Origin of the sequence: Psychrosphaera saromensis (genome assembly GCF_002954545.1) — a bacterium.
Taxonomy (GTDB): Bacteria; Pseudomonadota; Gammaproteobacteria; order Enterobacterales; family Alteromonadaceae; genus Psychrosphaera; species Psychrosphaera saromensis.
Map to the genome: position 1 here is coordinate 1,076,495 of NZ_MSCH01000003.1, position 230,686 is coordinate 1,307,180.

Below are 230,686 nucleotides of genomic sequence, written 5' to 3' on the forward strand. Positions count from 1 at the left end.
CTACAAGAAAAGTACTTTTGGAATGAAGGCTTACCAAAAAGTATAGATTCCAATGCGTACGACTCTTTATCCGATGCGTTATATGAATTACGTGATGAAAAAGACCGTTTTAGCTTTGTATTAACCTATGAAGAATATGAAGATTATGCCAATTCCGTGTTTTTTGGTTATGGCTTTGGCCATGAAATAACACAGGGAAATGATGGGTTAAGGATCAAATACGTTTTCGAAGAAGGCTCTGCAGCACAAAATGGTTTACAGCGAGGCGATATAATCACTAAGGTTGGGGATGATTTAGTTTCAGATTTAGTGGCACAAGTTATTGCGGGAACAACCACGTTTTCCGATATTTTTGGCCCTAATGAAGATGGTTACTCAGTGGAAGTCACCTTTGTAAAACCTGATAGTACTGTCGTTGTGGCTGATTTCAGCAAAGGTAGCATAGTTGCAAATACCGTGATGGCATCTGAAACCAAAGAGTTAACCATAGATGGCGAAAGTAAAAATGTGGCATATATGGTGTTTGATTCTTTCAAAGAAAGCTCTCAAACAGAAATTAATACCGCTTTTACCCAGTTTAAAACCGACAACGTAGATGAGATGATCTTAGACTTACGTTATAACGGTGGTGGTTTAATATCTGTGGCAAATCAATTAAGTAGTCAAATTGGTGGCTATAATGTTGAAGATGAAATTTTTCTTAGTTATCAATTTAATGAAAACCAAAGTAGTAAGAATGAAAGTATATTATTCTCGCTAGGCCAAGGTATAGAACAGCTCAACTTAGATAAATTAGTGGTGCTAACAACTGAAAGTAGTTGCTCTGCCAGTGAATTAGTGATCAATGCGTTAGACCCATTTCTTGATGTGACGATTGTTGGTGATACGACTTGTGGTAAGCCAATAGGCATGAGCCCAGAATTAGTTTGTGACCATGTTATTTATGCGATTAACTTTCAAACCATGAATGCAGTTGGTTTTGGTGACTATTTTGATGGATTGCCAGCAACATGTTCCGTTGCTGATGAAGTAACTGGAAACTGGGGTGATGATAATGACCCTATTCTTGCAGAAGGATTAAACTATTTGGCAACGGGTCAGTGTAGTGCTTCTAGTGCGTCTTCTAAATTGCTGAATCAAAATAAAAATCAAAAAAGCACAATACGCAAAGACTTATCAATTAAAGACATGATGCTGCATAAAGATGCAATTTAGCCTGATGGCTTAGTAATTGCTTAGATTATGTATCTAAGCAATTTAGTTGCTAAAGTAATAAAGTACGGCAATAAAATACGTACTTTATTGCCATCTACTTTGAACGCAGGAACCTAATGAAATTATTTTTAAGCCTATTATTGGTGTTGTCTTTTCACTCTTTAGCCGATGAAACTATTGATGATGAAATATTACAAGCGGTGCAAATATACTCACAAGATGAATTGTTGGATTTAATAAAAGAAAACAAGCATTTAGAACGAGTTAAAGCCGACCGCTGTCAGTTGAATCGTGATATTAAAGACAGAGCAATAAAGCTAAAAGTACCTGCTTATCAATTTTTATATGGCGACATGTTAGCGTGGGGCGTGTGTTTTGAACGTGACCCAGAATTAGGATTGTTTTATATCCGTGAATCTTCTAGTCAAGGTTTAGTCGAGGCTATCGAACAGTTGGGGCGTTATTACTTTATTGGTCGTTTTGTCCAAAAAGACTTAGAGAGGGCGTATCAACTAACTTACCGTGCGGCAGAGTTAGGTAACATAAATGCACAACTAAGATTAGTGCAAATGCATTTAGATGGCTTAGGTAGCCCATATGAATTTGAAAATTCGTATCGTTTATTGCATCACTCGATTATTGCCGATGAAGCCAAACATAAAGAAGCGGCCGACTTATTGGCTCAACTTTCCGTAATGATGAGTCCTAAGTCAGTTAAAAAAGCAAAAAAGTCAGATTACTAAATTCTCTAATTCTTGATGCCCTGAGCTAGAGATATAGAAACACACTGACTTTTAATTAAGCTAGCCCGTCCCAATTTAGGACGGCTTAGCCTAATACCTCAACCGTGATTACTTCAGTACGTTCTTAAGATCTGCAATAGTTTTATGTAACAAGTGCAACTTCTTCACAATACTTTCAATATCACCTTTTGCATCAGACAAGTCTTTGTCTGAGTTTTTAAGCGTGAGTATCTGCTCAGCGGTTTCTTCCAAATAAGGCATAAATTTATCTGATTCGGCCGTGAATAAATTTGAGTCTTTAAATATGGCTGCAAATTTACCGTGACCACTTTTTTTAAGATCCTTTAAACGATTATCTGCATCAATTGCTTTACGATATAACTCTTTTAGGTTCTCTTCTAAACTACTTACTATATTTTCCACTTAAGATCTCTGAATATTGTCCGATAAACTGATGGGGTATTTTACCTTAACTTTACCGAATTAACCTATTCATTGTTTTATTCTGTTTGATTCGGTATTAGTTTAGATAAATACAAAGTCCAATTTTTAAATATAGGAGTCGTGTTATGCAAATATCACCTTCAAGTACAGGACAAGTTACCTCAAGCGCAATGCAAGGCGGGGAGGCATTAGCTGCTAACCTATCAAAAGGCGCACAAGAGATGGAAGGGCAAGCAGCGTTGGCGTTATTATCGTCAACAGCTCAACTTCCGAGCTCTAGCCCTGTTGGAAGTACTGGTGGCGTAATAGGTCAACGCATTAATATTAGTGTTTAACTAATAATGCGTGACTAAGTTATAAAGCAGATAGTGGTTTTATCTCGAACTTAGTTTACCTAGAGTTCAGGGGAGGATTGGAGTTTTACTCTGCTCCCCCCCTATTTCCCGCACTAATTTAGGCATTAAAAACCCGGGCAGTTCAGCCAACATTTCGCTGTATAATTGTTTTGCTTGAGTTTCTGAGATATCAAAATGCATAGCCCCGCTTACTTTGTCCAACAAATGCAAATAATAAGGGAGTATGTCAGCTGCAAATAATGACTCACTTAAGTTCACTTGCGCCGTTAAGGTGTCATTCACCTCTTTTAATAAAACAGCCTGATTGAGTAAAGTCACATTTGCGTGCTTTAATTTCTGACAAGCGACTTTTAACTGGTCGCTGATCTCATTCTCATGGTTAATATGCATCACCATAATCACTTTGAAAGTCGCTGTATTAAATATGGCTAACAAGTCATCCGTAATACGACTAGGAATTACAACAGGAAGACGTGTATGGATGCGTACGCGTGTAACATGCTTTATGCTAGACACTTGTGTTAAAAACCATTCTATCGCGTTGTCGTCTGCCATAAGTGGGTCGCCGCCACTTAAAATAACTTCGTTTATTTGAGGATGTTGTTTTATATAGTCTAAATGCGTTAACAGTTGTTTCTTATTAACTGAGTTGTCGGCATAAGGAAAATGACGACGAAAACAATAACGACAATTTACCGCGCAGCCGCCTTTAAATATAATTAACACTCGGCTTTTATATTTATGCAATAAACCTGGCGTTGCATTATTTTGTTCCGACAAAGGGTCTGCAACATATTCTGGGGTAGAGTGAAATTCAAATTTACTTGGGAATACTTGTTTAAATAAAGGATCGGCTACCTCTTTTTTCTGCATTAAATTAGCAAAGTGCACAGGCACACGCATGTTAAATAACGAGCGAGCTTCTATATCTTGGCCAAAATCAGCAGGGTCAAACCCAAGATGTTCGAGCAATAATTCTGGCTTGGTGAAACTTTGTTTTAATTCTTTTTGCCATTGGGACTCAACACGGACGTTAGCTTGATGTATCATTCGGGTCACTTACATAATATTAATTATTTTTAGAGGGCGAAATGGCAACATTTAGCACCAACCAATTTAAAGCCGGTCTTAAGTTAATGATAGACGGCGAGCCTTGTAACATTCTTGAGAATGAAAATGTAAAACCGGGTAAAGGCCAAGCCTTTAACCGTGTAAAAATTCGTAAACTTGTTAGTGGTAAAGTAATCGAGAAAACGTTTAAGTCTGGCGAATCTGTTGAAGGCGCTGACGTTATGGATATCGAACTAGCTTATTTATATAACGATGGCGAATTCTGGCATTTCATGAACAACGAAACATTTGAACAAGTTGCTGCTGATGAAAAAGCAGTAGTAGATTCTATCAAATGGTTAGTTGAAAACGACGTTTGTACTTTAACACTATGGAATAATAACCCAATAGCGGTTACGCCTCCAAACTTTGTAGAGTTAGAAATTACAGAAACGGATCCTGGCTTAAAAGGCGATACTGCTGGAACGGGTGGTAAACCTGCAACATTATCAACAGGTGCGGTTGTTCGTGTACCTTTATTTGTGCAAACAGGCGAAGTCATTAAAGTTGATACGCGTACTGGCGATTATGTTGGCCGTGTACAAAAATAACATTCTCGTTAAAGAGTACATAGTTATTAAAAAAGCCTGACGATGTCGGGCTTTTTAGTAATTACACTTTACACCTCCCGTTTTAGGGCTCGCTTAAATTTAAAATGCTTAATTGGAAAAGAATGACATGTGGCAACCTTCAGCATCAATCCCAACGTTAAAAGCACGCTCTATTTTTCTTGCGGCCATTAGGCAGTTTTTTGCGAGTAAAGATGTGTGGGAAGTAGAAACACCAATCTTAAGTAACAACACAGTGACCGACTTACACTTGGATGCGTTTAATACCCAATTTAACTTTGATGTCACAGGCGAACAAAAATCATTGTTTTTACAAACTTCGCCAGAGTTTGCCATGAAACGATTATTAGCCGCTGACAGTGGTGCTATTTTCCAAATTACTAAAGCTTTTAGGCATGAAGCCGCAGGGCGCTTTCATAACCCAGAATTCACTATGCTTGAATGGTATCGCCCAGACTTTGACGATAAAAAACTGATGGCAGAATTAGATGAGTTACTGCAATTCACCATAAATACTAAGCCCGCAATTTACCTGAGTTACCAACAGGCATTTATTGATTATCTGTCTTTTGACCCGCTAGCGACTAATTTAACGGAATTAAAAAGTATTATTACCAAGCATTCAACCGATGAATGGCTACAACAAGAGACCAAGACTGATACTTTATTGCAATGGTTGTTTAGCATGAAAATAGAGCCTCTTTTGGGTTTACATAGCGCCTTAAATGCAAGCGAAAACCCAGAAAAAAAACTATCAAGCGATGATTGGACTCCATGTTTTATTTACGACTTCCCTGCAAGCCAAGCGTCATTGGCAAAAGTAAGCCAAAGTGACTCGCGAGTGGCACATAGATTTGAGTTGTATTATCAAGGTGTGGAATTGGCAAATGGCTTTTATGAACTACAAGATAACAAAGAGCAATTACGCAGATTCAACGCAGACAATGCGCTGAGAGTACAAGCTGGATTACCAGCAAAGCCGATAGACAATAATTTGTTAGCGGCACTGGAAAGTGGTTTGCCAGATTGTGCAGGTGTTGCTGTAGGAATCGACCGCTTATTTATGCTGAAACAAAATTTAACCCACATAAATCAAGCCATCGCATTTGATGTGAGCAGGGCATAACTATTTCAAAAATAGGTTTAGTTGGCGCTTTACTGCGAAAAACCATTAATAACATTAAATGCATGTAACGGGTCGTTAGCAAATATGCCATCGACCTCATTTTGATAACACCATTGTATTTCTTGAGTGTGATCAATGGTGAAAATATACACCTGAGTACCAAGCGCTTTCACTTCATTCAAAAAGGCCTTGTTTACACAGTCCATATCTAAATGAATACTAAATACCGCAAAGTGAGTCAGATATTTTTTAATGTCTATTGGGCGATTAGTCAGTAGTAAACCAAGCTTTAAACTTGCATCTAAAATATGTAATTTTTTTAAGTACACATGATTAAAAGAAGAAATGATCAGGTTTTCCATTGGGAAGTTAACTTTGTCACAAACCAGTTTTAGCTTTTTAAAGAACAAACCTATGCTTCTGATCTTCTTCAATTCAATATTAAGGACTAACGACTTATCGGCTAATTCTTCAATGAGCCATTCCAGAGTTGGAATTGGTTTGCCATCTTTGCCCACAATGTTGGCAACATCATCTTCAGTTAAATTGATGGTTTTTTTATCAATATCAAATAAGCGGGTTAACCATCTGTCGTGGATAACAATGAAGTCTTCTCCAGCTTGAAACAAATCTATTTCCACTCCAGCCATAATACTCGAGTCACATTGGCTAATCGCCGTTTGGCTATTTTCGGGAAAGTGAGCTGAAATACCTCGGTGAGCAAATATTTTCATTGAATACTCTATCTTAATGATCGTAAATTAAGGTTGGCAAAGATTAAATTATGGCTCTTTGTATAGTTTCTTGGCTTGTTTATTCGATAAATAAGTTTCATATATCGCCGCCGACAATATGATAACGCCACCTAATAATGTCATTAGCTTTGGCACTTCTGCAAGGATAATAAAACCTAAAGCTATACCGTACAAAGGTTGTAAATAAGCAATTAATCCTGCGGTTCGAGCCGAGAGCTTATGAATGGCTGAGGCAAATAAAACATGAGGAGCCGCAGAGAAAAACGCGGTTAATAAAATAAGTAGCTGCCAATTGTCCACAGAAACATCCATTGGCGTGTTGCCCACAAAAGGTATCAATACAATGGCGGTGACTAAAAACTGATAGAACATGCTTTGAGTACCAGAGTACTCTGTAAAATAGTGCTGGATACCAATATTTCTTAATGCCATCGCAAGGGCTGACACAACGCCTAATACGATACCAAGTAGATAGTCGTCAGTTAATGCAATCTCAGAGCTCCACAACGATGGGAACAGCATACTAATACCAAAAGTAACAACGACACTGATTAAAATGTCCCGTACAGAAGGGAGTTTCTTACGAACAAGAGGCTCTAATAAAACGGTCAAAACAGGGTAGGTAAATAACGTGATCATACCAACCGCTACTGAGGACATTTGAATACTGGTAAAATAAGTAACCCAATGCAGCGCGGCCAACAAGCCTAATATCAGCGCAATTTTATAATCTTTAAAGGAGTTTAAGCGTATTTTGCTTTTGCTTAACACTAATATTGCTAGCAGCAGAACGACCGTTAATAAACTACGGTAAGCAATAATATCTAATGCAGGAAGTTGGATAAGTTTAGCGAATAATCCAGAGACACCTAGAAGCATAACTCCTAAGTGTAATTTGACCATTGGATGCGGGTCAGTAAATAGCTTGTTTAAGCTCAATGAATTAATTCGCTCATATATGTACTAACTAAACGGTGTTATACCACGTCAGCGAAATGTTCGCCTAAACGGGTAACTGAACCAGCTGTTAATTCTTCAACAAATTTAATTTTGTCTTTGCCAAATAAACAAACAACCGTAGAGCCTAGTTTAAAGCGACCCATTTCTTCGCCTTTGTCTAATACAATCGCGTCGTCGCCATCACTCGGGTAAGTCCATTGTTTTAATGTGCCACGTGGAGGAGTAATGTTTCCTTCCCACACTGTTTCAATACTACGAACAATAGTGGCACCAACGAGTACCATGGCCATTGGGCCTATTTCTGTATCAAATACACAAACAACACGTTCGTTACGTGCAAATAAGTTTGGTACATTAGCAGCCGTTAAAGGATTTACTGAGAACGCATCACCAGGAACATAAATCATGTCGGTTAATGTGCCTTTTACTGGCATATGTAATCTATGGTAATCACTAGGTGCTAAGTAGATAGTGGCAAAGTCACCATCTTCAAATTTGTCTGCAATCGCTTGATCGCCACCAACTAATTCTAAAGTAGAATAATAATGATTTTTAGCTTGTACCAAAGTACCGTCTTTAATTGGACCTAATTGGCTTACTGCGCCATCAACTGGGTGAGCCAGTTTGTTTTCATCTTCAATTATTGGACGTACGCCTTGCGCTAATTCGCGGGTAAAAAAGTCATTAAAGGTTTTAAAATGTGCAGGGTCTGAATGTTTAGCTTCATCCATATTAATGTCATAGGCTTTAATAAAGCTTTTAATTAATCCAGTTGTAACAAAACCAAGTTTAGCTCTTGCTAAAAAGCCAACTAATTTAGACACACCGTGTTTTGGTAGCGCGTATTGGAACGCGATTTTAAAGTTATCAAAATTCACTTGTTTACCCTTAAGAATAACGATTTATTCTTGTAGTTATATTTATTCTGTCGCCATTATACCTGAGCTGTTTAATTGAATGAACAATTGTTTGTAACAGCGAATGTCGGCTTTATTAACTTGGTTCTTTTGATTGATGACGTAACGTAATTTCATCAATGGTTTGTAATATGCGTTTATAGCTACTGTATCTTTCCTGTGAAACTTTGCCATCGGCAATGGCTTGCTGTAGTGCGCAGCCGGGATCTTTTTGATGTTTACAGTCTCTAAATTTACACAGAGTTAGATAAGGTCTAAATTCTATAAAGCCATATAAAATTTGCTCTGTCTCTAAATGCCACATGGCAAATTCACGCACACCAGGCGAGTCGATAATAGAACCGCCATTATCAAGTCTATATAACCTTGATGCCGTGGTAGTGTGCACACCAAGTCGACTATTGTCAGACACTTGCTTAGTTAAGATATTCACTTCTGGCAGGATAGAGTTAACCAAAGATGATTTACCCACACCAGATTGACCAACAAATACACTGGTTTTACCAACTAATAAATCTCTGACCGAGGCGATACCTTGTTCTTCAATTGCAGACATAGTTAGAACCTGGTAACCAATGCTTCTATACAGCTCGACCGTTTTCTCAACCGCTTCTTTGTTGGCTTCATCCAACAAGTCAATTTTATTGATAAGAATAATAGGCGTAATATCAAGCTGTTCTACTGCAACTAAATAACGGTCAATAATACTTGGCGCTAAATCTGGCAATAAAGCCGAAACAATAAATATTTGATCTATATTCGCCGCAACGGGTTTAAGGCCGTCGTAAAAATCTGGACGCACAAATACACTTTCTCTTGGTTCAACGGCTTCAATGACGCCGCCAAAATCAGAGTCAGATACTTTGTAAGGACGCCAAATAACTTTGTCGCCACAGACTAACGAGCCAACAGCACGGCGAAGATCACAACGAATAAGTTCACCTTCCGTACTTTCTACATCGGCATGTTGGCCGTAGCGGGTGATCACCTGACCAAAACGTTGCTCACCCAGCATAGAGTCGTCTACTTTATCAGTGGAAGAGCCTTTGTCTTTTGCCTTGGCAATACGTTTACTTTGGTTATCTTTAATTCGTCTTGATTGAGATTTGGTTAATTTCTTTTGTTTTGCCACTTTTGGCCTATGATTTAATTATAAAAACTTGTGAAAGTTAATAAAAAGAATAACAATGGTTTCATATTATACTTAACCATGCGCGATAAAAAGGATTCCGTAAGGCTTATATGTCATTTAGTGAAAATAATCTAATTTGGGTAGATCTGGAAATGACCGGATTGGAACCTCGTACCGATAAAGTACTCGAAATTGCGAGTATCGTAACCGACAGTGATCTTAATATTTTGGCTGAAGGTCCAGAGATCGCGATTTATCAATCAGATGATGTGCTAGATAATATGGATGAGTGGTGCGTTAATCAGCATGGCAAGTCAGGGCTAACCGCTCGCTGTAAAAGCAGCAAAGTGTCAGAGCAAGAAGCGTGTGAGATCACCATTGATTTTTTAAAAGATTATGTGCCAGCAGGAACTTCACCTATGTGTGGTAACAGCATCTGCCAAGACCGCCGTTTTATGCACATACACATGCTGACACTGGAAGACTTTTTCCATTATCGCAATTTAGATGTCAGTACGGTAAAAGAGTTGGCAAAACGCTGGAAACCGGAGCTAGTTTCTAACTACAAGAAAAAAGGCGCACATTTAGCGTTAGACGATATAAGAGAAAGCATTGAAGAACTTAAACGTTACCGTGAACTGTTCTTTAAATTTTAACGGTAAGTCTTAGCGTTAAACGCTAATTAATACATTTGGTATAAATACCGCAGAATAAAACAAACCGCTTACTGAGCGGTTTTTTTGTGTCTGTTATTCGGCTTTACTTATATCTACTTGCTAGAGCCGTTAATTAATTCATCTATGCAATTGATCTTAAATAAGATTAAAATCATATCACTATTTACAAGGTTATTAATTTAGAGCTTTTGCGTTGTGACTTTATGCAGAACTAGCTTTTATAACTAATCCATTTAAGTTTCAGGTGTACCTTTGTTCTCACTTACACGTCGTCATTTAACAATTATTTCAGCTACTGTTATTAGCTTATTGTTGTGTTGGTATATTTATCAAGTAAACGCTTACTCAGCCTATAGCCTTTTAGGTATGTTGGGCGCTTTATTTGCTAATGCGACAGGCGCTGGTGGCGGAGTGATTTTCATTCCTGCTTTTCAGCAGTTAGGTATTACACCCGAGCAATCGGTTGCTACCAGTTTTGCTATTCAATGTTTTGGCATGACAACGGGGACTGTGATGTGGCTCAACCATGCTAAAACATGTCGGGTGGAAGATTGGAGTCTATTACCTAGCCTAAGCTTTTTATGTCTGCCGTTTGCCATTTTAGGTATTTGGACCGTTTATGGACTTGAACTGTCATCACCTGGGTCGGTATCGTATTTGTTTGCCTATTTTTCAATATTTATCGGTGTTGGGCTTTTGTATACTGGTTTTAAAAAGTTGAGATCAGAAAAACAAAAAGCCCCTACGCAAGAAAAAAAGCAGGTGAATTATCAAGATAAAATGGCCTTAGTGGTATTAAGTTATTTGGGTGGCATACTCACAGCTTGGTTGTCGGTAGGCGTTGGTGAAATCATAGCCTTTTACCTTATATTCAGAGGGTATCGAGTGACGTTAGCAATAGCGGTCGCCGTGGTACTTTCTGCCGGCGCAGTCTGGTCTGGGATTGGTTATCATATTTATGAAAATAATATTTATTGGAGTGTTTTGTACTTTGCAGGACCCGGCGCAGTTATTGGTGGGATATTAGCTAAAAAGTTAGCCACTAGCATTCCTGTATTTCAACTTAAAATGTTCTTTGCTTGCTGGGTATTTGTTGCGGGTAGTATTGAATTGCTCGTTAACTAATTCAGCTCTGTCTGCTCTTGGTAAAAGAGCAGAGAAAAAGCAGAGCTGTTAATCTGATTTAAGTATATTTCGTATCTTTGATCTTTTCGTTGCTTTTACACCTTTTAACGACTCCATAGACTCCAGTTCTATTTCAATTGCTCTGGTACTAATGTGTACTTCAAATAGTGACAGAACTAAAGATGCCGTTAGTGACGTTAAACTTAAGCCAAATAGTATGGAGCCAGAAAATGGCATATCAACAAATATAAGAAACATGGCTATAGTGCATAATAAAAAGCTTAACACTCCAGCGCTTTGCATCGCTCTAATTAAAAAAAGTCGGGTGCGTAAATTGGATATCTGACGCTTTACGACTAACTCTAATCCTTCATTATCACGTTTATTCAATCCCCTGATCAGCTGAGCTAACACTAAAAAACGATTGGTGTAAGCAAGTAACAATAAAGAAATTGCAGGAAACAATAAAGCTGGGGTTGTTAGAGTCATGTGATAATAAGCCGTTATCCGTTCGATTTTAAAATCATACAGCTATCGAATATCTAGGTCTATTGTTATAATGCAGATAATTTCAGCCTGATATAACAATTTATCAATAAAGTGAGAAGTCATTTGGCCAATTCATCTAATAAAGCATCACCGAAGAAAAAGACATCTAACAAAAGCTCAGCTCACGAAAAAACCAATAACTTTCAACGTATTCGTGAATTATCAAGAAAGCAGCAAAGCGTTTTATCTTTAGCCTTGTTAGAAAGAATGAAACCAAATTATCAATTATTTGCTCATGTGACAGAATTCCCACAGCCTTATATCTTGGATAATATAGCCAATAGCTTGTGGGAAAAGCTATTAGTTAAAAACGCTAAAGTTAACTTTGCTGTGATGGAAGAGAAAATAGAAGAGTTAACTCCAGACGAGTTAGACTTTGATGTATACGGCGTTTACCCAGCAATTTATTATTGCACAGGATTATTAACCTATCTTAATGGCGAGCAAAGTGAAGAAGAATACGACTCGGTTGCCATCGCTAAAATATCGCAAGGCTGTATTGTGCACCTTATTGAATATCAAGCTGGTGATATTGAATTAGAAAATGAAGTTATCCGTGAGCACGAATTGATGACGGCCGAAATGTCAGTATTGACCGACTTAATTGATTGGTTATCAACCACCAGATTGAAAGATTTGGACTTGAAATCAATTCGCAGTAAAGCATTAGAAATCGTATTTGCTGATGGCGTAACCAATATTGGTATAGAGCTAGAAAGCGAATAAAGAGTAAAGTAAATAAAGCGAATGCTTATAAAAGCTTAGCCAATAAAAAGTTATAAACACAAATAAAAAAAGAGGTGATAATTTCACCTCTTTTTTTTACTGTAATTTTTATGACTAGCTCAGTCGATATCTTTATTCGATATCAAGTGGCTCAGCAGAAAGGATTGTACCTGTGCTGTCAGCATAAATATGATCATCTGGTAAAAACGTAACGCCTGCAAAGTTAATTGCAATATCATCTTCACCAGCGCCTGTATCAGCAGCTGCCACTGGAATTGAGTTTAAGGCTAAGATGCCAATGCTAAACTCTTCAAGGGCGTCAACTTCTCTAACGCTGCCATTACAGATAATACCTTCCCATTTATTCTCAACGGCCATCTCAACGATTTCAGCATTTAATAAACCAGAACGAATTGAACCGCCACCATCAATGACTAACACTTTACCTAAGCCAGATTGGTTTAATACTGTCATGATCAAGCCATTGTCTTCAAAACATTTGATTGTCTGAACTTGACCACCAAATGATGTCACACCACCATAATGTTCAAAAATTGGTGACAGTACGTCAATTTGCTCAGCAAACATATCGCATAATTCTGAGGTGTTGTAATCCATGTGGAGTCCCGTTAATGGCATTGAATAATTCTACAAAGGCAAAGTATATGATCAGAACTCAGCAATACCAGTAATTTCAACAAAGCATGTAAAAATAATTGTAAAGGAAAGCTGGCGGAACGCTTTATTTGGCATGATTAAGCAAGAAGACAAAAAGACGTAACAAAAAAGGAGCCTAAGCTCCTTTTTTAACATTAACTATTTAAACGCTAGTGTCTAGTGACGGAAGTGACGCATTCCAGTAAACACCATAGCAATGCCGTGTTCGTCCGCTGCGGCGATAACTTCTTCATCGCGCATAGAGCCGCCCGGTTGAATGATTGCTTTGATACCAGCAGCTGCGGCTGCATCAATACCATCACGGAACGGGAAGAAGGCATCTGATGCCATAACCGAACCTTCAACCACTAGGTTTTCGTCAGCGGCTTTAATACCTGCGATTTTAGCAGAGTAAACTCGGCTCATTTGGCCGGCACCAACACCCACTGTCATGCTGTCATTGGCATAAACAATCGCGTTTGATTTAACAAACTTAGCGACTTTCCAGCAGAACATTAAGTCTTTCAATTGTGCTGCAGTAGGTTGAATTTTAGAAACCACTTTTAAGTCGGCTTCTGCAACCATACCTTGGTCACGGTCTTGAACTAATAAACCACCGTTAACACGTTTAATGTCTGGCTGAGTTGTTTTAGTTGACCATTGTCCCGTTTCTAACAAACGGACATTTTTCTTAGCTGCCACAATTTGAGCTGCTTCTGCTGAGATAGATGGTGCAATAATAACTTCTACAAATTGACGAGAAACAATGGCTTCTGCCGTGTCTGCGTCTAATTCGCGGTTAAAGGCAATAATGCCGCCAAACGCCGATGTAGGGTCTGTTTTATAAGCGCGGTTATAGGCTTCTAAAATGGTATCGTTTTCTGCAACACCACAAGGGTTTGCATGTTTAACGATAACGCAAGCTGGACGCTCGAATCCTTTAACACATTCCAGTGCTGCATCTGTATCAGCAATGTTGTTATAAGAAAGTGCTTTACCTTGTAATTGTGTTGCTGTTGAAATTGATGCTTCTTCAACTTCACTTTCAACATAAAACGCAGCTTGCTGGTGGCTGTTTTCGCCATAACGCATTTCTAACTTTTTACTAAACTGTAAGTTATAAGTACGTGGGAATTTAGAGTCTTCCACTTCATCAGCATTGTCTGAATAATCTGGAACCATTTTGCCAAAGTAATTGGCGATCATACCGTCGTATTGCGCAGTATGCTCATAAGCTGCGATAGCTAAATCGAAACGAGTTTCAAATTTAGTTGCGCCCTTGTTTTCGTTTAATTCATTAATTATACGGTCGTAATCTTTGGCATTAACCACAATAGTGACATCTTTATGGTTTTTTGCTGCTGCGCGAACCATAGTTGGTCCACCAATATCAATGTTTTCAACGGCATCTTCCATTGTGCAATCTGGATTAGCAACCGTGCTAGCAAACGGATATAAGTTAACCACAACCATGTCGATTGCTTCAATATCATTTGCGGCCATTACAGCGTCATCAATACCACGACGAGCTAGAATGCCGCCATGAATTTTAGGGTGAAGTGTTTTAACACGCCCATCCATCATTTCTGGAAAACCAGTGTGGTCCGAAACTTCAATTGCGTTTACGCCATTTTCAGTAAGTAATTTGAACGTGCCACCGGTTGATAAAATCTCAACACCGTGTGAGGTGAGTGTACGAGCAAACTCTACTATACCAGTTTTGTCTGACACGCTAATAAGTGCGCGGCGAACAGGTCGTAATGTATCCATTGATTGTAGTTACCTTAGATTATTTAAAAAAATGATTAAAATCTGTAAAGCTAAAAACAAAAAAGCACCCAAGGGTGCTTTTCTGCGGTCATCCCGCGAGGGGATTAGTTCATGCCGTAGCGTTTTAACTTTTTACGTAAAGTACCACGGTTAATTCCTAACATATTCGCTGCGCGTGTTTGGTTGCCGCGAGTATATGTCATGATTTCTTCTAAAAGTGGTTTTTCTAATTCAGACAATACTAAGTCATATACGTCTGTAGAATCTTGACCATTTAACGTTTGTAAGTAATTACGAACTGCTTTTTTAACTTCGTTGCGTAACGGCTGAGGTTTGTCAGCTGTTTGGATGTGCGCATTCGTAATGAACGGAGTTGGAACGTTTTGATCAAACATGTTATTTCTTCTCTATCGGATAAAGTTAAGACTAAAATCTGGCGCGAACCTAAGTCGTTGCCAAATGTATTTTTTAAATATTTTCGAAAAATGCGTTTAAGTCATCAAATTGCTGTTGGCAATCTTCAATTGCATTAAACCTTTTTCTAAATGACCTGTCCTTGTCTTGATCTGCTAAGTACCAACCAACATGCTTTCTAGCAATTCGTGGACCTAACACATCACCATACAACTGGTGCAAATTACTAACGTGCTCCAATAATATGCTACGAACCTCTTCCTTCTCTGGTGGCGCCAGAATATGACCGGTTCGCAAATAGTGATCAATCTCTCGGAATATCCAAGGACGACCTTGCGCGGCACGACCGATCATAAGACCGTCGGCATTGGTATACGCTAATACCTGTTCTGCTTGTTCTGGTGACGTAATGTCGCCATTAGCAATAACAGGGATTTGTACATTTTCCTTTATCTCTTTAATGGTGTTGTACTCTGCCTGACCTTTGTACATACAAGCTTTTGTTCGCCCGTGTATAGCCAAACATTGAATGCCATTGCGCTGAGCAATTCTGGCTATTTCAACACCATTACGATTATCGGTATCCCATCCGGTTCTCGTTTTTAAGGTAACAGGCACTTTTACTGCTTTTACTACCGCCTTAATGATGTCTTCCACCAATTGAGGGTGTTGCATAAGCGCAGAGCCTGCTAACTTCTTATTTACTTTTTTTGCTGGGCAGCCCATGTTGATATCAATGATCTGCGCCCCATTTTTTTCATTAAATGCGGCAGCTTCAGCCATTAAGTCTGGATCTGCACCTGCTATCTGAACCGAGCGAATACCAGTTTCACCCAGGTGGTTCATTCTGTTCATGGACTTGTCGGTTTTCCAAACATCTGGATTTGACGACAACATTTCAGAGACTGCTAATCCAGCACCTAGTCGACGACATAATTGTCGAAAAGGCCTGTCCGTTACTCCAGCCATAGGCGCAACAATTAAATTGTTGTCGAGAGTGTAAGGACCAATTTGCATTAACTTTCTACCACCGCTTGTTATTTCAAAATTACATTACTGATTAAACACTGCTCATTAATCTAATTTAGAGCTATCAAGCCTCTAGTTTGAACCGCTGACGATTTCAGTTTTAACTGGAAACGCACAACACCGTCTCTGTCCAAAAAAAGGGCGGCAAGTTTACTGCTTTTTCAACAAAAATCAAAGGTTGTTTTTTAAACAATATTTGTTTTTTTTATGGTCTTTAGTATTGACATTTTAAATTAGATACAAAATCAGTGAATTATTAACAAATATGCGACTAATATGGCTTTGCGAACGATTTAGTCTTGAATTCTAGTTAAAAATGAGTTTAGCGGAACAGAAAAATATATTTATAAAAAAACCTCAATTAGGTGACTAATTGAGGTTCCATAAGTATGAATTTTAATGTATGTAAATTTAAGTTGAGCGTTTTTATGTAAGCGCTTTCGTAAATCGGTTTCTGAGAAAGCCTACCTTCAACTTAATTATGTTTATTTAGAAACTGATTTGCCTGACTTATTTAATGGCACCATCCAATCTAACCCACTCATCTTGTTGAGTGGCTGGATTCATATTAGCTAAGTCTTTATAGGCATTTAACACATCATCGCCTTGTTCGGCTAAAATGCCAGATAAGGCTAATTCAGTTCCAGTATGGCCGTAACCACAAATCACTTCTTTTAATTCTTTTAAAGGACCGGCAAGGATATTCGCCAAGATCACGTCGGTTTCAAAAACAGGCGCATCTTCTGGTAAATACCATTCAATCTTATCTGCTACATTATTACGCTCGGCATTTTCTTGGCTGGCGGTAATCGCTTTTGGATCTATGTCGATACCAATTGCGCGTTTAGCACCAAGTTTCAGTGCCGCAATTGCTAATATGCCACTGCCACAACCAAAGTCTAAAACGGTTTTACCAGTTAAATCCATTTGCTCTAACCAAAGCATACAAAGTGCCGTGGTTGCGTGTGTGCCAGTACCAAACGCCAAACCTGGGTCGAGTACTACGTTACAGGCTTCTGGATCTGGAATAGGTAACCAACTTGGGCAAACCCATAAACGTTCGCCAAATTGAATTGGGTGGAAGTTTTCCATCCATTCACGTTCCCAGTCTTTATCTTCAACTTGTTCAATTTTACAGTTAAATTGGCCTTGAAACATGTCCTGGTCTTTTAATATGTCCACTATATGTTGCATTTCAGTAGCTGCATCAAACAAGCCCACTACTGTAGAGGTTTGCCAATATTTAATATCGCCAGGGAATAACTCAAATATCGCTTCATCTTTATCATTGGCGGTAAAGGTAACGGATTGGCTACCCACTTCGACTAACAAGTCACTAATGTCTTCTACATATTCCGAATTAACCGCGAAACGAATTTGAACCCAAGCCACACAACACTCCCACAAGACCGTTTAAATCTTAATAAAATCAAATAATGGCAAATTCTAACTCATCCAATAGCAATCTTCTAACAATAAGCAGATAAAGCGCTGTTTATAATGGTGAGTATTCGCTAAACTTTCGTTAATTACACTCTTCATCATTTATAAATATACAGGCAGCACTCATGCTCAGTTATCGTCACGGTTTTCATGCCGGCAATCATGCCGACGTTCTTAAACATTTAATCTATCAATATGTATTGTCTTATATGTCTCAAAAAGACAAAGGATTTAGCATTGTCGATACGCACGCCGGAGCCGGTGGGTATAAATTGTCGGATGACTTTGCGGCTAAAAATAAAGAGTACGAAACCGGTATTAACAAGTTATGGAATGCGCCAACGGACAAAATGCCAGAGTCGGTTAAAAACTATGTTGATGCGGTTAAACGTTTTAATACAGAAAGTGAATGTTCAGAATTAGAAGTGTATCCAGGTTCTCCTTGGTTTGCTTTGGATGCGATTCCACTTGAAGGTAAAACCTTTTTCCACGAATTACACCCAGCTGACTTTGAATTATTAAGACAATTTGTCAGAACTAATCGTTATCGTAAAGCTATAAAAGGTGACGGATTTAGTGAAAGTGTTGGTTTGTTACCACCACCAAGTAAACGCGGCGTTGTGATCATCGACCCACCTTATGAGATGAAAGACGATTATTATCGCGTGGTAGAATACATAGAAACTATGTATAAGCGTTTCGCTGGTGGTGTCTACATGATCTGGTATCCAGTTGTTGACCGTTACCGCATTAACCAAATGGAACACGACTTAATAAAAAGTGGTGTTAAAAACATTCAATTGTTTGAACTTAATGTCAGTGAAGATACCGAAGAACACGGCATGACAGGTTCAGGCATGATAGTAATTAATCCGCCTTGGACATTAAAAGCTGAGATGGAAACTGTGTTACCTTATTTAGTGTCTACTTTAACCAATAACCAAGGTGACTTTAGAATAGAGCAGCTAGTCTCTGAATAAAGGCTTATGAATATAAGCTCGTGGGTAAGAGCTGCTAAATAAAATCGCAAAATAACAAAGCGACTATTAACTATTAATGGAGGTTTAACTCCATTGCTCTAACAGCTCCAGTGTTTAAACTGGAGCTAACATGACTCATTATAAAAAGCTCAAATATCAAAAAGGGATCAAACATGAATGTTGTTAGCAAGATTAAAAAAAATATAAAAGTGGCTTCAATTTCTAGTGCCGTTTTATTGGGGACCGTAACTTTATTATCAGCGTGTAGTGCTGGTAATGACGCAGCTTCAGCTATCGATACTGTGTTAGCCGATAAAGCTCGTGGCGAAAGTGCAGTACGTGATCAATATCGTCACCCAAAACAAACACTAGAGTTTTTTGGTTTAACACCAGAAACGTCAGTGGTTGAGATTTGGCCTGGCGGCGGTTGGTACACAAAAGTCATTAACCCTGCGGTAAAAGAAAAGGGTAAATACATTGCAGCTCATTTTCCTACCTTTGAAGGTGGTTCTGCATTTTATGAACGTAGCTTTAACAGCTTTAAAGAAAAAGTAGCGACAGACCCTTTATATCAAGGTGCTGAGATTTCGCAATTTCACCCAACTAAATTATTAGACTTTGCACCTGAAAACAGTGTCGATATGGTACTGACGTTCCGTAACGTTCATAACTGGTATATCGGCGGTGAAGACGCGGCTGTAGAAAGTGCATTTGCTGGCTTTTATAAAGCTCTTAAAAAAGGTGGCGTGTTAGGTGTGGTTGAACACCGTATGCCAGAAAGTTTGGATCAAGTAGAGAACAAACGCTCAGGTTATATGAAGCAATCTTATGTTATTGCTGCAGCTGAAAAAGCCGGTTTTAAATTGGTGGCTACAAGTGAAATCAATGCAAATGCAAAAGACACAGCTCAACATCCAAAAGGTGTTTGGACATTACCACCAAGCCTACGTTTGGGTGATGAAGATAAAGCTAAATATGTAGCTATCGGTGAAAGTGACCGTATGACGTTGAAATTCGTAAAGTAAGAAACGTAAAGTAAAAAGCTTGAAATAAGCTCATGTCATATTTTCTCTTAGGTTAGTTGATAAACCTAAGGTTAATAGATAATTAAAAACGGTAAGCCACAGAGATGTCGCTTACCGTTTTTTATTGCCATAAAATCGTCAATCCTAGGCGCAGCATCACTTTAATAAATAATATAGTGTTTACTTGTTTGAGAATGAGCCACTAAATGTTAATTTGTCGGTCTGCTTTATATATGCATTTTTATACAAGCATTTTTATATTGGATATGAAAAACTGTCGACGTATTTATCCATCAAAGCGTACTAACTTTGTAGCCAGTTTTATCAGTAAGCGGTTATTAGCTGCAAGTTAATATCGTGAGCTACGTAGTAACAATCAATAAAGGCGTGAACCGTATGAGTTTAGAGTTGAATAACAAATTAAGGAAGCAAATTAAGCTTCGTTATAGTCTGGCACTTTCGCTCATCGCTATATTGATCTCCACGTCATTTTTTATCATATCGTCTGTATTAAAAAGTCAAAGCGATGATGCTGCAATTATTAATATTGCGGGTATGCAGAGAATGTTATCGCAAAAAATAAGCTTACACGCCAATCAAATTATTGGGGCCGCTCGCCTAAGCGACTCAAGTGTGTCGTCGACCTCACAAATTAAAAAGTTACAAGCCGCCGTTAACAAGTTTGAAGCTAATCAACAAACATTAGAGGAATTGCTCGCAGGGCAGAACCCAAGTGGCTTAATTCCGGTTAAGGTTGATGACATTTTATATTCAGCACCAATTTTACTTAAATCCAGAATTATCAATTATATATCTGCCGCGCAAAATCTAATTATCCAAGCCGAAAGTAACGCAACTCAGCCGTTATCGTGGAATTATAATGACGATAAGACGGATTTATTATTGGAAGACTTAAATAATGTCGTGCTGGAATTAGAACTAGGAGCGGAGTTACGAGTAGATAATATGTCGAATATTGAGACTATGCTCTTTATCGCGACGTTATTTATTTTACTACTGGAATTGTTCTTTATATTCAAACCGCTTGAACGCCAAATTATGCGTAATGTTGAAGACTTAGAACACGCCAAAGATGCTGCAGAACAGGCTAATATTGCCAAGTCTGAGTTTTTAGCCAACATGAGCCACGAACTAAGAACACCTTTAAATGGCATTATGGGCATGCAGGAGTTGGCAAGAAGTGAAACCGACTCTGTTAAGCGCGATAGCTTTTTGCTGCAAGCCGTTACATCGTCAAAACATTTGTTGAAACTGATCAATGAAGTGTTAGATCTTGCTAAAATTGAAGCTAAAAAAATGTACTTGGAACAAGACGACTTTTCACCAAACCAAGTATTAGAACAATGCTTAGCCCCTTTTATCGTGCTTTGTCAGCGTAAGTCCATCCAGTTAAATATTGTGAATCCAAAAGAGTTTCCTGCTTACCTAAAAGGCGACTCAACTCGCTTAACACAAGTCATCAATAATCTATTGTCCAACGCCCTTAAATTCACCGAGCAAGGTGAGATTGATGTCAATATTCAACTAGAAGAAACGGCGGACGGCAAAGTAAAACTGCTTTTTTCTATTACCGACTCAGGTATTGGCATTGCTCCAAATCAGTTGGATAATATTTTTAATAAATTTACCCAAGCAGACAGTTCCACTACGCGAAAATTTGGAGGAACCGGTTTAGGCCTTAACATCACTCGCGATTTAGTTGAAATGATGCAAGGTGAAATTAACGTAGAAAGCGAAGTTGGCAAAGGCTCACACTTCCATTTTTTTGTCGTACTAGAAAAGTCTGACACAAAATCAGACGTTATAGCAGAACAGGAAGTTAATACACAGGGAGTTAATATTCAGGCTATTGATCCACAGAATAACGACAGCTTAATTGTGGTTGTCGACGATCTAGAAAATAGCCGAATTTATTTACAATCTTTGGTTAATAAAATGGGTCTGCGCTGCCTTACATTTGACTCAGCCGCAGCATTTCAAAAAGAGCAAGCCAATATAGGGCCAGTTGCTGTATTAGTTGTGGATTATCAAATGCCGAATGTCGACGGCATAATGTTAATTGAGCAACATAAAGCCCAAGATACCAACTGCAAATATATGGTTGTTACCGCAGCACCAGAAGCTATTTCATTGTCAGATAGACAAACGCTTGGCCAGGTGCCAATTTTAGAAAAACCAATTACGCCTGAAATATTCAACAAGAAGCTTAATTTATTATTGTGCGAAAACAAACATAGCAAAAACAACCAGTTTACTAATGTTGCAGAATTAAAAATATTATTGGCAGAAGACAATACAATAAATGCACAAATTGCTATTAACATGTTGGAGCGAATTGGTCACAAGGTTGAGTGGGTTGTTAATGGCTCTGAAGCCGTTGAGAAAGTATGCTCTCAGCAAGAGGGCGGTAAACAACAGAGCAGTCAATTCGACTTAGTGTTAATGGACGTTAACATGCCAGAAATGGACGGCTTAGAAGCCACACGGATCATAAGAGAACGTTTTAAAGGTAGTTTGCCTATCGTAGCGTTAACGGCAAATGCGTACGCTTCAGATATTAACGAGTCGTTAAATGCCGGTATGGATGCTCATATTACCAAGCCGATTAAAATGGACGAACTGTTAAAACTGGTGTCACAAATTCAGCATGGCGATAAGTTGGACTCAAGGGCCGCAGATTAAAGTGCGGTTTTTAAATCAAGTGGCTGGCTGTTAAACAAGAAAAGTAAAAGGGACTGACTCAAGCCAGTCCTTTTTTACCATTTATGCTTTTATGAAAAAAGCGCTTTGACTACAGATTTTATTGCCGTTTTTATTTATTTTAACGCTTGTTTTAAAGCGGCTAAACACAACAACACGTTTTCATTTTTTGCGCTGTATCCCATCAAACCAATGCGCCATGCTTTACCAGCAAAGGCACCAAGGCCTGCGCCAATTTCCAAGTTAAACTCATTTAATAAATAGCTTCTAACGTTAACGTCATCAATGCCTTCAGGAATATACACTGCGTTTAATTGTGGCAAACGCTCTGACTCAGGAACAATAAACTTAATGCCCAATTCAGCTAACCCCGTTGCCAGTGCTTTATGTTGGTCGGCGTGACGTTTCCATGCGTTTTCTAATCCTTCGTTATAAAGGTTTAATAAAGACTCATGCAAGGCATATAAAGAATTAACCGGCGCTGTGTGATGATAGCTACGTTTACCACCGGCATTGTCAGCCCAGTAATCCATTACCAAGGTTTGGTCTAAAAACCAGCTTTGCACTTTAGTGGTTCTAGCCTTAATTTTTTCAACCGCAGCAGGACTAAAACTAACAGGTGAAAGTCCAGGCACACAAGATAAGCATTTTTGGCTACCAGAATAAATCGCATCAATTTGCCAATCATCAACGCGTAATTCAACACCGCCTAGAGACGTTACTGCATCAACAATAGTTAAACAATCGTGTTGTTTGGCAATAGCACATAAGGTTTTAGCATCAGACAGAGCGCCCGTTGAGGTCTCTGCATGCACAAAAGCAACAAACTTAGCTTCAGGATGTGCTTTTAAACAAGCGTCAAGTTGAGCAGGGTCAACAGCGCGTCCCCATTCACCATCAACTACAACTGCAGTCGCGCCTAAACGCTCAACATTTTCTTTCATTCGGTTACCAAAAACACCGTTTATACAAACGATTACGGTCTCGCCAGGTTCAACCAAATTAACAAAACAGGTTTCCATACCAGCAGAACCAGGCGCAGAGACCGCCATAGTAATATCGTTCTTAGTTTGAAAAGCATATTGTAATAACGTCTTTAACTCATCCATCATGCCAATAAATAGAGGATCCAAATGGCCTATGGTTGGTTTAGATAAAGCCGCTAATACTTGTGGTGAAATATCTGAAGGTCCAGGGCCCATTAAGGTGCGACGTGGCGGATTGAAAGAAGTAATAGTCATAGAAATCTCTTTTTATTAGAACGTTTTTAATTAAACGTGATGGCTTGCAGCATAACAAGAAAAAACAATACGGAGAATAACAACTTGTTATGTTTACTATCACGTCAGACTATAAAGGTAGGTAAAGTAAAACGGCTGTGCTGGTAATAAATATAAATCACCCCTTTATTTTAATGGATATACAGGTATCCATTAATGTGTTTTTAATGCTAAAATAGATACCATTATGTCTTTATTGGTTTAACTATGAATAGATTGTCTTTATTTTCAGCGGCGGATCTGCAAACGTCTATGAAAGAATGGTTGATAAGCCAAAGAAAAAATCAGAAGTTATCCAGAGACCGACTAGCAGAAATAAGTACAGTTCCGTCATCAACCATCAAAAAGTTTGAAACAACAGGTCAAATCTCGTTTAGGCAATTTTTATTGTTATGGCAAAGTGTTGATGATTTACAACGATTACAATCATTAACAGAAATATCATCTATTAAAACCGATAAACCAATGTCAATTGAAGAGGTACTTAAAGGATGAATTATCTACAGGTAAAAAAATTAGACGTTAAACGTAAATTGTCAGATGGAACCTCCGTTTTTGTTGGTGAGTTAGCGCAGAATAAACAAGGCGTATATTTTCAATATGACGATAATTATTTAGCAAAATTTAATAACCTTTCCCCATTTAATCTTAACGCTGACACATCACTTCAAATAGCTCCTGCTACACCTCATAACGGTTTGCATGGCGCGTTTTCTGATTCCCTACCGGATGGCTGGGGATTGTTGCTAATGGATCGGATATTTAGACAAGCAGATATTTTACCATCACAAATAACCGCAATGGATAGACTCTCGTTTGTCGGCAACGGCGCAATGGGGGCATTATCTTTTTCACCGACTAGCGAATTAAAACAACAAAGTGACATTAGCCAAATTTCAATTGCAGAGTTAGGCATGCAAGCCCAAGCTATTTTTGATGGGCAAACCTCAGATGTGTTACAAGCATTGGTTAATGCTGGAAGCTCTGGTGGCGCAAGACCTAAAGCCCAATTGTACTTAAACGATAACGACAATAATTATTGCAGTACAAGCTCAAGTCAAAACAACCAAGCGTATTTAGTTAAATTTACCTCTTCACAGCTTTCATTGGGGCATGAAGAAGGAATATGTGAAGCTGCGTATTTAAGTTTGGCAAAGACCGCTGGCATTGACGTTCCAGAATGGAAGTTATTGGATGCGCCAGAAAAGTCAGGCGCTGAAAAATGGTTAGCGGTAAAACGCTTCGACACCATTAAAAATAAAAGCTCGGGAAAAAATACCGCGGAAAACAATGTTGCAACCGAAGGGCGACTGCATTTACACAGTGCATGCGGGTTGTTGGATGCAGATTTTAGAATGCCAAGTTTAGATTACGAAGACTTAATAAAAGCCAGCAGTTTATTATGTAAGAGTCCTGCGGCAGGACAAGCGATGTTTCGTCGTATGATATTTAACTTGTTTGGGTTAAATCAAGATGATCACAGTAAGAACTGGGCGTTTTTACAAGATGATATTGGCAAATGGCAGTTAGCTCCATTTTACGACATTACCTACAGCCCAACACCATTTAATGAACATTCAACGGCGTTCTCAGGATTTGGCAAAACACCGAGTTTACAGGTTATGAAAAAACTAGCAGCGCACGCTAATTTTTCTAATTGGAAAGAAGCCCAGCAGGTTATTCAAGAAGTTGTAGATGCTATAAATAACTTTGCTAATGTTGCAAAAACCCTAAATGTAAAAACAGATACTATTAAATTAATAAGCAAACAATTGGATAATGTTTATAACGAAAATAAAATATTATTAACGGTTTAATAACCCCTAGATTCGCATAACAATACCTATAAACTCGACAATGCCTTTTCAGCCATCTGTTTTATATAAGCATTTACTTTCCAACTTTTTGGGTTCCAGCCTAATAAAAACCGATAAAAATCCGCCCATGCTACAGGATATAACTCTTGGTACTCTTTGCTTAATTCTACAAAATCTATACTGGAATGCTCATCATGGGGAGTATGAGTTACAGCATCAGCTAATGCTTGTTTTAATGCGTTTAAATAAAATGGCAGGATAAGCTCTCCAAACTCTTCAAGACCAGACTGGTCAAGCGCACTACCCGCTAAATAGGCTAAATCAACAACTCCAACACCACGGCCTACATATTGAAAATCCACTGCTGCAACTGAGTTGCCATCAGAATGAAAACATAAGTTTTCAAACTTAGCGTCGCCATGTATTAAGGTTTGGTACTTAGCCTCTTTTAAACGTTTATCCAGCCGTGTTGCCTGTTGTTTTAAATTTGATTCTGGCATCGCAAGCAATTCATCTTGGCGTGTATTTAAGTGCCAATAACCACCTTGTGACCACAAATTATCAGCCTTAGTAAACATGAATTTACTATGAAAGTTGGCCAGCCAAGTTATGGCTGTTTTAAGTTTTTGCCAATCGTTCTTATCTGCGCTTATGTTAAAACCACTGGCATGTAAGTCTTCCATCACCAGTAAGTAACCATCTTCTAATTCTATGATTTCATATAAGGTCGGGACTTTGCAGTTTTGTGCAGCATTTTGTTGATTGTGGCTTTGGCTACAACCGTGGTTACAGTTTTGATTAAACGCTTTATTACAGAAGCTGGCATATTCACGATAAAAGTGAGTTTCTACCTGGTAAGATTTGATTTTTCGCTGGTGGCTTTTGTCACCACTCCAACCTCTAGGGTGTTCAGTAAGCGGCGCTGAAGTTTGAATATGTTTAACAATATAACTCTGTTTTTTGTTTTTACTATAACAACGCACAATACTGCCATAACCGCTCCAAAGCTCCTGTAATTGCTCAACAAATTCAAGAGACTGATCTTGTAATGTGTCTTGTAATACTTGTTGTAATTGAGGCAACAAATCAAAAGACGTCGGCATGGTGATGATCTTCTTTATATTCAGGTTTAAGTGGCGGGCTTTAAATGCGGCAAATGGTATTTAGTTAAGAATGGATAAAGTTAAAGGGCGTTTAAAACCCTTCAACTTTACTTTTAACCAAAAAGATTGCTAATCACGAACAATGATTTCGCCGTTTTTACCTGCAATACTGCCACCGCTAACGGCTTTTATTTCTTGCGCGTTAAGCTCACGTACTTTACTGTCTTGAGATTTAGTATTTTTTTTTGCTTTGTTTTTAATATTCATAATGTATTCCTTTTTTATGCTTGAGTTATAAAATAATTTACATTTATGTGTCGGTTGCGAATTAACACTTCAGTTATACTGAAATATATTAAATAAGCCACGGCTAACACAGCTTTTATCTAAACCAATAACCATTCGTAAATAGTTTACTCTTGAACAATAATCGTACCAGTTTTACCAGTAATATCTCTTACATCAAAATGTGGAGCAAGCTCTTCATAAGTTGCATCAGCTACAGATTTATCACCGCTATATTTTACAATATCTAATGTGAAAGTATCGGTGCCCGATTGACTCGCTGTTTTTACAACTGTTTGGCTATTAGGTACCCATTCCCACTCTGAGTCATTCCACTTAAAAAAGACAAATGTGTTCGGTGTACTAATAGCGCTAGCTAAAGTCTCATCCACAATAAAATGAAGTTCAGCCCCTGGTTCTACATCTGTTCCTAGAGTAATAAACACTACTTCTTTTGGCGTGCCCTTTACTGTCATTAATACATCTCTCATCATGCTTCCTTTGTTTTGTTTAATTAAATTAAAGTTAAATCGGACTTTTACTTTAATCAGGATTGATTGTTTAAGCAAATATATTACATAACATACTGAATTATAATATCTTTAGATTGAGTTTTTAGTTAATGCACTAACTAATAGAAAACGGGATAAAGCCCTCGAGTAAATTCGTATTATTGTAACAACCAGTAGTGCTGTGGAGTGTTAAACGTTATACTTTTTCTTTTCTTTTCTTTTCTTTTCTTTTCTTTTCAAAGTCAAAGGACAAGGACAAGGACAAGGACAAGGACAAACACAAAGACAAATAGACAGCAGACTAACGTTTATCTTATGACGGTAATTAATAAATTATCAGTTTGATAGTTTGTTCGTATTTTTAACACATAGCCGCTTTATTTATATAGGAGTTATTATGGCCACAGATGACAGTCATTTAGAAGATACACTTCCTATTGATGAAGGGGGTGGTGTTAGTACTAGCGCTAGTTCAGGTACAGCATTTGCAGAACACAACCTTAATGGCTTTCCCATTAAGGTTAATAGTCGATTTACTTACGTAAAACGTCTTGGTCGAGGTGGTAGTGCTTTGGTTTACCAAGCATTTGATAATGTGCTTGAACGCCATGTAGCTCTAAAGTTTTTATTAAATCCCCAACAGAAAAACCAAGCAAGATTAGTAGCTGAAGCTCGCTCACAAGCTAATGTAGAACACTCTAATATTTGCCCTATTTATGAAGTTATTGAAACAGGCAATAGTGTCTACCTAGTTATGCAATTTATTGAGGGGGAAAGCTTACAAGCTTTGTCGCCAACATTAAGCCTGGAACAAATATTACTGCTATTAAAAAAGACAGCCCTTGGACTGCATACCGCCCACATGCAGGGCATGATCCATCGTGACTTTAAACCCGCCAATGTAATGGTCAATCTTGCATCTGGTGATATGGATGCCAAAATTGTTGATTTTGGCTTGGCAGCTCAAGATATCAGTCAAGATAATAAAACATCTAAACTTGCAGGTACAACCGGGTTTATCTCACCGGAACAATATAAAGATGATTTTACAAAAATAGATCGCAGCAGTGACATTTATTCACTTGGCGCCAGTCTTTTATACTGTTTAACTGGCAAGCTCCTAGTCATTGGTAAAAGTAATACGGTTGAAAACACTGCAGAAAGCTCTACATCAGACAGCTATACCTTAAAAAGCGATACCTTAAAAAGTCAAACCTCAAATAGCAAAGCCCCAGCCAGTAAAGAGCTATCTATTAACCAGCCGCCTATTAACGAGTTATTAGCCAATACCTCGTTGCCTAAAGACGTACAAATTATTATTGCCAAAAGCATGGCGGCGGAACCTCAAAACCGTTATCAATCAGCATTGGAAATGGCGGATGACATTAGTCGTTATTTAGCAGGTGAACCAATTAAAGCCAGATCCAGCAAAAGTTATTGGTTAGGCCGAAAGTTAATAAAGCATAAATGGTTAGCGGGGGCAGCGTTTATCGCTATTGTTGGTACCTCTGGTATGTACATTAACCAGCTTCATCAGCAGAAAAACCAAGAGCAGCAACAAAGAGTGAGGGAGCAAGGCTTGTTGCAAATTAATAATAAGATTAATGATCTGGAATATCAGGCGCAACTTACTTATATGTTACCAAGGCATAACATTGAAGCCCAACAGCAAAAATGGTTAGCAGATGCTAAGCAACTAGAGCAGGAGTTGCCCGATATTAATCCAATACTGTTAGGTGCAACACATTACGGTATAGGACGTATTTACCAAGTTTTAGGGGATACGTTAAAGGCGACTGAACACTTAGAGCAAGCACATCAATTAGAAAAAATTGACGACACCGCTTTTTATTTGGCTCTTGCCTACAGTGAATTGTACCAACAGAAACTTACTGTACTTCGAAATATCGCTAGTAAAAATGTTAGAGAATCTAGAATTGCGCAACTAGATGAAAAATACAAAACACCTGTAATAGCACTATTAAACGAACATATAGAATCAGCCCCTTATCGTTCTTATGCCAATGCTTTGTTGACCTACTATCAAGGTGATTGGGATAGCGCTATGGATATTTTAAATAAAGGTGAAGATTTACCTGTTTGGTATTATGCGGATGACGTTTTAAAAGGCGATATATTATTAGCGCAAGCAAATGCATTAAATAATGCTGGGAGCATTATTTATTTAATAGAGCCTTTAATAAAGCAAGCATCAAGCTACTACCAAAATGCTAACATAATAGCACGTAGTGAACCATCACTTGTACTTAAACAAATATCAGCAATAAACTTAGAGTTTGCCATGTTTAACCAAGCTGGTAAGGCAGCTGAAAGTCATTTGATAGATAAAGCTCAACAATTAAGAAGTGAAGTGTTAGAGATCACTAAAGTAGATGGTGACGTTTATCATACCTTTGGATTACTTTATTTTAACTACGCATTCAATCTACATTATAACAATGGTAAGCCTGAAAAATGGTTGGAGTTGGCTGAATCAGAGTTTACCAATGCCAATAACTACACCACTAAAATGGGTGATATCTGGTTGTCATTTGCGCGTTTATATTCAAATAAAATTAAATTACAAACAGAACTTAATATAGATAATAGCGACACCATAAAAAAAGCAATTAATGCGTTAAATAAAGTGTCAGACACAGCAAAAGATTATTATTATTTTAATCAGTTAGGCACATTAAATCGCTATAGAGCATTAGACGTTAGGGATGAAGGTGGTGATGATAAAACCTTATTTGAAGCTTCAATTTTTAACTACCTTGAAGCAAATGCACGATTTCCTGAGCGTATTGGCAGTTTGATAAATGCGGCATCAGTAATTATCGATATGTCAGAAAGTGACGGCCTTAATGATAGGTATCTTGCGTTAAAAAAAGCAGAGTCAATATTGATTAAGGTTTTAAAAAAAGAAACTGATCATTTTGTTGCTAATTATTATCTTGCAGTTACACAATTTAATTTATTGCATTTATCACTTTATCAAGGATTAGCAGTACAAGGATTGGATATAGGTGACGCTTTTAACAAAGCGTCTGAGCAAATGGCGCGGACTAAATTAATCAATAGTACTTTGCCTTATGTTTTAGACTTGGAACAAAGGCTGAAACAATTAGAATATGAATTAGTGTTCCAAAAAACAAAACAATGGAATAATGACTTTGATAAGCTTATTGCAGCAAGAACGAAGCTAGCAAAAACGTTTGCACAAAATACTATAGTGACCAGTAACTTTGTGGGAGTACTTTGCGGCATAACGGGTATTCGTGTTCAATTAGGTTTACCTGCTGAAGCTTATATTGATAAGCTAGAACAAGCACTTAACGAGTATCCTGAATTTGAAAATGTGGAAGCGTATCGGGCGTTAAGCAAATTATTCCGCAATTGGAATACACCAAGCGTAGGTAAGCTTAATCTAATAAATGACTTTAAGCTAAGAGAAAAACGTACCCCACCACATGATTGGGCGTTAGCTATGGTGTTAATAGCAACAGCGAGTACGAAACAGGATATAGAGGAAGCAACCGAATTATTAAATAGCAATAAAGGTATGCTTCCAGCCTATCGAAAACTGATTTTGGAATGGGCCAACAAAAAAGTATTTTAATAAAGTTAAACAAAAGACTGTATTAATAATATAATCAAGAATAAGATAATACTTGTTTAAATAACGACCAACTAAAAGGGGTACCCAATGGCATATATTAAAAGTTTTGACAAAGGCATTATTCATTTAAAACAAAGCCATTTATTTGGTCGTTTACAAAATGTTGTAGATACCTACTTGCAAGACAGCGCCGTGTCTCGTTTACATTTTTTATTAGAATATACCGCGCCAAACTGGTACTTAGTCGATTACAGCAGTAATGGAACTTGGGTAAACGGCGTGCGTATTACTAAAGGTGTACAAACATTAGTTAAACAAGATGACGTTGTTGTTATTGGTGGCAAGTTTGGTACTGAGTTTCAATTTGTAGATGCTGGTGAACCGGTAGATATACTTTGCAGACGCAACAGCCCTGACAGCCCAATTATTGAAACCTTACAATTGCAATCGACAAACCATTTACCAAATCAACAACACTGTGAGGTGAGTATAACCAGAGATAATGACAACTGGGTGTTAGAACATGAACACCAACAACGCAGCTTACATGACGGCGACTGGCTCACCATAGAAAAGCAAAAGTGGCAGCTGGTACTAACGGATGCACCAAATTCCACAATGAAAGTTCAAGACAACGAACTTCAGTTATCTGAAATACAGTTACAATTACATACCAGCCTAGATGAAGAAACGACCAGTGCTAAAATGGTCAGTCACATGGGTGAAGTTAATTTACAAACACGTAGTCATCATTATTTACTCTTGTTACTTGCAAGACAAAGAATTGCAGATGCCAATAATCATATTGACGCTACAGAGTGTGGTTGGGTTTATATGGATCACTTAACAGAAATGCTAGGTATACCAGAAACCTTAATTAATATTCAGATTTACCGAGCTAGAAAACAATTAGAAACCGCGTTAAATGGTGACATTGACGGCAAAGAACTAATAGAACGACGCTCAGGGAAAATTCGTATTGGGTTAACACACTTTGCCATCTACAAAGGTGCTAATTTGGAAGCTCAGAACGCGGAAGACACAAGCCTAAAAAGCAAAAGCTTAGACACTGAAGCTGCCTAAGCTATTAGATAATTAATATATTAAATAACTAAGCATTAAATTTAAAGGTTCAGTTTTATAAGTTATTTATAAAGCAGAACCTTTAAAGCTTTCAATTTCAAACCGCATATCTCAAGCCTGCATATAAAGCTCTTCATAGTAAAGCCCCAAATGTGAATCAAACACCTTCACAACGTATCTGTTTCTTACCCTATTTTGATTTTACTAACTTACTGGACGTAAATAGGCTAAAATCGCAGGTTATTGTTTTAGCCTTGAGCCCTTTATAAAATGACCTCTACTCCAACTGCAACCAATTTCAAAGAACTTGGCCTAATAACACCTTTGTTAGACCGCTTAACTGAATTGGATTACCAACAGCCAACCCCTATTCAAGCACAAGCGATTCCAACGATATTAGCAGGGCGTGACTTAATTGCAGGGGCAAATACTGGGTCGGGTAAAACAGCAACCTTTGCATTACCCCTTCTGCAGAGCATTCATTTACAAAAGACGAACTCACAAAAACAAGGCTCCAACAAAACAAACATAAAACCCGGCAACTATGTTGCAGGACTTATTCTGGTACCTACGCGTGAGTTAGCCAAACAAGTCGCAGACAGTATTAAATCTTATGCTCAACACTTTAACGGTGAAATTAAAACGGTTGCCGTATTTGGTGGTGTATCGGTTAATACACAAATGTTAGCCCTGCGTGGCGGTACCGACATTTTAGTGGCAACACCAGGTCGACTGTTGGACTTAATCTCAAGCAATGCCATTAAACTAGACTTAGTGAGCACGTTAATTCTGGATGAAGCCGACCGCATGTTAAGCCTCGGCTTTACAGAAGAACTAACAAAACTGTTGAACTTAACACCAAAGAAAAAACAAACGCTATTGTTCTCAGCAACCTTCCCAGAACAAGTACAAAATTTAACTAAAACCCTGTTAAACCAAGCGGTTGAAATACAACTACAAAGTGAAGACGCCAGTACCTTAGTACAACGTGTATTTACCGTTAACAAAGGCGAGAAAACCGCCGTATTAGCGCATTTAATTAAACAGCACCAATGGCAACAAGCTTTAATATTTGTTAACTCAAAGAAAAGCTGTACTCACTTAGCCAACAAATTACTTAAACGTGGCATAACCGCAGAAGTATTCCACGGCGACAAAGGCCAAGGCGCGCGTAGCCGTGTACTTGAGTCATTTAAAGCCGGTGACATTCAGGTGTTGATCGCCACCGATATTGCAGCACGCGGATTAGACATAGAAAAACTACCTGTGGTGATCAACTTTGATTTACCAAGAAGCCCGTCAGACTACATGCACCGCATTGGCAGAAGTGGCCGTGCTGGAGAAGTAGGCTTAGCATTATCCTTAATAGATCACGAAGACTTCCATCACTTCAAAATCATAGAAAAGAAAAACAAAATTCGCCTAGAACGTGAATTAGTAGAAGGTTTCCCAGTTACCGACATTCCGGACCAAGCCGTGTTAGACGCAGAAAAATCACAAGGCGTAGGAATGGCAAAACCAGAAGGCACAGGTAAGAGAAAACATAAAAACAAATCATCAATAAGTGCCGCCGACGTTTGGGCAGGGCATCCCAGCTCGGATGATTAAAGCAGTGATGGTTAAAGCACTGATGTATAATCATCAAACTTTAGTTGGAAAATCATTCACTCGGTAGACTGTTACCGATTGAAAGTGCTTTATGTATTATAATCGGTAGTTTAACTCCCTTTTTATCTTGTTTTTATTAAAATTCGGTAGAAGTCTACCGTTATAGTGTTATTTTAATACCAATAACGGTAATAAACTACTGGAATGCCGTAACCCTTAATTGCCCTGACGAAATCTTACATTTCCCAGCGATTGGTTTTCACAATATAAAAAATAAATTAGTAGAGATGAGGGTTTATAATGCTTAGATCTAAATCAAAAGGACATAACTTGACAGCCGAGCAATTGACTAGAGAGCACAGAAAAGAAGTTTTAGCTAAATTAGAAAGTGACCTCGCTAATAACGTGATCACAATTGGTGAAGTTGTTAAAACAATAAGAACAGAGCTGTACGGCATGACCCAAACTCAATACGCCAAATTCATAAAAATATCGGACAAAACATTACGAGATATTGAAAAAGGCAATACCGACCCACGCTTATCTGTTATCAGCAAAGTACTTGCCCCTGGCGGCTTTCAAATAAGCGCGAAATTTGTACCCAGAGTAGTGGAGTAAATATAAAGTTTGATGTCTCAGCTTGTATAATAACTAAGCTGGGTGACGCATTAAATATTTTAAAGAGAATAGTGCATGAAAAAGTTAATAAGCCGAAAAAGAAAGTATTCTTTTAAAAAGAAAATGCAGAGCTTTAAACAAGCATTGGCACAGGAAAAACAAGAAACGCTGGAGATGCTCAGTATCTATAAAAAGTTTACTAAGCGGGCCGCGAATAAGGCAGAAATGAAAATTGCCCATACGCAGTTTTTCGATCTGCTAAAGGGCTGTGGATTAGGTGTTTTTGCTTTACTACCTTTCGCGCCAATCACCATTCCTATTCTTTTGAAGGTTGGCAGAATGATAGGTGTGGATTTAATGCCCACCTCTTTTAATGAGAAACCCCCAGTTAAAAACCCAGCACAAGATAAATAGCGGCAAAGCTAATCTATAAACGCTACTCTATAAAAGCTAAGCCGCAAAGCCAATCCAGAAAGCTAATCTATAAAAACTAAGTTATAAAAGCCTTAGGCCGCAAAGTTTAAGCAGCAAAGATCAGGCCTAATAAAACCATTTGAGTTAATAACCCAATTAAATAAAAGTAACTACGCGGGCTTGGATTCTCATTGGTCGCAATTTTATAAAACAACGCCATATGAACAATACGCGCCGTCGCAAATACAGTTGTCACAACATAAAGTGTATTAGCATCAACTCCCGCAAACATCGCCAACAAAGCCGTAACCACGAACAGCGGCACATTTTCCAAAGAATTCATAAACGTACGATTGCTACGGAATACAAAAGAGTGGTGATCCAACTCAGCCGCAACCACACCAGGAATATAATGTTCCTGCTTTCTATGGGCTCTAGCCGCAACCAAAGCTTGAATAACAACCGTCGTGATAATAATAGCGATTACAAAAATACTGTCAGCATATTGTGTCATTGTGTTTTTCCTGTGTAATTATAATTTGCGTGCAAAGTAATTTAACAAGGCAATGCCTAACTGTCAATAACTTTGTGTACAAAGTAATTAATGAAAAAAAAAGCGGAAGGTTTTAAGGCTAGAAGGGAGAAAGCTGTAAGCGATAACAGTAAGTAATATGGGGGAGTGATACTGTAGTGGCCAACTCGTGTTGACCACTGATTTGTTTTTAAGCTTGTTACCTTTGCCTGATAAAAGATACTTTGTACTTTCACATTTGCATGCTTGGCTCACAAAATATCACAAGCTAACTAACTCTTTAAATGAGTCCGGCCTCTAATACTCATAGTACTAATACGGGCTAGGATCTTCTGGGTTCTGTTGAGTTTTAAAACGCTTATGAAGCCATAGGTACTGAGCAGGGTATTGACGAATAACCGACTCCAACCAGGTATTATAATTTGCAGCATCTTCTTCTTCAGAACCTGTGCTAGGTAAAGGTTCATAAAATTCTAATATGTATTCCTGGCTATGGCCTTTACGGTGGTAGCTGTACGGAATAACTTTTGCTTTTCCTGCTTCAGATAAAAACGTTAAGCCAGTAATAGTGGCTGCGGTTCGGCCAAAAAATGGTGAAAATGTACTGTGTTTTCTACCGTAGTCTTGATCCGGTGCGTACCAAAGAACTTCACCACGGCGCATACAACTAATAAAGCCTTTAACATTTTTTTTATGATAAGCATTTTTAACAAAACTATAACGGCCACGCATCATCACGGCATTCATTAGTTTATTTTTAAGCGGTCGGTAAGTTACATTTAAATCACAAACTAAACTTGTTAGTCCACCGGCTAAATCAAGAGTACTAAAATGTGCGCCCGCTAATAATATTCCGGTTCCGTTAGCACGTTCTCTTTCAAGAATGTCTTTGCCGCGAACTTCAATACGGTTTTTAAATTTGTTGAGATCACGAAACCATGACGTAGCACTGTCGAAATAACCTTGCATGTTTTCATGTAATATTTCTCTAACCAAAGCTGCTTTTTCTTCAGCCGTTTTTTCACTAAAACAAATATCAACATTAACTTGAACAACATGACGACGGCTTTTAACTAAATGAAAAACCAAAAAAGCTAAGCCTCGGCTAACTTGCCATTGCAATTTAAAAGGTAAAAAACAGCATATAAATAAAAAGCTAACTAGAAACCAAGTTCCCCAATATTTTGGATGCAAATATTCAAATTTAAGCAGTCTTACATCTTCAGTACGTTCTAAAGCAGGTTTCTTTGTCATAACTTCTCTTAAGGGGAACAATTAAATAAAGTACTATTTTTAATAGTAATATTGCCTTGTTTATTACTCGGAATGATTTCGCTTATAGGCTAACAATCGCGGCGAGGAAGTACAATAAAAAAATCACCGCGAATAGCCATTCAAATAAAAGCAATTTAAGCTAAGAATGGAATTTTAATACACTTTGTATAGCTGTAACGCTTATATTTTAGCTTTGAGTTATTCACCACCGCAGCGTTAAATACAGGGTAAAGTATAAAGGCATAACAATGTTGTTTAATTTCTTTATTTCTACTGTCAAACGGTAAGACGTTAACTAGCGTATAACCGTTCCCAAATCACTACGCCACTTCAAGCCTAAATTAATACGAGCCTAAACTAATACAAGTACAAACTAATTCATAATGAAACGGCGGTTCCGGTTCTTAACCGATAACTACCTGCTACACGCAAGTAAAAGAATTCGTTACACTTCTATTGTCGAGATCATTGAAGTTTGAGAATTTAAATATTGTGCTCTCACTACAATGTTGTCTTTCAATTGGTCAATGTAGAGTTGTTCTTCTTCTGTAAAATCATTGCTCTTGATTAAATCTTGAACAAAAGTTCCTGCTGTTAAAGTGGACGTCACTTTTTTTGTTAAATTAGACAGTGATCTTGCCAGTAATTTTTTATCTATTGCACATGTTTCTGCAAAATCAGCTAACTGGTAGGCATTGATATCATTGGGGTCAAATTCATCTCCCATTGCCATCGCTAACACATACTTAAATTGAGAAAACATGGCAATATTGACCAGGTCATAAGCAGGAGTGAAACTACTATTATCCTTTCCCCAAAATAGTGATACGTTTTTTCCATGACTATCATAATTACTAATGATTAAGTTAAATAGCTGCCAATTAATTAGCCATTGTGCGCTTTGGGCTGGAGAAGACATTGATTTACTGAATTCAAATAATTTAGGAAGGCTTGCACCGTCTCTAATATGTTGAACATCTCTATTATCACCTAAGTTTCGTTCATATTTAAAATCCCTAGGCAAGTTTAAAGCTTGGCATCCGTCAATCACGTGTCGCCTAAATACCTGTTTTTTGTCTGAGACAAACTTTCTATCAAAACGGCGAACAAGAAGCGCTGGGTGTTTTCCAAATCTAACAAACTCAACTTCAGCAGTTGGTAAGCCTACGGCTACCGATAACTTCATACAAAAGTATTCGTTGAGGACTAAATTTAAACAATTTTTCTTTTCAAATTTTAAGATATGAGTAGAGCACAGTGCTCCGTCCCCAAAGCCAATCTCGCCATTCTCATTTATAAAGACATTTAACTTGTCCTGAACACCCGCCACACTGAGCCTAGGCTTGTCATCCCAAGTTAAGAGACCTGTATATTCTTTAGTGTCTAATCTACTTTCAAGCTCATCTTTGCTGAGTAACCTAAAAGCAGGTTGAACCGCTTCTTGTTCAATACTGTTAGTTGTAAAAGTAACAGCGCCTGAAAGATCACCGCCTATTTCACGTATTTGTGAGAAAACATTCTTTTCAGAAACACCAGCACGTTCTGCAAGGAGTAACCTAGCATCCCCTTCCGGTAAAATATTATCTAGGAAGTTATATGCCACAGGGTTATGGTGATCATTATCAAGCGTTAGGCTTGGAGATATAGCAAAACCACTTTGTTGCCAATCGTTATTGTACTCTAGCTTGGGCAAGCCAGTTTCTTTGTTCAGTGACAGTTCACCAATAACGTTTTCAGCAAATTTTACATTTAAGCTATAGGCATCTAATTTATTCTTCATTCGTTAAACCCATTCGTTATCGGCTATAGAATTAGAGTCAGGAGTTAATAGCTCTTTTGTCGTTAGTTTTATGCCTAACCCTTTTAAAACCGAAAATACAGCGGACAAAGTACAATTAGCATTACCGTTTTCAATACGTGATAGCGTATTTATACCCACTGAGCATAATGCAGCGCAGTCCGCTAGTTTCATATTCAACGTTGTTCGTTTTGCTTTGACCAACTGACCTAGTATTTCTGCATTTTCTATGTGTGCAGAGCTAGGCATGTCAGAAACTTTAACTCGATTAGCCATATTAATAACACTCTATTATTCACCATTAACAGTGATTATATTATCAAGAGCAACATTAGCAAGGAATATTCACCACCATGAGTGAATAAATAAAATGCTAGTAATAAAAGATATTATATTCACCATTATTGGTGAATATAAAGCATGATGACATTAATTAATCATTATTCATCGTTAGTGGTGAATAATAAGTTTGTTAATTTATGAAAAGCTGAGTTTTGTATTACAGACAACAACTAACTTTTGATTGACATAACTAAACGGATTAGGCACTTTATCTATATGAAATAAAAGGAGTTAAATGAAAGTGAAAGTGAAAGGATATCTTGCACCTTTAAGTTCCCAACTTAAGAGGTTAATAAGTATAGCTTCAGCTATTGTTTTAATATTCCGATTTAAGATCATCCTCAAAAAAATTAGCGAAAAAAAGCTGTACGTTACCTAACTTAGTATAACTAAAATGGCATTCAGAAGAGAGTATTATGACAAAAGAAAAAAAGACTATAGATCCTAATTATTTAGAAGTATCAAATTTGTTTAATGGTTCTTGTGTATATCAAGTACCTAAATATCAGCGTGGATATGCATGGGAAGCAACTGAAGTTGAAGAGTTTTGCAACGATCTTTTTGAATGCTTGGATGCTTATGAAAATGATGAGGAACTCGAACATTTCTTCGGTGGCGTTGTTTGCATTGAGGAAAAGCCAGATAGTCCAAAACAAACTCATAAATGCTTTTCTGTGGTAGATGGTCAACAGAGAATCTCTACTTTTATATTATTTATATCAGTGATTAGGGATTGTTTGTTAACAATCCATAATGACATCGAGGACAAATATAAAAATGGTGTCAATACACTAATTGATACATATGAAAAGAAATATCTTTATTACTCTGAAAGTCGAAATCTAGAGGAAATAAAATATGAAAAGCTACGAATGTCGATTAAAGATGAAGAGTTTTACCATAGTTTAGTATACAAAAGGCAATTATTACCTCAAAAAACAGATTCTCATAAAAGAATACAAAAAGCTCAAAAACTAATAAAATCTAAAATAGAGCATAGAATTGATAAATTAGATTTTATTGAAACAGTTCAAGTTTTTGAAAAAATTGATGCACTTCTTTCATCAAAGTGCCATTTGTTAAAAATCACTACAAATAAAAATGAAGATGCATATAGATTATTTCAGGTATTAAATGACAGGGGGAGAGCGCTGAGTGCATGTGACTTACTTAGAGCTACTTCTCTTAGTAAATTTGAAGCCAATGAATATATAGGGTTACAGGATAAAGCCGCAGTTATATGGGACGAGATAACTGAAGATAGAGAACGGGATGTTGAAAAATACTTTAGCTTTTATTATGTATCACAAGCTGCGGATAAAATAAAAAAATTAGATTTATTTTCAAAATTTAACAAATTGTTCTTTGAAAACAGTAACCCAGAGGGAATATATACAAGGTTACAGAATATTTCAGAGCAGCTGGATACGATAAAGTTATTGGAAGACGGTGAATGGCCATATGAAAAGTCAAATTTATCACAGTGGCATCATCAAAGAGCAAAGTTTTTAGTTGTTAGGTTAAAACATACTGAATGTATACCGTTATTATTAGCTGCCACACAACTCAGTGAAACAAAATTTTATGAACTAGTAAGAGTACTTGAAAAATTTTTCTTTAGATTTAAAACTGTTCTAGGTAAGAGGTTTGATCCTGTCGTAAAGGTTTACCTTGAAGAAATTAAAAAGATAAATAAAAACCCTCAGACATACGGTGTTCAAAGTATAACCAAAGAGTTAAGAAATGTTTTAGAGAGTAGAACTACTAATGAAGAATTTATACACGCTGTATTACAGTTAGAGTTTTCGACGAAAGAAAGCAAGGATGCAACTAATGGTAATCGAGTCATAAAGTATCTATTACTGCAGCTAGAAGAAAATTATGACTGGTTACGTTCTGAAAACCCTTCGATTAAGAGCAGGGAAAATATGGTGGATAAAAGTCACGTTTATGACTTTCCTTTTGTATCAATTGAGCATGTTTATCCGTGTACCCCCAAAAAGATTGATAAAGACATCGATTCCAGGAAACACAAACTAGAAAATTTAACTGTACTTGCAAGAGACACTAATTCTTTAGTAGGTAACAAAGGATTTCAGGATAAAAAAGTACACTTTGCAGCAAGTAAGTATAAGTTAAATAAAGAAATTGCAAATTACAATACTTGGGATAACAACACATTAGCTGAACGGAAAACTCAAATAGAGAATTCATTAGTTGAGTTATTTAGGATTTAATTATATGACACCTAATGAATTACGCGCAGCTATACTAGGCGTTAAACGTTGGAATAGTGTTGATGAACTTAACTTACCTAGAAAAAATATAACAGTTCCAAATGAGTGATGTTTGCTTGGCATAGTGGAGGTGTATTCATTGGATAAAATAAAAATATGGAGTGAATTAGCTATGAATGTAATAGTTAAGTGGCTGAATGAAAAGGCAATTCCTTGGATATTGCACTTGCTTAGAGTAACCAAGGAGTTTGTTATAACCTTACTATTTTCATTATCTCCAATACTGCTTAGTGGACTAGTTATTGCGACATTCAGTGATGATAAGTTTCAAGATGCTGTAATTAGTAACTTTAAGCGTGGTGAAGCTTTTTTATACACTGCAGCGTTTCTGGCTCCATATATTGTGAATAGGTTAGGTGAGGGGGTTAAAGGTATGTTTAAAGAGGTTTGTTTTTATATATTTTGGGCTGTTTTGCTCAGTGGTGCCTATGTATTCCTGGTGATTAGAATAGAAACATTAATAACAGGTTCATTAAAAATAGAGGACTCTACACTAAGTTTTGTGAGCTACGTAATATTGTTCTTTACTATGTTAATTTGGTACTACAGTGTTTGGCCACTTCATTATAAGACTAAGGGAAAGGTATTTCGAAAAAATGAAAAAGAGATGGAAGATTTAAATAATGAGCTTGATAAGAAGCTAGGAGTGTAAAGTGCCAAAAATAAAAACTAATTTCCTCAAGGTAACACAACCAATTGGTGATTTTTATTGTTGTGTCATGAAAGCTAATGAACTTTATAAGATTTCATACTCTGATGTACGTGATCTTCAAAATGAATCTGAAGATGGTGTTGGTACATACTTAGGTATTCAGAGACGATTGAGTAATACTAGAGTAAAAAAAATAAAGGAATATATTAGTTCTGTTGATGCTACATTTCCTAACTCTGTAATTATTTCAATGCCTGAAAAATACATAGAATTGAACAACTCTTTATTGACTATTGATTATAAAAGCGAAAAGGAAGGCAAAATTGCAAAGATCTTGGATGGACAGCATAGGCTTGCGGGCTTTGCTGAAAATAATGGTAAATTCGTTGATAAAGAAGGAAACGAACAAGATTTTGAACTTTTAGTAACTATCTTTGTTGAAGCAGATCTTCATACACAAGCACAAGTGTTTACAATGGTAAACCAAAGTCAGACTAAAGTTAATAAAAGTTTAGTTTATGACTTAGAGTCCTTGGCTATGGCAAGGAGCCCATACCGAACCGGCCATCAGATAGCGGTTTTAATGAATAATAGGAAAGATTCGCCGTTTTACCAGAGAATAAAGCGATTGGGTGTTAAAACAGCAGGTGTTAATGGTGAGCTATTAACGCAGGCTGCATTTGTAGAGAACCTTATAAAGTTAATTTCTAAGAAGCCGAGTTTAGATAGAGATATTTTATTAGGCAGAAAAAAGAACTTTATTGGACTCAAGGAGAAAAAGCTACCTGATGATGAAATTGCAGATTACAAGCGGCTTGTATTCAGAAAGAGCTTTATTGAAAATGACGATTCGACTATAGCTGCTAATGTTTTCAATTTTTTTACTGCTGTATCCGATAGATGGTATGAAGCTTGGGACAAGGGAAACTCAGCTTCAGTATTGAATAAAACCGTAGGGTTAATAGCTTTAATAAGACTATTCAGAGATATCTACAATTACTATGTTGAACGTGGGAGTTATGAATATGGAGAAGTGGTGTCAAAGAGTGATTTTTCAAATTTTTTAGATGAGATAACAGTGGAAGATAACTTTTTTGAAAATATCGATGCAATATCTAAATCGTCGGGTTATATTTATAAACATTTATCAGCTGAACTGTAAATGAAAGAGTGGTTGCACACGCAACCACTCTTTATTAAATGTAGTTTTCGAAAGGGTTAAAAACTACTAGGCTGTTGTATCTTATAGAGCGAAGCTAGTCTTTAGTATTACAGTTTTTATCTTATTGGTTACTATTCCAGTTTCACAAATCACACACCAAAGGCAATAATCCTTTATGATTCCTTATTGCCGACACCCCATCCTCAACATGCGCGGCCCATGCTGTTTGTAATTCTTTATCAGAATACTCAGGGTAGCGTTGTTTAAGTAGCAATTCAGTCACCATTTGGGTTTTACCTAACCAGGTAAACTTATCAAGTTTGAGGCTACCTGAAAGTTTGTAGTCTTTTTCTCTATTGAACATAAATCCTTTTTCGATCGAGCGAAAAAATGCGATGCGGGCTGCTACGTTTGGTGTAACGCCTGTTTTACCTTTTAGGATTTGCAATTGTTCTTCAACGGATTTTTTTAGCCACATAGTTTGTGGGAGCATGTTATTTCGCCTCCTGTGCAAGCTCTGCCCAAAAGTAACCTTCTCGCAGGGTAGAACAATTAGTGTTTTGATTAAACTCAATCTCGAACGCATGAGATACTTTATGCTCAATAGCTTGGTAAAAGTCTTCGTCTACTTCGGTGTCGGTTGAAAGCAGTATTACTTGCTCACTGGCTTCTGGGAAGTAGTGCTTAATAAGTTTATTGCGGTGTTTCGAATCTAAACGACCAAGTGGTGTATCTACCACTACAGGGAGTACTTTACCCGAAAGCTTACCGAGCGCTTCTAAAATGGCAAAAGCAAATATTTGCTTTTCCCCCGCCGACATAGATTTACGATTAATAATAACGCCTTCTGCATCGACTAGGTTTACGTCAAAGCTTGTTGGGTCTATTTTAGCTGAGAGCTTTAAATCTTCTTTACGGGCAAGCTTGCGGTACGCTTTTACAAATAGCTCTTCTAGTTGGATTACACGCAGCTCTGTAAGGGCATATTTAAAGTCTTGCAATACATGTTGGCTAAGCTCCACACGCTCAACGGCTTTATCGGCTGAATGGTTGTTTTTAAGCTTGGCATAGTCTTTTTCTAAGCGTTTAGCCAGCTCTAGCTCTTTAACTTTGAACTCTTTAGCTTTCAGTAGTTCGCTTATATATTCTTTACTTGTTGTATCGCGTTGTTTTTCAAGCTCGCGCAGCGATGAATATAGCTCGTGTAAATCAGCAGCGTCAGGTGCTCGTTCAATATTAATTGAAAGTGAGCTTAGTTTATTTTGTGTTTCGCTCAGCGCCGTTGATAGTTCCTTTATAGATGCTTGTGACTGGGAAGCCTCTGTTACTTGTGCGTTTATAAGTGCAAATTCAGAGTCTGTAATATCAAGCTTTGGCTCTGCAAGTGCAGTTTGATTTACAAGCTGACCAAAGTAACTATTTACCGTTGCCATTATATTACTGCTTTGCTTATCAAACTTTTGATTAAGTTCGTTTTCAAGATTTGGTAACGCTTGTATTAACTCATTACCGAAAGCTTTAGCCTGTTTAATTTTTTGATCGCTAGTTAGTTGCTTAATTAAGTTTTGCATTGCCGTTGGCGCAAGTGCCATTGGTAGGTTGCCGCTTAGCTCTTGGCGTATTTTAGCTGTGAGTTCTTTTTCAAGCTCAATAAGCTCAGAGGCTTGAGCTTGCTCTTGATCTTTTGTTTTAGCCCATGCTCCACCTTGAGCTTGTATTTGGTTCTCTTTAGAGGCTATTTTCTTTTTAAGCTCAGTTAATTGTGCACCAATGCTATCGGCTTTATCTCTTGTAGCATTTACCTGTTGGGTAATTTTGTGTTTTTGCTCTTCTGCGGCTTTAATTTTTTTGAGTGTATCTTTATCAGCTGTTTCTGCGCCTAGTCCTTTTAGGTAAATATCAAGGTCGTTGCTAAGGCGGTTTATAATGTCGATACCTAACAATTTTTGCACGGCTTCTTTTAAGTATGAGCCGGTGTCATCTTCTGCGAGTTCAGCTATTTTTTCACCATCAAAAAAGAATAAATCGCCAATACCTGGCGGTACTATTTCGTGTAAAAACGCTTGTACTTGCTCTGAGTTTAATGAAGTATCTTGCTCACCATTAATAGTAAGTGTTAACTTTTCATCGCCCTCAAGTTGCCATTTACGGGTAACTTTGTAAAGGTTATGCTTGCCTTGGTGAGTATGTGAAAAGCTCAGTGTTATGCTTCCTTCGGCATCTTGCTGTGCTTTAGTGGCTGTTTTATTGGTTTGCTCGTTTAAGTAAGTTAGATAATCTTTTTTAGTGATTACAGCACCAAGCGCACGTTTACCTAATAACGCTAAACGAATAGCCGTAAGAATCGAGGTTTTACCTGCACCGTTTAAACCACCAAATAAAATAATAGGACGCTCAAACATGCCTTCTTTACGAGGGTTTAAGTCTATAGTGGTTTGGCCGTTAAAAACTCGAAAGTTATTTAGGGTCAGTGTTTTAAAAATCATTCTATGCCCTCAGCTTTGAGCAATGCAGTAATTTGTTTTAGGTCGTCTTCTAGCGCTTTTACTTCGTTACTTTGGCGCATTTGGCTCTGACGAATACCTAAATTAGAGGCAATAATGGTTTCGGCGCTTTCCCAGTCTTGCTGGATTAAACGGCCAATACGATTAAAAATACCTGTCCGGCGGGCAAGGCCACTCATTTGAGTTTCAACGTCTATTAGCTTTTTAACCATTTGCGGCGATACGCCATGCTTAGGTGCAATGTCGTTAAGTAATTGGCCTTCGGTTAGACTAAATTGGTTTGAGTCGTCTATTGTCCAGTCGAGTTTTATGCCTAACATCTCAAATACAATACCGGGTAGTGTATCGTCCCAATCTGGCTCGTTAGGATCATTTAACCATTCGTGCCTTACTGCATGTAATTCATCAACTGTAATTAACTCTACATCACGCCCTTGGTCGTTAAACTGCTTTTGTATGTTAAGCAATAAACGCATGGCATGTTGACGGTATTTTAGTAAATATGGGCCTGTTGTGTAGTCGTCTGTTAATACGCGCTCTTTGTCTTCTTTTAGTGTTTTAAATGCTAAACGACCATCGCGGCGAATATGGTTTCGGTATTTCTTTTTAAGCTTAGGGGAGGTACTACGCGATAAAATGTTTCGGTATTTTAAAAGCGGTGTCATCCATTGTTCGCCATTTTGAATCAGGCTTTCCATTGCACGGTCGCGAGTTACTACGGTACATGTCCAACAGCCAAAACGAGAATTACCACATGATGGCGTGGTTTCATCAATAACCATTGGGCATTCGCCCTGACCTGATGAATCTTTGTATAAATTCCATAAGATGAGGTTTTTTCCGCCCCATGGGTTTTCCCATTCAAGGTCGTACTTATCGAACCATTTATTTTTTATACCGTACGGAGTGTCTTCTGTTTTTAAATGACAAAGTCGCAGTATTTTCCACACATCGTCAACACTCCAAGTGTCTATTGGTGTATAAATAAACGCATTACTTAAAGTTGTATGTACTGCTAAATCTGAGCCATCAATTTTATGTTTTTTAATTACTTGCGCACGAGACGCACTTTCCTGTGAACGTGAGCCTAATACGACAATGACTTCATCATATTCACTAACACGCTCTTTAATAAAGGAACTCACAGGGTCGATTTTCATGCGCTCAGTACACCAACGAAAGTTACGTGTTGGTGCGGGGTAACCTTTGCCTAGTAGATTTGCCCAAAATGTATTATTCGACTTTGGCACTACCTTATGAGAGGTAATTGGAAGGCCTTCACGTTTAGCACCTTCTTCAATTAACTTTAATGATCTATCTACATGATCAACCACCATTGGAGTTTCTACCAAAGTGTCAGACGCAACAACAAATACTGGTTTGTGGCGCTCTTCTGGCTTTAAACCAAGTAAGGCAAAGTAAATTAGAGTCATTACAGCTGATGAATCTTTGCCGCCACTATAGCCTAAAACCCATGGACGTTTATCAGCGAGATAAACACGTTGAGTATCAGCTACAAAGTTGTGTAGCTGACTACCTGCAAATGATTCATTTTCGATGAATTCGATGTAATCTTCTAGATCGTACTGTTTTAATAATTTCATGCGTTTAAATATTCATTTTCTTTTTGTACATCGTCTTTTGAAATAGGAAGGCCTAGTTCACGTTTTATCTGTGTACTTGTTAGAAATATATTGCTTATAGCTTTTGATAATCGACCATGCTGCATTGCTCTATGAGTCCATGCTGGGTTGCTTTTTAGCCAATTGATATTAGCTATAAGTTTAAGTTTTTTTTGTTTTTCAGTGTCATTTAATTTAAGCAGTTCCTTACCAACTAAGGCTAATGCTTGAAGGCCAATACCATGTGCTGAAATATACTCTTGGCGAAATTCTGCAGCAGAAAGTTGTTTATTTTGGACTTGTATCCATTCCGGCATATAAATATTTAGTGCCTCCCAAAATGTAGCGGCTACTTGTCTTTCATCATTGTCAAAACCATCCTTAGTCCCTTTTCCAAGTAAAACACGGTTTGCTTGTTTAATGCCGCTAAGTGTAAATAGTTTACTACTTTTAACGGCAATTGTAGAGCGCTCAAATTCAGTAAAACCAGCAAAAGGTTTAGTATTTAAAGCCAAATAACGTGCAAGTTCAGATGCCTGATCACGATGATCGTACATTGTACCTAACGATGGGCTAGGACGTACTGCATATTTATTTAAATCTGCAAACATTTGTTGGCTACGTTGTAGCCCTTCGTCAACGAAAAATAATACAGCGATGTTATCTTGGCTTAACTCAGGTCTTTCTTTTAGTGCTTCTTCAATTGCAGCTCGGCGGTGTTGACCATCATTTATGAGGATTTGTGCATCCATGGGCACTTTTAAGTTGCCAATATTGCTGTTTTTATCTACTTCAACAAAGTCGATTTCTGCGCCGATAGAGGCTGTTATGGCTGAGAATACATAATCATGTGGCGACTCGACTAAGTAACGTGCCATTTCAGGAATACGGCCTTTATTAAGAGTGCGCTGTGCTCTTAGCTCTACAGGTACTTCCTCTTCATCATACATGAATATTTTGGGAATGAGCCTTAATGGACAAGTCGCTATATAAAAGGGTTTGCCCGCTTGTTGGCCTCGTACAGCTGGAAAACTGTAACAATAATTACTTTCAAAGTTGCTCATAATTTAATCCAATCACGTAAGGTACGTAATATTATTACGTACCTTACGTGATAATGGTAGCCTTTATCGCTATTGATTCAAATAAAAACTGCAGGGATTTGTAATTTAAGATAATTTATTTTTCATATTGGTGGAGTTATATGAGCTGTATAGTGTGTTTTAATGAAGGGACTTATAATTAAGCATGACTTTTAGGTAGTAAATAAAAGTATGCATTTCCTACTTTCTTAAATTTTAATTCTCCTTTTACTCGTCGATGCATAAGTTCACCCCCAGTAATTCGAAGTATTTTCTTAATTTCAGTTGAAGATAACCAATTTGATGGTTCTTGTTTATCTAATTTCATATACCTAGTCATATTATTAAAGCCTCTAAAATATAGAGGCTTTGATTGTGTAATTAATATTAGAGTGAATGAAATCATTACTCGATATTCTGGATCTGAATGTAGATTGAAATAAAAGAGATTATTAAAGACAGCAACTTAGTGGTTAAATTGTGACTGGTTAATACTTTTGCCCACCAATTAGCCCACCAGTTGTATTCCCTAAAGGTAAATTAATCAATATTTAAGGGAGGGTTAACGTTTTTGCTTTCTTTTTTGTTTATTTAGTTTTCTAGCTTTGGCTTTATCTTTAATTTTTTTATTCGATACTTGTTCTTTTAATTCATTCACATTGGTTAATTTTTTTGCTTCTTCATTTGTTGAATTTACCCCATAAATTAAGTTTGGTAATAAAGTATTGTCGGTGACAACTTTTTCCATTACAGAAACAATATCGCTTGAAGATTCTCGGGGCTTTCCATTCGGAAGAAATTGAAGTAACAATGACATATCATCCTTATTTTTTTGCTTATGATTTATCAATAAATGATGATACTTTTTAACTGCTGGTGGTGTGATAGTTTCTATCCTTTGCTTCAACTCAGCAGTGCATAATTCATTTTGATAAATTTTCAAAAGTGAAGACAAATACTCAGCTAAGGATTCAACGGTCTCAGCTTTTACAGTGAATTTGTACACTGCTAGTTCAAAATGTACGTCTAAATAATTAGAATCATCGTAGTTTAATGAATCAATATAATTAGTATATTGAATTATACTTTCTTGGTGTTTATCTTCGAAATGTGAATAAACCCTTGCTAAAACTAATGAGGCATGATGAAAACCATAAACTTTACTTCTTATAAGTAATTCAATTGCTAGATCAACCTCATTTTTGTGTAATTTGTTTACACCTAATTGGCATAACGCTAGTGGATAATCTTGTTCTACAGCTTTTGCTAAAAGTTCATCAGATTTATGAATATCTATCTCAACATACTCACCTGATTTATATAAAGCACTTAATTGTGTTAATGCTAAAGGGTTTAATTCTTCTGCCGCCTCTTTTAAAAACTCAATACCATCATCTATGTCATCTTTCCATTGTTCTTCTATAGCGAAACAACCATAGTAAGCTTTTGCATCGGTATGTTCAAAGCACGCAGCTGTATGCAGATATTTCTTAGCTTCGTTGAGATCTTTTTCTACAAAGCTACCTTTTACCAACATCATGCCGTATTCAAACATAGCATCATAATGCCTTTGATTAGCTGCACTTTTAATTAATTCAGTACCTTTTTGTATCTTTCTTTTTTCATCATATAGAAATCCACCTGTAGACTCCAAATCGCTCCATAAAGTAATTACCTGTTCTATCAGTGCAGTTCCAAGCTTAAACTTAGATTCAGGATCATCATTAAAGAAAACGTTATATGACAGTTTTTCTAGTAACGGTGCTACTGAAGCTTCAAACACATATTCTGAAAAATCGTTACGTAGCGCAGCATTTAAACCACTAATTAGCTGACAGAATTGTTGTACTGTGTCTGATGATATTTCCTTGTATTCAGCAATTGTTAAATTGTAGTCATGCTTATGGGCTGCTGCATTACCTGCTTTTCTAATCTTATGGAGAAGTTCAATTACGTCATTATTAAATACAGCTTCTGATTTCAAGTTGTTAATTAATTGGGCGAGATCATTACCACCAGCTAGGCCATACTCATCATTAAGTTGAGTACAAATATCGTAGATTATTGAACGAAGTGATACTAAGGTTTGAATAGGTGCATCCACATAAGACGATTTGGCCTCTTCATACTGTAAGCCAATATCTTCATCATATTCTTTAACGTATTCCACATCATTTAATTTCGTCACTATTCCATTACCCTAATATATCCAAATTCATATTTTTCTATTAAATAATATATTTAATAGCTCCAGTCTTCATAAGCTATTTTATTTAATGGGATCACAGGTTAATTTCTGTAGATCTAGACATAGGTTAAATATTTTTTTTATAACATCACTTGTATGACTCAACTTTTTATTAACTCTATTGCCATTAACTGTTGAGCCTTTCGAACCTGTATTTACAAGTTCAAAATCATGGTTAGTGAGTACTTCCGAGATAGAGTCTGAAAAGCGCGAGGAATTTCTCCCCCTAAACCAGATAAGAAAACTACCAGAATAAAACTCAATAGTGATTGAATAATCATTACCATTAAATAACCAATTATCTATTAACACATTGGCGTATTCTTCTCGCGATTTAACTGCTTGATAGGATAGTCGACAAAATGGCTTTATTTGTTCTTGATCTAAAGCTAATTCTTGTTCAATGACTTTGGTGTAAAGCTCACTGTGATAATGGTTTCTCTGCGATTCACTAAGTAGAATTATTTCTTCTTTTGCTAAAGATATAAAGCCTTGGCTGCAGTAACTGATTAACGCCTTATACTTAATTAGTGCTTTTCGCCAATCTTCAATATCTGAGTTTTCGAGCGCGTCATTACAAATTAACATCAAAGAAGTCGCTACGTTTTTAGGATCGAATAGTGAGTCATCCAGAACAGCTTTTACGTATTTTTGCTTTTCTTCCATAGCAGCGGAGCCAATACGTAACAACCTACGCCAACTATGATCACGATTTATATTGTTTCTTGTTTCTCTAGTGCTAAGCAAGTTGTACCTGCCACCCGTTTTTTCTGTGAAATATATCCCTTTGCTAAGAACCGCCCTTTCCCATGAATAGTCAATCGTTGAAGAGCTATACTTGATTAGATTAAATACCGCACTTGCTGATTTAGCATATTGCCCAAATTTACTAAAATATTGCACATCAAGCTCTTCTGTCCAGTCACAATGCTTATGTTCACGATAAAAAGCTAAGATGCCAGAAAAATTAAGGATGAAGCCAATTTGGCCATTAAAAAATGGATGCTTCTCTGCTCCTACGACTGCATTACTCCACTCAGGTGACTTCAGCAATAAATGTGCTTTAATTTTCTCTTCTAGTACCTGTGCACCAACAAATCCCGTTAGTTCAAGTTCACCTTTAAACGTCACTAATATAGAAGTATCGAATTGGCTTAATTCATTAATGGCAAAAAGCGCTTTATAGAATTCATCAGCGGTATTAATAATGGTATTTTCAACTAAATTGTAGATAACACGCATCCAAGAACTTAACTGGCCTTTGTCTTTATTCTTTGCAACGTAGGTGTAAAAAGCATAAAAACGTAATTTGTCATCATAACTTGCGCTGTTCCAAATAACTTTCTTAAACGTTTTCTCTTCTGAGTAATAGTATTGGTCTTCAAGGTAAGGGCTAATTTGGTTGCCTACCAAACCGTCATTATAAATTAAATCCAACATATCAATCAGACGAATGATTAAATTTTGGTTAAAGCATTTAAGTTCTTCATATTTGGAAAGCGTCGGCGCTTGTAAACGTCCAGACAAGCCAAAAATATCGCTCTTAGCTTTAGCTAATAAAACAGGAGAGTTCTTATTATCCAACAGGTATTGATAAGCGATAATTAACCTGAAGAAGTTCATTAACTCATCATCGAAAGTATTATCGTCAGAGTAAGTATTTCTATATGGCCAGAATAAGTCAGCCCAACTGGTATCAATTTTATGAATAAAGTAATCGAAACCATCAACTTGGCCTTCTCTAAAAACTAGTTGATAATCTGGCCACTGTTGATCGTACGACTGAATGAATTGTTCAAGCTTTGCTTTAAAGTTTTCAAAAACAGTTAACGGCTTTCCGCGTGCATTCATCTTGATATATAACTCATCAGATAAACCAAACGAGTGGAGATTCAAGAATTGAAAGGTAATATAGGGGTGGGCGGTATCTGAAAGTTTATCGAATAAGCCATCGGATTTTCCTACAAACATCTCTTGAATCGCATCTAACATGCATAAACAAGCTTGAACCGTAGGGTCTTGCTTCCAAGACAAATAAAACCACTGACTATCACTTATTTGAACACTAAGCTTACGCTTACTACTAACAAAGTTATTCGCCATTAACGCATTAAAAAATTCTGTTGTACTTGGCCTTGTTTTATAAGTAAAACGCGAACGACTGTCAGACGTAACAAAGCGTTCTTTAAAATCAGACTGTTGATTATTTTCAACTGCCAAGAACCAATGAAGTAAAAACAAGGTTGTTAAACGTTGCTGACCATCGAGCACAGAGAATATTTTATTATCTCCATTTTCAAAGTTGCCATAAACAAAATCAAGGTCAAGAGGGTGCCTTTCTGGATCGTCTTCTACCGTTAAAACATTAAACAATGAACGTAAAAACAAAGTTCTTACTTCACTTTCTTCAGAGCGGCCTTGTGCATAATCTCGCTGTAATATCGGAATTTCGATACTGTCAACTTCATCAAACAAACCATAAAATGTTAAGCTTTTACCACTGCTCATGAGTGCACTCCTTTGCCACAAAAAATGCCATAAATACTATCTACCATAGCTGATTGATGATCTTGACTGTCCTTGGCTTCCCAGAACAACATTTTGTCTACTTGTTTACTGTAATATTTCAAAAAAGCATTTTTAGTACACAAAGGAACAAATGTCGCTTGTTTATCAAGGGCAATAATTCTAGATCGCTTAATAGGGAACACTGCATTTTGGTAGCTACGATTAGTGGAGCTGTCTAAAAGTGTTAAGTTACCAATAGAATTATCTACATCTTCATCGCCACTTGGGTCATATAGCGCTAAAACTCGCTGGTAAATAGATTTAAACTGATCATTATCAAAGGTTGCTCTTTTCAATAATACGTCAGCATCTACTCTTATTTTTTGGGCAGCACTAGCATCTTCAGGCGCTCTTTCTTCAGCTGAAATGGTATTATCTTCAGAGATATAATCTATTACATTAGTCAGCCAGACTTTTTGTTTGTCTCTTACACTTGGCATATCAGAAGCAACAGAACGTATGTGCTCTATATCCCATACATCTAATTTAAATTTTTCAAATTGAAAGCGAGAGTTTGTCTGAGGGTTCGCCAGCAAACTCGCAATATTAAACAATAATAAAATAGCTCGTAACCGCTTTGGACCAGAGTCATAACTTAACTGAGATAGATCAGCTTCAACGGTTTCTTTAGTTAAGTCAGAAAAGGTTTTAGACGGGAATGATTTGTTAAACACACGCTTTATTAACGCTTGTCTAAACTCGTATTTCGTTTGGCTCGCATCACTTAAATCAAATAACTCTTCAATAGCTGTATTTTGTGAAACTAAATAGCCTACTAAATGAAATAGAGCACGATCATTAAACCACTCATCCAATGTCATAAAGCACTGTTTAACCTTGAGCCATTCCTGCACTACATCGGCGTCTTGTTCGTTAAGTAACTGGTTAAACTGAAGGAATATCTTTAATTTATCAGTCTCAATAATACCATCACTGCTTAATTTATTGGCAGCTAACGAAAGAACAAACTCTATTCGGTTAGTTTTAATTGGGCTATTGCTAACAAAGTACCAAAAGGCATCGTCTTGTAAACGTTTTTCAATGGCGTCCCATTCCTGTGAAATATTAAGTTGTTGAAGATGTCTTGCTGCTTTCCCATCTTGATCAAAATTACTCGACTTTAAAAACAGCGCCTTCACTAGTTCAGCATTAACTAAAGGAATTTTACCCATATTGAGTCGGGTAAATACATCGGTAACAACTTCATTATCACCAATTGGATACCAAATAACTTTAACGTTTTTACCTATATCATCTTCATTTAATAGGGTTTGAATGAACTTTATTTGATAAGTCCCATCTTGTTGTTTAAACCATTCATTAACAGCTTTCTTTGCTTCAACGATATGGTAAAAATCAATATTTTCTTCACCGCGTGCTTCATCAATATTCTCAAGAAAATCAGCACTACTTTCTCTGGTTTCGTAACTTAGTTGATATCGTGACTTACCTAGTAGTGTCAGAATATCTTTTAAGTAAGTCAGAATGATAAATATAGTGGTTAAACGTTGTTGCCCATCAACCAGTTCCCAAGCATCGTTATGCTGTTTCACTACAATGGGTTGTAGGCAATAAAAAGCACCTTTATTGCTATTCTCAGCTTGTTGTTGAAACTCTTTTATATCGTCTAGCAATTCAGTCACTTGTCGCTTAGTCCAGCGATATCCACGCTGGTAAGCAGGAATATAAAAGGTTTTATTTAGCAGGTCACTTATCGGTTTTAGAACCAATTTATTATTATCAGGCATCCGAATTCCTTAGTTTTTATCAACGGGCAAATCAATTTTATCTGCGAGTAATTTAGACACCCCGACTTGTTTTATTGAAGACAGCTCACAACTCTATGTTTGAATTATTCACATGCATCAGTATTTCCTTATAACTTACCCAATATAGCTCTAGTTTCAAGAGCTGGGAATCCAGCTATTGTTGATTTTGAATCTATATTCATACTAACTAGCTAAACCTGCTTATTCATAAAATTATTATTTTTACTCAAACCTTTCATCAATACATCAAACATCAGTTCAGCAAAGCCTTTTGCAACAGCTTCGTTTGATAGCACCTTCATAGCCATGTTTTCATGTACCCCCATACTTTCTATCACTGCATCATTTATAGACTCAGAGAATGCTCCTAGCATGGCTTGTTCTTTACTGTTGTTGCGAAGTTGATCCATTACTGTATCGTTTTCAGAAACTTTACCAGCAATAGTATTAGCGTAATTGACCATATCGCCTTCCGTTAAGCCGTCTTCAACAAAGAGATCATTCATACGACTGATTATTTCGATTAACAACTCGGTTTGGGCATCTTTTGGTGTCGCACCACTACTTTCTTTAGTTGGTGCCAAATAAGATTTAGGTTCTTCCCCAATCTTATATCCAAGTTCTAAATTGGCTTCACGTTGCTCGTGTAAACGGAAATGTGTCATTGCTACATCTGACAAATCTATATCATCTTGAAGCACATCGTAACGTAGTAGGGGGTGTAAGTGCTTGGCGAATATGCTCAATTTCTCTAAGTCATAGTCATCAAAATCTACTATTTGAGAACTGAATTCGTAGTAACGGCAAAATGAAATTAAATCTTTCTTGAATACTTCAATAATATCCCGTGCTTCTTTAGCATTTTTAACGCTGTTTTCAGCAAACTTAACTTTCTTGTCGTTGTTCTCAGCTTTAGCTTTTTCTAATTCTGCCCTAGCAATATCGAGTACATGCGTAGCTTCTTTATAACGAACAGAAAAACGTTCTACAGCTGGTTTACAGATATTGGCTAACTTGTCCTGTTTAGTACGTTTATTGTTATAAGCTTCTACAAAGTTTTCAATCTCAGACCATTGATAAATGCCAACAGAATTAAGCTTTTCCATAATCTCATAAACAAGATTTGGATCTGATACCCCCGATAATTCAGCCGTTTGAAAGTAAACTTTAAACTCTTCTAAGATTTCTTCTGGTTCATTTACAAAATCCAGTACAAAGGTTTTATCTTTACCTTTGTACGTGCGGTTTAATCGTGAAAGGGTTTGAATACACTCAACACCTTTAAGTGGCTTATCAACGTACATAGCTACTAACTTTGGCTGATCAAAACCTGTTTGGAATTTATTAGCAACCAGCATTACTTGATAATCAGAAGTATCAAACGCCTTACGCATATCTCTACCACGTAAATTAGGGTTCATACTTCTTTCAGTGAATGCCATATCTGGAAAATCAGGATCATTAATTTCACCTGAAAATGCCACCATAGCATTCACATTCTCATAGCCTTTGTTGGCAACGTATTTTTCAAAAGCGAGTTTATATCTAACAGCCTCTAATCGGCTTGATGTCACCACCATAGCTTTCGCTTCACCACCTAATAAGTGCTTAACCTTACTATTAAAGTGCTCAATAATAGTTTCAACTTTTTGAGCAATATTATGTGGGTGTAACCGTACCCATTTAGCCATTTTAGTAGCCGCTTTTTTACTATCAACTTCGTGGTCACTATCAGGGTTTTGATGCGCTAATTGATACGCTACGCGATAACTAGTGTAGTTTTGCAATACATCTAATATAAAACCTTCTTCAATGGCTTGGCGCATTGAATAAACGTGGAAAGGTTCAGGCTTATTGTCATCAGTTGCTGGTGATTCTGGATCAGGACAACGACCAAATAACTCAAGTGTTTTACCTTTAGGTGTAGCGGTAAAAGCAAAGTAACTAATATTTTTAGAGCCTTTTCTCGCTTCTAAACTTAAACGTAATATATCTTCACTTGCTAACTCGCCATCTTCACCTAACTGCTCTGCCCCTAATTTTTCAGACATAAGCACTTCGCGGAGTTTGCGCGCAGTGGTTCCAGTTTGGCTTGAGTGAGCTTCATCGGCAATAACTGCAAAGCTTCTACCTGCTAAAGTTGAATCTTTTCTAATGGCTTCTAAAACATGTGGAAAGGTTTGAATGGTAACAATAATAATAGAAGTGCCTGACTTTAGTTCGCTTGCAAGCTGTGACGATTTAGATCCTTGAGCTTCTTCTCTATTAACACGGGCTATCATGCCCTCGTTATGGTCAAACTGATAAATAGTATCTTGTAACTGGCTATCAAGTACCGTTCTATCAGTAATAACAATTACAGAATCAAATACCTTATCACCAACCTGCTTTTGTAAAGCGTTATGGTTTGAATAGTAATGCAGTGATGCTAATTGATGTGATAACCAAGCAATTGAGTTTGATTTACCAGAGCCAGCACTGTGCTGAATGAGATACTTTTCACCAGTACCTTCTTGCTCTACGGTATTTAATAATGTCGATACCGCAGACCATTGGTGATAACGCGGAAATATCAGCGTTTCTTTTTTAACAATGGAACCATCAAGTTGTTCTTTTTCTTCTACTTGCAGGTGAATGTAGCGGCCTAAAATGGTTAATAAATTATCTTTTTGAAATATTTCATTCCAAAGATAAGCTGTAGGATAGCCATCTGTAGAGCCTTCAGCAGTTAGAGGAACATCGTTACCAGCAGCCCCTTCACTTGTACCTTGGTCAAACGGTAAAAAGAAGGTACTTTTACCTGCTAAACGCGTTGTCATTGCTACGTTATATTGGCTAACAGCAAAATGGACTAACGCACCACGTTTAAAGGTTAATAATGGCTCAGGCTTTTTAGTTTTAGGATCTTTAGGTTGGCGATCCTTCATGTATTGAATTTTGGCATTATCTAATGCTTGTTTAAATTCAGACTTTAACTCTAAGGTAGCAACAGGAATGCCATTAACAAACAAAGTTAAATCTATTCTACCTTCGTAATTATTAGGTGAATAAACCAGTTCAGGCACAACACGTAATATGTTTTGCTCATAACGCTGAATAGCATCAGGATTTAAACCATGATCTGGCTTAAATGAGCATAAACTAAATTTAGCACCGCGATCTTTAACTAAATTGCGTAATACCCAAAGTGTTCCTTTATTACTGGCAGATAAATCTCGAACCACCGTTTTTAACAGTGCTTCTTCAGGATTTTTGGGGTGTATGCCTAACTGCTTTTCCCATTGTTCTGGCTGAGTCGCTTTAATAAAAGAAATTACATCTTCAGGGTATAAAGCCAATTCTTTATCATAATTTTTAGACTCGCCTAACAACCAAGCATGAGATTGCATTTGGTCTAAAATATCATTTTGGAATACTACTTCTTGGGCTTTACTACTCATAATATGCTTCCTTTCAGCTATTTTTATAATTCTCGAAACACACAAGTTATTTCTTTAGGGTTATTTTTCCATAAATGATCAAAACCACTAGATAGCATAATTTCAATATTGCTTTCTGGTGAATAAACTTTTAGGTAACGGTCATGAAAGCCAGCGTATTCTGTGTTTACTTGTACAGTCCAGTGTTGATAGATCTCTGTAAGGAACTGAGGGGTGATTTTTTGGCTATTTTTTATTGCTTGAATGTCATCGTGAGTTTCAACATATTCGATGATTAAACTTTGCCTTGGTAAAACACTCAGAAATAGTGCCTTTGTATTATCCCAATTACTCGCCAAATAATTATCACAAACAACTACTTTTGTAGCGTTTGAGCAAAGAGACTGTATATAACTTAATAAAAAAGCTCTGTCATCTTCAGGTTTTAGATGTACTGATACGGTTTTATTAATTAACCCTTTTGTATAATTAACGAATGGAAGTTGAGGGTTTTCATCATCAGTTAGAATAACTTTGTAGCTTGATGAAGTCGCTAGTTGTTCAATTTCATGTGCAGCATCATTCCTATGTGCTAATTGAGAGAGTAGACGTCCATAATCAGCAATCTCTAACCCTTGTGCTTTAGCTTCAACCATTTGTTTATGATTTGTTAAATAAGGCAAACTGATCTTTTGCATTAACTTTTTATATTTCTTTTGATGCTTTTCCCTATTTTCATATGCTATTAATAGTGATGTACTTAATACCATTTTTCCATTTGACACAGCAATTACCTCATATCCATTAGTTCTTTGAGGGTTGCATCAAAGAATCCTGATGGAAATCCAACAACGTTCTTTTCTGTATCATTAAACTTACCATTTTCATCAATAAATAAAGTGGTAAATGGCTCTGAAACATCTGGTTTGTAGTGAATAACGACATCATTCGTGTCTATTTTCTCTTCATAAACTTCATAAGCAATTCGGTTAATTAAATGCTCACAATGTGTTTCAACGATAAGTTGAATACCTTTGCTTGCTATAAATGTTAGGAATACACCAAGTAGTGCTTGTGTTTTAGGGTGAAGCTGTACTTCAGGGTTTTCTAATAAAATCATATCCCCTTTTTTAGCTATTAAGCAAATAATTAAAACTTTAGCTACATAACTCATTCCTGCGCCTAAATTTAAAGGTGAAACATTGCTATCAATATCTTCAACTTTAAATGACACCTTTACTTGATCACTTACTTTTTCAGTGACTAACTCGGAAGGAGTACAAGTAATAAAACTTAACCACTGGCTTAACTGATAGGCTATTGTTTTAGAACCATCAAAGTGAATTAATTCATCAGGTAACTTTTTACCTTTAAGCTTTTCAAAAGTTGAAAAAAGAAATTCACCTAAATTACCTACTTTTCTTTCTGATGTAGGTACTAACTCTTGAGCACCTATTCGATTTGCATTTAAATATAAAAGTTCTGGTACATTTGAATTTTGTATATTTTCGTAAATAAATTCAAGATTACTGTTTTTTTCAGCACCATTAACAGAAAACTTTACTTTATGGTTTACACCGCTTGTATCAGTGACACTAATTTCAATTTCTTTCGCATTTACTTTTTTATTTCTAATAACACTAAAGTCACTTAAATATCGAATCAACTCTTCCATACTATATTCATTGTTAGTAACACTGTGTTTTATTAACAACATTAAAGCCTGAATAACAGTTGATTTACCTGACGAGTTAGCACCAGTTAAAATAGTTAATGGGGCTAGTTTTAATGAGGCTTTATCTATACTTTTTAAATTAAGTATATTTATATTTTTAAGCATTATTTAACTCTTGAGAAATTTGTTGGGCTATATCAAAGCGAATTTTCACATGTTCGCTAGTGTCTATTGAACCAGAAAATAGTTCATCTTCATCGACTTTAACTTTATATTCTTCAACAAGCTCCTGAGCTTTCTCAAAAGCTAATTTACTAGGTTCAACATAGCAAAAAGCAAATACAATCATCTCAAAAAGCCCCATATTTACAGGTCTTCTATTCCCGCCATTTTTAGGGGTAAAACGAAAAGCATCATTACCTAAAACTTGATAAACATTTTTCATCCCAAACAAACAAACCGACTTTGCATGCTCAATTAATGCATCATCGGCTCTTGTATTGAGAAACTTCATTACTGAAGCTAAAAAGGAATCCACATCAGACTTATATTGAATATTTGGAAGTTGGTTTGTGGTTAATAAGTAAAAGGCTACAAACCTTAATACTAAATACCTATCACGCATTCTATTCGATTTTACTCCACCACCAGTGGCACTTTTAAAGTCAGGACTTTCAGCTAAATCTTCAATTAGTTTTGTTGATTTACCTTGATATAGTGCATGTCGCATTTCCTGCTTATTTAAATTAACGCCACCACGGTTAACTCGCTCAAAAATATTAAATTTCACAGACTCAGGTGTTGGCGGCTGAATAACATAAGAGTGAAGTTGATAATCTTCGATTTTTGCCTGTAATAATGGAGAGATTTCTTTGAATTTAAGTCCTTTTAAATGAGGTAACATAGACAAACTTGAAAGTGTAAATTCATTATTCAAAAAGCCTTTTAATGATGTAATGCGCTGTTTACCATCAATAATTTGGCGAATACCATCTTCGTTTTCAAAAAGATAAATTAAAGGAATTGGAATACCCATTAATATAGACTCTATTAACTCAGATTTATGCTTTTTATCCCAAACGTTTTCACGTTGAAAGTCGGGAGCAAGTACTAAATCACCTCGTTCTTCTCTTCGAAGAATTTCAAATATACTTGATTGCTCTTTTGCTATTCTAACTTGGGTATCAGTACCCATTTGATGCGGAGGAGAAGTTAACTCAAGCTCATCTTGACCTTCAAATTCAATTTCATCTTCTGTATTTTTCATGGTCAAAACCTTGATTATTTCAATGCGGATACTTTTTTACTAAATGTTATCATTTTATCTACCAGTCAGGAAAATATAATAAAACTAGTTCACTAGGTATTTGTTTCATCATTTAATGTTTCAGCCAATTTCTTACGTCTATTTTGCCAGTGACAGCAGCGGAGATAAGCGCTGTTTTTCGTTCTTTCATTAAATTAATAGCTAATTGAGCATTCTTAGATAAACTATCTAACTTACATATTATTGATTGTAAATATTCAATAATATTTAACTGTTCTGTCAAAGGAGGAAGGACCACCTTAACTTTTTTCAAGTCGTTTACACCTACATTATCCTGAGTATTAGAGTTTACTTGACTACGAATACCTTGAGTGAACGCATGAGATTTAAAGTAATAAAAAAGATATAAACCTAAACATTTTGAAGGGTTAGGCTTAATCGTTACACATGAGTAGGAAACCAAAAACTCCCTATCAACATCAATGTATGATGCTGTTCCAATAGTTGCATAACGAGCCATAATAACGTCCCCTTGAGAGCTTTTTATTTTCTTTGATAGCTTTAAATAATCTTTCCGACATACTTGCTTGCAGTCTTCAAAATTTATAGAACTTGCAAATTCAGTTAAATCGCCAGTCATGACATAAGGAATTCCTGTATCAGCCGACTTAGGCATATAATGATCTACGTCACCAATAGCATTAAGTACATAATCCATATGACTTACAACCCAATGCTCAGGTGCTTCACCTAGCCATTCAATGCCTGAGTCTTTCATTGGAGTATTTGAGCTGAGGCCACGGGTGACGGCATGAGAAATAACGGCTTGGCGTTTTTCTTTTAATAGATCTATTAACTTTTCTTGTTTGGCAATTAAGGTGTCAATTTTTGCCGTTTCATGGTCGAGGAAGTCGGCTATTTTATGCTGTTCATCTGGACTAGGGATACAAATACTCATATCACCAAAGTCTTCCATCCCAATATTTGGCTGACCAGTTTCTCTAACTAAAAAATTAATCTGATCATAAACAACACTTGAAGACATTAAATAAAAAACAAAATCATCTATTATTATGTCATTAGCTGAAGAAAAGTGACCTACGCGGTAGTTTTGTAATAATGGTTCATCAACTTTTGTGACCCGAATAATTTTCCCGATAGTCCCACCAGTAAGGCACATCAAAATATCTTTTTCTTTGATTAGTATGTTTTGAAAATTTTCAACTCTACTTTCTAGAACAAATGAACAGTTATTTAAATCTAAAAAACCACTTGGATGCAACTGAGTAATCTTTACGATTTTTGCTCCATCATCAACAAAATCATGCTCTCTAAATTGATATCCATGTCTTATCTTAACGTAATGTGTAAACTTTGCTTTTATCCATGTTGTGGGGATATTACCTAACCACTCAACACCAGACTCTTTATATTCAGGATATTCACTGTACTTATTTCCGCTCAAGGCTGTTCCTGTCATTATGAATGTACCTCTTGCAGTAACTTCATAATATCGGCTGAAACGGCATCTAAATCGCCATCAATGGCTTCTAATGCTCTTGGTGGTTGGTATACATAAAAATGGCGGTTAAACGGTATTTCATAACCAACAATACCCACTTCACCATCGATTGCATCAACTTTAGTTTCATCAATCCAAGCATCAGGTACGTGTGGTATTACTTCACGTTCAAAATAATCTTGTACTGACTGTTTTAATGGTACATTTTCATTGTCACGAAGATCAGGATTAGGCTCTGGTTGACCTTTTTGTTTACCTGATTCGAAAAGACAAATTTCTGCATTTTCATCATGCTCACCAAAAAACTTACATATATTTTTTTGCTCAGAGGATGACAACTTTTCGGTGAAGTAATTAAAGAACTTAGTTCTGCTAAATACCTTCTTCTTGCCAATCAAGCTTTGTAATGTTGAATAACCAGCGGGTTGAGCTAGCTCTATTGTGATATCTGGATCTTTCTTCTTTGCTTTTTCAATATAGTCATGGCAATAAAGTTCGAAATTTTCTGTTGTTACATCAAAGGCTAGTTTTAATGGGCGTTCTACGGTAATACGTCTATAACCAAAATCTTGATAGTCGAATATTTTGCTAAAGTCGTTTTCTACAAATTGTCCGTAAGTTTTAACTATGGTCTCAATGCTCTCTTCGGTTAATTCTTTACGCTTGCTACCGAGTGATTTTCGCATTGCTTGGTAGAATACGTTTTCAACCTCTTCAGTTGATTCGCCACCACCACTGCGTCCTCGGCCACCAGTTTTAGCTCGGACAGTTGAGGCATTGATTAGTTGAACTTTGCCTTTGCGCTGTGATGGTTTGTTATTAGATAAAATCCATACATAAGTAGCAATACCTGTGTTGTAGAACATATCTGTAGGTAAGGCGATTATTGCTTCAAGTAAATCATTTTCTAGTATGTAACGTCTTATCTCACTTTCACCTGAACCTGCACCACCAGTAAATAGAGGTGAGCCGTTTAAGATAATACCAATACGTGAACCGCTTTCTTTTGAATTAAGCGTAAGTGGGCGCATCTTACTAATAAGGTGCATTAAGAATAATAACGAACCGTCTGATACCCTTGGTAAACCTGCACCAAAACGACCTTCAAAGCCTTTGTCTTTGTGTTCGTCATTAATTTTCTTTTGTACTTTTTTCCAGTCCACACCAAAAGGTGGGTTAGATAACATGTAGTCAAATTTATCAGCAGGTAATTGATCGTCAGATAGGGTATTACCCAATTTAATGTTGTCGACCTTTTGGCCTTTAATCAGCATATCGGCTTTACAAATAGCGTATGACTCAGGGTTTAATTCTTGACCAAAGGCTGATAATGCGGCTTTGTCGTTAAGTTCATGCATGTATTCCATGCCTGATGATAAAAAACCACCCGTACCAGCGGTAGGATCGTAAATACTACGCACTAAACCTGATTGGGTAAGTAGGCCATCATCATTACAAAATACTAATGAGGTGGTTAAACGGACAATATCACGAGGTGTAAAGTGTTCCCCTGCGGTTTCGTTAGAGCTTTCAGCAAAGCGTCTGATCAATTCTTCAAACACTAAACCCATGTTGTAGTTATCAACTGCTGCAGGGTGAAGATCGGTAGTAGCAAAGCGTTTAGCCACTTTGTAAAGTAAATCAGCTTCTTCTAGTTTGTCTATAGTATTAAAGAAATCAAAATGTTCGAATATTTCACGAGCATTAGGGCTAAATGATTGCACGTAGCTTTCAAGGTTTTGCGCTACGCCAGTTTCACCTAGCTTGTTTAAATCCATTTTGCTGGTGTTATAAAAACTTAACTTGGCAGCATGGGTTAGTATTTTATCTTGTGCCTTTTCTTCTTTTTCTTTAACTGACTCGTACATAGCAAGGACGTTGGGTTTGGTGTTTTCGAGCACACACTCTAAACGTCTTAATAGGGTAAAAGGTAAAATAATACGCCCGTATTGGCTTTGTTTAAAATCACCACGGAGAAGATCAGCAACTGACCATAAAAATGCTGCGGTAGAAGAGAAATTGTCTGACATAAATATTTGCCCTGAAAAGTAGTTAAGTTTTCCGTAACTTTTGGCTTGTGGCTAATAGCTATAGCGGCAATAAACTTAATGTAATTGTTAATTAAGGGTAATTTATCACATTACAAATACATATAAAGGAATGATTGAAAATGAGTATTGATAAACTATGTGTATATTGTAATTGTCTAAAAAAGAGTTATAACAACTTTAAGTGATCACTTTTAAGGTTTATTTACTGATCACTTTTAAAACTGACTTACTGATCAGTTAAGTGATCAGGTTTAAGTTATTGTCTTTATTAGTTCATATACTTAAAGTGATCAGTTTTTTGATTGTTTGGTTAGAGCAATTTTTAATTTTTTGATGATTTATATTTCTTAAAGTATTTATTCATCGCTTTTGCCAGAGGTGTTAATTCTATGCTGTTGTATGAATTGCACTTTATTCGAGCTTCTCTGAAATAAATTGCGCCTTTGTACCTATTTTTATGTTTTAAGTAAACTGGAGATGTCCAGTCTAAATAATCGTCTAACTCTTTGATTGCTTGTAATTGTTCCATACATAAAGCTCTGTATTCAAACCTTGTTAACTCTGCATCTAAAGGTACACCATAACGGACTTTAGCTCTTCCACCATGCTTTAAAGCGTTTTGATTTCCTTTTGGTGCTCCAGCTCCTATTCGTTTTCCACCTCTTGCCATTATTTTCTCCTATAAACATAATTAATGTGTAAGCTTTATATCGCTTTTAAACGGCTTGCTTGATAGTCGCTAGTGAATAATGGCCTATTACCTTTAGTTTCTTTCTTGGCAAGGTAACTGAGTCGATATATAGCTCTTTGTACTGATTCAGCATCGGCTCTTTTGATTTTGTAAGCATTATTCTCTGGGTAATAAACGCTCAGAGGCTGGGAAAGATTATTAATCGCTGCAGTTATCGCCTTAGCAATGCCGAATGAACTCTGTGCTTTGTGCCCATTAATCATAACTGCACAGTGATAATGAGGATTGTTTGATGTTAGAGTTTGTTCTCTAACCCATATATAAGCTACTTCACAGTTGTATTGTTTTTTTAACTTTTGTTTAAATTTTTTATTAAATTCATTGATCAGTTTATTGTCTTTCATTGGTTGTGTAGTCCGAAGATCAAATCTAACCACCAGCACTTTTGAATAGATCGTTAATATGTTGTTCATTTGCTCAAATATTTTATTCATTATTATTGTTTTTATACCTCTCTTGAATTTCATTATTTTCCATAAGTGGTTATCATAAAAAAAATCTACAGGTTCAAATCTGAGCGCCATAATATTATTAATAACCTGCGTATTTGTATTAACTGATTGGACTTTAGGCCTTTGGGTGTAAAGGGCTCATTAATTATCGAGTTTGGATTAAGTCCATTTTATCGTTGCATTTTGTGTCACAAGGTATTGAAAAAAAAGGCAATATAAAATTGCCTTTTAAATTAAAACTGACTGAGCCAGCGTTCATAGTCACTTTGTTTCCAACCTTTTGTTTTATTGTTGATAGTAACGGGCTTAATAAATGAGCCTGATTTAACTCTACGATAAAGAGTAGAGCGACTTACCCTTAATAATTGCATCATCTCGTCTATACGAATTATCCGCTCAACAGGGTACATTTTTCCGATTAACTGGCATTGGCTGAGCATGTGCTTTTTAGATGAACTCATTAGACTACCGACCCGCGCTAACTTGGTCACGGGTAGCAATCCACATTAAAATTTCAGATAGCCTCCAACCTACAGACCTGTTTGATAATCGAATGCGTTTTGGGAACTCATTCTTCTTTTCTAATTGAAATGCTTGGGTACGACTGATTGTTGTCAGTTCTTCACGTTCGGGCTCACGGACTATTCGGTCAAGCTCATTTGCTAAGGGTGTTTGGTGTACTGAATTGTTCATATTCACTCCTACTGGTTCGTGTTTGTTTTCAGTGGGAGTGATATTAATTTCGCCAAGAAATAAAAATATGAAGTAATAAATTTTAGCTTTTGACTTTTTTTTATTTAGCACCTGTGGTGGGGGTGGAATTTATTAACCAATACAACCGTTAGTTGTTAGTGACTTTATGTCTTTGGTTTAATGTAAGTTGTTGATAGTGTTGTAGGGCAGTTTATAAAATTAAATGGTAAGTGATTATAAATAACCAAGGCGGTAATGAATATGTCGAAAAATCAAATAATTAATATATTAAGAGATTTGGGATTAATTCTATTTGGCTCATTTTTAGCAGCTTATTTTTCAATTTACTTTTTTGGTAAAGATTTTGAAAAAACTAAAGTTGAGTTGGCAATTGAGCAAACGATTATTGAGAAAAAAATGGATGTAGCGTTAAACTTAATTGAAAAAACGAGTAGGTTATATCAATTGTCAATCATGTATAGAAAGTATGAAATAATCGGCAATGAGTATATTAAAGCTATGATTAAACGTTTAAAAAAAAATGAGAAAAAAAACGTGAGTGAAATAGAAATTAGAGAAGCTCAAATGAATTTTCAAATATCGCTATTTTCAAGTAAGCCTTTTATTTCAAATGAAGTTTTTGAAAAGTTATCTAAATTTGGAATGAAGCTCAGTCAGTTTAACTTCAGTGAAAATAATGATTCTGAGACATTAAAGGAAATTTATGAAGAAGCAGGTAAAAATTATAATGAAGCATTAGAGCTTATCAAAGCAAAATATAATACTACTTTGGTGAAACGTGATTCTTAATATAGATTGAAAATTAGATAGCAGCCATTTAGCACGAATTATCAGAGAGTATGAAACTGTATTTTTAAAACACTTGGGTTATTTATTTTAAAAAGGTAGTAATGAGTTATAGTATCTTTTTTATATAAATATTAGGAGCTTAAGTGTCAAATTATTATTCAATTATCAAATGCGGTGTTCTTGCTGTAATTGTAGTTATTTTTGGCTTTAATACTGTTATTCAAATATTAAATGGAAATTTAATAACAGGGGGAGCTACTTTAATTGCAGGAGTTTCATTTATTTTTTGGTTATATTCATCAAGTCTTAAAGTTCCACTTGCATTATGTGGCATGTTGCTCTCTTTACTTGCTGTATTCGTGGATACCATACCTTTAGCGATTACAGAGTATGAGCATGTAGTTAAAATCCAAAACTTGGTCGTAAGCAATATAGGTGTTCACCATAAAAGTACATCAATTGTAAGCAGTGAAGTTGGTATTCAATGCATAGCAGGAGGTTACAAAACTATTCTTAAATACTTTCCACATTATTTTAAAGCTATTTACTTTAATAACTTATTATCGGCAATGGACACTATATCCTCCGCTGGAGTTCGTCAGCCATTTATTAATAACTCTTGTTTCGATGCGGTATTGGATAATTATGATACGTATAAAGATACTTTTGTTCACTTACCGACAGAAACCAAAGAAGCAATTAAAGCTTACGATAAAGCAAAAATTGAAGCTAACAAGTCCTCTTAGTCAGCAACTTTTGTAATATTATGTCTCGTTTCTTTATGGGTAAAAGGTAGTTGGTTTATAGCTCATTAAAATTATGAGTTTTTTAAATTAGGCTAAAGATAGATAATCTTCAAAACGATAGTTATCTAAATCATTTTCCTTTAGCTCTAAACTAGATGCCGTCACATTTTTTATGCTTAAATATTTAGGTAAAATCTTTGTTTTGAAGTGATTACCTAAATCTCTTTCACCGCTGTTAAGTGCGATATTTAAATCATCAATTTTGTACTTCGGTAAATGTTTTTCGTCAAATTCATCTCCAAGTAAAAGGCTTATTGGCTCGTCATTATTCTTTACGCTTGTGTCGGAGATTAACACTGATTCCTTTGCACTAAAGTATACTCGCCATAAATACAGATCTAGATATGGGATTATTTGATAATCAAATATACCTTTAACAAAGCTTTTATTTTGTTCAAGTTTAGTGGAGCTTATTTGAGTTGATATGTGCTTTTTACAGATTGATTCAACCATAGGTTTTATAGCTGCTAATATTTCAGTAGCAGTATGAAATTGTGGGTAAAACTTTAATAACGAATAACCTAAAGTATCTGAATGACTGTAATCAACTGTAAACTCTTCATTATTGAATGATCTATCTGGAATGATTGGATTCGGGTAAGGTTCAGCTATTTTCTGTTTTAAACTTAATGTTTGGCAAGTATCACATAACAAAGATAGTGGTATGCACTCCTCATATTCAATTTCAGGGTTATCATAGATTAATTCATAAAGTGATTTGAACTCTTCAAATGTGACATTAGGATGCTTATCTGAATACTTTGTAAAGAGGCTTTCTTGTTTTTCATTATGCTTCCAACTGTGCTCCTCATTTACATTGTTTTTTAAAATGTCTAGGCAGTCTGAACAAAGTTCACGGGTATATTTGTCTTTAAAAAAAGAAGTGTTCGCAATGATAAACTTTGGTTCTTCCATAGCCATTTGAAGTGTTTCATAACACATTTCAATATCAACATTGGTTAGTTGTGAAGCTATAGCTGTAGGTGTATTTAAACTTTGAGTTATTGCGCTTTCTGATATGGGAGTGCCTGCAATAATATTTTTCCACTTTTTAGAGATTGGAAAAATATTTATAGATTCATATTCGTCATATAACTGACTTATCATATTTATACGGACAGTTAACTCACTATAAACTTGTTTCAAAGATAAGTTATTTAGCTCTGAATAATTGGTTAAATTAAACCATTTAGGAATAGCTATTTTTTTTGTTAGAGGTGACATATTTAGTACTTTCGTTAAAGGTTAATTATAGGAGCTAAAAGTTCAGCCACTTTGTTGTGAGCTTCTAAGCGTTCATTTAGATAATCATGACGGTCATATATACCTTCAACACCTTTCAATTTATGATTAAGACATCGCTCTGCTACATGGCCTGAAATACCTAGTGATGCTGCCAAACTTCTGAATGTTCTTCTAAGATCATGCGGAGAAAAGGGTTTCATTTCCCCCATCAGATTTGGTGGCTGTATTTTCCGTCCAGCTTCCCTGCCAAACATAGACGCTATTGCTCTGTTTAATGTGTCGTCACCCATGTGAGGTCTTTTAGATACTCTACGTGCTGGGAAAATATATTCTGAATTATAACTACGCATTTTTAGTTCATCCAACCAAGACAGTACTGCTGGTGGAAGTGGTATTGTAATTGGAGCTCCAGTTTTACTTCTTCCCTCTGGTAAATGCCATAGTGATTTGTCGAAATCAAACTCTTCCCACTTAGCACAACATAATTCACTTTTCCTTACACCTAATGTAACTAATAGAGCGCAAGCAAGGTAATTATCTCTGGTGAACTTTGATATATTTTCATTAAAAGTTGTGAATACTATTTTTAGTTCATTAAATGTTAAATACCTGTCTCTACTTTTTTCTATCCCACCAGCATCTGAAACTGAAAATGCACTAGCAGGGTTTTGTGTAGTTAAGTCGAGTTTTATGCCGTGTCTGAAAAGCTGTTTTAAATACATTAATGCATCGTTTGCAATTGTGGGTCTAGAGTCAGAAATTAATTGGATAATTTCCCTTACATCACGTGCATTAACTTGGTCTATTTTCATATCTCCAATAAAAGGTTTGATATCCTTTTCATAAACTCTTTTAGGTATGTTGGGATATTTAAGCCTTTTTGATAAGTCAGCCTCAAACCAATCATTAAATAAATCGTCAACCACCTTGATAGCTTGTTCTTGAATTCTACGCCTTGTTAAAAGAGGGTCTTGTCCGTTATTAATTTCTTTTTTCTGGATTGCGGCATCTGATCTTGCATCAGCTAACGAAAGGTCGGGGTATTGCCCAATGGTAATTTCTTTTCTCTTCCCATTTGATGTGTATCTCAACATCCAATAAGGAGTAGCTGATTTTCTAACAACTAAGTATAAACCTCCACCAATAGGGTGGCGCTTAGGCTCTCCCTTTACAAAGGATATAATTTGTTTTGCTGTAACATTTGCCATTATTAGACTTTGCCCACCAATGATGTTTTTTAGTTATTAGTAAGCCCACCAATTTGCCCACCATAAAAAATAAACTTTACCGAACGAATGAAAACATACTAATACAAAAAAACCTCTAAAAATAGAGGTTTAATGTTATTTAGTTCATGTGAAAACGAATGGGAACATTATTCAATATTTTGGATCTGCTCACGCATCTGTTCAATAAGCACCTTTAACTCAACGGCTGCGTTGGTTACGTCTGCGTTGATTGATTTTGAGGCTAGGGTGTTTGATTCTCTGTTAAATTCTTGCATCATAAAGTCTAAGCGTCTGCCGCAGGCGCCGCCTTTTTTCATGATTTTTTGAGTTTCTGTTACGTGGCTTTGTAGGCGGTCTAGTTCTTCGGCTACGTCGGTTTTTTGTGCCATGTAAATCAGTTCTTGTTCTAGGCGTTGTTCGTCAATTTCTACACCTGCTTCTGCTAGGCGTGAGCTTATGCGTTCTTTTTGCCATTTCATGATCTCTGGAAGGTGGGATGAGACAATTTTTGATTGCTCTAGTACGCCTTCTAAACGTGTGTCGATCATGGTTTTAAGGTTGGCGCCTTCGCTTGCTCTGGCGTCTTTAAAGTCTTTTATTAATGGGTCGAACGCGCTTAGAATTTCTTGTTGTACTGCGTTCATGTCGGTTTCTTCGGCTTGCATTACGCCGGGCCATTGTAAAATATCGACTGGGTTTAATTGGCTAGAGCCAGCTTCGCTGGTTACCCAGGCTGCGCTGTCGATTATTTGTTTTGCTAAGGTTTTATTAATCGTTAACTGAGTAACGGCAGACGGATTTGCTGTGTATTTTAAGAATACTTCTACTTTTCCGCGCTGAATTTGTTTACGTAGGCGTTCGCGTAATATGGCTTCTAATGATCGAAACTGTTCTGGTAGACGGATATAGGTTTCTAAATAACGTTGATTTACTGAACGGATTTCCCAAACAGCAGTTCCCCAATCACCTTTGGTTTCGATACGGGCGTAAGCAGTCATACTTTGAATCACGAGCAAGTCCTTTGTTTTATTTTTTGGTTAATAGAATAATGGTTACTATAATATTTTTGGCAGTATAACTGTGTGCTAGCTGACTGGCTAATTTATGAGACATTACCTAGGTATTATTTACGTAATCTTGCGGTTATTTACGTAATTACTTTAATTAGATGATTTATTAGTCAAAAGCACTCGCTATTTTTATTTAAAAAGTGTAGAATGCGCGCCCTTTTGATTCCCCCATAGACAGGCTAAGCTCGGATAGTTACGTAAGGTAACGCGCATGTGAGTGATAACGGATTTACGCGTGAAGTTGGGGTAGATGTGAGTAAAAATAATGACAGAAAATGTAGTAGAACCCCAACCTGAAGCAGCTGAAGTTGCTCAACTTAAATTCGCAGACTTAGGATTAAGCCCTGCAGTATTAGACGCGGTTACAAGCGTAGGTTATGAAACACCATCACCTATTCAAGCAGAATGTATTCCACATATTTTAAACGGCGATGACGTTTTAGGTATTGCACAAACAGGTACTGGTAAAACAGCCGCGTTTGCATTACCAGCTTTATGTAAATTAGATGCAAAAATTAATTCTCCACAAGTTTTGGTGTTAACACCAACTCGTGAATTAGCGATTCAGGTTGCTGAAGCGTTTACAACTTACGCTGAGAAACTTAAAGGTTTCCACGTATTACCAATTTATGGTGGTCAAGACTTCCGTACACAATTACGTTCTTTAAAACGTGGTGTACATGTTGTTGTTGGTACACCTGGTCGTGTAATGGACCACATGCGTCGTGAAACTTTAGACCTTTCTAACCTAAAAATGGTTATTTTGGATGAAGCTGATGAAATGTTACGTATGGGTTTCATCGACGATGTTGAATGGATCATGGAAAGCGTTGCTAAAAACACACAGATTGCTTTGTTCTCTGCAACTATGCCGGCGCAAATTTTAAAAGTAACTAAAAACTACTTAAAGAATCCTAAAGAAGTTCGTATCAAGCCTAAAACGGCTAGCCACTCAAACATCACTCAACAGTATTGGATTGTTAATAACAACCAAAAACTAGATGTATTAACGCGCATATTGGAGCTTATCCAATTTGAAGGCATGATCATCTTTGTTAAAACTCGTCAAAGTACTGGTGAGCTTGCTGATAAATTATCAGCACGCGGATACGCAGCTGCTGCACTTAATGGTGATATGAACCAATCTCATCGTGAACAGTGTATCGAGTCTCTGAAATCTGGTCGTTTAGATATCATCATTGCAACAGACGTTGCTGCTCGTGGTATCGACGTTGAACGTGTAACTTACGTTATCAACTACGATTTACCATACGACGTTGAGTCTTATGTTCACCGTGTTGGTCGTACTGGCCGTGCTGGACGTAAAGGTAATGCAATCTTGTTTGCATCTCCACGTGAGCGCCGTTTATTAAAAACGATTGAACGTGAAACTAAGCAAACAATTTTACCTTACGAAGCACCTTCAAACGAAGAAGTTACACAATTACGTGTTGCTGGCTTTAAAGAAAAAATGACAGATGCTTTAGGTTCTCAAGACTTAGACTTCTTTAACAAGTTAGCTGCTGATTTTGCTGCTGAACACGAAATGGAAGTTTCTGAAGTTGCTGGTGCGTTAGCGTACTTAGCTCAACAAGAAGCGCCTTTGCAAGTTACTGGTCGTAGTATGCCTGGTAACAATAATGCAGACGACCGTGGTGGTGATCGCGGCGGACGTGACAGAGATCGTGGCGAAAGAGGCGGACGCGAACGAGGCGGTCGTGATAGAGATCGTGGCGAGCGTAGTGAACGTGGTCCTCGTACAGAAAGAGATCCTGGCGTTAAAATGCAAGCGTACCGTATTGAAGTTGGCCGTGAACACGGTGCAACACCAAGAGATATCGTTGGTGCAATTGCAAATGAAGCAAACTTAAGCTCTAAGTTCATTGGTAACATTAAACTTATGCCTAACTTCTCAGTTGTTGAATTACCAGCTGATATGCCTGCTGAAGTACAACAACAGTTAAAACAAACACGTATTCGTAACCAACCGTTAGATCTGAAAGTAGATCCACGTGGTGGCGAAGGTGTTGGTGCTCGTGAAGAACGTGGCGGTCGTCGTGATGGTGGAGCAGGTCGTCCTCGTCGTGATGGCGGTGCAAGTCGTGCTCGTGGTGGTGAAGGCCATCGTGGACAACGTGATGGCGCATCTCGCGGTCCAAAACGTGACTAAGCTAGAAAAAAGTTAAAATGAAAAAGGTGCATTAATTTGCACCTTTTTTGTAAGTTAAACGTAAATTATCAATGCAGCAGAAGATTGAATTTTCTATAATGCATTAGAATTATTTTGTTAAGTCTTAATTAACCGACTTGGCATTTTGTATGATTAAAATATAGAGGTCTATATGCGTCCAAGTGGCAGAACCACATCTCAAATTCGTCCGGTTACTATTACTCGTAATTTTACCGCGCACGCAGAGGGTTCAGTATTAATTGAAATTGGTGAAACTAAAGTTCTTTGTAATGCCACTGTAGAAAGCGGTGTACCTCGCTTTATGAAAGGCAAGGGCAAAGGGTGGGTTAACGCTGAATATGGCATGTTACCGCGCTCAACGCACACTCGTAACAATCGTGAAGCCACTCGTGGTAAGCAAACTGGCCGTACTATGGAAATTCAACGTTTAATCGCTCGTTCTTTACGTGCCGCGGTTGATTTGAAAATACTTGGCGAGAATACAATCACTATCGATTGTGATGTTATTCAAGCTGATGGCGGAACTCGTACTGCGTCAATTACCGGTGCTTGTGTTGCTTTGGTCGACGCGATTAATTACATGTTGAAAAAGAACATGATTAAAGCCAATCCGCTTAAATATTTAGTCGCGGCTATTTCAGTTGGTGTTTATAAAGGCACGCCTATTGCTGATTTAGAATACGTTGAAGACTCAGAAGCTGAAACGGATATGAATGTTGTGATGACCGAAGACGGACGTTTAATTGAAGTCCAAGGTACAGCAGAAGAAGAACCGTTTAGCTTTGACGAAATGCAAGAAATGTTAGGTTTAGCTAAAAGTGCCATTAATGAATTAGTGGACGAACAGAAAAAAGCGTTAGCTTAAAACAGCTACGAGTAACGAGAGCCGAGCTGCGAGTATCGAGCAAAAGCTAACTCTCGCAACTCGTGCCTCGTAACTCGAAACTTGAGGAACTTATGAAAGATTATCAAATTGAATTTATTGAATTCGCGTTAGAGAAACAAGTATTAAAGTTTGGTGAGTTTACCCTGAAATCAGGCCGTACTAGTCCATATTTTTTTAATGCTGGTTTGTTTAATACTGGTCGTGACTTAGCGCGTTTAGGTCGTTTTTATGCGGCGGCTTTGGTTGACTCTAATATTGAATTTGACGTGTTGTTTGGTCCGGCCTACAAAGGCATTCCAATTGCGACCACCACTGCAGTTGCGCTTGCGGATCATCATGATGTGGACACGCCATATTGTTTTAACCGTAAAGAGAAAAAAACGCACGGTGAAGGTGGTAGTTTGGTTGGTGCTGAGCTTAAAGGCAAAATCATGTTGGTTGACGACGTGATCACTGCAGGTACGGCAATTCGTGAATCAATGGAAATCATTGCTGAGCACGGTGCTGACTTATCTGGTGTGTTAATCGCATTGGACCGCCAAGAAAAAGGCAAAGCTGAATTGTCTGCGATTCAAGAAGTTGAACGTGACTTTAATACTAAAGTGATTTCAATTGTGACCTTAACTGACTTGATCACTTACTTAAAACAGAATCAAGATTACGCTGAATATTTACCAAAAGTAGAACTATACCGTGAGACTTACGGCGTTTAACTTTTACAGCTTGTGTTAAAAATATTATTAAATAGCCGCGGTATAAATACAGCGGCTTTTTTGTGCCTAATTTTTGTTTATCATTTGTGGTAATTAGTACTTCACACTTTCCTGTTGCCGCCATACTATAAACACTCTTTCGTCTTTATTAGGATTGTTTGTTTATGCGCCCTTTATTTCCTGAGATTAAAATCAATCAAAGTTATATGGTTGAAGTATCCGACGGTCATGTCATTTATGTTGAAGAAAGTGGCAATCCTAATGGTATTCCTGTGGTGTATTGTCATGGCGGGCCAGGCGGAGGCTCCGATCCGGTTTACCGACGTTTTTATAATCCTGAACATTACCGAATTATATTGTTTGATCAACGCGGTTGCGGGTTGTCAACGCCGCATTGTGCCTCAGACATTAATGCTATTTGGAACAATACCACCTCAGATTTAATTCAAGATATGGAAGCAATTCGCCAACATTTAACTATAAAAAATTGGGTTGTGGCCGGTGGCAGTTGGGGAACAACGGTTGCGTTATTGTATGCGATTGAGTTTTCTAGCCGAGTGCTTGGCTTAATTTTACGTGGTGTGTTCTTAGGCCGACAACAAGACTTAGATTGGTTATACGCCGAGAAAGTAGGCGCAAGTCAGATATTTCCAGAGTATCACGCGGATTTTATCCGTGGTCAAAATCCAGACTCGGTAGCTGAGTTATTGGCGGGCTTTTATGAGCAATTAACCGGAGACAACGACTTAGTGCAAATGTCTGCGGCAAAGCAATTTTCCAATTGGGAAAGCCGTATTTGCAAATTAAAACCGCAAACCAATGCGGTTGCAGAAAGTAATAAGGAATTGGTCGCAAGTTCATTATTAGCCACGCATTATTTTACCAATAACTGCTTTATTTACGAGCATGAGATCCTCAGCGAAATTGCCAACATTAGTGAAATCCCTGGTTATATTATTCATGGTCGATACGACAGTGTGTGCAAACCAGAAGGTGCGTATGAACTCAGCCGAGCATGGATAAATAGTGTGCTAGAAATAGTACCTGCAGCAGGGCACAGCTGCACAGAAGTTGGCATTGTTGACGGGCTGGTAAAAGCCAGTGATGAAATGGCTCGTTATATACAGCAGGAGAAATTAGTTTAAATGATAGCTTTGATCCAAAGAGTAAAGTCGGCACAGGTCGATGTCGATGGTAAAACCATAGGTAAAATAAATCAGGGACTTTTGGTGTTGCTCGGGGTAGCTAAAGATGATGACAAAACCAAAGCAGACAGGTTAGTTCAGCGGATTAGTAATTATCGAATATTCTCTGATGAGGATGGCCGTATGAATTTAAGCTTAAAGCAGATTGAAGGTGAATTGCTGGTTGTATCGCAATTTACTTTGGTTGCAGATACTAAAAAAGGCACACGTCCTGGCTTTTCTCGTGGCGCGCCTCCTGCATTAGGTGAGGAGTTATATGACTACTTTGTTATGCAATGTAAGGACGCAGGCATTCCAACTCAAACGGGTCAGTTTGGCGCAGACATGCAAGTGAGTTTATTAAATGATGGGCCGGTTACCTTTAACCTTGAAGTCTAGTGTTAACAAAGTAACCTAGCGGCAAAATTAAAAGCGACTCAGGACTTCATCTAATAATTTGAGTCACTGATCAACTAACCTTTGGCAAAAGCAAAGGTACAAAAAGGAAATGTTATGGGAATTTTAAAATTAATCACGTATGCCGCAGGTGTTGCTGCGTTATTTCTGTCTGGTTATTTGGCTAAGCTTTTAGATGACTCCAATTTTATGGAGCAAGTGACGGCAATTCCAAGTGAAAACATAACCTACTTTCATATTATTGCGTTGGTTGTTATTGCCTGGTTATTAATAAGCCTGTTAATGACGGTTATCACTCGTGGAATAATTATCGTTTTATTAATTATTGCGATTGGTGCAGAAGGCACGTTTGTTGGTATGAATATTAACGGTATTATTGTTGAACAAACTAGCGTGTTAGAAGATGTACAAGATGGTGCGGTAGACTTATTTGATGAGTTAAAAGACAAAGTAGAAGATGTAATAGATTAATCACCATTGCTGTGACTTAATTTAAACCGCTTCTAGTCTCTAGTCGCTAATCCATAAAAAAAGGAAGTTATTAACTTCCTTTTTTTGTGTCAGTTTATCAAGAGGCAGTTTATTGAGAGGTAAGTAGGCTGCACAGTTAAGCTAATCGGCAATAACCATATTGCGGCCACTGTCTTTAGCGTCATACAATAATTCATCGGCTTTGATCATAATCTCATCAAATGAACTGTCACAACCATGCGTAATACCAATACTTATAGTACAGGTAATGGTGTTTTTGCCAGAACCTATGCCGATATCAACTAACATGTTTTCGATATCTTTTCTAAAATCATCCAGCAACATAATTGCCTGATTTCTACTTGTGGTATCTAAAAAGATACAGAATTCTTCGCCGCCGACTCTAGCCGCTAAATAATTTGGTGAGAAGTGACGCTGCATTAACTTAGCTATCGATTTTAATACAACATCGCCAGCATCATGGCCATAGGTGTCGTTGACCGATTTAAAGTAGTCTATGTCTATCATGGCTAATGTAGAGTTTATGCCATCTATATATCGTCTTTTTATAATTGGTGATACTTGTTCAAAGAAGTAACGACGATTAAATAAGCCAGTTAAATAATCTGTGTTTGCTTGTCTTTGTATGATGGCAATATTTTCAATGTATTCGATATTTTGTAAGACTCTGCAATAAAACTCTTCTAGGCAAAATGGAGTGGTTAAAAAGTCATTAGCGCCATTTTTAATGAACTTAGCCGTTAGCGACTGGTTATTGTCCTCAGACAGGCCAATAATACTAATTTCATCTTTGGAATATTTACTGCGGATTTGATTGCACAGCTCTAACCCATCCATATTAGCCATTTCTTTTTCTGTGATGACTAATTTTATTTGAGGATGTTTTTCTAACTCTTCTATTGCTGCTGCACCACAACGTGCTTGAATAACATGATAGTTATGGCGCTCAAGTAAGTCTTTTAGGTGATTTCTGGTGTCTTGAGACTCACCAACAACCAATATCTTGGTTAAATGATTCACCCGTAACTTTTCAAGTAAATGTTGTAGGTAAGGATAGGCTTGTTTGTTTTCTTTGGTGATGTAGTCAATAACAGGAAGTTGCAAAATATTATTGCGAGTTTCATCATCAATCATGCCGGTCATAACTATTCCAGGTACATTCCGAGCTAAGAGATATGCTATTGCTTCTCCGTTTGGTGCATCAGGTAAGCTGTAATCTATAATGGCGCAGAAGAATTCAGGAAATCTAGGCTCTAATAATTTTACTTGTTCTAATGTTTCAGCCGTAATTGGATTGAACCCAGCTCTGGTCACTAAGTTTTTGTGCAGCGCTAAGATTGGCTTACTGTCTTCTACAATTAGAACGTTAAATTTTTTCATACAATATTTTTATATTTAGTCTGGTTTAGAGTTAAGCACTATATGCTTGAATCAGCAATAAAATTTAATTTAACTGCTGATTTATTATGCATTTGTATAAATTTGTTTCTCACCTAGCCAACGCTGAGTGATTTTAGCAACAAGTTCTGGCTGGTTATTTAGAATGTGGGTGGCGAGTTTCATCGCGACTGGAATCAGCATGCCATCTCGGTTTAAATCAGCGACTTTAAAGTCGGCCATTCCCGTTTGCTTGGTTCCAATAATTTCGCCCGCGCCACGTATTTCTAAATCTTTTTGAGCAATAACAAAACCGTCACTAGAGTCTCTCAGTACGGCCAATCTTTTTTGAGCAGTGTCTGACAGTGGAGCATGATATAACAGCACACAGTGCGATTTAGACGCGCCTCGGCCTACTCGTCCACGTAACTGATGCAACTGAGCTAATCCTAAGCGTTCAGGGTTTTCTATGATCATTAAACTGGCGTTGGGGACATCGACGCCCACTTCAATAACTGTGGTTGCCACTAACAGATTAATGTCGCCAGCTTTAAATTGTTCCATCACCGATTGTTTGTCGGCACTTTTCATACGCCCATGCACTAAACCTATTTTTAGCTCTGGCAGTAAAGCTTGTAATTCTACCGCTGAGTCTTCAGCTGCCTGGCATTGTAGAACTTCAGATTCTTCTACTAGAGTGCAAACCCAATACGCTTGTTGACCAGTTGTAATACAAACATCTTTAACGCGTTCAATAACAGACTCACGACGAGTATCTGGAATAGCAACGGTTGTGACCGGAGTTCTCCCCGGTGGTAGCTCATCAATAATTGAGCAGTCCAAATCGGCATACGCTGTCATGGCTAAGGTTCTTGGAATTGGTGTTGCTGTCATCACTAACTGATGTGGATAAAAACTACCTTGTTCTGAATGTATTGCGCCTTTATTGCGTAGTTCTAACCGTTGGTGTACACCAAATCTGTGCTGTTCATCGATTATAACTAAAGCCAAATTATAAAACTGAACACTTTCTTGGAATAAAGCATGTGTGCCTATGACCATTTTGGCAGAGCCGGACTCTATTTTTTCAAGCACGATGCGACGCTCTGCTGCTTTAGTTTTACCCGCTAACCAAACAACTTCAATGCTAAGAGGTTCAAGCCATTGCTTAAAACTGCTGGCGTGCTGTTCGGCTAATATTTCTGTAGGAGCCATCAAAGCAACTTGATTACCGGTTCCAATAACCGCTAATGCTGCCATTGCTGCAACTAACGTTTTACCCGAACCAACATCCCCTTGTACTAATCTGAGCATAGGTCTTGGTTGCTTAATATCATTGTAGATATCGGCAATAACACGTTGTTGGGCATTGGTTGGGGTAAAAGGCAGTTGCGCTAAAAATTGATTGTTTAACGCTATATTTGGTTCAAACGACAAGGCGCTGACTTCCTGGAATACATGCTTTTTTTCTAACATGCTAACTTGATGGGCAACAAGTTCTTCCAGCGCTAATCTTTGTTGAGCCGGATGGATCCCCATTTCCAATAAATGATAAGGCGTGTCTACCGGCGGGCGGTGGCAAATACTGAGCGCTTGTTTAATTGTGTAATTATTGGGTAATGCGTCGGCGGGTAATATTTCATCGACATTGTATTTTTCTAAACGACTTAACGCTTGTTCTGTAATGCTACGTAATGTGGCTTGTTTGATGCCTTCGGTCGTTGGGTAAACAGGCGTTAAGGTTTCTTCCACTGAGATTGGTTGTTCTGGGTCTACGATTTTGTATTCCGGGTGGATCATCTCTGGGCCATTACGACCACCGCGTATTTCGCCAAAACAGCGTAACCATACGCCACTTTCCAATTGATTTTTTTGCGCTGCACTAAAATTGAAAAACCGTAATGTCATTAACCCTGTGGTGTCTGTGATACGCACTAACATGGAACGACGTTTACCAAATTGAATTTGACTGGACTGTACTTGGCCTACAACGGTGACGTGAGTGCCGACGACCGAGTCGTTTATTGTGTATATACGGCTGCGGTCTTCGTATCTAAGTGGTAAGTGGAATAGGGCATCTTCGACATTGTGGATGTCAATCTTTGCTAACTTTTCAGCAACTTTAGCACCAATACCTTTTAAGGTAGTGATAGGAACGGAAGCAAGCGATGACAGTGCCATGTGATTATCTTAACTATTACTTTCGGCAACTGAATTAGGTTCTAATTCAAATTGTTGATTGATATGAGTGAAGTCCACACGTCTTGATTTTGAGTCGGCGGGTAACTTGTTGTATTTTTCTTTAATCTCTTGATACCAGCTTTTATCTGCCGCGATTTGACCAAATTCATCCAATGGTGGATAAGGACTTTTGGTTCTAACACACAACTCAGCATATATCGGATGACCGCCTTCAAATAACATTTGGTGGCGTATTTCATCACTCACTCTTGGTGTGTCGTATAATCCGGCTACTAAACGTTGGCGCTGTGCTTCATACATAATTAATGCACTTGCTACACTCACATTAAGTGACTCAACCATGCCATACATGGGAACAACAATATGGTGATCGGCAAGCTCTAATGCTTCATCCGAGATACCATCGCGTTCCTGTCCGACAATTAATGCCGTTGGTTTGGTGTAATCAATCTCGCGAAAATCCACCGCTCGGTCAGACAAGTTTGTCGCTAAGACTTGCATGCCTTGTTGTTTAAATTGCTTAATGGCGGTTGCGGTATCCGGCTGCTCAACAACTTTCACCCAGTTTTGGCTACCAGAAGCTCGTCCGTTAGAAAGCCAACGACTTTGAGTAGAATAAATAGCGTGAATGTTATGGATGCCAATAGCATCAGCCGTTCGAATGATTGCCGATAAATTATGAGTTTTATGAACCTGCTCCATGCAAACCGTTAGATCCGGTTGGCGTTTGTCGAGCAGGTTGGTTATGCGTTTAAAACGTTCAGGAGTCATTGGACTATTAAACGTCTGATAATTCTAATATGCCATCAATTTCAATTTGCACGCCTTTTGGCAATGCTGAAACTTGTACGGCAGCTCTAGCAGGATATGGTTCAGCAACGTATTTAGCCATAATCTCGTTAACTGTGGCAAAGTTGCTTAAGTCAGTTAAGAATATATTTAATTTAACGGCGTTGGCTAATGAGCCATTTGCGGCTTCGCAGACCGCAGCTAAGTTTTTAAATACTTGTTCTGCTTGCTCCGCAAAATCTTCCGATATAATTTCCATCGTCTCTGGAATTAAAGGAATTTGACCTGACAAATAAACCGTTGTGCCTGTTTTTATTGCTTGGTTATAAGTACCAATTGCTGCTGGTGCATTTTCTGTTGAAACTACAATTCTAGTCATTTTAATATTCCTTAATTATTTTCTGCTTATACGTTGAACATCAGGTAGCGTTCTCAATTTTTTGATAACGCGCGCTAAATGTATACGGTCTTTTACCGTCACATCTGCGTAGATAACGTATAAATTAGATTCTTTTTCTTCTGTGTTTAAATGCTCAACATTGGAGTTGGTTTTAGCAATTAAATTTGTCACTTTGGCTAATGCGCCTTGGTGATTGATTAACTCAATTTTTAGTGAGGCGATATATTCTTTGTCTGAGGTTTCATCCCACTTCACTTTAAAGTATTTAGCTGTGTCTTTTTCCCAATTTCGGCAGTTAGGGCAGTCTTCCCTATGGATTTTTAATCCTTTACCTTGTGAGATATGGGCAACAATTTCATCGCCTAATATTGGATAACAACATTGACTGTAAGTAACTAACATACCTTCAGCACCTACAATAGGTGTAAGATCTTGATTGTCGTTTTCTAAACCACGGTTTACTAATCTATTACGAACCGCTAAGCCCATTAAATTACCTAGACCAATTTCATGGTACAAATCGTCTAAGGTTTTAGTATTCAGTTCCGTCATTACCTTGTCTAAGGTTTCTAACGGAATGTCGTCAATGCTAGTTTCACCTAAAGCTGAGCTTAGTAGGCGTTTACCTAAAGAAACGGCTTCGTTGGTACGTTGCTGTTTAAGATAATTTCTAATACCCAAACGAGCTTTGGCACTAACAACAAAGTTTAACCAGTTGGCATTTGGTTTTACATTTGGCGAGGTAATGATCTCGACCGTTTGACCTGAGTCTAATGCTTTACTTAATGGATGTGGTTTTCTGTCTACTTTTGCGCCAACACAAGTATTACCAACATCGGTATGTACAGTATAAGCAAAATCGACCGGAGTCGCGCCCATAGGCAGTTCATGTATTTTACCGTCTGGGGTAAATACATAAATTTCTTCAGGGAACATGTCGGTTTTTACGTTTTCAATAAACTCAAAAGAAGAACCTGCACTTTGTTGTAGCTCCAACAAAGACTGCATCCATTGACGAGCACGTTGTCTAGCTGAATTGCCCGCTTTTGTATCTGTGCCTTTATAAGCCCAGTGTGCGGCAATGCCTCGGTCAGCGAGCTGATCCATGTCATTGGTTCTGATTTGAATTTCAATTGGGATCCCATGAGGACCAATTAACGAGGTATGCAACGACTGATAACCATTGGTTTTTGGAATGGCAATATAATCTTTAAAACGCGTTTCAATTGGCTTATATAAACTGTGCATAACGCCAATCATGCGATAGCAGGTATCTATATCGTCAACAATGACTCTAAAGGCATAAATGTCCATCACTTCGTTGAACATCAATTCTTTGTTAAGCATTTTTCGATAAATACTAAATAAATGTTTTTCTCTGCCTTCAACGCTACCAGGAATACCAACTTGTTCTAATCTGGTTTCTATTTCCGATTGAATGTTTTGTATTATTTCTTTGCGGTTACCACGAGCTTGTTTAACCGCGTTGCCTAACGCACGTGAACGCATAGGGTAAAGCGCTTGAAAACCTAAGTTTTCTAATTCGTTTTTAAATTCATGCATACCAAGGCGATTGGCGATTGGCGCATATATTTCTAATGTTTCTCTGGCGATACGACGTTTTTTATCTGGGCGTAATGCGCCTAATGTCCGCATGTTATGAGTGCGGTCGGCAAGTTTGATTAATATCACGCGGATATCTTGAGTCATTGCCATGACCATTTTGCGAAAGTTCTCAGCCTTAAATTCTTTTTTATCTTTAAATTTAAGTTTATCTAATTTGGAAACGCCTTCCACTAAGTCGGCAATTGTTTCGCCAAACTCATCGGCCAAGTCTTGCTTGGTAACGGGCGTGTCTTCAATAACATCATGCATTAACGCAGCGGCTAAGGTTTCATGATCCAGACGCATGTTCGCCAGTAACACAGTTACAGCGACAGGATGGGTTATGTAGGGATCACCACTTGAGCGCATTTGGCCGTCGTGAGCATCACGAGCAACTACATAGGCACGTTGGATTATGGCGACTTGCTCTTCTGGCAAGTAGCTACAAATTTGTTGTTTTAAACCTTCAAATAAATACACAGAGACTCAAACTAGAATGAGAAGAAAATAGGGATTGAATAGACTATACGATTTTTAAAAAAAGAAAGCCAACGCAAGAGATGCGTTGGCTAGAAGATTTTTTACTGAATTATTCGTTTGTTACGATTGCAGCAACGGCTGCCATTTCTTCAGACTGACGAACTGTTTCAGCTTCGTTGTCTTGCAAGTCCATTACTTCATTCGTAATTAAACCAGCTTCAATTTCACGAAGTGCTGTTACTGTTGGCTTATCTAAACCAGCATCAACTAAAGGCTCTTTACCTTGAGTAGCTAACTGACGTGCACGACGAGCAGCAACTAAAATTAAATCGAAACGATTTCCTACTTTACTAACAGCGTCTTCTACAGTTACGCGAGCCATTTACTATCTCCAGTTACATAAACCACGTTAAGTGGTGAAATCTTGCTGTTTGTTTGAAACAACAAGATTGAATAAATTAAAATTTAAGGGGCGTAATATTACACTAAGCGAATCAATTCGCCAACAGTTCGTTTATTAAGTCGGCAAATTTACTTTTTTGATTTTTAGTTTGTAAGCGATGCGAGAGTACAACACGCTCTAAATCGCTCAATGTTTTGTCAAAATCGTCATTGATCATTACAAAGTCATATTCTTCATGATGTGTCATTTCACTTTGCGCTTGAGCCATTCTTGCCGCGATAACTTCTTTTGTATCTTGGCCGCGTTTATGAAGTCGACTTTCTAGTTCTTGCCTGGATGGCGGCAAAATAAATAAGGTAATGATATGTGGCACTAGTTCGCGCATTTGTACTGCGCCTTGCCAATCAATATCTAAAAATACATCTATGCCTTGGTCTAGCTGCTCATTAATGGCAGATTTAGACGTGCCGTAATAATTACCAAAAACCTCAGCCCATTCATAGAACTCGTCTTCTTGGATCAATCTTTTGAACGTATCAACGTCAGTAAAATGATAATGCTCGCCATCAACTTCACCTGGTCTAGGTGCACGAGTGGTATGGGAAACTGATACTTTCATATCGTCATGTTTAGCTAACAATGCGCCGATTAGACTCGACTTTCCTGCACCACTTGGCGAGGAAACAACAAATAAATTACCTTTCATAACTCACTACTATATAAGTTTATGGTTCAAAAAAAAATAGTCGGACAGTTTAACATAAAATATCTGTGATAAGCCTGTGCTATTTATTATTGTTCCTGTAATTCTTCAAGTTGCTCTTGCAACATCTCTTTCATTTCTTCAATTTTAGCTTGAGCGTCTTCAGCCGTTAAGTTTTTATCTTCTAATAATGACTCAAGATCTTGTTGATTTAACATGTCCTGTAATTGCTCTAAACTTACTTTATCCAGAAGCTTAGACATGTCACCGTTAAATAAATCTTGGCTTAAATCTTCCAGGTCAAATTCATTGTCGCTAACCAACTCAGTTAACGGTTCAAAATAAGGCGCGACCATGCCATTTAAGTCAACCTTGAAAACATATTGTAGTAAGGCATAGGCAAGGATTAATGAAAGTAGAATTTTTAACATATTTTGATCTCTGTGGTTTTGCCTCAACTTGAGAAACTTTATTAAGGTTAGGCATTATATAAATGTCTAATCTAGTATATAAAGGCAGTAGAGTCGAAGTACTTTTAATAAAATATTTTGTGGCGAGAGATAATGAAAACTAAATTATTAGCAGTTAGCGTTTTGAGTTTAAGTCTCATATTTATAGTGCAGTCCTTTGCAAAAAATATCGATAATACTGAATTTGAAAAGTGGAAGAAAAAACACAATAAAGAAGTCACGAACTTTGTTGAAAAGTACGATAAAGACTTTGCCTCGTTTTTAAAGACGCGTTGGGTAGAAACTGACGTGATTGCCGGTGAGCAAAGAGATAACCAACCAAAGCCACAACAAACACCAGAAAAACAGCCTGAACCTGTTGTTGATGAAACGCCAGTTGAAATAGTTTTACCAGACATTGAACTACCAGAAATTAAGCCTGAACAAGATATTCCTGAAGTACCAGATGTTTCTTTGCCTAAAGATAAGGTGCCAGATACTAAAGTGAAGCCGCCTTTTTATTACGTCGCGGACGATACAGACTCTTCAGGTAAAAGCATCGTGGGTAAGAGCATTGAGGTATCGTTATTAGGGCAAACCTTGATTATGCCAAAAGTTACTTTGCCTACCTTGACCATAAAAAAATTAAGCAGTGGTGTGATTGCTGAATTATGGTTAGCAATGGCAAGCTCGGATTATAAACCTGCTATAGCTGCTATTGAGCAAGCAAGTCATGATTTGAAGTTAGATGATTGGGGTAATGCCTTATTAACTCATAAATTTTTAATTTCACAAACTGGGTTAACTCAAAACGAACGTCAATTACTTACTTGGTTCTATTTAGTAAAACAAGGTTTTGATGCCAGAGTCGCATTTGATAAAAATGAAATATATTTGTTACTTAATACTGCGCAGACTCTTTTTGCGCAAAAGTTTTTTACCTTTGATGAGCAAAAATATTACTTCGTTGATTTTGCTAAAACACGTCCGATAAATATTGGTAGTGTTTATACCTACGAACAACAATATTCGTCAGCCAAAAAAGCGGTGAAAATTGATATGCGAGTTGCGCCTTTGCAAGGTGAAAGCGATAAAACCAGAGTATTAAAAACTAAGATAGGTAAGCAGTCAGTTTCGGTTACCGCACCTTATAATTCGAATTACATTGATTTTTTAAACTTTTATCCGCAAGTGTCGATGCAATATTACTTCCAGGCTGAGTTACCAGAACAAACCAAAATCAGTTTATTAAGCCAGCTTAAACAAGACATTGCTGGTTTATCGGAACTCGAAGCCGCTAACTTCTTATTACATTTTGTACAAACGAGTTTGCAATACCAGACTGACCAACAGCAATTTAATTATGAAAACTACTTATTTGCAGGGGAAACTTTGCATTACCCTTATGCCGATTGTGAAGACAGGTCTGTGTTTTTTGCATATTTGGTTACTCACTTAATGGGCAATAAAGTAGTGGGTCTTCAATATGATGGACATGTAGCAACCGCGGTGGCGTTAAAATCGAAAACAAGCGGTAGTTCATTTTTGATCAATAACGTTAGATATACGATTGCCGACCCAACATTTATAAACGCTAATGTGGGAGAAGTTATGACGGGTTTCGAAGGTGTTGAACCTGAGCTTGTTATTTATTAATTAGGTAAATACTCCACGACTTGGGCGGTTAATCATTTTTGTTTAACCTCCCTGATTTAACCTTCCTTATTTAAGCATTCTTACTTAACCATAGGTGTTTGCTGTGTTAATATCGCCGCCAAATTTCATCCCATCCTTTATTTAATTAATACGTGAGATCAAACATGAAAGTACTTGTTATTGGTGGTGGCGGTCGTGAACATGCATTGGCATGGAAGGCAGCACAGAGTTCTAATGTTGAAACCGTTTTTGTCGCTCCTGGAAATGCGGGCACAGCCCACGAAGCAAAATTACAAAATGTTGATATTGCGGCAGAAGACATTGATGGTTTAGCAAAGTTTGCTCAAGATAATAATATAGGCTTAACAATTGTTGGCCCAGAAATGCCTTTAGTTGAAGGCGTGGTTGATACGTTTGAATCTCTAGGATTAACGATTTTTGGTCCAAGTAAAGGGGCTGCACAACTTGAAGGTTCAAAGTCATTCACTAAAGACTTTTTAGCTCGTCACAAAATTCCAACAGGTTCTTACCAAACGTTTACTGAAATCGACAAAGCTATCGCTTATGTTGAAAGAATGGGCGCACCTATTGTTGTTAAAGCCGATGGCTTAGCAGCGGGTAAAGGCGTTATTGTTGCTATGACGAATCAAGAAGCAATTGATGCTATTGAAGATATGTTAGCGGGTAATGCTTTTGGTGAAGCGGGTTCTCGTGTGGTTATTGAAGAGTTTTTAACGGGTGAAGAAGCAAGTTTCATTGTAATGGTTGATGGTAAAAATGTATTAGCCATGGCAACAAGCCAAGACCATAAACGTGCTTACAATAATGATGAAGGTCCAAATACTGGTGGTATGGGAGCTTATTCTCCAGCTCCAGTGGTAACACCTGAAATTCATCAACGTATTATGGATGAAGTTATTTACCCAACGGTAAATGGTATGGCTAGCGAAGGGAATTCTTATAAAGGATTCTTGTACGCTGGTTTGATGATAGATACAGATGGTACGCCAAAGGTTATCGAATATAACTGTCGTTTTGGTGACCCTGAAACACAACCTATTATGTTGCGTCTACAGTCTGATATTGTGCAACTTTGCTTAGAAGCTTGTGCTGGCACATTAGATACATCAACTATCAGCTTTGACCCAAGACCTGCTGTTGGTGTTGTATTAGCTGCTGGTGGATATCCGGCAAGTTACAACAAAGGTGATATCATCACTGGTATTCCAGAAGCGACTGAGTCGTCAAAAACGTTCCATGCTGGCACTAAGTTGGTTGATGGTAATGTTGTTACCTCTGGTGGCCGTGTTTTATGCGCTACAGCGATGGGCACAACAGTAACAGAAGCGCAAAAAGCCGCTTATGTCGCTGTTAATCAAATAAAATGGACGGGCGTTGAGTTCCGTACTGATATTGCTTACCGTGCAATTGAGCGTGAGCAAAATAGATAAACAGCCCCTAATAAAGCTTAAGTTTTTTACTTAGTCGCTTATAAATAAAAAAGGATGAAGCTAAACTTCATCCTTTTTTTTTGACTTTTATTTATTGGTATTAACACCGCGTCCTATATTTTTTTATAGGACCATTTGGCATTAATTAATAATGCGCAGACAATGATGCAAGCACCAAATAAAAGACGCAGTAAATCTGCATCTTTATTCCAAATAAGTACATTCACCAGAATACCGGTCGGAACTAACAGATTGTTCATGACTGCTAATGAGCCAACATCCACCAACGTTGCCCCTTTGTTCCAGATAAAGTAACCAATGCCAGAGGCGATAAAGCCAAGATAAATTAAAACTGACCATTGAGTTGTTGTCGTTGGGAGTTTTTCTGGATCACCAAATAAAGCATAAGTTGATGTTGCGACAATGGCCGCACCGATAAAAAACCAACCGAATATTTCATGTTGTTTTACATCGCCAATTTTGTGAATTAAACGTTTGTAAGTTACTTGGCCAATAGCAAAACATAAGTTTGCACCTTGGACTAACACTAAGCCTATAACAAAGTCTGAGGTTATATTTTCAAAGCGAATAGCCAGTGCGCCGGCAACCGCAAGCAATGCTGATATAAAAAACTTACCGTTAAAGCTACGATCGAGTATGTCATTTAATAAGGTGATGTAGACGGGGGTGACAATGGTAAAGAGTAAGACTTCAGGTACGGTTAAATACAGGAATGAATGGTAATAAAATACATACATTAAGCCTAATTGCACGGCACCAATAGCCATTAATTTTACACGTAGCGGATTGCTTATATTGTTAAATCGGATGAAAGGTAAAAATACTAACGTTGCTAATATAATTCGAATAAAAACCGAAAACCAAGGGTCGACTTGTCCCGCTAAATAAACACCAATTAAACTAAATGAAAATGCCCACAGTACAGTGATAGCTAGTAAATAAGGCATAATTAAAAGTCTATCTCAAAGCCAGCTTCGTAGCTGATGTCAGTTGCTTCGACGTTAAGAACAGGCTGACTGTCATGCTCGACAAGTAAACCAAAACTCATAGATAGGTGCTTAGTTAATCTTGAGCTGATCGAGAATTTATTAAATGCACGCCAGTCACCAAACTCTTCAACATTAGGCTGATAATATAAGGTGTTGGTTAAGGTTGCATGTTTATTTAATTTTTGAGCATGCACCCAATATAAATTAATACGAGCTTGATTAAAGGTGAGATGCTCACCTTCAACTAGATAATTTTCATGCTCGTTGAATAGCCCAATACCATAAGCTGAATGACGGGTCATTTCGTAACGGTAGCCCAGTCCAAATAATTCTCGCGATTCTAATGAACGAAAATCATCAACATTAGTTTGCGCATACACTTCTACTGAATTTTTTGGCGAGAAGTAATAGTTATACCTTACATGCAGAAAAGCATTGTCTGCACTTTTTTGTCCATTACTGTCGGAATACTCTCGGGTTGCCATTATGTAACCGAAGTGTTTATCAAACCGTTGAGAGTGATAAATGCCCAAGGCTATATTCTCGGTTTCTGAATTACCTTTTTTCCCGGATAAATCAATGGCTATGTTGGTAAAGTTAGGTTTTTCTTGAGAGCGCTGTCTAATAGATTCAGTTTCATCTATCGCAATAACATTAAAAGAAATGGTGAGTACAACTAAAAGACAAAAAATAGATGTTTTAAACATATGAATGTTATTTTCCTGATTATAAACAATGGACCATCATGGTGATATTCGAGATTATTCCAATGAACCATACGGTACTGCGCAATTTATCCCAGTTAACCCAATAAAAGATTAAATAAGCAATACGGCAGACAACAAATAATATAGACAATATAACGCTAAAGCTATCAATATGCCCGGTAGCTATAACTAATAGTACCGACGTTGAAAATAAGATAAGTGCTTCAAATGAATTTTCATGTGCTGCAAGGCAACGTGCACCAAAGCCGGTTAACTTTTTTTGCTGCTCACGAGGTAATTCATTGTCGTAACCTGACAGTTTACCCCCACCTTGACGTTTCATTGCGCTGGCTAAAGGCATTTTTGCAATATAAGGTAATAGGGCTGCAATTATTAAGCAGTATATTAACCAATTCAGTTCAGTCATTTGTTGATCCTATATTTAAAGCGTAGAGTAGATGGCGAAATAACTCATAATTATATACAAGTTTAAAAATTTAACGCTAAGTAGTTTAGTTAATGAATTAATTAATATTTAGTGTTTATTTTAGTTAAATTAGCGATACTAGTTACAACAACACGCTTTATTAGTCAGGTTAGATTAATGGACAAGGTTTTGCTTATACTTTACCTGTTCATTATTGGCTTTATAACAATATGTCATTAAAAAATAAGAAAATAAGTTATGTCAGTTAAACATCCTATTATTGCAGTTACGGGTTCTTCTGGAGCCGGTACTACCACCACAACGAGTGCTATTACACATATATTCCGTAATTTGAATGTTGATTCTGCAATATTAGAAGGGGATAGTTTCCATAGATATGCACGCGCTGAAATGGATATGGAAATTCGTAAAGCTCAAGAACAGGGCAAGCATATTTCTTATTTTGGTTCTAGAGCAAATGACTTTGGTGCGCTGGAATCGCTGTTTAAAAGCTATTCTGAAAATGGCTCTGGTAATGTGCGTAAATACTTACATTCTTTTGATGAAGCCGTACCATATAATCAAATGCCTGGTACATTTACCCCTTGGCAGGAATTAAGAGCTAATACAGATTGTTTGTTTTATGAAGGGCTGCACGGTGGCGCAGTAACTGATGAACATAACGTAGCTCAATATGTAGACTTACTGATTGGCATGGTACCAATTGTTAACTTGGAATGGATTCAAAAAATCATCCGAGATACCAATCAACGTGGTCATAGCCGTGAAGCCGTTATGAGCAGCATAGTGCGCAGTATGGATGATTATATTACTCATATTACGCCGCAATTCTCTCGTACACACATCAACTTTCAACGAGTCCCAACGGTTGACACGTCTAACCCTTTTAGTGCAAAAGATATTCCGTCACTGGACGAAAGTTTTGTTGTTATTCGTTTTCGTGACATTCCAAACGTCGATTTTCCATATTTATTACAGATGATTGATGGCTCTTTTATGTCCAGAATAAATACATTTGTTGTCCCTGGTGGAAAAATGGCCTTGGCGCTAGAGCTTATTCTTACTCCGTTAATAGAAAATTTGATCGTAAAACGTAGAAAGCTAATTGGTCAATTAGATTGGATAGATAATAAAGAATAACAGAAGGTTATTAACGATTTAGGGGGTTTTACTTTATTGTAAAATCTAGCATTAAATAACCGTGGATCACAATGGTGCGCACCTTGGTTTATTTTGGTGCAACAAAAGAGGTGCTTATTATTAATTTTAAGGTAACTCTTTGTATTAAATGGCTATTTAATGTTGGCACACATTTAGCTCACATATAGTTAATTAAATAATATTTAAAAAAGAAACCATTTTAAAAATGGTAAAAAACTACAAATCAATTTCTGGAGAAAACAATGTCTCAATCGGTTTTAGACCTAATCAAAGAAAACGAAGTTAAATTTATCGACTTACGTTTCACTGATACAAAAGGTAAAGAGCAGCACGTTACTATTCCATCACACCAAGTAGACGAAGATTTCTTCGAAGATGGAAAAATGTTTGATGGTTCATCAATCGCTGGTTGGAAAGGAATTAACGAATCTGACATGGTATTAATGCCTGACTCAGAATCTGCTGTACTAGACCCGTTCTCTGAAGAAACAACGTTAAATGTACGTTGTGACGTTTTAGAACCTGGCACAATGCAAGGTTACGAACGTGACCCTCGTTCTGTTGCTAAACGTGCAGAAGCTTATATGCGCGCTGAAGGTTTTGCTGATGAAGTATTAATTGGTCCAGAACCAGAATTCTTCTTATTTGACGATGTTAAATACAAATCAGACATGAGTGGCTCTATGTACTCAGTTGATTCAGTAGAAGCGGCTTGGAACTCTGATAAAGATTATGAAGGTGGAAACATGGGTCACCGTCCTGGTGTTAAAGGCGGTTACTTCCCAGTTTCTCCAGTTGACTCTTCAAATGATTGGCGTTCAGCTACTTGTTTAGTGATGGAAGAAATGGGCTTAGTTGTTGAAGCTCATCACCATGAAGTTGCTACTGCAGGTCAAAACGAAATCGCTTGTCGTTTCAACACGCTTGTTTTAAAAGCAGATGAAACTCAAATATACAAATATGTTGTTCACAACATGGCTCACTTATATGGCAAAACAGCTACATTTATGCCTAAGCCTATCGTTGGTGATAATGGTTCTGGTATGCACGTTCACCAGTCTCTTGTTAAAAATGGTGAAAACTTATTTGCTGGTGATAAGTACGGCGGCCTTTCTGAAATGGCTATCTACTACATCGGTGGTATTATCAAACATGCTAAAGCAATCAATGCTTTCACAAATGCTTCTACTAACTCGTACAAACGTTTAGTACCAGGATTTGAAGCGCCGGTAATGCTTGCATACTCTGCTCGTAACCGTTCAGCATCTATCCGTATTCCAGTAGTACCATCGCCAAAAGCGCGTCGTATTGAAGTACGTTTCCCTGACCCAACTGGTAACCCATACCTAGCTTACACAGCTATGTTAATGGCTGGCCTAGACGGGATCAAAAACAAGATACACCCTGGTGATGCAATGGATAAAGATTTATACGACCTTCCTGCAGAAGAAGCGGCTCAAATTCCTCAAGTTGCATCTTCTTTAGAAGAAGCATTAGCGGCATTAAGTGACGACCGTGAATTCTTGAAAGCTGGTGGTGTATTTAACGATGATACTATCGATGCATACATTGCTCTTAAATCTCAAGACGTAGAGAAATTGAACATGACAACTCACCCAGTTGAGTTCGAAATGTACTACAGTGTTTAACTTTTAAAGTTAATGAAAAAACCTGCATTTTGCAGGTTTTTTTTTGCCTAAATAACACGGTTTGGGCAAGCAAATTGCAATAATAGCTATTATTAATAATCACCAACTAAATACGTATATTTACCCCAATTTAGTGCGAATGATTGGGTGTTTTAGTCGATTAGGTTTAAACTAAATTTTATTGCACTATTTTAGTGCCTGCATGGTACGGAAAGAAAATGACAAAAACACCGCAGGTTTCAAAAAGCTTCCAAATCCTAGAACAATTGAGTTTAGCTGTGATTGTTATTGGTCAAGACGGATTTATACGCTTTTGTAATCAACAAGCATCTATGATGTTTGGTCAGAGTAAAAAGAAGTTAGCGACGGTTAAATTATGGGATTTATTTATACGCCATACTTTTCCAGAACGTTTACTGGATGAGTTATGGGAATGTAATCGTAGCTTTTTTGATAACGACGTTGAGTTTATGTTTGCTGACGGTCGTAGCATAACCACAGAAGTTACTGCGGACTCTATGCATTTAGATGGTGAGATTGGCTGTCTGCTACAAATAAGACAAAACGACAACTTACGTAAAATAAATCAAGAGAATGCGCAAAAGCACCATATTAGTGCGTCTAGACATTTGATCCGCGGCTTAGCTCATGAAATAAAAAATCCACTTGGTGGAATTCGTGGTGCGGCACAGTTGTTAAGCAGAAGCTTAGACTCAGATGAATTAAAAGAATATACCCAATTGATCATGGAGCAGTCAGATAGGCTTCGTGATTTGGTCGATAGATTATTAGGGCCAAATACTTTACCAAAAAGGTCGGCGACTAATATCCATGTTGTACTAGAGCGAATATTTAGTTTGGTCATGTTAGATAAGCCAGTAAATGTTTCTTTTCAAAGAGACTATGACCCAAGTTTACCAACCACGGTTTTAGACCCTAATCAAATAGAACAAGCTGTGCTAAATATTGTGCGTAATGGCATGCAAGCGCTGGCGGAACACTTTGATAAAACGTCCAGCGATGAAACGCCAAAGTTGATTATGCAAACACGCTTTGCCGGTAACGTTGTTATGCAGGACAAGCGTTTTAAACAAACTATTAAAATATCTATTATCGATAATGGTGGTGGTATTAGTGAAAAATTAATAGGCACAATTTTTTATCCATTGGTTTCTACAAAATCCGATGGCAATGGTTTGGGGCTTTCTATAACTCAAACTTTAATAGATCAGCATCGTGGCAAAATAGAAGTAGAAAGTGTGCCTGGTAAAACAGCATTTAATATTTATTTACCCATTATTCAAGATAATGAAGGAAGTGACTTATGAGTCGAGTGTGGATAGTCGATGACGACAATTCAATTCGTTGGGTTTTAGAAAAAGCCTTATCGCAAGAAGGCTTTGAAGTAGAGTCATTTGCATCAGCCAATATGATGTTACAACGTTTAGATTACGATGAACCAGATACTATTATTTCAGACATAAAAATGCCTGAGATGGATGGTATTGAGTTATTAGACAAATTACAGGTTAGTCATCCAAACCTTCCTGTGATCATAATGACAGCTCATTCAGACTTGGACAGCGCTGTTAATGCTTATCAACAAGGCGCGTTTGAATATTTACCTAAGCCTTTTGATATTGATGAAGCAATCGCATTAGCAAAACGAGCCGTAGAACACTCTAAGAAACGTAGCTCAAAAAAGAAGAACTCTGTGCAAGGTCCAGTCTCAGAGATAATTGGCGAAGCTCCAGCAATGCAGGAAGTTTTTAGGGCTATTGGACGATTATCTCGCTCTAGTGTGAGTGTATTAATCAATGGTCAATCTGGTACGGGTAAAGAATTAGTCGCCCATGCACTGCATAAACACAGCCCGCGTAAAGAAAATACCTTTGTTGCGTTAAATATGGCAGCAATTCCTAAAGAGCTTATTGAGTCTGAATTATTTGGTCATGAAAAAGGCGCTTTTACTGGCGCAGCTTCAGCTCGTAAAGGTCGATTTGAACAAGCAAATAATGGCACATTATTCTTAGATGAAATTGGTGATATGCCACTTGATATACAAACCCGTTTGTTACGTGTACTAGCGGATGGACAATTTTATCGAGTTGGTGGCCATGAGCCTGTGTCGGTTGACGTAAGAATTGTTGCGGCCACACACCAAAATTTAGAGAACCTGGTTGAGCAGGGTAAATTTAGGGAAGATTTATTTCATCGTTTGAATGTCATTCGTATTCATATTCCAGCGCTGAAAGATCGTAAAGAAGATATCCCACAACTGTGTGAGCACTTTTTAATTCAAGCCGCAAAAGAACTTAGTGTTGAATCAAAACAGCTGTCGAAAACAGCGGCTGACTTTTTATCACACTACACTTGGCCTGGTAACGTTAGGCAGTTAGAAAATACCTGTCGTTGGTTAACGGTTATGGCCAGCGGTAAAGATATCCTTATTGACGACTTACCTCCTGAAATTCTAGACAAGCCTATGTATCAGCAGTCGAGTCAAATGCAAGAGGCAACAGGCAATTGGGTAAGTTCGTTTGAGGTTTGGTTGGACGATCAACTTTCCCAGGGAAAGTCCGATGTCATTAAAGAAGCGCAAGCGAGTTTTGAACGAGCGTTAATAGAAATATCGTTACGTCACACCAAAGGACATAAACAAGAAGCGGCTAAACGTATAGGCTGGGGACGCAATACGATTACTCGTAAAATGCAAGAATTGGATATGAATTAGCAATGATCAAACAGCTTGTTCGTCTTGATCAACAGCAAGTTAATCAACTCACGGATGGGTTGTTAACTTGTGTTAAAGATGGTGCATCGTTAGGTTTTTTAAATACAGTAACGGAACAAAAAGTCAGTGATTATTGGCTAGATGTCGCAACAAGTTTAAGCCAAGATTGTATTTTATTGGTGGCAGAGAAAGACGGACAAATAGCAGGCTCGGTGCAAATATCTTTGTGTAATAAAGACAATGGTAAACACCGTGGTGAAGTACAAAAGCTGTTTGTCCTTCCTCGTTTTCGCAGTATTGGATTAGCTACTCAATTAATGCAGAAAGCCGAGCAACTAGCACTTGAACACAAATTAAGTTTGTTGGTTTTAGACACTGAAACTGAGTCAAATGCCGAGCTTTTTTATCAAAAGAATAATTATGTGAAAGTCGGAGATATACCTTCGTTTGCCTTAAATCCACAAGGTGATATGTCTGGCACTAGCATGTATTACAAGCTACTTAAGGTTTAAAGATAAGTTTGTGTTTGAAATAAACAAAAATGCCAACATTGATGTTGGCATTTTTATTTGTGTTATTTCTAAGAGCTATTTTTCAGAGCTACTCTCGGAGCTACTCTCGGAGCTTTTATAATAGATTTTATAAGGGCTTTTCTAAGAGCTATTTATAATGGCCGTTATAGTTGAAAAGCGTAACTCATTTTCATAAATACAGTACGTTGGTCTTTTTCTATTTTACTTAAGTTGTCATCCTGATATCCGCCATCGGCGTAACCTAAATAGAACAAGGTTTGTGGATTTATTTTATAAGCATAAAGCAGTTGGGTATTCATATATTTACTGTGGCTGTCGACTTCTTCGTCTAAATACAAGCTAGCGTCTCTGTCTATATCGGTATATTGAACAATTAAACGCAGATAACTTTTTAAACTAAATTGATAATTTACACGTACATCAAATTGATTGGCGGTAAATAACGTACCATTTGCAACATCTAGAGACTGGTATGTATAGTTAATGTCGCTTGATAAATGTTTGCCTAATTTAATGTTGGCAAAAGACTCTAGTAACCAAATATCACCAAGTTGACTATTGGCATAATCGATAGCGTCGCCCAACTTATAATAAGCACCTACCGTGATGTTGGATAGTGGATTAAACTCAAAATATTGAGAGAAATTTGTCTCTTTATAATACTCTCCATCCCAATATTTATTGCGCTGTAATACACCAAAGTTAGAATAAAATTGTTTTGGTCCTTTTAAGTATCCGTACAATTCTATTTCTTCTTCCAACATTATTCCATCTAGAGAATACGCTTTATCCCAGTCGCCATAAACACCATATTGTGTCCATTGGCTGCCTTTTTCGCCATACCAAACATAGTCACCATAAATAACGGCCTGCTCATAATCAACTCGGCTGGTAAAGCCTAAGTCCGATCTAAAGTCGGTTCCATAATTGGAATAACTAGCTCCAAGGTTAAAATCGCGATGTTTGTGGTTGTACTGCATACTAATGGCGTTATCGGTTTGTGCTCTATCAACATCAAAGTCATCTTGTACTGACAGCGGATTTTTACTATCCGATTGAGCGATTTGATATGAAAAGCTATCCGCTTTATTAAATTGGTAGCGTCCATCAACAGAAGCGACGGTGTTGCGATAACCTTCACCTGAACGGCTAGTTAACAAGACGCCTACATTATTGCGATGGCCAACATCCATGCGATAACGAGCAATGATCACTTCAGATTCCATCTCTAATTCTGCAATGTCAGAGCCTGAATGCTCGGGCATTAAAAAATTGGTGGTTTTGTCGTTACTGGTTAATAGGCCATAAGTATTGCCGCCATTTTTACCTGTGAGTTTTAAACCATATTCAGGAGATGAGATATTACGTGTATGTACTAAGTTCATACGTTGGGTATCAAAGTAGTCTTTACCATCTAAGAAGAATGGGCGTTTTTCGTCAAAATATAACGAGTATGTATTGTTTACATCGAGCTGAGCTGCATCCGCTTCCACTTGTGAAAAGTCAGGGTTAACCGTGGCATTTAAATATAATTCTTGGCTAACCCCCCAACGTAAATCAACTCCAGCATCTGTTTTTTGGTCGCCATTTTGCCAAGGGCCAGAAATATCTTCTTTAAAATCTGAACGGGAAGAGGTTAGTGTCGGTGTTAATTGGAAATTGTTGCCTTGTTTGATGTCTTTAAGGCCACTTATCTTACTGATTTGGCACAAGTGACAGTCCATTGAACGGTCAGACTTATTACTGGCTAATACCATTCTGGTGTCACGTGGATATATTCGTAAGGCGTCAATTCCCCATGTCATTTCGCCTTTGTCACTTGGAAAGCGTAAGGCATTAAATGGGATCTCCATTTCGACGATGTAGCCAGTGTCGGTTATTACGCCAGCACTGTTCCAGATTGCATCCCAGTTACTGTCTTCACTTCCACCTTGAGTATCATCTTTTATAAGGTCGCCTTGTACGCCGTAAGCATTTACAAAAAACTCATAAGCACGACGTTCGTCGTTAAAGGTGTCGATAACAATGCCAACAAAATCATCTTGGAACATGGTATCGCGGTCACGAAAGTATGAACGTATCTTTGATGGGTCTGGATCGTGGGCGATAAAAGCGACAAATAAGCTTTTGCCATTTTCATATAACATGATCTCTGTTTTTACAGGGGCAGGAGTGTTATCACCAGGGTTAATATTATAATCTAAGCTAAATTTTGTAGCTTTATCCCAGACTTCCTCTGACAGTTCGCCATCTATTTTTACTTTTGATTTATCATAGTGAAATACATGTTCAATTTTATCGGCGGCCAAAAGACCAAGTGACATAAGTGAAAAAATCATTGCGGTTAAGGTATTTTTTATCATAGTAAATTCATCTTTTATTTGATTACCAACTATAGTCGCAACAAAGTTTCAAATAGTTTAAATCTGAATATAATTAAATATTTTTACTATAACTCAGAGTAAAAAAAAGCCTTTTTCTTAAAGGCTTTCTTGCAGATAAATCAAGGTGAAAATAAATATGATTTTATATAGGAAAAATGAATTCTAGATAAGTTAACCGCGTATTCTCGTTCTAGCAATTTTTAAGGTTAAGCCAATTTGTTGCCATTTGTTCATGGCGATTAAATTGCCAAAAACAATTAAGCCCATCCCTAAAAAGCTTTGCCAAGTCCATAGATAATCTTCATACAAGGACGATAATATAAGTGCAATAGCAGGGTAGACTAATACGGCATAACCGGCTTTGTCGGCACCAATATTACCCACTAAAGTGAGATACGCCCAAAAGGCGATTACCGAACCAAAGATAGCTAAGTACAATAACGAAGAAATGTATTCAAAGGTAAATTCAAAACTAAATGGTATGTCCGACAATAAAATTATTAAGGCTAAAAAGACCGAAGCGTAAGTCATACTCAAGGCGTTAGCATGAGTCACTGCAATACCTGATTTTTGCGTATAAGCCGATGTGATATTACCCAGTGAGGCTAAAATACTGCCACCAAACACTAAGCCTAATCCCCAATAAACGAATTGGCTCATTTCACTTTTTGACAGCTCAGGTAAAAATAAAAGTATAATACCAAGCACACCAACAACCGCACCGCCTAGCACCTCTTTTACTACTGGTTTTCCAAGTAATAGCCAACCAAACAAAATATTAAGATAAATAATAGACGTACTGACAACCGCAGCTAGTGCACTAGTAATATAATGCTCACCTTGATAAACCGCCCAATGATTTAAGCCAAATAAACTCAAACCTTGAATAACTAATAAAAAGTGATGTTTAGCCGACAGTGGTTTAAATAAACCTTTCCATTTAGCGTAAATCAACAAGATACAGGCTGCGATAGCAAAACGATAAAAGACGGAAACTAAAGGATGTACATGACCTAATTGGAAAGTAATAACTAACCAAGTCGAGCCCCAAATAAGGACGGCGAGCATAAATAGAATAAAGTTTTTCATTAGGACAAATTAACCGATGATGTGAAAACCTATTCTAACGGTAAAGTGGTTGAATCTTAAAGTGAATTTATAAAATAATATGTGGAACAAATCTGCTCATATCTTGGGTGATAGGACCTGAGTCTTCTCGCATTGAAATCCCCGCGGCTTGGTCGTCAACTAACCAACTGCCAATTAAAGTGTGATTTTCACCATACTGAGGCAGCATGTGAGCAGCTTGGTATATGTAACCTTCTTCACCATAAGGTCCGTCAGATACATTTTTATCGGCGATGTTACTTGTCGACAGATCATTTTCTGGCACAAAGATACCATTTTGATTGGTGACAAAAGATATATTGGCCCCTTCACGTGAAAATATTGGTTTCTTAACCAGACGCTCAATACCTTGAGCTTGGTCTAATTCGTCTTCAAAAAAAGCGGGTAATAAGTTGGGATGATCTGGAAATAATTTCCATAACATAGGCAGAAGTGCTTTATTAGATAAAATGCTTTTCCAAGGCGGCTCTATCCAGCGAATGTTGTTGGTTCCCAACAATTCACTAAACTCTTCTTGCATCATAAATTCCCAGGGATACAGCTTAAACATCCATGAGATCACTTGGTTATCTAAATCAGTAAAGTTACCGTCTTTATCACGACCAATATCTTCAATATATACAAATTTAGCGGTAATACCGGCAGCCTTGGCACAATCTTCAAGGTACTGAACTGTACCTCTATCTTCTTCTGTGTCTTTACAGCAGGCAAAATGCAATTGTCGGTCAGGGGTTAGAAACTGTAGGTCTGAAAAGCGATTAACCAGCTTTTCTTGCAGGCTATTAAATTGGTCAGCACGTTTGTTTAATGTTTGATTATCAACGTTGTCTTGTAACCATAACCACTGCCAAAAGCCAGTTTCGTATACACTGGTTGGAGTATCTGCGTTGTTTTCGTAAAGCTTGGCAGGGCCATTTCCAGAGTAAGCAAAGTCTAACCTTGAATACAAACTCGGATCACCATTTTGCCAAGACTGACGAATAAAATCCCATTGAGATTTGGGTAAACAAAAGCGCGTCATTAACTCGTCGTCTTTGACCACTTTGTCTACCACAGACAAACACATTTGGTGTATTTCTTCGGTTGGTGCTTCTAAGTCTTGCTCAATTTGCTTTAGGGTAAATTGATAGTATGCACTTTCGTCCCAGTATTGTTCGCCATACATGGTATGAAACTTAAAGCCGAATTCTTCGGCTTTAGCTTGCCAACCATCACGTTCTTTTATGGGTAAGCGCAACATAAACTATCCGCCCCAGCCTCTTGAGCTACTGCTTTTACCGCCGCCCCAATTAGACTTAGCAGATGCAACTGAACCAAAGCCACCACGAGAAACTGTTCTAGTAACAATAGGTTTTTGTTTAGTTGCTGATTTACTTACGTTATATGAGTTTTTGCCGTATTTACCAATTGAAGTACCATCGGCCAACATCATTGAATTATGATGTGAAGAGTAAGGTCGGTTGTATCGGTAAACTGGGTTGAAATAACCGCCATAGGAATTACGATTTCGATTGAACAATAACTCATTGATCATGAAACCAGCCATTAATGGCATAAAGATACTTTGATTTTGACTTTGTACACACTGATTAGCACCAAACTCAGACACACAAGCATTCATTGTCTTATATTTAGGACTGGTCTTTGCAGATTCAGCTAATGCGCTTTTGTAAGCTATTTCGCATTCTTCTAAACCGAGCGAGGTATTGCTGACACAATCGTCAACTGAACTCACTACCTTTACTTCTTGGTTATTGCCACATGCCGATAATAAAGCTGCGGTAATACCAAGCGCGATAGGGCGCAAAAGAAACTTAGGTTTAACTTTGCGCATCAAGTCTAAATTAATAAATTGAGAACGTTTCACAGAATTCTCCTTAGTAGCTCATGCATGCAGCGTTTAAAACACCTATAGAAACATTAATAACACCTAGCATAACGCCAGCACTTATTTCATTGTCTTCAATACGTTGTACAATTTTAGGCATAAAACCAAAACGTATAATCGCAAACGCTACACACTGTGCAACCAAAGCAATTAATCCCCAAGTTGCAAAATCAACAACAGATACAGAGTTAGTTGCAGCACTCGCTAATGCAAGAGAGAAACCTAAAATAGCACCACCAAAACCAATTGCGGCCGACGTGCTTTTTTCTTCTTTAATTAACTTCCATTCGTCATGTGGCGTGATGAAAGTGTAAGCGAATTTGAATACAACCAAAAATACGATTGATAAACCAAAATATAAACCGAAGTTAGCGACGGCTGTTAATAAGTTATGTTCCATGGAATGTCCTTGTTAAACAAATGTTAAAGTCAGTGATTGGTTAATCTCTTATTTCCAGATTAACCGTGAATTGTTATTTGCGCTGCTGATAATGTAATACCGGTACTTATTACTAAACAGCGACTTAAATACCCAGCTTCTTCTAATTTTTCTTCAGCGGATATAAATAATGATTCGGTATTATTACCCGATATAGGTCTTTCAAACAACATAGTAAACTGATCAGTGTCAGAACTTTCGCCCGTTTCATCAAACGTTTTTTCTGCCATGTGTACCGGATTGTGATACTCACTGGCTGAAGTCCAAACACGTTCAAATGTTTGCGACTCTAGTTCATACGTCGGCGTACCAATTTTTTTGCTGAGAATTTCATCCCATATCGCTTTGTCTGCGATCTCGAGGGTATCATAGAAGTGAAATAATTTTACATCAACAACGTGTTCATCGTTTTGTCCGCCCTCAGCAATAACCTGTAAAAAAGCCTCGTCGTCGGTATAAAAACGATATACCCAAGTGCCGTCTAAATCGACAATACCAGCAGCTTGGATAATTTGCGTTGGTGAGCAGCCACTGACGATAAGTTCACTTTCTGTTAAACGTAACAATAGCGGGTCAACATCGAAGCTACCGCCAATTCTTAATCCCATAATACTAGGTGTATTTTCTAATGGATTAACTTCTTCTTTTTTACCGAAAATTTTACTGAACATAATGACAACTCAAATATTAATAAGCACAAAACGAAAAAAACAGTGCGGTTGGGGGCACTGTTTTTTTATCAATTAAGGTTTAGCCTTTTTTCTTAGCTAGAAGTTGGGCTAGTTTGTCACTGCCTTTAACTTCTCCACCTGGTTGAATGCCAGCTTGCTTTAACTTAGCGTCTAAGCTGCTGCCAGATTCTTCATTGGCAAGCTCTTCAGCCGCTTCAAGTTCAGCACTACGTTGTTGCTGTTTTTGCTTGATGCGTTCTAAGCTATCTAGCGCTGTTTTCACTTTAGTGTTTGCGCCCATATGACGAGATGAAACAGCAACTTGTGCTTTTTGAACTGACTCAGTTGCTTTAACTTGGTCAATTTGTTGTTCCATTCTACGTACGTTGGTTTTTGCTTTAGCTATGTTGGCTTTTAACGTTTTTTCAGACGTTGTAAAACCAGTTAAAATGCTTTGCTCAACTTCTAAATTAGTTTCTAATTCTGAAACGCGTTCAGCGCATTCAATGGCTAATGCTTCATCACCTTTTTCACTCGCTGCGATAGCGTGATTAGTATAAGTCTCAACTTCACTGGTTAACGACTTAGTTTTAGCTTCCGTTAATTTACGTTTAGCCATTATTTTTGTTAGGTTTTCATCACAAGCCTGCAGTTCTTTTTTTGCATCTCGTAATTCTTGATCCAGTATGCGAATCGATTGGCTATCGGCAACAGCTTCAAGACTTTCGTTAGTCGCGCCGCGTAATGCAGTCCATAATTTTTTTAAGCTCATGCTGTTTTCTCCTGAGTTAGAAACTCGTTATATAAATCTAAAAATTCGCTGGTGTTAACAAATAAGGTTTCAATTTCTTCTACAACCACTGAATCTTTACTATCAACAGATAAGGCACCAAATGCGACGTAATAATCTTGGTCGCCAATTTTGTTGATGCAAATTGCGGTTAACGGTAATAAGTGATGTGAATGTAAAATCAAATCATTTAATGCTGCTTTATCGGTAACATCTGATGCTGGAAATAAGGCAGTTTCAACAATAATTTGTTGTGAGCCAACATAAACAAACGCATCGATACCTTCATCGTTTGAAATAGAAAGACAGTCGCCTTCCGCTTCAACTACCCAATCCGGTTGAGATTCGGCTAGCGTTTTTAAAGAAGTGTTACTCCAAGTCATGGGTGGTTCCTTTTTTATATTTGTGTAACATAGGTCACGAATATAGCACTATGTTTTATTATGTCAACATCAAGACACAAAAATTGCGTATTAATTATTTTATATGCTATAAATGCAACATACCAAATGATTAATAACTCAACTTTAGGTTTGAAACTTTTATCAAGTTTGCGAATCGTTATTAACTAGTACTGGTGTAAATTAATAATCAGGCAAAACCGAGAGCTAATGTAATGGATCAAAATCAAAGCGTCAAAAACCGTAAAGCAATGACACCTTACAAACAGACAATAGCACGTTACATTCGTTCCGCTATGATGTTAAAAGGATTAAAATACAATGACCTTGCGGATAAGTTAGCAGAGCATGGTTTGGTTATGACGCCAGAGAACTTACGTAGTAAAGTGAGTAAGGGTATGTTTTCTGCCGATTTGTTTGTGGCCATTATAGAAGTGCTTAACGTAGAACAAGATGCACTGGTTGATATTATTAAATTATTAAAAGAAGAATAACCCGATGCCAAATACTTCAGCGTCAAAGACATCATTATTAAATAACCCAACGATTAATAAGTTTTTACCAAAAGACATATTGTTACTTTTAGCGATTATGTGGATTGTATTTTTAATCGACTTCTTTATTCCCTTTGCCACCTTCAACGGTTTTGGTATTCGTCCTCGTTCGTTATCCGGTTTAATGGGAATTATATTCTCGCCATTTTTACATGGTGGTTTTGGTCATATTATTTCCAACAGTATTTCTTTATTAGGCACTGGGATTTTAGTTAGGCTTGCGGTCGGCAGTAAACAGCTTAGGTATGTATTGTTGTTAGGCATTATTGGTTCTGGGATTGGCACTTGGTTGTTCGGTAGTGGCGGATTGGTTGTTGGTGCGTCTGGTCTTGTGTATGCGTTGATTGGTTTTTTATTCACTCAAGCATTTTTCAATCCGAGTTTACGTAGCTGGTTTAGTGCAATTTTAGCCTTTGTATTATTCGGTGGTGCTTTGTTGTCACTATTTAATATGTTGCCTTATATATCTTGGGCCGCCCACTTCTGGGGCTTTGTTTCAGGTATTGGTATCGCTTATTTGTTTAAAGCTCGCAATAACGACAAGACAAGCTCCGGCGAAACTGAGTAATACCTGATTGCCAAATCAGGTTAAATTTTTCATCCAGCGTTTATTTTTGACTCTAATGCCAAACATGAACGCTTTGATTAAATCTTCTGAATACGATATTAGTAACACGTAAACAAAAGCTAATTGCCAATAAAAGGCCGCCAAAAAAGTGAGTGGCAATGCCACACACCACATAGCGGTTGCATCGGTTATTAGGCAGTATCGGTTATCTCCGCCAGCTCGCAATACGCCCATCGCCAACGTCATATTAATAACCTTCATCCAAGACAATAAGGTGATCACCACAAACGCTTGATTAGCCAAAGCTAAAGATTCAGCTGATGCTCCTTGATAGGGCATTAAAATATATTTTTGGGCTAGTAATAGAAGCAAACCAACAAAAATGGCAACAAAAGGGGAAAGTAAAGCAAAGGTTTTTGCGGTATTCCATGCTTCAGCTTTACGATTTGCGCCAAGGTGCTGGCCTACCATGATTGAGCAGGCTGAAGCGATACCAAAAAATAACGATACTATTAAGGCTTCAACAGGCAACAGCATACTAATAACAGCAAGCTCATTAATGCCCATGCGGCTGTATATTAGTTGGTAACAGAATGTGCCTAAAGACCAAACGCCAGAGCTCAGCATAATTGGCGCAATTAGCTTTAATAATTTAGTCCAGTCAGCCATATTACCCAGTAAAGCAAAGTCAGATCTTTTCACTGAAAGTTCATGTTTGATGTGTTTTAAGATAACTAACAGAATGAGCATTTGAAAGAGTCTAGATAAAGTAGTGGCTAACGCGGCGCCAGATACCCCCATAGCGTCAACACCTAAGCCGCCATTGATTAACCAGTAATTTAAAATAACGTTAAGGATAATAGACACAACACTAAAAATTAGCGGTAATTTAACTTGGTTTATACTGCGTAGGGCGTTTTCAATAACTTGAGTGACAGCGACAAATATAACGCTGGGCATCGTTATCCATAAATAACTTTGGCCCAAAGAAATAACTTCTTCATTGTCTGTGCCTAAAGCCAGAATGGAGTCAGCATAAAAGATGTTTAAAACAATAATAGGTATTAACGCAATAATGCCGTAAATGCTGCCGATGAGAATATTTAAGCGGATTTTTTTTGTTTGCCCTGCGCCATAGTATTGCGCAGCTAAGATCCCAACGCCCCAGCTAAGACCTAATATAATAACCATAACAACAAACATAACGCGGTTACCTAAACCAACGGCACCTATGGCGGCGTCACCTAAATGACTCACCATAACAACGTCAATCATGCTCAATAAGGTGACCAAAATATTCTGTAATGAAATTGGCCAACCAAGTATTAACGTCTGTTTAATTTGTTGTTTGTTAAGCATTTTTTCCCAGTAGAAAATATTAGATTTACACTAAATAGTTACAGAAGAGATATAATGCAAGTTTAATGTAATTAGCTAAAACATACGAACGAAGTTTTATTTTATAGCAAATTACATTTCTTTAAGGCTTGTTGCAGCGTTGCTTGTCTAAGAGGTTTTATTAAATAGACTTTAGCGCCTACTTGTCCAGCCCGCTTAACTGATAATTTACTATGACTGCCCGTTAAAACAACGATTGGCGTGGTTACATTGAGCGAACTGTTATTGGTTAGCTGGGAAACAATTGAAAGTCCGTCTGAGTCTGGCAAGTTTATATCCATAAAGACGATATCGAATTTACTCTCGCCTAGTTTTTTTAATGCCTGACGACCGTTAACGGCATAATCAAAGTCGTATCGTTTACTTCTAAATAATTTAGCACTTAAATTTAATGAAATTTCATCATCTTCGACTAAAAGAACTTTAATAATATTATTACTACTTACGTCCTCGTGGTGTAGGCGATTGTCAAACACGATATCTTCTACATGTTTTTTGCTCGCTGGGCTTTTAACTGAGCTAGAAGCCTGTGATGTGTTCTGTGGTGATGTTTGCTCTCTTGCATTTTCCGAGGGCGGAGTATCCATTTTAGAGACTATGCTACTTGTACTTTTTACAAATCTATTTAATAAAGACAGGGCTTTATTTTGCAGATCTAATAACTCAGGTCTAATTTCATTTGATTTTATTTGAGCTAATAAATCTTTGACTTCATCTAAATTCAGCTCCGCTTTTTTATTATTATTAAGCTTTTCTTGTGCATTAGTAATTGCCGAATCTAACTTAATGATACTTTTTTCAAAGTCTTCTTTCATGACTTTTTTTCTTTCAAGTGTATTTTCTATAAGCGCAGTTAATTCAGTTTTCAATTGCAGTTTTGTTGCTTGGTATTCGACTTTACCGTTAGCTGAAATATTCACGCCTAATACTTTTAACAATTGATTGGCCAGTAATATAGGGCGCGTGACTTCATAGAGAGGTCGGCTTATTAAGTATTCATCTACTATGTCAGTGTTGTATGCGGCAAATGCAATGTCTTCATCTTTTTTATTACAAAAGGTGACAAACTTATGTTCGCAAAGCTCTGACTCATCGACACTGGCAAGTAATGCGTAATATTGCTGAAAACTGGTTTCTAAGTGTTCGTTTGAAAAGAAAATAACTTTAGGGGTTTGTTCTAACATTATAGGTTTTAATTCTTTAACGTTATGGATCACTAATGCGTTGTTGAAATAACCAACAATTTTATTTACTGCCAGCTGATCAAGATCATTATCTTCACGTACGATGACGATATGATGAATTTTATTACCGTTTTTATCCATTTGAGCAGTCCTTTACTTCAGTTGTTCAATTGTCTCTTGTATTTCACTCATGGTGGAATCAAATGTATTTTTGAATGTGGCCCAATTAGAAGAAAAGTTGTCATCTTTAAAAGAGGTAGTTAATTCTAATTGATATGAATTTTGGTTTAGCTCGGTGGCACCTAAATAGCAGCAGTTGGACTTTAAGGAGTGGGCGTTCAATTTAAATGTACTAATGTCATTTTGCTCAACACAGTTAGTTAATACACTTAACTTAAGAATAAAATCAGCTTGTAAGCTTTCGACTGTTTCACAAGTCTCGCTATTATCCATTTCTCCAAATATGTCTTCCAGCTCAGAAATATCGATAAATTTAGTAGATTTCAACCTTCACTCCAACCGTGACTAATAACTATAAGAATACCCATTTGGCAAACTCAGTTAAGTGTAGACCATAAAATTAAAACGTTGGCGTAGTTGAGTGATTTTTAAACATTAAATTAATGGCGATAAACTCATCATTTGTAATAACTTAGTTGTCAACTAGTCTAAATATAACAATATTTTATCTAAACCTATTGCTGAGTCGATAAACACATGTGATGTGTTGATGATGTAATCAAAGTTATAACTGGGGAAATGAGTGATAAGCTTAAATAACATAAGGGATCTGTTATCGTTTACAAAATCACCGGCAATCATATGTAATCTAGCGGGCGATGTTTTACATGTTAGTTTGCAATTTGATGTTTTGTTTGGCGATATGTTTAGCGGTTTATTTAAGTTGGAACTGGGTAACAAAATCAGTAAAGAGTTGTTGAATGGCTGTCATAGTTTTTCAGAATTTAAAAAAGAAACACTTAATAGCCCACTGCCTTATTTTATTCTACAAGCTCATGCACATGAAATAAAAAAAATAGATATATGTGCAAAACAAATGGAATTGGACACCGGTTCTTCAGTTGTATTATTTACCGTGAGTGAGGATGTGGCGGCTCGTAGAAATAGTAATAAAGACTCTATTGGTTTAGATAAAATTGTAAAAGCAACTTCCAGTGCAGGCATAGGGACATGGGAATATATACCAGAAGCAGAATTGGCATTTTTTTCATTAAAGATGAAAGAGCTGTTAGGTGTAAAACCGGAAGTGTTTTTTGACTGGAACCGATTCAGATCACTTATCGTGGATATAGATCAAATCGTATTTGATGAATTCTTTAGTAATCACTTAGAGTTTGGTATTTCTCTTAATTTTGAATTTAGAGCTCGTGTTGCAGGAGAAATAAGGTGGTTCTCATTAAAAGGCGATTTATTCAAAAATGAGAATTCAGGTTCAACTATTGTTGGCTCAATTGAAGATTGCACTCAGCAGAAAGAAGTTTTGATGCAATTAACTAACGCTAATTATGCTAAAGAATTAGCGTTGCAAGCTGGCGATATTGGCACTTGGGAAGGCGCCGAAAATTCAGAAGGGCGTTGGACGTGGAACTGGGATACGATGTCAAATAACATCTTCCAATTCGAAGAAAATGACGACTCTACCAGAATGGTTAAATGGAAAGAACGTGTTCATCCGGACGATTTAGGTTTTATTATAAGTACATTAAATACGGCAATTGAAACGGATAGTTCATTTGAAGTCGACTTTAGAGTTTGCATTCCCAATAAAGACGACAAATACATTCACGCTCAAGCTATCGTGGTTAAAAGTATTAATGACGATATTCGAAAAGTCTATGGTGTGTGTATAGACCAGACGCAAGTTGTAAAATACAGGAATGAACTCAAAAAACTCAATGTAGATTTGGAAAATAGAGTTACTCAACGAACGGGAGAGCTAGAGTTAGCCTCAGAAAGAGCTGAACAGGCAAACAGAGCCAAAAGTAATTTCTTAGCAATGATGAGCCACGAACTTAGAACTCCAATGAACGCCATTATTGGTAATTTAGAATTAGCTTCTCATGACCGACTAAAACAAGAAACACGCTCTTTAATCGAAACATCCAAAGTAGCCGCAGATAGTTTAGTTTCAATTCTCAACGATATTTTAGACTTAAATAAAATTGAATCCGGCAAGTTAGAATTAGAAGAAAGGCCTTTCTCAATATCAGATGTAATCGATAATATTACCAATATATTTTTACCGGTAGCCACCAAAAAGAATCTTATTATTGATGTTAGAGAAGCGACTAACATACCCAAAGTTGTATTAGGGGATGAAGTGAGAGTGCGTCAAATCCTATTTAACTTATTAGGCAATGCGATAAAATTTACCAATAGCAGCGAAGAAAGAGTGGGGAAGATTGTCGTGTCTGTCTCTGTTAAAGATGATCAACCGCCGTTGCAAAACATCGCATTTTCAATCAAAGATAATGGAATTGGCATTGATAAAAGTGTGCAAAAGTCACTGTTTTCTCCATTTGTGCAAGCTGAAAAATCTACAACCAGAAAATATGGTGGTACTGGGCTAGGTTTAGCCATTTGTGGTAATTTAGCCGACATGATGGGCGGTGCTATTATTATGGAAAGTGAGCTTGGTGTCGGCTCTACGTTTTCGCTAGATTTACCCGTTTGGCAAGCAAAGGAACAAGATTTTCCTCAACCAAAACTACCAAACAAAACTATTGTTATTTTAAATATAAATGTCTATCTGGAAAAAGTATCCAAACGGTATGTTTCGTATTTGGAAAACGAAGGCGCATCGGTGCAATTTTACGATCAGCCGATACTCAAAGACATAGAAGAGATTACAAAGGATAAATCTTTTGATTTAGTTTTGGTCATGGTGGGTGAATTAGAATTAGCCATGAAATTTATAGAGCAGACTCGAGGTGCGTCATGGAATAGTAAAGTTGTGGTTGCAATCGACCGAGCCCAAAAGGATGCACTGACATCAAATTATCCTCAAGTTCATAGCTTGCCGATAAAACCACTAACAAGAAATCAATTAATAGAAACGATAAATACACTTTCAAGTCCTTACCAAATAAGCAACGAAACTTCAGCTCGGAAAAAAGAGCGAATTATAGAGTCTGAACATAACAGTGAGGACAGTCATGCCGACATTCTTATTGTTGAAGACAATCAATTTAATCAAGATTTGATCAAAAAGCAGATGTTACGTTTGGGTTATAAAGCCGACCTTGCAAGTGATGGTAAAGAAGCTATTCATAAGTGGGAAGCACATCAATACTCACTTATTTTAAGTGACTGTCATATGCCAGAAATGGATGGCTATGAAATGACTCAATCAATCAGGAGGTTAGAGCGAGATCGCGGTTATTCACGCATACCAATTGTTGCTATAACTGGTGCGGCAATGACCGGGGACAAAGAGCATTGTTTTTCTGTTGGTATGGATGACTTTTTAAGTAAACCAATCAAACTAAATGATTTAAAGCTGATATTAAATAAATGGTTAAAATCAGACGCGGGTAAGGGTTAACTTCTGCTGTTTATCTATTCTTACAACATACATGGCAACCTTTAAAGCCACTAGTTACAAATCGTCTGTATTAAAGACTGAAAGTTGATATTTACTATTTGTTTAAAGAAACATTGATTCTTCCATACTATTTGCACAATTGACTTCTATATTCATGAATATAAATAATAGGAGCATATATGAAGTCTTTTAAATTAATAAACTTAACCGTTCTACTAACGAGTGTTGCATTGGCTGGGTGTGATTCATCAGATGATTCTTCTGAAGATACATCTACCAGCACGTCTACAGATGTTAGCGCATTACATTCTGCATATGCTGAATTTGATACGGATAATGTAAGTGTTGCTTTGAGTGGCACTGATGTAGTTATCGAAACCAATGGCTTACCTAATCACACATCACCTTACTGGTCGACGGACAATGAATTATTTGTTGAGCCGACAGTAACCTCCTATGACGAAATGGCACCTGGTAATATCGATGACTTTGTTGGGACTTATACATTAACGGTAGCTGCATCACCTGAAAAAGCATCAACATCATCTTCTACTGGTTTAGGTGCAATCGGCATTGCAGTGAGTGGCTCAGTTATTTATAACGACGAAGAAGGTCCTGGTATTGCACTTGATAATGCAGTTGGCAGCTTAGATTATAATGGTGCGCACACTGGTCCACAAAGTTTTCATTACCATTTAGAGCCAGTTAGTTTTTCAGATGATGACAGTAACCTAGTGGGAGTTATTAGCGACGGTTTCTTCCTTTACGGTCGTAAATGTAACTCAACAGGCACTTACCCTACAGATTTAGATGAATCTGGTGGACATACTGCACAAACACAACATAGTGATAGCGAAGAGTATCATTACCATATTGAAAATGAAGTTTACCTAGGGTCTTACTACATTTTATTCCCTGGTGATTATCAAGGCACGGCAAGTGCGATTAATTAGTCTAGTCCTACTGCTGCTACCTTTGTTGATCTTATTAAAAATAGGATTAACAACTGATGCGGTGAATACAGATGATATTGTGATGTCGCCTCAAGGACTGCGAACTTATGATGGTATTCCATTTACTGGAGAAGCTATTTCTTATTATGCCAATGGGCAAATATCGAAATTAGCTACTTTTCAAAATGGACAACGTCATGGTTATTTAAAGCAGTGGTTCCCAAGTGGAGTCCTTGGCTTTTATTCCTTGTATCAAGATGGCCGACTGCATGGTGAGACGAAAAGCTGGTGGGGCAATGGTAATTTACGTTCTGTCAGAAATTATCAGCAAGGTAAAACTGAAGGTTATTCGCAGCAATGGTATGCCACAGGTGAGCTGTTCAAAAAATTACATTACGTCCAGGGTAGTGAGTCTGGTTTACAGCAAGCATGGCGCCGTAATGGTAAGTTATTTAGTAATTATGAATACGTGAATGGCCGTATTTTTGGCCTTAAACGATCAAATATGTGTGTGGAGTTAGAAGATGAAAAAGTCGTTACAATTAATTAGCGTTTTGTTGATTACAATATTTACCAATACATATACACATGCGGCCCAAAGCGGCAGTGATAGCAATAAGGCTAATAGTTTACCTTATTATAATGGGCCAGAGTTTACGCCTAATTGGTTAAGTTCAGATAGTCCAAAATTGTCTAACTTTCATAAAATATCCGATTTCAAATTTATGGATCAAACCGGTGAATACTTAACGAATAAAGATATGGAAGGCAAAATTTATGTTGCCAGCTTCTTCTTTACATCATGCCCTGGTATTTGTCCTAAAATGCGCTCACAGTTATCTAATGTCCAAACTGAATTTTTGCAAGATGATGATGTTTTTATCATATCTCACTCAATCCAACCTGAAAATGACACCGTTGAAGTGTTGCAGGAATACGCTGATGAGAATGACATTAAAGCTGGTAAGTGGTACTTAGTTACAGGCAAGAGAGATGATATTTATACGATAGCCCGTGAAGACTATTTTGCTAATGAAGACCTTGGCGAGTACGTTAGCAATAATGACTTTCTGCATACCGAGAATATAGTCCTAGTTGACCAAAATCGTCATATCAGAGGCATATATAATGGTTTAAATAAGACATCAATAACCCACTTAATTGCAGATGTTAAAACACTTCAGCAGGAAAAAAACAAAGCTAATTAAACCACTAATCCGTTTTGTTATGGGGCAATAGGAGTTGTTTTTATTGCCCCATTTTTTTGCCTGAATTCCCCTCAAACGTCAGCATCCCCTCTATTTATTGATTCAATTGATACATTTCAGCCATTAGCTGAAGCACTAAATATGTTTCTATCCGTTAGCGATTTAATCCATCAAGGTTATGCAAATTAAAAAGGTTAGAAGTCAAAATAACCGATCAAAAAAATGTAACTTCCACACTTTATATCAACTAAATTACACCATTTGGTTACGTTAATTAATATAATTAACGCGTAAGTCATTGTTTATTTTATAAAATACCGTATTGTGTAATTCATTTGTAAAACTTTCAGTTTGCACTACAAAAATAAGAGTAATTACGTTAGAATGCGATTTAAAGCCTAGAGATAATTCAGACGCTAAGTCATAAGAAAGAATATTTTAACTTGGGTATTAGTCTTTATAGATAAGTCGAAATTTAATATGAATCGATTTATCTATACAGATTCCTTTTTTTAATTTAACTATGATTCGGTGAACTTAAATGGCTAAAAATATTGATTTATCACAGTACGGCATAACAGACGTTAACGAAGTTATTTATAATCCGTCATATGATGTTTTGTATGAAGAGGAGACTAACCCTGCTCTTGAAGGTTACGAGAAAGGTGTCGTTACTGAATTAGGCGCTGTTAATGTTAGCACTGGGATATTTACCGGCCGTTCACCAAAAGATAAGTTTATAGTAGAAGATGCCATCACAAAAGATACTATGTGGTGGAATTCGAAAGCTGCTCCAAACGATAATAAACCTATTTCAAAAGAAATTTGGCAAGATCTGAAAGGTCTTGTTAGTAAACAACTATCAGGTAAAAAGCTATTTGTTGTTGATACTTTCTGTGGGGCTAATGAAACAGTACGACTTAAGGTACGGTTTATTACCGAAGTCGCGTGGCAAGCTCATTTCGTTAAAAATATGTTTATGCGTCCAACGGATGCTGAATTAGAAAATTATGGTGAACCTGACTTTACCGTAATGAATGGTTCAAAAACCACAAATCCTAACTGGAAAGAGCAAGGCTTAAACTCAGAAGTCTTTACTGTTTTTAACCTTACTGAAAAGATGCAAATTATTGGTGGTACTTGGTACGGCGGAGAAATGAAAAAAGGTTTGTTCGCAATGATGAACTATTACCTACCGTTACAAGGTATGGCATCAATGCATTGTTCAGCTAATGTTGGTAAAGAAGGTGATGTAGCTATATTTTTTGGTTTGTCAGGTACTGGTAAAACAACTTTATCTACCGATCCAAAACGTGCGCTTATAGGCGACGATGAACATGGTTGGGATAAAGACGGTGTGTTTAATTTTGAAGGTGGTTGTTACGCTAAAACTATCGACTTAGATAAAGAAAGTGAACCTGATATTTATAATGCGATTCGTCGTGATGCATTATTGGAAAACGTAACCGTGGATGAAAATGGTAAAATAGATTTCACTGACGGTTCAGTTACACAAAACACTCGTGTTTCTTACCCAATTAATCATATTGATAACATTGTAAAACCTGTTTCTAAAGCAGGTCATGCTAAAAAAGTTATATTTTTAACCGCTGATGCATTTGGTGTATTACCGCCAGTGTCTAAATTAACGGATGCACAGACTAAATATCACTTCCTGTCTGGTTTTACCGCTAAGTTAGCCGGAACAGAACGTGGTATTACTGAGCCTGTACCAACATTCTCATCGTGTTTTGGTAAAGCGTTTTTAACATTACACCCAACTAAATATGCGGAAGTATTAGTTGAGCGCATGAATGCTTCTGGTGCAGAAGCTTACCTAGTAAATACTGGTTGGAATGGCACAGGTAAACGTATTTCAATTAAAGATACGCGAGCAATTATTGATTCAATTCTTGATGGTTCAATTGAACATGCTCCAACTAAGATCATTCCAATATTTAATTTGGAAGTACCAACTGAATTAGCTAACTGTGACGCTAAGATTTTAGATCCTCGTGATACTTATCAAGATGTTGCACAGTGGCAGTCAAAAGCAGAAAATCTAGCAAACTTGTTTGTCGAAAATTTTGTGCAATTTACTGACAATGAAGAAGGTAAAGGATTAGTTGCTGCTGGACCACAGCTGTAAACAACGCCCGGTAATCATAAAAAAGCCTTTGCATTATAAATGCAAAGGCTTTTTTGTATCTGAATTTTAATGTTATAAATTGGACGCTACTAGTGCCAATAAGCTTGCTCTAAGCTATCTTCACGCTCAGGTAAGCCTTTTGATAAACGAGGTGAGCTTTGTGATAACACTTCAAAGCTAACGCGGTTAGCGTATTTACACATCTGTGATAATGAAGAATACGTTATCGCCGGTACTGTATGTTTGCTTGACTCAGGCACGTTGGTGGAGTGATAAGCATTGGATGCAATATCATGCAAAACAGCAGCTAACGCACCATCTCCTGCACCATTAGTATTCTTAATTTTATCTGGCCCACCCATGTAAGGTGCAATGTGAGAATAAATCTTTATTGGGTTACTACAGAGTGATTTTAATAAAGGTCTAGAATATTCGTAGCGATTAAACTCAGGAATGCTACCTGGTAATAATGGATAGCGAGTATCACGCTTGAATGTCTCATCAGTGAAACCTGCCATATATAATCCTAGCGGCCCTGCGGTACATAAAACTAAATCAGCTAAGTCCAAAGCAGCTTCAGCGGCTAATAAAGGATCTGAATGACCAACAAGTGCTTCAGCTTCTTCTTCATTCATCGCTAAAACTTGCACGTGTTGTTTAATAAAATCACGCCACCATTGAGGCTTTTCATCAATCATAAAACGAGTACCTAAGGTTAATACCACAGGTACTTTATGTTTGTTGGCGTATTCGATAGCTTTTAATGCAGCTTTGTCTAAGGTGTCTTCGCCACTACAGCGTGTAAAATAAGCGCTGATAACAAAGGCACAAGAATTTTTAATTAATTCTTCATCAATAAAATCTGGAGTAAGGCGGTTCATTTTTCCAGAGTCGATGGCAAAAGTGCGTTCGCCATCTTCTGTGATCAAAGTGAAAGCTCTGCCAATAGCACCGTCCACAGGTTGTAGATGTTGTAAGTCTACTTTCGATGAGGTGTTGCATAAATATTGGTAAGCGTAATTCCCCACTTTAATGTTTTGACTCATAACACCATAAAGGACAGAGCGGTCATCGGCCAATACGGAATAATTGTGCATTGTATTGCCAATTGTGCCGCCGGCATGTTGGTCGACAATAAGGTTGTTAGCATCAATATATTGATACAAAGCTTCTGCAATTTCACTTGGTACTAATTGTGATAAGCCTTTAGTCAGTTTAAATTCTGCTAATAAGCTTTCTGGGACATGCGCTTCAATATCTACAATAGTTTGATCCATCCCCACTACATATGGATGTTTGAGCTCCACATCCGTGGTTAACTTTTTGGTTAATGGATCTTTTTTATCAACAGGGAAGTAGTGTTTGTGTTTTCGACGGCCTGGAAATCGCATGTATTGAGTGCACTGTAGAAGAATTAATGGCGCGCATTATAAATGGTCTGAGGAGTAATAAACATAACAAATCGAGAAAAAATTAGATTGGAAGGGACTAAGTAACAATGTCGAGGGATAATTAAAAGAGATTTCAAAGACTAACAAGGAATAGTTCACCAGCCCATTAGGTTAATAATGAGCGGGTGAAAGGCATTTTAATATAAATCTAAGTTTGCTTTAGCATAAGCTTCAAACTCGTCACATCCACCGATATGTTCTTGATCTATAAATATTTGTGGAACAGTCTGAACTGGTTTTCCAACCGTTTTTTCAAGATCTGCTTGGCTAATACCTTCTGCGTGAATATCAACATAACGAAAGTTAAAGTCATCACGCTTTTCAGTAAGTTGTTCAGCAATTTCTTTTGCTCTTACGCAATATGGACAAGCTGGGCGACCAAAAATAACAGTAAACATAAAATACTCCTCTAAACTGATTGATGTAATAATACGTAAAAATGTAATTAGAATAAACGGATTAAAACCGATGATCACAATAGCAAAAGTAGATGAACAATGATTGAATCTCCTTGTATTAGAGAATGTTGTTTGGACAGTCAAGATATATGCATTGGTTGTGCTCGCCATATAAATGAAATAACGGGTTGGCAAAAATTATCTGAGCAAGAAAAAAAATCAATCGTAAGTCGTTGTGATAGCAGTAAAAAAGATCAAGTGTCATTAAAAGGATCCGGGATAAGATCTTCATCTGAGCAAGTATAAAATAACCACAGCTAGTGATAAAAGTGAAATGCCACGGATAAGTAACGCTGTTTTTTCATACTCGCATGATAAATAACGTAAATAATTTAAAGATATATGGACATTTAATGAGCTTTATTGAAAATATGTGCTATTATCCGTTTTGTCTTTACAGAGACATATTTAAGATTGTTATTTGCTTCATGTGTTAATAAACCTCTAGACTCAATTTTTTGGTCGATATTGAGACGTTATCCTTCCATAAGTTACATCGCAATTTAATATTTCCCTATGAAGATAATGTCGGCACGTATTGTGTCTTAAAATATTAAATTTAAATCGAGGTTTATATGTCTAAATCGACTGGTACAGTTAAATGGTTCAACGAAGAGAAAGGTTACGGATTTCTTACTCAAGATAATGGCGGCAAGGACGTATTCGTTCATTTCCGTGCAATTTCTGGTGACGGATTCAAAACATTAAAAGAAGGCCAAGCGGTTTCTTTTGAAGTTGAAGACGGTCAGAAAGGTTTGCAAGCTGCAAACGTTGAATTAGCTTAATTAGCTAACTCTCAAAAAAAGTGACTTTTTAGTCACTTTTTTTATGCCTTTTTTTTATTAAAATCAGCAAAAAATAAAATATTTAATCCCTTATTATCAATAACTAATAAAAATAGTTCGATAAAATACAAAAATAAATATATTTCCTTTTAAACCTTTCCTCATTCATATCATACTAACCATTCAATAACTCTAATCGGCAAAGAGAAACTTACTTGTGTCATCAAACGTGATTGCCCCAGAACAATTTAAAGGGCAAACCAATAAAGTAGAACAAGACGACTTGATAGTTGCCCAACTAAAAAGGGGGGAACAATCGGCGTTGAGAAAGCTCTACAATATCCATGGCAAACGTGTTTATGCATTAAGCTTACGTTTATCAGGCGATCGTGAAATTGCTGAAGATATTACCCAGGAAGTTTTTGTACAAATTTGGCAAAAAATTCATAATTTTAGAGGTGATAGTAAGTTTTCCACTTGGTTACATTCTGTGGCAAGCAATGTGGCAATAAGCCATATGCGTAAACAAAAAGCGTGGTGGCGTTCATGGTTTGGTTCGGATGAACAAAATGAAACTGAGTTGGCAAATATAAAAACCAATGACGATCTAACAAATCATGACTTAAGTCGCAGTGGTTTAGATAAGCATATTGCCAAGCTGCCAGAACAAGCAAGAATTGTATTTGTGTTATTTGCAATAGAAGGCTGGCGTCATGAAGAAATCAGTAAAGAATTAAATATCGCAGTAGGCTCTAGTAAATCGCAATATCATAGAGCTAAGCAGTTATTACAAATTACAATTAATTCAGAATTGGATGGGTAACGTTATGAGCATAAACAATATCGAAGAAAAAGATGTGTTAACTCAAGCGCAAGAGCTGCCAAAAGAGTTAACCCCCGAAAGAGATTTATGGGCTGGCATTGAGCAAGCGATTGCTAAAACGCCACAACAAAATGGTTATGAAACTAGCATCAGTTGGCAGCAGTTTGGCAAAATAGCCGCCGCGTTTGCCCCAATTGCATTGGTGTTAGGGATTTGGCTTAGCACAAGTAATGAAGCATCTCGTAATAGTAATTGGACTAATCCCTTGATAGCTAGCTACGAGATACAAAAAAAGCAGCTATTACAAAATGTAAATTTAGAACATCCAATTGTTAATAATTGGCAGAGTTCAATGAAAGAATTAGAGTTGGCTGAAAAAGCGCTGATTAAGGCGTTAAAGAATCAGCCAGAAGATCCAGCATTAATGAAAATGCTAAATCAGGTTTATCAGAGTCAAATTAGTTTGATTCAAAAAGCGTATAAACCTCAATTACAAACGTATCACCAAATTTAGAGTCAGTGGCAGGTAAATAAAATGAAAAATGTAAATTATAAAAATTGGAAAGCAAGTTTGGTTAGCAGTTTATGCATCTTGTCTATGAGTGTTTTTGCTGGAGAAAAAATAAATGAATCTTTGGCTACCAAAGCTGAAGGTCGAATGTTGATTGACGTCATGTCAGGTACGGTAAAAATTAAGACTTGGGATAAAAACCAAATTCAAATTGTTGGTGAATTATCCGACGCCGCAGAAGGTTATCAGTTTGAAGTGGATGATGACGGTGAAGCTTATTTTAAAGTGAAAATGCCAAATAATCGTTGGAGTGGTTGGGGCGGTGGTAACAGCCATGATGAAGGTTCAAGGTTGGAGATTTTTATTCCTACCAATAATAACTTACGTTTTGAAGGGGTTAATGTTGATGTCGAAGCCTCTGGTATTCAAGGTGGAACTCAAATTAATACGGTGAATGGAGATGTTCAAGCAAACAATCTAACCAATCGTATTAAACTTGAAACCGTTAATGGCAGTATTAAATCTAACGACCTGCAAGGTAAAATAAATCTTAATACCGTAAACGGTGAAATTGTAGATAAGAATAGCCAAGGTGAGTTGGAAATTGAAGCCGTTAATGGCGATATTGAAACTGATACTTCCGCCACTCAGGTAGGCATTAGTAATGTGAATGGCGAAATGAAAATCAATGCTAAGCTCATTAAAGAAATGGAAATCGGAACGGTAAACGGCGATATTGACATTAGTTTAAGTTTGGCTAAAGACGGTCGTTTTGTTTATTCAAGTGTTGGTGGAGATGCTGATATTTACTTTGTAGGTGACATATCTGCTAACTTTAATATTGAAACTCATGCTGGCGGTGACATTAAAAATCGTCTAACTAAAGACAGAGTAAAAGAAGCTAAATACGGACCTGGTGAATCAATCCGATTTAAGATGGGAACTGGCTCGGCCGATGTGCAAATCGACACGGTAAGTGGTGATGTCACTATCAGTAAAAAATAAACCAAGACAGGCTTAATTATAAACCCCAGCTTTGTGATATTTGCTGGGTTTTTTCTATTTGTAACTAAATCTAATAATCACTGAGTTGAGTTATTGATAACTTCAGTTATTCCGATAGAATGTTCAGTCTTATATCACTCCTAAGTTGTATGAAACGAATCCATGGCAAAGTCGTCCTTTAAGTCTGCAAAAGAACAAGATGCTCAAATAGCATCACTCAAAGTTCCACCTCATTCCGTTGAAGCCGAGCAATCGGTACTGGGCGGCCTTATGTTAGATAATAACGCATGGGATCGTGTCGCCGAAAAAGTAGTAAAAGATGACTTTTACTTACGCCAACACAAACAAATCTTTACCGCTATGGCACAATTGATGGTTAAAAATCATCCTATTGATTTGATCACAGTGTCAGAAGCATTAGAAAAAGAGAAAGTATTAGAAGATGTTGGTGGCTTTGCTTACTTAGGTGAAATTGCTAAAAATACGCCAAGTGCAGCGAATATCGTTGCCTACGCAGAAATTGTTCGAGAACGAGCCGTTGTCAGAGAATTGATTGGAACGGCTAATGAAGTCGCCGATGCTTGTTATAACCCTGAAGGGAAAAGCAGTGCCGAATTATTAGATTTTGCCGAGTCGCGAGTTTTTAAAATTGCCGAGCAGCGTGAAAATAAAAACGAAGGGCCAAAAGACTTAAATTCAGTATTATCTTCCACGGTTGATAAAATTGAAGAGTTAATGCGCACCGATAATAACGGTGTAACCGGACTCACCAGTGGCTTTAACGATTTAGATAAAATGACAAATGGTTTCCAACCGTCAGATCTTATTATTGTTGCAGCTCGTCCATCTATGGGTAAAACCACGTTCGCCATGAACTTGGTAGAAACCGCAGCATTAACTTCAGATAAACCCGCTTTGGTATTTAGTTTAGAGATGCCGGCGGATTCCTTGATGATGAGGATGTTGGCGTCATTAGGTCGAATTGATCAAACTAAAGTTCGTACAGGTAACTTAGATGATGATGATTGGGCCCGTCTTGCCAGTACCATGGGATTAATGCAGGAAAAAGGCAAACTTTACATTGATGATTCATCTGGCTTAACGCCAACGGAATTACGTTCAAGAGCAAGACGAGTCGCTCGTGAACATGGTGGTTTGTCTATGATCATGGTCGATTACCTGCAATTGATGCGCTCGCCAGAATTTAAAGATAATCGTACGTTAGAAATAGCCGATATCTCAGGTTCATTAAAAGCACTAGCCAAAGAATTAGAAATACCTGTTATTGCTCTAGCTCAGCTAAATCGTGGCTTGGAGCAGCGTGCAGATAAACGTCCTATAAACTCAGATTTAAGGGAGTCAGGCTCAATCGAGCAAGATGCCGATTTGATCATGTTTATTTATCGTGACGAGGTTTACCACGAAGATTCAGCTGATAAAGGCACTGCTGAAATCATAATTGGTAAACATCGTAATGGTCCAATTGGTCGTATTCGTTTAACAACTCAACTACATTACTCTCGTTTTGATAACTATTCGGGTAATGCTTTCTTTGATGAATAGCTGATAGAAACTTATGAAGATTGCCGTTGCTGAAATCAACCTAACCGCTTTATTGCATAATATTGAAGTTATCCGTAAGTTAGCGCCCACTTCTAAAATATTGGCGATGTTAAAGGCGAATGCTTATGGTCATGGTTATTTAGAAATAGCGGAAGCATTGACTAATGTTGATGCATTTGGCGTTGCTAGGCTAGAAGAAGCAACAAAATTGAGAACCGCGGGAATTCAAAAATCTATCCTTTTATTGGAAGGTTTTTTTGATAAAACTGAGTTACTCACAATTGCAGAGCAGCAGCTAGAAACGGTATTGCATACCAAACAACAAGTTCTTGATTTCATAAATGCCGACTTACCTCGTCCGGTAAAAGTATGGCTGAAATTAGACACAGGTATGCATCGTATCGGTTTACCACCATCGGATTTTGAGTTTTGTTATAAAGCATTATTCCAACATAAAAATGTATTGGGTTTAATGACTTTAATGACTCATATGGCGTGTGCTGATGAACAAGACAATCCATTAAATCAAAAACAATTATCCTTATTTAATAAACTCGCAGGTGATTTACCCTGTGAGCATTCGATCGCAAATTCAGCGACTATTATGTCGATACCTGCAGCACATAAAGATTGGATCCGTCCTGGAATTATGATGTATGGGGCTTCTGCTATGTCAGACTCGGATGCTGCGGAACATGACTTAAAACCCGTTATGACATTAAAAAGCAGTGTTATTGCAGTGCGTGATGTCAAACAGGGGGACTCGGTAGGTTACGGTGCAACTTGGACCGCCAGTGAAGATACTCAAGTAGCGATTGTCGCGCTTGGTTATGGCGACGGTTATCCGCGCAATGCAGAAAACGGTACTCCAGTTTTAATTAATGGTACTGAATACCCTTTAGTTGGTCGTGTGTCTATGGATATGATCACTATTAATGTTGGGGTAAATGCACAAGTTAATATTGGCGATGAAGTTATTCTTTGGGGCGATGGACTTGCGATAGAACGTGTAGCTCGTCATGCACATAGTATTTCATACGAATTATTATGCGGCTTAACAGGCCGAGTTAAAAAGCAGTTTAGTTATTAGGGGAATTCTTCCCCTATATTGTTATCAGGCATTTAATAATACTCTTAGCCTTGCGATTTTTAGCTAGCCATAAACCTTTGGATTTTGGGTTTAAGTGTGAGTGTCATTATAACCGCGATTAGCATTCCTAAAGGCAAAGCGGTTAAATAAGCTTGCAGCCAAACGTCAGAAAAAAGCTCTAAATCACTAAACCCAACATTAGTTGCTGCACTACCAATTGCCATAACCGCTTCCATAAATAGCGCCATGATTATACCAATTAGCATATTCTTTTTAATTTCACTAATCTCTGGTAATAATTTCCCAACAGCAAAATTTAAAAACATCATAAAGGTAAAACCTGCAGGTATCATTAAACATACAGCGGTGACAAAAGCCTGCAACCAATCAGACATAAAAGTATCAGTTACCCCAAGAGTAAAGTAAGTCATTACTCCCGTTAGTGAGCCACCAATAACTGTCATGATTAAAACTAGCAAAAGTATTTTTTGGTAAAGGGGGCGCGTTATCGGTGCGCTAATGGTTAATGCTTGAGTACTAAGGGGCATTAATTAGATCTCCAGAATATAGTTCAGTGTTAACATTGTTGACAATGTCAACTATAGTAAACCTTTAGTTGTTATTGTCAACTAAATATATTCATCAATTTAATCTGCAAGATTATTTACGCTCATCTTTGGTCGACTCCATGATGACATGGGTACTGATGGTGGCTACTTGTGGCAAGTCACCAAGTACGTCAGTGTGAAAGGTTTTATATGCGACTAAATCTGCAGTTTCTACCCTTAATAGATATTCATAAGGCCCGGTTACATTATGGCATTCAAGTACTTCGTCTGATTTTTCGATTGCTTGTTCAAATGCCTGTTGTGAGTCTTTGGTATGAACGGATAAGCCAACCGTAACAAACGCGCTAAATCCGATCCCGAGTTTCCGATTGTCGAGTATTGCACGATACCCTTTTATAATGCCTTGACGCTCTAACTCTTGCACTCTCCGTAAACAAGCGGATGGTGATAATCCCACTTTATCGGCTAAGTCTATATTACTAATACGTCCATCTATTTTTAATTCTTGCAATATTTCTTTGCTAAATTTATCAATTTTCATATTTTGTTGCTTATAAGGTTAAAAATACACAATAAAGGCAATTTAATTTCGTGGGAAGTCATTTATAGTATTTACCTACTCAGCAGCGAATAACGGAACTAGATTGAACACAACAGTTAGCATAGAAATAATCATGGCTTTAATGCTTTTTGCATTTGCTTCTTCAATATCACCAGGGCCAAATAATTTGATGTTGATGAGTTCAGGAGCCAATTTTGGCTTTCGTAAAACCTTGCCTCATCTTATAGGCGTTGGCCTGGGTTTTGTGTTGATGCTTGTGCTAGTAGGCATTGGCATTATGCAAGTCTTTGATTTGTACCCGGCCAGTTATTTAATACTTAAATGGTGCAGTGTGATTTATCTGGTATATCTATCTTATAAGGTAGCAACCGCAGCTCAGCCAGAAAATAACAATAGTAATAACGTTAAGCCATTTTCGTTTATTCAAGCTGTACTTTTTCAGTGGGTTAATCCCAAAGGGTGGACAATGGCTTTAACGGCTATTGGTATTTATGCACCACAAAGAGATATAAATTCTGTCATGTTTGTTGGAATAGTATTTGGACTGGTAATGCTTCCATCAATTAGCGTGTGGGTAGTCTTGGGACAAAAGTTACAAAAGATATTATCGAGTGTGAAACGTCTACGTATATTTAATGGGGTTATGGCAACCTTATTACTGGCATCTCTTTACCCTGTTTTAGTTAATTAAGACCATGAGACGCTATTAAAAGAGATTAAGCGTCTCTTGGTAAACCTATTTTAATTGCTTTAATGAGGCGTTTTAATTGCCTAGAATCTACACCGCTATTTTCAGCTTTTAGTTTTTGCTGCTCTAATGCCCAGAGAATATGCTCATCTACCATATCTGAAATAAGTGTTAATTTACTGTTAAGTTGCTCCACTATTTCCAAACTAAATGGTGCGTTACCTAAGGCAATTGCAATGTTACGCATCCAGCATTCAAAGCCGATTCGTCTTATTGGACTGCCTTCGGTGACTTTTAAAAAATGAGGTTCTTGCCATTGCCACAATTCTAATAAACTAACCGGGTGTAACTGAGTCCGAGGTAAAAAATCAGGTTCTGTAGATAGCTCTGCAAAGCGATTCCAAGGACAAATTAATTGGCAGTCATCACAACCGTAAATTCGATTTCCCATGGCTTTGCGGTACTGCTCAGGAATGCTGTCTTTTAACTCTATGGTTAAATAAGAAATACATTTACGGCCATCTACAACATAAGGTTCAACAATCGCTTGGGTTGGACAGGTAGTAATACAAGCAACACAAGAACCACATTCATTATCTACCGCTTGGTCCGGTTCTAAAGCAATAGGTAAAAACAACTCACCTAAAAAGAACCAGCTACCAGCTGTATTATTAATTAGTAGTGAGTGCTTACCAGTCCAACCAAGTCCCGCTTTTTCCGCTATTGGCCTTTCTAATACAGGTGCAGAATCAACAAAAGGGCGAAACGATAGGTTTTCAACGCCGACTTCTTTTTCTATCATCTGTCCGAGCTTTTTTAGCTTATTCCGAATGACTTTGTGATAGTCACGCCCTAAAGCATAACGACTAATAAATGCATGGTTTGGTTGTTCTAAGGTCGCCGCAAATTTAGCGTCTGGTGGTAGGTAGTCCAAACGAACTGAAACGATAGATACTGTGCCGGGCAATAACTCCGCAGGTCGGCTGCGTTTTGTGCCATGAGTTTCCATGTACCCCATTTCACCATGAAAGCCTTTTTCTAACCAATTCAACATTTTGGGTTCTTGTGCAGACAGATCGATATCTGAAATACCAACATGCTGAAAGCCAAGCTCCTGGCCCCAGAGTTTGATTTTTTCATTTAATTTCCCATTCAATTGTCTATCCAATAAATGGTTCTTGGGATCAGAGGTATTCATTCAGTGAAAACTAACATCTCAGGCGATAATAATAGCGATACTTTAACATGTATTCTGAACTAGGCGCAGCAGATAAACTGAACTTGCTGAATAATCCGAGCTAAAAATTAATGCTGACTTTTTATGTAGTCAGTAAATAATTGATAAGGTTTAATATGAAAGCTAAGTATTTTTCATATTAGCTTACAAAATAGAGTATATTTTACTGTTTATACCTATTATTAACGCTAGATTTTACTGCAAAAAATGATGAAAAAGGTATTATGAACATAGCTATTATTGAACAACCATTTCCATTGATACTAAGTAGGGTGATTTGAAAAATTTAAAAGTGAATAAATTGAGTATTTATTGCTTATTAAGAGAGATATCTTGTTAAAGAAAACGACGCTGCGCATTGTAAAAACAATGTGGGTATTCTTCGCATCTCTTATTATTTTATTTGCTGTTGCTGTCAGCCTCCTTAAGTTTGCCTTACCTTATGCCGATGATTATAAAACGGATCTTGAAGAGTACCTGCTAACAAATTTTAATGCTCAAATTTCCATTGGCAGTATTAGTGCGACTTGGCAGTCTTCTGGGCCGGTCATTATTTTACATGAGTTAAAAGTATCACCTACTCCAAGCACTCCACTCGACATTGCAATTAAAAAAACCGAAATAGAAATAAACTTTTGGCAGTCATTACTCGAGCAGAAATTTGCCAGTGGTACCTTTTTGTTAGATGGGCTTGATGCCAAAATTAATAGTGATGTGTTTTATAAAGTCAGACCAAAATCGAATGGCGGTCAATTATTTGAAAATTTGAGCCACTTATTCTTGTCACAACTTCAATCGTTTAAAGTTGTAAATAGTTTAGTTGAAGTGCGACATAAACAAGGGCGAACACAGAATTATCAAATTGATTCATTACGTTGGATTAACGATGGCAACCGTCACCAAGCTAGTGGTGAATTATCGGTTGATGGATTTGCCAATAATTCAGCGACATTAATTGTCGATTTATACGGTCAACGCCGCCAGAATATTTTTGGGCAAGTCTATTTAGAAGCGACAAAGTTAGATATTTCACCTTGGTTAACTCAATTTATAAGTGAGCACGTAAACCTTGAGTCAAGTGAAGCTAATTTAAAAGTTTGGGGTAATGTAAAAGATGGTCTTGTTAATGACATAGTTGCTGATATCTCAGACTCTGGTATTCATTGGCAAAAAGCAGAACAACAGCAGTACTTAGGTATTAAATCTGCCAAATTACAATGGGCAAAATCTAATGCTGGTTGGTCCATGTTTAGCAATGATATTGCATTAAATAATGGCGAAGATGAATATGATGGTTTTCATTTATCTGCTTTCTCTGATGGTATAAACGCTCAGTTAAATGTTACCGAAGGGGATATTCAGCCGATATCTAGGCTCTTTTCTTTGTTCTCAGTTACCAAAGGTCTAGGTATTTTAGCTGAGTCAGAAATGAGTGGTGAACTCGACTTCTTTAAATTACAGCTAGATCAAAATAACCAAATAAAAGCAGCGACTCATATTTCTAATTTAAGTTTGGTGCCTACGGCAACAAAAAATACGGCTTATTTGGGAATTGACGGATTAAATCTCAATGGTTATTGGTCGGACAAAGACGGTTGGTTTGAGTTAACCGGTCAGGACAACAAATTTCATACGCGAGACACCTTCAGCCAAGATTTTAAGTACTCTGAGTTTAGTGTGATGACACATGTTAAACATACGGATAATGGCATTACTGTGAACTTGCCAAAAATCACAGTAAAAAACCAAGATGTAAATATTAATGTAGCAGCTCAGTACACTCACTTTGACACTCCAAATTTCACTCTTTATGGTGAAGTGGAAGGTCCGAAGTTAGGTTCGATTCGTCAATATTTACCTAAGTATCTAATACCAACTGAGACTTATGAGTATTTGCTATCGGCCATTGAAAAAGGGCGAGGTGAGCTTACTCAAATTGCCATTAGTGGTGACCCAACAAAAATGCCTTATAGCGATGTGTCGAACAGTTCAAACTATGGCACCTTTGTTCTTAAAGCTTTGATAAAAGAAGGTCAATTTAAGTTTGATCCTACTTGGCCTGCTATCGAAAATATGGACGCTCAACTGCTAATTAAAGATAGCTTAATGACCATTAAAGTGGACTCAGGCGAATTCGCTAGCTTGAATATAGATCATGATGCCGAAGCTAACATCGCACTAGATGCTCAACAACTGAAATTAGAATTGTCGTTAACACCAGAACGCTTAATGTTAGAGGATTTTCATAGCCTAATAGAGACAACGCCATTAAAAGATATTTTGGGCGATGTGTTTGAGTTTGTAAAATTAAATGGTGAATCGGCAGCGACTGTGAATATATCAATTCCCTTGTCTGATGAGCCCAATAGCGATGGTGAAGTTCCAGAAGTATTAGCGTGGGGACGTGTTAAAACTAATAATGCAGATCTCAGTTTACCTGAGATTAACTTGAACTTTGAAGATGTAAATTCAACCGTAACGTTTGAAAACTCAACGTTTAAAGTCGAAAGTAACGATGCCAAAATATTTAAACTGCCAATTAGCTTAGAGGTTAATGGATATGAAAAAGGTGATAGTTATTTCATTGATGCCAACCTATTAGCAGAATCTGAGCGAGATGCGATAGCGTCTAAGCATCCTCTAAAGGTAATGAATTATTTTGATGGCGAGCAGACATCATTAGTTAATGTAAGTGTAAATATTGAATCAGATGGCTTTCAGTATTTTGTCGATGGCAGTTCGGATTTAACAAATAGCGCTTATGATGTAACTAAGTCAATTGTAAAAGAGATGGGGACTCCAGCATATTTAAGCTATTCAATGTTGGGCGACCAAGATGGTGGTCAATTAAATGTAGCGCTAGAGGATAAACTGTTTTTTGAAGGGAAGGTAATGGCTGAGTCAGGCCGAATGGAACAAGCTCATTTAAGTATTGGTGAAAGTACCATTCAATTGCCTGAATCAGGTTTTGATATTTCAATAGAAGAAAAATCACTAGAGTTTGAACCTACATTAGCCTTTGTTTTAGATCTCATTGGAGATTTACCTGACAGCGACCCTACTCAAGTTGGATTTATAGATCAGCCAAATCATATATTTGGCAGTATTCAGCATTTATCTATTTTAGGACAGGATTTACAAAACGTTAGTTTGGATGCAAAGCCACAAAAAGATTCATGGTTGTTCTCCTTAGGGGCAAAACAAACATTAACAGACGTAATTATACATAATGATATTAAAAAAGATGGAATAGAAATTAGCTCTTCTTTTCTGCGTTTGGGCTCGGAGTTAGTTACTGTTCCTGTAAATCCTGAAACGGTAAAGCCAGTTGAACGTGTAGAAAAAGTTAAGCCGAGTATGGAAAATTCAGATACATTAATTCGCAGTTTACCGCCAATTAAGTTTGACTGTGCAAGCTGTTTTTATAATGGAATGCCACTAGGAAAAATTAGCTTATCTGCCTACTCTGTAGGACCTGAGTTAATAATAGATAAAGCCAAATTAAATTATGAACGAAACTCTATTGATTTAACTGGCCGTTGGATTGGCAACTCAGGGTCAGGCCGAACGTATGTAAAAGGTAATGTTAAATCAAGATATTTTGGTAAATGGTTAGAAAAGTATAATTTATCAACGGGCATAGAAGAAAGTGACGCATCAATTAATATAGATGTTGAATGGAAAAGCGCTCCACAGTGGTTAGACTTTGCAACATTAAATGGTAATGCCAATTTTATATTAGGCGAAGGTTATTTTAGTGAAATAAATGATCAAGGAGCTCGTTGGGTTTCTCTATTCAGTTTTGATTCTTTATATAGAAAGTTAAAATTAGATTTTAAAGATGTATTTTCAAAAGGGCTGTTTTATAACGACCTCAAAGGAAGTGTTACATTAATTGATGGTGTTGGATATTCCAATAATATTCGTATGGATGGTATTGCAGGTGATATGTCCATGGCTGGTTTTACCAACTTAAATACTGAAACGTTAGATTACGATGTAACGTTTCAGCCTAAAGTTACCTCTAATTATCCTCTTTTTGTATGGTTGGCTGCAGTAAATCCAGCTACTTTTTTAGGTGTGATGGCTTTGGATAAAGTGATAGAAAATGCCGAGCTTTTTGAATTTTTATTCAAGGTTAATGGAGATTTAGATAAACCTACAGTTAAAGAAGTGAAAAAATTTAGCAAGCGCGAAAAAATACCAGAGATTAAAGTTAAGCAAGAACAACAACCTCTTACAATTGAGGGTAAATAGATGAAGGTTTATGTTTTACAAATGTGCTCTTCTCCTAATGTGTCTGATAATTTACTTTTTCTTGAACAAGAACTTAAAAAAAACACTGCTGACTTAACCAATTCTATTGTGGTGTTACCTGAATGTTTCGCTGCTTTTGGTGCCGGAGATTCAGGTAATTTAAACATTGCAGAGGCTTTAAATCACGGTGCTATTCAATCTCAGTTGGCGTCTTTAGCCAAACAATACTCAATATATTTAGTCGCTGGCACTATGCCTATCTTAGACAATGAAAATAGACAATTAGGTAAAGTAAAACCAGTCACTTTAGTTTATTCACCAGTTGGAGAGTTAATCGCGCATTATCAAAAAATTCATTTATTTGATGTTGATGTTGAAGACGGTGTTGGCAGCTACCGAGAGTCTGATAGTTGGTTGCCCGGTGAGCAAATTGTGTGCTTTGATACTGAATTTGGCAAGATTGGCTTGGCTATTTGTTACGACTTACGCTTCCCAGGACTGTTTCAAGCATTAAGAGACGAGGGCGTTGATGTCGTTGTTCTACCAAGTGCGTTTACAGAAAAAACAGGTGCAGCACATTGGCAAGTTTTGTTACAAGCTAGAGCAATTGAAAATCAAATTTACATGGTCGGCTGTAATCAAGCTGGCACTCATAAAAATGGCAGACAAACCTTTGGTCACAGTATGATAGTTGATCCCTGGGGCACTGTATTATTTAACGCCGGGAAAAAATTAGGCTTGTTTGGCGCTGAGCTAGATAAAGACCGTTTAGTCAAAGTTCGTCAGTCAATGCCGATAAAGCAGCATAATAAGTTTGTTAGTCGTTATGTAAAAAACAGCTCGCAAGACTAACAATTGAATTAATATATTTATACAAATAGGAATTACTTTGAACTCAGTAGAGCAGAGATTATTAACCGCAAACAACTTGACTCAACAAGACGTGCTAGATGGTTTAGCTATCATGTTAGAGCACAAACTTGATTACGCCGATCTGTACTTTCAAGCCAGTGCTCATGAATCTTGGGTAATGGAAGATGGCATTATCAAAGATGGTTCATACAATATTGAACAAGGCGTTGGCGTTAGAGCGGTAAGTGGTGAAAAGACCGGTTTATCTTACTCTGATCAACTGAACGCTCCGGCAATAATGGAAGCGGCTGGTACAGCAAGAAGCATTGCTGCAGCAGGAGCTAATGCAAAACAAAAGTTAATTAATAAAACCATAGCCAAAGAAATCTACACACCTTGTCAGCCGTTAGAAGCGATGAGCAACGACGATAAAGTTGCCTTGTTAAAAAGTGTTGATAGTTATATTCGTAAACAAGCGCCACAAGCAAGTAACATTGTCGTGAGCTTAACCGGTGTATTTGAACAAATTTTAGTGGCTGCGACAGACGGAACTTGGGCAACGGATACTCGTCCATTAATTCGATTGAACTGCTCAGTCGTATTAGAAAAAGGTGAGAGAAAAGAGCGCGGCGGAGCTGGTATCGGCGGGCGTACTGATTACGGTTACTTTTTAGAAATTGAGAATGGCCGTTTACGTTATGAACAAGCTGCAGATGATGCAATTCATATGGCTAAAATCAATCTGGAAGCAATTGAAGCTCCGGCTGGAACTATGCCAGTTGTGTTAGGTTCTGGCTGGCCTGGAGTGTTATTGCATGAAGCTGTAGGTCATGGACTTGAAGGTGATTTTAATCGTAAAGGTTCAAGCAATTACAGTGGCAAAATGGGTGAGAAGGTAGCTTCAGATCTTTGTACCATTGTTGATGATGGCACTATGTTGAATCGTCGTGGTTCTTTGAATATTGATGATGAAGGTGTACCTGCCCAGTATAACGTTTTAATCGAAAACGGTATTTTGAAATCGTATATGCAAGATAAATTAAATGCTCGTTTAATGGGTGTTGAGCCTACAGGTAATGGACGTCGTGAATCGTATGCGCATTTACCTATGCCGCGTATGACGAATACTTACATGTTGCCGGGTGAAAGTACGCCAGAAGATATTATTGCCAGTGTAGAAAATGGTATTTACGCCACTAACTTTGCTGGCGGTCAAGTGGATATCACTTCGGGTAAATTTGTATTCTCAGCGTCGGAAGCTTACTTAATTGAAAACGGTAAAGTAACTAAACCGGTTAAAGGTGCAACACTGATTGGTAATGGCCCAGACGCTATGTCTATGGTTTCTATGGTCGGTAATGACCTAGCACTTGATAAAGGCGTTGGTGTTTGTGGTAAAGACGGTCAGAGTCTTCCTGTTGGCGTTGGTCAACCAACATTGAAACTAGATGAGATCACCGTTGGTGGAACTCAATAACAACTTGTTATAAACGTAAAAAGCCCAGTTATTTTTCTAAGTACTGGGCTTTTTTGTATTTGCATTTATCTCCTAAAGTATAAGCACTTAGGATGGAGTTGCTCAGACTAACTAGCGGTTTCTGTTTTAAGGTATTGAAACAGTTCTTTGTAGTTTTTGCCTGGTTGTTCTTTCTCAACTTCTTTTTTAGCCTGGCGTACGAGTTGACGCATTTTTTGACGCTCAATCGTTGGGTGTAATGCGACTATTTCGTTTATAGCTTCGTCACCATTTTTTAGTAACTTTTCTCTTAGCTTTTCCAATTTCTTCATTGCTTTATCAGAAACTAAATTAGGCGACATAATACGGTCGTATTCAGCGCGTAACTTATCTAAGTCTTCATCTTTAAGTTGCTTAGTGATGAATTGCATATGACGACGAAGTGCATCTGGTTTTTTAGATATTTTATCCGCTAACAAAAAAGCAGCCTGTAATTCGTCACTGGCTGATAATTGTTTTTTTTGTGATTTGCCTAAATTAACAAGTTGCTCTGCAAAAGCTTGTAACTCTTTTTCTTCTTTTTTTAATTCGGCTTTGCTGACGTAATTTTCGTCATCTGGTAATAAATAATAAGACTTAGTCATAGGTAAATAATCAATCGAATTTAATAACTTGAAATATATGATTTATGGTATGCTGCCAAGCGCAAATTAACCAGTATTTTTGAGTATTTATGACAACTAAAACCGATATTTTTAACGATATAGATCAAGTTAAGACCGCAATCGCCGATTTATTATCACTAAGTAAAAAATATGGCGCTGATTCGGCCGAAGCTGTCATTAGCAAATCAAAAGGTATTACGGTCTCAAGTCGTTGCCAAGAACTGGAAAATATTGAGTTCAACCAAGAGGGCGCTTTAGGTATTTCTATTTATGTTGGCAAACATAAAGGATCAGCTTCAACCGCAGATTTGAGTCATGCCGCATTAGAGCAAACTGTAAAAGCGGCTGTTGATATTGCAAAATATACGTCAGCCGATGAATTCTCTGGTTTGGTTGAACAACAAGAATTAGCGACTAACATACAAGATTTAGACTTATTTCATCCTCATCAAATTACGCCAGAACAAGGGCTTGAATATTGTATTGAATCTGAAAAAGCCGCATTTGAATTCGATAAACGTATTACTAATTCAGACGGCGCTTCATTGTCGAGTTACCAAGGGTTTAAAGTCTACGGTAATAGTCTAGGTTTTATTGAAGGTTACCCAAGCACACGTCATAGTTTAAGTTGCTCAGTTATTTCGCAAGATGGTGACGAGATGCAACGAGATTATGCCTATACCGTTGACCGTGAATTTAATAAATTAGATGGTGCAATATTAGTAGGTCAAAAAGCGGCAGAAGCTGCTGTGTCTATGCTAAACGCAAGAAAATTAGATACTTGTCAGTTACCCGTAATTTTCCATGCTGAAATTGCCTCATCTTTATTTGGCCATTTAGTTTCTGCCATAAGTGGTGGAAGTTTATATCGTAAGTCTTCATTTTTAATGGATAGCTTAGGCAAGTCTATTTTCCCTGAATTGGTTAATGTAAGTGAACGTCCACATACATTAAAAGGCTTAGCAAGTAGCCCTTTTGATTCTGAAGGTGTGGCGACACATGATAGAGAAATCATTGAGGGCGGCGTATTAACCACATATTTACTAACGGGTTATTCTGCTAGAAAAATGGGTATGAAAAGTACAGGTCATGCCGGTGGTATTCATAACTGGTTAGTAAAAGCAACAGACCCAGACTTAACTGCTTTGTTGAAAAAGATGGATAAAGGTTTATTAGTCACCGAATTAATGGGCCAAGGTGTCAACACAGTAACGGGTGATTATAGCCGTGGTGCCGCTGGTTTTTGGGTAGAAAACGGTGAGCTTCAATATCCAGTTTCTGAAATTACTATAGCGGGTAACTTAACCGATATGTTTAAACAAATTGTTGGTATCGGCGGTGACGTAGAAAAACGTGGCGCGGTACAGACTGGCTCTATTTTAATTGAGAACATGCAGATAGCGGGTAATTAATTAGAGATATATTTTCTGAATGTGTTAAATATTCAAACTTTTATTAAATAATAAAAAAGCCGGATAACTTTTAAAGTTCCGGCTTTTTTGTGGATGTAATACAAGCTTCAATTGTTAATACTGTTTAGCTTTTATCTTCTGTTTGGTCTTTTTCTTCGTTTAAACGTATACCAGATTTTGAAATAGAAATAGTACCGTCTTTGTATAAACCGCCAATAGCACGTTTGAATGCGGCTTTACTCATACCAAATAATTGTGAGATTAATGCAGGGTCAGACTTGTCATGAACCGCCGCGAAGCCATTTTCTTTTTCTAAGAACTCAATGATGATCTTAGCAAACTTATCTCTGGTTTTTTGACCGCCATTTAGGGTTAAATCAATTTTACCGTCGTGACGAATACGTTTGATAAAGCCTTTTTTATCTTGGCCAAAACTCAATCTTTGGTGCACTTCGTCGGTAAACAAAACGCCCCAATGAGTATGATTAATAATGGCTTTAAAGCCTAAGTCGGTTGTATTGGCAATAATGAGTTCTACGGGCTGATTTGGTTCAAATTGCCCAGTACCATCTTCTATTACAAATCGGTCAACTTTAGTTGAACCTGTAATACGGTGGTCAATATCGTCAATGTAAACGCGGACAAGGTAAAAGTAACCTTCTTCAAGCGGTTTATGTTGTTCGCCATAAGGGACTAATAAGTCTTTATCTAAACCCCAGTCCATAAATGCACCAAAACGACCCACTTCTTTTACTTTTAAATAAGCAAATTGGCCAACTTTTGCTTTTGGTCTTTGCGTTGTCGCAATCGGGCGATCGTCAGAGTCTAAATATAAAAATACATTTACATCATCACCTGCTTTTAAGTCTGGACGAGCGTGTTTGCGAGGTAATAATATTTCACCTAATTCACCGCCATCCAGATAAAAGCCAAAATCGACGGCTTTGACGACATCTAAGTTGCAAGATTGACCAATTTGAGACATTTATTTATTCCGATAAAAGAAGGTGTAAAAGGACGCGCATTATAACCATTAATTTTTGAATACCAAGTGATTAACGATTCAATACAGATTTATTCATAAAACGACTTTATGCAGGCTAAATATAGCAGATTAAATCAATAACCAAGTGGCTGTGCCTAAAAAAGCAAATATTCCCACAATGTCAGTGACTGTGGTTAAGATCACACTGCCAGCCAAGGCTGGGTCTATTTTCATGCGTTTTAACATTAATGGAATAAGCACACCAGCTACACCAGCAGCAATTAAATTCATCATCATGGCAAAGGCAATAACAGCACCTAACATGACGTCTTGTTTCCATATAGCCACAACACCGGCGATTAACACTGACCAAATTAGGCCGTTAAAAAAGCCAATGGCGAGTTCTTTGCCTAATAACCAACGTGAGTTCGCTTGAGTAACGTGGCCAACGGCCATACCTCGAATGACTAGCGTTAAGGTTTGGCTACCAGCTACGCCGCCCATGCTTGGCACTATGGTGTTTAATATAGCTAATACGGCTAACTGATCTAAGGTTGACTCAAATAAGCTAGAAACAAATGCAGCGAGTAATGCGGTAAATAAATTAACACCTAACCAGACAGAACGTTTTCTGGTACTTTTTATGGCAGGTGCAAAGGTGTCTTCTTCGTCATCCAAACCAGCCATACTCATCATTGAGTGTTCGGCATCTTCACGGATTACGTCAACCACGTCATCGATGGTTATACGGCCTAATAATATGCCATTTTCATCGATTACTGGTGCAGATATCCAGTTATAACGCTCAAATAAAGAGGCAACTTCTGAGTCATGCATAGTGGCAGGAATAACTTCAAAGTCAGTCTCCATCACTTCTGAAATTAGTTTACTGGTTGTTGATGTTAACAAAGCTGCGAGTGACACTTCGCCAATGAAAGTATCATTTTTATCAACTACATAAAGGTAATCGGTTGCTTCAGGTAATGATTCTTTTAATCGTAAATAACGTAATATTACGTCAACACTTACGTTTGGTCTTACCGTGATGGTATCGGTATTCATTAACGCGCCAGCAGTTTCTTCTTCATACGACATAACGCGTTTAGCACGGACTTGGTCTTGCTTGTCCATGCTCTTTAATACTTTTTTAAATACCGCATCTGGCATGCCACGTAATACGTCGGCAAAGTCATCATCGTCCAAATTGGCAGCCGCTTCTGCCACCTTTTCTGGACTCATATTTTTTAAGATTGGGTTTCGAACTTCATCAGATAGTTCTTCAATAACTTCACTTTGAATATTGGAGTCGATAAGTTGCCAAATAACGGTTCTGGCTTTTGGTGGTGAGGAGTGAAGTAATAGGGCTATGTCTGATGCTGCCATAGATTCAAGCATATTTCTAACGTGAACAAACATACCGCTGTTAAGAGCGGTATTTAGTTCATCAATTGGAATGTTATATTCTTGTTCTAGTAGTTCTGGCATGGATCCGTCTGAATATTGCTTGTGTTGGTCTATTTATTCTTCTTCGTCAAATTTGTTGCTAATAAGTTGGCAAATTTCATCGACGGCTTGTTTTGCGTCATTGCCTTTAGCCGAAATTGTAACTTCTTTACCTTGGTTGCTGGCTAGCATTAACAGAGCCATAACACTATCGGCGTTAGCTGTTTTATCAGCTTGAGTTAATGTAACAGAAGCATCAAAGTTTTGGGCTAATTGAGCCAACTTAGTTGCAGCTCTAGCATGCAAACCTAATTTGTTTTCTATTTTTACTGTGCGGCTACTTTCCATTTTTTTCACTTTCGTAACGGGCCATTTCACGATGGCGAACTCGAATGTTTTTATCTCGCGATTTAAATTGTCTTGCCAGGGTCTCCGCAATATAAACCGAACGGTGCTTACCGCCGGTACAACCTATTGCGATTGTTAAATAACTGCGGTTATTACGTTCTAGGTGTGGCAACCAGGTTGAAATGAAATTGTTGATTTGAAAAGTAAATTTATTTACTAATGGCTCGCCACTTAAATATTCTCTCACTGGTAAGTCTAATCCGGTAAGCGGACGTAATTCAGGTTCCCAGTGTGGGTTTGGTAAAAATCGGGCGTCAAATACAAAGTCGATATCGTTTGGCACGCCGTATTTGAAACCGAATGATTCGAAAGTTAAAACTAGCTCTTTAGATGACTTTCCTAGTATTTTTTCTCTAACCATTTCGGTTAGTTGATGCACATTGAGCTGAGACGTATCTATGTATAAGTCGGCTCTATTGGCTAGTTCGTCTAATAGTTTACTTTCTTGTGCTATTGCTTCTGGAAGAGATGATTCGCCTTTAGATAGTGGATGTAAACGACGGGTTTCGCTATAACGTCTAATTAAAACATCGTCACTAGCATCAATATATAAAACGGTAACGTTAACGTTTTTAGGCAGAAAGTCTAGATTATCCAACAACTCCTGCTCTGAAGTCGGTAAGTTTCTTACGTCTATACTAACAGCAACTTGGTCATAATTTTTTTCAAGAGAATGCGATAAAGCAGGTAGTAAATTAACAGGCAGGTTATCAACACAGTAATATCCTAGGTCTTCTAAAACCCTTAAGACAACTGTTTTTCCTGATCCTGATCTGCCACTTACTATAAATATATGCATTTATGCCGCTTCAAGTATGTTGTAAAGGTCGAGATCGCTATCTGCTCGACGTATTTTTTTAATTGTTTCTTTATTATCTAATAACTTAGCAATTGAGGCGAGTGTAGACAAGTGCGTATCACATTGATCTGCTGGAACTAACAAGGCACAAAAGATATCAACTGGACGTTTATCAATGGCATCATAGTTTATAGCATCAGCACTGACTAAAAATATGGCTACGGCTTTTTTTATATTGGTTAACTTACCATGAGGAATTGCAATTCCATTGCCAATGCCTGTACTGCCTAGTCTCTCTCTACTCATTAAACTTTCTAAAATATCGTTAAATGAATGATCTGGCAGTTGTTCACTGGCCAAGAGGGCAATTTTTTCGAGCACTTTCTTTTTACTAGCACAGCCGGTTAACCGTTTTGTGCTTTCTGGTTGAAGAATAAACTTAAGATTCATTTACTTTTATTTACTACATTTTCTTTTGACGTGTGCTCAAAAGGTATGGTTAAGAAACACCATCCTTGGTATTTCTATAGTTATGATTAAATTAATGTTTGGTTAATTTTTCTTTATGTTTAATGACTTGTCTATCTAACTTGTCAATTAATGAGTCAATAGCCGCATACATATCGTTATGCTCTGAAGTTGCAAACAACTCTCCGCCATTAACGTGCAGCGTTGCTTCTGCTTTTTGGGCTAACTTTTCTACGTCTAAGATCACATGGACGTTATTTATATGATCGAAATGTCGTTCCAATTTAGAGAATTTTGAATCAACGTATTCTCTCAAAGAATCTGTAGTTTCGATATGTCTACATGTTAGGTTTATTTGCATAAGTAATTCCTTCTTTAATGATTATAACTTGGTTTTTATACCAAGCGTTTTCTTTGGTTTGAAGGGGGAATGTTTAACGACTCCCGGTATTTTGCAATGGTTCTTCTGGCGACTTGTATGCCTTGGTCAGCCAGAATTTCTGCAATCTTACTATCACTTAACGGTTTAGCTTGGTTTTCTGCAGCCACGAGTTTTCTGATTAATGCTCTAATGGCAGTAGAAGAACATTCTCCACCATTTTCAGTACTCACATGGCTAGAGAAGAAATATTTTAGTTCGAAAATACCTCTAGGGGTATGCATATATTTATGTGTAGTTACCCTAGAAATCGTTGATTCATGCATATCAACCATTTCAGCAACATCATTGAGTACCATAGGCTTCATCGCTTCTGGACCGTATTCAAAGAATGCTTGTTGCTGTTGTACTATGCAATTAGACACTTTTAATAAGGTGTCATTGCGGCTTTCCAAACTCTTAATAAACCATTTTGCTTCTTGTAAGTGAGAGCGAACAAATTGAGTGTCGGTAGAGTTTGTTGATGTTTTACTCAGCGACGCATATTGTTCATTGATCTTAAGTTTAGGCATAGAATTTGGATTTAGCTCAACAATCCAACGACCTTTTTTCTTAACGACACTTACATCAGGAATGACGTAATCAATTTCATCTTTAATAACAATACTGGCAGGGTTTGGATTAAGTTGCTGAATAAGCTCTAGGATGTCTTTTAATTCTGGTTCTTTTAATTTGGCTTTACGAAGTAGGGTTCTGTAGTCGCGGTTAGCAAGTAAGTCGATATAGTTGTCGATGACATCAATGGCTTCATTTTTCCAAGGGGTTTCATCGGAGAAACGTTTTAATTGGATTGATAAACACTCTTGTAAGTTACGAGCTGCGACACCAACAGGGTCAAAGTGCTGAATGCGTTTTAATACGGCTTCAACTTCTTCAATTTCTACTTCTTCGTTATCTATGCTTTCAACTATGTCTTCAGTCGATATAGTTAAGAAGCCTTTTTCATCAACCGCATCAATAATGGCCGTAGCGATAGCTAAGTCTTCTTCGGTAAATGGGGATAAATTGAGTTGCCATAATAAATGGTCTTGGATATTTTCGGTGGTTTCACCTTGATAGACGGTATCTTCACCTTCATAAGCTGGGCCTGAGCTAGCAGGAGCCGCACTCATATAATCATCCCAGGTTGTGTCAGTCGGTAATTCTTCGGAAATGGTATTGCTTTCAAGTGCTTCGTTTGAAGTCATCTCTTCTTGAGACCACTCACTGTCGTCATCAGAAGGATTGTCTAATGTGCCTTCTTGCAACGATTTTAAGTCACCATCGTATTCAGCATCAAGCTCTTGTGATTGCTGTTCATCTTCGCCATCTAACAACGGATTACTATCAAGAGCTTCTTGAATTTCTTGTTGTAATTCCAATGAAGATAACTGCAATAAACGGATCGCTTGTTGCAATTGAGGGGTCATTGTTAATTGCTGACCCATTCTGAGTTGTAATGTAGGTCTCATTTAATTCCGATACTTAAACGCGTTTAACTGATTACTCATACGTGAGAGTTACTATAACTTGAACTGATCGCCTAGGTACACTTGTTTTACAATTTCACTTGCCAAAACTTGTTCTGGAGTTCCTTCAGCAATCAATTCTCCATGGCTTACGATATACGCTTTTTCACAGACATCAAGTGTTTCTCGCACATTATGATCGGTAATTAAAACTCCAATACCTTTTGCGGTAAGTTGTTGAATTATCTTTTTAATGTCTATAACCGAGATAGGGTCGACACCAGCAAATGGTTCGTCGAGTAAAATTATTTTAGGATCGGCGGCTAATGCGCGTGCTATTTCTACTCTGCGGCGTTCTCCACCGGATAAAGCCATGCCGTCACTATCTCTAATATGTTCGATATGAAACTCGGAGATAAGGTCGTCTAATTTGTCCGCTTTTTGGTGCGCATTAAGATCTTTACGCATTTCTAAAACGGCCATAATATTTTGTGACACAGACAATTTACGGAAAATAGAGGTTTCTTGTGGTAAATAGCCAATGCCTTGTCGAGCTCGAACGTGCATAGGCTCATGGCTTAAGTCGACACCATTTAAGGTGATGCTACCTTTGTCATTTGGAACTAATCCTACAATCATGTAAAAAGTAGTTGTTTTCCCCGCGCCATTTGGCCCTAGCAAACCTACAACTTCTCCTGCATTGACGGTTAAACTGACGTCTTTTACAACTTGGCGCTTACTGTATGATTTAGCTAAATTCTTGGCGACTAAACTGGACATAAAATTACTCTAATTGGCGGTTGTTAATATCAATCTTTTTTGGTTTTTAAACGTGTGGTTACACGGCCATTATTACTTTCGTCGCCTTCGGCTTTAACACGTTGTGCTTTTAAATCGAACTCAATTTTAGCACTTTCAACAACAGAACCACCTTGTTGGAATTTGGCATCACCTGAAAGCTGTAAGACTTTAGAGTCAACTAAATAGATGATTTCCGTGGCTTGCGCCGACAATTCATCGTTATTTTCGTTTTGCTGAGAAAATGACGCTGGCTTTCCAGTTGCGATAAGTTTTTCGCTATTGCCGTCTTTAGTTATAACAAATAGCTCTTCTGCTTTAATCGTCACATTGCCTTGCTGAACTATTACATTACCTGAAAAGTGTAATGTATTGTTTTTATAGTCTAGGTCTTGATTTGAGGCGTTAATAATTAAATCATCGGACGCGGAGGCTGATGTAGAAAACAAGATGAAAATAGTCGAAATAACTGCAAATGTTTTATTTAAGTTCATGATCATGAGCCTTTAATTATGGTTTGAACGTGGTCAACTAAAGATAGAGTCTTACGTTCTAAGTCTGCGGTCAAGCCTTTACCAACGATAGTGGTGTTTTTACCCTGGATGGTAATTTCGTTGTCGGTACTGACGATATTGGTGTTTAAATTTATTTCTAAGTACTCAGTGGTAATTGAGTTAACTAATACGTTATCTGATATTTGTAACATAGACACGGAATCATCTAATAACAATAAACCGTCTTGCATGTTGCCTATTTGAGCTGAAATCTTCCAAACGGGTTCACCACCTTGGTAGATAGTGAACTCTGGTTGCTTGAAATGAGTCAAGGATAAATCCGCATAGTGTTCCATCTTATGTGAGAAGACTTGCTGTTCTAAATTACCTTCACTGTCGAATAACTCCTGATACAAAAATTTAGCTGTGAACTCAGGTATTAAGTCACTAGCTGCTTCATTGTCAGCTGATTGCTCAGAGTCTAACGTTGGCAACCACCAAAGAAAACTTATCACCAAAAAGGCTAAAAATATGAACAGTCTAATATTCATTAAGCGCTAGTTCCCTCAAAATGAGTGATTAGATACTCTTCACCTTTTTGCATCATGATTATAAAGTCAGTTAATTCCCTTACTGCGCCACGCCCGCCATTTGTTACTGTGACTAAGTCAGCGATACTTTTTACATAAGGGTGGGCGTCGTTAACTGAAACCGCTAAATTCACAAGTTGCATCACTGGAACATCAGGCACGTCATCACCTATATAAGCCACTTGTTCGTGGGTTAAATTAAGGTTTTTAAGTAATTCGTTATAACCAATGATTTTATTTTCCATGCCTTGATATATATGATTAACGCCTAGGCCTTTCATTCTATTCTCAAGTAAGGTCGATTTACGACCTGTAATAACAGCTACTTCAACGCCTGCATTCATTAACGCTTTGATACCAAAGCCATCTTTGGTGTTAAAAGCTTTCATTTCTTCGCCAGAATTACCAAGAATGACAGAGCCATCTGAGAATACACCGTCGATGTCACAAATTAATAACTTAATGGTTTTCGTTTTTTGTTGCACTGCAGGTTCAACGGATTGATACCACTGACTATATAAATCCATTAAATCACACCTGCTCTTAATAAGTCGTGCATGTTTAATGCTCCGATAGGTTTGTTGGCGTCATCTAATACAAATAAGCTGTTAATTTTCTTTGCTTCCATAATGTTTAATGTTTGCGCCGCTAATATGTTTGCTTGAGTGGTTACTGAATTTCTTGTCATCATGTCAGTAATTTTAATTTCACTAATTGGTTTGTCTTGATCTAGGCAGCGACGTAAATCACCGTCGGTGAATATACCAACAAGTTGTCCGTGAAGGTCAACTATGCCGGTCATGCCTAGGCCTTTTTTCGACATTTCTAAAATAGCTTGTTTTAATGATGCATCCTCAGTGACCAAAGGAATTCGTTCGCCTGTATGCATAATATCTTTGGTGGTTAGTAATAACTTACGACCTAATGAGCCACCAGGGTGACTTAATGCAAAATCTTCTGCAGTAAAGCCTCTGGCTTCTAATAAAGTAACAGCAAGTGCGTCACCTAATACTAATGCAGCGGTTGTCGATGCCGTAGGCGCTAAACCCAAAGGGCATGCTTCTTCAGCGACGGATGCATTTAAGTGAAAGTCACTATTTACAGCAAGCGTCGACTTAGCATTACCTGTCATTGCGATAATAATACAGCCCAATCGTTTAAGTAGAGGGAGCAGAGTCAATATTTCAGCCGTCTCACCACTGTTTGATAGAGCTAATACAATATCGTTTTTGGTGAACATGCCTAAGTCACCATGATTAGCTTCGCCAGGATGAACATAAAATGAAGGCGTGCCTGTACTAGCTAGCGTTGCGGCTATTTTATTCGCAATATGACCAGATTTACCCATACCTGTTACGATAACTCTACCTGAGCCCGATAAAATGGTTTGGCAAATAAGCTCAAATTGTTGATCAATTGAGTGTGTTAGGTTTGTCACAGCTTGCAGTTCAATATTAATGACTTGTAAAGCAGACTTTGAAAATTGAGAAATACTCATACCTAGAGATTAACCTTTATATTTTAAATAAATAGGGCGATTTGATAAACCAAGAAGCCAGTCACTAATATTCCACCTTCAATTCGGTTTATTCTTCTGACTTTGCCAAAGCTCATCGCCATTAATAGTAACGCTAAAGTTGCGCCTAACATAACCATCACATCACGCGTTGCCGCGTGTGGGTCAATAACACTAGGGTTAATTAACGCACCAACACCTAATACCGCTAATATATTAAATATATTTGAGCCTATGATATTGCCTATAGCTAAATCATCCTCACCTTTTAAAACGCCCGCAACGCAAGCCGCTAATTCTGGCAAACTAGTGCCTATTGCTATGATAGTTAAACCAATAACAAGTTCACTGATACCAAAGTAAGTGGCGATAGTGACAGCGGATTCAATTAAAAAATGGGAACTTAAAGGGAGTAATATCAAACCAAAAACAATCCAACCCGCGGCTACTAACGTAGGTAAGTTACTTGGGATCTCATCCTGATCGTCACTTAATAGAGGGTCTGATTCTTTTGGATTTGACTTGGCTAAATAAATTAAAAATAAAATAAAACCAATAAAACATGCGATTAAAAATAAACCTTCATTAAAAGATAAGTAGTTATCTTGCAGTATCCACCAAGTCATTAGAGTGAAACCTAGTAAAATCGGCATTTCTCTGTATACCGTGGTAGAAGAAACGATTAATGGTCGAATAAGTGTTGTCACACCTAACACCAGAAGAATATTGGTAATGTTAGAGCCGATGGCGTTACCAACAGAGGTATCTGTTGCACCAGCTAAGGCTGCATTGGCTGAAACCATAATTTCAGGTGCCGATGAGCCCATGGCAACGATTGTTAGTCCTATGATCATTGGCGATATGCCTAGGTTTCTAGCAAACCCAGATGCCCCGTAAACAAATTTATCTGCACTCCAAACTAATGCCGCGAAAGAAAGGATTAAAATAACAATTGCACTTAACATGTAATAGAGATCGTCTTATCAGTAAATAGTGGCGTTATTGTGGCTATACTCGTTTGATAAATCAAAATATAAATACCGAAACCGGCAGATATTAATAAATCTTTACATATTTTATACCTTATTCTCCTTTCGTTTACATTTTTTAACGTTTTAGACGTAGTAATGATTGGCGTAAATCAATACAATAGTTGAACTATTAGAGAAGTCATCAGCCATAAGGTCTTTGGTAAAATATAAAAACTATTATGAATATAAATAAAACTGACTTTGAATCGCCACATGTTGAATTGAAAAACGTCACATTTTCCCGCGGCGAACGTGTTATTTATGATGATATTTCAATGGTCTTTCCCAAAGGTAAAATTACCGCGATTATGGGGCCCAGTGGTATTGGTAAAACAACCTTACTGCGTTTAATCGGTGGTCAACTCTATCCTGACTCAGGTGACATTATTGTTTCTGGGCAAAATATTCCTAAATTAAGCCGTAAAGAACTATATGCCGTTCGTGAAAAAATGAGTATGTTGTTTCAAAGTGGCGCGCTTTTCACGGAAATGAATGTTTTCGACAATGTTGCATTTCCAATTAGAGAACATACTAAATTACCAGAAGACATAATTCGGACTATGGTTCTGATGAAATTAGAAGCGGTTGGTTTACGTGGTGCGTATCAACTTATGCCAAATGAATTATCTGGTGGTATGGCAAGACGAGCCGCTTTAGCTCGCTCTATTGCTTTAGATCCTGAATTAATCATGTACGACGAACCATTTGTTGGTCAAGACCCTATTTCAATGGGTGTATTAGTTCGACTGATCAGAAATTTAAACACGTCATTGAACTTAACAAGTATTGTTGTATCTCATGATGTGAAAGAAGTCATGGGGATTGCTGACTATATATACATAATTGCAGATAAACGTGTAATTGGTTATGGAACAAAAGAACAGTTACTAGAAAGTGATTCGCCGTTAGTGCAGCAGTTTTTGAAAGGGTTAGCCGATGGTCCTGTACCATTTCATTACCCTGCACCATCAATATCTCAAGATTTAATGCAGGGCTAATATGGATTGGATTCAAAATTTAGGTAAAAACACAATAGAGCGCTTTTCGGCCATTGGTCGTGCCTCTTTTATGTTATTTGGTGCTATTGTTGCAAAACCAAACTTTGTAAAAGGTTTTCCGCTATTTACTAAGCAAGTCTATGTAATTGGAGTGTTATCTCTTGTTATTATTTTAGTATCTGGCTTATTCATAGGTATGGTACTAGCTTTGCAAGGTTATACTGTTCTTGTGGATTATGGTGCTGAGGATAGTTTAGGACAAATGGTCTCTTTATCTTTATTAAGAGAGCTTGGTCCTGTTGTTACTGCGTTATTATTTGCTGGTCGTGCGGGCTCAGCTCTGACTGCTGAAATTGGTCTAATGAAAGCAACTGAACAATTAACCAGTTTAGAAATGATGGCTGTCGACCCATTACGAAGAGTAATAGCTCCTAGGTTTTGGGCTGGTGTATTCAGTATGCCAATATTAGCTATGCTGTTTTCATCTGTTGGTTTATTAGGTGGTCATTTAGTTGGCGTTGAATGGCTAGGCGTAGACCAAGGAAGTTTTTGGTCAATTATGCAAGCAAGCGTAGAATTTGAAGGCGACATACTCAACGGCATTATTAAAAGTATTGTATTTGCAATTGTTGTGACATGGATTGCAATTTTTAGAGGATATGACGCGATACCAACTTCAGAAGGTATTAGTCAGGCAACAACACAAACGGTTGTTCAATCATCTTTAGCTGTTTTAGGTTTAGATTTTGTACTAACTGCCCTTATGTTTGGCAGCTAGGTAGGAGAAGAAAATGATATCGAAAAAAATAGAATTACTGGTTGGTTTATTTGTCGCATTAGGTATTGCTGCATTGATGTTTTTAGCACTTAGTGTTGCAAGTTCAGGCATGTCAGGTTCAGGTGAAACGTATAATTTATACGCCAAGTTTGACAATATTGGAGGGCTTAAAGTTCGCTCTTCAATTAAAGTTGGTGGTGTTGTCGTTGGTCGAGTTGAAGAGATTAAACTTGATACTGAAGATTATGCCCCAGTAGCAAAGTTAGCTATTGATACTAAATATAATAACTTCCCAGATACCAGTTCATTATCTATCCTAACTTCTGGCTTACTTGGTGAGCAGTATTTAGGATTAGAACCTGGTTTCATAGATGAAACCGTTGGTATTTTGGGCGAAGGTGATTTCATCGAAGATACTAAATCTGCGTTAGTATTAGAGGAATTAATTGGTCAATTTTTATTTAGTCAGGGAAGTGAATAGTAAAATGTTGAAATTTGGATTATTAATAGCGACGCTCGTCTTAAGCTCTAATGTAATTAGTGCAGAAGCTGAAAAACAAGACCCATTTAAATTAGTTCAGGTTGTAGCTCAAGAGCTATTTGACCGTATAGCTCGTGAGCAAGATGCGATTGAAAAAGATCCTGAACAACTAAGAGTTGTGGTTGAAGAAGAGTTAGCGCCATCTATAAACCACAAATATGCTGCGGCTATGGTATTAGGTCCTTATTACAAAAAATCGACTAGAGAGCAACGTGAGCTTTTTTATACTGCATTTCGTCAGTACCTAATTGCAACCTACGCTGGCATTCTTACCTTATATAAAGACCAACAGGTTGTATTTGAACCGGCAGTTAACATAGATGGTAAACGTCGTGTTCAAGTTAAAGTCCGAGTGTTAGATGAAGGTAAACCTGATATTAGAATTGAATTTATTTTAAGAAAAAATAAAGCTGGTGAGTGGGCTGCCTACGATATGGTTGCTGAAGGTATTAGCGTATTAAGCAGTAAAACTAAAGAGCTGCAAGGTTTAATCCGTCAACAAGGTATTGAGTCGGTAACTGAATTGTTATTAGAGAAATCAACTAAACCTATCGTAACTAAGTCTATCGGTTAATCAATATATGAAATTGAATTTTGTTAACAATGAAATAAATGTCGTTGGTGATATTGATAGGTTTAATCTTATTGATAAGAAACTTTTTAGTTTTCCCGCTATGACTTCAGATGTGACAATTGAGCTTACTAATGTGACATCAGTGGACACCGCTGGCGTTGCATTCTTGCTTAAACTTGTCGCCTTTTATCAAAATCAAAAATTGAATGTCACACTGACAAATCCCCCGTCTCAATTAATTGCTTTGGCTCAGATCAGCAATGTGCTAGGATTATTACCTTTAAAAGATAATATATAGTAATTATTGGGTAAGTAATGGAATTAAGAGAAATCGAAGAAAAATTAACCAAAGAGTTAGATCTTGACGAGGTCATGGTTAAATCTGATGGTTCTCATTTTCAAATAACTGCTGTTGGGACTTGTTTTGAAGAGCTATCTCGCGTAAAACAACAACAATTAGTCTTAAAACTCCTTTCTGGTTATATAGCCGATGGCAGCATGCATGCCGTTAGTGTTAAAGCTTATACCCCGAAAGCGTGGGCTAGAGACAAAAAATTACAACTACTTTCCTAAGAAAAAATTAAGAGATTATGGAAAAATTGCTTATAGAAGGTGGCCAAGCTTTATCAGGCTCGGTTATTATTTCTGGCGCTAAAAATGCAGCGCTACCTATTTTGATTAGTTCGATTCTAACTGCAGAACAATGCACTTATACTAATGTTCCTAAATTACAAGATATTGGTATTACATGCCAACTTCTAGAACAATTTGGTACTGAGGTTTCCGCTAATGGAAATGAAGTGGTCATTAATGCAGGAACAATTAATTCTACTGTTGCTCCATACGATTTAGTAAATCGTATGCGAGCGTCTATTTTAGTATTAGGCCCTTTGTTAGCTCGTTTTGGTCATGCTGAAGTATCTTTGCCTGGTGGTTGTGCTATTGGTGCACGTCCTGTCGATTTACATATCGAAGGTTTGAAGAAATTAGGCGCAGAAATCACTGTGGAAGCTGGATACGTTAACGCTAAAGTTAATGGTCGCTTAAAAGGTAATCGTATTTATATGAGCACCGTAAGTGTAGGCGCTACAGAAAACTTAATGATGGCAGCTGCATTAGCTGACGGTACAACCGTTATTGAAAATGCGGCGCGCGAACCTGAGATTGTTGATTTAGCTAACTGTTTAAATAAAATGGGTGCCAAAGTTACTGGCGCAGGAAGTAACAACATTGAAATTGAAGGTGTTGAAACTTTACATGGTTGTGAACATTCAATCATGCCTGACCGTATTGAAACTGGAACTTTCTTAGTTGCAGCTGCGGTAACTGGTGGTGAAATCACTTGTTTAAATACCGATTACCATTTAGTTGAACCTGTCGTTGAAAAATTACGTGATGCGAATGCATTAGTGACATGGGATGAAAATTCAATTCACTTAGATATGCGCGGCAGAGAATTAAAAGCTGTAAATATCAAAACGTTACCTCATCCAGGTTTTCCTACCGACATGCAAGCCCAGTTTACTATGTTAAATGTAGTGGCTGATGGTGTTGGCACAATTACAGAAACTATTTTTGAAAATCGTTTTATGCATGTGCCTGAGCTTCGTCGTATGGGAGCTACTATACAACTTGAAGGTAACACTGCTATTTGTCCTGCTAAGAATAAATTGATGGGCGCTCAGGTTGTTTCAACAGACCTTAGAGCATCTGCTAGTTTAGTTATTGCTGGATTGGTTGCAGAAGGGACAACTCAACTTGATGAGGTTTATCATATCGACCGTGGATATGAAGAAATTGAGAAGAAGTTAGTTGGACTTGGCGCTAAGATCACAAGAATAAAGAACTAGAAACTTCTCAAGTTTCTATCTTTATTCTCTAAGAAATCGGCAATCTAATTGCCGATTTCTAATTTACCTACCTGAACATCCTTATTAATAATCTCTCTATCTCTTGATAAACTAATCTGAATGTAAGCACCCGGTTTGGTATTTTCAATTATCGTTAATAATTCTTGAAAGCTAACTAACTGTTTACCGTTAATCGCTAACATAATATCCCCTGAGCGCAATCCGCCTTTCCAAGCAGGTCCAAACGGGTCAACATTAGTAATTTTAATACCGGCAATCGATTCTACTGAACTTCTAACTGCGACACCGGCTTGATTAATTGCAGAACCATCAAGGCCTAAGTAACCACGAGTTACTTCACCATCAGCGAGTAGGCGGTCAGTTATATGTTTTGCTAACTTATACGGGATAGCAAAAAAGATCCCTTGAATATCTCTTTGAGCTTTTGCGGTATTGATACCAACCAACATGCCTCTTGAATTGACAAGTGCACCACCAGAACTACCTAAATTAATAGCCGCATCCATTTGAATGTAATCAGTGTGGCTCGACTGGTTATTAGCTAGACCTTTTTTCTCGGTGGCACTAATGATCCCTTGCGTGATCGTTTGTCCTAAATTCAGCGGATTACCGATTGCTAATACAATGTCACCAACTTGCGCTTCTAAACCAGGTTCTTGTGGAATAGCCGGTAAATTATTGGCGTCAATTTTCAATAAGGCAAGGTCTGTAACCTGATCTAATCCTATAACTTCAGCACTAAATTGTCGGCCATCTTGCAGTAATACCATTATTAGTTCAGCGTTATCGACTACATGATAGTTTGTTAAAATATGTCCGTTGCTAGTCATTAATACACCAGAACCTAAATCGTTCAGTTCCTGATGTTGACCTACTGTATTTCTAGTGTTGACTACAGAATATACATTAACCACAGAAGGAGCCGCTTGTTTTACCGCGAAAGCAAAAGACATGGCTTCTGGGCGGATAACGTTGTCAGTAAACTTAGTTAATCCCATTTTTTCGCGCAATGATGGTGTGAGTATAATCACTAGTAGCGCCAAGGCTAAGCCATAGGCAATGGCATTAAATATATGTTTAATAGTAAAATTCACTTGGCGTCCAAACTAGTAATTGACGTTATATTAACTATTGAGTTGTTAATAAAATAAAGTCATAAAAAAACCTACAATGGTGTCCATTGTAGGTTCTTATTGTTTTAATTTCTATTTATCTTATTAATATATAAAGAGAACTGTTACCTCTGACAACATTAAATGCTAATACATCTTTGGTTTTAGGTAATATATCGCGTAATGCGCCAACACTAGTTAATCGGCTGCGGTTAACTGCAATGATAACATCACCTTTTTTAAAGCCTCTCATTGCTGCAGGAGAACGCTCATCAAGCTCGGTGATCTCTACGCCTTCATCACCACGTGCTGTTTTTCCGTTAGCCAGCTTGGCACCTTTTAACGATGGATGAATACTTTCCGCTGTAATAGCAGGCTTATCAGCTGAGCCTAATGTAACGGTAAGAGTCACTTCATCCCCATCACGTAAAGCAGTTAATTCGACTTCTTTGCCAGCGCCTTTGGTCGCCACTTTGCTTTTTAGCTCATCAAATGATTTGATTTTATTACCATTTACATGAGTAATAATATCACCTATTTTCAAACCACCTTTAGCCGCTGATGAGTCAGGGACTACTTCTGCAACAAATGCACCTTGGGCAACATCAACGCCAAATGATTTGGCCATTCCAGCATCAAAGTTAGAACCGGAAATGCCTAAGACACCACGTTTAACCTCACCATATTCTATAATTTGGCTCATTAAGTTATTCATCATTTCTGATGGAATTGCAAAACCAATACCTACGTTACCGCCACTAGGTGCAATAATTGCGGTATTTATGCCAACCAATTCACCTTTTAAATTAACGAGTGCACCACCTGAGTTGCCGCTGTTGATAGCTGCATCCGTTTGAATGAAATCTTCCAGACCTTGGTTTTGTCCCATTAAGCCAGAACGCCCTTTGGCACTGATAATTCCAGATGTAACCGTTTGACCTAATCCAAATGGATTACCTATTGCTACAACAAAATCACCAACTCTAGCTTTATCTGAATTGGCTATGGTTATTTCTTCAAGATTATCCGGCTCAATTTTTAATACTGCGATATCACTTTCTTCGTCGCCACCAAGTTTTGTTGCTTCAAATTCACGGCCATCTTTTAATTTGATCATGATTTTATTTGCATCATTGATGACATGGTAGTTAGTAACAATATAACCTTTGTCTTTATCTATGATGACGCCAGAGCCCATACCTTTAAATGGTCGTTCTTGGGTTCTGGGAGTGTTGTTACGATTACCAAAGAAGTATTGAAAAGGGTCGACATTGGTTTTGATTTCTTTGTTACCTTCTACTGCAACAGTCACAACTGCTGGGGTTACTCGATCTAACATAGGCGCTAGAGAGGGCACTTCCTGCTTAGTAGATGAAAATGGGAATGCTGCATTGGCATTTGGTGATATTGCCAGAGTTGCAATAACAAATGCAGAGATAGCGGTTAATTTTATGATTTGAGATTTAACAGAAACTGTCATTTATTTCGTACTCCTTAAAGTGTTAATTGAACAGACAGGTTGAATTAAATTTAGTTCAGCAAATTTACATTTTGTTACTTATTTATGTTGCGGCAATGAGTATTGGAAACTCATTGCCATAATAATGAATTAGGTTAGTCGTCACTCTTTTGAGGTGTGTTAGAACCTTTAAATACACCAGATGCAGAACCAGAATAATCTAATGGTTGATTATCGATATTGGATTCTTCTTTCGGCTTTCTATGGGCTTTAGATAAAATGTTAGTCGCTTCTTTTGAAAAGAATGGAAATGCAGGTGGTTGCTTTTCATCTTCAAGAATATGCTCAGCATCTTCAATTTGATTATCTATATGCTTCGACATTTCATGTAAATTTGTTGCAACTGAACGGAACGCAGCTAAGTTGTCTTGCCAATTTTGTTTTAGTTGCGCATTTTCTTGCTGGCAATTACTTAATGCTTCTTTAGCTTGTAATGAACCTGATGCCATTCGTGTTCTTAAGATCATAATGCCAATGCCGACAACAACCCCTAAAGCAAACACCATAATATCAATTACTGTTTCCATAAATATTCCTTAAAAATAGAAGGCTTAAAATCCCCGTGGATATTATTTGCCACTACTAGTTACCTTAAGCATAAATGATCATTGGCCTGTTACCCAATAACAAATTAACTTAATTGATAATAAAATTATTTAAATATCAATTGGTAATTGGGCACTTAGCTTGCCCATGTTATTATTTATTAATTGGGACTTATTTTAAAATTTAAATAGTAAACTTATGCCAAACACTATAAATCCATTAACGCCGTGGCAACAATACCAAAAAGACTTGCTTAAATCAGATTTTCAATACGATGCAGATCAAGAGAATGCGGTAAAGAACTTACAGCGTTTATACGATGATTTCATTCAAGCGTCGAATAATAAGCCGTCTTTTATAAGTAAGTTATTTAACAAAAATATAAATGCAACAGCCAAGGTCCAGGGGATTTACTTTTGGGGCGGCGTTGGTCGCGGTAAAACATATTTAGTTGATACCTTTTTTGACTGTTTGCCTACTGAAAAGAAATTGAGAATTCACTTCCACCGCTTTATGCATAAAGTGCATGATGAAATGAATAAACTTAACGGTGTTGAAGACCCATTAAAACGAGTAGCAAAAATATTTGCCGCTGAAACTTCAATTATCTGTTTTGACGAGTTTTTTGTTTCTGACATTACCGACGCAATGATATTGGGTACTTTACTAGAAGAGTTATTTAAGCTGGGCGTTGTGTTTGTGACTACATCAAACATAGTGCCAGATGACTTATACAAAAATGGTTTACAACGAGCTCGTTTTTTACCGGCTATTGCTTTATTAAAGAAACATTGCGATGTCGTAAACGTAGACTCAGGTGTTGATTACCGATTAAGAACATTGGAAAAAGCAGAGATTTATCATTTTCCATGTGATGAACAAGCAGACCTTAATATCCAGTCTTACTTCCAACAGCTATCGCCAGAAGAAAGTCTACAGAATTCCAATATAGAAATAGAAGGGCGCTCTATCGCCACCAGAGAAGTTGCTGATGGTGTGGTTTGGTTTGATTTTAATGCCATCTGCGAAAGCGCCCGTTCACAATTGGATTATATGGAGATAAGTCGAATTTATCATTCGGTATTATTATCTAACGTGAAGCAAATGAGCCGTGCTAATGATGATGCCGCAAGACGTTTTATTGCTATGGTAGACGAATTTTATGAACGTAAGGTGAAGTTGATTATTACTGCACAAGCGGAACTTGAACAGTTATATACCGATGGTACTTTAGTCTTTGAATTTAAACGTTGCATTAGTCGCTTACAAGAAATGCAAAGTAAGGAATACTTAGCTGAGCCTCATATTCCTTAGTGTTTATGGATAAATTCTACGTGTATGTGCAGTTATTTAATCAGCTTATTTCAAGTCTGAAATAGATGATTTTAAAAGCTGTTTTTGTTTTCTTTTATCTTTATTTTCTATTTGTACAATTTTTAGATGATCTTTCATTTTAAGTCTGTATAATGCCGCGCCTACCCACCGTTACTAACCTTTGCATTAGCCTGCAAATGGTTAAGCACTCGAAGGGGTGCGAATGAATTGGGGTGGTTTGATATCAACTGATACAAACTACTGGCTTAAACTTATTTTATTGTTAGGTTCATATAATGAAAACCTTTACTGCAACACCATCAACAATCACTCGTGATTGGTACGTTGTGGACGCTGAGGGCAAAACCCTTGGTCGTATCGCGACAGAAATTGCACTACGTTTACGTGGTAAGCATAAACCTGAGTACACTCCGCACATGGATACTGGTGACTACATCATCGTTATCAACGCTGAGAAAGTAACCGTTACTGGCAACAAAGGCCAAGGTAAAATTTACTACTCACACTCTGGTTACCCAGGTGGTATTAAAGATATAAACTTTGATGACTTACAAGCTAAAAAGCCTGAAATGATCATCGAAAAAGCAGTTAAAGGCATGTTGCCGCGTGGTCCATTAGGACGTGCAATGTTCCGTAAGCTTAAAGTATACAAAGGCGCAGAGCATTCACATGCTGCTCAGCAACCTCAAGTATTAGATATTTAAGGAACATAAGACATGGCTGATACTCAATATTATGGAACTGGTCGTCGTAAGAGCTCTACTGCTCGTGTATTTTTACGTCCAGGTACAGGCAACATCGTAATTAACAAACGCACAATTGAAGACTTCTTTAGTCGTGAAACTGCTCGTATGGTTGTTCGTCAACCTTTAGAGTTAGTTGAAGTTCTAGAGAAATTTGACCTTTACATCACTGTTACAGGTGGTGGTACTACTGGTCAAGCTGGCGCAATTCGTCACGGAATTACGCGTGCATTAATGCAATTTGACGAATCACTTCGTCCAGCTCTACGTAAAGCGGGTTATGTAACTCGTGATGCTCGTAAAGTTGAACGTAAGAAAGTTGGTCTACATAAAGCACGTAAACGTCCTCAGTTCTCAAAACGTTAATTCTGTTTTACAAACTGTTTCGAAAAAGTCCGCTCTGCGGACTTTTTTTTTGCTTTTTAAAAAGTAATTTAAGTGTAAATAATGACCGACTTAGCGAAGAGATTTGTTAATTGTCACTTTTTTATTTCTTAATGACTATATTGCCTTGTTTTGTATAGGGCTTTTTCGGTAGAATCCTCTACAATAACAAAAATGTAAGAGTTCGTTACCTAGTCTTTAGTAATTCTTACATGCTTATTAATCCTTAATCGCGGAGAATATTGGATGAGCAATGCGCCTGTAGACAATAGTCGTCGTCGTTTCCTTACTGCAGCAACCACAGTGGTTGGTGGTGCAGGAGCGGTAGCGGTGGCAGTACCCTTCATTGCTTCATGGAACCCAAGTGCTAGAGCAAAATCGGCAGGGGCCCCAGTTGAAGTAGATATTACAAAGCTTGAGCTTGGTCAATTGATCAGAGTTGAATGGCGCGGTAAACCTGTTTGGGTTGTATACCGTACTCCAAAGATGCTTGAACAACTTGGCCAAATTGGGGATAGATTGTTAGACCCTGAATCATCTGAAGAAAAACAGCAACCAAGTTACGCTCAAAACATGACTCGCTCTTCACGTGAAGAGATTCTAGTTGCTGTTGGTATTTGTACACATTTAGGTTGTTCTCCAACATATATCTCTGAAGGTTATGAGGAAATAGTTGAAGGCGTGAGTTCTGGCTTCCATTGTCCTTGTCATGGCTCTAAGTTCGACTTAGCAGGACGTGTGTTTAAAGGCGTTCCAGCTGGCTTAAACTTACAGATACCTCCTTATTATTATATTGACGATACCACTATATTAATTGGTAAAGATAAAGAAGGAGCTGCGTAATGTTTAAAACTATTGTTGATTGGATTGATGCTCGCATCCCAATGACGCGTGTGTATAACATGCACATGGCGCAGTACCCTGCACCTAAGAATATGAACTTTTGGTATGTATTTGGCTTTTTAGCCACAATCGTATTAGTAAACCAAATCTTAACTGGTGTTTGGTTAACGATGAGTTACGTACCATCTGCTGAAGGCGCTTTTGCTTCTGTAGAATATATTATGCGTGATGTGGAATATGGCTGGGTTATTCGCTATATGCACTCAACTGGCGCATCAGCCTTCTTTGTTGTCGTTTATCTTCATATGTTCCGCGGTATGATGTACGGCTCTTACCAAAAGCCTCGTGAGTTACTGTGGTTGTTTGGCATGTTTATTTATCTTGCACTAATGGCTGAAGCCTTCATGGGGTATTTATTACCATGGGGACAAATGTCTTATTGGGGCGCTCAGGTTATTATTTCATTATTTGGTGCAATCCCATTTGTTGGTGATGACTTAGCACTTTGGATACGTGGTGATTATGTTGTATCTGGTGCGACACTAAATCGTTTCTTTGCATTACATGTAATTGCATTGCCACTAGTGATTGTTATTTTAGTATTCTTACACATTGTTGCTTTACATGAAGTTGGGTCAAACAACCCAGATGGCGTTGATGTAAAACGTAAAAAAGGAACTGTGGCAGAAGAAGATAAAACTAAATTTGAATTCCACGAATACTATACATCTAAGAAAGATATATTAAATGACGTAGTGCCTTTCTTCCCTCATATGGTATTAAAAGACTTAATGGCATTTGGCGTATTCATTTTCTTATTCTGTTACGTAATGTTCTTTAACCCAGACTTTAATGGGAAATTTATTGAGCACGCTAACTTTGAAACTGCTAACCCATTGAAAACGCCTGAACATGTTTTCCCTGTTTGGTACTTCACGCCTTTCTATGCAATCTTGAAAGCAGTACCTCACAAACTAATGGGTGTTATTGCCATGTTTGGTGCAATCATCTTGTTAGCATTATTACCTTGGATAGATCGCGGTAAAGTTCGCTCTGTTCGCTATCGTTGTGGTTTACACAAAGTAAACTTATGGGTATTTGCAATATCGTTTATTGCTTTAGGATACTTTGGCGGCACGCCAGCCACAGCAGCATCAGATATACTTGCACCTGTATTTACTGTTTTATATTTTGCATTCTTTGTTGCCTTATGGATTTACAGCAAAAATGAAAATACTAAACCATTGCCTGATAGGATCACTAAATAATGAAAAAGCTAATTTGTACATTTGGATTATTTGTTGGTTTAGTGTCATCTGCAGCGTTTGCATCAAGCGGTGGTGGTTTACCATTCCACGCTGATGTAGACCTAACAGACAAAGCATCTTTGCAACGTGGGGCTAAATTATTCATGAATTACTGCTCTGGTTGTCACCAGATGCAGTATCAACGTTATGAACGTACGTTCAACGATTTAGGTATTCCATTAGACGCAGGGTTAGAGAACCTTATCTTTACTAAGAATACTAAAGTTGGCGCTCATATTAAGAACGCTATGCCAGAAAAAAGTGCAGCTAAATGGTTTGGTGCAACACCACCTGATTTAACCTTAGAGTCTCGTTTACGCGGTGCTGATTGGATTTATAGCTACTTAAAGTCTTTCTATGTTGACCCTTCACGTCCATTTGGCGTGAACAATACAGTATTTAAAGATGTTGGTATGCCTCATGTTTTACAAGAACTACAGGGCGTTCCTCACAAAGAAGAGCATTTTGAAGAGCAACTAATCGACGGTGAGCTTCAACGTGTATCGTTAGGTGAGCGAATTGTTGTTGATGGTTCTGGTGAATTGAGTGAAGACGAATACGACCGTGCAGCGTTAGATATTACTAACTTCATGGTTTACGTTGGTGAGCCAATGATCTTAGAGCGTCAAAGCTTAGGCTGGAAAGCTCTATTATACTGTTTCATATTTTTTGTTTTAGCGGTACTCCTTAAGAAAGAGTTCTGGAAAGACGTAAAATAGAATAAAACAATATCTCAGTTAACAGAGGTAATCCTAGCTAGATGTTTCTGTTGACTGTATACTGCACTTATTAAAGAAAGGGGTATTTAGCCCCTTTTTTGATTCAAGATTTCGGAGAGTTAAATGGCGGTTTCGGCAAACAAAAGAGCGGTAATGACTTTATTTTCAGGTGCTAACGATATGTATAGTCACCAAGTACGTATTGTCTTGGCGGAAAAAGGAGTTAACGTTGATATTAATTACGTAACGCCTGACAACATGCCTGAAGATCTATATGAAGTTAATCCTTACGGTAACGTACCTACGTTAATTGACCGTGAGTTAGGTTTGTATAGAGCAAATATAATTAATGAATATTTAGACGAACGTTTCCCTCATCCGCCACTAATGCCAGTATATCCGGTAGCTCGTGGTCGTTGTCGTTTAATGATGGACCGTATCGAAAACGATTGGTATTCATTAACTCGTAAAATTGAAGATGGTGACGAAGATGCACGTCAAGAGTTAAAAGAAAGCATACTTTCTATTTCTCCTGTATTTGCAGAACAACCATATTTTATGAGCGATGAGTTCAGTTTAGTTGATTGTTATTTAGCTCCATTATTATGGCGTTTACCAGCTTGGGGAATCGAGCTTGAAGGTGCTGCAGCTAAAGAAATTAAAACATATATGCTACGTGTATTTGAACGTGAATCATTCCAAGCGTCATTAACAGACCTTGAGAAAGATATCCACGCAACTTACTAAGCCTATATTATGTCAGAGACTATAAACATGAGTTCAAACCGCCCTTATTTATTAAAGGCGTTTTATGATTGGATTTTAGATAACGAATGTACTCCGTACATCGTTGTTGAAGCCGATATGCCTCATGTTGCAGTACCACAGCAAACAGTAAAAGATGGCCAAGTCGTATTAAATATTAGTCCATCTGCAGTGCAATTATTCAATATGGATAAACAGCAAATTACTTTTTCTGCTCGGTTTGGTGGTGTTCCTTTTGAAGTGTATATCCCTATTTATGCAATAAGTGCGATATACGCTCAAGAGAATGGTGCTGGTACTATGTTCCCACCAGAAGAATTTGAATTAGAAGATGTTGATTTTGAGTTGGAAGATGATAATTCATCTCATATCTCAGTAGTAGAGTCCACGTCTGAAAAAACAATTTCTGAAGATGACAAAAAACAGAATAAAGCTAAAAAAGGGTCACATCTTTCCATTGTGAAATGAATGTAGTCTCTGGTTAGTTTAAAAAAATCCGCCTCAGTTTTGATGGCGGATTTTTTTTATCTATAACTTCAATAATTATCTTCTGCTCACAATATTTTCCAGCTTAAATTAATTCCTATTTTCTGTACAAATTTACACAAAAAAGGGAATTAACTACTATGATTAAGCAAGTACATTAAGCTGTAAAATATGATCGCGACCAAAGATAGTCCAATTATGTAAAGAAACCCTTTTTTACCTTGTTCTATGGACCAGTTGTTTTGGTGTAAATATAACCACCAACAGATACACAATAGTGTAGGGATAAGGAAGAAAAACTTAAGCATAAAAACTCAAATGATTTATTAGGTTGTTTTATCATATCGAAGACTTGATGTATTCGCCACGATAAAAGTAAATTCGTTTAGCACAGTCGCCAGTATTTGTAATTAATCACCGGCGCACTCTGCGCTATAACTCTTTACCATCTTATGTTAAAAAGTTGTAATAATTAAAAGTTAACTTATTGGAGTTGTATTTTGGGAGTATCTACTATGATGGGCAAGTCAGTCTCGTCGGAAGAAAATAATGTTTTAATGGCTTGGTTGAAAGCAAAACGTAAAGAGAAAGGACATACAATGAGAACGCTTTCGTTAATTATTGGAACGCCTCACTCATTCATTGGGAAGGTTGAGAATCAAGAACGTCGTCTTGATATAGTAGAATATTTACGCTACTGCAAAGCGTTGGAAGTTGATCCACTTGAAGGTTTAAAGTTGATATTAAATTGATCAACAATAAACCAACGTATAAAATGGCACGCTTAAGCGTGCCATTTTTGTTTCATGAGGTACAAAATAGCAACAACCGTAGGCAAGCCGAGAATCGCTGTCATTGAGAAGAAGTAAGTATAACCTAACGACTCTAACCACACGCCCGAAAACCCACCTAAAAACTTAGGGAATAGCAACATAGCAGAACTTAAAAATGCATATTGTGTTGCCGTAAATTCTTTAGATGCTAACGACGATAAAAAAGCAATGAACGCTGTTGTTGCTAAACCTGCACTTAAGTTATCAACGGATATTACTGTGTATAGCAAAGTTAAATTGTAATCAGACTGAGATAAAAAGATAAATAAGATATTGGTCAATGCCGATAATATTGAACCGATAAGCAGTATTTTTAAAACGCCATATTTGTTCACTAGACTTCCAGCTAACAAAGCCCCTGTGAGCGTCATTATAAGCCCGTAAGTTTTTGAGGCGAGTGCAATGTCAGATTTGGTGTAACCCATGTCTACGTAGAATACATTTGCCATTACGCCCATTACAATATCGGATATTCGATACGTTGCTATTAATATAATAAGCACAACAGCATGCCATTTATAGCGTGATACGATTTCTAATAATGGCGTAACGTAAGCCTCTCTTAACATCAGAATAAAACTGATGGGACTTGTTGCTGTGGATTTTTTATTATCTTCAGATTTAAGGCTAACATCTGGCTCTGGAGATAATAAAGTAGTTAGTAAGCCAACGCCCATTAACAAGGCCATTATCAAATACGCTTTTTGCCATGCAAAGTAATCATAGGTGGTACTTGTTTCAAAAGTTGCAGCTAATAATAAAACACCTGCTGAGGCAACAATCATCGCAAAGCGATAACCTATCTGGTAAGTCGCAGCCATAGCAGCTTGCTGTTTATCATCACCTGACTCAATTCTAAAAGCGTCGATCACTATATCTTGTGTTGCAGAAAAGAATGCCACTGCGATTGCCGCTAAAGGTACGTAGTATAAGTTTATTTGCGGGTTGATCATTGCCATCGAACCTATGCTTATGATTAAGCAAACTTGTGTAAGCAGTAACCAGCTTCGTCTGCGGCCTAGTAAGCGGCTGATAATGGGTAATGGTACTTTGTCCACTGCTGGTGACCATATCCACTTAAAACCATAAGCCAAAGCAGCCCAGCTCATATAACCAATGGTTGCTCTATCTATCCCAGCCTCTCTAAGCCAAAAAGACAAACTAGAAAAAACTAATAAGATAGGTAGGCCAGCTGAAAACCCTAGAAAAAATAAACGAATGACACTTCGTTCTAAATAGACAGAAAAGGTGGATGAAATTGCAGTTTTAATAGAAAGTAATGACAAAAAAAATCAGCCTGTTAGAAAACTAAAGGCTGATTGTTTATAACATTTCATCAGAGGTCAAGTATTAAGGACGAACACCAGAACAAAAATCAGGATATATACCGTCGCCTCTTAAAAAATCGATACAGGAATCAACTTCTGACTTCAGAACAGGGCATGTTCTGATCTCTTTTGGATTCCAGAAAGTTATCTGGTACAACAAATACCAAAATGCACTTTCCATAGGTGATACTTTCAAGGTAGCTGGTTGAAATTGCGACCACTCCTCAATCGTATCCCAACAATACAAATCTACTTCCGTTGATGGAATGATCCCATCAACTAAAGCTGAAGCATAGTTGGTTAATTGAAATGCTTTTTTACTAATGAACCGCTGAGCGTCTACCACACTCCCTCCCTAGTTTTATTATAATTAAAGGGAAAAACACTTCTGTATGTCGTTTGTAACCCTACATACGTTAAGACTCATTATAGTCAGATATTACTATTCGGCCAATATTTGCACTTTAATAATGACTATTTTTTTTGTTGGAAAGCTTGGCCAACCTAGCTCTGGAGAGATATCTGTTTCAATTCCCTCAAGTTTTTCCAATACATCTTCGCCTTGAATAATGCTACCAAAAACCGTATATCCCCAGTTTCTGCCTGGATTTAAACTGTCATTATCTGCTAAATTGAAGAAAAATTGGCTTGTTGCTGAATGTGGTGTGTATTGTCTAGCCATTGATAAGGAGAACTGATCATTTTTAACACCATTACCTGATTCATTCACAATTTGAGGAAACTCTTCAACACTTTCCATTTTGGAGGTGTAGCCACCACCTTGTAGAACAAAATTATGCTCTAATCTATGAAATATAGTGTCCTCATATCGTTTAGCATCTACATAACTTAAAAAGTTATCTACAGTAATAGGTGCTTTCATTCTATCCAGTTCAACGGTTATGTTTCCTATAGAGGTAACAAACAAAACTTTAGGAAACAAATTATTAGGCTGAATGTACTGACCTGTAGGTTGCACAGCCGCTTGGCCATCAAACGTAAATAGACTGAGCATTAGAGTAAGTAACAAACGTTTCATATTATTAACCAAAGTTAGTTAGAACTGGATTGGCTACTCAAAAGCTATTTAAAAATAGCTTGAGTAAATTCAGGATCATTTAAGCTTTTTTCTAGTAACACAGTTGCTAGTTTGTTTAAATGACGCTCTACAATTGTATTGTCAGCTGAAAGAGGGCCTTCTTCTGCCATAGTCGTTTGATATGACTTAGTCCAAGTACCTTTATTCGACTCTAATTTAAGCTCCCATTCCAATACCGATTCCATGCTGAATGACATAGTTTCTTGTTTTATGAAGCTACCAAAAGAAAGTAGGTTAACGGTTAATACTTTAGTACCGTTTTGATTCGTTTCTATTGAATTAGATAACCAATCTTGCATAACGCTAACGAGATCTTTAGTCAAAGGTAAGCTTTCACCGTTAATAACGGCTAGCGCTTTGTTAGTTCTTTGATCATTAAATTCAATGCTTTTAACACCCATAAATTGTTTGTTTATAGTTTGTTCAGGTGCTATTACAACAGGCTTTGCTTTATTTGCACAAGCGTAAACATTAGATATAAGGACAAGTATAAGTAATTTTTTAAACATGACTATTTAGGCTCCAAATGGTTAGTACATTTATAAATGGTAAATTTAGTGTTTTTTCTATGAACCTTAAATCCACCAAAGATATTTTTCAAATGATATGAATAATGCAGGTGATTATTCGCCACTACAAATATTTTCCCACCATTTTTAAGCATCTCTCTGGCTTGAGTGAACATTTGCAGTGCAATATGTTCAGTAATGGTATTGTGCTGATGGAAAGGAGGGTTACACAAGATTAAATCTAATGACTGAGGCTCTTCACCCGTTAAGCAATCTGTTGCAGTAAATTCGCACTGTTCAAGTTGTGTTTCAAATTGCTCTGCTACATTTAATCTTGCTGAATCTACAGCCATAAATGACTCATCAAGAAATTTTACATTGATGTCAATGTTACGTTCTTTTGCTTGATGAAGAGCTGAAAGGCCAATTAAGCCATTACCACAACCTAAGTCGACGATTATCTGGTTTCTTGTTAATTCAGGTAAATTTTCAGCTAGGAAGCGACCACCAATATCTATTTGTTCTTTACTGTATACGTTTGCGTGCGACTTAACATCGAGAGCTTTCTCTGGCCAAGCAACCGTTACTGGGTATTTACTTTCAGGTACTTGCATTGAGTTATCGTGCTCAGCAAATATAAGACGACTTTTCTTTTTAGCCAAACTCGTTGTTACATTTTTTAAGTACTTCTCAAATAAAGCTAAAACACCTTTAGTAACTAACGTTGTTTTACCAGTTGCAATAATTTGGCAAGGTTCGGCTAGTTGGCTTATTTGACCAAGTTGATACTCTAGAAAACCCATGTTTTTAGTTAGTCTAAGGATAACTGTTTTAGACTCAGGTAACTTTTCTAAGCTATCTAATAATTTAGGTGCGGTAAGTTCATTAGCTTCACAGTTTTGTAAAATGGCTTGCTGACTTACATAAGAGTCAGTTACTACCGTTGGTGATAAATGATTAAGAGCGACAGCTAATGCGCCAAAATTGTCATTTAAAATAAGTAAACCGTCTGTGCTTACTTCGTCATTAGCGAGTAAATGTTCTACCACTAACTCATCAGCACTATCCCAAGCCTGTAAAGATTTGTCATGTTGCCCTTTAGGGAAACGAAACAAGTCATATTGCTTGTCGATTATTTGCCATTGTACGTTCATATTTTACTCGCCGTTTAGTGAAGAACTAATTATCATTACCCTATTGTCCCATTCCCAAGCAGCGAAGTAAATTTTGCAATTCGATTTATTTGAATTAGATGACGAAATAACCGATAAAACCTTAGATTTACCTCCAGGTTTTACATATGTACCTAATTTCGTCAAAGAAAAAGCCGCAGATGATGCTTTTGAGTACTTATTTTATAATCTTACTTGGCAGCAACCTCGTCTTGAAGTTTATGGAAAATTACATTTAGTGCCTCGATTGCAATGTTGGATGGGCGATATCGGCATGCATTATCAATATAGTGGTAAATTGTTCAAAGCGGTTGATTGGGATCCATATGTATTAGACGTTAAAACTCAAGTAGAAAAGCTGGTTGGGAAAACGTTCAACTCTGCATTGGTTAATTTATACCGAGACGGTAATGATAAAATGGGCTGGCACGCTGATGATGAAAAAGAACTTGGTCCTTCACCTGCAGTGGTGACGGTTAGTTTTGGTGCTCAAAGAAGTTTTCAAGTTAAGCACAATAATTTGGGCGAAACCATCAACCTGGAGTTAGGACATGGCAGTTTACTGTTAATGAAACCTGGCGTACAGGCCAGTTATAAACATGCAGTTCCGGCAAGAAAAAAAGTAACGCAAGGTCGAATTAGTTTAACCTTTCGTAATATATTACAAAGTGATTAATGTAATCTTTGTTATTCATGGAGTGCTTAATTGGTTACCATAAACAAAGATCAACAAGATAAGATTTAATATGAAAATTCAAACACAAATTACAGACAAACTAAACGCTCAGTTTTCGCCAACTCATTTAACGGTAGAAAATGAAAGTTCGCAACATAACGTGCCAAAAGGCAGTGAATCACATTTTAAAGTAGTTGTAGTATCTAATGAATTTGCTGGGAAGCGATTGATCCAACGACATAGACTTGTCAATGGGTGTTTAGCGGATGAATTAGCAAATCATATTCATGCTTTGGCTATTCATACTTATACGGTCGAAGAGTGGAGCTTACAATTTGCAGCACCTGATTCCCCCAATTGTTTAGGGGGAAGCAAAGGTGATGAAACTATGAAATCTAAACTTAATTAATTTGTAATTAAGTTACACAAAAATGTGGCTTTTTGATAAGTCGTGTTTTTGTGTTGGAGCTGTAAATTAAGAGTTTTTGAATTTACGTGCAAATGACTCTATACGTAAACCGTTACAAGTAAGGAACTTAGCTTCTAATCCACCTAAGTTGATTGCTTTTCTCATGCCTTCTTTTGCTGCAACAGCACAGATTTGGCTTTCTTCAGTGTTATCTACTGTTTTAAATTCATAAGAAACTGTATTTGTTAATTCAGCAGGAGCGCTTGCAACTTCAGTGTATTTCTTTGCAAATTGACGGATAGACATACCATTACATTTTGTAGTAATGAATTCTACTTCACTAAATAAAGCTGAGTTTTTAGCGATTTTTCTAGCTTCATAATATCCATTTGTTGCTGCAGATAAACATATTTCTGTTGCATCAGTTTTATCTAATGCGACAAATTTGTAATCAGCTTCAGCTGCAAACGTTTGTGAACTAACTAGTGTTAAAAGTGCTGCTGTAAATAAGTTTTTCATAATAAATCACCTTGTTTATATATTAAGTTTTTGAATCTGTTACTAGAGTAAATATTCTAATGTAGAGTAATTATACTAATTAATTCCGTATTGTAAATACAATTATGTAATTAAATTACATAATTAATGGTGGTTTTTATGTGTTTTGATTGTTTTTGTAATTAAGTTACATTTTTATGACAAGGTTACTTAATGATTTTATTGGTAATTTGCTTTAATTGACGCTCTTGGGTATAAAAACGCAGTAGATTAAAAATAATTATATTTAAGCTGTTTTAATGGCTTATCTATCTATAAATGAGATGTAGATAGGCAATTATTACCTGTGAATACTCATTTTTACCTTTGAAAGGGGGATTTATGTATTACGTAATTAATGACTACGCATATATGTGGGGGTTAATGTTGCTAACAATCGTTAGAAATAATGGTTTATTGCTTTTCTAGAAAGAGAAGTCTTGTGGTATAGCTGCGTTTACTACGTATTACTTATAAATGAAGATATTTATTTAGGAAGTCTGATCTGTTTTTGAGCGGAAGGGTAGTAGACTCTGCGCAATTATTTATTTAACGTTTTTTTAGACAGGATTTAAACATGGTTATTAAACCAAAGGTTCGTGGATTTATTTGTACTAATGCTCATCCAGCAGGCTGTGCTGAAAGTGTTAACCGTCAGATTGCGTATGTAAAACAAAATGACTTTGCAGAAGATGGTCCAAAAAATGTATTGGTTATTGGTGCCTCAACGGGTTATGGCTTAGCGTCTCGTATTGTTTCTACTTTTGGGCACGGAGCTAATACGTTAGGTATTTTCTTTGAAAAGCCAGGAACCGAAAAGAAGACAGGTTCAGCGGGTTGGTATAATACGGTAGCATTTGAAAATGCAGCTGAAGAAGCTGGTATTTATTCTAAACATATTAACGGTGATGCGTTTTCTACTGAAATTAAACAAAAGACAATTGAAACCATAAAAGCAGATATGGGTAAAATTGATCTGGTTATATATTCTTTGGCATCGCCAAGAAGAACAGACCCAGTTACTGGTGAAGTATATTCTTCAACCTTAAAACCTATTGGTAATCCAGTTACGACTAAGAACTTGAATACGTCTAAACGTGTGATTGATGAAGTATCAGTGGAAGCTGCCAATCAAGATGAAATTGATAATACAATTAAAGTCATGGGCGGTGAAGATTGGGAACTTTGGATTAATGCGCTAAAAGATGCAGATGTATTAGCAAATGATTTCAAAACCACAGCTTATACCTATATAGGTAAAAAACTAACTTGGCCTATTTATGGTCATGCAACTATTGGTAAAGCTAAAGAAGACTTAGACCGTGCGGTAACGTCTATTAAAAAATCGACTGCTAATTTAAACGGCTCAGCTTATGTATCTTCACTAAATGCAGTCGTGACTCAAGCAAGTTCTGCTATTCCAATTATGCCTCTATATATATCGGCTTTATTTAAAGTGATGAAGCAAGATGGTACTTATGAAGGTGTAATTGAACAAATTACCGCTTTGTTTAAAGAAAACTTGTTTAACGACAGCCCAAGATTGGATGCTGGCGGTCACTTATTCCAAAACTATAAAGAACTTGAAGAAGACGTTCAGTCAAGAGTTCAAGCTGTTTGGGATGCAGTCGATACGGATACAATTGACGAACTAACAGATTATAAAGGCTACCATCAAGAGTTTTTACATTTGTTTGGTTTTGATTATGACAATGTAGATTATGATGCGGACGCAAACCCTGACGTAGCTCTAAATAATCTAGTTTAATTGTTAGCAAAAATAATAAAAAACCGAATGATTCCGTAGTTTCATTCGGTTTTTGTTTTTCTGCTACTTATATTTGTCAGTTAGTTGAATAAAATATGCCCAACTATTAGAGTCTTGGCCATATTTTTTAAAATTTAAGTTGGTCAGAAAGGGGGGTTAGGTGCTACACTTTCGGGCTAACGTGGAAGTAACATTTTTTTACGAATTAATTTTTATGAATATTTGCGGAGCTATGATTTCGCGAATTTTTTAAAATCTATATCTTTCAACTTAAACAGTGCATATGCGTATGATCAACATAAAAAAAGGATTGGACCTTCCTATTGAGGGAGCTCCACAACAAGCCATCCATGATGGCCCAACAGTTAAAACTGTTGCTACGCTTGGTGAAGAATACCACGGCATGCGTCCGACGATGTATGTTAAGGTAGGAGACAGCGTTAAAAAAGGTCAGGTTATTTTTGAAGATAAAAAGAACCCTGGCGTTAAATACTCTGCTTCCGCTTCTGGCGTAATCAAAGAAGTTAATCGTGGTGAAAAACGAGTACTTCAATCTGTTGTGATTGAAGTGGCTGGTGATGAGCAAATTATGTTTGCAAAACACGAAGCTAATGCGATTTCATCTCTTTCTCGTGAAGCAGTTGCTGAGCAACTTGTTGAATCAGGACAATGGGTTGCATTGCGCACTCGTCCATTCGATAAAGTACCAGCGGTTGGTTCTACTCCAGTATCGATTTTTGTTAATGCTATGGATACCAATCCATTAGCGGCTGACCCTGCAGTAATTATTGCTGAACAACAAGACGCGTTTAACGCAGGTCTTGCGGTTTTAGCTCAATTAACTGACGGAAAAGTGAATGTAGCAAAAGCGGCTGGTTCTTCTGTTCAAGCTTCTGGCGATAAAGTTGCTGTACATGAATTTGCGGGTAAACACCCAGCAGGTTTAGTTGGTACACATATTCACTTTATTGATCCTGTATCTGCGACTAAAAAAGTTTGGCATATTAACTACCAAGAAGTTATTGCTTACGGGCAATTATTCTTAACTGGTGAAGTTTATAACCAACGTGTTATTTCTTTAGCTGGCCCTGTAGTTAAAAATCCTCGTTTAGTTCGTACTGTTTTAGGTGCATCTACCGCTGATTTAACATCTGGCGAGTTAGAAGATGGTGAAAATCGTATCGTTTCTGGTTCAGTATTATCTGGTTCAGTTGCAATGGGTGTTCACGGTTACTTACATCGTTATAGCTTACAAATTTCAGTATTAGCCGAAGGCCGTGAAAAAGAATTTTTAGGTTGGGCTGTGCCTGGTTCTAAAAAATTCTCAATTACACGTACTTTCTTAGGCCACTTATCTCCTAAAAAGTTATTCAACATGACGACAACGACCAATGGTTCAGATCGTTCAATGGTGCCAATTGGTAACTATGAACGCATTATGCCATTAGATGTTTTGCCAACTTTATTACTAAGAGACCTTATCTCTGGTGATACAGACTCTGCGCAAACATTAGGTTGTTTGGAATTAGGTGAAGAAGATTTAGCACTTTGTTCATTTGTTTGCCCAGGTAAATATGAATACGGTTCAATTCTTCGTGATTGCCTAACGACGATTGAAAAAGAGGGTTAGTCATGGGTCTTAAGAGTTATTTAGAAAAAATAGAACCTAATTTTGAACCAGGTGGAAAATACGAAAAATGGTATGCACTGTATGAAGCAGCAGCAACTATTTTTTATACTCCAGGTTTAGTAAATAAAGGCCAAACACACGTACGTGATAGTGTTGATTTAAAACGTATCATGATCATGGTTTGGTTAGCATTGTTTCCTGCAATGTTTTTTGGGATGTTTAACGTTGGTCATCAAGCAGTAGATGCTTTGATTGCTGGTTACTCAGTACCAGACACATGGCAAGTTAGCTTATTTAGCCTGTTTGGTAGTGAATTAACCGCCGAGGCTGGTTGGGCTACTAAAATGTGGTACGGCGCATGTTTCTTCTTACCTATCTACCTAACAGTATTTCTTGTTGGTGGGTTTTGGGAAGTTATCTTTGCTTCTGTACGTAAACATGAAGTTAATGAAGGTTTCTTCGTTACCTCAATCTTGTTTGCATTAATTCTTCCTTCTACAATTCCATTATGGCAAGCCGCATTAGGTATTACATTTGGTGTTGTTATTGCTAAAGAAATCTTTGGTGGTACTGGTCGTAACTTCTTAAACCCAGCCCTTGCTGGTCGTGCTTTCCTATTCTTTGCTTATCCTGCTGAAATTTCAGGTGATGCGGTATGGGTTGCTGCGGATGCTTTCTCTGGCGCGACTATGTTAAGTCAAGGCGTTGCTGGCTCAATTGATTACAATAATGTGGCGTTATGGACTGAAGCGTTCTACGGTTTCATTGCTGGTTCAGTTGGTGAAGTATCGTCATTAGCATTATTAATTGGTGGTCTGTTCATTATCTATCTTCGTATAGCGTCGTGGAGAATTGTTGCTGGTGTATTCGCCGGTACAATAATCACTTCTACTATATTCAACATGGTTGGTAGTGACACTAATGCAATGTTTGCTATGCCTTGGTTCTGGCATGTAGTACTTGGTGGTTGGGCAATTGGTGCCTTCTTTATGGCAACTGACCCAGTATCAGCATCATTTACTAACAAAGGTAAATTCTATTACGGCTTATTAATCGGCTTAATGGTTGTGTTAGTTCGTGTTGTTAACCCTGCTTTCCCAGAAGGTATGATGTTAGCTATATTATTCGCTAATTTGTTTGCTCCTTTGTTCGACTACTTTGTTGTACAAGGCAATATTAAACGGAGGCTTGCTCGTAATGTCTAATTCTAAAGAAACGTTTGGCAAAACGGTTGGTTTCGTATTTATCGTTTGTGTTGTTTGTGCAATTTTAGTTTCGTTTTCTGCAGTTCAGTTAAAACCACTGCAAGTTGCGAATAAACTATTAGACCAACAAACTAAAATCTTAGAAGCATCTAAATTGTTAGAAGCTTCAGGTAAAGATCCTAAAAGCATCGTTGCTACGTTTAATAAATACGTAGAAGCTAAAATGATTGATTTAGCCTCTGGTGAGTTTATTGAAGGTAATCCGGTTTTATTTGATGAACGTCGTAATGCACGTGACTCAGAAAAATCAGAGAAACTTGAAAATGACCCTGCAGGTATTAATCGTCAATCACATGATGCAGTTGTTTACTTAGTACATGATGATGCTGGTGTCGTTAAGACAATTGTTTTACCTATCGTAGGTTCTGGTTTATGGGACTTAATGTATGGTTACGTTGGCCTTGAAGCTGACTTAAATACAATTCGCAGTGTTGTTTACTCTGATCATAAAGAAACTCCAGGATTGGGCGCAGAAGTTATGAACCCTAAATGGAAAGCGTTATGGCCGGGTAAAAAAGTATACAACGAAGCTGGCGAGCCTGTTGTTAAACTTGTAAAAGGTGGTGCTAAAGCAGACGACATCCATGGTGTTGATGCATTATCAGGTGCTACGCTAACAAGTAACGGCGTAACTCGTACACTTCAGTTCTGGTTTAGTGAACAAGGTTACGGTCCTTTCATCGCTAAGTACCGCGCAGCAAACTCTAATGGAGGGATGAAATAATGTCTTCAGATGCTAAAAAAGTATTAACGAGTCCTATCGTTGACAATAACCCGATTGCATTACAAGTATTAGGTATTTGTTCTGCTCTTGCGGTTACAAGTTCGATGGCTAACGCTATTGTTATGAGTCTTGCGGTTATTTTGGTAACGGCATTCTCAAACTTGTTCATCTCTATGATCCGCAACTTTATACCTTCAAGTGTACGTATTATCGTGCAAATGGCGATTATCGCGTCATTGGTAATCGTTGTTGACCAAGTGTTAAAAGCTTTCTCTTACCAGTTATCTAAAGAATTATCGGTATTTGTTGGTTTGATTATCACTAACTGTATCGTAATGGGGCGTGCCGAAGCTTTTGCTATGAAAGAAAAGCCGGTTGTTAGTTTCCTTGATGGTATTGGTAACGGTTTAGGTTATGGCGCTATCTTGGTTACAGTTGCATTTTTCCGTGAACTATTTGGTTTTGGTACCTTGTTTGGTATTGAGATCCTTCCGTTAATTCAAAACGACGGTTGGTATCAAGCAAACGGTTTATTGGTATTGCCATTTAGCTCTTTCTTCATCATTGGTTTGATCATCTGGGCTATCCGTCAGTGGAAACCAGAGCAAGTAGAGAAGGACTAAATTAGATGGAACATTATTTAAGTTTATTAATTAAAACGATTTTCATTGAGAATATCGCCTTATCGTTTTTCCTAGGTATGTGTACTTTCTTAGCTGTGTCTAAGAAAGTAAGTACAGCCATTGGTCTTGGTGTTGCCGTTATTGCGGTACTTGGTCTAGCAGTTCCTGCTAACCAAATCATCTACCAAAGCATTTTAGCGCCAGGTGCGTTAGATAGCGTAATGGGAATTACAGATCCAGCCAAGTCAATTGACCTAAGCTTCTTATCATTCATTACATTTATCGGTGTTATTGCGGCATTGGTACAAATTCTTGAAATGATTTTAGATAAGTACTTTCCTCCTTTATACAATGCGTTAGGTATCTTCCTTCCATTAATAACAGTTAACTGTGCAATATTTGGTGCTGTTTCTTTTATGGTTGCGAAAAACTTAACTCTTGGTGAAAGTGTGGTTTACGGTATCGGTTCTGGTATCGGCTGGGCGCTTGCTATCGTATTGCTAGCAGGTATTCGTGAGAAGATGAAATATTCAGACGTGCCAGCTGGCTTAAAAGGTTTGGGTATTACGTTTATTACTGCAGGATTGATGGCGTTTGGCTTTCTTTCTTTCGGTGGTATCTCTCTGTAAGGTTAATGTCGGTTTTAAGAGTCATTTATTGAGTCTTAAAACCCTTAGATAGAATTAAAGGAAAAGTCGATGGAAATCATTCTCGGCGTATCGATGTTTACCGCAATAGTATTAGTTTTGGTATTAGTGATCTTATTCGCTAAGTCGAAGTTAGTATCTTCAGGTGATGTCACAATTTCAATCAACGGTGAAGCTGATAAGACAGTTGTTGCTTCAGCCGGTGGTAAATTATTAAACGTGTTGGCTGATAAAGGTATTTTCATTCCTTCAGCTTGTGGCGGCGGTGGTACTTGTGGCCAATGTCGTGTACATGTTCATTCTGGTGGTGGTGATATTTTACCTACCGAAGAAGGACACATCACGAAGAAAGAAGCGAAAGAAGGTTGTCGTTTATCTTGTCAGGTTGCTGTTAAGCAAGACATGGATATCGAATTAGAGCCTGAAATTTTTGGTGTTAAACAGTGGGAATGTGAAGTTATCTCTAACGATAACAAAGCAACCTTCATCAAAGAGCTTAAGCTTCAAATACCAAATGGCGAGTCTGTTCCATTCCGTGCCGGTGGTTATATTCAAATCGAAGCGCCTGCTTATGAACTTAAGTATTCAGATTTTGATATTGATGAGCAATACCGTGGCGACTGGAATCACTTTGGTTTCTTTGATGTTGAAGCGAAAGTTGACGAACCAACTATTCGTGCATACTCAATGGCTAACTATCCAGAAGAAGAAGGCATTATTATGCTGAACGTGCGTATCGCTACGCCGCCTCCTGGAAGATTGCATTTACCTGCGGGTAAAATGTCATCGTATATCTTTAACCTTAAAGCGGGTGACAAGGTAACGATTTCTGGTCCATTTGGTGAGTTCTTTGCTAAAGATACTGATGCTGAAATGGTATTTGTTGGTGGTGGTGCTGGTATGGCTCCAATGCGTTCTCATATCTTTGACCAATTAAAACGTTTGAAAACAAATCGTAAAATGAGCTTCTGGTACGGCGCTCGTTCATTACGTGAAATGTTTTATGAAGATGATTACAACATGTTGGCTGCTGAAAATGACAACTTTGAATGGCATGTAGCACTTTCTGATCCTCAACCTGAGGACAACTGGGAAGGTTACACTGGCTTTATTCATAACGTGTTATTTGAGAACTACTTGCGTGATCATGAAGCACCAGAAGATTGTGAGTTCTACATGTGTGGTCCTCCAATGATGAATGCTGCCGTCGTTAACATGCTTAAAGATTTAGGTGTTGAAGACGAGAATATCTTACTAGATGACTTTGGTGGATAATCAAAGTTATGCCTAAGAAGATATTAGGACAAATCTGGCTAGCCCTTATGGGGCTGGCCTTTTTGGTTTCTTGCACTCAAGAAACTAAAGTCGAACCTATTTTGCTGCAAGGCAAAACAATGGGCACAACCTATAATATTAAAATAGTCACTACTGACTCTTTTGACCCTGCCCAATTACAATCTCAAATAGACGCTCTGTTAGTACAAGTTAACCAAGAAATGTCGACTTATATACCAGATTCTGAACTTTCTCTTTTTAATTCGTCTAAGTCATTAGAAGCTATTGAAATTTCTGATGGACTTAAGCGTGTTGTTAAAGAAGCAATTAGATTAGGTAAATTAAGCAACGGGAAATTAGATGTCACCGTTGGGCCTTTGGTTAATCTATGGGGTTTTGGACCAGAACACCGTCCAGATGTTATTCCAACCGATGAAGTTCTTAATGCGACTAAAAAGCGTATTGGATTAGATAAACTGTCACTTAACGGTAACCTGTTATCTAAATCAATTCCTGATTTGTATGTTGATTTGTCGACTATCGCAAAAGGTTATGGTGTTGATGTCGTTGCTGACTTTATTGAAAGCCAAGGCTTTGTTAATTACTTAGTTGAGATTGGCGGCGAGATGAGGTTAAAAGGTACTAAGGCCGGTGGAGAAGCTTGGCACGTTGCAATTGAAAAACCAGTAGATAATGAAAGAAAAATTCAGCAAATCATTGTGCCAAACGACAATGCGGTTGCCACCTCGGGTGATTATCGAATTTACTTTGAAGACAATGGTGTGCGTTACTCTCATATTATCGACCCTCATACAGGTAAGCCGATTAATCATAAACTGGTGTCTGTTACCGTGATCCATCCTTCATCTATGACTGCGGATGGTTTATCAACAGCGATGATGGTGATGGGACCAGAGCAAGCTTATGAATTTGCTAAGCAGCATAATTTAGCGGTTTATTTAATTTCAAAAACCGATGATGGCTTTAAAGAGCAAGCAACGGTACAATTTGAACAATTTTTAAAGAAAAAATAGTAAACCAAAAGTAGAGGTTATTGATGCAAGTATTTTTATTAACATTAGTCATGTTGTTAGCGGTTTTCGCTGCAATGTCTATTGGTTATTTAGTAAAGAAAAAGTCAATTGCTGGAAGTTGCGGTGGATTAGGAGTGTTAGGGATAGACAAAGCTTGTAATTGTGACTCTCCATGTGACAAACGATTGGAAAGAGAAAGGCAAACTCGTATAGATAAAGAGGAAGCTTGGAAGCAAAATCAGATTATTTAATTTTGCTTGGTTCCCACATCTATCTTTGTAAATAATTCAAAGCACCTGCGTTATGTTTGGTGCTTTTTTTATTCGGTTTTGTTACTTCTAACCTTAGTAGATTTCCTATATAGTTCGCACCATAAATTTCCCTAGTGCAATTGCTCTACTATTAGACCCTGAGAGGTTTTATGTTGGAATACTCCCTTATCTTTATTGCTTTCTTAGCATTGTTATCCATCGTATTTGAAGAAATTACTCATATTAATAAAGCAAAAACCACTTTGTTTCTGGGATGTTTATCTTGGATTATCCTATTTATTGCTGCCGAGCCCGCTCAACACGAATTAATCAATCATAGCCTTGAAGAAAATTTATTAGAAATTGCCGTATTGTGGCTATTTTTAATGTCCACTATGACTTTTGTTGCTTACCTTAATAGCAAAGGCGTTATTCAAATGGCCGTGCAAAGACTTTTTCCGGCAAAGGCTTCAGTGACTATTATTATGTTTTTGGTGGCTATATTTTCACTGCTACTGTCAGCAATTTGTGACAATATTACCGCTACATTAGTCTCTCTTACGTTATTACAGTCGTTTAATGTCGATACGAGAACCAAACTTAGGATGGCTATTTTAGTTGTCTTTGCGGTTAACTCAGGTGGTGTTGCTTTAATTACCGGTGATGTAACTACCTTGATGATATACCTTGAAGGGCATTTACAAATATCTCAGCTATTCATGCTGCTTTTACCTTCGTTGGTTAGTGTGTTGTTTTTAGCAGGTATTTTTTCGATAGGTTTAAAAGGCCAAGTGATAACAACACCAGCGAAAAAAGGCTATGAAACCGTTGATGTGCTGATTGCTATTATCTTCTTTAGTACCATTTTAAGTACGATGCTGTTTAACGTATTTTTTGCTATTCCTCCGGTACTTACCTTTTTGACTGGTTTATCCGTTATGTTCCTAGTTGGTCAAATGTACAAAAATGATAAGCAAGAACGTGAAGTACTGGAATACATACGCCAAATAGAGTTTGATACCCTGCTGTTTTTCTTAGGAATATTGCTATTAGTTGGCATGTTAAAAGAAATAGGGATTTTACAAATGGTTACTCAGCTTTATGCTCAGTTTGACCCTATGTATTCTAACTATGTGGCTGGGATAGGTTCATCTTTGTTAGACAATGTGCCACTAACCGCTGCATTATTAAAAGCAGAACCTATTCTTAATTCAGCTCAATGGTTAGGGTTAACTTATGCTGTTGGAGTGGGTGGTTCGTTATTAGTTATCGGCTCAGCGTCAGGTATTATCGCGATGAGCAAGTTAAAAGAAATTACTTTCTTTTCCTATTGTCGTTATATTCCCGCATTGTTAGTTGCATATACAATAGGCTACGCTCTCACTATTTATCTTGGCCGCTATTTTTATTAAATTTAAACTTATAGAGCAGTTTCATTACCTCAGTGACAGGGCTAATTAAACTGCTTAACTCTTTATACCTGCTAAATTTAGTAATAGTTATTGTTATACAACAAGCAATTGTTTAACGTAAGATTGAATTTGAACTCAAAATTAAGATCTTAGCATGGCGTTAAACATCATTAAAATTATTCAAAAAAGCTTCTTACTTAGCTTAGCAATTAGCTTAACTAGTATCTCAACCTCTGCATTATCCCAAACAACCTTAGTCCATAACGTGAAAGGTTATACCTATTTAAATAATGGTCAGTTAGCCGAATTTTCAGCCATCGTTTTTGAAGATGGCAAAGTAATAACAACGGGGGCTAATTTACAAAAGAATTATCCAGACGCTCTCGTCATTGATGGCAAAGGTAAAACTCTTTTGCCTGGGCTTATAGATGGTCATGGACATTATTTAGGTTTAGGGTTTAATTTATTGCAAGTGGATGTACGCGATATCGCATCAAAACAAAAAACTGCATTTAAAGTGGCTCAATACGCTAAAGCAAACCCAGAATTAAATTGGATTAAAGGACGAGGCTGGAACCAAGTTTTATGGCCAAGTAAAGAATTCCCAACAGCCAAAGATTTAGATGAATATGTGGCCGATAAACCAGTTGTTTTAGGTCGTGTAGATGGTCACGCCGTTTGGTTAAATTCCAAAGCCATGTCATTAGCTGGGATAACTCGTAATACAATTTCACCAGATGGTGGCGAAATTGTTAAAGATAAAACAGGCGAGCCAACGGGGATTTTAATTGATAACGCTGAAAACCTATTGTGGGAAAATGTACCAAAACAGACAGATGCAGAGCGTTTAGCTGCATTTAATAAAGTAAATCAACATTTGTTAGGCTTAGGCATAACCAGCGTTCATGATGCGGGTATCGATCATAACACTTATCATTTCTTACAAGATCAAATCAAAGCTGAGAACTTTAAAGTTCGTGTGTATGCCATGTTAGCCGCAACTGACGATAAGCTTGAAGAAATGTTGAAGCATGGTTATATAAGCGATGATAACGAATTGCTCTCTATCCGCAGTGTAAAGATATACGGCGATGGGGCGTTAGGCAGTAGAGGCGCAGCTATGTTGTCGGCTTATCATGACGATCCTAAAAATACAGGACTGTTACTGACTAAACCTGACCGCTTACGTGAACTATATAAAATTATATTTAACTACGACTTTCAAATTAATATTCACGCTATTGGCGACAGAGCGAATAAAATTGCCCTAGACGAATTTGAATTTGCATTTAAAAACAAAGCTTCATCGAAAAACCTACGTAACCGTATCGAACATGCTCAAGTGATCCAATTAGAAGATATTCCAAGATTCAAAGCGTTAGATATTTTGCCATCTATGCAGCCAACACACGCAACATCAGATAAAAATATGGCACAAGACCGTATAGGTGCACAACGATTAAAAGGCGCTTACGCTTGGCAGACATTCTTAAAACAAGGCAGTAAAGTTATTGCCGGTTCTGACTTTCCTGTTGAGTTAGCCAATCCATTCTTTGGTTTACATGCGGCGGTAACAAGACAAGACAGGAAAAACCTGCCAGAGCAAGGTTGGATTAAAGAAGAGTCGTTAACAATAGAGCAAGCTTTTAAAGCGTTTACATTAGACGCCGCTTACGGTGCACATCAAGATAAAACGCTAGGTGGGTTAGAGCAAGGTAAGTGGGCTGACTTCATTTTAATTGACCAGGATATCTTTACTATTGAAGCAAAAGATATTTGGAAAACTAAAGTATTAGAAACTTGGGTAGCGGGTAAAAAACAACATTCACTTTAATTACAATATTAGTTATCATAGTGGCGGATAGCGCCCTATGACAATAACTAACTGATAAAGCGGATTAGTGAATAAATGTGTGCTGAGCAAGAGACTGGCGTATTGCCTCACCAAGTTTAGGAACTAAGTAGCTAAAACGTTTATGAATAATGTGAAAGCCTTCTATCTGACGTAAGCGGTAAGTATTTAACTCAGGTGATGGTGTACCTTGTGTATTTAAGTCGAATACCATGATCATTACGTCTAACTTTTTTTGCTGAAACATTTTCTCCATGCGTTGGTAATCAACCACTTCGTAAGTATTAATAACTTTCCCACCTAATAATTCTTGGTGGTACTCATCCTGTGCCACTAAGCCTAATATTTTACTGCTATCGTCAAGAAGGTTCTTGTCACAGGTTAACTCTGGTTGGCAAATCAACCTTATTTCAGCAGCTCCTAACATTGGCGGAACAATAATAAAGTCTGGGTATTTAATAAGAAGGTTTTTAGCACGGATCACTAGGCCATCTATCTGACCATCATTTAACATTTTTATAGAACGTCGATCACTTACGGGAATAAAATCTGGGTTTATCCCAATTTTTGCATAAGCTTGTTTGACAACCGTTAGGTAGTTTTGAACCACAGCTGGGTGAGAGGCAAAGCCGATTGCCGTTATAGGGCTCTCTTGTTTAGCCGTAACGTAATTACAAAATAAGCAGAAAATAGGTAACCACAATTTAACTTTCATTACACACCTCAATGGCTATAGAGACTGTAAGTGTAAACCATAGTTATTGATTGAGGAAATAATGATCCAATTTAGAATAAATAATTTGCCAAAGTGACTGTTTATTTATACAGTTGCGGTATGAGAAAGATAATACACATAGATATGGACTGTTATTACGCAGCCGTCGAGATGCGTGAAAACCCTGAACTAAAAAACGTACCCATCGCGGTAGGTGGCGACACTGAACGCGGCGTTTTATGTACCAGTAATTATCTAGCCCGACAGTACGGCGTTCGTTCAGCCATGTCATCCAGAAAAGCCAAGTTATTGTGCCCTGAACTTCAAATTATCCCCATGCAAATGTCGTTGTATAAATCAATTTCAAATCAAATCCGCGACATATTTAGACAATACACAGATTTAATTGAGCCTTTATCTCTGGATGAAGCATATTTAGATGTGTCGGATTGCAGTCTATTTGGCGGTAGTGCAACCTTAATTGCGCAAGATATTTTAAATGAAATTTTTAAACAGACTGGACTAACCGCTTCTGCAGGTGTGTCGGTAAATAAGTTTATTGCCAAAGTAGCATCTGATTTTAATAAGCCTAATGGGATGTGTGTTGTTCCTCCGCATAAAGTAATTGAGTTTGTACAAAAACTTCCAGTTAAAGCCATTCCCGGTGTAGGTAAAGTCATGCAACAAAAGCTCAAAGACTTTGGTATTGAAAATTGCATTGATTTAGAACCTTTTACTATTACAGAGTTAGGGCAAAAGTTTGGCAAGATGGGGGTGAGTTTATTTAATCGTGTACGAGGAATTGATGAGCGTCAGGTGTGTAATCATCGAGAAGCCAAGACGACTTCAGTAGAAACTACATTTGAACAGGATATTAAAATTGAGCAAGTTAATGCTGAATTGTTAGATAAATTATCTATCCGACTTCATGCTAGATTGGAAAAAGAAAATAAACCGATAACTAAATTACAGGTTAAATTAAAGTTCGATGACTTTATTAGTAAGACCAAAGAAACTCAGCATGGCCATTTTAACTTAGATTTGTGTCATGAGATGTTAGTTGAATTAGCAAAGCAACGTCCTGTCCATAAAATCAGATTGATTGGTATAGGGGTTGGCTATGGCAAAGAAGCGATACAACAAATGCAATTATTCGAGCAAGCGAGTAGTGCTTAGGACTTGTAAAAACAGATTGAAATCCCAATACTACAAAGCTTACGTATAATCTGTAATTAAAGACATAAACCGTCTTTTTGCATTTAGAATTGGTACTTCTATTAAAAGTGCCGAGTACAAATATTAAGAGAGAATACATGTCTTACCCAACTCCAATGATAATTTCTAATTTAACCACAGCACTTGCTGATAAATCCTGGGATGCACTAGTTGTCATAGGCGAAAGCTTTATTAATGTCTTACCAGAGCCATTAAATGAAATTATTATTAAACAAGCGGAGTTTGACTCACGCATAAATAAAGAGTTAACCAGTTTTATATCGGAAGATGTAAACCAAACACGAGTCATTCTTGCTCCTATTGGCCAAACCAATCGTTATTTTGATGATGTGCGTAGTTATTATGATGCCGCTAAAAAAGCCGCTTCATTAGTCTTAACAATGGGAGCTAAGAAACCATTACTTGTCATATTAGGTAATGATAAACCTGCGTATAAAAATGCCGAGATGGTGTCGTACTTAGGTTTTTCTCAAGCATTGTGGCAGCCTTTGGAAGCCCGAGAAGCATTTGGTGATTTAATCGAACCTATCTCTATCCTTGGTGTTGTTAGCAGTAACTTAAATGGTTCTAATGCAGCGGCATTGGAAAGTGGACGATATGTTGCTCGTGACTTATGCGGTACTGAACCGGAAAGAATGGCACCGCCACAATTTGCTGAATATTGTGTAGAAGCATTTGATAGAACCGATGTAAAAGTAACAGTTACCGATGATATGGCGGAACTAGAAACTGAATATCCTTTGTTATGGGCGGTTGCTAGAGCATCAATTGAAGTAAAACGTCATCAGCCTCGAGTGATACGTTTGGAATACACTCCACCTGGTGAAATCAATAAAACATTAATGCTCGTTGGTAAAGGTATTGTTTATGACACTGGCGGCGCAGATTTAAAAACTGGCGGGCACATGGCTGGTATGAGCCGAGATAAAGGTGGTGCTGCAGCGGTTGCTGGATTTATGAAAACTGTGGCTGAACTTGCTCCTCTTGGTATAAAAGTGGTTGCCGAAATTGCAGCGGTAAGAAACAGTATTGGTGCAGAGGCATTTGTATCAGACGAGATCATCACAGGTCATTCAGGCATACGCGTAAGAATTGGTAATACAGATGCCGAGGGTAGGTTAGTGATGGCTGACTTATTATCAAAACTACGTGAAGAAGCACTTGATGAAGTTAACCCTGTGTTATTTACCGTAGCAACATTAACGGGCCATGCAGCTCGTTCGGTTGGACCTTATACCGCGTTAGTAGAAAATGGCGTATCTAAAGCTAATGGTTATGGCGAATTGCTTGTTGAACAAGGTGACTTATTAGCTGACCCTTGTGAAACATCGCGTTCACGTCGTGAAGATTATGAATTTGTGCAGCCGCGTACTAAAGCGGATGACTTATTATCATCGAATAATGGACCGTCAGCGGTTACTGCCAGAGGACATCAATTCCCAATGGCATTCTTATCTATTGTCTCTGGATTAGATAAACACGATGTGAATGATGCTGACCCATTACCGTATATCCATATCGACATTGCCGGCAGTGGTGTTGAAGGTGGCGATTGGCAGCACGGTAAACCATCGGCGGCACCAATAAGTGCCTTGTTTGGTGCGTTTATAGATTCGGCAGATTAAATAAAACTGTGCTCTTTAGTTAACGGTTTTAACTATTTTGCTCTGTTCTAACCAATAAGGTCATACATTTAGTATGGCCTTTTTTGTAGCTAGTTAATTAAACTACCAACAAAGGTAACTAGCACTTGAGTTACGCTCCCTATTTTTCTATCTGAGTCATTAATAATTGGTAGTTAGTTCTAAAACATCTATAGTAGTAAAACTATTACTTTCAATAAGATGCGACCTGTTATGAAAACCACTTATTTATATATTTTGTTATTTGTTTTTTTTAGTGCCAGTAGCGTTGCCGATGACAGGTTTAAAGACGTTCAAATTGAAGTAAAACACGTGAATGAAAATGTGTATGTGCTCTATGGTGCTGGTGGCAATATCGGTGTATTAGTGGGTGATGACGGTACATTAATGATTGATGATCAGTTTGAGCCTTTAGCGCCAAAAATTGAAAAAGCGTTATTAACGGTTACTGATAATAAAAAGCAAAAAATCAACTATATTGTGAATACTCACTATCACGGAGATCACTCAGGCTCTAATAACTACTTTGCTAAGTCAGCAAGTATCTTAGCCCACGAAAACGTTAGAAAACGTATGTCCGTTAATAGTAAAGACATAGGCCTGCCAGTTATTACGTATGCACAAGGTGTTAAACTTCATCTAAATCAAGAACGCATTCATGTTAAACATTTAGCCGCAGGGCATACCGACGGCGATTCAGTCGTGTTTTTTGAAAAAGCGAATGTGTGGCACTTAGGCGACTTGTTTTTTGAATCACGCTTTCCTTATATAGATGTTAAAAGCGGTGGCAGTGTAGAAGGTTATATTCAAAACTTAGACTCGTTAGTGACACAAATTAACGATGACGCGCAAATTATTCCAGGTCATGGCAAATTAACCGACAAAAATGGCTTCAAAAGTTTCGTTGAAATGATAAAAGCGACTAAAGCAATTGTGCAAACTAAAAAACAAGCAGGTATGTCAAAACAACAATTAGTTGATGCGGGTTTAGGCGAACAATGGAAAGCTTGGGATTGGAGTTTTATCACTGAGAAGCGTTGGATAGAAACCCTCTATGACAATATTTAAAGCTAATCGTATTAGTGGCCGATAAAATCTGACTCTACCCAGTAATTAAAATAATTATCTATACGTTTAACAATGAGTGAATAAATAGGTAAATAAATAGGAATTTGCATTTAACAATGCGTTTACAGCAAAAAATACTTTTACTAATACTACCTTTAATCTTAATACCTATAATTGTGCTGGGTGTTTTTGCTTATAAGTATTCTTTAAATGCACAAGATAAACTGGAAGAAGTTAAGCTAAAATCGGATATTAAATATAGAGTTAATCAGGTTAATTTATATATCAATGATATTAAATCGGCTGTTGAATTTCTTGCTAGTAATAAACAATTTTCAGATGCCTTATCGAGCAAAACAAGCACTGATGTGATGAATGATGTAAACGCTGAGTTTATCAAGTTTTCACAAGTATATTCAGGCGTAAGCCAACTCACGTTAATTCGTCATGATGGTAAGCTTGTTACTCAAAGTTTAGTAAATGAAGCGGTAAGTCCTTTAATCAACAAGTTACCCCTGTTAAATAAAATGCAGTGGCACCTTATAACCTCATCTGGCAGTGCTAATCCTCTTATTGGTATTCAGCAACCTATTATAAAATTAGACACCCGTAACAACTCAACTACTTTAGGTTTTGTGAATATTGTTTTTAAACCTGCATGGGAAGATAAATTAAAACTGGTTAAAGAAAACGGTGACAAATTTATGATCAGTGATTTGGTCGGAAATTTATTATTTAGTTATCCAGAAGGTGAGATGGGAACCACAATCCCTCGTGATATTTTTAGAAAACTGCGCAACGTCACGCAGTTTAATCAATCTGCTACATTTAAGCTTGGCTCAAACCATATCTTTTTTTCTGGTAAGAAAATGTCAGGCCAATATCTGTTCTTATACGGTCAAGACAAAAAGTATGTGATAGAAAGTAAAACTGAGATTACTCTCATTGCTTCTGTAATTTTTTTACTTACGATAATCACTAGCACCATTTTGGTGTATTACAGCACGCAACATCTAGTGATATCACAGATAAAAAAATTAGCAGATGCTAAGAAAAAAGTAGCACAAGGCAAGTTCGACATAAAACTGACCACGGACAGTGAAGATGAATTTAGTGAATTATTTTCAGCATTTAACGTCATGGTTCGTCAACTTGTGGTTTACCGAGAAAAAGAACGAGATGGTCGTTTACGATTAGAATATAAAGTAAAAGAAAGAACAGAAGAATTACAAGCCACCAATAAAGCCCTTGAAAAGTCCAATATCGCCCTGGAAAAAGCCAAAGTAACATCTGAACAAGCAAGTGAATTAAAGAGCGCATTTGTGGCGAATATGAGCCATGAAATAAGAACGCCACTAACGGCTATTTTAGGTTTTACCGAGCAAGTTATTGCTGACTCACCAAGAGGCTCACATCAATTAGATTTATTAGGACGTGTTTTAATTAGTGGCAAACATTTGTTAGCACTTATTAACAACGTACTGGACGTGTCAAAAATTGAAGCTGATAAATTAGAGGTTGAAGTTACTCAAGTTGATTTATTTGAACTGTTTAATGACGTAGTAAGCTTATTGTCGACTCAAGCGTCGGATAAACATTTAGATTTCAAATTCAATTATATTTATCCAATCCCTCGTTATATAAGAACCGACAGTACCCGTTTAAAACAAATTCTGTTGAATCTAGCCAGTAATGCAATCAAATTTACCAAAGCCGGTGCCATTGGCATAGATGTTAAGTACTTGGCCGCTGAATCAAAATTAGAAGTTACCGTGACAGATACTGGCGTAGGCATGAATGAAGAAATCACTCAGTCATTATTCCAACCATTTATGCAAGCTGATGTGAGTATTTCTCGGCGTTTTGGTGGAACCGGGTTGGGCTTAGTTATTTCTAAAAACTTAGCCAAGCTGTTAGGTGGCGACATTAGTGTTACCAGTGAAGTTGGCAAGGGCAGTGAATTTGTCTTAAAGATTAATCTAGCAGCAGATGATAATGAACTAGACCTAGTGTTAATTAATTCACTAATGGACTTAGCTCAAGACCAAGGACAAGTCTTTGGTTTTATTGCTGATAAAGAGAAAGAAAGCATTATAGGCAAGAACGTCACTGGCCGTGTACTTGTTGCAGAAGATGTTGAAGATAATCAATATTTGTTTAAATTATTATTAGACTCGTTATCGGTCGAGTACGAAATTGTAAGCAACGGGGAAGAAGCGGTAGAAAAGGCCTTATCTGATGAATTCGACTTAATCCTTATGGATATGCAAATGCCAATAATGGGCGGGGTGGAAGCAACTAGTTTATTACGCCAGGCTGGTATAGATGTGCCCATTTATGCACTAACCGCAAATGTTATGAAAGAAGACCTACAGCGACACCTAGAAGCGGGTTGTACTGGAACCATAGCTAAACCTATAGTTAGAAAAGAGTTTATCGCTATTATTCATTCAGCCTTGAGCGGTGTTAAAGAAGTAGATTACACTAATATACTGGAAGAAAAGTTAGAACTGCTTAAACAAGATTATGTGTCACAACTTCCAGAGCAAAGTCAGCTAATCTCGACTCACTTAACGATGAAAGATTTACTTGGTCTTAGAGCCGAACTGCATAAGATAAAAGGTACCGCCGGTAGTTATGGTTTTATGGTGCTTACTAACTTGGCAGAAGAAGTTGAAAATTTTTGTGTAGATAAGAAAGATACTGACTTATTTTGGTCAGATGTTAACGCGCATATTTTCACGCTATTACAAACCATGAGAAATATTATTGATGCCGAATCAAAACAATAAATTGTCAGCAGATTTAACCACACAAGATGTTTGGTTAGACAAAGTGACAAGGTGCGAGACCACACACTATGATGACAGAGAAGGTGAGGCTGGTAATAATATCGACCTATTAGTCATTCACAATATCAGCTTGCCTCCGGCAGAAACTGAAGATGATTTTACGAATAATAATGTTGAGCAGTTTTTTACTGGGCAATTGGACTCTAAGCAACATCCGTATTTTGCATCAATTGCACAGTTAAGAGTGTCGGCTCATTTATATATTAAAAGAACAGGCCAAGTCATTCAGTTTGTTCCATTAAATAAGCGCGCTTGGCATGCTGGCGTTAGTGAGTTTAATGGTAAGCAACGTTGCAATGACTTTTCTATTGGTATTGAGTTACAAGGTACTGATGTATTACCTTATACCGACTTACAATATGAAGCATTGCATAGTGTTTCTCAGCAAATTCAACTACTCTATCCAGGCATTGTGATAGATAATATTGTAGGGCATTGTGACATAGCACCTGGGCGTAAAACTGACCCCGGATCTAGTTTTGACTGGGCTCGATATAAACAGCCCTTAATTTAGCTAAATAATATATATTGTTTTAACAGAGTTAACTTTTTGGAAATATTATGACACTTATTGTTTTGTTGTTAGTTCTAATCACCGAACGAGTCGGTTTACGTGCAGCTCATTGGCAAGTTCAGACCTACCTTAACTATTACATATCTATTGCTTTGACTCGATATTCGAAGATCAAAGCCAGTAAAATCTCGTTATTCTTATTTATTTCCGCGCCCGCAGTGATCCTTTATCTAGCCTTGTACTTATTAAACAGTGGTTTAATTACTTTTATTGTTAGTTTATTAGGCTTGGCAATTTGTTTGGGTAATCCTCAATCGAGAGCGTTATACCGTCAATACCTTAATGCCGCAGGACGCGGTGATCGTGAAGCTCAGTTAGTATTGCACAGCCAATTAGCACAAGAGCCAACTATTATTGAAGAACCAGAGGCTAAGCCTGAACAAGCATCAGACTTAGGCGACGAAGCTCAATCAGGTGACGCAATAGCAAATGAAGCAAGACAAGAAACATTAGGCGAAACATTAATTTGGATTAACTTCAGATATTACGCCGTTCCTATTTTCTATTTTGTTGTATTGGGAATAGCTGGTGTCGTCTTCTATTCAACCTTACTGTATTTAGTTGAGTTTAAAGGTATTAAACAGGGGGAAGAATTAGAAAACTGTGATGCTCATAATAAAAAAGAATTAGAACTTTGGTTGGAATGGTCTTATTGGCTACCTTCTCGCTTAGTGAGTTTAGGCTTTATGGTGGTAGGTAACTTTACTAATGGTTTAGAAACTTGGTTGAAGTACGCGGTTAACTTTTCTAAGTCATCAAAAGAAATGTTGTGTCAGGTCGCTATGGAGTCGGATACAAATACCGATTTTGCAGACGGAAACAATGCAGAACATATGGTTCGTTTAACTAAACGAAATATGGGATTGTTTTTAGTCGTTGTTGCCTTATTAACTTTGTATGGTCAGGTGATTTAGCTATTGAAGCTGGATAATATTTTTACCGAAATATTATAAATACAATATGTAAACAAAGTTAAAGAGTTGTTTTATTAGTGGTCTAGCCAGTCACCTTGATATTTACAAATCACGTTTTGCTTGCTACTCTCGCTCTCGATTAATGGTAAGACCAATTTACCATTGTGTAAGGAATCGTTAAATTACTGTGAAAGTCACTACTCAAAAAGTATCAGATCAAGTTGCCGAGCGACTTGAAAAGTTGATCTTAGACGGCTCTTTACCTGCTGGTGGAAAGCTCGCGTCAGAGCGTGACTTGGCATTAGATTATGGTGTATCACGTCCTTCAGTTCGTGATGCGATAAAAAAACTAGAAGCACAAGGGTTAGTAACTCGTAAACAAGGTGATGGAACTTTTGTAACTAAAAAGTTAAATGACCCGTTTGCAGAACCTTTGTTTGAACTATTAGCAAATAGCCCAGACTCTCACTATGACTTATTAGAGTTTAGGTTTGCATTAGAAGGTGTAACTTCTTATTACGCAGCACTAAGAGGAACACCATCTGAATTTGACGATATTCGTCATGCATTTTTGTCGATAGAGCAGTTAGCTGACTCAGAAGATTTGGATCTAGTTGCCGCCGCGGTTGTTAAGTTTTACTTAGCCATTGCCGACGCATCTCATAATGTAATGTTGTTACATTTATTAAGAGGTCTTAAAGACTTGTTAATTCATAATGTAAAAGAAAATTTAGTCGTTTTTCAAAGTCACAATGAGATTCGTCAACAGTTGAACTTGCATAGAACGGAATTAATGGAAACCATAGTTAATGGTGAACCAGAGCAAGCGAGACAAGCCAATAGACGACACTTAGCTTATATCGAAAAGTCGTTGTTGGCGTTAGATCAAGATAACAATAAATTACAAGGGTCAGTACGCCGTTTATTAAGTAGCCCAAAACGCTAGCTTTATTAATTACTGACTATAATGATGTTCACTGAAATAATTTCAGTTGGGCAATACACTCTTTTAATAACAAACAGTAGGAACCTGAAACATGTCAGAGAACCTAAATCTAAATCAAGACATTGATCCACAAGAAACTCAAGAATGGCTTGAATCTTTGGAAGCAGTCCTTGAAAGCGATGGTGTTGAACGTGCTCATAGTATTCTTGAAGCACTTATTGATAAGGCTCGTCGTAATGGCGCGCACTTACCGTATACCGCCACAACGGCATACTTAAACACTATCCCAGCAGGTCAAGAACCTCAAATGCCTGGCGATCGTACTATTGAAGCTAAAATACGTTCAGCTATTCGCTGGAACGCATTAGCTATGGTAGTACGTGGCTCTAAAAAAGATTTGGAACTTGGTGGACATATTTCATCGTTCGCTTCTTCTGCCATGTTATACGATGTAGGTTTTAACCACTTCTTTAAAGCGGATAAAGACAACAAAGGCGGTGACTTTTTATATATTCAAGGTCACGTATCTCCAGGGATTTATTCTCGTGCATTTGTTGAAGGCCGTTTAACTGAAGAACAGTTAGATAACTTCCGTCAAGAATCTGATTCTGACGGTTTATCGTCTTACCCTCATCCTAAATTGATGCCTGATTTTTGGCAGTTCCCAACAGTATCTATGGGCTTAGGTCCAATTGCTGCAATTTACCAAGCTCGTTTCTTAAAATACTTAACAGACCGTGGTATTAAAGACTGTTCAGATCAACGCGTATATTGCTTTATGGGCGATGGCGAGTGTGATGAGCCAGAATCATTAGGTGCAATTGGTTTAGCAGCACGTGAAGGTTTAGATAACTTAACCTTCATTATCAACTGTAACTTACAACGTCTTGACGGTCCAGTTCGTGGTAATGGCAGCATTATTCAAGAGCTTGAAGGCACATTCCGTGGCGCAGGCTGGGAAGTAATTAAAGTTATTTGGGGCTCTTACTGGGATCCATTAATTTCACGTGACAAAGATGGCAAGTTATTAGAGATCATGGAAAGCACTGTAGACGGTGAATACCAGAACTATAAAGCCAAAGGTGGCAAGTTCACTCGTGATAACTTCTTTGGTAAAACACCTGAAACTGCAGCTATGGTTGCTAACATGTCAGACGATGACATTTGGCGTTTAAACCGTGGTGGTCATGATCCAGTTAAAGTTTATGCTGCATACGAACGTGCTAAAAATACTAAAGGCCGCCCACAAGTTATCTTAGCTAAGACTGTTAAAGGTTACGGCATGGGTGACGCTGGTGAAGGTAAGAACATTGCTCACGGTGTTAAAAAGATGGACTTGGATGCACTAAAAGCATACCGCGACCGTCATAATCTACAAATTTCTGATGAAGATTTACCAAGCGTACCGTATGTAACTTTCCCTGAGGGAAGTGAAGAATACAACTACATGCATGGTCGTCGTGAAGCATTAGGTGGTTATTTACCAGCTCGTCGTCGTAACTCAGACGTAGAAATGGAAATGCCAGACCTGAAAGCATTTGAAGCAATCACTAAAGGTTCTAATGGTCGTGAAATATCTACCACTATGGCGTTTGGTCGTATTTTATCTGCGGTTATCAAAGATAAGAAAATTGGTAAACGTATTGTTCCTATCATCCCTGATGAAGCGCGTACATTTGGTCTTGAAGGTTTATTCCGTCAAGTGGGGATTTATGCTCACGGTGGCCAAAAATATACACCTCAAGATGCTGACCAAGTAGCTTATTATCGTGAAGATACTAAAGGTCAAGTTTTACAAGAAGGTATTAACGAACTAGGTGCGATGTCTGATTGGCTTGCTGCGGCAACGTCATACTCAAACAACAACGAACCTATGATCCCATTCTACATCTACTACTCAATGTTTGGTTTCCAACGTGTAGGTGACATGGTTTGGGCTGCTGGTGACTCACAAGCTCGTGGTTTCCTAGTCGGTGGTACTGCAGGTCGTACAACGCTTAATGGTGAAGGTTTACAACACCAAGATGGTCATTCACATTCTCATTTTGGTACGGTACCAAACTGTGTAACGTATGACCCAACGTATGGTTATGAACTTGCGGTAATCGTACAAGACGGCATGCGTCGTATGTACGGTGACAATGAAAACGTATTCTATTACCTAACCGTAATGAACGAAAACTACGTTCAACCTGCAATACCAGAAGGCGTTGAAGAGGGCATCATCAGAGGTATTTATAAACTTGATGAAGTAAAAGCCAAAAAAGGTAAAGCGAACGTACGTCTTCTAGGTTCAGGTACTATTTTATTACAAGTACGTAAAGCGGCTGAAATATTAGCTGAAAAATATGGTGTATCTGCTGAAGTATTCAGTACTCCATCGTTTAACGAACTTGCTCGTGAAGGCCAAGATGTTGATCGTTTCAACATGTTAAACCCTGAAGCGCCAGTACAAAAAGCCTATGTAACTGAGTTGTTAGAACAAGGTTCAGGCCCTGTTATCGCAGCAACGGATTACATTAAGAGCTATGCCGATCAAATTCGTGCGTATGTTCCAGCGCCTTACCGTGTACTTGGTACAGATGGTTTTGGTCGTTCAGACAGCCGTGAAAATTTACGTCGTCACTTTGAAGTTGACCATAACTACGTAGTTATTGCTGCTCTTAGCGAGTTAGCACGTAGCGGTGATATAAAAGCATCTGTCGTTACTCAAGCAATTGCCGATTTAGGTATTGATGCTGAGAAACTTAACCCACTTTACGCATAATCAGCGGTTTAGGAGAATAACAAGATGGCTGAATTAAAAGACATCCTAGTCCCAGACGTTGGCGGCGACGAAGTAGAAGTAATTGAAGTTTGTGTTGCCGTAGGCGATACAATTTCGGAAGAAGATTCTATTGTCACAGTTGAAAGTGATAAAGCATCTATGGATATTCCAGCACCTTTCTCTGGCACAGTTAAAGAAATTAAAGTTGCCTTGGGCGACAAGATTTCTGAAGGCAGTTTATTAATTGTGATTGAGGCCGCAGGTTTAGCTACTGAAGCTGCTCCTGTTGTTGAAAGCGCTCCAGTAGCAGCTCCTGCACCAGTTGCAGAAGCTAAAGTTGAGGCGGCTCCAGCTGCAGCAACTACGGGTGCCGTATCAACTATCGAAGTGACAGTGCCAGATATTGGTACTGACGACGAAGTTGATATTATCGACATTTTAGTTGCTGTTGGTGATTCTGTTTCTAAAGAAGATGGTTTAATCACCTTAGAAACTGATAAAGCAACGATGGATGTTCCATGTCCAGAAGACGGTGTTGTTAAAGAAATTAAAGTAGCTGTTGGTGGCAAAGTTGGACAAGGTTCACTTGTTTTATTACTTGAAACTGGCGCAGCGCAAGCTGATGCTCCAGTTGCAAGTGCAGCGCCTGCACCAGCGGTTGAAGCTGCTCCTGCAGCGGCTCCAGCTCCAGTAGCGGCAGCTGCAACATCAGAAGTTAAAGATGTTGAAGTTCCAGATATTGGCACTGACGATGAAGTTGATGTTATTGATATTCTCGTTGCGGTTGGCGACACGGTTGAAGCTGAACAAGGTTTGATCACATTAGAAACTGACAAAGCAACCATGGACGTTCCGGCACCATTTGCTGGTGTTATCAAATCGTTAAAGATTGAGAATGGCGGCAAAGTTTCAACAGGTTCTATTATTGCAACAATTGAGACTGTATCTAGTGCTCCTGTAGCCGCAGCTACCGCTCCGGAACCAGTTGCAGCTCCGGTTGTTTCAGCACCTGCGAAAAAAGCACCACCGGTTGTGCAAGCTCATCCATCACAAGCTGGTGGCTCTGCATCAGGTAAGAATATTCACGCGACTCCGTCAGTAAGACGTTTAGCAAGTGAGTTTGGCGTAGATTTAAACAAAGTTACTGGTTCTGGTCGTAAAGGTCGTATTTTAGCGGAAGATGTTAAATCGTTTGTTAAATATGAATTGTCACGCCCTAAAGCAACTGCTAACTCTAGTGTTGCAGCTGGTGAAGGTGGTTTACAAGTTCTTGCTCAACCTAAAGTAGATTTCTCTAAATTTGGTGAAGTTGAAGAAGTACCGTTAACTCGTATTCAAAAGATCTCTGGTCCAAACCTTCATCGTAACTGGGTAACGATTCCACATGTTACACAATTTGATGAAGCTGATATCACGTCTTTAGAAGTGTTCCGTAAAGAGCAAAATGCGACGTTAGCTAAGCAAAAATCAGATCTTAAGATCACGCCATTAGTTTTCATTATGAAAGCTGCGGCATCTGCTCTTGCAGCTTACCCACAATTTAGTTCGTCTTTAAGCTTAGATGGTGAAAGCCTGATAATGAAGAAGTATATCCACATAGGTATCGCAGTCGACACGCCAAATGGCCTTGTTGTTCCTGTTGTACGTGATGTTGATAAAAAAGGCGTTAACGAAATTTCACGTGAGTTGATGGAAATATCTAAAAAAGCTCGTGATGGAAAATTAACAGCAAGAGACATGCAAGGTGGTTGTTTCACTATCTCGAGTCTTGGTGGTATCGGCGGAACCGCGTTTACCCCTATTGTTAATTCACCAGAAGTTGGTATTTTAGGTGTGTCTAAATCAGAAATGAAACCTAAATGGAACGGTTCTGATTTTGAACCTAAACTGATGTTACCACTGTCATTGTCATACGATCACAGAGTAATCGACGGCGCATTAGCGGCTCGCTTTACTGTGCATTTGGCAAGTGTGTTATCAGATATACGTAAACTGGTTTTATAAGGTTGTTTATAAAACTTTTATAAAATCATAAGAAAGTCTTGCAGTTGCAGGACTTTCTATTTTTTGAGTGATAAACTCAACAAAATTTCGAGCAAACGAATATTCGTTTGTTTACCTTATTAGAAATGGAATGAAAGGCCTTCATTCCGTCACCATACAAGTGAATAGAGGTTAATTATGAGCAACGATATCAAAACTCAAGTTGTGGTTCTTGGTGCTGGTCCGGGTGGTTACTCTGCTGCATACCGTGCAGCTGATTTAGGGTTAGACGTAGTATTAGTTGAGAAGCGCGCAACATTAGGCGGCGTTTGTCTAAATGTTGGTTGTATCCCATCTAAAGCATTATTACATGTAGCAAAAGTTATTGATGATGCAAAAGATATGGCATCTCACGGTGTAACATTTGGTGCACCAAAAATTGATCTTGATAAGATCCGCTCTTGGAAAGATAGCGTTGTTGCACAACTAACTAACGGTTTAGACGGAATGTCTAAAATGCGTAAAGTTAAAGTTGTTAACGGTTTCGGTAAATTTACTGGTAGCAACACGCTAGTAGTAAATGGCGCTGATGGCGATACAACAATTACCTTTGATAATGCAATTATTGCAGCGGGTTCTGAACCGGTAAATCTTCCATTTATTCCTGAAGATGACCGTGTAATTGACTCAACTGGTGCATTAGAACTTAAAGATATTCCTGGTGAAATGTTAGTACTAGGTGGTGGTATCATCGGTCTTGAGATGGGAACTGTTTATGCTGCATTAGGATCTAAAGTTTCTGTTGTTGAATTCTTAGACCAACTTGTACCTGCTGCTGACAAAGACCTTGTGCAAGTTTATTCTAAATACAATAAAGACCGTTTCAACATTATGTTATCAACGAAAGTTGTAGCCGTTGAAGCTAAAAAAGACGGTTTATATGTCACGTTTGAAGGTAAAAAAGCACCTGCTGAACCTGTACGTTATGACAAAATATTAGTTGCAGTTGGTCGTAAGCCAAACGGTAACTTAATGGACGCAACTAAAGCGGGCGTTACTGTTGATGAACGTGGTTTCATTAATGTTGATAATCAATTACGTACTAACGTAAATCACATTTTTGCAATCGGTGATGTTGTTGGTCAACCTATGTTGGCTCATAAAGCAGTTCATGAAGCACATGTTGCGGCTGAAGTTATCTCTGGTCAAAAACACTTCTTTGAACCTCAAGCTATTCCTTCTATTGCCTACACTGATCCAGAAATGGCTTGGGTTGGTATTACTGAAAAAGAAGCAAAAGAACAAGGCTTAAAAGTTGAGTCTGCTAAGTTCCCTTGGGCAGCTTCTGGCCGTGCAATTGCTTCTGCTCGTACTGAAGGTTTCACAAAGTTAATCTTTGATAAAGAAACGCACCGTATCTTAGGTGGCGCTATTGTAGGTATCAATGCTGGTGAGATGCTAGGTGAAATCGGTTTAGCTATTGAGATGGGCGCTGATGCGGAAGATATCGCATTAACTATCCATGCTCACCCAACGCTTAACGAGTCAATTGGTCTTGCTGCAGAAATGTATGAAGGTTCAATTACGGATTTACCAAATCCTAAAGCGAAAAAGAAAAAGTAATTTTTCTTATTTGAATTGAATTAAAGGGATTACATCTTTGTACCTTTGATATTAATTCATCCTTGAATTAAAAAATGCCGACGTTATGTCGGCATTTTTGTGTCTGCTTTATTTATAACGTTTTTAAAAAAAATAAAGTAAACTGCATTCATCGCTATTATTCACAATCATTAAAGGAATTACCTGTGAAATCAATAACTAAAACTTTAGTCATATCTTTGTATTTAACATCAACCTTAGCTCAAGCTGAGGTTGAGTCTTGGTATACATTCTGGGGAGCCGGAGTATCAAACATTTCATATTCAGGCGACCGAGGTACTGAAATTGAAATATTAAGCCAAGAAGATGCCAGTGTAGGTGGTACACATTTAAATGCATTTGGTTTTTATTTTCCAATCGATAACAATAGTATATATGGCTTTGTTGCACACGGTGCTACATCAACTTTCACGGCAGATAGTTTGTATATTGAAGACATCACTTATAACGACACCATGTTGGCTTTCAGCTATATGAATTTTTATGGTAGTGAAATTGGTGACGGTCTGTTTTATCGCACGGATATCGGTTATAGCGAGGCAAGTAGAACGGTTTCTTATGCAAAAAACGACTTTGGTACAAGTGAAAGTGAGTATGAATTTGGTAGCGGAATGTCAGTTCTTTTAGGTGCTGGTTATGGTATTCCAGTATCAGAAGAGAGCAGAGTATTAATATTGCTTGAATATAGAAATGCATTTATAGCTGACAATGAGATGCAAAGCATCGGGGTCACTGTTAATGGGTTATGGTAACCTCAAACAACAGTAAAAACACAGATCTATAAAATGCCGACGTTATGTCGGCATTTTTGTTTGTTTAGGTTAAATATTCACCTACACCTGAATTATCTTCATCCGATAATAGGCATGTTAGAAATCTGTTGCTATGATTGAACTAAGTCTAAGGAGAGTAGTCTACAAAGTATTACAGTTGTGCGATTAAAATTAATGCAAAAATTGTAAGATCCTTTGAGTCTAGGTAGAATGTTTACTTCGACTTAGTCGGAAATGGAGCTTTTTATTAAGCTAATTATAAGCAAATGGCATAAAAGGAGCTAATAATGCTTATACTAACTCGTCGTGTTGGTGAAACGTTAATGGTCGGTGATGAAGTTACAGTTACAGTTTTAGGTGTAAAGGGCAACCAAGTAAGAATTGGTGTTAATGCTCCTAAAGAAGTAGCAGTTCATCGTGAAGAGATATACATGCGAATTCAAGCGGAGAAGGGCGGTCAACCCTCTGAAGCTGAATAGCGATAAACCGGCGTTAAGCCGGTTTTTTTATTTTTAAGATCTATGAATTTAAGCCACAATGTTACAAATATTAAACGATAACGTGATAATTGTTCATTTTCAAAGCAATCAACAATTTAATTAACAATTTCATTTGACATATTTTCTTAGATCATTACTATACGCACCACATTGAGTGGAGAGGTGGCCGAGTGGCTGAAGGCGCTCCCCTGCTAAGGGAGTATAGGGTTTGTAGCCCTATCGGGGGTTCGAATCCCCCCCTCTCCGCCATTCAATGTTTTTGTGATTAAAGTGCGCTCGTAGCTCAGCTGGATAGAGTACTTGGCTACGAACCAGGCGGTCGGAGGTTCGAATCCTCCCGAGCGCACCATCATCACAGAAAAGAAGACTTATTGTGCGCTCGTAGCTCAGCTGGATAGAGTACTTGGCTACGAACCAGGCGGTCGGAGGTTCGAATCCTCCCGAGCGCACCATATCTTTTCTTTTAATCTTCAGTAACAAATCCAATCTAAATAAAATCTTATTCAATACATCCAAAAATACCAATATCTAACATTTATTCTTTTATCTTCAATTACTTATTATTTTTCTAAATAACTATTCAAATTAAATTATTATTTATTCAAATTAAATTATTATTTATTCAATATTAATCTACCCTGATAAGTAGGTGTTTAGCGGTAAATTTAACCTGTTACTGTGAAAATTTCCTTTCAATTAGAATCAATATTGTGTTACTTAAGAGCTAATACTCTAAGTTTGATCTGCATCTCTGAATAAAATAATAAAAACAGTCGCTCTCAAACGATGTATCAATCAACATAAATAATAAACCGGGTAGTGAAACTTATGAATGTATCAGAGCTGTTAGCTGAAGCTGGCATACTTATGTTGGTAGGGATGGTAGTTGTATTTCTATTCTTATCAATGCTAATTGTTGCTATCAAACTTTTAACAAAGTTTGCTGAAGCGTATCCAGATCCAATAAAGCCTAAACGCAACGAAATTAAACCTATAAGTTCTAGTAAGACTTCGCCACAGGTGATTGCAGCAATTACTGCCGCCGTAAAACAATATAAAGCGCGAAATAAATAGAGGAATGAACATGAAAAAGCCATTGTTACTTACTGAGTTGGTGTTGCGTGATGCACATCAATCTTTACTTGCAACCAGAATGCGTTTGGAAGATATGCTACCAATTGCAGGTAAATTAGATCAGGTTGGCTTTTGGTCAATGGAATCTTGGGGCGGCGCTACGTTCGACTCTTGTATTCGATACCTTGGTGAAGATCCGTGGGAACGTATTCGAGCTTTAAAGCAAGCAATGCCAAACACAAAACAGCAAATGTTATTACGTGGCCAAAACTTATTAGGTTACCGCCATTATGCTGATGATGTAGTTAGAAAATTTGTTGAGCGCGCTCACACTAACGGCGTAGATATATTTAGAATTTTTGATGCGATGAATGACATCAGAAATCTAGAAACTGCCGTTAAATCAGCCGTTGATGTAGGTGCTCACGCACAAGGTACAATTTCATATACCGTTAGCCCAGTTCACAACTTACAAACTTGGGTAGACATGGCCAAAAAATTAGAAGACATGGGTTGTCACTCTATTTGTATTAAAGACATGGCGGGTTTATTAAGACCTTATGAATGTGAAGAACTAATTACAACGTTAAAATCGACAATTGATTTACCAATTGCAATGCAATGTCATGCAACCACTGGCTTATCTACGGCAACGTATCAAAAAGCGATTGACTCAGGTATCGACATGCTGGACTCAGCTATCTCTTCAATGAGTATGACGTACGGCCACAGTCCAACAGAAACTATGGTAGCCATTGTTGAAGGAACAGATAGAGATACAGGTTTAGATTTAGTGTTATTAGCTGAAATTGCCGCTTACTTCAGAGAAGTAAGAAAGAAATATGCAAAATTTGAAGGCAGCTTAAAAGGGGTTGATTCACGTATTTTATTAGCTCAAGTACCTGGCGGCATGTTAACAAACATGGAAAGCCAACTTCGTGAGCAGGGCGCTGAAGATAGAATGGATGAGGTGCTAAAAGAAATACCTAAAGTTCGTAAAGACTTAGGGCAAATTCCTTTAGTAACACCAACATCACAAATTGTTGGCACTCAAGCGGTATTAAACGTATTGACGGGTGAACGTTATAAGTCGATTACCAAAGAAACAGCTGGCGTATTAAAAGGTGAGTACGGTGCGACAGCAGCACCTGTAGACGCTGAATTACAAGCTAGAGTGTTAGATGGTGCTGAAGCTATTACGTGTCGTCCTGCGGATAACATTGAAGATGAGTTAGTTAAATTAACTGACGAGTTAGATGTGCTTGCCTCAGAAAAGGGCCTTATCCTTGCTGATGAAAAAATTGACGATGTACTAACTTATGCTCTTTTCCCACAAATAGGCCTTAAGTTTTTAGAAAATCGTAATAATCCTGCCGCATTTGAGCCTGTTCCAACGGGTGAAATTGACACACCTAAACAAACAAAATCAACATCTAATGATGATGCACCAGAAGCATATAGTGTTTCTGTTGATGGCAAAGTATATGAAGTTGTTGTAGCTCCAACTGGCGAATTAACCAGTGTTGTACATGGCGCTCAAAAAGATGAAGCGCATACTCAACATACAACGGTAAATGCGGGTGAAACACTGAATGCACCGTTAGCCGGTAATATATTTAAAATCTTAGTGTCTCCAGGTAGTGTTGTGGAAGATGGTGATGTTGTGATCATTATGGAAGCCATGAAAATGGAAACGGAAGTACGCGCAGCGTCTTCTGGCACAATTGCTTCTATAAATATTAAAGAAGGCGACGCAGTTACGACTGGCGATGTCTTGCTTACACTAGGATAGAAAAATGGAAGGTTTACAAACGCTTTGGGAATCAACAGCCCTAGCACACTTTGAATTCGGCCAAATCATAATGATGGCGGTTGGGTTACTTTTACTATTTTTAGCAATAGCAAAAGGCTTTGAACCACTTTTATTATTGCCTATTGGTTTTGGCGCTATTTTAGCGAATATCCCATTAGCCGGTTTTAATGATGAAGGCGGATTGCTTTATTACATTTACCACGTAGGTATTGAAACGGGTGTATTCCCATTATTAATATTTATGGGAGTTGGCGCTATGACAGACTTTAGCGCGCTAATTGCAAATCCTAAAATGTTGTTATTAGGTGCTGCCGCCCAGTTTGGTATTTTTGCGACCTTATTTGGCGCTATCTTGTTAAATCTAATTCCAGGTTTTGATTTTAGCTTACAAGACGCATCGGCTATTGCCATCATTGGTGGTGCCGACGGGCCCACCGCTATATTCTTAGCATCCAAGCTAGCGCCTGATTTATTAGGTGCTATTGCCGTTGCTGCATACTCATACATGGCTTTGGTTCCAATTATTCAACCGCCAATCATGAAAGCGTTAACTACAGTAGATGAACGTAAGATAAAAATGGAGCAACTACGCGTTGTTAGTAAAAAGGAAAAAATGATCTTTCCTCTTGCTGTACTTTTCTTATCGGCGATGTTATTGCCGGCTGCTGCACCATTAGTGGGGATGTTCTGCTTAGGTAACTTAATGAAAGAATCTGGTGTGGTTGATAGATTAAGTAACACAGCCCAAAATGAACTCATTAATATTGTTACCATCTTTTTAGGATTAGCCGTTGGTTCAAAACTAAGTGCAGAGAAGTTTTTAACTCTAGAAACGCTAGGTATTTTAGGTTTAGGAGCTATCGCATTTAGTATCGGTACCGCAGCGGGTGTCTTAATGGCTAAATTAATGTCTAAATTTAGTAAACAGCCAATTAATCCATTATTAGGTGCAGCAGGCGTATCTGCGGTTCCAATGGCAGCTCGAGTCGTGAATAAGGTTGGCCTAGAAGCCAATCCTCATAACTTCTTGTTAATGCACGCAATGGGACCAAATGTAGCAGGGGTTTTAGGCTCAGCTGTAGCAGCAGGTATCTTGTTAGCTTTAGTTGGTTAAAGTGTAAGATAAGCCAAGTTGGTTAAGTGTTAACTTAGTCAGCTTGGTTTAAAAAATGAGTAATAAAATATCGTAATAAATCGATATTCTAGATTGTTGAATTTGTGTGCGTTTGGTATACTTTCATCCCATCCTGACCACACATCCAAAAACAAATAATTAATCGCTTAAATTTTATTCAAGTGATGCTTTTTTCGTTGTTGTTTGTGATGTTTCCAAGTTTAGCAGTCTAATTTTTAAGGTTTGTATGACTACTCGATATATATTCGTTACTGGTGGCGTTGTTTCTTCTTTAGGCAAAGGTATTGCTGCGGCATCTTTAGCTGCAATTTTAGAAGCGCGCGGTTTAAATGTAACTATTCTAAAGCTTGACCCATATATTAATGTTGACCCAGGCACCATGAGCCCAATCCAACACGGTGAAGTATTTGTTACAGAAGATGGCGCAGAAACAGATTTAGATTTAGGTCATTACGAACGTTTTATTCGTAATAAAATGACTAAGAAAAACAACTTCACTCAAGGCCGCGTTTATCAAGACGTATTGGCTCGTGAACGTCGTGGTGATTATTTAGGTGCCACTATCCAGGTTATACCGCACATTACTAACGAGATTAAAGCTCGTGTTGTTGCTGGCGCAGAAGGCCGAGATATTGCTATCGTTGAAGTTGGCGGCACAGTAGGCGATATTGAATCTCTACCATTTTTGGAAGCTTTACGTCAGTTAGGTACAGAAGTTGGCCGTGAGAATGCAATGTATATGCATTTAACTTTAGTGCCTTACCTAGGCACTGCAGGCGAAATCAAAACTAAGCCAACACAGCATTCAGTTAAAGAATTACGTTCTATTGGTATTCAACCAGACATTTTAGTATGTCGTTCTGACCGTGCTATTCCAGCAAACGAAAGAGCAAAAATCTCTTTGTTTACCAATGTTGAAGAAAAAGCAGTTATTAGTCTTAAAGACGTAAGCTCAATTTACCAAATTCCTGCGTTGTTAAAATCACAAGGTTTGGATGATTTAGTATGTCGTCGTTTTCACATTGATGCACCAGAAGCTGATTTGGTTGAGTGGGAACAAGTGCTTTATGCTGAATCTAACCCATCAGGTGAAGTAAACATAGGTATGGTTGGTAAGTATGTTGAATTACCAGATGCTTATAAATCAGTTAACGAAGCATTAAAACATGCTGGCTTGAAAAAACGTTTAACCGTTAACATCCATTACGTTGATGCTCAAGATGTTATGGTGAAAGGTCCTCATATCCTTAAAGATTTAGACGCGATACTTGTCCCTGGTGGATTTGGTGAGCGTGGTACTGAAGGTAAAATGTTAGCGGCTCAATACGCACGTGAAAACAAAGTGCCTTATTTAGGTATTTGTTTAGGCATGCAATTAGCGTTAATTGAATTTGCTCGTAACGTTGCAGGCTTGACTGATGCGCACTCAACTGAATTTAATCCAGACAGCCCACATCCGGTTGTTGGCTTAATTACAGAATGGTTAGATGCTGAAGGCCAAGTTGAAATGCGTAATGCAAAATCAGACCTAGGTGGTACGATGCGTTTAGGCGCACAAAAGTGTTATCTTAAGCCTAAGTCCAAAGCCCGTGAAGTTTATGGTAGCGAATGGATTGTTGAACGTCATCGTCATAGATACGAAGTGAATAATAATTACATTGAGCAGTTAGAAAAAGCTGGTTTGGTGTTTGGTGGATTATCGGAAGATAAAAAGCTAGTAGAAATGATAGAACTTCCAGATCATCCTTTTTATGTAGCTGGTCAGTTCCATCCAGAGTTTACGTCAACACCAAGGGACGGACATCCTTTGTTTGAAGGGTTTGTCGGCGCCGCTGGTGAGTTTGTAAAAAATAAATAGAACTATAAATAATAAATAAAACGCAGCCTTAAGCTGCGTTCTTTTTGAATAAGGAATGGGAATGTCTCAAATAGTTAAAGTAATTGGTCGTGAGATCATGGATTCACGCGGAAACCCTACGGTTGAAGCTGATGTATATTTAGAATCTGGTGCGTTTGGTCGTGCAGTTGCTCCATCTGGCGCATCAACAGGTTCGCGTGAAGCTCTAGAATTACGTGATGGTGATAAAGCTCGTTACTTAGGTAAAGGCGTATTAACTGCTGTTAGTAACATTAATGACAAGATAGCACCTGCTGTTATTGGTAAAGACGCTCAACTACAAGTTGCTGTTGACCAAGCTATGTTAGATTTAGATGGTACAGACAACAAAGCGGTATTAGGTGCAAATGCAATATTGGCAGTTTCATTAGCAAATGCTAAAGCTGCAGCATTAGAAAATGGCATCGCATTGTTTGAACACATCGCTGACTTAAACGGTACTTCTGGTGAGTTCTCTATGCCAGTACCTATGATGAATATCATCAACGGTGGCGAACACGCAGATAACAACGTTGATATTCAAGAATTCATGATCCAACCTGTATCAGCGACTTCATTCCGTGAAGCGTTACGTATGGGTGCTGAAATCTTCCACACACTTAAGAAAGTATTAAGCGAAAAAGGCTTAAATACGGCTGTTGGTGATGAAGGTGGTTTTGCTCCAAACTTAGCGTCTAACGAAGAAGCATTAACCGTTATTGAACTAGCTGTTGAACGCGCTGGCTACAAACTAAACGAAGACGTAACTCTCGCGCTAGATTGTGCAGCATCAGAATTCTATTCTGACGGTGTTTACAACATGAAAGGCGAAGGCAAGAAATTCAATTCAGCTGAATTCTGTGATTACTTAGCTGAGCTAAGCAACAAATACCCAATTCTTTCAATTGAAGATGGTCTAGACGAATCTGATTGGGATGGCTGGAAATTATTAACTGACAAGATTGGCGAGAAAGTTCAATTAGTTGGTGATGATTTATTTGTTACTAATACTAAGATTTTACGTGAAGGTATTGAGAAAGGTGTTGGTAATTCAATCCTAATCAAGTTTAACCAAATCGGTACGTTGACTGAAACATTAGAAGCTATCCGTATGGCGAAAGAAGCTGGTTTCTCAGTTGTTATTTCTCACCGTAGTGGTGAAACTGAAGATACTACCATTGCTGATTTAGCCGTTGGTACAGCAGCTGGTCAAATTAAGACTGGTTCTTTATGTCGTTCTGACCGTGTTGCTAAATACAACCAATTACTACGTATTGAAGAGCAACTAAGTAACGTTGCTTACCGTGGTCGTTCAGAGATCAAAGGCCAAGCGTAACTGCTTGCCCAATAAAAGGAGTGCAATTTGCACTCCTTTTTTATTGGGGACTTAATAATATAACGCTATAGTTAATCTATGACTGACTCACGTAACCAACGCTTTTTATGGCAACAAAGAACCGGACAGCAAATATTTGCTGAGCTATCTAACGCCTTATATGAAAGAGAGTTAACACGTTTGTCACAAGACAGTGAACTTAACGCTGAGTTATTAAAGAAACGTCTCGGCTCCATGTCTTTTTATATAAAAAAAGCCGCAGAGCATATTAGTGAATTATACACACCGTTAGATTTAGACAGCCAAAATGGTTCTTGGATCAGCGCCCAGTCAGTAAAACCTCATTCATTAAAAATCCAACAAGATAAAACCGAATCGTTTTATACCGAACACGCAAAAATGGCGCTCGTCATCCCTATTTCTGTAAGTCATTATGGAATAGAACAGATCGTGTTAGACACAATTGATGAAATAGACTTAGAAAATGGTCAGGTACATTGTAATGAACATGGCTGGTTTAAATTAAGCGGGCATCAAAACGTAGACTCTAACATTTACTATAAGCTGTTGTTAAAACCCAACAAAGCAATCATGTCAGCGGCGTGTTGCGGTCATCAATGGTTAAATCAACGCAGAACATCACCAAGATTATTATCCCTGCGAGAAATGCTCCTAGCTAGTCGGATCAATTGGCAACATTTTTCTAAATTACTTACCTTAAAAAAATAACCACTAAAACCGTATCTATACCTTTCAATCTGGCTGTATCCTTTGCATAATACAGAATCGAATCAGTTAAAAGTGATAACTCTGTGCGAATTGTTAATTTTATTTTAATCGTAGTATTTTTATTAATCCAATACCGTTTCTGGTTTGGACATAACGGCCTGCAATTTTATAGCGCTAATCGTACGGAAGTAACCAAACTTAAGTCTGGTAATGACGAATTATTAAAACGTAATGAGTTGTTAGACGCGGACGTAAAAGATCTAAAAGTGGGTCTTGAAGGTATAGAAGAAAGAGCAAGGAACGAACTCGGTATGATCCGAGAAAACGAAACTTTCTTTCGTTTAGTGCCTAGCAACAAAGAGAAAAAATAAATGGCGTTGGCCCAAACTTTCTCAGTCGTTATTCCCGCATCTGGAATTGGTAAACGCATGCAAGCCAATATGGCAAAGCAATATTTACCATTAATGAATAAAACCGTCCTTGAACATACCATCCATTGTTTTTTAGATATGCCACAGGTTGACGAAGTCGTGGTCGCAATCGCAGAACATGACGAACAGTTCGCAACGTTAGAACTAGCCAAACACCCTAAAATCCATACGGTATTAGGTGGTAAAGAACGCGCTAATTCAGTGTTTAATGCGTTGGATTATTTACGTAATAAAAATGGTTCATGGGTTATGGTGCACGACGCAGCAAGGCCATGTTTAGAGCAAAAAGATATTCTGAATTTAGCCCGCGAATGTTTTACTAATAATCATGCGGGCATTTTAGCAACTCAAGTACGAGACACCATGAAGCGTACAATTAGCAATTCAAATTTAATAAACAAAACAGAAGACCGTGAAAACTTATGGCATGCCTTAACACCGCAGTGCTGTGATGTTAAGCAATTGCATAAAGCACTTTCAGAACAAATCTCGAGTGACGGTGTAATTAATCCGGCGATTACCGATGAGGCATCAGCATTAGAATTAGCTGGTTTTCCCGTTGCAATCGTTGCAGGCAGTGGCAAAAATATTAAAATTACCCAGCCCGAAGATCTTGAGTTAGCTGAGTATTATATAAAGAGTAAAATTAATGAGTTTTAAAATCGGTTTTGGTTACGACGTTCACAAATTTGGCGAAGAAGGCCCAATAACATTAGCGGGCGTGAAAGTGCCTTATACCCAAGGTTTTATCGCGCACTCAGATGGTGATGTGGCAATCCATGCTTTATGCGACGCCATATTAGGTGCACTTGCACTGGGCGATATAGGTAAGCATTTTCCTGATACATCGGATCAATACGAAAATATAGACAGCCGCATATTGCTACGTCATGTAGTTAACCTAGCGCAGCAACATGGTTTTAAGCTTGGTAACTGTGATTTAACCATAGTGGCACAAGCTCCAAAAATGGCTCCTCATATTGAACTAATGAGAAGTACATTAGCCGAAGATTTAAACGCAGAATTAGGCCAAGTTTCAGTAAAAGCCACCACCACTGAGAAACTTGGATTTGAAGGCCGAAAAGAAGGGATCTCTGTGCATGCAGTTGTCTTAATGGAATCAGTATAATGACAGAGCAAACTTCACCGACAGCAGTATCTAAAGAAGAAACAACATCTTTACCAAGTGAGCAAACAAAAACGCCCGCTGAATTTTTCAAAGATTGGTCCTTTGAACATTGGGCCTATTTACATGGCAAACCAAAAGCCAGCGCTAAATTTAAAACCATTCCTGAAGATTTTGTTGTCACCGAAAATTTAGGTTTTGAATTAACCGGTAGTGGCGAAAACGTATTTTTATTAATAGAAAAAACAGAGCTTAATACACACCAAGTATGTGAATATTTAGCTAAGTTTTTTGGTCGCCGTTTACGAGATATAGGTTATGCCGGACTAAAAGATAAACAGTCGATATCGCGTCAATGGTTCTCAATACAAATGAACATAACTCAAAACATTGACCTTACTAAACTTGGTACTGAGAATATTCGTTTGATTGAGCATTCTCGCCATATTAAAAAGTTAAAAATAGGTGCGTTAAAGTCTAATCACTTCGACATCCTTTTGAAGGATATAACCGATGTTATCGACACAATTGGCCGTTTAGAACAAATTAAAACGCAAGGTGTCCCTAATTACTTTGGTCTGCAACGATTTGGCTTTAAAGGTAATAACCTGAACTGGGCTGACAGAATGTCGGCTGGTGAAGATATTAAGAACCGAAAGATCAAAGGCTTTGCCTTATCAGCTAGCCGTTCTTATATCTTCAATGAAGTGGTCAATGAACGTTTAAAACAAAAGCTTTTTGATAAAGCGCTGAACGGTGATGTGTTTATTCTAACTGGCTCCAACTCGTATTTCAGCCAAGATGTTGATGATAAAATCACTCAACGTTTACAAGAAAATGATATTCAGGTTTCAGCTCCTTTATTTGGTAAAGGTGAATTTGAAACCAAAGGGCAAGTGTTAGAGCTAGAAACTCAAGTGGCAGGTCAACATGCAAACTGGCAGAAAATGTTAGTGGACAATGGACTAAAACAAGAAAGACGCAGCATCTTATTAAACCCTGATAATTTAACTTGGTTGGTAAAGGGCAATGATCTGCTAGTAAGTTTTGACTTACCTACAGGCTGCTTTGCCACTTCCATTTTACGTGAATGTGTTGATTTTATTCAGGAGTATTCATGAATATATTAGTCAGCAATGACGATGGTGTTTTTGCTCCTGGTTTAGATGCTTTATACCAAGAGCTATCTAAATTAGGCAAAGTTACCGTTGTTGCTCCTGATAGAAACCACAGTGGCGCAAGTAGCTCACTGACGTTAATTAATCCATTAAGAGTACAGCAACACGCCAACGGTTTTTATAGTGTAAATGGTACACCAACCGACTGTGTGCATTTAGCCATTAGCCAGTTAATGGATGAGGCGCCAGATATTGTAGTCGCTGGCGTAAATCATGGCGCTAATTTAGGTGATGATACTTTTTATAGTGGCACCGTTGCCGCAGCAGCGGAAGGTCGTCATTTAGGCTTACCAGCCGTTGCTATGTCATTAGCCAGTCATGATGATGCAAACCTAGTTTGTGCTGCTAAGGTAGCAAAGCAAGTGGTGGAAAATTTAATAGCTCATCCAATACCGTCGGATCAAATATTAAATGTAAATGTTCCAGACGTTAGTTTTGAGCAACTCCAAGGTTTTAAAGTTACGCGTTTAGGCTCTCGTCATAAAGCAGAATTAATGCAAAAACAGCAAGATCCTTGGGGACGAGATATTTATTGGTATGGCAAATTAGGGCAAGAACTTGATGCAACGCAAGGGACTGACTTTCATGCAATTAATAACAATAAAGTGTCAATAACGCCATTAAAGATAGATATGACTGCATTTGAAAGTATAGAAAATGTGTCGGATTGGGCAGAAAAGTTGAAAAGTAATTAGTATGAATCAATTTGCAAACAGTGGTGACAAATTAGCGCAACAACTTAAGTCGTTGGGCATTAGCAATCAAAAAGTATTAGACGCTATTTCTAGCGTGCCGAGACATTTATTTGTTGATCAAATATTGGCGCATAAAGCTTATGAAAATACAGCTTTACCAATAGGCCAAGGGCAAACTATTTCACAGCCTTATATTGTTGGCAAGATGACACAAATGTTAGTTGAGCATGGTGTAACTACAGACGTATTAGAAATTGGCACAGGCTCTGGTTACCAAGCTGCTATTCTTGGTCGTGTATTTGACAAAGTCAGCTCAGTGGAACGTATACGCCAGTTACAATTTAATGCTAAGCGTAAACTACAACAGTTGGATATTTACAACGTACAAATGAAACACGGTGATGGTTGGCAAGGTTGGCATTCTAAAGCACCATTTCAAGCTATTATCGTGACAGCGGCACCAACTTCAATACCAGAGCAGCTAAAGCTACAGTTAGCAGATGGTGGATTAATGGTATTGCCTGTTGGTGGTGAAACACAGACCTTAGTTACGGTAGTTCGCCAAGGCGATGACTTTATTGAAAAGCACTGGGAGTCGGTTAAATTCGTACCTCTAGTATCTGGAGATACCTTGTAATGAAAATATTTACTTCCTTATACGATGCTTGTCTACGTTGGGCTAAACATAAGTACGCCAGTGTTTACCTTGCTGTGCTGACATTTTCTGAGTCAATATTTTTCCCAATACCGCCAGATGTTATGTTGGCGCCTATGGTATTAGCTCGACCACATAAAGCGTGGTGGTTAGCCAGTTTAACCAGTATTAGTTCAATATTAGGTGGCGTAGTTGGTTACTTATTAGGGGCATATTTATATGAGCCGGTTGTATTGCCATTTATAGAACTGATGGGATATCAGGCTAAGTTTGCAACAATTACCCAGTACTTTGTTGATTATGGTGTTTGGATTGTGTTTTTAGCAGGTTTTACACCAATTCCATTTAAAATTTTTACAGTCAGTGCCGGCATGTTGTCGATGGCATTTTTACCTTTTCTGTTCGCATCAGCCGTTGGTCGTTCAATGCGATTCTTCCTAGTTGCTGGAATTTTGTATTGGGGCGGTGAAAAGATGGAACACAAAATACGTCAGTACGTAGATATAATTGGTTGGGTTGTTATCGCCTTAATTGTACTTTTGATCGGATATAAACAAGTTAGTTAACGTATGAAATATTATTTAGTTGTCATCATTATTTTTGTATTTTTATTGTCTGGGTGTAACTCACGAAAATCCCCTGCACCTATTGTACAAATAAATAATGCCATTGCTGTCTACGATGATTCAGATAAAGGAACATTAACCAGTTCTGAATATAAAGTGCAACCTGGAGAGACGTTATATGCCATCGCATGGCAAGCGGGGATAGACTTCCGCCGTCTTGCTAGACTAAATAATATACCTGAACCGTACCAAATATTCCCTGGCCAAGTTATTTCCTTACAGGCCAGTAAAGACAAAGTCTCAGGCGATAATGATGCTAAAAAACAGGTAGTTACCAATGTAGTAACAAATACAATAAATAATAAAAAAACTATTGCAAATGAAAATTCAGTGAGTTACGGTAAAAAACAGCAAGGTCAGAAACAAATAATAATTAAACAAAAAGACCTTTTTCCTTCGAAGGTGCGCAAGTGGCGTTACCCGAGTCAAGGAAACATAATCGAACAGTACTCAACCAAGAAAAATGGTAATAAGGGTCTCGATTTTGGTGGTAAGGCGGGTGATCCAATTATTGCTGCAGCAGACGGCAAAGTGGTTTACTCTGGTAGTGCGCTTAGAGGTTACGGAAATTTAGTTATTGTTAAACACAATGACGATTATTTGAGTGCTTATGCCCATAACCGGTCTATTAATGTCAAAGAACAGGACTGGGTTAAGGCTGGGCAAGTAATTGCAGAGATGGGTGATTCTGGTACGGATTCAGTGAAGTTACACTTCGAGATCCGGCATCGTGGTCGTTCAGTAAATCCTCTCAAATACTTACCTAGGAGATAAGGACTCATCGTTAAACTAAGTGAACTATTAAGCAAGCCTTAATAGCTCCTAAAGGAGTTACACATGAGTCAAGACATAATTGTAGAGATCACACTAGATGCTGAAGATATTGATAATGAAATCAATGCTGCAGTTGAAAAAGAAATCGTAAAAGCCTCAAAAAAGAAAGCCAAGCCGGCATCTTCTGTTGCTAAATCTGAAGCTATTGCTAGCGCAGAGCAACCAAAAAGCCTAGATGCAACTCAAATTTACTTAAGTGAAATCGGATTCTCTCCACTGCTTTCAGCAGAAGAAGAAGTATTCTTTTCGCGCAAATCATTAAAAGGCTGTGAAGCTTCTCGTAAGAGAATGATTGAAAGTAATTTACGTTTGGTTGTCAAAATAGCCCGTCGTTATAATAATCGTGGATTAGCTTTATTAGACTTAATCGAAGAAGGAAACCTAGGTTTAATTCGTGCGGTTGAGAAGTTCGATCCAGAACGTGGCTTTAGATTTTCTACTTATGCAACATGGTGGATACGTCAAACAATTGAACGTGCCATTATGAATCAGACTCGCACAATCCGTTTACCAATTCATGTAGTAAAAGAACTTAATGTTTATTTACGTACCGCACGTGAACTAGCTCAAATATTAGATCATGAACCAACGGCAGAAGACATAGCTGCAAAGCTAGACAAGCCAGTTGAAGACGTGTCTAAGATGTTACGTCTTAATGAAAAAATTAGCTCAGTAGATACACCAATCGGTGGCGACTCAGACAAAGTATTACTAGACATTATTGCTGATAATGTTGGTAAAAGTCCTGAGAAAAAAATCACTGACGACGACATTAGTAGCAATATCGTTCATTGGTTAGAGCAACTTAACCCTAAACAAAGAGAAGTGTTGGCGCGTAGATTCGGCCTACTAGGTTATGAACCTTCTACTCTAGAAAATGTGGGAGCTGAAATAGGCTTAACTCGTGAACGAGTTCGTCAAATCCAAGTTGAATCTCTACGTCGACTAAAAGACATGGCAACACAAGAAGGCCTAAGCATGGCTTCTTTATTTGCTGTAGAAGCCTAGTTAACTAATAGTCAATAAAGTATCCCAACCTTACGAAGCCCGCGTTTAGCGGGTTTTTTATTGATTGGAAAAGCAGCTTTAGGGTTTGAAGGCTTGAGGGCTATAAGGCTGTAAGAATGGCTGCGCCACAAGCTTTAAGCTGTAAGTTAAAAGCAAATTATAAGAGCTCTGATTTTATATTTGGCATAAACCTTACTTTTTATTAATCTTCGCTGAAAAATACTCAAAGTCTTGGCCTTCTTTTGATTGAAAACAAGAGCCTGATCTTTTGATTAATCCTGCCATATTAACTTCCCCCGTTTTCATAATTTGAAACGCTGTGTATTCTGAGAAGCAGGTTTCTAGTTCTGTATGATTATTTTCAACAAAGACGATATAACCTCCATTTATAAATTTAGTATTTACAATTGAAGTATGAGGGTGGGTGACTATCCGACACTTTTTAACAGCATTCACAGAAGTGTGAAAAGGACTCTGTACCGAGCTCTTGCCAGATTTATTTGTAATATGTATGTTACAGCTCTCATCTAAGTTAATAGCAGTGTCAAACACTGAGAAGCTATCTGATGTACTTGCGCTCACATAGCCAGATAAACTGATAAAAACAAAAATGCTTATTAATTTAATAGCTTTAATTTTCAAGATCACTAATTCCTAAAGTCATATTGTTAACACCTAAATCATATCTTTATATGGTTTTAATATCCCAACAATCAGAGTGCACTACAAGCAATAAAAAAAGCCGATGACATGTTAAGTGTCATCGGCTTTTTTAGTATTAGCTCACGGTTAATTACATGCTTGTTTAATTCACCGTATTTTTAGAATATGGCTAGAGCAGAGTTTATTTGAACTCTTGTTCAACTTCGTCAAACAGCTCTAACACTTCTTGTTCTTGTTGTGGGTTCATTATCGTTACAACGTAAATAGCGATAGATGAACAAATAAAGCCTGGGACTATTTCATACATCCAGCTGCTTAATGATTGTCCGTCAATAGTGAATGGTGCATAAATCCAGATAAGAACCGTAACCGCACCAATAATCATACCTGCGGTAGCAGCTTGTTTAGTCATTTTATTCCAGAAAAGACTAAAGATAATAAGTGGACCAAACGCCGCACCAAAACCTGCCCAAGCGTTACTTACTAAGCTTAATACTGAGCTGTCTCTGTCTAGCGCTAATATCCCAGCGACAACAGACACTAACAATACAGATAAACGACCAACCATTACCAATTCTTTATCTGACGCATCGCGCTTCACAAACGTCTTGTAAAAGTCGTCAGTTAAAGAGCTTGATGACACAAGAAGTTGTGAACTTATGGTACTCATAATCGCAGCCAATATAGCAGCTAGTAAAAAGCCAGTTATTAAAGGATGGAATAATACATTTGAGAAAACCAAGAAAATAGTTTCTGGGTCTATTTCACCAAGATCAAACTTATTCACATAAGCTACACCAGTAAAACCAACGGCTAGTGCGCCAACTAACGCAACAAACATCCAACCCATACCAATATTACGCATTGTCGGCATGTCTTTAACTGAACGTAATGCCATGAATCTAACAATAATATGAGGCTGACCAAAGTAACCTAAGCCCCAAGCCATGCTAGATACAATTGCAATTAAACTGAGTCCTTCAAACCAATCAAAGTAGGTTGGGTTGACCGCGCTAATGATAGATGTCATTTCAGATAAACCGTCAAACTGAGTAAAGGCAATAGCAGGAACCAGAATTACGGCGACAAACATGATGCAGCCTTGTACAAAGTCAGTAAGGCTTACCGCTAAGAATCCACCAAACATGGTATAGGCCACAACAACGGCGGCGGTAACAATAAGACCAACAGAATAATCTAAGCCAAATGAGGTTTCAAATAATTTACCGCCAGCAACTAAGCCAGAAGAAGTATACAAAGTGAAGAAGATAATAATAACAGTGGAGGCAATTAAACGAAGGGTTAAAGTTTGGTCATTAAAACGTTTAGCAAAATAATCTGGAACGGTGAGGGCATCTTTGGCTTTTTCGGTAAAGACTCTAAGTCTTGGCGCCACCACTAAATAGTTAACTAACGCACCAAGGAATAATCCAAAAGCAATCCAACTACTGCTTAAGCCGGAAACAAACATCGCGCCGGGCAATCCCATCAAGATCCAACCACTCATGTCAGAAGCACCTGCCGACAAGGCTGCAACTGCTGGAGGTAATGAGCGTCCGCCAAGCATGTAACCAGATAAGTCAGAAGTGGATTTGCGATAAGCGTATAAACCTATCGCTAACATAGCTATAAAATACAGGCCGAGAGTGATGTAAGTAGAATAATGCATAAAAGTCCTCGTTGTTTATTTTCCACCAAGGGTATCACAGTCACAAATATTCTACAGGTCTGCACTGTAATTTGATTTTATTAACTTTTTAGTTTGTTTTTTAACTCACTGATTAATTGCCATGCTTGTCTTGGTGATAACTCGTCTAAGTCAGTATTGTTTAGAATATCAGTAATATCCGACTGACTGGTACCAACCAATGACATTTGCTGGTTTGCTTCAACCTCTGGCACTTGTTGTGGTGCTGGCAGTGTATTTGACTCTAAGTGATGCAATTTGTTTTTGGCAAAGGCTAATACTTCGTTTGGTAAGCCAGCTAATTTAGCCACTTGAATACCAAAGCTTTTACTTGCCGCGCCATCATGTACTGAATGCATAAATACAATATCATCACCGTGTTCATGCGCATCCAAGTGCACATTAACTACGCCTGGTTGAGTATCGGCAAATTCAGTTAGTTCAAAGTAATGGGTGGCGAATAAGGTAAGGGCATTTATCTTAGTGGATAAATAGTGGGCACTGGCCCAAGCCAGGCTAAGACCATCGTAAGTGCTGGTGCCTCGGCCTATTTCATCCATTAACACTAAACTGTTTTGTGATGCGTTATGCATGATGTTGGCCGTTTCTGTCATTTCTACCATAAAGGTAGAGCGACCAGAGGCTAAGTCGTCCGACGCGCCAATACGGGTAAAGATACGGTCTATCTCGCCGATTTGAGCTGATTCCGCCGGCACAAAACAACCAATGTTAGCCATTAACGTAATAAGTGCAATTTGACGCATGAAGGTTGATTTACCGCCCATATTCGGGCCTGTAATAACCGCTAACTTACGATCTGAATGTAAATGCACCGGATTAGCAATAAACGGTGTTTGCATTACCTGCTCAACCACAGGATGACGACCCGCTTCAATTTTAACAACTCGTCCTGCTACTAATTCAGGTTTATTGTAATTTAGCGTTTCAGCACGTTCGGCAAAGTTGGTTAATACGTCAACTTGCGCAATAGCATCTGCGGTAATTTGCAGTTCTTCAATAACATCGACAAGTTGGTCCAGCACGGATTCGTATAAACGCTTTTCCAATGCCAGTGCTTTGCTTTGGCTAGACAACACTTTTTCTTCGTGTTTTTTTAACTCTGGAATAATGTAACGTTCGTTATTTTTTAATGTTTGGCGTCTTACGTATTCTGCCGGAACTCGCTCAGAATAGGCTTTGCTTATGTCGATATAAAAACCGTGTACCTTATTAAAGCCAACTTTCAGCGTGTTAATGCCAGTGCGTTCTCTTTCCGATATTTCTAGCTTGTCGATAAAGCTAGTGGCACCTGCACTTAACTCGCGCCATTCATCTAATTCTGCATTATATCCTGGGGCGATAACGCCACCGTCTCTTATTAATACCGGAGGACTTTCAATAATCGCACTTTCCAATAACGCTAATATCTCTGGATATAATTGGATTTGATTGTTTAACGACTTAAGACGAACCGCCTGGTTATTATCTAATTCTTGTTTCAGGCTCGGCAGTACTCTAAATGCATTACGCAAACGCGCTAAATCACGTGGGCGGGCAGAGCGCAGCGCTAAGCGAGCAACTATGCGCTCAATATCACCAATTTGTTTAAGTGGGTCTTGGATTAAGGTGTCATTACCAAGGGTTAATATGTCTTGTACTGCGTCTAATCTGGCGTTTACTTCTAATTGATTGCGTCTTGGTAAATGTATCCAACGTTTTAGTAAACGACTGCCCATCGCGGTTGCCGTTTTATCTAACACTTGCGCTAACGTATTGTCTGTACCGCCAGAAAGGTTTTGCGTGAGCTCTAAGTTACGACGTGTTGCCGAGTCTAAAATAATAGTTGAGTCGATAGACTCCAACGTAATAGAACGAATATGCGGCAGGGCAGTTCTTTGCGTGTCACGTACATACTGCATTAAGCAGCCTGCTGCACAAATAGCCACAGGCGCTTTGGTAATACCAAAACCTTGTAAGTCTTTGGTTTGAAATTGTTGTACTAAAACACGCTCACAGGTTTCTAAGTCATATTCCCAAACAGGACGACGACGTACACCTTTAAAGCCATTTAACACCTGCATCTGCGAAAAGTCTTCTGGATATAAAATTTCGGCAGGTTGTAAACGAGTTAAGGTTGCAGACAAGTCAGCAAGTTGTTCAAACTGATTGATAAGAAAACGGCCACTGTTGATATCTAAATAAGCAACACCGTAAGTCTCAGCAGAATTAGCTCTAGGTTTATTGGCGAATACAGCACAAATTAAATTGTCGAAACGTTCGTTAAGTAAATTTTCGTCACTAACAGTACCAGGCGTTACTATGCGAACCACTTTTCTGTCGACAGGGCCTTTGCTGGTGGCAGGGTCGCCAACTTGCTCACAAATAGCAACGGACTCACCTAGTTGTACTAATTTAGCCAAATAGTTATCAACGGCATGATAAGGCACGCCAGCCATTGGAATTGGTTCGCCCGCCGATGCACCGCGTTTAGTAAGCGAAATATCTAACAGTTCAGACGCTCGTCTAGCATCGTCATAAAACAATTCGTAGAAATCACCCATCCTATAAAACAGCAAAATATCTTTATGATCTTTTTTCATGTTTAAGAACTGTTGCATCATAGGTGTGTGGCTAGCGATATTTTCTGGACTGAATAAGTTTGACATTTGGCTTAATGAAATTTGTGACTAATGTTGTATATTGTCACAGATCAGCGGCATAGTGTCTCGTAAAAAGTATAAGGAATCTGGAATTGATTGAAATTGAATCGTTAAGTAAACAACTGGGAACCGCTTTACTAAATAAAGGTTGGACAGTAACCACCGCAGAATCTTGTACTGGAGGCGGCGTTAGCCAAGCGATAACTGCGATTGCAGGCAGTTCTAGTTACTTTGATTGTGCTTTTATAACCTACAGTAATGATGCAAAACATAAGTTGGTTAATGTGCAGCAAGCAACGTTAGACAAATATGGGGCTGTGTCGGAGCAAACGGTTATTGAAATGGCGCAAGGTGCAGCAAACATTGCCAATGCCCAAGTAGGTATTTCAGTTAGTGGTGTTGCAGGTCCTGGTGGTGGTTCAAAAGATAAACCTGTAGGCACTGTTTGGATTGCTGTTTTTATACAGTACCTACTGGATGAAAAGATAATAAAACACAGTAAAACTCAACTTTTTTGTTTTGACGGTGATAGAAATGACGTAAGAGAGTCTACCGTGAAAGCCTCATTAAATATGGCTGTTGAGAGTATTTTGGAAATTAAATAAAAATAATAATAAATTTTTATTGATACTGTTTAATTATACAGTATACTTTGTCGCATAGTTAAGTTGAAACATCATCAACAAATACAACAAGTCATGTTCGGAGACAGTAATGGACGCAAATAAAGAAAAAGCATTAGGCGCAGCACTACAACAAATTGAAAGACAATTTGGTAAAGGCTCAATTATGAAATTGGGTGACAGTAATGCTTTAGATATTGAATCTATATCTACAGGTTCATTAGGCTTAGATATCGCGTTAGGCATAGGCGGTTTACCTTGTGGACGTGTTGTTGAAATTTACGGTCCAGAATCATCAGGTAAAACAACATTAACATTACAAGTTATTGCTGAAGCTCAAAAAGCCGGTAAAACTTGTGCCTTCGTTGATGCTGAACATGCATTAGACCCAATTTATGCGTCTGCGTTAGGTGTTAACGTTGACGAGTTATTAGTTTCTCAACCAGATACTGGTGAGCAAGCTCTAGAAATTACAGATATGTTAGTTCGCTCTGGCGCAGTTGATGTATTGGTTGTCGATTCGGTAGCTGCATTAGTTCCAAAGGCTGAAATTGAAGGCGACATGGGCGACTCGCACATGGGTCTACAAGCACGTCTTATGTCACAAGCGTTACGTAAATTAACGGGTAACATTAAGCGTTCAAATACTTTATGTATCTTCATTAACCAAATTCGTATGAAAATTGGTGTTATGTTTGGTAACCCAGAAACAACAACAGGTGGTAATGCACTTAAGTTCTATGCTTCTGTTCGTTTAGATATCCGTCGTATCGGTTCTGTTAAAGAAGGCGATGAGGTTATTGGTAACGAGACCCGAGTTAAAGTTGTTAAAAATAAAGTTGCTCCACCATTTAAACAAACTGAATTTATCATCATGTATGGTAAAGGTATTTCTAAAGAAGGTGAGTTAATTGACCTTGGTGTTAAGCATGGCGTAGTTGATAAAGCTGGTGCTTGGTATGCTTACAACGGTGATAAAGTTGGTCAAGGTAAAGCAAACTGTATTAAATACTTGAAAGAGAATGTGGCAATAGCCGAAGAAATTGAAAAGAAACTTCGTGATATGTTGTTATTAAAAGCAACAATCAAAGAAGATGATCTTCTCCCTGAAGATGGTGAAGCATAAGATACTTGCTTGATGCAGATGATTTCTCAGGATTAAAACTTAGTTAATAATAGAAAGCCGCTTAAGTAAGCGGCTTTTTTGTTATCTAGGCTTAAATGAGAAACTTGAGCCTCGCAACTCGCAACTCGAACCTCGAATCTCGCAGCTAGAACCCTTAAACCTCTAACATATCCAATATACCTTCTGCCGCTTTTCTGCCTTCAGCAATAGCCGTTACCACTAAATCAGCACCTCTAACAATATCGCCACCGGCAAATATTTTAGGGTTAGTTGTTTGGTATGGATATTGTGACTCTTCATTGGCTTTGATTGTATTCCAATCTGTTAATTCAACTTCGTATGGCGTTAACCATTCCAAGTTTAACGGTTGGAATCCAAATGCTTGAATAACAGCATCAGCTTCTACAATGTATTCAGAACCTTCAATTGCTTCTGGTCTACGACGACCATTTTCATCAGGTTGACCAAGTTGTGTTTTTACAAACTTAACACCACAAGCTTTACCGTCAGCACCTAATTCAATTGAAATCGGTTGTGCATTCCATAAAAACTCGACGCCTTCTTCTTTGGCATTTTGTACTTCACGGGCAGAGCCTGGCATGTTTGCTTCATCACGACGATAGGCACAAATAACATTGTCAGCATCTTGTCTTATGGCTGTTCTTACACAGTCCATCGCAGTGTCACCACCACCTAAAACCACAACTTTCTTACCTTTGAAATCAATGCAAGAATCAGTTGTTCCCATTACTTGGCGAGTATTGGAAATCAAGTATGGTAAAGAGTCGTAAACGCCTTCAGCTTCTTCGTTCGGTAAGCCACCGCGAATGTACTTATAAGTACCTACGCCAAGGAATACAGAATCAAAGTCATCTAATAAGGTTTGGAAATCGACATCTTTACCAATTTCAGTGTTAAGAACAAATTCAACACCTAGGCTTTCAAAGATTTCACGACGGCGAACCATCACTTCTTTTTCTAATTTGAAAGAAGGAATACCAAAGGTTAACAAGCCACCAATTTCTTCGTACTTGTCATACACAACCGCTTTAACACCGTTACGTACTAATACATCAGCACAAGCTAAACCAGCAGGGCCCGCACCTATAACTGCAACTCTTTTATCTGTTAACTCAACACCTTCAATACTTGGACGCCAACCCATTTCAAATGCTTTGTCATTGATGTATTTTTCAATACTACCAATAGTTACCGCACCAAAATCGTTGTTTAAAGTACATGCGCCTTCACATAAGCGGTCTTGTGGACAAACACGTCCACAAACCTCAGGTAAGCTGTTGGTCTTGTGAGACAGCTCAGCAGCTTCAATGATCTTTCCTTCATTGGCTAGTTGTAGCCATTGAGGAATGTAGTTATGAACTGGACACTTCCATTCACAATAAGGATTACCACAGTCAAGACAACGATCTGCTTGACCTTTAGCCTGTGCTTCTTGCATAGGCTGGTAAATCTCAATAAATTCTTCTTTACGAACCTTAACCGGATGTTTAGTCGGGTCAATGCGCTTTACGTCGATAAATTGATATACATTTTGACTCATAAGTTTTTCCTCGCTCTACATTGCCTGAACACGTAGCTCTGCAGAAGAGCGGTGACGGTGACCTAACAGTTCATTTACATCTGAAGTTTTAGGTTTAATAAGTTTGAATTTTGGTAACCATTGTTCGAATTCAGCTAAGATCTGCCCTGAACGTTCACTTTGAGTTTCTTCAAAATGCTGGTTAATTAATCCACGTAGATTTTCAGCATGAATAGACATATTAATGTCTAGTGCTTCAATAAGCTCATGATTCAATCTGTTTTTAAGGTGGTCGTTATAATCAAGGATATATGCAAAACCACCTGTCATACCTGCACCGAAGTTAACACCGATATCACCAAGGACAACAATTTGTCCGCCTGTCATATATTCACAAGCATTGTCACCAACGCCTTCAACAACAGCAACGGCTCCAGAATTTCTTACGGCAAAACGTTCACCTGCACAACCAGCCGCTAATAACCAACCGCCTGTTGCACCGTACAAACATGTATTACCCATAATAGCTGAACGATGACTAATATAACGCACACCTTTTGGAGGATGAATCGTTATCTTACCGCCTGCCATGCCTTTACCAACGTAATCATTTGCATCGCCAATTAAGTGAAGATAAACACCGCCTGCGTTCCAAACACCAAAGCTTTGACCGGCAACACCAGTACAATGAAGCGTGATTGGGTCTGTAGCCATACCTTGGTTTCCGTGAGCATCAGCCACTTCACCAGATAATGTTGCACCTACTGAACGGTCGGTATTACGGATATCGTAATAGAAATCGCCACCTGACTTACGGGCAACAACGTCTTTTGTATCAGCAACAATTTTCAGATTCAAATCACCATTGTCTAATGGTTCATTTTTCGCAACACAATAACTTGGATGTTCAGACTTAACGCCACTTGAAGCAAGTATGCCAGCAAGTTGCAGTTTGTTTTGTTTCTCTGTTTTACCAGCAATTATCTCAAGTAAATCTGTACGACCTACCAAATCTTCAAGCTTAGTAATGCCGATGGAGGCCATGATCTCTCTAACTTCTCTGGCAACGCCAATGAAGTAGTTTTCAACCATCACAGGTAACCCAGCAAAGTAATCTCTACGTAGGTTTTCATCTTGAGTTGCAACACCTGTGGCACAGTTATTCAAATGACATATACGTAGGAATTTACAACCTAAGGCAACCATAGGCCCTGTTCCAAAGCCAAAGCTTTCTGCACCTAAGATAGCGCCTTTGACTACGTCTAAACCAGTTTTTAAACCGCCATCAACTTGCACTCTCACTTTATGACGTAAACCATTTTCAACAAGAGCCTGGTGAGTTTCGGCTAAGCCTAATTCCCACGGACTACCCGCGTATTTAACCGACGATAAAGGACTCGCTGCGGTACCGCCGTCAAAACCAGAGATAGTGATTAAGTCAGCATTTGCTTTAGCAACACCAGTGGCAATAGTTCCAACACCAGGTTCAGATACTAATTTCACTGACACAAGGGCTTTTGGATTAACTTGTTTTAAGTCGAAAATAAGCTGAGCTAAATCTTCAATTGAATAAATATCGTGATGAGGTGGAGGTGATATTAATGTTACACCTTGTACTGAATAACGAAGTTTTGCGATTTCTGCAGAAACTTTATCACCCGGTAATTGACCACCTTCACCAGGTTTTGCGCCTTGGGCAATTTTAATCTGCAGCACTTCTGCATTACGTAAGTAATGAGGTGTTACACCAAATCGACCAGATGCAATCTGTTTAATTTTAGAATTTTTATCTGTTCCAAAACGGCGAGGATCTTCACCACCTTCACCTGAGTTAGAACTGCCACCAAGCTTGTTCATTGCTTGCGCAAGTGCTTCGTGTGCTTCTGGACTTAATGCACCAATAGACATAGCGGCAGAGTCAAAGCGACGGAATAAGTGACTTGCATCATCCACTTCATCGATTGAAATAGGCGTTTGTTTTTTCAGTTTCATCAAGTCTCTAAAATGAGCCGGACTACGGTCATTAACTAAGCTTGAGAATTTTTGATAATCGCTATAGTTACCAGATTTAACAGCCGTTTGTAACGACTGAACTACGTCAGGGTTATAAGCGTGATATTCACCGCCATGAACGTATTTTAATAAACCACCGTGGGCAATACTCTTACGTTTTAACCAAGCGTCTTTTCCGTTAAGGCATAACTCTTTATGGATATCTTTGAAACTTGCGCCTTCAACACGTGATGTGATGTTAGGGAAGCAAAGCGCCATAATATCTGAGTCTAAACCAACGGCTTCAAATAAGTTTGAACAACGGTAGCTAGCAATCGTCGATATGCCCATTTTAGACATGATCTTAAATAAGCCTTTCTTAATCCCTTTACGGTAATTAATTACAGCTTCTTTAACTGGAATATCTATGCTGCCATTTTCGACAAACTGCTCTACAGTTTCATACGCCATGTATGGGTAGATAGCAGTTGCACCTAAACCTAATAAAACAGCAAAGTGATGTGAGTCTCTTACTGATGCAGTTTCAACAACAATATTCGCGTCACAACGTAAGTGTGTTAACACCAACGTATTTTGCACAGCACCAACTGCCATTGCCGCAGGAATAGGCACTAGACCTTTTTCTATTGAGCGGTCAGATAGTATTATTATTGCAGCGTTACGGTCTCTTGCCGCTTCTACGGCTGTCTGACACACAGATTCGATTGCTTCTTTTAAGCTTTTCTCTTCTGGGTTGTAAAGAATAGAGACAGTTTCAGTGTAGTAATGTTCTTCATCAAACTCTTTTAATTGGTCTAAGTCGGTATACATTAATACTGGTGATTCCAATAACACGCGATGTGCGTAACCAGAGGTCTCGTTGAATACGTTTTGTTCACGGCCGATACATGTTGCCAATGACATAACGTGATTTTCACGTAATGGGTCTATTGGTGGATTGGTTACCTGTGCAAACAATTGACGGAAGTAATCATAAAAATTACGTTTTTGGCTAGACATAACCGCCATAGGTGCATCATCACCCATAGAGCCTGTCGCTTCTTGTCCGTCTTTGGCAAGCACTTTCATTACTTGTTCAATTTCTTCAAACGAGTAATTAAATAGCTTGTGATAAACCGCTTGAGTTTGGTCGTCAAACAGACGTTGGCCTATTTGTTCGCCTTCACATTCTTCAAATGGTTTTAATCGACAAATGTTTTTCTCTAACCATTCTTTATACGGATGACGACCTTTAAGATCGTTATCTATCTCGTTTGAGTGCCAAACTTTGCCAACATAGGTGTCAACTGCAAGCATTTGACCTGGACCAACACGACCTTGCTCAATAACTTCATCAGGTGTGTAATCCCAAATTCCAGACTCAGACGCTAAGGTCAGTATCTTGTCTTTAGTAATAGTGTAACGAGCAGGGCGCAGACCATTACGGTCTAAGTTACAAGCTACGTGACGACCATTTGTCATTACGATACCAGCAGGGCCATCCCATGGTTCCATGTGCATAGAGTTAAATTCGTAGAACGATTTTAACTCAGCATCCATCGCTGGATGATTTTGATACGCAGGCGGAACTAATAAACGCATAGAGCGGAATAAATCTAAACCACCGGCCAAAAATAGCTCAAGCATGTTATCTAACGAGCCTGAGTCACTGCCAGTTTTGCTAACAAATGGCGCTGCATCTTGTAAATCAGGAATTAGAGGTGAGCGGAATTTATATTCACGAGCTTGTGCCCACTGTCTGTTACCTTTAATCGTATTAATTTCACCGTTGTGAGCTAAAAATCTGAACGGTTGAGCTAAACGCCATTGTGGTGTTGTATTAGTAGAGAAGCGCTGATGGAATACGCAGATGGCGGTTTCCAATCTAATGTCAGCTAAATCCAAATAAAACCTTGGTAAATCTTTAGGCATGACTAAGCCTTTATAGATAGTTACCAAACAACTTAAACTCGGGATGTAAAAATCCTCGTCGTCTTCAAGTTGTTTTTCTATTCTACGTCTAGCCATATATAAGCGACGTTCAAAATCTTTTTTACGCCAGCCAGATTGAGCATTAACAAATACTTGCTCAATTTGCGGTAATGATGCTGCAGCTATTTCACCTAAAATATCAGGATTGGTTGGAACTACGCGCCAGCCAACAATTTCTAAGGTCTCTTGCTCAATTTCTTTTTCAATGATCTTTTTGGCTCTAGCCGCTTTAATCGGATCTTGGCTTAAGAATATGACACCAACGCCAAATTTCTTACCTAAATGCCAGCCGCTTTCCTCAGCTACTGCTCGGAAAAACGCTTCAGGCTTTTGAATTAGTAAACCACAACCATCGCCGGTTTTACCGTCGGCAGAAATACCGCCACGATGTTGCATTCTATCTAAGCTAGTAATCGCAGTGCGCACTATCTTATGGCTAGGCTCACCTTCAAGATGAGAGATCAAACCAAAGCCGCAGTTCTCACGAACATCTTGGCTGTTGTGCATTAATTGTATTTTTTTAGAACCAGTGTTATTCAAGCTGGTATCCTCCTCTAAACCAAGCAACCATTTATAGGCGTTTTTTATCGCCTTTTATTATGTATTTCCAAACGCTTTTTTATCGTCTTTTATTAAGTATATATGAAATATGGATGCAGTTAATGTGAATATACATTCACATACGGGGTTTTTTTAAAATGCATTCGGCCGAACAACATAGCTAGATTTTTAAACTAGGTCAATACAAAATAGGTTAATTACTCTAGAGTAAATAGAAATTAAATTTCAAAAAAAGGTATAAGAAGGGAGTTTTACGGGTATATGCTTGATTCTTGTGTAATTAAATTACAAGAAAATAATATCCAGACATAAAAAAACACCCCGTAGGGTGTTTGAATATATATGTGTTCTTTTATTTTGAAGCGTAACCGTTTGCGATCCCTTTACTTGCAACGCTAACCGCGTCGTGAGCATGCAAAGATTCGTAGTGATTCACTCGTAACCAGAAATCTTTATATCCTGAGATTGCATCAAGCGTATGTTTAATACGACGGCCTGCATCTTCACAGAACATTAAGTTTTGGCCGTTAAGTCTGGCAAACTCTTGTTCGTCTTCACGTTTAACTGCAGCTTGTACTGGAGTTTGTAATACATTTTCAATCGCATCAACTAAATCAACAAGAGGGAACTCAGTGATGTCATCAGCCAATTTAACTTTTACTTCTGCAATAGAACGTTGGCTATGCGGTGTCGCGACAATACCTTCGGTAGTGCCCAACCACTGATGAATTTCTTCTGCGCTTACATCACCAGTAAATTTGTCATTAAATGCATTTTGAATTAATTGACGTGCTAGGGCTGCAGAACAAGGGCATGTAGAAGAATAAGGCACTTTCACTGCAAGTTCGATATCTAAAACGCCATTAGTTAAGTTGCCAGTAATAACCACAGGATATGCTTTCCACCCACGTTTACCACTGATAAGCGACTTTCTACGCATGTGGTAATCAAATTCAAACTTAAGGTGAGCACTGTCACTTAAGTCTTCGTGGCTTTGAATAAAGTTAGTAAGTAGGTCAGTTAATGTCGCTTTGTTTAAACTACCTTCTACTGATAATTCATCCAACATTAAATACAAGCGAGACATATGAATGCCTTTCGCTTTTGGATCTTTTAAATTAACAAATGCTTCAACTAAAGCAGACACCTGACGAGTTTCACCTTGCATCTCTACCATAATTGGCATTTCTATATTACTCATACCTACCCAGTCTAAAACACCCTCAGTTTGGGCTTGGGCTTGGTTTGCGATATCAGGCATTTTGGTTGTCATGGATTCTCCAATTTGACAATTAAGTCAGCATTAAATGCCCTCGTGTGTCAAAGAGAGGGCTGAAAAAATTCGTATTTGGTATTGTTATCATCTAGCCGAGATGTTGCCTCGTGGTCTGATTTCTAAATGACAGGGCGTGTTTATACCATATATTAAGCAGTAAATTAAGTCATTCAGGATAAATACCTGATTAATTTACTCGGGTATAAAAGGACACAAATATTTACACCTGTTGTGTGGGCTATTTGAAGGCGTAAATTTGTAACTGGCGTATAGAGCTTTACAGACTAACTTTTCACGTAAACATTATTAACTGGGAATTCAATAATGAAATGGGCGCCATTTCCTAACTCGCTTTCCACTTCTATACTGCCATTTAATGCTTGTGTTACTAAGTTATAAACTAAGTGCATGCCAAGGCCAGAACCGCCTTCACCGCGTTTGGTTGTGACAAATGGGTCAAAGATCTTTTGTTTAATTTTTTCTTCGATGCCTTTACCATTATCAGACACTTCAATCTTGCATCTGTTACGTTTCATGGTTACTGATATTTCAATTACGCCAGCTTCCATAGACTCAAAGCCATGAATTATAGAGTTCATGATTAAGTTGATGATTATCTGATTGATTGGTCCAGGTTTAGTGTTCGCTTCTAAGTCACCATCACAATTAACAACCACTTCATGTTTCGACTGTTTTAACGTTGGATGCAAAGACATGATGATTTCGTATAAAAGCTCTTTGAATTTTACTTTTCTAATTGTGTCTGCCGTTTGGTCTACGGCGACTTGTTTAAACGAGCTAATAAGATCCGCTGCTCGGCTTAAATTACGATAAATTATCTGAGTGTTTTCTTTGCTTTCATCCAAAAATTTAGCCAGCTTTTTGGCACTTAACGTTTGTGCTTCAAGTTCCTGCTTCATGTCGTCAATTCGGTCAGACATCATAGTTGATGCCGTAACACCTAAACCAATCGGCGTATTAACTTCATGGGCAACACCTGCAACCATTTGACCTAAGGACGCCATTTTTTCAGACTGAATAACTTGTGATTGGTACTGATGAACTTGCTCTAATGCGTCTAGTAATTCTTGATTAGAGTTTCTTAATGCTTGTGTGCGCATCACCACTTTTTCTTCTAGGTTTTGGTTTAACTCAGTGATCTCTTTTTCAGCTTCCGCATACTTATGAATTTGTTTGTATATTCTGGCTAACATCGCATTCACTGAGTTAGCTAATGGCACCATTTCGGTTAACTGTGGGCTACTAACTTGGGTATTAAAGTCTTTGTCGTAAGTCAGGTTTTTAATGTTTTTTATAAAAGTATTAATAGGGGAAAGGATGCGTCGGCTTAACATTAACGATGTAAAAAATGCAATTAGCGAAATTAGAACACCAGCGGCAATATTGTAATTAGCTAAGCTCAAAAAGTTGGCGTTGTAGCTAGGAAGTTGCATTCTTAAGTAGACAAAACCTATGTGTTCCGAGGTCGTTGGGTCTAATACTGGTAAACCATATTCCACTATATTGTCTGTGAATATGGCGTTAGATAATTGTTTTATTTTTTCAAATTGAGGGGCAATCGGTGGAACACCTTGTTGGTTAAAACTGACAAAATATTCTAGTTTTTTAGTTTCGTCATCAACACGATACACGTGGATATTACTGATCTCTTGGATTTTTTGTAATGTGGATAAAAAATCATTGAGGTCATTCCGTTGATTGGAAGATAAAGATAACTGGGAATTAAAAGAGACGATGTTAGCGATGGTTTTTATAAAACGGGTGGCGTCTTCTTTATTTTTTTCATTACTGTAGAGCGTGGTAGATATTATTGAGAACAATAACGACACTAAACTTATAGAAACAAGTGCGGTCGTGATTAATGTTTTTAAAGATAGATTAGACTTAAACTTTGTCACGCTTACTCTTCCTAAGTAATAACTGGGTCTGACGAGATACCTATTATTCTCTTTGAGTAATTAACTTAACCTGTGTTTGGTGGTTATGCAATAAATTCCCCGAAACATCTCTAAATTACGCAGAAAACATCACTGCGCTTTGCTTGTAATAAAGTTAACTTTTAAGAAGATTAACTTTATTACAGAGACTGTTTAATTTAGAGACGCTGGCTAATAAGGGGATTCTTAGTCTTAACTAAGAAGAGCGGCCAGTGTAATAAATATTAAAGCGTTTGTTTTTATTTCTAATTTCAACGTATTTAAAATGTTGTTTAAACAGTTCTGGGTAAGGTAAAAATGCATTTGCTACCATCCAGAATTGATATTTACGCTTTAACATTTTTGGTGCGTGTTTAATAAGTTGCTCAGTGATCGTGTAATCCGTTTTTGTGCCCGTATGAAATGGCGGGTTAGTCACAATAAACTTAAAGAACTCACCAGAGCTTAAAACGGCAGACAATCCGTTAGATGGTTTTGCTTTGGCATCAACATTATTGACTGCAAACGTTCTGTTACTACTTTCTACCGCTAATGCGTCAACATCAATGGCGGTCATAGAACAATCGTAACGTTTAGCTAGTGCAACACTTATTACCCCACAGCCGCAACCAAAGTCTAAACCATGGCCTTTTACATCTGTGATTGTATTTAGTAGGAGTTGAGTACCATTGTCTAAACTGTTTGCGCTAAATACGCCTGGTAACGCAACAAGTTGCACGGTAACCGCTTGTTTTTCTATTTCTACCGTTACTTCCGACGTGCTAAACCAATCTTCCATTGTCTTAGTACAAACGTGATTGTTAAAGGTGGCGGTAAACAACATGCAATGACGTGCGCCATCTAATTTAGCCGTGACATCGCAATAACTTTCTAATGCTTTATCACAACTTTTTACTCCACCTTTTTTCTCACCAACAATGTATATGGTGGCGTCTTTATTTAAGTGTTTTGAGATCATCGACAAATAATAATCAAAACGCAATTTGGTTTTTGGGAAGTAAATAACCACAGCATCAAATTTTGTATTGTTAACTTGCTCTTCTTCTAACCAAGCACCAAACACAACATTATTTTTTTTATTAAGTTGGTGGGTGTCAACATACGGAGTGAAGCCAAACCAATTAATGTCGGAACGTTGAGCACTAAACTCAGCAATAGCATCGTCATTTAATAAATCTAATAACAACACATTGCCCGCAGGTAAGTGATCAATATTACGTTCTACAACTTGGTTTTCTGCAAATAACATATTTACTCTTTATTTTTTTTGACTTGATTAGCGGAAGAGGAACAAAAGGGGTCAGAGTAAAATTAAATGAGTTTAATCATTATTTAATTTTACTCTGACCCCTATCAAACTATTTAATGCGTTTAAACATAATATCCCAAACGCCATGACCTAAACGGTGACCACGTTGTTCAAATTTAGTTAATGGTCTGTGCTCTGGACGTTCAACAAAGTCACCATTGGTGGCGACATTTTCAAAAGACTCAGCAGCATTCATTACTTCTATCATGTGTTCAGCGTAATTTTCCCAGTCTGTTGCCATGTGGAATACGCCGCCCATTTTTAATTTAGTGCGTAACGACTCAACAAAGGCAGGCTGTACGATGCGACGTTTATGATGGCGGGTTTTATGCCAAGGGTCTGGGAAAAACAATTGCACCGTATCTAAGCTTTCGTTAGGTATACAATCACCCAATATTTCAATTGCGTCGTGTTCATATAATTTTATGTTATTGATCTCAGCTTCACTGGCTGATGACAAACAAGCACCAACGCCTGGAGTATGTACTTCAATACCAATAAAGTTACTCTCAGGTGCATTTTTAGCCATCTCAACTAACGATGCGCCCATACCAAAACCAATTTCTAAGATAAGTTTGCCGTCGTTATTAAAAAGTTCAGCTGGATTAATAAGACCATTTTTGTGCTCTAGCCCCATAGTTGGCCAGTGTGCATCAAGAGAAGCTTGTTGACCTTTTGTTAGGCGACCTTCACGTTTTACAAAGCTTTTTATGGTACGAATGTACTTACCATCTGCTTTGGCTTCTTCAACGGATGTGTGTTTTTGTTCAGTCATTTTTACGGTCACCTAAATAATTCAGTCTATTAACCGCGGCATTATCTTACACACTGCAGTTTGGCTCAAGCGCTTTATTTATCTAATGCAGAGAAGTTAAAGTAAAGACAAATAAAGCTGAGGCTGTGGATGATTGCACTTATTTACTCTAACTCAAGAAAGGATTTGTGTTGGGAGTCTGATATCATCGCAAAATACTATGGTTCACAGCGTGTAATTGGTTTAAATGTCAGCAGTAAATAAACAACTTCCAACTTGGTTTTCAGACTCGGTGTTAACTTGGTACGACAATAACGGTAGAAAACACTTACCGTGGCAGCAGGATGTTACGCCTTATAAAGTCTGGGTTTCCGAGATTATGTTGCAGCAAACGCAAGTAACAACGGTTATTCCATACTTTGAGCGTTTTATGAGTTTGTTTCCAACGGTGACCGATTTAGCCAATGCTAAACAAGATGATG

At 37.7% G+C, this 230,686-nt stretch carries 214 protein-coding genes and 3 tRNA genes (2 of these 217 cut by a window edge); 117 read left to right on the forward strand and 100 right to left on the reverse strand.

Features of this window, described 5'->3' with window-relative positions; genetic code table 11:
- Both BTO11_RS05040 and BTO11_RS05045 read left to right on the forward strand, forming a co-directional pair.
- A protein-coding gene (locus BTO11_RS05040) for a S41 family peptidase (RefSeq protein WP_146105462.1) crosses the window boundary here: on the forward strand, positions 1 to 1,215 show its 3' portion. The gene continues 153 nt to the left of window position 1, outside the view; only the last 1,215 of its 1,368 coding nucleotides appear in the window; its start codon lies beyond the left edge, outside the window; it ends in the stop codon at positions 1,213 to 1,215.
- Positions 1,216 to 1,331: 116 nt separating this feature from the next.
- Complete coding sequence (locus BTO11_RS05045) at positions 1,332 to 1,958, forward strand: tetratricopeptide repeat protein (protein WP_105051568.1); 627 nt, start codon at positions 1,332 to 1,334, stop codon at positions 1,956 to 1,958.
- A 108-nt stretch (positions 1,959 to 2,066) separates the two neighbouring features.
- On the opposite strand, the gene BTO11_RS05050 is transcribed toward BTO11_RS05045, so the two are convergent.
- Positions 2,067 to 2,381 (reverse strand): prephenate dehydrogenase, encoded by a 315-nt coding sequence (locus BTO11_RS05050; RefSeq protein WP_105051569.1) that lies wholly within the window; start codon positions 2,379 to 2,381, stop codon positions 2,067 to 2,069.
- 146 nt (positions 2,382 to 2,527) lie between these two features.
- On the opposite strand from BTO11_RS05050, the gene BTO11_RS05055 reads away from it, so the two are divergent.
- A complete protein-coding gene (locus tag BTO11_RS05055) occupies positions 2,528 to 2,737 on the forward strand; it encodes a hypothetical protein (protein ID WP_105051570.1) in 210 nt (69 codons plus the stop codon).
- Positions 2,738 to 2,803: 66 nt separating this feature from the next.
- On the opposite strand, the gene epmB is transcribed toward BTO11_RS05055, so the two are convergent.
- The gene (gene epmB, locus BTO11_RS05060) at positions 2,804 to 3,808 is read right to left on the reverse strand and encodes an EF-P beta-lysylation protein EpmB (RefSeq protein WP_181135843.1); all 1,005 of its coding nucleotides are present in this window, start codon (positions 3,806 to 3,808) and stop codon (positions 2,804 to 2,806) included.
- 41 nt (positions 3,809 to 3,849) lie between these two features.
- Here epmB and efp point away from each other — a divergent pair, with 41 nt between their 5' ends.
- Together efp and epmA are read left to right on the forward strand one after the other, a co-directional pair.
- Positions 3,850 to 4,419 (forward strand): elongation factor P, encoded by a 570-nt coding sequence (gene efp, locus BTO11_RS05065; protein ID WP_105051572.1) that lies wholly within the window; start codon positions 3,850 to 3,852, stop codon positions 4,417 to 4,419.
- A 127-nt stretch (positions 4,420 to 4,546) separates the two neighbouring features.
- The gene (gene epmA, locus BTO11_RS05070; protein WP_181135844.1) at positions 4,547 to 5,563 is read left to right on the forward strand and encodes an elongation factor P--(R)-beta-lysine ligase; all 1,017 of its coding nucleotides are present in this window, start codon (positions 4,547 to 4,549) and stop codon (positions 5,561 to 5,563) included.
- Between the two features lie 29 nt (positions 5,564 to 5,592).
- Here the strand turns inward: epmA and BTO11_RS05075 are convergent, their stop codons facing one another.
- From BTO11_RS05075 to rsgA, 4 genes are all read right to left on the reverse strand, one after another.
- Positions 5,593 to 6,297, reverse strand: coding sequence for a glycerophosphodiester phosphodiesterase (locus tag BTO11_RS05075; protein ID WP_105051574.1), 705 nt, complete (start codon positions 6,295 to 6,297; stop codon positions 5,593 to 5,595).
- A 48-nt stretch (positions 6,298 to 6,345) separates the two neighbouring features.
- Positions 6,346 to 7,197: a DMT family transporter gene (locus BTO11_RS05080; RefSeq protein ID WP_181135845.1), complete on the reverse strand. Its 852-nt coding sequence runs from the start codon at positions 7,195 to 7,197 to the stop codon at positions 6,346 to 6,348.
- A 98-nt stretch (positions 7,198 to 7,295) separates the two neighbouring features.
- Positions 7,296 to 8,156: an archaetidylserine decarboxylase gene (gene asd / locus BTO11_RS05085; RefSeq protein WP_105051576.1), complete on the reverse strand. Its 861-nt coding sequence runs from the start codon at positions 8,154 to 8,156 to the stop codon at positions 7,296 to 7,298.
- Positions 8,157 to 8,271: 115 nt separating this feature from the next.
- Positions 8,272 to 9,327, reverse strand: coding sequence for a small ribosomal subunit biogenesis GTPase RsgA (rsgA, locus tag BTO11_RS05090; protein WP_105051577.1), 1,056 nt, complete (start codon positions 9,325 to 9,327; stop codon positions 8,272 to 8,274).
- Between the two features lie 110 nt (positions 9,328 to 9,437).
- Between rsgA and orn the strand changes: the two genes are divergently transcribed.
- The gene (gene orn / locus BTO11_RS05095; RefSeq protein WP_105051578.1) at positions 9,438 to 9,983 is read left to right on the forward strand and encodes an oligoribonuclease; all 546 of its coding nucleotides are present in this window, start codon (positions 9,438 to 9,440) and stop codon (positions 9,981 to 9,983) included.
- A 273-nt stretch (positions 9,984 to 10,256) separates the two neighbouring features.
- Positions 10,257 to 11,129: a sulfite exporter TauE/SafE family protein gene (locus BTO11_RS05100; RefSeq protein ID WP_105051579.1), complete on the forward strand. Its 873-nt coding sequence runs from the start codon at positions 10,257 to 10,259 to the stop codon at positions 11,127 to 11,129.
- Positions 11,130 to 11,177: 48 nt separating this feature from the next.
- On the opposite strand, the gene BTO11_RS05105 is transcribed toward BTO11_RS05100, so the two are convergent.
- Positions 11,178 to 11,618 carry a DUF2721 domain-containing protein gene (locus BTO11_RS05105; protein ID WP_105051580.1) on the reverse strand — a complete coding sequence of 147 codons (441 nt, stop codon included), beginning with the start codon at positions 11,616 to 11,618 and terminating at the stop codon, positions 11,178 to 11,180.
- Between the two features lie 123 nt (positions 11,619 to 11,741).
- Here BTO11_RS05105 and BTO11_RS05110 point away from each other — a divergent pair, with 123 nt between their 5' ends.
- The gene (locus tag BTO11_RS05110; protein ID WP_181135846.1) at positions 11,742 to 12,404 is read left to right on the forward strand and encodes a YjaG family protein; all 663 of its coding nucleotides are present in this window, start codon (positions 11,742 to 11,744) and stop codon (positions 12,402 to 12,404) included.
- A gap of 132 nt (positions 12,405 to 12,536) precedes the next feature.
- Here BTO11_RS05110 and rraA read toward each other — a convergent pair whose 3' ends face one another.
- The 5 genes from rraA to prmA form a co-directional block, all read right to left on the reverse strand.
- The gene (gene rraA / locus BTO11_RS05115) at positions 12,537 to 13,022 is read right to left on the reverse strand and encodes a ribonuclease E activity regulator RraA (protein ID WP_105051582.1); all 486 of its coding nucleotides are present in this window, start codon (positions 13,020 to 13,022) and stop codon (positions 12,537 to 12,539) included.
- Positions 13,023 to 13,238: 216 nt separating this feature from the next.
- On the reverse strand, positions 13,239 to 14,831 hold the full coding sequence (purH, locus tag BTO11_RS05120) for a bifunctional phosphoribosylaminoimidazolecarboxamide formyltransferase/IMP cyclohydrolase (RefSeq protein WP_105051583.1): 1,593 nt from the start codon (positions 14,829 to 14,831) through the stop codon (positions 13,239 to 13,241).
- Positions 14,832 to 14,935: 104 nt separating this feature from the next.
- The gene (gene fis / locus BTO11_RS05125) at positions 14,936 to 15,226 is read right to left on the reverse strand and encodes a DNA-binding transcriptional regulator Fis (RefSeq protein ID WP_105051584.1); all 291 of its coding nucleotides are present in this window, start codon (positions 15,224 to 15,226) and stop codon (positions 14,936 to 14,938) included.
- Positions 15,227 to 15,299: 73 nt separating this feature from the next.
- A complete protein-coding gene (gene dusB / locus BTO11_RS05130; RefSeq protein ID WP_105051585.1) occupies positions 15,300 to 16,262 on the reverse strand; it encodes a tRNA dihydrouridine synthase DusB in 963 nt (320 codons plus the stop codon).
- 522 nt (positions 16,263 to 16,784) lie between these two features.
- Entirely contained in the window at positions 16,785 to 17,666 is an 882-nt protein-coding gene (gene prmA, locus BTO11_RS05135; RefSeq protein WP_105051586.1) for a 50S ribosomal protein L11 methyltransferase, read from the reverse strand.
- A 176-nt stretch (positions 17,667 to 17,842) separates the two neighbouring features.
- On the opposite strand from prmA, the gene BTO11_RS05140 reads away from it, so the two are divergent.
- The 3 genes from BTO11_RS05140 to BTO11_RS05150 all read left to right on the forward strand — a co-directional run bounded on the left by BTO11_RS05140 (position 17,843) and on the right by BTO11_RS05150 (position 22,425).
- Positions 17,843 to 18,697, forward strand: a complete 855-nt coding sequence (locus BTO11_RS05140) for a 23S rRNA (adenine(2030)-N(6))-methyltransferase RlmJ (RefSeq protein WP_105051587.1) — start codon at positions 17,843 to 17,845, stop codon at positions 18,695 to 18,697.
- Positions 18,698 to 18,870: 173 nt separating this feature from the next.
- Positions 18,871 to 19,722: a class I SAM-dependent methyltransferase gene (locus tag BTO11_RS05145; protein ID WP_181135847.1), complete on the forward strand. Its 852-nt coding sequence runs from the start codon at positions 18,871 to 18,873 to the stop codon at positions 19,720 to 19,722.
- Between the two features lie 357 nt (positions 19,723 to 20,079).
- On the forward strand, positions 20,080 to 22,425 hold the full coding sequence (locus tag BTO11_RS05150) for a response regulator (protein WP_146105463.1): 2,346 nt from the start codon (positions 20,080 to 20,082) through the stop codon (positions 22,423 to 22,425).
- A 134-nt stretch (positions 22,426 to 22,559) separates the two neighbouring features.
- Here BTO11_RS05150 and BTO11_RS05155 read toward each other — a convergent pair whose 3' ends face one another.
- Entirely contained in the window at positions 22,560 to 23,684 is a 1,125-nt protein-coding gene (locus BTO11_RS05155) for a pyridoxal-phosphate-dependent aminotransferase family protein (RefSeq protein WP_105051589.1), read from the reverse strand.
- A gap of 246 nt (positions 23,685 to 23,930) precedes the next feature.
- On the opposite strand from BTO11_RS05155, the gene BTO11_RS05160 reads away from it, so the two are divergent.
- Complete coding sequence (locus BTO11_RS05160) at positions 23,931 to 24,218, forward strand: transcriptional regulator (protein ID WP_105051590.1); 288 nt, start codon at positions 23,931 to 23,933, stop codon at positions 24,216 to 24,218.
- Positions 24,215 to 25,540: a type II toxin-antitoxin system HipA family toxin gene (locus tag BTO11_RS05165; protein ID WP_105051591.1), complete on the forward strand. Its 1,326-nt coding sequence runs from the start codon at positions 24,215 to 24,217 to the stop codon at positions 25,538 to 25,540. Before BTO11_RS05160 ends, BTO11_RS05165 begins: the two co-directional genes overlap by 4 nt.
- Before the next feature lie 26 nt (positions 25,541 to 25,566).
- On the opposite strand, the gene BTO11_RS05170 is transcribed toward BTO11_RS05165, so the two are convergent.
- The 3 genes from BTO11_RS05170 to BTO11_RS05175 form a co-directional block, all read right to left on the reverse strand.
- Positions 25,567 to 26,643, reverse strand: coding sequence for a phosphotransferase (locus tag BTO11_RS05170; protein WP_105051592.1), 1,077 nt, complete (start codon positions 26,641 to 26,643; stop codon positions 25,567 to 25,569).
- A 129-nt stretch (positions 26,644 to 26,772) separates the two neighbouring features.
- Entirely contained in the window at positions 26,773 to 26,910 is a 138-nt protein-coding gene (locus BTO11_RS16445) for a hypothetical protein (protein WP_181135848.1), read from the reverse strand.
- Positions 26,911 to 27,056: 146 nt separating this feature from the next.
- Positions 27,057 to 27,419, reverse strand: coding sequence for a hypothetical protein (locus BTO11_RS05175; protein WP_105051593.1), 363 nt, complete (start codon positions 27,417 to 27,419; stop codon positions 27,057 to 27,059).
- A gap of 418 nt (positions 27,420 to 27,837) precedes the next feature.
- Here BTO11_RS05175 and BTO11_RS05180 point away from each other — a divergent pair, with 418 nt between their 5' ends.
- From BTO11_RS05180 to BTO11_RS05200, 5 genes are all read left to right on the forward strand, one after another.
- Positions 27,838 to 31,062, forward strand: a complete 3,225-nt coding sequence (locus BTO11_RS05180) for a serine/threonine-protein kinase (protein WP_105051594.1) — start codon at positions 27,838 to 27,840, stop codon at positions 31,060 to 31,062.
- A gap of 87 nt (positions 31,063 to 31,149) precedes the next feature.
- Positions 31,150 to 32,145 (forward strand): FHA domain-containing protein, encoded by a 996-nt coding sequence (locus tag BTO11_RS05185; RefSeq protein ID WP_105051595.1) that lies wholly within the window; start codon positions 31,150 to 31,152, stop codon positions 32,143 to 32,145.
- A 270-nt stretch (positions 32,146 to 32,415) separates the two neighbouring features.
- On the forward strand, positions 32,416 to 33,753 hold the full coding sequence (locus tag BTO11_RS05190; RefSeq protein WP_105051596.1) for a DEAD/DEAH box helicase: 1,338 nt from the start codon (positions 32,416 to 32,418) through the stop codon (positions 33,751 to 33,753).
- A gap of 300 nt (positions 33,754 to 34,053) precedes the next feature.
- Positions 34,054 to 34,371, forward strand: coding sequence for a helix-turn-helix transcriptional regulator (locus BTO11_RS05195; RefSeq protein WP_105051597.1), 318 nt, complete (start codon positions 34,054 to 34,056; stop codon positions 34,369 to 34,371).
- A 75-nt stretch (positions 34,372 to 34,446) separates the two neighbouring features.
- Complete coding sequence (locus BTO11_RS05200; RefSeq protein ID WP_105051598.1) at positions 34,447 to 34,785, forward strand: hypothetical protein; 339 nt, start codon at positions 34,447 to 34,449, stop codon at positions 34,783 to 34,785.
- A 106-nt stretch (positions 34,786 to 34,891) separates the two neighbouring features.
- Here the strand turns inward: BTO11_RS05200 and BTO11_RS05205 are convergent, their stop codons facing one another.
- From BTO11_RS05205 to BTO11_RS05220, 4 genes are all read right to left on the reverse strand, one after another.
- Positions 34,892 to 35,299: an MAPEG family protein gene (locus tag BTO11_RS05205; RefSeq protein ID WP_105051599.1), complete on the reverse strand. Its 408-nt coding sequence runs from the start codon at positions 35,297 to 35,299 to the stop codon at positions 34,892 to 34,894.
- 330 nt (positions 35,300 to 35,629) lie between these two features.
- Positions 35,630 to 36,571: an LpxL/LpxP family acyltransferase gene (locus tag BTO11_RS05210; protein WP_105051600.1), complete on the reverse strand. Its 942-nt coding sequence runs from the start codon at positions 36,569 to 36,571 to the stop codon at positions 35,630 to 35,632.
- A 466-nt stretch (positions 36,572 to 37,037) separates the two neighbouring features.
- A complete protein-coding gene (locus BTO11_RS05215; RefSeq protein WP_105051601.1) occupies positions 37,038 to 38,372 on the reverse strand; it encodes a HipA domain-containing protein in 1,335 nt (444 codons plus the stop codon).
- Between the two features lie 3 nt (positions 38,373 to 38,375).
- Positions 38,376 to 38,666, reverse strand: a complete 291-nt coding sequence (locus tag BTO11_RS05220) for a helix-turn-helix domain-containing protein (protein WP_105051602.1) — start codon at positions 38,664 to 38,666, stop codon at positions 38,376 to 38,378.
- Positions 38,667 to 39,148: 482 nt separating this feature from the next.
- Here BTO11_RS05220 and BTO11_RS05225 point away from each other — a divergent pair, with 482 nt between their 5' ends.
- The 3 genes from BTO11_RS05225 (at position 39,149) to BTO11_RS05235 (ending at position 42,843) form a co-directional block, all read left to right on the forward strand.
- Positions 39,149 to 40,969: a DUF262 domain-containing protein gene (locus BTO11_RS05225; RefSeq protein WP_105051603.1), complete on the forward strand. Its 1,821-nt coding sequence runs from the start codon at positions 39,149 to 39,151 to the stop codon at positions 40,967 to 40,969.
- A gap of 139 nt (positions 40,970 to 41,108) precedes the next feature.
- The gene (locus BTO11_RS05230; RefSeq protein ID WP_105051604.1) at positions 41,109 to 41,681 is read left to right on the forward strand and encodes a hypothetical protein; all 573 of its coding nucleotides are present in this window, start codon (positions 41,109 to 41,111) and stop codon (positions 41,679 to 41,681) included.
- A gap of 1 nt (position 41,682) precedes the next feature.
- Positions 41,683 to 42,843 carry a DGQHR domain-containing protein gene (locus BTO11_RS05235; protein WP_105051605.1) on the forward strand — a complete coding sequence of 387 codons (1,161 nt, stop codon included), beginning with the start codon at positions 41,683 to 41,685 and terminating at the stop codon, positions 42,841 to 42,843.
- A gap of 142 nt (positions 42,844 to 42,985) precedes the next feature.
- Here the strand turns inward: BTO11_RS05235 and dndE are convergent, their stop codons facing one another.
- The 17 genes from dndE to BTO11_RS05325 form a co-directional block, all read right to left on the reverse strand.
- Positions 42,986 to 43,336 (reverse strand): DNA sulfur modification protein DndE, encoded by a 351-nt coding sequence (dndE, locus tag BTO11_RS05240; protein WP_105051606.1) that lies wholly within the window; start codon positions 43,334 to 43,336, stop codon positions 42,986 to 42,988.
- A gap of 1 nt (position 43,337) precedes the next feature.
- Complete coding sequence (gene dndD / locus BTO11_RS05245) at positions 43,338 to 45,329, reverse strand: DNA sulfur modification protein DndD (RefSeq protein WP_105051607.1); 1,992 nt, start codon at positions 45,327 to 45,329, stop codon at positions 43,338 to 43,340.
- On the reverse strand, positions 45,326 to 46,951 hold the full coding sequence (locus tag BTO11_RS05250; RefSeq protein ID WP_105051608.1) for a DNA phosphorothioation system sulfurtransferase DndC: 1,626 nt from the start codon (positions 46,949 to 46,951) through the stop codon (positions 45,326 to 45,328). The genes dndD and BTO11_RS05250 overlap by 4 nt, the downstream gene beginning before the upstream one ends.
- Positions 46,948 to 48,033 carry a DNA sulfur modification protein DndB gene (dndB, locus tag BTO11_RS05255; RefSeq protein ID WP_105051609.1) on the reverse strand — a complete coding sequence of 362 codons (1,086 nt, stop codon included), beginning with the start codon at positions 48,031 to 48,033 and terminating at the stop codon, positions 46,948 to 46,950. The genes BTO11_RS05250 and dndB overlap by 4 nt, the downstream gene beginning before the upstream one ends.
- 580 nt (positions 48,034 to 48,613) lie before the next feature.
- The gene (locus tag BTO11_RS05265) at positions 48,614 to 50,239 is read right to left on the reverse strand and encodes a DUF4145 domain-containing protein (RefSeq protein ID WP_181135849.1); all 1,626 of its coding nucleotides are present in this window, start codon (positions 50,237 to 50,239) and stop codon (positions 48,614 to 48,616) included.
- Between the two features lie 81 nt (positions 50,240 to 50,320).
- Positions 50,321 to 52,807 carry a DUF262 domain-containing protein gene (locus BTO11_RS05270; protein ID WP_105051612.1) on the reverse strand — a complete coding sequence of 829 codons (2,487 nt, stop codon included), beginning with the start codon at positions 52,805 to 52,807 and terminating at the stop codon, positions 50,321 to 50,323.
- Positions 52,804 to 54,615: a DUF262 domain-containing protein gene (locus tag BTO11_RS05275; protein WP_105051613.1), complete on the reverse strand. Its 1,812-nt coding sequence runs from the start codon at positions 54,613 to 54,615 to the stop codon at positions 52,804 to 52,806. The genes BTO11_RS05270 and BTO11_RS05275 overlap by 4 nt, the downstream gene beginning before the upstream one ends.
- A gap of 212 nt (positions 54,616 to 54,827) precedes the next feature.
- A complete protein-coding gene (locus BTO11_RS05280) occupies positions 54,828 to 58,076 on the reverse strand; it encodes a type I restriction endonuclease subunit R (protein ID WP_105051614.1) in 3,249 nt (1,082 codons plus the stop codon).
- A gap of 23 nt (positions 58,077 to 58,099) precedes the next feature.
- Positions 58,100 to 58,840, reverse strand: coding sequence for a hypothetical protein (locus tag BTO11_RS05285; protein ID WP_105051615.1), 741 nt, complete (start codon positions 58,838 to 58,840; stop codon positions 58,100 to 58,102).
- 5 nt (positions 58,841 to 58,845) lie between these two features.
- Positions 58,846 to 59,895, reverse strand: coding sequence for an AAA family ATPase (locus BTO11_RS05290; RefSeq protein WP_105051616.1), 1,050 nt, complete (start codon positions 59,893 to 59,895; stop codon positions 58,846 to 58,848).
- Positions 59,888 to 60,997, reverse strand: coding sequence for a DUF262 domain-containing protein (locus tag BTO11_RS05295; RefSeq protein ID WP_105051617.1), 1,110 nt, complete (start codon positions 60,995 to 60,997; stop codon positions 59,888 to 59,890). Before BTO11_RS05295 ends, BTO11_RS05290 begins: the two co-directional genes overlap by 8 nt.
- Before the next feature lie 112 nt (positions 60,998 to 61,109).
- Positions 61,110 to 62,477 carry a restriction endonuclease subunit S gene (locus tag BTO11_RS05300; RefSeq protein ID WP_105051618.1) on the reverse strand — a complete coding sequence of 456 codons (1,368 nt, stop codon included), beginning with the start codon at positions 62,475 to 62,477 and terminating at the stop codon, positions 61,110 to 61,112.
- Positions 62,477 to 64,549: a type I restriction-modification system subunit M gene (locus BTO11_RS05305; protein WP_105051619.1), complete on the reverse strand. Its 2,073-nt coding sequence runs from the start codon at positions 64,547 to 64,549 to the stop codon at positions 62,477 to 62,479. Before BTO11_RS05305 ends, BTO11_RS05300 begins: the two co-directional genes overlap by 1 nt.
- A 343-nt stretch (positions 64,550 to 64,892) precedes the next feature.
- Positions 64,893 to 65,240, reverse strand: a complete 348-nt coding sequence (locus BTO11_RS05310) for a hypothetical protein (protein ID WP_105051620.1) — start codon at positions 65,238 to 65,240, stop codon at positions 64,893 to 64,895.
- 35 nt (positions 65,241 to 65,275) lie between these two features.
- Positions 65,276 to 65,755: a YagK/YfjJ domain-containing protein gene (locus BTO11_RS05315; protein WP_181135850.1), complete on the reverse strand. Its 480-nt coding sequence runs from the start codon at positions 65,753 to 65,755 to the stop codon at positions 65,276 to 65,278.
- 251 nt (positions 65,756 to 66,006) lie between these two features.
- On the reverse strand, positions 66,007 to 66,234 hold the full coding sequence (locus tag BTO11_RS05320) for a helix-turn-helix transcriptional regulator (RefSeq protein WP_105051622.1): 228 nt from the start codon (positions 66,232 to 66,234) through the stop codon (positions 66,007 to 66,009).
- A gap of 4 nt (positions 66,235 to 66,238) precedes the next feature.
- Positions 66,239 to 66,466: an AlpA family phage regulatory protein gene (locus tag BTO11_RS05325; protein WP_105051623.1), complete on the reverse strand. Its 228-nt coding sequence runs from the start codon at positions 66,464 to 66,466 to the stop codon at positions 66,239 to 66,241.
- Between the two features lie 261 nt (positions 66,467 to 66,727).
- Here BTO11_RS05325 and BTO11_RS05330 point away from each other — a divergent pair, with 261 nt between their 5' ends.
- Positions 66,728 to 67,276, forward strand: a complete 549-nt coding sequence (locus tag BTO11_RS05330; RefSeq protein WP_105051624.1) for a hypothetical protein — start codon at positions 66,728 to 66,730, stop codon at positions 67,274 to 67,276.
- A gap of 143 nt (positions 67,277 to 67,419) precedes the next feature.
- Complete coding sequence (locus BTO11_RS05335; protein WP_105051625.1) at positions 67,420 to 68,022, forward strand: hypothetical protein; 603 nt, start codon at positions 67,420 to 67,422, stop codon at positions 68,020 to 68,022.
- A gap of 87 nt (positions 68,023 to 68,109) precedes the next feature.
- Here BTO11_RS05335 and BTO11_RS05340 read toward each other — a convergent pair whose 3' ends face one another.
- From BTO11_RS05340 to BTO11_RS05350, 3 genes are all read right to left on the reverse strand, one after another.
- Entirely contained in the window at positions 68,110 to 69,306 is a 1,197-nt protein-coding gene (locus BTO11_RS05340) for a DUF6387 family protein (RefSeq protein WP_105051626.1), read from the reverse strand.
- A gap of 14 nt (positions 69,307 to 69,320) precedes the next feature.
- Positions 69,321 to 70,535 (reverse strand): tyrosine-type recombinase/integrase, encoded by a 1,215-nt coding sequence (locus BTO11_RS05345; RefSeq protein ID WP_105051627.1) that lies wholly within the window; start codon positions 70,533 to 70,535, stop codon positions 69,321 to 69,323.
- A 167-nt stretch (positions 70,536 to 70,702) separates the two neighbouring features.
- On the reverse strand, positions 70,703 to 71,566 hold the full coding sequence (locus tag BTO11_RS05350; RefSeq protein ID WP_105051628.1) for a YicC/YloC family endoribonuclease: 864 nt from the start codon (positions 71,564 to 71,566) through the stop codon (positions 70,703 to 70,705).
- A 325-nt stretch (positions 71,567 to 71,891) separates the two neighbouring features.
- Here BTO11_RS05350 and BTO11_RS05355 point away from each other — a divergent pair, with 325 nt between their 5' ends.
- From BTO11_RS05355 to BTO11_RS05380, 6 genes are all read left to right on the forward strand, one after another.
- Entirely contained in the window at positions 71,892 to 73,796 is a 1,905-nt protein-coding gene (locus BTO11_RS05355; protein ID WP_105051629.1) for a DEAD/DEAH box helicase, read from the forward strand.
- A gap of 172 nt (positions 73,797 to 73,968) precedes the next feature.
- A complete protein-coding gene (rph, locus tag BTO11_RS05360; protein WP_105051630.1) occupies positions 73,969 to 74,682 on the forward strand; it encodes a ribonuclease PH in 714 nt (237 codons plus the stop codon).
- Between the two features lie 92 nt (positions 74,683 to 74,774).
- Positions 74,775 to 75,416 carry an orotate phosphoribosyltransferase gene (pyrE, locus tag BTO11_RS05365; RefSeq protein WP_105051631.1) on the forward strand — a complete coding sequence of 214 codons (642 nt, stop codon included), beginning with the start codon at positions 74,775 to 74,777 and terminating at the stop codon, positions 75,414 to 75,416.
- A 164-nt stretch (positions 75,417 to 75,580) separates the two neighbouring features.
- Positions 75,581 to 76,561, forward strand: a complete 981-nt coding sequence (gene pip / locus BTO11_RS05370; RefSeq protein WP_105051632.1) for a prolyl aminopeptidase — start codon at positions 75,581 to 75,583, stop codon at positions 76,559 to 76,561.
- Positions 76,562 to 76,999 (forward strand): D-aminoacyl-tRNA deacylase, encoded by a 438-nt coding sequence (gene dtd / locus BTO11_RS05375; protein ID WP_105051633.1) that lies wholly within the window; start codon positions 76,562 to 76,564, stop codon positions 76,997 to 76,999. It begins immediately after the preceding gene.
- A 114-nt stretch (positions 77,000 to 77,113) separates the two neighbouring features.
- On the forward strand, positions 77,114 to 77,488 hold the full coding sequence (locus BTO11_RS05380) for a hypothetical protein (protein WP_105051634.1): 375 nt from the start codon (positions 77,114 to 77,116) through the stop codon (positions 77,486 to 77,488).
- Between the two features lie 141 nt (positions 77,489 to 77,629).
- On the opposite strand, the gene BTO11_RS05385 is transcribed toward BTO11_RS05380, so the two are convergent.
- The 8 genes from BTO11_RS05385 to BTO11_RS05420 all read right to left on the reverse strand — a co-directional run bounded on the left by BTO11_RS05385 (position 77,630) and on the right by BTO11_RS05420 (position 85,899).
- Positions 77,630 to 78,889, reverse strand: coding sequence for a diguanylate cyclase (locus BTO11_RS05385; protein WP_105051635.1), 1,260 nt, complete (start codon positions 78,887 to 78,889; stop codon positions 77,630 to 77,632).
- An 84-nt stretch (positions 78,890 to 78,973) separates the two neighbouring features.
- Complete coding sequence (recG, locus tag BTO11_RS05390; protein WP_105051636.1) at positions 78,974 to 81,067, reverse strand: ATP-dependent DNA helicase RecG; 2,094 nt, start codon at positions 81,065 to 81,067, stop codon at positions 78,974 to 78,976.
- Positions 81,068 to 81,076: 9 nt separating this feature from the next.
- The gene (gene trmH / locus BTO11_RS05395; protein ID WP_105051637.1) at positions 81,077 to 81,859 is read right to left on the reverse strand and encodes a tRNA (guanosine(18)-2'-O)-methyltransferase TrmH; all 783 of its coding nucleotides are present in this window, start codon (positions 81,857 to 81,859) and stop codon (positions 81,077 to 81,079) included.
- A 7-nt stretch (positions 81,860 to 81,866) separates the two neighbouring features.
- Positions 81,867 to 82,256 (reverse strand): RidA family protein, encoded by a 390-nt coding sequence (locus tag BTO11_RS05400; RefSeq protein ID WP_105051638.1) that lies wholly within the window; start codon positions 82,254 to 82,256, stop codon positions 81,867 to 81,869.
- Positions 82,257 to 82,271: 15 nt separating this feature from the next.
- Positions 82,272 to 84,362 (reverse strand): bifunctional GTP diphosphokinase/guanosine-3',5'-bis pyrophosphate 3'-pyrophosphohydrolase, encoded by a 2,091-nt coding sequence (gene spoT / locus BTO11_RS05405; RefSeq protein WP_105051639.1) that lies wholly within the window; start codon positions 84,360 to 84,362, stop codon positions 82,272 to 82,274.
- Between the two features lie 109 nt (positions 84,363 to 84,471).
- Positions 84,472 to 84,744, reverse strand: coding sequence for a DNA-directed RNA polymerase subunit omega (rpoZ, locus tag BTO11_RS05410; RefSeq protein ID WP_105051640.1), 273 nt, complete (start codon positions 84,742 to 84,744; stop codon positions 84,472 to 84,474).
- A 112-nt stretch (positions 84,745 to 84,856) separates the two neighbouring features.
- Positions 84,857 to 85,471, reverse strand: a complete 615-nt coding sequence (gmk, locus tag BTO11_RS05415; RefSeq protein WP_105051641.1) for a guanylate kinase — start codon at positions 85,469 to 85,471, stop codon at positions 84,857 to 84,859.
- Between the two features lie 86 nt (positions 85,472 to 85,557).
- The gene (locus BTO11_RS05420; protein WP_105051642.1) at positions 85,558 to 85,899 is read right to left on the reverse strand and encodes a hypothetical protein; all 342 of its coding nucleotides are present in this window, start codon (positions 85,897 to 85,899) and stop codon (positions 85,558 to 85,560) included.
- 132 nt (positions 85,900 to 86,031) lie between these two features.
- Between BTO11_RS05420 and BTO11_RS05425 the strand changes: the two genes are divergently transcribed.
- Together BTO11_RS05425 and purD are read left to right on the forward strand one after the other, a co-directional pair.
- Complete coding sequence (locus BTO11_RS05425) at positions 86,032 to 87,573, forward strand: hypothetical protein (RefSeq protein WP_105051643.1); 1,542 nt, start codon at positions 86,032 to 86,034, stop codon at positions 87,571 to 87,573.
- A gap of 164 nt (positions 87,574 to 87,737) precedes the next feature.
- Positions 87,738 to 89,024, forward strand: coding sequence for a phosphoribosylamine--glycine ligase (gene purD, locus BTO11_RS05430; protein ID WP_105051644.1), 1,287 nt, complete (start codon positions 87,738 to 87,740; stop codon positions 89,022 to 89,024).
- 113 nt (positions 89,025 to 89,137) lie between these two features.
- Here the strand turns inward: purD and BTO11_RS05435 are convergent, their stop codons facing one another.
- Genes BTO11_RS05435 through BTO11_RS05445 form a run of 3 tightly spaced genes read right to left on the reverse strand, consistent with a single transcriptional unit; the run spans position 89,138 to position 91,168 of the window.
- A complete protein-coding gene (locus BTO11_RS05435; protein WP_105051645.1) occupies positions 89,138 to 89,992 on the reverse strand; it encodes a carboxylate/amino acid/amine transporter in 855 nt (284 codons plus the stop codon).
- A 2-nt stretch (positions 89,993 to 89,994) separates the two neighbouring features.
- On the reverse strand, positions 89,995 to 90,741 hold the full coding sequence (locus BTO11_RS05440) for a DUF481 domain-containing protein (RefSeq protein WP_105051646.1): 747 nt from the start codon (positions 90,739 to 90,741) through the stop codon (positions 89,995 to 89,997).
- Positions 90,742 to 90,760: 19 nt separating this feature from the next.
- Complete coding sequence (locus tag BTO11_RS05445; RefSeq protein ID WP_229793347.1) at positions 90,761 to 91,168, reverse strand: MAPEG family protein; 408 nt, start codon at positions 91,166 to 91,168, stop codon at positions 90,761 to 90,763.
- Between the two features lie 258 nt (positions 91,169 to 91,426).
- Between BTO11_RS05445 and BTO11_RS05450 the strand changes: the two genes are divergently transcribed.
- The 5 genes from BTO11_RS05450 (at position 91,427) to BTO11_RS05470 (ending at position 97,245) form a co-directional block, all read left to right on the forward strand.
- A complete protein-coding gene (locus tag BTO11_RS05450) occupies positions 91,427 to 92,329 on the forward strand; it encodes a phosphoribulokinase (protein WP_105051647.1) in 903 nt (300 codons plus the stop codon).
- 263 nt (positions 92,330 to 92,592) lie between these two features.
- Positions 92,593 to 93,999 carry a glutamate--ammonia ligase gene (gene glnA / locus BTO11_RS05455; protein ID WP_105051648.1) on the forward strand — a complete coding sequence of 469 codons (1,407 nt, stop codon included), beginning with the start codon at positions 92,593 to 92,595 and terminating at the stop codon, positions 93,997 to 93,999.
- Positions 94,000 to 94,217: 218 nt separating this feature from the next.
- Positions 94,218 to 95,327, forward strand: coding sequence for a nitrogen regulation protein NR(II) (gene glnL, locus BTO11_RS05460; RefSeq protein ID WP_105051649.1), 1,110 nt, complete (start codon positions 94,218 to 94,220; stop codon positions 95,325 to 95,327).
- Entirely contained in the window at positions 95,324 to 96,733 is a 1,410-nt protein-coding gene (glnG, locus tag BTO11_RS05465; protein ID WP_105051650.1) for a nitrogen regulation protein NR(I), read from the forward strand. The genes glnL and glnG overlap by 4 nt, the downstream gene beginning before the upstream one ends.
- A 2-nt stretch (positions 96,734 to 96,735) precedes the next feature.
- Entirely contained in the window at positions 96,736 to 97,245 is a 510-nt protein-coding gene (locus BTO11_RS05470) for a GNAT family N-acetyltransferase (RefSeq protein WP_105051651.1), read from the forward strand.
- A 164-nt stretch (positions 97,246 to 97,409) separates the two neighbouring features.
- Here BTO11_RS05470 and BTO11_RS05475 read toward each other — a convergent pair whose 3' ends face one another.
- The 8 genes from BTO11_RS05475 to BTO11_RS05510 form a co-directional block, all read right to left on the reverse strand.
- Entirely contained in the window at positions 97,410 to 99,629 is a 2,220-nt protein-coding gene (locus BTO11_RS05475) for a carbohydrate binding family 9 domain-containing protein (RefSeq protein ID WP_105051652.1), read from the reverse strand.
- A 192-nt stretch (positions 99,630 to 99,821) separates the two neighbouring features.
- Positions 99,822 to 100,739: a DMT family transporter gene (locus tag BTO11_RS05480; RefSeq protein WP_105051653.1), complete on the reverse strand. Its 918-nt coding sequence runs from the start codon at positions 100,737 to 100,739 to the stop codon at positions 99,822 to 99,824.
- A 67-nt stretch (positions 100,740 to 100,806) separates the two neighbouring features.
- Positions 100,807 to 102,018, reverse strand: coding sequence for a glutathionylspermidine synthase family protein (locus BTO11_RS05485; protein ID WP_105051654.1), 1,212 nt, complete (start codon positions 102,016 to 102,018; stop codon positions 100,807 to 100,809).
- A gap of 3 nt (positions 102,019 to 102,021) precedes the next feature.
- Positions 102,022 to 102,645, reverse strand: coding sequence for a DUF1190 domain-containing protein (locus tag BTO11_RS05490; RefSeq protein WP_105051655.1), 624 nt, complete (start codon positions 102,643 to 102,645; stop codon positions 102,022 to 102,024).
- A 10-nt stretch (positions 102,646 to 102,655) separates the two neighbouring features.
- Positions 102,656 to 103,066: a DUF350 domain-containing protein gene (locus BTO11_RS05495; RefSeq protein ID WP_105051656.1), complete on the reverse strand. Its 411-nt coding sequence runs from the start codon at positions 103,064 to 103,066 to the stop codon at positions 102,656 to 102,658.
- A 59-nt stretch (positions 103,067 to 103,125) separates the two neighbouring features.
- The gene (locus BTO11_RS05500) at positions 103,126 to 103,776 is read right to left on the reverse strand and encodes a YjfK family protein (RefSeq protein WP_105051657.1); all 651 of its coding nucleotides are present in this window, start codon (positions 103,774 to 103,776) and stop codon (positions 103,126 to 103,128) included.
- A 79-nt stretch (positions 103,777 to 103,855) separates the two neighbouring features.
- Complete coding sequence (locus BTO11_RS05505; protein WP_105051658.1) at positions 103,856 to 104,548, reverse strand: PspA/IM30 family protein; 693 nt, start codon at positions 104,546 to 104,548, stop codon at positions 103,856 to 103,858.
- Positions 104,545 to 104,949, reverse strand: a complete 405-nt coding sequence (locus BTO11_RS05510; RefSeq protein WP_105051659.1) for a DUF2170 family protein — start codon at positions 104,947 to 104,949, stop codon at positions 104,545 to 104,547. Before BTO11_RS05510 ends, BTO11_RS05505 begins: the two co-directional genes overlap by 4 nt.
- 233 nt (positions 104,950 to 105,182) lie before the next feature.
- Between BTO11_RS05510 and BTO11_RS05515 the strand changes: the two genes are divergently transcribed.
- Both BTO11_RS05515 and BTO11_RS05520 read left to right on the forward strand, forming a co-directional pair.
- Positions 105,183 to 105,461, forward strand: a complete 279-nt coding sequence (locus BTO11_RS05515) for a DUF6471 domain-containing protein (protein ID WP_105051660.1) — start codon at positions 105,183 to 105,185, stop codon at positions 105,459 to 105,461.
- Positions 105,462 to 105,465: 4 nt separating this feature from the next.
- Positions 105,466 to 106,089 (forward strand): rhomboid family intramembrane serine protease, encoded by a 624-nt coding sequence (locus BTO11_RS05520; protein ID WP_105051661.1) that lies wholly within the window; start codon positions 105,466 to 105,468, stop codon positions 106,087 to 106,089.
- 15 nt (positions 106,090 to 106,104) lie between these two features.
- On the opposite strand, the gene BTO11_RS05525 is transcribed toward BTO11_RS05520, so the two are convergent.
- The 3 genes from BTO11_RS05525 to BTO11_RS05535 form a co-directional block, all read right to left on the reverse strand.
- A complete protein-coding gene (locus BTO11_RS05525; RefSeq protein ID WP_105051662.1) occupies positions 106,105 to 107,448 on the reverse strand; it encodes an MATE family efflux transporter in 1,344 nt (447 codons plus the stop codon).
- 101 nt (positions 107,449 to 107,549) lie between these two features.
- Positions 107,550 to 108,812, reverse strand: a complete 1,263-nt coding sequence (locus BTO11_RS05530; protein ID WP_105051663.1) for a response regulator — start codon at positions 108,810 to 108,812, stop codon at positions 107,550 to 107,552.
- A 12-nt stretch (positions 108,813 to 108,824) separates the two neighbouring features.
- Positions 108,825 to 109,178: an Hpt domain-containing protein gene (locus tag BTO11_RS05535; RefSeq protein WP_105051664.1), complete on the reverse strand. Its 354-nt coding sequence runs from the start codon at positions 109,176 to 109,178 to the stop codon at positions 108,825 to 108,827.
- Between the two features lie 256 nt (positions 109,179 to 109,434).
- Here BTO11_RS05535 and BTO11_RS05540 point away from each other — a divergent pair, with 256 nt between their 5' ends.
- From BTO11_RS05540 to pckA, 5 genes are all read left to right on the forward strand, one after another.
- A complete protein-coding gene (locus tag BTO11_RS05540) occupies positions 109,435 to 112,236 on the forward strand; it encodes an ATP-binding protein (RefSeq protein WP_105051665.1) in 2,802 nt (933 codons plus the stop codon).
- A gap of 179 nt (positions 112,237 to 112,415) precedes the next feature.
- Positions 112,416 to 113,189, forward strand: a complete 774-nt coding sequence (locus tag BTO11_RS05545) for a YHYH protein (RefSeq protein ID WP_105051666.1) — start codon at positions 112,416 to 112,418, stop codon at positions 113,187 to 113,189.
- Positions 113,176 to 113,739: a toxin-antitoxin system YwqK family antitoxin gene (locus BTO11_RS05550; RefSeq protein ID WP_229793346.1), complete on the forward strand. Its 564-nt coding sequence runs from the start codon at positions 113,176 to 113,178 to the stop codon at positions 113,737 to 113,739. Before BTO11_RS05545 ends, BTO11_RS05550 begins: the two co-directional genes overlap by 14 nt.
- Positions 113,714 to 114,397 (forward strand): SCO family protein, encoded by a 684-nt coding sequence (locus tag BTO11_RS05555; protein WP_105051667.1) that lies wholly within the window; start codon positions 113,714 to 113,716, stop codon positions 114,395 to 114,397. The genes BTO11_RS05550 and BTO11_RS05555 overlap by 26 nt, the downstream gene beginning before the upstream one ends.
- 541 nt (positions 114,398 to 114,938) lie before the next feature.
- A complete protein-coding gene (gene pckA, locus BTO11_RS05560; protein WP_105051668.1) occupies positions 114,939 to 116,546 on the forward strand; it encodes a phosphoenolpyruvate carboxykinase (ATP) in 1,608 nt (535 codons plus the stop codon).
- A gap of 89 nt (positions 116,547 to 116,635) precedes the next feature.
- Here pckA and BTO11_RS05565 read toward each other — a convergent pair whose 3' ends face one another.
- Positions 116,636 to 117,937: an inosine/guanosine kinase gene (locus BTO11_RS05565; protein WP_105051669.1), complete on the reverse strand. Its 1,302-nt coding sequence runs from the start codon at positions 117,935 to 117,937 to the stop codon at positions 116,636 to 116,638.
- Positions 117,938 to 118,134: 197 nt separating this feature from the next.
- A complete protein-coding gene (locus tag BTO11_RS05570; RefSeq protein WP_105051670.1) occupies positions 118,135 to 118,395 on the reverse strand; it encodes a GrxA family glutaredoxin in 261 nt (86 codons plus the stop codon).
- Between the two features lie 99 nt (positions 118,396 to 118,494).
- On the opposite strand from BTO11_RS05570, the gene BTO11_RS05575 reads away from it, so the two are divergent.
- The 7 genes from BTO11_RS05575 (at position 118,495) to alr (ending at position 124,232) form a co-directional block, all read left to right on the forward strand.
- Complete coding sequence (locus BTO11_RS05575; RefSeq protein WP_105051671.1) at positions 118,495 to 118,701, forward strand: DUF1289 domain-containing protein; 207 nt, start codon at positions 118,495 to 118,497, stop codon at positions 118,699 to 118,701.
- A gap of 329 nt (positions 118,702 to 119,030) precedes the next feature.
- Positions 119,031 to 119,240: a transcription antiterminator/RNA stability regulator CspE gene (gene cspE, locus BTO11_RS05580; protein ID WP_105051672.1), complete on the forward strand. Its 210-nt coding sequence runs from the start codon at positions 119,031 to 119,033 to the stop codon at positions 119,238 to 119,240.
- A 232-nt stretch (positions 119,241 to 119,472) separates the two neighbouring features.
- Positions 119,473 to 120,063: an RNA polymerase sigma factor gene (locus tag BTO11_RS05585; protein WP_105053669.1), complete on the forward strand. Its 591-nt coding sequence runs from the start codon at positions 119,473 to 119,475 to the stop codon at positions 120,061 to 120,063.
- A 4-nt stretch (positions 120,064 to 120,067) separates the two neighbouring features.
- A complete protein-coding gene (locus BTO11_RS05590) occupies positions 120,068 to 120,577 on the forward strand; it encodes a hypothetical protein (RefSeq protein ID WP_146105465.1) in 510 nt (169 codons plus the stop codon).
- Positions 120,578 to 120,598: 21 nt separating this feature from the next.
- The gene (locus BTO11_RS05595) at positions 120,599 to 121,579 is read left to right on the forward strand and encodes a DUF4097 family beta strand repeat-containing protein (protein ID WP_105051674.1); all 981 of its coding nucleotides are present in this window, start codon (positions 120,599 to 120,601) and stop codon (positions 121,577 to 121,579) included.
- Positions 121,580 to 121,741: 162 nt separating this feature from the next.
- Positions 121,742 to 123,142, forward strand: a complete 1,401-nt coding sequence (gene dnaB / locus BTO11_RS05600) for a replicative DNA helicase (protein ID WP_105051675.1) — start codon at positions 121,742 to 121,744, stop codon at positions 123,140 to 123,142.
- Positions 123,143 to 123,155: 13 nt separating this feature from the next.
- A complete protein-coding gene (gene alr / locus BTO11_RS05605; protein ID WP_105051676.1) occupies positions 123,156 to 124,232 on the forward strand; it encodes an alanine racemase in 1,077 nt (358 codons plus the stop codon).
- Positions 124,233 to 124,291: 59 nt separating this feature from the next.
- Here the strand turns inward: alr and BTO11_RS05610 are convergent, their stop codons facing one another.
- A complete protein-coding gene (locus BTO11_RS05610) occupies positions 124,292 to 124,780 on the reverse strand; it encodes a DUF2798 domain-containing protein (RefSeq protein ID WP_105051677.1) in 489 nt (162 codons plus the stop codon).
- 112 nt (positions 124,781 to 124,892) lie between these two features.
- Complete coding sequence (locus tag BTO11_RS05615) at positions 124,893 to 125,342, reverse strand: Lrp/AsnC family transcriptional regulator (RefSeq protein WP_105051678.1); 450 nt, start codon at positions 125,340 to 125,342, stop codon at positions 124,893 to 124,895.
- Positions 125,343 to 125,445: 103 nt separating this feature from the next.
- On the opposite strand from BTO11_RS05615, the gene BTO11_RS05620 reads away from it, so the two are divergent.
- A complete protein-coding gene (locus BTO11_RS05620; RefSeq protein WP_229793345.1) occupies positions 125,446 to 126,054 on the forward strand; it encodes a LysE family translocator in 609 nt (202 codons plus the stop codon).
- 25 nt (positions 126,055 to 126,079) lie between these two features.
- On the opposite strand, the gene queG is transcribed toward BTO11_RS05620, so the two are convergent.
- Complete coding sequence (queG, locus tag BTO11_RS05625) at positions 126,080 to 127,249, reverse strand: tRNA epoxyqueuosine(34) reductase QueG (protein WP_105051680.1); 1,170 nt, start codon at positions 127,247 to 127,249, stop codon at positions 126,080 to 126,082.
- A 372-nt stretch (positions 127,250 to 127,621) separates the two neighbouring features.
- Between queG and BTO11_RS05630 the strand changes: the two genes are divergently transcribed.
- From BTO11_RS05630 to tldD, 3 genes are read left to right on the forward strand one after another with little or no spacing between them, the layout of a single operon-like run.
- Positions 127,622 to 131,545, forward strand: coding sequence for a YhdP family protein (locus BTO11_RS05630; protein ID WP_105051681.1), 3,924 nt, complete (start codon positions 127,622 to 127,624; stop codon positions 131,543 to 131,545).
- Complete coding sequence (locus tag BTO11_RS05635; RefSeq protein ID WP_105051682.1) at positions 131,546 to 132,397, forward strand: carbon-nitrogen hydrolase family protein; 852 nt, start codon at positions 131,546 to 131,548, stop codon at positions 132,395 to 132,397.
- Positions 132,398 to 132,434: 37 nt separating this feature from the next.
- Positions 132,435 to 133,874 (forward strand): metalloprotease TldD, encoded by a 1,440-nt coding sequence (tldD, locus tag BTO11_RS05640; protein ID WP_105051683.1) that lies wholly within the window; start codon positions 132,435 to 132,437, stop codon positions 133,872 to 133,874.
- Positions 133,875 to 133,981: 107 nt separating this feature from the next.
- Here the strand turns inward: tldD and yjgA are convergent, their stop codons facing one another.
- Positions 133,982 to 134,497 carry a ribosome biogenesis factor YjgA gene (yjgA, locus tag BTO11_RS05645; protein ID WP_105051684.1) on the reverse strand — a complete coding sequence of 172 codons (516 nt, stop codon included), beginning with the start codon at positions 134,495 to 134,497 and terminating at the stop codon, positions 133,982 to 133,984.
- An 89-nt stretch (positions 134,498 to 134,586) separates the two neighbouring features.
- On the opposite strand from yjgA, the gene pmbA reads away from it, so the two are divergent.
- Positions 134,587 to 135,930 (forward strand): metalloprotease PmbA, encoded by a 1,344-nt coding sequence (gene pmbA, locus BTO11_RS05650; RefSeq protein ID WP_105051685.1) that lies wholly within the window; start codon positions 134,587 to 134,589, stop codon positions 135,928 to 135,930.
- Positions 135,931 to 136,054: 124 nt separating this feature from the next.
- On the opposite strand, the gene BTO11_RS05655 is transcribed toward pmbA, so the two are convergent.
- The 13 genes from BTO11_RS05655 to BTO11_RS05715 all read right to left on the reverse strand — a co-directional run bounded on the left by BTO11_RS05655 (position 136,055) and on the right by BTO11_RS05715 (position 146,283).
- Positions 136,055 to 136,915 (reverse strand): CvfB family protein, encoded by an 861-nt coding sequence (locus BTO11_RS05655; RefSeq protein WP_105051686.1) that lies wholly within the window; start codon positions 136,913 to 136,915, stop codon positions 136,055 to 136,057.
- Positions 136,916 to 137,044: 129 nt separating this feature from the next.
- On the reverse strand, positions 137,045 to 138,400 hold the full coding sequence (gene mgtE / locus BTO11_RS05660) for a magnesium transporter (RefSeq protein ID WP_105051687.1): 1,356 nt from the start codon (positions 138,398 to 138,400) through the stop codon (positions 137,045 to 137,047).
- A 33-nt stretch (positions 138,401 to 138,433) separates the two neighbouring features.
- Positions 138,434 to 138,706, reverse strand: a complete 273-nt coding sequence (locus BTO11_RS05665) for an HPr family phosphocarrier protein (protein WP_105051688.1) — start codon at positions 138,704 to 138,706, stop codon at positions 138,434 to 138,436.
- On the reverse strand, positions 138,696 to 139,565 hold the full coding sequence (gene rapZ, locus BTO11_RS05670) for an RNase adapter RapZ (protein ID WP_105051689.1): 870 nt from the start codon (positions 139,563 to 139,565) through the stop codon (positions 138,696 to 138,698). The genes BTO11_RS05665 and rapZ overlap by 11 nt, the downstream gene beginning before the upstream one ends.
- The gene (locus BTO11_RS05675) at positions 139,566 to 140,015 is read right to left on the reverse strand and encodes a PTS sugar transporter subunit IIA (RefSeq protein WP_105051690.1); all 450 of its coding nucleotides are present in this window, start codon (positions 140,013 to 140,015) and stop codon (positions 139,566 to 139,568) included.
- A 91-nt stretch (positions 140,016 to 140,106) separates the two neighbouring features.
- The gene (gene hpf, locus BTO11_RS05680; RefSeq protein ID WP_105051691.1) at positions 140,107 to 140,394 is read right to left on the reverse strand and encodes a ribosome hibernation promoting factor; all 288 of its coding nucleotides are present in this window, start codon (positions 140,392 to 140,394) and stop codon (positions 140,107 to 140,109) included.
- 35 nt (positions 140,395 to 140,429) lie between these two features.
- Positions 140,430 to 141,923, reverse strand: coding sequence for an RNA polymerase factor sigma-54 (locus tag BTO11_RS05685; protein ID WP_105051692.1), 1,494 nt, complete (start codon positions 141,921 to 141,923; stop codon positions 140,430 to 140,432).
- A 51-nt stretch (positions 141,924 to 141,974) separates the two neighbouring features.
- Positions 141,975 to 142,700, reverse strand: a complete 726-nt coding sequence (gene lptB / locus BTO11_RS05690; protein WP_105051693.1) for an LPS export ABC transporter ATP-binding protein — start codon at positions 142,698 to 142,700, stop codon at positions 141,975 to 141,977.
- 29 nt (positions 142,701 to 142,729) lie between these two features.
- Complete coding sequence (lptA, locus tag BTO11_RS05695; RefSeq protein WP_181135851.1) at positions 142,730 to 143,212, reverse strand: lipopolysaccharide transport periplasmic protein LptA; 483 nt, start codon at positions 143,210 to 143,212, stop codon at positions 142,730 to 142,732.
- A 2-nt stretch (positions 143,213 to 143,214) separates the two neighbouring features.
- The gene (gene lptC, locus BTO11_RS05700; RefSeq protein ID WP_105051695.1) at positions 143,215 to 143,763 is read right to left on the reverse strand and encodes an LPS export ABC transporter periplasmic protein LptC; all 549 of its coding nucleotides are present in this window, start codon (positions 143,761 to 143,763) and stop codon (positions 143,215 to 143,217) included.
- The gene (kdsC, locus tag BTO11_RS05705) at positions 143,763 to 144,329 is read right to left on the reverse strand and encodes a 3-deoxy-manno-octulosonate-8-phosphatase KdsC (RefSeq protein WP_105051696.1); all 567 of its coding nucleotides are present in this window, start codon (positions 144,327 to 144,329) and stop codon (positions 143,763 to 143,765) included. The genes lptC and kdsC overlap by 1 nt, the downstream gene beginning before the upstream one ends.
- Positions 144,329 to 145,300, reverse strand: coding sequence for a KpsF/GutQ family sugar-phosphate isomerase (locus BTO11_RS05710; RefSeq protein ID WP_105051697.1), 972 nt, complete (start codon positions 145,298 to 145,300; stop codon positions 144,329 to 144,331). The genes kdsC and BTO11_RS05710 overlap by 1 nt, the downstream gene beginning before the upstream one ends.
- A gap of 23 nt (positions 145,301 to 145,323) precedes the next feature.
- Positions 145,324 to 146,283 carry a calcium/sodium antiporter gene (locus BTO11_RS05715; RefSeq protein WP_105051698.1) on the reverse strand — a complete coding sequence of 320 codons (960 nt, stop codon included), beginning with the start codon at positions 146,281 to 146,283 and terminating at the stop codon, positions 145,324 to 145,326.
- Between the two features lie 245 nt (positions 146,284 to 146,528).
- Between BTO11_RS05715 and mlaF the strand changes: the two genes are divergently transcribed.
- From mlaF to murA, 7 genes are read left to right on the forward strand one after another with little or no spacing between them, the layout of a single operon-like run.
- Entirely contained in the window at positions 146,529 to 147,347 is an 819-nt protein-coding gene (gene mlaF / locus BTO11_RS05720) for a phospholipid ABC transporter ATP-binding protein MlaF (RefSeq protein WP_105051699.1), read from the forward strand.
- Position 147,348: 1 nt separating this feature from the next.
- Positions 147,349 to 148,125 (forward strand): lipid asymmetry maintenance ABC transporter permease subunit MlaE, encoded by a 777-nt coding sequence (gene mlaE / locus BTO11_RS05725; RefSeq protein ID WP_105051700.1) that lies wholly within the window; start codon positions 147,349 to 147,351, stop codon positions 148,123 to 148,125.
- 13 nt (positions 148,126 to 148,138) lie between these two features.
- Complete coding sequence (mlaD, locus tag BTO11_RS05730; protein ID WP_105051701.1) at positions 148,139 to 148,606, forward strand: outer membrane lipid asymmetry maintenance protein MlaD; 468 nt, start codon at positions 148,139 to 148,141, stop codon at positions 148,604 to 148,606.
- A gap of 4 nt (positions 148,607 to 148,610) precedes the next feature.
- Entirely contained in the window at positions 148,611 to 149,240 is a 630-nt protein-coding gene (locus tag BTO11_RS05735; RefSeq protein WP_105051702.1) for an ABC transporter substrate-binding protein, read from the forward strand.
- 7 nt (positions 149,241 to 149,247) lie between these two features.
- Positions 149,248 to 149,538 carry an STAS domain-containing protein gene (locus tag BTO11_RS05740; RefSeq protein WP_105051703.1) on the forward strand — a complete coding sequence of 97 codons (291 nt, stop codon included), beginning with the start codon at positions 149,248 to 149,250 and terminating at the stop codon, positions 149,536 to 149,538.
- Between the two features lie 17 nt (positions 149,539 to 149,555).
- Positions 149,556 to 149,813: a BolA family protein gene (locus BTO11_RS05745; protein WP_105051704.1), complete on the forward strand. Its 258-nt coding sequence runs from the start codon at positions 149,556 to 149,558 to the stop codon at positions 149,811 to 149,813.
- Between the two features lie 17 nt (positions 149,814 to 149,830).
- The gene (gene murA / locus BTO11_RS05750; protein WP_105051705.1) at positions 149,831 to 151,090 is read left to right on the forward strand and encodes a UDP-N-acetylglucosamine 1-carboxyvinyltransferase; all 1,260 of its coding nucleotides are present in this window, start codon (positions 149,831 to 149,833) and stop codon (positions 151,088 to 151,090) included.
- 44 nt (positions 151,091 to 151,134) lie between these two features.
- Here the strand turns inward: murA and BTO11_RS05755 are convergent, their stop codons facing one another.
- The 3 genes from BTO11_RS05755 to BTO11_RS05765 form a co-directional block, all read right to left on the reverse strand.
- Positions 151,135 to 152,205, reverse strand: a complete 1,071-nt coding sequence (locus BTO11_RS05755) for a S1C family serine protease (protein ID WP_229793344.1) — start codon at positions 152,203 to 152,205, stop codon at positions 151,135 to 151,137.
- Positions 152,206 to 152,320: 115 nt separating this feature from the next.
- Complete coding sequence (locus tag BTO11_RS05760) at positions 152,321 to 153,703, reverse strand: Do family serine endopeptidase (protein ID WP_105051706.1); 1,383 nt, start codon at positions 153,701 to 153,703, stop codon at positions 152,321 to 152,323.
- Between the two features lie 134 nt (positions 153,704 to 153,837).
- Positions 153,838 to 154,269, reverse strand: a complete 432-nt coding sequence (locus BTO11_RS05765; protein ID WP_105051707.1) for a ZapG family protein — start codon at positions 154,267 to 154,269, stop codon at positions 153,838 to 153,840.
- A gap of 217 nt (positions 154,270 to 154,486) precedes the next feature.
- Between BTO11_RS05765 and zapE the strand changes: the two genes are divergently transcribed.
- From zapE to BTO11_RS05810, 9 genes are all read left to right on the forward strand, one after another.
- Positions 154,487 to 155,602 (forward strand): cell division protein ZapE, encoded by a 1,116-nt coding sequence (zapE, locus tag BTO11_RS05770; RefSeq protein WP_105051708.1) that lies wholly within the window; start codon positions 154,487 to 154,489, stop codon positions 155,600 to 155,602.
- 296 nt (positions 155,603 to 155,898) lie between these two features.
- Entirely contained in the window at positions 155,899 to 156,327 is a 429-nt protein-coding gene (gene rplM, locus BTO11_RS05775) for a 50S ribosomal protein L13 (RefSeq protein WP_105051709.1), read from the forward strand.
- 12 nt (positions 156,328 to 156,339) lie between these two features.
- Positions 156,340 to 156,732: a 30S ribosomal protein S9 gene (rpsI, locus tag BTO11_RS05780; RefSeq protein ID WP_105051710.1), complete on the forward strand. Its 393-nt coding sequence runs from the start codon at positions 156,340 to 156,342 to the stop codon at positions 156,730 to 156,732.
- Between the two features lie 264 nt (positions 156,733 to 156,996).
- A complete protein-coding gene (petA, locus tag BTO11_RS05785) occupies positions 156,997 to 157,593 on the forward strand; it encodes a ubiquinol-cytochrome c reductase iron-sulfur subunit (RefSeq protein WP_105051711.1) in 597 nt (198 codons plus the stop codon).
- Positions 157,593 to 158,861 (forward strand): cytochrome b, encoded by a 1,269-nt coding sequence (locus BTO11_RS05790; protein ID WP_105051712.1) that lies wholly within the window; start codon positions 157,593 to 157,595, stop codon positions 158,859 to 158,861. The genes petA and BTO11_RS05790 overlap by 1 nt, the downstream gene beginning before the upstream one ends.
- Positions 158,861 to 159,619, forward strand: a complete 759-nt coding sequence (locus BTO11_RS05795; protein ID WP_105051713.1) for a cytochrome c1 — start codon at positions 158,861 to 158,863, stop codon at positions 159,617 to 159,619. The genes BTO11_RS05790 and BTO11_RS05795 overlap by 1 nt, the downstream gene beginning before the upstream one ends.
- Positions 159,620 to 159,742: 123 nt before the next feature.
- Positions 159,743 to 160,366, forward strand: a complete 624-nt coding sequence (sspA, locus tag BTO11_RS05800; RefSeq protein WP_105051714.1) for a stringent starvation protein SspA — start codon at positions 159,743 to 159,745, stop codon at positions 160,364 to 160,366.
- 27 nt (positions 160,367 to 160,393) lie between these two features.
- The gene (locus BTO11_RS05805) at positions 160,394 to 160,852 is read left to right on the forward strand and encodes a ClpXP protease specificity-enhancing factor (RefSeq protein WP_105051715.1); all 459 of its coding nucleotides are present in this window, start codon (positions 160,394 to 160,396) and stop codon (positions 160,850 to 160,852) included.
- A 533-nt stretch (positions 160,853 to 161,385) separates the two neighbouring features.
- Entirely contained in the window at positions 161,386 to 161,622 is a 237-nt protein-coding gene (locus BTO11_RS05810) for a helix-turn-helix domain-containing protein (RefSeq protein ID WP_105051716.1), read from the forward strand.
- Between the two features lie 32 nt (positions 161,623 to 161,654).
- Here BTO11_RS05810 and BTO11_RS05815 read toward each other — a convergent pair whose 3' ends face one another.
- From BTO11_RS05815 to BTO11_RS05835, 5 genes are all read right to left on the reverse strand, one after another.
- Complete coding sequence (locus tag BTO11_RS05815) at positions 161,655 to 162,989, reverse strand: AmpG family muropeptide MFS transporter (RefSeq protein WP_219846457.1); 1,335 nt, start codon at positions 162,987 to 162,989, stop codon at positions 161,655 to 161,657.
- Between the two features lie 64 nt (positions 162,990 to 163,053).
- Positions 163,054 to 163,377, reverse strand: coding sequence for a hypothetical protein (locus BTO11_RS05820; RefSeq protein ID WP_105051717.1), 324 nt, complete (start codon positions 163,375 to 163,377; stop codon positions 163,054 to 163,056).
- 96 nt (positions 163,378 to 163,473) lie between these two features.
- The gene (locus tag BTO11_RS05825) at positions 163,474 to 164,070 is read right to left on the reverse strand and encodes a peptidylprolyl isomerase (RefSeq protein WP_105051718.1); all 597 of its coding nucleotides are present in this window, start codon (positions 164,068 to 164,070) and stop codon (positions 163,474 to 163,476) included.
- Positions 164,071 to 164,114: 44 nt separating this feature from the next.
- A complete protein-coding gene (locus BTO11_RS05830; RefSeq protein ID WP_105051719.1) occupies positions 164,115 to 164,639 on the reverse strand; it encodes a YajG family lipoprotein in 525 nt (174 codons plus the stop codon).
- A gap of 2 nt (positions 164,640 to 164,641) precedes the next feature.
- Entirely contained in the window at positions 164,642 to 165,793 is a 1,152-nt protein-coding gene (locus BTO11_RS05835) for a methyltransferase (protein ID WP_105051720.1), read from the reverse strand.
- A gap of 73 nt (positions 165,794 to 165,866) precedes the next feature.
- Here BTO11_RS05835 and BTO11_RS05840 point away from each other — a divergent pair, with 73 nt between their 5' ends.
- Complete coding sequence (locus tag BTO11_RS05840) at positions 165,867 to 166,487, forward strand: alpha-ketoglutarate-dependent dioxygenase AlkB family protein (RefSeq protein ID WP_181135852.1); 621 nt, start codon at positions 165,867 to 165,869, stop codon at positions 166,485 to 166,487.
- Positions 166,488 to 166,557: 70 nt separating this feature from the next.
- Complete coding sequence (locus BTO11_RS05845; RefSeq protein ID WP_105051722.1) at positions 166,558 to 166,896, forward strand: BolA family protein; 339 nt, start codon at positions 166,558 to 166,560, stop codon at positions 166,894 to 166,896.
- A gap of 66 nt (positions 166,897 to 166,962) precedes the next feature.
- Here BTO11_RS05845 and BTO11_RS05850 read toward each other — a convergent pair whose 3' ends face one another.
- The gene (locus tag BTO11_RS05850; protein WP_105051723.1) at positions 166,963 to 167,415 is read right to left on the reverse strand and encodes a hypothetical protein; all 453 of its coding nucleotides are present in this window, start codon (positions 167,413 to 167,415) and stop codon (positions 166,963 to 166,965) included.
- A 595-nt stretch (positions 167,416 to 168,010) separates the two neighbouring features.
- Here BTO11_RS05850 and fabV point away from each other — a divergent pair.
- From fabV to BTO11_RS05905, 11 genes are all read left to right on the forward strand, one after another.
- The gene (gene fabV / locus BTO11_RS05855) at positions 168,011 to 169,201 is read left to right on the forward strand and encodes an enoyl-ACP reductase FabV (protein WP_105051724.1); all 1,191 of its coding nucleotides are present in this window, start codon (positions 168,011 to 168,013) and stop codon (positions 169,199 to 169,201) included.
- A 289-nt stretch (positions 169,202 to 169,490) separates the two neighbouring features.
- A complete protein-coding gene (locus BTO11_RS05860; protein ID WP_105051725.1) occupies positions 169,491 to 170,831 on the forward strand; it encodes a Na(+)-translocating NADH-quinone reductase subunit A in 1,341 nt (446 codons plus the stop codon).
- Between the two features lie 2 nt (positions 170,832 to 170,833).
- Positions 170,834 to 172,036 carry an NADH:ubiquinone reductase (Na(+)-transporting) subunit B gene (locus BTO11_RS05865; protein ID WP_105051726.1) on the forward strand — a complete coding sequence of 401 codons (1,203 nt, stop codon included), beginning with the start codon at positions 170,834 to 170,836 and terminating at the stop codon, positions 172,034 to 172,036.
- Positions 172,029 to 172,820, forward strand: a complete 792-nt coding sequence (locus BTO11_RS05870) for a Na(+)-translocating NADH-quinone reductase subunit C (RefSeq protein ID WP_105051727.1) — start codon at positions 172,029 to 172,031, stop codon at positions 172,818 to 172,820. Before BTO11_RS05865 ends, BTO11_RS05870 begins: the two co-directional genes overlap by 8 nt.
- Positions 172,820 to 173,443, forward strand: coding sequence for an NADH:ubiquinone reductase (Na(+)-transporting) subunit D (locus tag BTO11_RS05875; RefSeq protein WP_105051728.1), 624 nt, complete (start codon positions 172,820 to 172,822; stop codon positions 173,441 to 173,443). The genes BTO11_RS05870 and BTO11_RS05875 overlap by 1 nt, the downstream gene beginning before the upstream one ends.
- A gap of 5 nt (positions 173,444 to 173,448) precedes the next feature.
- Positions 173,449 to 174,072: an NADH:ubiquinone reductase (Na(+)-transporting) subunit E gene (gene nqrE, locus BTO11_RS05880; RefSeq protein ID WP_105051729.1), complete on the forward strand. Its 624-nt coding sequence runs from the start codon at positions 173,449 to 173,451 to the stop codon at positions 174,070 to 174,072.
- A gap of 69 nt (positions 174,073 to 174,141) precedes the next feature.
- Positions 174,142 to 175,365: an NADH:ubiquinone reductase (Na(+)-transporting) subunit F gene (nqrF, locus tag BTO11_RS05885; protein ID WP_105051730.1), complete on the forward strand. Its 1,224-nt coding sequence runs from the start codon at positions 174,142 to 174,144 to the stop codon at positions 175,363 to 175,365.
- 8 nt (positions 175,366 to 175,373) lie between these two features.
- Positions 175,374 to 176,399 carry an FAD:protein FMN transferase gene (locus tag BTO11_RS05890; protein ID WP_181135853.1) on the forward strand — a complete coding sequence of 342 codons (1,026 nt, stop codon included), beginning with the start codon at positions 175,374 to 175,376 and terminating at the stop codon, positions 176,397 to 176,399.
- A gap of 23 nt (positions 176,400 to 176,422) precedes the next feature.
- The gene (nqrM, locus tag BTO11_RS05895) at positions 176,423 to 176,650 is read left to right on the forward strand and encodes a (Na+)-NQR maturation NqrM (protein WP_105051732.1); all 228 of its coding nucleotides are present in this window, start codon (positions 176,423 to 176,425) and stop codon (positions 176,648 to 176,650) included.
- 170 nt (positions 176,651 to 176,820) lie between these two features.
- Complete coding sequence (gene nhaD / locus BTO11_RS05900; protein ID WP_105051733.1) at positions 176,821 to 178,062, forward strand: sodium:proton antiporter NhaD; 1,242 nt, start codon at positions 176,821 to 176,823, stop codon at positions 178,060 to 178,062.
- A 154-nt stretch (positions 178,063 to 178,216) separates the two neighbouring features.
- The gene (locus BTO11_RS05905; protein ID WP_105051734.1) at positions 178,217 to 179,896 is read left to right on the forward strand and encodes an amidohydrolase; all 1,680 of its coding nucleotides are present in this window, start codon (positions 178,217 to 178,219) and stop codon (positions 179,894 to 179,896) included.
- 64 nt (positions 179,897 to 179,960) lie between these two features.
- On the opposite strand, the gene BTO11_RS05910 is transcribed toward BTO11_RS05905, so the two are convergent.
- Positions 179,961 to 180,629: a hypothetical protein gene (locus tag BTO11_RS05910; RefSeq protein ID WP_105051735.1), complete on the reverse strand. Its 669-nt coding sequence runs from the start codon at positions 180,627 to 180,629 to the stop codon at positions 179,961 to 179,963.
- 120 nt (positions 180,630 to 180,749) lie between these two features.
- Here BTO11_RS05910 and dinB point away from each other — a divergent pair, with 120 nt between their 5' ends.
- The 30 genes from dinB to rpoS all read left to right on the forward strand — a co-directional run bounded on the left by dinB (position 180,750) and on the right by rpoS (position 212,063).
- Positions 180,750 to 181,805, forward strand: coding sequence for a DNA polymerase IV (dinB, locus tag BTO11_RS05915; protein ID WP_105051736.1), 1,056 nt, complete (start codon positions 180,750 to 180,752; stop codon positions 181,803 to 181,805).
- Between the two features lie 137 nt (positions 181,806 to 181,942).
- Complete coding sequence (locus tag BTO11_RS05920) at positions 181,943 to 183,490, forward strand: M17 family metallopeptidase (protein ID WP_105051737.1); 1,548 nt, start codon at positions 181,943 to 181,945, stop codon at positions 183,488 to 183,490.
- A 231-nt stretch (positions 183,491 to 183,721) separates the two neighbouring features.
- The gene (locus BTO11_RS05925) at positions 183,722 to 184,576 is read left to right on the forward strand and encodes an MBL fold metallo-hydrolase (RefSeq protein ID WP_229793343.1); all 855 of its coding nucleotides are present in this window, start codon (positions 183,722 to 183,724) and stop codon (positions 184,574 to 184,576) included.
- Between the two features lie 116 nt (positions 184,577 to 184,692).
- Positions 184,693 to 187,368, forward strand: coding sequence for an ATP-binding protein (locus BTO11_RS05930; RefSeq protein ID WP_105051739.1), 2,676 nt, complete (start codon positions 184,693 to 184,695; stop codon positions 187,366 to 187,368).
- Complete coding sequence (ampD, locus tag BTO11_RS05935; protein ID WP_373295199.1) at positions 187,340 to 187,942, forward strand: 1,6-anhydro-N-acetylmuramyl-L-alanine amidase AmpD; 603 nt, start codon at positions 187,340 to 187,342, stop codon at positions 187,940 to 187,942. Before BTO11_RS05930 ends, ampD begins: the two co-directional genes overlap by 29 nt.
- 47 nt (positions 187,943 to 187,989) lie before the next feature.
- Entirely contained in the window at positions 187,990 to 188,916 is a 927-nt protein-coding gene (gene ampE, locus BTO11_RS05940) for a regulatory signaling modulator protein AmpE (RefSeq protein WP_105051741.1), read from the forward strand.
- A 187-nt stretch (positions 188,917 to 189,103) separates the two neighbouring features.
- Complete coding sequence (locus BTO11_RS05945) at positions 189,104 to 189,862, forward strand: GntR family transcriptional regulator (protein WP_229793342.1); 759 nt, start codon at positions 189,104 to 189,106, stop codon at positions 189,860 to 189,862.
- 91 nt (positions 189,863 to 189,953) lie between these two features.
- Entirely contained in the window at positions 189,954 to 192,629 is a 2,676-nt protein-coding gene (gene aceE / locus BTO11_RS05950; RefSeq protein WP_105051743.1) for a pyruvate dehydrogenase (acetyl-transferring), homodimeric type, read from the forward strand.
- Positions 192,630 to 192,653: 24 nt separating this feature from the next.
- Positions 192,654 to 194,633, forward strand: a complete 1,980-nt coding sequence (aceF, locus tag BTO11_RS05955; RefSeq protein ID WP_105051744.1) for a pyruvate dehydrogenase complex dihydrolipoyllysine-residue acetyltransferase — start codon at positions 192,654 to 192,656, stop codon at positions 194,631 to 194,633.
- A gap of 177 nt (positions 194,634 to 194,810) precedes the next feature.
- Complete coding sequence (gene lpdA, locus BTO11_RS05960; RefSeq protein WP_105051745.1) at positions 194,811 to 196,235, forward strand: dihydrolipoyl dehydrogenase; 1,425 nt, start codon at positions 194,811 to 194,813, stop codon at positions 196,233 to 196,235.
- A 185-nt stretch (positions 196,236 to 196,420) separates the two neighbouring features.
- Positions 196,421 to 197,026, forward strand: coding sequence for a hypothetical protein (locus BTO11_RS05965; RefSeq protein WP_105051746.1), 606 nt, complete (start codon positions 196,421 to 196,423; stop codon positions 197,024 to 197,026).
- Positions 197,027 to 197,334: 308 nt separating this feature from the next.
- Positions 197,335 to 197,526, forward strand: a complete 192-nt coding sequence (gene csrA / locus BTO11_RS05970) for a carbon storage regulator CsrA (protein ID WP_105051747.1) — start codon at positions 197,335 to 197,337, stop codon at positions 197,524 to 197,526.
- Between the two features lie 177 nt (positions 197,527 to 197,703).
- Positions 197,704 to 197,796, forward strand: a tRNA-Ser gene (locus BTO11_RS05975).
- A 23-nt stretch (positions 197,797 to 197,819) separates the two neighbouring features.
- A tRNA-Arg gene (locus tag BTO11_RS05980) sits at positions 197,820 to 197,896 on the forward strand.
- A 26-nt stretch (positions 197,897 to 197,922) separates the two neighbouring features.
- Positions 197,923 to 197,999, forward strand: a tRNA-Arg gene (locus BTO11_RS05985).
- 376 nt (positions 198,000 to 198,375) lie between these two features.
- Positions 198,376 to 198,621 (forward strand): OadG family protein, encoded by a 246-nt coding sequence (locus BTO11_RS05990; RefSeq protein ID WP_105051748.1) that lies wholly within the window; start codon positions 198,376 to 198,378, stop codon positions 198,619 to 198,621.
- Positions 198,622 to 198,631: 10 nt separating this feature from the next.
- Positions 198,632 to 200,413 carry a sodium-extruding oxaloacetate decarboxylase subunit alpha gene (oadA, locus tag BTO11_RS05995; protein ID WP_105051749.1) on the forward strand — a complete coding sequence of 594 codons (1,782 nt, stop codon included), beginning with the start codon at positions 198,632 to 198,634 and terminating at the stop codon, positions 200,411 to 200,413.
- A gap of 4 nt (positions 200,414 to 200,417) precedes the next feature.
- Positions 200,418 to 201,548 carry a sodium ion-translocating decarboxylase subunit beta gene (locus BTO11_RS06000; RefSeq protein ID WP_105051750.1) on the forward strand — a complete coding sequence of 377 codons (1,131 nt, stop codon included), beginning with the start codon at positions 200,418 to 200,420 and terminating at the stop codon, positions 201,546 to 201,548.
- A gap of 247 nt (positions 201,549 to 201,795) precedes the next feature.
- Positions 201,796 to 203,427: a CTP synthase gene (locus BTO11_RS06005; RefSeq protein WP_105051751.1), complete on the forward strand. Its 1,632-nt coding sequence runs from the start codon at positions 201,796 to 201,798 to the stop codon at positions 203,425 to 203,427.
- 61 nt (positions 203,428 to 203,488) lie between these two features.
- On the forward strand, positions 203,489 to 204,781 hold the full coding sequence (gene eno / locus BTO11_RS06010; protein WP_105051752.1) for a phosphopyruvate hydratase: 1,293 nt from the start codon (positions 203,489 to 203,491) through the stop codon (positions 204,779 to 204,781).
- Between the two features lie 78 nt (positions 204,782 to 204,859).
- Entirely contained in the window at positions 204,860 to 205,510 is a 651-nt protein-coding gene (locus BTO11_RS06015; RefSeq protein ID WP_105051753.1) for a hypothetical protein, read from the forward strand.
- Between the two features lie 83 nt (positions 205,511 to 205,593).
- Positions 205,594 to 205,881, forward strand: coding sequence for a cell division protein FtsB (gene ftsB, locus BTO11_RS06020; protein ID WP_105051754.1), 288 nt, complete (start codon positions 205,594 to 205,596; stop codon positions 205,879 to 205,881).
- The gene (ispD, locus tag BTO11_RS06025) at positions 205,882 to 206,601 is read left to right on the forward strand and encodes a 2-C-methyl-D-erythritol 4-phosphate cytidylyltransferase (protein ID WP_105051755.1); all 720 of its coding nucleotides are present in this window, start codon (positions 205,882 to 205,884) and stop codon (positions 206,599 to 206,601) included.
- Complete coding sequence (ispF, locus tag BTO11_RS06030; protein WP_105051756.1) at positions 206,591 to 207,070, forward strand: 2-C-methyl-D-erythritol 2,4-cyclodiphosphate synthase; 480 nt, start codon at positions 206,591 to 206,593, stop codon at positions 207,068 to 207,070. Before ispD ends, ispF begins: the two co-directional genes overlap by 11 nt.
- Entirely contained in the window at positions 207,070 to 208,188 is a 1,119-nt protein-coding gene (truD, locus tag BTO11_RS06035; protein WP_105051757.1) for a tRNA pseudouridine(13) synthase TruD, read from the forward strand. The genes ispF and truD overlap by 1 nt, the downstream gene beginning before the upstream one ends.
- The gene (gene surE, locus BTO11_RS06040) at positions 208,185 to 208,940 is read left to right on the forward strand and encodes a 5'/3'-nucleotidase SurE (protein ID WP_105051758.1); all 756 of its coding nucleotides are present in this window, start codon (positions 208,185 to 208,187) and stop codon (positions 208,938 to 208,940) included. Before truD ends, surE begins: the two co-directional genes overlap by 4 nt.
- Position 208,941: 1 nt before the next feature.
- The gene (locus tag BTO11_RS06045; RefSeq protein WP_105051759.1) at positions 208,942 to 209,577 is read left to right on the forward strand and encodes a protein-L-isoaspartate(D-aspartate) O-methyltransferase; all 636 of its coding nucleotides are present in this window, start codon (positions 208,942 to 208,944) and stop codon (positions 209,575 to 209,577) included.
- A complete protein-coding gene (locus BTO11_RS06050) occupies positions 209,577 to 210,161 on the forward strand; it encodes a YqaA family protein (RefSeq protein ID WP_105051760.1) in 585 nt (194 codons plus the stop codon). The genes BTO11_RS06045 and BTO11_RS06050 overlap by 1 nt, the downstream gene beginning before the upstream one ends.
- A gap of 3 nt (positions 210,162 to 210,164) precedes the next feature.
- Complete coding sequence (locus tag BTO11_RS06055) at positions 210,165 to 210,995, forward strand: peptidoglycan DD-metalloendopeptidase family protein (RefSeq protein WP_105051761.1); 831 nt, start codon at positions 210,165 to 210,167, stop codon at positions 210,993 to 210,995.
- A gap of 63 nt (positions 210,996 to 211,058) precedes the next feature.
- The gene (gene rpoS / locus BTO11_RS06060) at positions 211,059 to 212,063 is read left to right on the forward strand and encodes an RNA polymerase sigma factor RpoS (RefSeq protein ID WP_105051762.1); all 1,005 of its coding nucleotides are present in this window, start codon (positions 211,059 to 211,061) and stop codon (positions 212,061 to 212,063) included.
- A 192-nt stretch (positions 212,064 to 212,255) separates the two neighbouring features.
- Here rpoS and BTO11_RS06065 read toward each other — a convergent pair whose 3' ends face one another.
- The 3 genes from BTO11_RS06065 to mutS form a co-directional block, all read right to left on the reverse strand.
- The gene (locus BTO11_RS06065) at positions 212,256 to 212,705 is read right to left on the reverse strand and encodes a hypothetical protein (RefSeq protein WP_105051763.1); all 450 of its coding nucleotides are present in this window, start codon (positions 212,703 to 212,705) and stop codon (positions 212,256 to 212,258) included.
- Between the two features lie 202 nt (positions 212,706 to 212,907).
- On the reverse strand, positions 212,908 to 214,395 hold the full coding sequence (putP, locus tag BTO11_RS06070; RefSeq protein WP_105051764.1) for a sodium/proline symporter PutP: 1,488 nt from the start codon (positions 214,393 to 214,395) through the stop codon (positions 212,908 to 212,910).
- Between the two features lie 80 nt (positions 214,396 to 214,475).
- Entirely contained in the window at positions 214,476 to 217,079 is a 2,604-nt protein-coding gene (gene mutS / locus BTO11_RS06075) for a DNA mismatch repair protein MutS (protein WP_105051765.1), read from the reverse strand.
- An 80-nt stretch (positions 217,080 to 217,159) separates the two neighbouring features.
- Here mutS and BTO11_RS06080 point away from each other — a divergent pair, with 80 nt between their 5' ends.
- Both BTO11_RS06080 and recA read left to right on the forward strand, forming a co-directional pair.
- Complete coding sequence (locus tag BTO11_RS06080) at positions 217,160 to 217,678, forward strand: CinA family protein (protein WP_105051766.1); 519 nt, start codon at positions 217,160 to 217,162, stop codon at positions 217,676 to 217,678.
- 109 nt (positions 217,679 to 217,787) lie between these two features.
- The gene (recA, locus tag BTO11_RS06085; RefSeq protein WP_105051767.1) at positions 217,788 to 218,822 is read left to right on the forward strand and encodes a recombinase RecA; all 1,035 of its coding nucleotides are present in this window, start codon (positions 217,788 to 217,790) and stop codon (positions 218,820 to 218,822) included.
- 154 nt (positions 218,823 to 218,976) lie between these two features.
- On the opposite strand, the gene BTO11_RS06090 is transcribed toward recA, so the two are convergent.
- The 6 genes from BTO11_RS06090 to trmB all read right to left on the reverse strand — a co-directional run bounded on the left by BTO11_RS06090 (position 218,977) and on the right by trmB (position 230,225).
- Positions 218,977 to 220,383 (reverse strand): FAD-dependent oxidoreductase, encoded by a 1,407-nt coding sequence (locus tag BTO11_RS06090; protein ID WP_105051768.1) that lies wholly within the window; start codon positions 220,381 to 220,383, stop codon positions 218,977 to 218,979.
- Positions 220,384 to 220,398: 15 nt separating this feature from the next.
- A complete protein-coding gene (gene gltB / locus BTO11_RS06095) occupies positions 220,399 to 224,853 on the reverse strand; it encodes a glutamate synthase large subunit (protein WP_105053672.1) in 4,455 nt (1,484 codons plus the stop codon).
- Positions 224,854 to 225,259: 406 nt separating this feature from the next.
- The gene (gene folE2 / locus BTO11_RS06100) at positions 225,260 to 226,180 is read right to left on the reverse strand and encodes a GTP cyclohydrolase FolE2 (RefSeq protein WP_105051769.1); all 921 of its coding nucleotides are present in this window, start codon (positions 226,178 to 226,180) and stop codon (positions 225,260 to 225,262) included.
- Positions 226,181 to 226,467: 287 nt separating this feature from the next.
- Positions 226,468 to 228,102 (reverse strand): HAMP domain-containing sensor histidine kinase, encoded by a 1,635-nt coding sequence (locus tag BTO11_RS06105; protein ID WP_105051770.1) that lies wholly within the window; start codon positions 228,100 to 228,102, stop codon positions 226,468 to 226,470.
- 235 nt (positions 228,103 to 228,337) lie between these two features.
- Positions 228,338 to 229,390, reverse strand: a complete 1,053-nt coding sequence (locus BTO11_RS06110; RefSeq protein WP_105051771.1) for a methyltransferase — start codon at positions 229,388 to 229,390, stop codon at positions 228,338 to 228,340.
- A gap of 109 nt (positions 229,391 to 229,499) precedes the next feature.
- On the reverse strand, positions 229,500 to 230,225 hold the full coding sequence (trmB, locus tag BTO11_RS06115; RefSeq protein WP_105051772.1) for a tRNA (guanosine(46)-N7)-methyltransferase TrmB: 726 nt from the start codon (positions 230,223 to 230,225) through the stop codon (positions 229,500 to 229,502).
- 226 nt (positions 230,226 to 230,451) lie between these two features.
- Here trmB and mutY point away from each other — a divergent pair, with 226 nt between their 5' ends.
- Positions 230,452 to 230,686, forward strand: the 5' end (the start) of a protein-coding gene (mutY, locus tag BTO11_RS06120; protein WP_105051773.1) for an A/G-specific adenine glycosylase. 890 nt of this gene lie beyond the right edge of the window; the window shows 235 of its 1,125 coding nt (coding positions 1-235); the start codon lies at positions 230,452 to 230,454; its stop codon lies beyond the right edge, outside the window.

Bases quoted from the DNA above. Each gene is read 5' to 3' on its own strand.
- BTO11_RS05310 (WP_105051620.1), bottom strand. From the start codon at position 65,240: ATGGCAAGAGGTGGAAAACGAATAGGAGCTGGAGCACCAAAAGGAAAT.
- rapZ (WP_105051689.1), bottom strand. From the start codon at position 139,565: ATGCATATATTTATAGTAAGTGGCAGATCAGGATCAGGAAAAACAGTT.
- BTO11_RS05055 (WP_105051570.1), top strand. From the start codon at position 2,528: ATGCAAATATCACCTTCAAGTACAGGACAAGTTACCTCAAGCGCAATG.
- BTO11_RS05635 (WP_105051682.1), top strand. From the start codon at position 131,546: ATGAAGGTTTATGTTTTACAAATGTGCTCTTCTCCTAATGTGTCTGAT.
- BTO11_RS06000 (WP_105051750.1), top strand. From the start codon at position 200,418: ATGGAAGGTTTACAAACGCTTTGGGAATCAACAGCCCTAGCACACTTT.
- BTO11_RS06050 (WP_105051760.1), top strand. From the start codon at position 209,577: ATGAAAATATTTACTTCCTTATACGATGCTTGTCTACGTTGGGCTAAA.
- BTO11_RS05210 (WP_105051600.1), bottom strand. From the start codon at position 36,571: ATGACAAAGAAACCTGCTTTAGAACGTACTGAAGATGTAAGACTGCTT.
- glnG (WP_105051650.1), top strand. From the start codon at position 95,324: ATGAGTCGAGTGTGGATAGTCGATGACGACAATTCAATTCGTTGGGTT.
- BTO11_RS05470 (WP_105051651.1), top strand. From the start codon at position 96,736: ATGATCAAACAGCTTGTTCGTCTTGATCAACAGCAAGTTAATCAACTC.
- BTO11_RS05655 (WP_105051686.1), bottom strand. From the start codon at position 136,915: ATGTCTCAAATTGGTCAATCTTGCAACTTAGATGTCGTCAAAGCCGTC.
- BTO11_RS05195 (WP_105051597.1), top strand. From the start codon at position 34,054: ATGCTTAGATCTAAATCAAAAGGACATAACTTGACAGCCGAGCAATTG.
- BTO11_RS05440 (WP_105051646.1), bottom strand. From the start codon at position 90,741: ATGTTTAAAACATCTATTTTTTGTCTTTTAGTTGTACTCACCATTTCT.
- BTO11_RS05220 (WP_105051602.1), bottom strand. From the start codon at position 38,666: ATGGCTAATCGAGTTAAAGTTTCTGACATGCCTAGCTCTGCACACATA.
- BTO11_RS05675 (WP_105051690.1), bottom strand. From the start codon at position 140,015: ATGAATCTTAAGTTTATTCTTCAACCAGAAAGCACAAAACGGTTAACC.
- BTO11_RS05160 (WP_105051590.1), top strand. From the start codon at position 23,931: ATGAATAGATTGTCTTTATTTTCAGCGGCGGATCTGCAAACGTCTATG.
- BTO11_RS05835 (WP_105051720.1), bottom strand. From the start codon at position 165,793: ATGAACGTACAATGGCAAATAATCGACAAGCAATATGACTTGTTTCGT.
- pyrE (WP_105051631.1), top strand. From the start codon at position 74,775: ATGAAAGATTATCAAATTGAATTTATTGAATTCGCGTTAGAGAAACAA.
- lptA (WP_181135851.1), bottom strand. From the start codon at position 143,212: ATGAACTTAAATAAAACATTTGCAGTTATTTCGACTATTTTCATCTTG.
- BTO11_RS05710 (WP_105051697.1), bottom strand. From the start codon at position 145,300: ATGAGTATTTCTCAATTTTCAAAGTCTGCTTTACAAGTCATTAATATT.
- aceE (WP_105051743.1), top strand. From the start codon at position 189,954: ATGTCAGAGAACCTAAATCTAAATCAAGACATTGATCCACAAGAAACT.
- BTO11_RS05450 (WP_105051647.1), top strand. From the start codon at position 91,427: ATGTCAGTTAAACATCCTATTATTGCAGTTACGGGTTCTTCTGGAGCC.
- BTO11_RS06090 (WP_105051768.1), bottom strand. From the start codon at position 220,383: ATGAGTCAAAATGTATATCAATTTATCGACGTAAAGCGCATTGACCCG.
- ispD (WP_105051755.1), top strand. From the start codon at position 205,882: ATGGCGTTGGCCCAAACTTTCTCAGTCGTTATTCCCGCATCTGGAATT.
- rpoZ (WP_105051640.1), bottom strand. From the start codon at position 84,744: ATGGCTCGCGTAACTGTAGAAGACGCTGTTAGTAAAGTAGGAAATCGT.
- BTO11_RS05850 (WP_105051723.1), bottom strand. From the start codon at position 167,415: ATGAAAAACTTATTTACAGCAGCACTTTTAACACTAGTTAGTTCACAA.
- BTO11_RS05760 (WP_105051706.1), bottom strand. From the start codon at position 153,703: ATGACAGTTTCTGTTAAATCTCAAATCATAAAATTAACCGCTATCTCT.
- BTO11_RS05185 (WP_105051595.1), top strand. From the start codon at position 31,150: ATGGCATATATTAAAAGTTTTGACAAAGGCATTATTCATTTAAAACAA.
- BTO11_RS05920 (WP_105051737.1), top strand. From the start codon at position 181,943: ATGTCTTACCCAACTCCAATGATAATTTCTAATTTAACCACAGCACTT.
- BTO11_RS06110 (WP_105051771.1), bottom strand. From the start codon at position 229,390: ATGTTATTTGCAGAAAACCAAGTTGTAGAACGTAATATTGATCACTTA.
- nhaD (WP_105051733.1), top strand. From the start codon at position 176,821: ATGTTGGAATACTCCCTTATCTTTATTGCTTTCTTAGCATTGTTATCC.
- BTO11_RS05400 (WP_105051638.1), bottom strand. From the start codon at position 82,256: ATGACTAGAATTGTAGTTTCAACAGAAAATGCACCAGCAGCAATTGGT.
- nqrF (WP_105051730.1), top strand. From the start codon at position 174,142: ATGGAAATCATTCTCGGCGTATCGATGTTTACCGCAATAGTATTAGTT.
- nqrM (WP_105051732.1), top strand. From the start codon at position 176,423: ATGCAAGTATTTTTATTAACATTAGTCATGTTGTTAGCGGTTTTCGCT.
- petA (WP_105051711.1), top strand. From the start codon at position 156,997: ATGAGCAATGCGCCTGTAGACAATAGTCGTCGTCGTTTCCTTACTGCA.
- BTO11_RS05860 (WP_105051725.1), top strand. From the start codon at position 169,491: ATGATCAACATAAAAAAAGGATTGGACCTTCCTATTGAGGGAGCTCCA.
- BTO11_RS05735 (WP_105051702.1), top strand. From the start codon at position 148,611: ATGTTGAAATTTGGATTATTAATAGCGACGCTCGTCTTAAGCTCTAAT.
- recG (WP_105051636.1), bottom strand. From the start codon at position 81,067: ATGGCACTGTCATCGCTTGCTTCCGTTCCTATCACTACCTTAAAAGGT.
- glnA (WP_105051648.1), top strand. From the start codon at position 92,593: ATGTCTCAATCGGTTTTAGACCTAATCAAAGAAAACGAAGTTAAATTT.
- BTO11_RS05870 (WP_105051727.1), top strand. From the start codon at position 172,029: ATGTCTAATTCTAAAGAAACGTTTGGCAAAACGGTTGGTTTCGTATTT.
- BTO11_RS05385 (WP_105051635.1), bottom strand. From the start codon at position 78,889: ATGAAAAAATTTAACGTTCTAATTGTAGAAGACAGTAAGCCAATCTTA.
- dtd (WP_105051633.1), top strand. From the start codon at position 76,562: ATGATAGCTTTGATCCAAAGAGTAAAGTCGGCACAGGTCGATGTCGAT.
- lptB (WP_105051693.1), bottom strand. From the start codon at position 142,700: ATGTCCAGTTTAGTCGCCAAGAATTTAGCTAAATCATACAGTAAGCGC.
- BTO11_RS05485 (WP_105051654.1), bottom strand. From the start codon at position 102,018: ATGTTGCGCTTACCCATAAAAGAACGTGATGGTTGGCAAGCTAAAGCC.
- gltB (WP_105053672.1), bottom strand. From the start codon at position 224,853: ATGCACAACAGCCAAGATGTTCGTGAGAACTGCGGCTTTGGTTTGATC.
- BTO11_RS05080 (WP_181135845.1), bottom strand. From the start codon at position 7,197: ATGCTTCTAGGTGTCTCTGGATTATTCGCTAAACTTATCCAACTTCCT.
- BTO11_RS05165 (WP_105051591.1), top strand. From the start codon at position 24,215: ATGAATTATCTACAGGTAAAAAAATTAGACGTTAAACGTAAATTGTCA.
- BTO11_RS05805 (WP_105051715.1), top strand. From the start codon at position 160,394: ATGAGTTCAAACCGCCCTTATTTATTAAAGGCGTTTTATGATTGGATT.
- fabV (WP_105051724.1), top strand. From the start codon at position 168,011: ATGGTTATTAAACCAAAGGTTCGTGGATTTATTTGTACTAATGCTCAT.
- BTO11_RS05075 (WP_105051574.1), bottom strand. From the start codon at position 6,297: ATGAAAATATTTGCTCACCGAGGTATTTCAGCTCACTTTCCCGAAAAT.
- BTO11_RS05810 (WP_105051716.1), top strand. From the start codon at position 161,386: ATGATGGGCAAGTCAGTCTCGTCGGAAGAAAATAATGTTTTAATGGCT.
- purD (WP_105051644.1), top strand. From the start codon at position 87,738: ATGAAAGTACTTGTTATTGGTGGTGGCGGTCGTGAACATGCATTGGCA.
- rph (WP_105051630.1), top strand. From the start codon at position 73,969: ATGCGTCCAAGTGGCAGAACCACATCTCAAATTCGTCCGGTTACTATT.
- BTO11_RS05425 (WP_105051643.1), top strand. From the start codon at position 86,032: ATGAAAACTAAATTATTAGCAGTTAGCGTTTTGAGTTTAAGTCTCATA.
- dndE (WP_105051606.1), bottom strand. From the start codon at position 43,336: ATGCTCCCACAAACTATGTGGCTAAAAAAATCCGTTGAAGAACAATTG.
- BTO11_RS05145 (WP_181135847.1), top strand. From the start codon at position 18,871: ATGAATGTTGTTAGCAAGATTAAAAAAAATATAAAAGTGGCTTCAATT.
- BTO11_RS05275 (WP_105051613.1), bottom strand. From the start codon at position 54,615: ATGCCTGATAATAATAAATTGGTTCTAAAACCGATAAGTGACCTGCTA.
- eno (WP_105051752.1), top strand. From the start codon at position 203,489: ATGTCTCAAATAGTTAAAGTAATTGGTCGTGAGATCATGGATTCACGC.
- cspE (WP_105051672.1), top strand. From the start codon at position 119,031: ATGTCTAAATCGACTGGTACAGTTAAATGGTTCAACGAAGAGAAAGGT.
- BTO11_RS05610 (WP_105051677.1), bottom strand. From the start codon at position 124,780: ATGCCCCTTAGTACTCAAGCATTAACCATTAGCGCACCGATAACGCGC.
- kdsC (WP_105051696.1), bottom strand. From the start codon at position 144,329: ATGGATTTATATAGTCAGTGGTATCAATCCGTTGAACCTGCAGTGCAA.
- BTO11_RS05345 (WP_105051627.1), bottom strand. From the start codon at position 70,535: ATGGCAAATGTTACAGCAAAACAAATTATATCCTTTGTAAAGGGAGAG.
- BTO11_RS05180 (WP_105051594.1), top strand. From the start codon at position 27,838: ATGGCCACAGATGACAGTCATTTAGAAGATACACTTCCTATTGATGAA.
- BTO11_RS05300 (WP_105051618.1), bottom strand. From the start codon at position 62,477: ATGACAGGAACAGCCTTGAGCGGAAATAAGTACAGTGAATATCCTGAA.
- BTO11_RS05045 (WP_105051568.1), top strand. From the start codon at position 1,332: ATGAAATTATTTTTAAGCCTATTATTGGTGTTGTCTTTTCACTCTTTA.
- BTO11_RS05175 (WP_105051593.1), bottom strand. From the start codon at position 27,419: ATGAGAGATGTATTAATGACAGTAAAGGGCACGCCAAAAGAAGTAGTG.
- BTO11_RS05795 (WP_105051713.1), top strand. From the start codon at position 158,861: ATGAAAAAGCTAATTTGTACATTTGGATTATTTGTTGGTTTAGTGTCA.
- aceF (WP_105051744.1), top strand. From the start codon at position 192,654: ATGGCTGAATTAAAAGACATCCTAGTCCCAGACGTTGGCGGCGACGAA.
- BTO11_RS05320 (WP_105051622.1), bottom strand. From the start codon at position 66,234: ATGAGTTCATCTAAAAAGCACATGCTCAGCCAATGCCAGTTAATCGGA.
- fis (WP_105051584.1), bottom strand. From the start codon at position 15,226: ATGTTTGATCAAAACGTTCCAACTCCGTTCATTACGAATGCGCACATC.
- BTO11_RS05155 (WP_105051589.1), bottom strand. From the start codon at position 23,684: ATGACTATTACTTCTTTCAATCCGCCACGTCGCACCTTAATGGGCCCT.
- BTO11_RS05665 (WP_105051688.1), bottom strand. From the start codon at position 138,706: ATGGAAAGTAGCCGCACAGTAAAAATAGAAAACAAATTAGGTTTGCAT.
- BTO11_RS05295 (WP_105051617.1), bottom strand. From the start codon at position 60,997: ATGAAAAATACAGAAGATGAAATTGAATTTGAAGGTCAAGATGAGCTT.
- epmA (WP_181135844.1), top strand. From the start codon at position 4,547: ATGTGGCAACCTTCAGCATCAATCCCAACGTTAAAAGCACGCTCTATT.
- BTO11_RS06055 (WP_105051761.1), top strand. From the start codon at position 210,165: ATGAAATATTATTTAGTTGTCATCATTATTTTTGTATTTTTATTGTCT.
- BTO11_RS05270 (WP_105051612.1), bottom strand. From the start codon at position 52,807: ATGAGCAGTGGTAAAAGCTTAACATTTTATGGTTTGTTTGATGAAGTT.
- queG (WP_105051680.1), bottom strand. From the start codon at position 127,249: ATGAATACCTCTGATCCCAAGAACCATTTATTGGATAGACAATTGAAT.
- BTO11_RS05685 (WP_105051692.1), bottom strand. From the start codon at position 141,923: ATGAGACCTACATTACAACTCAGAATGGGTCAGCAATTAACAATGACC.
- glnL (WP_105051649.1), top strand. From the start codon at position 94,218: ATGACAAAAACACCGCAGGTTTCAAAAAGCTTCCAAATCCTAGAACAA.
- BTO11_RS05740 (WP_105051703.1), top strand. From the start codon at position 149,248: ATGAAATTGAATTTTGTTAACAATGAAATAAATGTCGTTGGTGATATT.
- trmB (WP_105051772.1), bottom strand. From the start codon at position 230,225: ATGACTGAACAAAAACACACATCCGTTGAAGAAGCCAAAGCAGATGGT.
- mlaD (WP_105051701.1), top strand. From the start codon at position 148,139: ATGATATCGAAAAAAATAGAATTACTGGTTGGTTTATTTGTCGCATTA.
- alr (WP_105051676.1), top strand. From the start codon at position 123,156: ATGAAGATTGCCGTTGCTGAAATCAACCTAACCGCTTTATTGCATAAT.
- BTO11_RS05530 (WP_105051663.1), bottom strand. From the start codon at position 108,812: ATGGATAAAAACGGTAATAAAATTCATCATATCGTCATCGTACGTGAA.
- BTO11_RS05305 (WP_105051619.1), bottom strand. From the start codon at position 64,549: ATGTCAGACAATTTCTCTTCTACCGCAGCATTTTTATGGTCAGTTGCT.
- BTO11_RS05825 (WP_105051718.1), bottom strand. From the start codon at position 164,070: ATGAAACGTTTGTTACTTACTCTAATGCTCAGTCTATTTACGTTTGAT.
- BTO11_RS05515 (WP_105051660.1), top strand. From the start codon at position 105,183: ATGGATCAAAATCAAAGCGTCAAAAACCGTAAAGCAATGACACCTTAC.
- recA (WP_105051767.1), top strand. From the start codon at position 217,788: ATGGACGCAAATAAAGAAAAAGCATTAGGCGCAGCACTACAACAAATT.
- BTO11_RS05555 (WP_105051667.1), top strand. From the start codon at position 113,714: ATGAAAAAGTCGTTACAATTAATTAGCGTTTTGTTGATTACAATATTT.
- BTO11_RS05745 (WP_105051704.1), top strand. From the start codon at position 149,556: ATGGAATTAAGAGAAATCGAAGAAAAATTAACCAAAGAGTTAGATCTT.
- BTO11_RS06045 (WP_105051759.1), top strand. From the start codon at position 208,942: ATGAATCAATTTGCAAACAGTGGTGACAAATTAGCGCAACAACTTAAG.
- csrA (WP_105051747.1), top strand. From the start codon at position 197,335: ATGCTTATACTAACTCGTCGTGTTGGTGAAACGTTAATGGTCGGTGAT.
- BTO11_RS05205 (WP_105051599.1), bottom strand. From the start codon at position 35,299: ATGACACAATATGCTGACAGTATTTTTGTAATCGCTATTATTATCACG.
- BTO11_RS05280 (WP_105051614.1), bottom strand. From the start codon at position 58,076: ATGAGTAGTAAAGCCCAAGAAGTAGTATTCCAAAATGATATTTTAGAC.
- zapE (WP_105051708.1), top strand. From the start codon at position 154,487: ATGCCAAACACTATAAATCCATTAACGCCGTGGCAACAATACCAAAAA.
- BTO11_RS05595 (WP_105051674.1), top strand. From the start codon at position 120,599: ATGAAAAATGTAAATTATAAAAATTGGAAAGCAAGTTTGGTTAGCAGT.
- yjgA (WP_105051684.1), bottom strand. From the start codon at position 134,497: ATGACTAAGTCTTATTATTTATTACCAGATGACGAAAATTACGTCAGC.
- BTO11_RS05140 (WP_105051587.1), top strand. From the start codon at position 17,843: ATGCTCAGTTATCGTCACGGTTTTCATGCCGGCAATCATGCCGACGTT.
- BTO11_RS05290 (WP_105051616.1), bottom strand. From the start codon at position 59,895: ATGCTTAAAAATATAAATATACTTAATTTAAAAAGTATAGATAAAGCC.
- BTO11_RS05325 (WP_105051623.1), bottom strand. From the start codon at position 66,466: ATGAACAATTCAGTACACCAAACACCCTTAGCAAATGAGCTTGACCGA.
- lptC (WP_105051695.1), bottom strand. From the start codon at position 143,763: ATGAATATTAGACTGTTCATATTTTTAGCCTTTTTGGTGATAAGTTTT.
- BTO11_RS05525 (WP_105051662.1), bottom strand. From the start codon at position 107,448: ATGCTTAACAAACAACAAATTAAACAGACGTTAATACTTGGTTGGCCA.
- BTO11_RS05910 (WP_105051735.1), bottom strand. From the start codon at position 180,629: ATGAAAGTTAAATTGTGGTTACCTATTTTCTGCTTATTTTGTAATTAC.
- BTO11_RS05480 (WP_105051653.1), bottom strand. From the start codon at position 100,739: ATGAAAAACTTTATTCTATTTATGCTCGCCGTCCTTATTTGGGGCTCG.
- BTO11_RS05420 (WP_105051642.1), bottom strand. From the start codon at position 85,899: ATGTTAAAAATTCTACTTTCATTAATCCTTGCCTATGCCTTACTACAA.
- rpsI (WP_105051710.1), top strand. From the start codon at position 156,340: ATGGCTGATACTCAATATTATGGAACTGGTCGTCGTAAGAGCTCTACT.
- surE (WP_105051758.1), top strand. From the start codon at position 208,185: ATGAATATATTAGTCAGCAATGACGATGGTGTTTTTGCTCCTGGTTTA.
- pip (WP_105051632.1), top strand. From the start codon at position 75,581: ATGCGCCCTTTATTTCCTGAGATTAAAATCAATCAAAGTTATATGGTT.
- BTO11_RS05380 (WP_105051634.1), top strand. From the start codon at position 77,114: ATGGGAATTTTAAAATTAATCACGTATGCCGCAGGTGTTGCTGCGTTA.
- ispF (WP_105051756.1), top strand. From the start codon at position 206,591: ATGAGTTTTAAAATCGGTTTTGGTTACGACGTTCACAAATTTGGCGAA.
- BTO11_RS05845 (WP_105051722.1), top strand. From the start codon at position 166,558: ATGAAAATTCAAACACAAATTACAGACAAACTAAACGCTCAGTTTTCG.
- BTO11_RS05315 (WP_181135850.1), bottom strand. From the start codon at position 65,755: ATGAATAAAATATTTGAGCAAATGAACAACATATTAACGATCTATTCA.
- rplM (WP_105051709.1), top strand. From the start codon at position 155,899: ATGAAAACCTTTACTGCAACACCATCAACAATCACTCGTGATTGGTAC.
- BTO11_RS05475 (WP_105051652.1), bottom strand. From the start codon at position 99,629: ATGATAAAAAATACCTTAACCGCAATGATTTTTTCACTTATGTCACTT.
- rraA (WP_105051582.1), bottom strand. From the start codon at position 13,022: ATGGATTACAACACCTCAGAATTATGCGATATGTTTGCTGAGCAAATT.
- dusB (WP_105051585.1), bottom strand. From the start codon at position 16,262: ATGCAAATTGGTCCTTACACTCTCGACAACAATTTAATTGTTGCGCCT.
- putP (WP_105051764.1), bottom strand. From the start codon at position 214,395: ATGCATTATTCTACTTACATCACTCTCGGCCTGTATTTTATAGCTATG.
- BTO11_RS05190 (WP_105051596.1), top strand. From the start codon at position 32,416: ATGACCTCTACTCCAACTGCAACCAATTTCAAAGAACTTGGCCTAATA.
- mgtE (WP_105051687.1), bottom strand. From the start codon at position 138,400: ATGCCAGAACTACTAGAACAAGAATATAACATTCCAATTGATGAACTA.
- dndD (WP_105051607.1), bottom strand. From the start codon at position 45,329: ATGATTTTTAAAACACTGACCCTAAATAACTTTCGAGTTTTTAACGGC.
- BTO11_RS16445 (WP_181135848.1), bottom strand. From the start codon at position 26,910: ATGAATATTAAAAACAAAGCAAAAAAAAATACTAAATCTCAAGACAGT.
- oadA (WP_105051749.1), top strand. From the start codon at position 198,632: ATGAAAAAGCCATTGTTACTTACTGAGTTGGTGTTGCGTGATGCACAT.
- pmbA (WP_105051685.1), top strand. From the start codon at position 134,587: ATGACAACTAAAACCGATATTTTTAACGATATAGATCAAGTTAAGACC.
- BTO11_RS05250 (WP_105051608.1), bottom strand. From the start codon at position 46,951: ATGAAATTATTAAAACAGTACGATCTAGAAGATTACATCGAATTCATC.
- BTO11_RS05565 (WP_105051669.1), bottom strand. From the start codon at position 117,937: ATGCGATTTCCAGGCCGTCGAAAACACAAACACTACTTCCCTGTTGAT.
- trmH (WP_105051637.1), bottom strand. From the start codon at position 81,859: ATGACTCCTGAACGTTTTAAACGCATAACCAACCTGCTCGACAAACGC.
- BTO11_RS05590 (WP_146105465.1), top strand. From the start codon at position 120,068: ATGAGCATAAACAATATCGAAGAAAAAGATGTGTTAACTCAAGCGCAA.
- BTO11_RS05865 (WP_105051726.1), top strand. From the start codon at position 170,834: ATGGGTCTTAAGAGTTATTTAGAAAAAATAGAACCTAATTTTGAACCA.
- truD (WP_105051757.1), top strand. From the start codon at position 207,070: ATGACAGAGCAAACTTCACCGACAGCAGTATCTAAAGAAGAAACAACA.
- folE2 (WP_105051769.1), bottom strand. From the start codon at position 226,180: ATGACAACCAAAATGCCTGATATCGCAAACCAAGCCCAAGCCCAAACT.
- BTO11_RS05340 (WP_105051626.1), bottom strand. From the start codon at position 69,306: ATGTCACCTCTAACAAAAAAAATAGCTATTCCTAAATGGTTTAATTTA.
- BTO11_RS05225 (WP_105051603.1), top strand. From the start codon at position 39,149: ATGACAAAAGAAAAAAAGACTATAGATCCTAATTATTTAGAAGTATCA.
- gmk (WP_105051641.1), bottom strand. From the start codon at position 85,471: ATGAAAGGTAATTTATTTGTTGTTTCCTCGCCAAGTGGTGCAGGAAAG.
- BTO11_RS05545 (WP_105051666.1), top strand. From the start codon at position 112,416: ATGAAGTCTTTTAAATTAATAAACTTAACCGTTCTACTAACGAGTGTT.
- orn (WP_105051578.1), top strand. From the start codon at position 9,438: ATGTCATTTAGTGAAAATAATCTAATTTGGGTAGATCTGGAAATGACC.
- dndB (WP_105051609.1), bottom strand. From the start codon at position 48,033: ATGAGCAACTTTGAAAGTAATTATTGTTACAGTTTTCCAGCTGTACGA.
- BTO11_RS05500 (WP_105051657.1), bottom strand. From the start codon at position 103,776: ATGTTCAGTAAAATTTTCGGTAAAAAAGAAGAAGTTAATCCATTAGAA.
- BTO11_RS05890 (WP_181135853.1), top strand. From the start codon at position 175,374: ATGCCTAAGAAGATATTAGGACAAATCTGGCTAGCCCTTATGGGGCTG.
- mlaE (WP_105051700.1), top strand. From the start codon at position 147,349: ATGGATTGGATTCAAAATTTAGGTAAAAACACAATAGAGCGCTTTTCG.
- epmB (WP_181135843.1), bottom strand. From the start codon at position 3,808: ATGATACATCAAGCTAACGTCCGTGTTGAGTCCCAATGGCAAAAAGAA.
- BTO11_RS05575 (WP_105051671.1), top strand. From the start codon at position 118,495: ATGATTGAATCTCCTTGTATTAGAGAATGTTGTTTGGACAGTCAAGAT.
- murA (WP_105051705.1), top strand. From the start codon at position 149,831: ATGGAAAAATTGCTTATAGAAGGTGGCCAAGCTTTATCAGGCTCGGTT.
- BTO11_RS05765 (WP_105051707.1), bottom strand. From the start codon at position 154,269: ATGGAAACAGTAATTGATATTATGGTGTTTGCTTTAGGGGTTGTTGTC.
- BTO11_RS06005 (WP_105051751.1), top strand. From the start codon at position 201,796: ATGACTACTCGATATATATTCGTTACTGGTGGCGTTGTTTCTTCTTTA.
- BTO11_RS05105 (WP_105051580.1), bottom strand. From the start codon at position 11,618: ATGACTCTAACAACCCCAGCTTTATTGTTTCCTGCAATTTCTTTATTG.
- lpdA (WP_105051745.1), top strand. From the start codon at position 194,811: ATGAGCAACGATATCAAAACTCAAGTTGTGGTTCTTGGTGCTGGTCCG.
- BTO11_RS05200 (WP_105051598.1), top strand. From the start codon at position 34,447: ATGAAAAAGTTAATAAGCCGAAAAAGAAAGTATTCTTTTAAAAAGAAA.
- BTO11_RS05925 (WP_229793343.1), top strand. From the start codon at position 183,722: ATGAAAACCACTTATTTATATATTTTGTTATTTGTTTTTTTTAGTGCC.
- sspA (WP_105051714.1), top strand. From the start codon at position 159,743: ATGGCGGTTTCGGCAAACAAAAGAGCGGTAATGACTTTATTTTCAGGT.
- BTO11_RS05435 (WP_105051645.1), bottom strand. From the start codon at position 89,992: ATGCCTTATTTACTAGCTATCACTGTACTGTGGGCATTTTCATTTAGT.
- BTO11_RS05615 (WP_105051678.1), bottom strand. From the start codon at position 125,342: ATGAAAATTGATAAATTTAGCAAAGAAATATTGCAAGAATTAAAAATA.
- mutS (WP_105051765.1), bottom strand. From the start codon at position 217,079: ATGTCAAACTTATTCAGTCCAGAAAATATCGCTAGCCACACACCTATG.
- nqrE (WP_105051729.1), top strand. From the start codon at position 173,449: ATGGAACATTATTTAAGTTTATTAATTAAAACGATTTTCATTGAGAAT.
- BTO11_RS06015 (WP_105051753.1), top strand. From the start codon at position 204,860: ATGACTGACTCACGTAACCAACGCTTTTTATGGCAACAAAGAACCGGA.
- BTO11_RS05495 (WP_105051656.1), bottom strand. From the start codon at position 103,066: ATGGAACATAACTTATTAACAGCCGTCGCTAACTTCGGTTTATATTTT.
- pckA (WP_105051668.1), top strand. From the start codon at position 114,939: ATGGCTAAAAATATTGATTTATCACAGTACGGCATAACAGACGTTAAC.
- efp (WP_105051572.1), top strand. From the start codon at position 3,850: ATGGCAACATTTAGCACCAACCAATTTAAAGCCGGTCTTAAGTTAATG.
- BTO11_RS05520 (WP_105051661.1), top strand. From the start codon at position 105,466: ATGCCAAATACTTCAGCGTCAAAGACATCATTATTAAATAACCCAACG.
- dnaB (WP_105051675.1), top strand. From the start codon at position 121,742: ATGGCAAAGTCGTCCTTTAAGTCTGCAAAAGAACAAGATGCTCAAATA.
- purH (WP_105051583.1), bottom strand. From the start codon at position 14,831: ATGGATACATTACGACCTGTTCGCCGCGCACTTATTAGCGTGTCAGAC.
- BTO11_RS05570 (WP_105051670.1), bottom strand. From the start codon at position 118,395: ATGTTTACTGTTATTTTTGGTCGCCCAGCTTGTCCATATTGCGTAAGA.
- BTO11_RS05830 (WP_105051719.1), bottom strand. From the start codon at position 164,639: ATGTTTAAAAAATTACTTATACTTGTCCTTATATCTAATGTTTACGCT.
- BTO11_RS05715 (WP_105051698.1), bottom strand. From the start codon at position 146,283: ATGTTAAGTGCAATTGTTATTTTAATCCTTTCTTTCGCGGCATTAGTT.
- BTO11_RS05990 (WP_105051748.1), top strand. From the start codon at position 198,376: ATGAATGTATCAGAGCTGTTAGCTGAAGCTGGCATACTTATGTTGGTA.
- BTO11_RS05330 (WP_105051624.1), top strand. From the start codon at position 66,728: ATGTCGAAAAATCAAATAATTAATATATTAAGAGATTTGGGATTAATT.
- rpoS (WP_105051762.1), top strand. From the start codon at position 211,059: ATGAGTCAAGACATAATTGTAGAGATCACACTAGATGCTGAAGATATT.
- BTO11_RS05510 (WP_105051659.1), bottom strand. From the start codon at position 104,949: ATGACTTGGAGTAACACTTCTTTAAAAACGCTAGCCGAATCTCAACCG.
- BTO11_RS05905 (WP_105051734.1), top strand. From the start codon at position 178,217: ATGGCGTTAAACATCATTAAAATTATTCAAAAAAGCTTCTTACTTAGC.
- BTO11_RS05355 (WP_105051629.1), top strand. From the start codon at position 71,892: ATGACAGAAAATGTAGTAGAACCCCAACCTGAAGCAGCTGAAGTTGCT.
- BTO11_RS05215 (WP_105051601.1), bottom strand. From the start codon at position 38,372: ATGAAGAATAAATTAGATGCCTATAGCTTAAATGTAAAATTTGCTGAA.
- BTO11_RS05170 (WP_105051592.1), bottom strand. From the start codon at position 26,643: ATGCCGACGTCTTTTGATTTGTTGCCTCAATTACAACAAGTATTACAA.
- BTO11_RS05790 (WP_105051712.1), top strand. From the start codon at position 157,593: ATGTTTAAAACTATTGTTGATTGGATTGATGCTCGCATCCCAATGACG.
- dinB (WP_105051736.1), top strand. From the start codon at position 180,750: ATGAGAAAGATAATACACATAGATATGGACTGTTATTACGCAGCCGTC.
- ampE (WP_105051741.1), top strand. From the start codon at position 187,990: ATGACACTTATTGTTTTGTTGTTAGTTCTAATCACCGAACGAGTCGGT.
- BTO11_RS05445 (WP_229793347.1), bottom strand. From the start codon at position 91,168: ATGACTGAACTGAATTGGTTAATATACTGCTTAATAATTGCAGCCCTA.
- BTO11_RS05505 (WP_105051658.1), bottom strand. From the start codon at position 104,548: ATGAGCTTAAAAAAATTATGGACTGCATTACGCGGCGCGACTAACGAA.
- mlaF (WP_105051699.1), top strand. From the start codon at position 146,529: ATGAATATAAATAAAACTGACTTTGAATCGCCACATGTTGAATTGAAA.
- BTO11_RS05930 (WP_105051739.1), top strand. From the start codon at position 184,693: ATGCGTTTACAGCAAAAAATACTTTTACTAATACTACCTTTAATCTTA.
- hpf (WP_105051691.1), bottom strand. From the start codon at position 140,394: ATGCAAATAAACCTAACATGTAGACATATCGAAACTACAGATTCTTTG.
- BTO11_RS05875 (WP_105051728.1), top strand. From the start codon at position 172,820: ATGTCTTCAGATGCTAAAAAAGTATTAACGAGTCCTATCGTTGACAAT.